Below are 230686 nucleotides of genomic sequence, written 5' to 3' on the forward strand. Positions count from 1 at the left end.
GGGTGGAATGGGCGGCATGATGTAATAAAAGGTCTAAAAACCTTTTAATGCCGATAGATGAAAGGCTCCCGAAAGGGAGCCTTTTTTTATTAATTAGATAGGGTGCTTTGGATTTATGTTTTAACTGAGGGAGGAAATCATTTGAGAAAGAGTACAAAGTGGACATTGTGGATTCTAGGCTTTATGCTCGCTGCAATTTTCATCAACTTCTATATGAATCTATATAGCTTCGCTTATGCGCTGATTACCGTGCTTTTACTCGTATTTATGGGGTGGGGATTCTTAGCCAAGCTAAAGAACGACGTTCGTCAGCATGAAGATCACCATAGAAGAGAGCATCAATCTGCTATCAATGACATCGATCAATACACCAGGTAATAAAGGAATAGCATCGAAGATGCGTTACAGGCAAACCGTTACAGGCAAATTAGAATGAACTGATTAAAGGCTCCCTTGAGGGAGTCTTTTTTAATGTTGATGTTTTTGAAAAAAAAGTAGTGATGTTCTCTTCTATTGCTAAATAGATAGTTGTTAAGTAAAATAAACATATGAACAAGTGCTCATATATTTATACATAAGCGATATTGGAGATGATACATATGTATGATGTATTGGTTATCGGAGCTGGGCAAGCAGGCTTGGCAGCAGGTTACTATCTTCAGAGGTCGGGGTTAACCTTCTTAATCGTTGACAATGTCTCATCTGTCGGGGAATCTTGGCGTAAACGGTACGATTCCTTGCGTCTTTTTACCCCACGAATGTATGACGGATTACCCGGAATGTCTCTTATTGGAAATGAAAACAGCCTGCCAAGCAAAGATGAAATTGCAGATTATCTTGAAAGTTACGCCAAACAAATGCATCTTCCTATAAGATTAAACTGTTTAATCACTCGTCTCTCGAAGCAAGATGAGGTGTACTATGCTGAAACTAATGATGGAATAATTGAAGCGCGCAATATTATCGTTGCCACAGGACCTTTCCAAACCAAGAATGTTCCTCATTTTGCGAAATCATTATCCGAGAATGTAATTCAGCTTCATTCATCAGAATATAAAAATATCTCTCAATTGCTTCCTGGAACAACAGTAGTCGTAGGCGGAGGGAATTCAGGTGCCCAAATCGCAGTAGAGTTGGCATCAGATGATAAACAAACCGTATACATATCCATAGCTAGAAATATAACCTTTAGGCCGTTGCATATCATGAAACGAAGTATATTCTGGTATTTCGAAAAGCTCGGAGTATTACGTTCAAGTGCAGATCGCATGGTCGGAAAATGGTTACGAAATCAGCCTGAGTACGTATATGGCTACGAGTTAAAAGAGTTGATCACTAAAGGGAAAGTTAACAAGCGTCCACGTGCTATAAATGCAAAAGATAACCGCATCCTATATGAGGATGGGAGTGAGGCGCCAATACACAATATTATCTGGGCGACTGGGTTTAAGCGAAATGATGGTTGGATTGATATCGCTACTGCTTTTGATTCCCGAGGCGAAATTTTACACGAGGCAGGAGTATCACCGGTTGTTGGACTATACTTTGTAGGTCTGCCTTGGCAAACATCACGAGGTTCAGCACTGTTGGGATGGGTTAAATACGATGCTCAGAAGATCGTTAATCATGTGATTCAAAGGTAAGACACATCATTGAGTATCTCTCGCATTATGGAGGTGTTCATTATTACTGAACGATCTAAACAGTACATATCACATGTTAGGCCGTTCCTTCATGGAGCGGCCTCTTTACACATTGGGGTCTTATTTCGCAACAGTTATTTCAAAAGTAGAGTGTTCATGGTCCTGTACGCTGAAGCGATATTCAAATCCATTTCGAACCGTCGCTCCATCAAATTCACTCTGGCTTACATTGCGATCCAATATACCGATATCCTGAATCACGTTTTGCGCATCATTATATGTGTACTCATTATTGGTTGTCAGAATAAGTGCAGCGATAGCCGTCAAAAAGATTCCACCCGTTGGTTCGCTGACGTCACCAGTCCCGTACAACCTGACTTCCTGCACTTTTTGATCCAAATTTAATGTACCAACCAATCGTAATTCATCATTGAATACATACTCAAAAGTGCCGGTTCCCTGCTCGGAAGAGTTTTTCATATTCAAGCGGGTAATACTCAACCCATTCAGTCGGTATTTGCCCACGGCGGCATTAAACTTGTTTTTGAATTCCTCTGTTGTAGCAGTGACAGATTCTTGTTTTTCCGTCTGATCTGTCCTGGGTGATTGCGGAGGATTTGAAGGTAAAGCCAGCATACCATACATGCCTATCGAAGCAATTGCAAAACATGCGGCTGTTAGCGCTAGGTACCTTATCGGTATCCGGTTTTGTTTCCTCATGGATAAGACCATCAAAACAATAAATACGAAGAAAGCCATAAAGCCTAGGATAAATAGGATTGTAAATAGATACTGCAAATTCTCACCTCGTAATGAATCGTTATTTCGTACTTTCATTATAATGTTCCTTCGTGAAACTTTAAACTTGCACTTGTCTCTTTAAAATATGAACATTCCAGCGAGCAGACTAAAAAGATGACCCCTTTGCAGCACGGGGTCATCTTTTTAGTCTAGTCTAATCCTCCATTTTAAAAGGCGTTTGGTTTGTTAGCCCTCAATCGGTATTTAGTCAGGCATAATCCAGACGATCTCGGCAATGCGCACGAAGAATTTTCTGTTTCTTTCCTCCAGCACAACATGGTCATGTTTAACAGTAACCACACATCCATCCAATCTACCGCGAGTTGTTTCCAGGATAACCACTTTTCCCACCAGGGACATCAGACTTTCGACTACACAATGATCCACTGGATGAACGACAATGTTATGAGGCATGTGGGGCACATAATGTGAGTTAGCCATTGGATGCATCATTGGATAATTATTCAAGAAAAAACCTCCCAAATCATTTATACGGCATCCTATGCGATCGCCCGCCCAAACGACTGGGCGTTTGCCTGGTATCATCCTTTTGGAATATCTGAACGTAAAAAGAACGCATGTCAATAAGGAAATATGTAACATTATTTCTTCCATTTATTTTACAAATGGTGCGATACTCTCTCACAATCGTTCTGTAAACTGAGAGGGTATTTAACATTATTTGGAGGTGTTTGGATGGTTAAGAAGTGTTGTATGCTTGTCCTTATTCTTGTTATGGCTTTATCTGGGAGTGTATATGTGCAGCCCTCTTCGACAGTCCAAGGTGCTGCGACCACGTATACGTTGACCTTCCCGATGGATCGTTACCCGGAAACAGGAGCGCATATCCGTGACGCCATTGCAGCAGGGCATTCGGCAGTGTGTACCATTGACCGGGATGGGGCGGATGCCAATCGCAGGGAGTCGCTGAAAGGCTATCCGACCAAAGCGGGTTATGATCGGGATGAATGGCCGATGGCGATGTGTGAAGAAGGTGGCGCCGGCGCGGATATTAGATACATAAGTCCAAGTGATAACAGGGGGGCTGGATCTTGGGTGGGAAATCAGTTGGAAAAATATTCAAATGGGACAAGGGTCAAGTTTACAGTGAAATGAATGAAGCACTGCCGGCGTTTTAGCCAGCAGTGCTTTTTTTCTGATATTCGCTTGGGCTTAATCCAGCAAGGAAAGTGTGATTCGAATCGAATTATCTATAAATGAACGACTGGGACGAGATTTCATGAAAACGGTCAGTCCAATTAGCGATACAATTAGTGCTTGGGCGACAGCCTTGGCGTCCAGGGAATGGTTGAGTTCGCCTGATCGCATTCCCCGCTCAATATTTTCCTGAAAGATGACCGACAGGTACATCTGATGTTCCCGGGTGAGAATTTCAAATTTCTCATCATGTGGTGCGAGCTCAACCATCGTATTGATGCAAAAGCATCCACGACTGAGTCGCTCTGCGTTGTATTCTTCGTCCACGATTTCTGCAAAAAAAGTACGAAAGGCCTCTTTTACCGATGAAATACCCGCCAGTCTGGTTCGCATCTCTGCGGCACGAGCCATCGTGTACTTCCGTAGCGACGTTTCGAATAATTCTCTTTTATCTCCAAAAGTGGAGTATATACTGGGCCTTTGAATGCCCATTCTCGAAGTCAAATCGCTTAATGAAGTGGCCTCATATCCTTTTTCCCAAAAAAGCTGCATCGCAGCATCCAGTACTTTCTCTTCGTCAAATTCGCGAGTTCTAGCCATGATAAATGCTCCTTGTTACTTATATTTTCTAAAGTATAGATATTTTGTATTGGATCATACAGATCGTGTTTTGCTAATTATATTTCTTACTCATCAGTATGATATATACTATATAACTCTCGATTATTTGTCAAACAAATCTCTTTTTGATGATGTATTTAAGAAATATGATATAGATTTGATGAAAATAAAATGATTGACAGTAAGAGAAACACTGAGATATATTAACTACCTAAATAACATACCGATCGGTAATTTATTTTGCTAGTAACAGTCCAATTTTGAAAAAAGGAGAAATGAGTTATGGAAATAGGAATTACTTCGTTTGTGGAGACCACACCCGATCTTCGGACAGGTGAAGTCATAAGTCACGCACAGCGATTGCGTGAAGTGGTGGAAGAAATCGTGCTTGCCGATCAGGTGGGGTTGGATGTATTTGGCGTAGGAGAACATCATCGTAAAGATTATGCGGCTTCATCCCCTGCGATGGTGCTGTCCGCAGCTGCATCCCTGACCAAGCGTATTCGGCTGACTAGTGCAGTAACGGTACTTTCGTCCGCTGACCCGGTACGTGTGTTTCAGGATTTTGCCACACTGGATGGCATTTCGAATGGACGTGCGGAGATTATGGCAGGGCGGGGTTCCTTTACCGAATCATTCCCTCTGTTTGGATATGAGCTAGGGGAGTATGATGAGCTGTTCGATGAACATCTGGAACTGCTGCTCAACCTGCAGAAGTCGGAAATAGTCAATTGGCGAGGTGGGCACAGACCTGCAATACATAATCTGGGCATATATCCACGGCCTGTGCAGAGCCCTTTGCCCATATGGATTGGCAGCGGGGGCAATCAGGAATCGGTGGTGCGAGCAGGATTGCTGGGGCTTCCATTGACGTTGGCTATTATTGGCGGGAGCCCGGAACGGAATTTTGGCCCCCTTGTACAGTTGTACAAGCAGGCAGCGGCACATGCCGGACATGACGCTTCGAAGCTTACCGTAGGGTCGCATTCGCTCGGATTTGTGGCTGAAGATACAGAGCTGGCGGCTGATCTGTTCTTTCCTTCCACCCAGGCGGGAATGAACAAAATCGGCAAGGAACGGGGATGGGGACATTACAGTCGTGCCAGCTTTGATGCTGCACGCAGTCATGACGGTGCTCTGTATGTAGGTGATCCGGAGACGGTTGCCCGAAAGATAGTTCACCTACGCAAGAATGTGGGCATTACACGTTTCATGATGTACGTTCCCATTGCAACGATGCCGCATGATCAGGTGATGAGAGCGATCGAATTACTCGGAACAGAGGTGGCACCTCGAGTACGGGCAGAGTTGGCTAAGTGGGAAGCTGAGCATGGACAAAAAGCATAGAAAACATACACTGAAGGAGGAATTGTATATGAGTTTTGTAGATCGGGTGGTACCTGAATTAAAAGATGCATTAACCCAGTTTCCGGGCTTTAATTTGAAGGGGGCATTGCAGGTTAGCCGGGCGATGCTCATGAATCCACCGATTGAGAAGTCGGAAGACGTACGCACCACAAAGAGAATTATTGCTGGGGCAGCAGGAGACATGCTGGTCAAAATATATGAGCCGGCTGAGCGTACTGGAGATAAGCTGCCAGCGATGTTGTGGATTCATGGAGGGGGTTATGTGCTGGGGCATCCAGATATGGATGATGCGTTATGTGAACGCTTTGTACAAGCGGCACATTGCGTAGTCGTATCGGTTGATTACCGCCTGGCCCCGGAGCATCCTTATCCTGCTGGTCTTTATGATTGCTATGCAGGTCTGGTATGGATGACGGACGAAACAGAGTCACTCGGCATTGATCTCACCAGAGTCGCAATTGCCGGAGCAAGTGGAGGGGGAGGACTGACTGCAGCACTTGCACAAATGGTCCGCGATAAAGGTGGGCCGAGTCTGATCTTCCAAATGCCTTTGTACCCGATGCTGGACGATCGCAATATTTCGGCTTCGAGCCGCGAAATTACGGACCAAAATGCTACATGGAATCGGACTAATAACCTGGAGGCATGGAGTATGTACCTGGGAGAAGAAAGGGAGGAATTTGGGGAAAACGAAGAACACCACATACCTGCCTACGCAGTCCCGGCAAGAACTGAAAATCTGGCAGGGTTACCTCCAATGTATACGTGTATTGGCCAACTCGATCTATTTCGAGATGAGACAATCGAATATGTGACACGTCTTGCGGCAGCTGGAGTGGATGTCGAAATGCACCTTTATCCTGGAGCTTATCATTGCTTCGAAGTATTTGTGCCTGATGCGGAAGTTAGCCAACGGGCTAGTCAGGATTATATTCGTGCCATGGCCAGAGCGCTTAATCCTTCATGGGAGCAATGAATGTCTCCGGCGTTGTCCATAAAATTGAGGTTCTTTTCATCTCCATTTCAGATTCCATTAAGGTAGGAGGGGTAAGATAAGTCTTGTAAACCCCTTCTCGTGTTAAATAGATGTGTGACTAGCCCCGTCGGATCGTCCGGCGGGGTACTTTTTTTCTTCGTTTTATCGGTTAGATGGTATGATAGATAAATACATAAATGCTAGTAACGGAGGGATGGTTCGTGGACCCCAACCTGCATCCGCTGTTCAGACCCATTCAGATGAATGGGACGGATACAAATTCCTATTATTATGAGCGAATGCCTTCTGTTTCCCTGATGGCTCATATAGCCTGTTATTGGGAATCGGGTTCCATTCCATACATGGGAGAGCAAGAACAGGAATCTATATCAGTGCCCGCTCGGGTATTGCCGGATGGCTGTACGGATATGCTGATTACATACGACGCGGTCCGTTCGGTTCATTCCTATGCCTACTGTGGCAATTATTCGCATCCGTTCGTTGTGCCCGAGACATCCGGTATAAGTGCTTCTGCCGATTACACATTTGGCGTTCGTTTTTTCCCAGGCGGGGCATACGTGTTTCACGGTTTGCCGTTGGAAGGATTTACGGACATGCGAATTCCGCTTGAGGATTGTTGGCCAGTCAGGTTGAATGAGCTGCAGGAGCGGATAGCTGGAACAAAAAGCTTTGAAGAACGGGTACGGGTTATGAATGACTATCTAAGTCCCCTGTCCGTGCAAACCAATACATACGAGAATGATCTGATGAAAAATGCGCTGTATCGCATCTTTATCGATGGGGGACGTATGAGCGTCAGTGAACTGGCCATGCGAGAAGTTGTCAGTGAACGCCAGCTGCATCGGAAGTTTGCAGAATGGATCGGAATTAGTCCGAAACGATTCAGTGAGGTGGTTCGTTTTCACCGTGTCCTGGGCAGCATTCATCAGGGGCATGCGGCGGATGGGGTAGCACTGGCCCTGAATCATGGTTTTTTTGACCAAGCTCATCTGATTCGTCAATTCCGAAAGTTTTATGGAGAAACTCCGATGACCGCTGCCAAAGAACATCAACAAAGGTTGTCCGATTTGTACAATAACTTGGTTGCCCCTTCCGATATACTTAGATCGTGAGAATAATAGTAAAGGAGATATCATATATGAATGGAACTTTGCAAATGCGGGATCATCTGCTCAATGAATTGGAGACGGGAGTACGTACGGGGGCGAGTCTGATCCGCCTGATCCGTCCAGAGGATTGGGCATACCGCCCGCAGGACAATATGCGTTCACTGGTGGAACTGGTCCATCATTTTATTCAAATCACGGCATCGGACCTTGCCATTATGCAGGAGAAGAGCGAAGCTGAGGTGGGTGTGGTAGAGAATAGCCTGTCAGGGATCGAGGATATTGAAAAACTGGAGGCAACACTTTGGGGCAATTTGGAAGCCTACAAAGCTTATATTGTATCACTGAGCGAAGAAGATCTGTTGAACCGCTCAACCAAAGCTTTCTATATGGAGCATGGTCATTTGCAGGCTCAATGGCAGATTGAAACGCTAACGCATGTATTCCATCACCGTTCACAGCTGTATAATTACCTCAAACAGCAGGGGCATGAGTTAAACTTTTTCATGCTGTATGCTTAATAATCTCACAATATGAGTTTCATGTAGTGGCTCCGCCGGATGATCTGGTGGGGCTTTTTGATTACTTTAGTCTAGCATCTCTATCAAAATGGACGTTATCACACGGTCATTTTACCGTTACATTAATAGATTCCATGCATAGAATACCGTATCAAAGCAAAAGGAGGTGATTTCCATGGCCATCCTTTTACCGCAACAATTTTATGCCTTAGCGGCTGGTGTGGGTAAATCGTATTATGAAAACCTTGCTGGAGGCACGAATGCCAGCATCACAGTGAACAATTTTGGTCCTTTCCCGATAGACCTGGTTGTGACTCGTGTTAACGCACCAGTAATCACGTATTTGATCCCTGCTGGCAACAGCCTTACGTTGTCTGTTGATTTACTGCTCGTAGCTGCTTTGTTGACTACTCCCGCAGGTGCTTCAACAGGTACAATTCAAATCGCAACAGCTGATTTCTAATGAATGTAGCGTGCTTTGTGAACCTCTGTCGGACATGTTGTCGGCAGAGGTTTTTCTTTTTTTATGGATGAATTTGGGGTTGGAATGATATTATACTAGGGGATTTATAAATTTAAGTAGTTGTTATAAGAATGATTGATATTCTTATATCATGGCTATGGGACGATGACCTGGGGAAAGAGCAAGACTTATAAGGGGAACTGGGTAGCGGGCAAACGTTCAGGATATGGTGTCTACAAAGCAGTGACAAGTGATAAGGACCGTGTTACAGACCTCAAGTATGATGGCTTTTGGAAGAATGACAAAAAGGATGGAAAGGGTGAACTGGAGATCAGAGAAATATCCTACGAAGCAACTATGCTTGAAAATCGTATTCAGAATGGGACTTTTGCTAAGGATCAGTGGATTTCAGGATATGATGTTCGACATGGAGAATACGACCCTCCTTATTACTTTGCGTACAAAGATTCAAATTTAAGTCTTAAAATACTGGGTGGTGCAGAAAATATTTTAGATGGATTGAAGGACGGTTATTTCTTCTCATTTACATATCAAAAAGGAAAAGTATACAAAGATGTCGGTGTTGGAGATGAATTCAGTCAGAAACAGTTTAGATCTTTTATCAAAAATGTAGAAAAAGAGATTAATCCTCATATCAATCAGTTTGAGAAACTGGCTCAAAAATTATAGGTATTAATCTTAGTAGTAATAGACGGGTACAGTCAAATTTTTGTTTATTAAGGCAGCTATTCGAGTAATTTATTGTAGAAGTAATAGGAGACTGACCTTGTTGAAACAGGAGGGGATTGGACGATGAACAGAACAACGTTTCTTGAAACCGAGCGGCTAGTATTTTCGACATGGAATGAAGAAGACCGTGCTCTGGCTTCCGCTCTATGGGGTGATCATGAGGTAACGAAGTGGATTAGCAGCAAGGGATTTCTGAGTGAGGATGAAGTGGAGGCTCGGTTAACCCAGGAAATAAAAAGGCAAGAAGAAGTAGAGGTGCAATACTGGCCACTCTTTGAGAAAGATTCGGAAGTCTTTGTTGGTTGTTGCGGCTTGCGCCCATATTCTCCGGAAGAAGAGATATATGAATTGGGATTCCATCTTACCCGGGATCATTGGGGCAAAGGCTATGCTATGGAGGCGGCACGGGCGGTGATTGACTATGCATTTGGCGAACTGAAGGTGAAAGCATTGTTTGCGGGACATCATCCGGAAAATGAAGTGTCGCGTCACATGTTAATCAAGCTGGGCTTCGAATATGTCCGGGACGAGCGTTATGAACCGACAGGACTGATGCACCCATCCTATTTGCTGAAAAAGGAATAAATATGTTCAACATTCAAGGCAGCACAACGTTTTTAAATATATAGCATAAATGGAGAGGTAGCAGCGGTGACCGTAATTTTTTGGTAAATGGGTTTTCATCGTTTTTTTATTTCATTTTCAGCTTCTATTAAGGTAGCAGAGGTAAGATAATTCTTGTAAACCCCTTCTCGTGTTAGATAGATGTGTGACTGACCTCGCCGGACGCCGGTGAGGTATTTTTTTTGCTTATTTTTATAAATGTACACAAAACAAACATAAACAAAAGTAAATAAAACAAATATTTCTGTATTTCATTGACTAATAAAAGAAAACAAAGGTATAATGAATGTGAAAAAAGGAACTTACTATGTTCGTGACGGGCATTCTATATTTTATCATGAGGAGAGAATGATGATGAACGTGACCCTTGCCAATGAAACAACGCAGGCAGCTGGCTTTCATATCCCATTTGTTCGTGAGATGGCGGAAATTACTCAACATATGTGGAAAAACGGCTGGGATGAACGCAATGGTGGCAATGTCAGCTATCTGCTGGAGGAAGAGGAAGTCGCCAAATATATCGATATCAACCATGTTATTCTCAAGATCAAACCTGCATTTTCGATGCATGAGCTGGCAGATAAATATTTTATTGTGACTGCTTCGGGCAAATATTTCAAAAATGTACTGGCTGATCCAGAGAGCAATCTGGGAGTGTTACGTGTATCGAGTGATGGACAGGAGCTGGAAGTGCTGTGGGGGCTAAAGTCGGGAGCGAACCCAACGAGTGAATTGCCAACACATTTTATGAGTCATATCGAACGTTTGAAAATAGATCCGAAACACCGGGTTGTGATGCACAACCATGCGACCAACGTTCTGGCGATGACATTTATCCATGATTTGGACGAAATGAAGTTTACAAAGACGCTGTGGCAGATGTGTACGGAATGCGTTGTCGTATTTCCTGACGGCGTTGGTATTATTCCGTGGATGGTGCCTGGATCGAATGAAATTGGACGGGAAACGGCAGAAAAAATGAAGGGTTACCACGCGGTCATCTGGCCTCAGCACGGGATTTTTGGAACGGGTACAACGATTGATGAAGCTTTTGGTCTTATTGAAACCATTGAGAAGGCAGCCCAGGTGTATATGCTGGTTGCAGGCCATGAAATCAGACAGCGAATTACGGATCAGCAGCTAGCTACATTAGCCCAAGCTTTCGGTGTCACTCCACGTCCTGGTATATTGAGCATGGAAGTTTGACAGATCGAAATCGTATAAAAGAAAGAGCTCCAACACAGCCTAATATGAATGGTCTTTGGTTTATTAAACCGAAGGCCATTTCCTTTTTTTCGGCAAACAAACGCCGTTTTGGTTCAAAAAAGTTCAAAAAGTGGATAAAGCGCGGCTTTGTTATCGATTATTGAATCGTAGTATGCATTATCACACGCTGGCGAAATTCGGGTGAAATGACGTATTGTCAATGGCTCGGCGATTTTGCATAATAACAATGCTTCACAGATGAAAGACGGAAGGAAGTTATGATCATGCTTGGCAAAATGAAGAGAATCTTAATAGGCAAGCCTATGAAATCGGCTGAATTGGATGCAGAAAAATTGGGGAAATGGAAGGCGCTCGCCATCCTGTCCTCCGATGCACTATCGTCCGTTGCCTACGGTACGGAGCAGATCTTACTGGTGCTCGTTGCGGCCGGATTCGCCGCCTTGTGGTTCTCTGTTCCAATCTCCATCGCCGTGTTGGGATTACTCGTCATTTTAATTTTTTCCTACCGCCAGACGATTTTTGCTTATCCAACAGGAGGCGGCGCGTACATCGTAGCCAAGGATAATCTCGGTACGGCTCCGAGCTTGATTGCCGGAGGATCTTTACTGGTCGATTATATTCTGACTGTTGCGGTAAGTTCGTCCGCAGGGACCGATGCGATTACATCTGCCTTTCCAATGCTTCATGATTACAGCATAGTCATTGCATTGATCATGATTGTATTTCTGACCATTATGAATTTGCGAGGGGTGACGGAATCCGCTTCCGTACTGGCGATCCCCATATATTTGTTTATCTTTTCGATTGCGATTCTGATTATATCCGGGGGGATCAAATTTCTCGCTGGAGGCATGGAAGCTGCCGCCCCTGAATTTGGAACGAGTATGTCACATGTGAGTCTGTTTCTGCTGCTCAAGGCATTCAGCTCGGGGTGTTCAGCTTTGACTGGGGTTGAGGCGGTGAGTAACGCCATCCCGAACTTCAAGCAGCCTGCCGAGAAAAATGCAGCGGGAACCTTGATGCTTATGGGATGTATTCTGGGAGCCATGTTTATCGGGATCACTTTACTTGCTTATGGTTACGGGGTGAAGCCTGATCCCAAAGCCACCGTGATATCCCAGATTGCCGAGGCGACATTTGGCAGGGGCACGATGTATTTTATTATCCAGGGCGTAACAGCACTGATTCTGTTTCTCGCAGCGAATACGGCGTATTCTGCTTTCCCACTGCTCTCCTTCATGATGGCGAAGGATAAATATATGCCTCATATGTTTATGGTTAGAGGAGACCGCCTTGGCTTCTCAAACGGTATTATTTTCCTCAGTGTGATGTCTGCCTTGCTGGTTGTCGGATTCAAAGGAAATACGGAAAGTCTGATTCCGCTCTACGCAGTGGGCGTGTTCATTCCATTTACCCTGTCACAGTTGGGCATGATGATTCGTTGGATCAAAGTCAAACCAGCCGGTTGGGGTGTGAAGCTGCTCGTCAATACAATTGGCATGCTGACCACGCTGTCGATTACATTGATTTTTATATTCACCAAGTTCACGCAAACATGGGTTATCTTTATTTTCCTGCCACTCGTCGTTTATGTGTTCATGCGAATTCGCCGTCATTACTGCAACATTGCGGATGAATTGCGGATTGATATCAAGCTGGAGAAACCGGTGAGAAAGGGCAATACGATCATTATTCCGGTGGCAGGCATTACGAGGGTGGTGATGAATACAATCTCTTACGCTCAGACGATGTCAGATCACGTGGTTGCCTTGTATATCGGGTTCGATGATGAAGCCATCCGGAAAATGGAGCAGAAGTGGGAAGAGTGGAACCCTGGGGTTCGCCTGGTTGTCATTAAATCGAGATACCGCAGTATTATGGGGCCGCTCAAAAAGTTTATTGATACCGTGGAATGGAAGACGGCCGAGACGGACCATATCACAATTCTAATTCCGCAGTTCATCACCAAGCATTGGTGGCAAAATGTGCTGCACAATCAGACCAGCTTCATGATCCGTGCTTATCTGATCAATTACAAAGACGTGATAGTCACGACTGTCCCTTACCATCTCAATCGTTAAAAGAATTCAACCGAACATTTTGCGTTAACATTAAATATCCAGTTTTCTGTTAAATTTATTGAATTGATATCTAATCATTGTTCATCTTCCCTTAACACACAAAACCGCACGAACATTCCCGAATCAAGGGAGTTCTTGCGGTTTTTTGCTGTTTGCTGTTTTTGTTTTGAAGTCTATTCAACGTCCTTTGTTTGGTAAAGTCGCTTGTCCACGATTAACGCTGTGTTGATTCAGAACAGATGCTGCTGTAACAGTTGGCTTTTACACTAGTTAATGTGGGTGATGAAGTTCACACTCCGAATGCGTAGATCAAGGGGGAAGAAAATCCGATGAGTGAGCTTGACAACCGGATCGGCTTGCCTGCTGCCAGACGGCGCGTATGGGGCACGAGTCAGCGCCGGACAGCTTCGCTGCGTGTGCAGCGAATACGGGAGAATATGCTGGCCTATGGTTTCCTGGCACCATCGCTGCTTTTATTTGCAGTGTTTCTGTTTTATCCGATGTTCAAGTCGGTGTACCTGAGTCTGCATTCCACTGACCCTACCGGACAGATTGCAGCTTATGTGGGATTGGACAATTTCAAAGCGGTATTCCAGTCCGGATTGTTCCTGCAAGGCATGAAAGTGACGTTACTATTTGTCCTGTTCACCGTGCCAACGGGCATGCTGGCAGCTCTGATTCTAGCGGCATTAACACACAACCGTTTCAAGGGAATGCGTATATTTCAGTTTGTATTCTCTCTGCCTGTGGTATTGTCTGTCGGTTCATCAGCGGTCATCTGGAAGTTCCTGTTCCATCCGACCTTGGGTATGCTGAATTATTTATTAGGAAAAGTTGGGATCGATCCGATTCCCTGGCTGACCAGCCCGGATTGGGCCTTAATATCGATCTCCATTATGACGATTTGGATGAACCTCGGATTCAATTACATTATTCTATCCAGCGGATTACAAGGCATCCCGGATGAAATTTATGAGAGCGCGAAGATTGATGGTGCAGGTCCTTTGCTTACTTTTCGCAAAATCTCGATGCCACTGTTGTCGCCAACCCTGTTTTTCGTCACCGTTGTATCGATCATTGGTGCGTTCCAATCATTTGGTCAGATCAACATTCTAACCCGTGGCGGCCCGATGGATAGTACCAATGTATTCGTATATTCCATCTATCAGGAAGCTTTTGTTAATTTCCGCTTCGGGACGGGCAGTGCGCAGGCGCTTATCCTGTTCGCGGTCATTATGCTGCTGACCCTGATTCAGTTCAAATGGGTGGAAAGGAAAGTGCATTACCAATGAGAACACCATGGACCAAAACATTGCTGTATGTGCTGCTTACAATCTGTGCGGCACTTGTACTGTATCCGGTGCTGTACACCTTTTTCATGGCGGTCATGACACCGGAGGATGCCAGTGCGTATCCGCCTCATATCATCCCTCAATCGATAGACTTGTCCAATTTCACGGAAGTATTCGATATCGTTCCGATTGGTTCGTTTATCGGTAATACGTTCCTGGTGGCAGGGCTGACGATGTTTGGTCAGCTTGTCACAGCGAGCATGGCAGCCTATGCATTCGCGAAAATGGAGTTTAAGGGCAAGAACGTCATCTTTAGCATGTTTGTGGCGACGATGATGATTCCTTGGGAAGTCACCATGATCCCGAACTATCTGACGGTGCGCAGTTGGGGCTGGCTCGATACGTACCAGGGGCTGACTATTCCGTTCCTGGCAACAGCGTTCGGTACATTCCTGCTGAGACAATTCTTCATGCAGCTGCCCAAAGAGCTGTTTGAAGCGGCGAAGATCGATGGCTGCGGGCACATCCGGTATTTTGTATCCCATGTCCTGCCATTGTCCCGCCCGGCACTTGGAACCTTGGCCATCTATTCGTTCCTGAGCATGTACAACTCCTATCTGTGGCCGCTGCTCGTTACGAATACGCCAGAGATGAGGACGGTACAGATCGGAATCTCGATGCTGGAGTTCCAGGAATCCACAGCATGGAATCTGGTGTTTGCCGGCACAGCGCTTGTTATTTTACCGTCGCTGCTGCTTCTGGTCTTCGGCTTGAAACAGCTTGTCCGCGGTATGGCCGCAGGCGCGCTAAAGGGTTAGTAGGAGTATGGTTTGTTGTAAAGATTTAAACGGTTGGCGGTTTGGATACCCAGGAGCGAATAAACAAGGCTCACTCTTGAAATAAGTCTTTCAAGGCTGCAAAAGCAGTGAAGGGGACGAAATCGATTCTGTAGAAGCGTTAGCGTTCGCCTTTGTCTCCGGAATTTAAACAATTAAAAACTAATTCAAAAAAATATGGAGACAACAGCGATCGAAAGAACGGTTCGTAACCGGAACGGCCACCTTGCAGAACGTAAGCACTTATTGTGAAGTGAGCCCCAAAAAAAGGAGAGCGATTATGATCGGGTTTCGTTTGAAAAAAAGAGGAACATTTGCATTGATGTTGGCTGCACTTATGCTGGTATTGGCCGCTTGTGGCGGAAAAACCGAAACAACAAGCACAACGGGCGGAGCGCAGGCAGATGCTGCAGCTGCTGAACCGGTACAACTGACATGGTGGCATTCGATGTCTGGTGCAGGGGAGAAAGCCATTAATCAACTCGCTTCCGATTTCAACGCAAGTCACCCGGACATTCAGGTGAAGGCAATCTACCAGGGGAAATATGATGAGAGCCTGAACAAACTTAAAGCTTCCATGGGATCGGACAGTGGTCCGGACATTATCCAGGTGTACGAGATCGGCAGCAAGTTCATGATCGATTCCGGTATGATTACACCAGTTCAGCAATTTATCGATAAAGACAAATTCGACTTGTCCCAACTGGAGCCGAATATCATTCGTTATTACACTATTGATGGCAAATTGAACGCCATGCCGTTCAACACATCGAACCCAATTCTGTATTACAACAAGGACATGTTCAAAGCAGCTGGTTTGGACCCGGAGAACCCGCCTAAGACATACGAAGAGTTTGAACAAGCAGCCAAAGCACTGGCGAAAGACGGTAAACCCGGTGCGTCCATGGCGATCTATGGCTGGTTTATGGAACAGTTCTTTGCAAACCAGAATGCAGATTATGTAAACAACGGTAACGGAAGAACCGGTGCAGCGACGGAATCCATGCTGAACTCCGAAGCTGGTGTGAAGACTTTGACGTGGTGGAAAAAGATGATGGACGAGAAAACCGTCTCCAATCTGGGACGTAGCACGGACGATACAACCGCTGCATTTACAGCACAACAAATCGGTATGACACTGGATTCCACCGCTGGATTGCGCAAAATTGTAGAGGGTGCTGGCGGTAAGTTTGAGCTGGGAACAGGCTTCCTGCCACGTCCAGCAGATGCCAAAGAAGGCGGCGTCGTTGTTGGTGGCGCAAGCTTGTATATCATGAACAACAAATCTGAAGCTCAACAGCAAGCCGCTTGGGAATTCATCAAGTACCTGGCTACACCTGAGGTGCAAGCCAACTGGAGTGTTGCGACAGGATACTTCCCTATTACGACAGCAGCCTACGATGAGCAAGTATTAAAGGATAATATGGCGAAGTACCCGCAATTCAAGACAGCAGTCGACCAATTGCACGCTTCTGCTGATTCGACAGCAACATCCGGGGCTGTAATGGGTGTATTCCCCGAAGCCCGTCAAATTGTCGAAGGAGCGATCGAGACAGTTCTGAATGGACAAGGTACACCACAAGACGTATTGGATGCAGCAGCGAAGCAAATTACAGACAAGATTGCACAGTATAACAGCACGGTGAAGAAGTAACATGCTGACTTGCAGCAGGACAAACCTTAGGCCGGGGCTAGGGAAGTTGAGATAAATGACTTAACTTAGGATGTCAAAATGAGTGAGACGTATGCGATGGTCAACCCTGACTGTCGCATCGTTTTGCTGTGAGAAGATCTTGAACATAATCAATTTAAGGTGAATTGGCTATGGGGATATCTATCAATAAATGTCGAATACAGAGATTTTATTTTTATTATGTTAGTTTAAGTGACTCTAAATAGGCTGTTATACACAATGATTCACTATTTAAGTAATGTATATGACATGTTAAAGCTGAAAAATAGCAATTTATTACTTGTTTTTATTTTTTTATTATCAATTTTGTGATGTTTGTGTTCTATTTTATATCATTTCAAAAGAATATTATTTACATGTAATAAAAGTTCAGTTATCTTATATTTGAACTAATGTACAAGTTTCATGAACAAATGATTACGAATTTAAAAAATGGAGGTAGGTAAAAGATGCATGTTCTGCAAATGAAGAGGTGGCTCAGGTTGTTCCTGGCTATGGTTCTGCTTATCACGGGTGCCATTCCGGCTGGATTGTTCAGCAGTAAGGCAGCTGCGGCGGATGAGCCGTTAACGGTTGCTCAGGCACAGGCAAAGAATTCTGACAAATCTACAGCGACTGTTGAAGGATATGTTGTTGGTTACTATAACAGTGGAACCTCTATCCAGCTAAATCCTCCGTTTACTTCTGACACAAATTTTGCACTGGCAGATCGTCCTGATGAAACAGATGTAAGCAAAATGATGCCAGTACAAGTACCCACAAATGCTCCCCGCAGCACTTTTGGTCTACAAAGCAATACATCCTTATATCATTCCAAAGTTCGAATTAACGGTGCTACATTGGAAACATATTTTACTGTTAACGGGATTAAAAGTACCACTTCGACCATTTTCCAATTGATTGATGAGACGCCAGAAACCAAGGTGGTAAACGTTACAGCTAATCCATCCTCTGGAGCTGTGCCGGCAGGCACAGAGGTTAAATTGGCAACAACTACAGTTGGTGCCGCCGTATACTATAAATTAAATGATGATAATGAATTTCTTCCATATACAGTGCCCATCACAGTGAATGATACGATTCACATTGAAGCTTATGCACACAAAAGTGGATTAATGGATAGCGATATTACGCTTCTTGACTACACCATAGTCGACAACAGTCCCATTTCAATCTCCGAAGCAAGAACTAAATCTGAGAATACACCGGTTACTGTACAAGGGATTGTAACTTATCGCGAAGAATCCGGAGGATTGGCGAATCTGTACATTCAGGATGATCATGCAGGAATCGTCATTCGTGGAACAGACGCCACCGTGGAGCCGGGCGATCGTATTGAAGCTTATGGTCCGCTGACGATTTATAACGGTTTGCTTCAGGTAGAGAAGGACAAGACCGGATTTCCAGGCGGTTATATTAAGGTCTTGGATAAAACGCAAGATATCCCTGAACCCGTTACACTGACATCCAAAGACTTTACACCTGCTGAAGGCGGAGGAAAGGGTACAGGTGGCATTTACGAAGGGATGCTTGTCGAAGTCAACGCTGTTACAGTGACAAGAAGCAGCAGTTCCACCTTTTATGCGACAGATACCGATGGTGGAGAGATCACGATCTATGCCAAAAATAGCCCTACTGCACTGGCAACAGGCAAAACATATGAAAAAGTGACAGGAGTTATGACCTACCATACAAGTTATGGTCTTGAACTGATTCCACGTACAACATCGGATGTTGTCGAAAATTTGCTCTCTGTTACAGCCAGTGCTTCATCAGGCGGTATTGTCAAAGGATCAACAGTGACATTGTCCTCGCCAACGGCAGGAGCAGAAATCTATTATACGGTTGATGGCACTGAACCAACCCCAACATCCACAAAGTACAGTGTTCCAATTACAGTAAACGAGGACACGATTGTAAAAGCGATTGCTGTATCGGGTGGAAGTACGAGTGGGGTATATACCTTTACTTATAAAGTTCTTCATGAACTGGACAATCTTAGAATCCATGATATTCAAGGAGCTTCCCATAACTCTTTGTACGATGGTTTAGCTGTTCAGAATGTCGAAGGAATTGTGACTTATGTTGTAAATGCAAGCTCCTTCTATATACAGGAGATTCCTGGAATGGAAGATGACGATGTGAAAACATCCGAAGGTATACTCATCTATAAGTCATCTCATGGAATGACAGTAGGCAACAAGGTTAAGGTGTCGGGTCAAGTCAAAGAATATGCGACAGCGACGACTGAGCTGTCTACGACAGAGATCGTTGCAACAACAATTACGGTTGAAGACAACAATCAAGAACTTCCTGAACCTGTGATTCTGGGAACTAACGGTCGAATCATCCCTACTGTAATTGATTCAGATCAGTTCGGGGAGTTTAACCCGGAAACGGATGCGATCGATTTTTATGAGAGTTTGGAAGGCATGAGAGTGCAACTTGATAATGCAACAATTATTGGTCCATATTCCAGTGAACCGGGTCTAGCAGTTGTCGTTGACAATGGTCTGAATAACCCAGTACGCACACCAGCAGGAGGCGTTATCCTAACTGCGGATAGTACAGAACCTTACGAGAGTGCCCTCAATCCGCAACGATTGTTCATTAACAAAAAGCCCTCTCAGGCGGTCAAAACTGGTGACAAGCTTACTGAGTCCGTCAAAGGTGTTATGACGTATTCCAACGGTAATTTCAAGGTTAATCCAGAGGGGAATCTTCCAGTCATCACTTCAGGGGGGCTTGAGCAAGCAACAACGACGATTCAACAGGCCGACGGTAAGTTGACAATTGCAACTTTTAATGTGGAAAATTTCAGTAAGAAGGATGCAGCGAGAGCTGTCAAAATCGGTGGGATTGTAGTCAATAATCTAAAGAATCCGGATATTATTGGCATAATGGAAGTACAAGATAATGATGGAGCTACAGACAGTGGAACAACTGCTGCTGATGCAAGTTTCCAAACCCTGATTGATGCTATTGCATCTAAAGGCGGTCCTACCTATAAATACACGGATATTGCTCCAGAAAACAATAAGGATGGTGGAGCTCCGGGGGGGAACATTCGTGTAGGATTCTTATACAATGAGTCACGTGTAACTCTGAAACAAGGAAATAAAGGGGACGCAGTAACGGGAATCCAAGTGGAAACAGACGGGAGTTTGTCCCTTAATCCTGGAAGGATTGATCCAACAAACGATGCTTTTACAAGCTCGCGTAAGCCGCTCGCTGCTGAATTTGAGTTCAATGGAGAACGTGTTGTTGTGATTGCAAATCATCTGAATTCCAAAGGCGGCGATCTGAAGCCTTACGGAAGCATACAGCCTGCGACAAGAAGTAGTGAAATTCAACGTGCACGACAGGCAACTGCTGTAAATAGTTTTGTTAAAGAACTGCTAAGTAAAGACCCTGAGGTGAATGTTGCTGTTCTTGGCGATTTCAATGACTTCCAGTTCTCCAAAACATTGAATATTGTTGAAGGTAATGAACTGGACAATCTGGTAAACAAACTGCCAGAGAATAAGCGTTATTCCTACATCTATGACGGAAACTCTCAGACACTGGATCACATTCTGGTGAGTAAAAATCTGTCCGAAACTGCTGCTATCGAAGCGGTTCATGTGAATGCTGATTTTGAAGATTCCCATGGTCGGGTCAGTGACCATGATCCGCTGCTCGCGCAGCTGAGCATTGGAAGCACAGCAGAAGAAGGTGACTTCAACCTGCGTGTATTGCACACCAATGATACACACGCGCATTTGGATAACATCCCGCGCCGTGTAACAGCGATTAAGGAAACGCGCAATGATAACACCCTGGTATTGGATGCAGGGGACGTATTCTCGGGTACATTGTACTTTAACCTCTTTAACGGTCTGGCGGATCTGGAGTTCATGAACATGATCGGATACGATGCCATGACCTTCGGAAATCACGAGTTTGATAAAGGCCCAAGCGTACTCAAGGAATTTATTGAACAAGCGGAATTCCCATTTGTGAGTGCCAATATTGACTATACCAAGGATGCGAGTTTGGGCAGCCTGTACAACAGTACCATCGGAAATCCAGGCGAGAATTCCCAAATCTACCCGGCCATTATTACGGAAGTAAACGGCGAGAAAGTCGGAATCTTTGGATTGACGACACCGGATACCGTATCTCTGTCCTCACCGGGAGATGATTTGACCTTTAAGGATTACAAAGCAAGTGCTCAGGCGACAGTGAACATGCTGCAAGATGAAGGAATCAACAAAATTATCGCGCTGACGCATCTGGGGTACTCGGAAGACCTGAAGCTGGCAGAAGCGGTAGAAGGCATTGACATCGTAGTGGGTGGTCATTCACATACCATTCTGAACAAACCGGTAGTTGTAGATACACACACTGATCCGACACTGGTTGTACAGACGGGAGAATATGACGTTTCCCTGGGTCAACTGGATGTAACGTTCAACGAAGCAGGCGTACTGAAAACATGGAACGGCAAATTGCTGAACCTGGATGCGAAGGATGCCACCGGTAAGTATGTTTACGCAGATGATCCGATTGCAAAAGCGAAGCTGGCAACCTATGCGAAACCTCTGGAAGAGTTCAGAAAAACAGTCATCGGTAAAACGAATGTATTCCTCGATGGAGAACGTGGCAGTGTACGTAAGCAGGAAACCAACCTTGGTAACCTGGTAGCAGACGGCATGTTAGAGAAAGTGAAATCTATTGTTAAGGAAAACAATGTTAAAGGATATGTCACAATCCAAAATGGTGGAGGCATCCGGAAATCGTTCAAGGAGGGAGATATCACCCTGGAACAATTGCTGGAAATGATGCCAAATGGAAACAACCTGTCTGCGCTAAAAATGACAGGTAAGGAAATTACCGCTGCACTGGAAAATGGCGTGAGCGGTGTGGAAACAGGAGAAGGACGCTTCCCGCAAGTTTCAGGCATGCGTTTCTACTACGACTCCACGAAGCCCGGCGAGAAAATTGATGCGGTAACGAATACAGTGACCCAAGTGGGTCAACGCGTGCTCAAAGTACAGATTAAGAATGCCAATGGCACGTACACGGACATCGACCCTAACGGATACTACATCGTAGCGACGAACTCTTTTATGGCTAACGGTGGAGACTTCTATCGCTCCATGAGAGCGGCGAAGGATGACAAACGCCAGTATGAACTGAATCTGGTCGATTATGAGGTTTTCCATGAACATCTGGACCGTGTAGGTACGGTAAACCAGAAAACGGAAGGACGCATTACTGATTTGAAGGGAGCTCCACTTCCGGGTGATGGGAATGGAAGCAACCCTGGTAATGGCGGTGGAAATAATGGAAGTAATCCGGGCAGTGGTAATAGTGATGGAGGTACAACCACACCTGTAACACCAACAGATCCAACAACTCCGACGACGCCTACAACACCTTCCAACCCGGGTAATGGTAATGGAGGAGGTACTACACCGACCAATCCGGGTGTGACTTTGAAAGATATCGGCAATCACTGGGCAGCAGCTGCCATTGAGCAGGCCATTTCCCGGGGAATTGTAAATGGATATCAGGACGGTAATTTCCGTCCAAATGCACCGGCAACACGTGCCGAGTTCATTGTCATGCTGGCAAGAGCATTTGAACTTCCGGCCAGCAGCAAGGCGTTGACGTTTAAGGATGCTTCCAAAATTCCAGCATGGGCACAATCCTTTATTGCTCAAGCTGTAGAACAAGGGATCATTAGTGGCTATACGGATGAGACGTTCCGTGCTTCCGGCAAAGTATCCCGTGTAGAGATGACGGTTATGCTCGTAAGAGCACTCGGACTTCCAGTTGCATCGAATGCCACATTAACCTTTGCAGATGCGAATAAAGTACCTGCATGGGCCGTACCTTATATTGCAGCTGCATATGATGCAGGACTGGTGAAAGGCACAGGCAAGAACCTGTTTAACCCACTTGTTGAAGCAACTCGTGCTGAAGTTGTGACTCTGTTGATGTCAGCGAGTGAGTTTCAGGCGAAGTAATAAAGACTATTCAATCTTTCTATGAAAAGGAAGCCAAAACCAATTTAACCTGAAACGCTAAACTCTTTTACTCTAAGAAAAACAGCTTGCAGACCTACATCTGCAAGCTGTTTTTTTACTAATTAATGGCTGTTCAATTTTACCAGAGGAAGGTATAGTAGACAGGATTATATGGAAGGAGTGTTGAAATGCAAGATCAACCAGTTTTAATCGCACTATTGGCTATTGCAGCAGGGATTTTCAGTTTGTTGGGTGGAATCAACAATTGGGATTGGTTTATGAAGAGTTTTAGAGCAGGTCTCTTTGTGAAAACCATTGGACGTCAGGGTGCAAGAGTGGTGTATGGTATTTTAGGTATTGTGCTGATTACCATTGGTGTATTATTGTTGCTGTTTGGGTAAGCGTAGAAAAAGAAAGAAAAGAAAAATTGTAGAGCCTGAGTACATAATTCAGTTTCACAGCCTTTAATGTAGAAAGTAACGATTAGTACGTTTAGCTTTATGCTTGAGATTTTCGAGGTTAGTTAGGGTGTGGAAGTTAGCTTTTTAAAAAGTCTTGAAGCCTAAGCCAGTTTACTCCTGGGAATGTGTGGACAAATTATCTAAGAAACCGGGGACGTCTTATTTTGCCTTCAGCTCTTCTTTTTACAAAGTAAGAAACTCCAGACACGTTATTTACTGAAATTCCTGACAAAAACACTATAAACGACTTTTTTTTCTGATACAGCGTGTCTCAGGTTCTTTAGATTTCTGGAGTCACTTCATATCCTTGAATAAGACGTCTTCGATTCGTTGCGCTTGCACATGCTCTGCTTCAATCGCGTGTGAGTCGCTGACTCCTGATCCCATCCGGAGCCAAGCTTTTCATTGAAAGGGAGAAAATCCACTTTAACGGAACTTCAGGTATACTTGTCTTCCAGCAGCTTGGAAGACACAACTTAAGAAAAGTTACATTCATTAAAAAGACCACCGAAAAAATTTCGGTGGTCTTTTTGCCAAATTCAGGTTTATTCATCTCAATCTGGTTTAATTATCTTTTAAATCTTCAATGGAATTGATGTCCATATAGGTTGGTACAACCAGACCTGTTTTGGCACCGTCCATATTTGGACCGAGATCATCGATCTGATCCTTGTATTTGTTGAAATAATCTGCAGAGGTGAGCGGCAACCATGCAGCTGGAGTTGCATCGACATCACCATTGGCAATACCGGTCCACATTGGACCAATTTCAACTTGAAGGGAAGTTACTTTGTAACCCAGTTTTTCTTTCAGGATGTACTCCAGCAAGTTGGTACTTGCAATCTCGGAGTCCCAGGCTACGTAACTCAGTTTAATGGAATCTCCATTCACCGGGGTCAGACCTTTGGTCCATTCAGCCACTTTGTCGCTATGCTTCTCGGCAAAAGCTGCTGCGGCTTTTTGGGGGTCTTCTCCGTTTTGAATGGCGACCATAATTTCACCCATATCCTCAGGTGTCCAGGAGAAGCGATCCAGGAATTCATAAGCGACAGGTTTGTCTTCCTTCAACCCTTTACGGGCAATGGTATGAATTTGTTCTGCTTCACCGTAGACGCCTTCCGGATCGTCCAGGTATTTCAGGTCATATGCGTTGAACATCCAATGCGGTGTCCAACCGGTAACGATAACCGGTTCCTTATTCTTAACCGCTTTATCCAGCGTTGCTGTCATTGCGGCTCCTGAACCTTCAACCAGTTTCCAGTCAGACAAACCGTATTTCTCAATGGCACTGGCTGTGGATTTCATAATTCCGGCACCTGGATCGATACCGATAATTTGGTGATTCACTTCATTTCCCACATTGGCATTCGCCGATGGAGTAGAGGAAGAAGCACCTGTTTCCAGATCTGCAATCGAATTAACGTCTGTCATGTAGGCAGGAACAACAAGGCCTGTGCGTACACCGGTCATGTTGGCTCCCAGATCATCCACCTGGTCTTTGTAACGTTCCCAGTAGTCAGCGTGAGTTAATGGCAGCCAAGCTGCTGGAGAGGCATCTACGTCGCCTGAGGCAACACCCGTCCACATAGGCCCAGCTTCAACTTGCAGGGCGTTAACTTTATAGCCGAGTTTGCTTTCCATGACATATTTCAACAGGTTAGTACTAGCGATCTCAGAATCCCAGGCTACGTAGCTAAGTTTAAATGCATCACCGTTAACTGGCGTCAGACCTTTGGTCCATTCGTCAATCTGGTCTGCATGTTTCTCAGCGTAGTCTTTTGCGGCTTCTTCTGGAGATGTACCATTCTGAATGGCACTCATCATTTCGCCCATTTCATCTGATGTCCATTGGAAACGGGACAGGAATTCATAAGCAACCGGGTGATCTTCTTTTAAACCTTTACGTGCGATGGTGTGAATTTCTTCTGCATCACCGAAAGATTTCTCGGGATCATCCAGATATTTTAGATCATATTTATTGAACATCCAGTGCGGAGTCCAGCCTGTAATAATGATCGGTTCTTCCGCTTTAATGGCTTTGTCCAGTGTGGCAGTCATCGCTGCACCAGATCCTTCAATCAGGGTCCAGTCCGTCAGATGATAATCTTCGATGGCTTTGGCAGTGGACTTCATAATGCCTGCACCCGGATCAATACCAATGATCTGATAATTGACTTCTTCACCTACAGCATTCGCTGGAGTGTTGTTACCGCCGGCAGAAGTACTGTTGCCGCCAACAAAGTATTGTGAGAAACCAGCTACGAGCACAACGAATGTTGCGGCAGCCGTAATCCAGGCTTTTTGTTTCGCTGAGAAGCGTGAGCTTTTCTTGCGGCCTGGCATAAACAGATTTTGAGTGAAACGGTCAAGTACAATCGCAAGAACTACGACAGCAAGACCTGCTTCAAAACCTTTACCAATCTGCAACTGTGTTACCGCACGGTACACTTCCGCACCAATACCCTGTGCACCGATCATGGATGCAATAACAACCATGGACAGCGACAGCATGATGGTTTGGTTAATCCCTGACATTACGGTAGGCAATGCGAGTGGAAGCTGTACTTTGAACAACTTTTGCATGGACGTGGAACCAAACGCATCCGCTGCTTCGACCAGTTCGCCAGATACCTGCTTAATTCCGAGGTGAGTCAGGCGAATCGTTGGTGGAATCGCGAATATGACGGACGCGATAACACCGGGAACCACACCAAGGCTGAAGAAGGTTACCGCTGGCAGCAAGTAGACAAATGCAGGCATGGTCTGCATAAAGTCAAGCAATGGTGTAATAATCCGGGCTGCAGTTTTGCTGTATGCGAGCCAGATACCAATGGGAACACCAAGCAGAATGGAGATTAATCCAGACGTAATAACGAGGCCCAAAGTATCCATCGATTGGGACCAGTATCCGAGGTTATCTACGAGCAAGAAACCGATAACCGTAAACAGGGTTAGTGGTATTCGGCCAACAAGGTATGCCAATACACCAAGTATTACAATAAACAGGAGCGGATGGGGGAGCATGAACAGCCCGGAGAAAAATCCGACAACCTCCTGAATAACAACAGAAATGACTTTAAATAATCCGGAGAGCGAGGAGCTCATCCAGTCAACAATCGCTTCAATCCACGATGCTAGTGGAATTTTGGGAATCATTCGCAAGTTCCTCCTTTACTGCAACTTCACCGCTTAGTGCTCCAAGCAGGGCACCGCGGACGATAACACCTTGCAGACGGCCAGTTTCGCCAACAACAGCGAGCGGCACATGGGCTGAACTTACAATTTCAAACAATTCATGAATCAGGGTTTCAGGCGCTACAGTCGGCCCATCCGTAATCAGAATGTCGTTCAATACTTTGTTTTCGCGCATTGCGCGGGTTGCATCTTCTGCTGTGATAACACCAAGCAGTTTTTTCGAACGGTCAATGACAAACAGGTTGGAAATACCACGTTCGCGCATTAATTCGAGGGCAACACGGGGACCACGGTCAAGCGTAATCGTTTCAGGACGTCGCATAACATGAGATGCGGTAAGGACCTTGGACAAGTCCACGTCTTCGACGAAGCGGGCCACATATGAGTTGGCCGGTTGAATCATGATTTCTTCCGGAGTACCGATCTGCACGACTGCGCCGTCTTTCATGAGGGCAATACGATCGCCGATGCGCAGCGCTTCGTCCAAGTCATGGGTAATGAAAATAATGGTCTTTTTCATTTTATCCTGAAGCTCAATCAGCTCATCCTGCATATCACGACGAATCAGTGGATCAAGTGCACTGAATGCTTCATCCATTAGCAGTACTTCCGGGTCATTCGCCAGCGCACGGGCCAAACCTACACGTTGCTGCATCCCGCCACTCAGCTCATCCGGCATTTTATCTTCCCAGCCTTTAAGGCCTACAAGCTCAAGCGAGGTTTTTGCTTTTTCCCGACGTTCATCTTTATCAACCTTTTGAACTTCGAGTCCATACTCCACATTATCAAGAACGGTACGGTGCGGGAATAACGCAAATTTTTGGAACACCATGCTGATCGTTTTCCGACGCACTTCGCGCAATTGTTCTTTATTCATCTTACGTAGATCTTTACCATGGACCAGAATCTCTCCCGATGTCGGTTCAATCAGACGATTGAACATTCGAACAAGTGTAGACTTACCACTTCCGGACAGTCCCATGATGACGAAAATTTCACCTTCCTGAATTTCCATGTTGACCCGGTTGACGCCAACCGTTATCTGTTTTTCTTTGGCCAACTTTTCTTTGCCCCAACCTTGCTCCAGTAATTGCAGACCTTGCTCGGTTTGGGGGCCAAACAGTTTACTTACATTCTTTACTTCAAGTATGGTCATGTTTTCACCCCTTCTGATGTGTTGTGCACTTCGAACGGCTTTCAGCATCCACAAGCCCATACACTTGTGCGCCCAGCCACGAAATCCGGTAATCGTTGCTTCGCTTCCCGTCTTTCTGGGTAACGCTTTGTATTCTAACAATACTTAACCCGTATAGCAACTGAATAAACAGTACATAATGTTTGTACAGTAAAAACTGTACAAAGTTTTCCGTCCATATGCTCCGTCATTCTCCTTATTCTGGCTAATAAGACACCTTTACATTTGATATCGCTTTTCCTACAATAGAAAATGTGCTGAATCTAAGCAGTTTCTTTTGGTTAAAAGATAGTCGTAGGCGTTTGCAACTTGGTAAAGCTCCCATGATATACATGGGGTAACCTTAAGCCCGTTGGCATATAGGATGTCCTGCCGGATACTTTCCCATGTAAGCCGGATCTTAAACAGTTGCAATTATTTTGCCGAGACTGGGAATGTTCAGAATGGAGGTTGCAAGCATGAGCTTGGACCATTTACAAGAGGAGCAGCAGGCAACCGTTCTTAGAATCCGTAAACGCGTCATTGAAGCCATTGGGCGTAATATGGATCTCTACGGCGTTACGCTGTCCACGGGACACTTATATGGATTGCTTTTTTTTGCAGACAAACCTATGACCCTTGACGATATGGGCCGGGAAATGGAAATGAGCAAAACGAGCATGAGTACCGGCGTACGTACACTGCTGGATCTAAAAATGGTGAATAAAGTATGGAGCAAAGGCTCCCGGAAAGACCTATATGAAGTGGAGTATGACTGGCATCAGACGTTTACGGATTATTTTGTGATTAAATGGAGAAAAGCCGTGGAGAGTAACCTTCAGGTACTGCGCAAATCCGTTGATGAACTGAATCGTTTGGTTGCCGACTTGGATGAACAAGCAGATGCTGAACTTCTTCGCATTCTTAAGGAAGACAAGCATAAGGTGCTTCAAGCAGAGGCTTACTACAAATGGCTGGATCGCTTGATTGATACCATGGAAGATGAGGAAATATACAAACTGGTTCCGAAGGAAGAGATCAAGGAACATTAATAACAGCAAAAGCAAAGGGCCCTTTCCGAATAGGAAAGGGCCCTTTTGTCTTGATGGGTTGTACACTTGTACATTTATAATGAAGAAAAAGATATGCTTTACAATTGTCCGATTAATCCGACATGTGATAAGGTCTCAAGCTGTAGAACGATCTGTTCCAGTTCGTCCATGATCTGATGGCGTCCGCTGGGGGACCAGCATAGTACAGACCAATCGGATATATCGTGTACGTTACCTTTCAGGACAGCAGGAGATCGATTCCAGGCAGTGGTTTGTTTCATGCGCCGAAGTAGTTTCTCACGGGCAGGAGCATTGGAAACACGGTTAATCAACAGATGATCCGTGTCCAGCATGGGGATGCTATCTGCCGCATACTCATCAGTAATTATATCTGTAGATATGATCTGTGCAGGGTTCAGTCCAAGTTCACCGTAGATAAGGCGATATAATGGATGCTCGGTATTATCCTGAAGCCGGATAGACTGATTCGTAACCTGCATAAGCATAATACGTTCTTGCCCGAAATGATGCTTCAAACGGAGCCCAATATCAAGGTTGCGAAGCTCCAGCTGTTTGAAATTCTGCAAGCCCTGTTGATCTCGTCCAACCAGTTCAGCTATACGTAAATGATTGTCTTTCCATTCATGGGTCTGATCCAGGATGACTGTAGGGGCAATACTTTTGAGCTTATCGTAAAAGGATTGATGATAAAAGTCACCGATAATCAGGTCCGGCTTGGCCTGACGTAATTTCTCCAATTGTAAGGCTAGCCGCTGCTGCTGCTCGAATTCATCAAGCTCCCGATCATGGAATCCGTCCATTGCAGCTACGGGATGTAATCCGAGCGAAGAGAGGTTCTCATGAAGTCCAATCCTGGACGCGGTAGCCACGCGAATTTGGTCTTTTTTCATATATAGGCTGGGTGCAATACCCAAGGTTTGTTTGAATTTGCGGCTAAAATAATATTCATTGCCATATCCAACAGAGACAGCGACGTCTTTGAGTGCACATGACTCTTGCTTGAGCTGTTTTTTGGCTTCGTCAATCCGTAAGCGATTTAGATAATCGGTAGGTGACATGCCTTTAGCTTTCTTGAAACTGCGAGAATAGGAGCTTGGCGTCAATCCGGCAATTTTAGCCAGTTGATCCATGCTGATTCCTTCACTCATGAACCTTCTCATATACATAATGCTGCGTTCAAGCGCCGGATCGACTTTCTCATAATTTTCTTCAAGCCGGTTCTCCGAGAGATACTGCAAAAGCTCGTGCAGCTGGCTATGTATACTGATAAAATGATCGGGGTGAACACCGCGATAGGCTTCATACAATTGTTCAAATCGTGCTGTGGCCAGTTGGTCATGCCGAACCATCAGTCTGCCTGTCTCCCAATCCAACGGGAAGCCAGAGGAGGAGGACATTTTCCATCGGCCGCGCACTTGCTGCAAACATACCGTATCCATGCTAAGTATTATAAACTCCGTAACAGCCGAGCGTGCAGCCGCTTCAATCGTTGTTCCTGGCTTCAAAACATACAGTTGATGGGCTTCGGCGTTATAGACTGTATCGTTCAGGACCAGGACACCGTCTCCTTGTAAAATAAGACAGAGCATGGGCCGGGACACCGTCTTGCCTTGCACACGGAAATGCTCCCCGCGCCGTACACGGCACATGGAAGAGAGGAGCGGTAGAGATGAGGTTTCAGAAATGAAGGGAAGCTGTTCAGTCATACGGACCATCCTTTTGTCTTATTTTCTTAATGATAACAATAATCATTCTCATATGGAAGATGTTTTTGAAAAATAGTTTTGGACATGAAAAAAAGAGGATGCCCAGATCCGTGATGGCTTCTGGGTTATCCTCTTTTTTTGGAGCAAGAATGTTGAGATAGTTTATGTCTCTATAAGTCTATGCCCACATGCGTGGGTTAGTTTGGCACGACCAACAGGATATCATCCAGGAAAACGTCGCTTAGCACTTTTTTGCCTGTGCCATTGGTTTGCACATGATACAGACGATAGAGATCATTTGCGTTGATGTAGAACATGCCCGGAACATCGTCATGAAGCTGGAACGTTGCCCATTCCTCTCCAGCAAGCTTGGTTACTTTGAGGGCTGTGCTCACGGAATAAAGACCATTTGTACCGGATAGATATGCAATAGCTGGTGTTCCGTTGGTCAGCTGAGCAGTTACGAAAGTAACGCTATTCAAATTCAGGTTGGCAGATTTGGATACCTTGTTCCCGGCGATGGTTTTGGCATACGCCTTTTTGTCTGCATCCACAACGACAACCTTATCTGTACCTAGTGGGCTGACCTCCCGGATACTCTTACTATGAATCTGAAGTGTTTTGCCAGAACTGGTCAATGCAAAGGCTTTGCCTGTTGAATAATCATAATCCTTGTTGCTGTCCAGCTTAATGCCTTTATTATACACGTACAGATTGTTGCCCCAGCCGCCAGCATAAACAGCGTTCACGTCCAGCTTTGCTTTTGGATTAACAGCTGTACCTTTGCCTGTATTGTAGTTTACCTTGTACATGATAATGGCGTTGGTCGAGTAGTACTGCTCATACGGGTCAGTGTTCACCATCAGTTGCAGTTCGTTTTTGGCCACGTTCATAAAATAACGACTTTCTACTGCACCAGCAGCAATTCGTTGCACTGCTCCGCTGCCATTGGATGCTTTGGAAACGATCCATGGGTTTCCATTAACGAGCCCGTTATAATATACACGGCCTTTCGTTACGGCGAGCAGCGGAAAATCTGTATCCGCTTTGTCTGCAATTTTGGTGGCAGCGGAAGCTTCGCTATTACCATTTGCACGATAGATCGTTCCTTTGGAGTCCATATAATAGATAAACCCATTATCCGTAAAGTAGCTCAACACATCTGTCGCATACGTTTCAGCAGAATCGCTGGAACCGTCATTGGGAACGCGAAGTAGCGTTGTGGAAGACTCGGAACGGGTGTAATAGAGATAGGATCCCGCCGCAGACAGACCATCTCCTTCAAAATCAAGCAATACCTCTGTGGTTCCGCTTCCGTCGCCGGATACTTTGTACAATACACCATCGGACTCATAATATACCGTAGTTTGGCTGAGGGAAGCTGCATGAGCATTGGCTCCTCCTCCAAGCACTGCTGCTGCGATCAGTGTGAACAGCAGCAAGGTGCAAACCGTGCGTTGCAAGCGTGTTGACCCTTTGTTCATAAATCAATCGTCACCCTTCTTCTTTATGTATGTAATTAACACAATAACACCTTATGTTATATCGGTAAACTATGGAAAATATGTTATACATCTGAGTCAGATAAAAACGGCAGAAGATCAGATCTTCTGCCGTCATATCTCAACCCTATTCCGCCTAAATCTGACTTTCAGCCAGCTGTTGACGACTGTTCCACAAAGTAACCAGACGAAGCAAAATGAAACTGATGAGCAGAAGTACTGCTCCGACCAGGATTAACATGAGAGGACTGATAAGCAGCATACCGCTCGCTTGACCAGCAATCAGGGCAAGCAATGGAATCACAACCAATCCCCCCAGTTGATAGGCCTCCTGAAATCCACGTACCTTCGCCGAGATTAGTACATTCAACAGAATGACCACAAGACTGCACGCCGGAACAACCCACAGTACGAGAATGATCCAGTTCAGATTCGGAAACATCCATTTCCCGAACATGGGATACATCAGGATATTGGCAATGATTCCGTAGATAATGAAGGTAATCCAGGACAATAACAGAGAAGGGATAAGTGCAGCCAGCACCTTGCCTTTAAATAACGTATCCATACTCATCGGAGTGAACAGAAGACCTTCCAGAGTCTTGCGCTCCTTCTCTCCTGCAAAACTGTTGGCCGTCAAAATACTGGATGCCATCACCGGAATGATGAGAAACAGGGGCGCGAACATGTACAAGGCCAGATAATAGACAATACGGTGATTGTCCGTAGGCATCGAAGCAAGCTGCGGAATCCGCCCGGCATGGGTTAGGTTATCCAGCGTATCAAGCAGGAAGCTCATATTGCCGAGGGAAGCAAGTTCCATTTTTGAGGCTGTCCAAATGAGTACGCCAGGCATAATGATACCGATAACCAGCGGAACGATTAACATGGGTAACCAGAGCTGTACGCTGGCTGTGATGGCTCGAATATCTTTGCGAACAAGTGCGCGTATGGCTTGTCTGTTATTCATGATGGTGTGCCTCCCTAATGGCAAAATAAATACTCTCCAGATCGCTGCCCGTAATCCGGGCCTGATAGATTTGTCCAAGCTCAGTCAATTTTCGCAGTAACAAAGGAATATCTTCACGGGTTTGAAGCTGAAAAACGGCTTTGTTCGCGGAAACCATCTCCGGTGTATACCCTGCTACCGTTTGCCAGCCATTTGGCATGGTCGCTTCAACTTCAATCCGGGGTGAGGTCAGGTAACGGTTGATGATCTCCTGCTCCGTACCTTCCTCAATCTTGCGCCCTTTTTCCATAAAAATATACCGGTCACACACAGCCGATAGCTGGGATAACACATGAGACGATACTAGAATCGTCATATGTTCTTCCTGATTAAGCCGACGGATGATTCGGAGGACCATCTGAATCCCATCCGGGTCAAGCCCATTGGTTGGTTCATCCAGAAAGAGAATGGAGGGACGGTGCAGAAGCACCCGTGCTAGACCTACGCGTTTTTTCATCCCTGTGCTGTAAGTGCCTACTTTTCGATGCTGATATTCCTGCAATTCGAACAGATCCACGAGCTCATCAATCCTTGCTTTGGCATGTTGTACACCGAAAGCTTCAGCGAAAAAGATCAGATTGTCACGCCCACTCATATTTTCATACAATCCGCTCTGCTCGGTTAGTGTGCCGCATATGGCTAATACGTTCTCCGTCTCACGGAAAGGATCAAGGCCGTTAATGCTCACTTGCCCACCCGAAGCGCCAAGAACGCCGTTCATGATGCGGATCAGGGTAGTTTTGCCCGAACCGTTGGGCCCGATTAGCCCGGTAACGTTGCCTTGTTCAACCGTGAAGCTTACATCGTTCAGTGCCTGATGTACTTTAAATTGTTTGGAAATGTTGCGAACTTCAATCATGTACATTCACCGTCCGATCTGAGTTTGGAGATTATACGTCTATATCAGCAATATCGTTCAAATGGAGGGCCGAAAAATAAAAACTCTACGTCTTTAGTCCCAAACGCGGGCATTAACTTCAACCTAAAGTCCGGCGAAATCGGGTCTCAGGTTTGTTTTCATAGTGGTCTATACCATGTATTCTGGTTAAAAGGATGCAATATCCCGTTTCATTGCCATCCATAACGTGGTAATTAGACTTAAGGCCTCTGTCATATCATGAATGCCTGAATATTCATCTAACGCCGGTCTTGGTTAGCCAAGGCCGGTTTGACGTCGTTACTTGGCGTATCCATCCACTGGAACGCCTCATTTCTTGTAATTACATAAATAATTCGTCTAACACATCATATGAACACTTCCATTAGAAAGCATCCGATGTGTTTGGCCCAGAGGAAGGTGAGCGAAATGACAGCATCCAATGAGTATCGCTTTCAGGTGAACCTGAGCGGTATGATCCAGATTCTATCGAACCATCTATACAGCAGCCCTAAAGTATTTTTACGTGAATTAATGCAAAATGCGACTGATGCCATTACAGCTCGAACAGAGGCAGAAGCGGGATTCCAGGGTGAAGTACGTGTGGAACTGACCGGAACTGGCGAGCAGTTAACCATGATGGTGGAGGACAACGGCATTGGCTTGACTGAAGCTGACATCCATGAGTTTCTGGCGATGATCGGACAATCCTCGAAGCGTGGGCAGCAGGCCTTGCTGGATGGAGAGACTTCGTTTATCGGACGATTCGGAATCGGATTATTGTCCTGTTTCATGGTGAGCCATGAAATCGTCATGCTGACGCAATCCGCGAAGGGTGGACCTTCGATGGAGTGGCGGGGTAAGCCCGACGGTACGTATACGATTAGACAGTTGGAGACACAGCTGTCTCCGGGAACAAAAGTATATCTGCGGTGTACGCCGGATGCAGCCCATTATTTTGAAACGGAATATGTTAAAGAAGCCTTGTTCTATTATGGAGCGCTGCTGCCTTATCCAGTCATCCTGCATAGCGACAGTGTTCAACATATCGTCAATAGCCAGTCCCCGGTCTGGTTGATGGAGCCCGAGCTTGCACGTGGACGCAGAGCGGAAGTGCTGGCTTTTGGTGAACGATTGCTTGGGGAGAAGTTTCAGGATTTCATTCCACTGACGACGGCTTCAGGCCGTACAGGAGGTATAGCTTTTGTACTCCCCCATGCTGTCAATCTGAATGCCAAGCGTTCTCACCGGGTGTACCTGAAGCGAATGCTGATCTCGGAGAAGGCGGAGAATATTTTGCCGGAATGGGCCTTCTTCGTGAAATGTCTGATCTGGACGGACGAGCTTCAACCAACGGCTTCACGGGAACATTTTTATGAAAATGAAAAACTGGAAGAAGTTCGCTCTGAACTTGGCGATGCCCTTCGTAAAGGATTGACCGACATGGCTGAGAACCAGACGGAACGGCTGCAAAAGCTGATTCGCCTGCATGCGCTGTCGATGAAAGCACTGGCTGTGCAGGATCAGGAGTTCTATGCCATGATTCACCGCTGGCTTCCATTTGAAAGTACACGTGGTCATCGGGAACTGGGCGAGTTGATGAGCGAGGGAGAGACGTTGTACTTCACGACCACGGTGGATGAGTATCGTCAGATTCATCATGTCGCGTCAGCCCAATCGATGCTGGTCATCAACGGTGGATACATCTATGACAGCGATTTGATGGCCATGCTGCCGCTAGTGGTGCAGCATGTACAGACGCAGCGGTTGCAGCCGGATGAGGTATCCATGAGTTTCACCGACGTGCCGCCGGCTGAACGGAATCAGTATTATGATGCCTTGCGCCTTGCTGACTCTGCTTTGCAACGTTTCCGCAGCCGTGCAGAGGTCAAGGGCTTCAAGCCAGCTGATTTGCCGGTGCTGTTCACGCTCTCGCAGGAGTCTTCCACGCTGCGTGCATTGGAAAAAGCAAGTGAGGAGAGTACAGAATTATTCTCCTCTGTCCTTGGATCATTGTCATCCGGCATTAGTTCCGCAGGTTATTCGACCCTGTACCTAAACATCAGCAATCCAATTATTCAGCGGGTCCTGACTTCACCGGATGCCCAAATGACTCCGATTGCCATTGAGATGTTGTATGTCAATGCACTAATGATGGGGCATTATGCGATGAATCGGCAGGAGCTTGAGGTGCTGAATCAGGGCATCGTTCGTTTTATTGATTGGGGTTTGCGTGCGAATACAGATCGCAAGGGGGATGCTTGATGAAGACCGAAATGGATTTTGAGGATTTGATGGATGAGGCATATGGCCTGCCTAATGGAACAGCAAAGCTTGGCATGCTGGAGGAAGCGGCAAGAGTTGCCGATGTGAATGGCATGGAGGAGGAAGCATACGAAGCGCGTTCAGAGATCGTGGAGACCGCGACATTCTGCGGTTATCCGATGAAAGCACTAATTGCTTTTTCCTGGCAGCTGGGCAAGTTTGATCAACAGCCAGAACGCTATGATGAAGAAACGTTAATGTGGTCGTATAAATGGATTTTGGGCGAGTTATCCAGCTTCCCGGAAGTGTCTCGCGATAAAATGATGGAGCTGCTGGAGGACTTTGGACGTCGCTTCAAATCATTTGGGTATAGCGAGCGTTCGTATTGGTATTATCGGTTCCGCATATCCATGGATCTTGGCGAGCTGGAGGAGGCCGGTACCAGCTACACGAAGTTCAGAAATATGGACCGTGACTTTATGAGTGATTGTGAAGCCTGTGAGCAGGACGAGATCATGCGCTACTGGATACTGGTAGGTGAGGATGAGAAGGTATTGGAAGCGGCGAAGCCCATTTTGAAAGGGAGAATGAGCTGTGCCGAAATTCCGCACCTGACCTTATCGGAGATTTTGATGCCGCTATACCGGCTTGGCAGGGTTGATGAAGCTGACAAACATCAGGCCAAAGGATATCGCATGATCAAAGGACATAATGATTTTGTGCAGAGCTTTGCTGAGCAGATGGATTATCTTGCACGGACTAACCCGGCGAAGGGCATCGATGTTCTGGAAGAAAATATAGTGCTTGCGATGGACCATGAAGATCCATTTGCCAAAATGATGTTCTATGCCAGAGCGGCACAACTGTTGCGTCGCTGGGCTGACGAATCTCCAGGATACCGATTGCGGCTTCCTGCTTCATTTCCCTATGAAGAAGACCAGGGGGATTTACGTAAAATGGCCGACTATTTTGCCGCATATGCCAAAGCAGCCGCAGACAAATATGACCAGCGGAATGGCAATCAACATGTCTCTTCTATGTTAAGCGAGGTATTTAATCCATAACTTGCGACTATCACTTGAATATCATCGTACCATTAAATGGTACGCCAGAAGGTTACCGTGCTAACCAAAACAGGCTTGTTCATAAGGAGGATTATCCTTCTTTGAACAAGCCTGTTTATCGTTTTTTTTATACCGTGAATATAAAATTGCTACTTCGGTTATTCAGGAGTTACGGTTGCAGGCGCGGTTGTATCTTCGGCAGTTTCCTCATCTGAGGAAGTTTCTGATTGCGGCTGCTTTGTCATCAGGTCAGCTACGATCTTGTCGGTTGGCTGTGTAAACAGCTGGTACATAATCGCTGCTTCTTCCTGGCGAATCAGTGGTTTGCGGGAGAGGAAATCGACTGATCCATCCTCCAGCGCCTTCACTTCAGGACCGTGGATACCTAGCTTAACCATCATCTGGATTGCAGGCACCGCCCAAGCATCTGTCTGCCCAGCCAGCTTCACATCCTCGAACAGTTCATTTGGGTATTGCAGCTGGAGGCTTCTCCAGATCATCACCATGGCTTCCTGACGTGTGATGACCTGATCCGGTTTGAACTGTTTCTCATCCGCACCTGCTATCATGCCGGATTCATAACCTAGCTGAATGTAACCGGCAGCAGGGTGAGTTGCCCAGTCGGTATCCGCAGGTGGCGTCGTTTTACTGGCCTTCAGCCCGCTCATTTTAAGGACATCCTCAATGAATTCAGCCCGTGTAACCGCATTTTTGGGTTGAAAAGCTTCACTTGCATCATTGCTATAGTATCCAAGGGATTGTAATCCATAGATAGCTTCAGCATAAGGACTATTTGCCTGGACATCCCGAAAACCTTGGGGTTTCTGTCCTTTTTTCTCATAACCCATGGGGTTGAGATAAGGTTCTTTCATATAGATGGTTCCATCATCATTTTCCTTGAACGCCGTGAACTGGCCTGTTAATTCATCCTTGAAGAGATTATCTTCAACCTGAATCAGGGTACGTGGGCCAAGGAAGACGTCCGAAATGCTCAATTGTCCAGGTTCTTTGCCGCCCTCTTTCAAGGAACTGACAATGGTGCTCAGTCGCAGATCCGCGTAAAGCCCGGCGAAGCGTTGCAGCTCATCAACAGTTTGAGGTGTATAGTCCTTGAACTTGACGGGCTCCGCATATTGCGGGAAGAACGTTTGGATAAAGGCAGGATAGAAGAGATTACGAAGTGCTCCCGTTTGGTTGTAAGTAAGGAAGACACCTGTGTTTTGCTCAGGAATAAGGAAGAGATAAGAGCTGAATCCGATTAGGTCGCCAGCCTTGGTGATAATTTTGGAACTGCTGCCTGCACCCGGAAGCTGAAAAGCAGCTTCAAATCCATAAGTGGTATTGGGTAGCAGCGGATGAATGGAAGAACGGTATTGTTCCATGCTTTTTACTGTAGATTCTTTCCAAATACGTTCGTTATCCTTCACACCATCATTCAGGAAAGCGATCATGAAATTACCGATATCCTCTGCCGTTGAGAGCATGCCGCCTTGAGGCATGGGTGCTGGGGAAAGGGTGTACGGGTCGAGTGGATTATGGCCCGCATCATAGGCTGTTGCAAGTTGGTTTTTGAACTTGCCGTTCAGCATAAAACTGCTGTTATCCATACCCAGAGGTTTGAAGATATGTTGCTGCATATACGATTCAAACGGCTCGCCGCTCACATTCTCCACAATCATGCCAAGTAGCAGGAAGGAGAAATTGTCGTACATGTAGGCGCTACCAGGTTCTCTAACGACAGGTGGCATATGTAACTTGGCATAATCCTCCATCGATACACTTTTGTTAAAATCATCATGGATGTCTTCCTGCTGCGGGTCGCGAATCTCGAATCCGGTGGTGTGAGTGAGCAGATTCTCTACCGTTACAGGTTTGTCAAAAGGATTATCGAATTCCAGTCCTTTCACATAGGTCTGAAAATCAGCCTTCAGATCCACCTTGCCTTGCTCTACGAGTTGCATGACAGCGGCTGATGTGAATGTTTTGGAGACCGAGGCGATACGAAAGGTGGTGTTTTTCGGATCAACGGGCTCTTTGCTCTCCAGATCGGAATATCCATACCCTTTCTCTGCCACGACTTTTCCATCTTTGACAACGACTACGGAAGCACCTACATATTGGGCCTTCGCTTCGGCGGAATCAAAAAATGAATCCAGAAAGGCTGTTGCGGACTCCGTTGTCAGCGCTGTCACTTTTCCTTTTTCATCGACCGCAGCAGGTGCGGTCTCCGCATGCACGGCGGGTGCCCATAAACTGAGGGACAGGACCAACGCCATGAACGCCCCCGTTAGGGAGGTGAGCCTGAAGCGGGTGCTTCGATTGGATAAATGCATGTAAACACTCCTTCAAAAGAAAATTTTGTAAAAGGAACTCTCCTGTTTATTACTGATTACTGCCCCGATAGGTTTCAAGAGAGTAGATTGTGATATCCATTCCTCTATAGAACTCACAACGATCAGGAGCCAAATACAGCATAGAGGAGCTTGGAATTTAAGAGGCATCTGCACAAGGTTGTGGTTCACTTTGACCCGTTGACCGGGGAAGCGACTGCCGGAAAAATATAAGAGCACCGATACCCATCAATACATACAGGCCAGCCATTGCATAAGAAGGCAGAAAGGCTCCCATCGTTAGGCCAAGACTCCCCAGCAGAGCGGCCGTGTTATAACTCATGCCGTCAGCGGCCATATAGGCAGCACGGTCGGAGTCGGGAATCATGCCAGCAAGCATGACCTGACGGACAGGCGCATACATGATTTCACCAATGGTTAACAGTACAGCGGATGTAATAAGCAGCCAGGCCCAATTGCTAAAAGCGAGCACGGCAAAACCAGTAGTGTACAGACACATGCCAACGGTCATGATAAATCTGGATTGGAAACGCCCCAGCCATTTGGAGAATGGAATGGCCATGATTACGACGAGTACAGTGTTAATCGCCATGATCAGACTGAACATCTGCAGACCTGAGATGTCCCAACGGAACAGTTGGGCGTTGAATTCATTTTTCAGACGAACGGCGATGTATTTATCCATTTGGAACTCCAGAGAGACAGCCAGTACCGTTGCGGTGAAAAACACCATAAAACGCTTGTCCCTAAGTACATCACTATACGTTTTCAGTATATTTCTATTAATTGGGGCATTAAGCTGCTTGAAGTGTTTATTATCCATTGTTTCATGAATATAGAACAAGAGAATAAATAATGTAACCAGGCTCTCTATGCATACCAGACTGAACAAAATGAAGCGGAAGGACTCGAATAATAACCCGCCCATCAGCGCACCAATCGTAACGGCAACGTTGGTGGTCCAATATTGCAGCCCATAGACATACTGACGTTCATGTTCATTGCTCACGTCTACAATCATGGCATTGGCAATGGGCCCGGTGATACCCGAGCTGATGCTGCTAAGCAGAAACATTGCACAAGTTAAAGGAACGGAGTCGAGCCATGGGGAGTTAGCGGCAGCCAGCCAGAACAGGGCGAATACCTGCAGCAGTTGGGCGATGACCGTCAGTTTCTTGCGCCCGACTCGGTCAGACCAGTATCCTGCGCCCAAGCCAACAATCATGGAGGCAGCAATATTAACGGTTAACAGCATGCCTGCCCAGCCTGCACCAATCTGGACACTCAGATAAATCGCCATAAAAGGAATAATGGATTTCTGAGTTAGATCCGTAAAAAAATCAGTAATGATACGAATCTTGATGTTGCGATGTAAATCAGTATATTTCATGTGCAGTTTTCTTCCTTCCCGTTGGTGTTGTCGATGTACCTGAGTATAATGGAGGAAAACCTGAAGAAAAACTGTAGAAGCGTACGAGTCAATTTCGTATTTTACTCAGGGGAAGGAAAGGCAGGGATAGTTGTGGAGGTCATGGATCATTATATTCAGCTTCGCATGGCCTTTTCGAATGTAGACGAAGAGGAAGAAATACATACAACGATTGGTGAACTGGCGAATCATTTATGTTGTACGATGCGCAATATGAATCTGATAATGAACAAATTTATGGATCATGGCTGGATCAGATGGAGCCCACAACGCGGCAGAGGGAAGACATCGGTGCTCGTTTTTTGCCATCCACTGTTACAGGCTGTTCAGGAACGATTTGATCAACTGTTGCAGGGAAACAAGCTGGAAGAGGCCTATGTGCTGGCTTCAACGATGCCGTTCTCGATGAGAGAAATATTGTTGCAAGGATTGCAAGGTCAGTTCGGTCTGCGTTCCGATCACGGCGCTCGAGGAAGAGTTGATACGCTTCGAATTCCACAGGAGACTGCCTTTGAGACATTGGACCCGACCCGAGCTTACATGTGGGGAGAAGTTGGAATTGTTGCGCAGGTATTTGATCGCTTGGTGCAGTACAACGCCGAACGCCAAGTCTGTGAACCGAGTCTTGCCGTTGCATGGGAGAGCAACCCTGATGGAACAGAGTGGACCTTTTATTTACACAAAGGCATACTCTTTCACCATGGCAGAATGCTTGATGCAGAGGACGTAAGATATACATTTGAACGGATTATTTCCGATCAGGAGAACCCCTGCAGGGCACTGTTTGGTTCCATTCATCACATAGAAACGTTCGACGAGCTAATGGTGCGCTTTGTGTTGCGGTTTCCCAACTTTATGTTCCCGGATTTGATGAGCAGCATGAATGCATCCATCTTGCCACATGATGTGGAACTTGACCCGATGCATCCGATTGGTACGGGGCCTTACCGATTGACACGTAATCATCCCAAGCTGCTTGTGCTGGAGGTATTCCCCTCCTATTTTAGGGGGCGGGCATTTATTGATAGGGTTGAAATATGGCAGCTTCCTCAGACGGGTCTAGTGGAGTCAGTGATCAAACAGGACTTGTTTCCAGATGGACAGGCTCGTGCGGTTCAACATGAGGTTCAGGGCGGCGTTTATATGACTTTTAATATGCGAAAAGCAGGCCCACAGCAGGATTTATACTTTCGTCAGGCTGTTCAGCAATTGATGGATCCACAGGAGATGATGGGGGCATTGGCACACTCAGGTGTACAGGCTGCATATAGCTTGGTTCGGGATAATTCCAAGGAAAAGCGGGTGCTTGAACGGATAGAATTGAAGCCAACAGCCCTCTCTGCGGACGCTTCCCTTGTAAGAGCTTCAGAGCTGTTACAACGAAGCAGTTATGCAGGCCAGATCGTGAGTGTATGGGTAGAGGAAGGCGAGAAAATGGAGACAGACATGGCCTGGTTCGCACATCGTTGTGCGCTTATTGGACTGAAAGTGAGTGTTACGCCAGGTAATCCGGTAGATGCCGTGTACCATGATGAATTCGCCTCTTATGATGTGATTTATACGGGTGAAGTGTTCGATGAGCATGTGACGCTGAGTCTACTAACGATGTATACGTTCCATAATACGCTGTTCCTCATGGCACTGGATGACGAGCGAAAAAGCGAGCTGGAACGTGAATGCAGACACGTCGTTATGATCCAGGATAGTGCTGAACGATTGCGTACGCTAATGACGTTGGAGGAACGGCTCATTCAAGAGGCCTTGCTCCTGCCTACATACAGCTTCAGGGAAGAACATGCACACCACGTTTCGCTTCAAGATTATCGTGTAGTAGCATTCGGTATGCCTGATCTGCGTCGATTGTGGGTGAAGAGAAGTCCGAATACTGAAGAAGATACTGCGAGTTATCCGGCGTATATCCCATTGTGGTAAAGAATGTAATTACTACAATGGGATAGGCTGGAGGGGATGTTTTTATACTGAAGGCGTCTTAATAAATTCAATCGGATTCGTGCCTGGTTCGAGCAACAATGGTATGGATATAGAGCTTATTGTATCTTGTTCATCTGCCTTAAACGTAAAAGTGATTTTCAAGCCAAACAGGACAAGCTCTACGGAAAACGTATCTTTTCCAGTGTATTCCATAGGCATTTCAATGGCATTCAAAGTGGCCTGTAAACCATCGTTCGACTGTTGAATAACGATTTCGCCGTAACCCGGATGGCTATAACTTCCCGCATACGCAGATAAAGGACGATCATGGGGATGAACCTGAGTTTCTACAGATTTTTCCTCAACAGAGGTTTCTGGAGTAGCTGGTGTTTCTATGGTGTTTGTTGCTGCTTCGGAATCAGTTGATTCTCCAGTCATTAATTTGGCTAATCTCCCGCTCCAATCTACAGGTTCCAATCCAAGCAAACGATCAATAACGTTAAAAGAAATCGTATAGGGAAGAATGCTTCCATTGGTATTGCAAAGGACTACAACACCGATCTGTTCCTCCGGTAAAAAGGCGACCTGTGAAGCGAATCCATCAATTGCCCCACCGTGATGAATCATGGCGTGTCCGCGATAAGAATCAATCATCCAGCCCAGACCATACGTGCTAACAGGTAGCTCTTTGCAGTGGAACGGTGAATCACTAGCCATTTGCGGGCTGCGTGTAATAGCCAACTGTTCTTTGGAAATCAGCTGTTTCCCACCCTGTTGCCCTTGATTCAATTGAAATTGCACCCAGGCGATCATATCAACCAGATTGCTGTTAATGGAGCCAGCAGGGCCTACGGCATCTAGTTTCCGAAAAGGTATCCGCGTATTCTCACCGTTTTGATCCATATAGGGGAATGCAAAGTCAGGTTGATTCTGCATCTCATCAACAGAGAAGACACTTGAATTCATACCAAGTGGATTAAACAGGGACTCCTGGACAACATTCTCCCATGAAGTTCCTTTGAGTTGACCCACCAGATAACCAGCTGCCATATACATCAGGTTCTGATATTGCCACTTGTTCCGAAAGTCCTCATTAGGCTCCAGATACTGAAGCGCGTTTACGAGTTCTTCTCTGCTCCGTGATGAGTTGTACCATGCCATATCGTGCCTTGGAAGTCCGGAGCGATGACAGAGCATATCGCGGATGGTCAGGCGTTCTGTGGCTACAGGATCGAACATTTTGAAGTCTTTCAAATACGTTCTGACAGGTGTGTCCCACTTCAGAATGTCCTGATCGACGAGCAGGGCGGCGGTTGATGCTGTGAAGGCTTTGGTACTTGAACCGATTGCGAATAAGGTATGGGGGGTGACTTCAAGCTTGGACTCCAGGTCGCGATAACCGTATCCTTTTTGCAAAATGACTTCATCCTTGTGGATAACCGCTACGGCGACACCTACTCCTTTCCAACGTTGAAGCTGCTCTTCCACAAAATCATCCAATCCATTCAGCAATGAGTGAAGGTAGGTTGTGTTCATTATTTTCCTCCAGTTTAAAATAGAGTTGTACATCAATTCAGCTACATAATAGTGGTATGTAATACATTGGTTGGGTTGTTATCTGTATTTACTATGAAGAATATGGTTGGATTTTACATCCTACCCGAGACTGATTTTGTTACCAGACAGGGTATTGCGGCACTAGATGATGCAATGCTTGTCAAACTAGTCCGCATATATCGAACAAGTCCCTCATAACATGTACTAATCAAGTAGGGGTTCTGCTGTACGCACAATCCTGAAGTGAAAACATGTGCTAAAGGGGATGATGTCATGCGCCGAATATCATGGATGCTTGCCATGGTATTGGTCTTATCGACCTTACTTGCCGCCTGCGGGAAGAAGGATGCGGCAGCCGTGGTCAAAGATCTGAACGAAGTCGTAGGAGAAATGGAAAGTTATCAGGGGGCAGGCGTTATGACGCTGCATACCGGAGATACGCCGCAGCAGTACAAGGTCGAGGTATGGCATCAAAAGCCTTCATATTATCGTATCGCGTTAACCAATGCCAAAAAAGATGTAACGCAAATTGTACTGCGCAATGATGAGGGCGTATTTGTCCTGACGCCGAGCCAGAACAAAAGCTTCCGTTTCCAGAGTAACTGGCCGGATAACCAAGGCCAGGTTTACCTCTACGAGACGCTGATCCGCAGCATAACAGGTGATTCGACCCGCCAGTTTGCCGATGAGAAGGAAAGCTATGTATTCGATGTAGCTGCCAACTACAATACACATGCATTGGTCAGACAGAAAATATGGTTAAACAAAAGTGATTACGCTCCAAAACAGGTTGAAGTATCCGATTCGAATGCCAATGTGGTGGTCGATGTGAAGTTCGATAGCTTCAAATTTGGTACCGCATTTGAGAAAGACGCTTTTGACATGCAGCGTAATATGACTGCTGCTACTGAAAATGGAGGCAAGCCAGGTGCTGACTCAGGCGCGGCTCCTGCTGGGGATGGTAAAGAAACTACCAATCCTCAATCTGCAACAGAGGAAGGTTCTGCATCGAATCCAAGCGGAACCGTTAGTGACGGACAGACGGGTGTGAGTGATAACGCCGAGCAGCAAGGTTCAGAAGATCCAGCCAGCGGGCAAGGAACCGAAGAACCTACATCGGCTGAGCCGGAAGGTACAGGCAGCTTCGGAGTTATTCAGCCGACATATGCCCCGGAAGGGGTCAAACTGAAAGACGATCAGATCGTGGAAGGATCAGGAGACTATTCGGTTATGCTTCGCTACGAAGGAACATATAACTACACGATTTTTGAAGCGCGGCCGCAGGACAGAGCCGTATCGCTTGCCCCATCGCGTGTTCTGGATCTTGGATTCACCCTCGGTATGATAAGCGGAGATGCGTTGCAGACACTCACATGGATGTCAGATGGAGTAGAGTACAGGATTACAAGCGCAGATTTGCCAGATAATGAGATGATACAGATTGCGACCTCCATGCAGGAAGAGTCAGGGAAATGATTTGGAAAGTATAGTCGTCCTAACATAAGGAATGCTAAGAAGCATCGGAGATATTCTCCGGTGCTTTGCTGCATATAGAGGTCATCTTTCCTGCCTTATAGCAGTGATTCACAGGATTTGATTTCCGTTGAAACTAAAGGTATCAACAGCCGATGATCCTGCGTAAGATAAGCAAGGGATTAGGTCCAGTGGACTCAATAATGCAAAACACGCTTCTACGCGGGAGGAACCGGGTAATTAATACGATATAAGCAGATAAGTTGCGTTATGCAGAGGTGATTATCTCATTCATGGTCTGGCTTATAGGTCTTATTCGGCGTTTGCTCCCGACTCCGGGATAGCGCTCCTGTATGTGTTTTGGACTGCAGATCTTCCGTTCATTTGACAGTCACATGCTTGAGCATTACGATGGAGTCTGACGTGAGCCGGATTAAGATGATTAGAGAAGGTGACTTAACGTGCAAGAACAATATCGGCCGACCCAAGCGGAAATCAATTTGGATCATTTGTGCACCAACGTAGACGCTTTCCGCGAAGCATTGCCGCAAGGCATGAAACTGCTCGCTTGTGTGAAGGCAAATGCCTATGGGCATGGAGCAGTGGAAACGGCCAGAGAGCTGGAACGAGTTGGTGTGGATTACTTAAGTGTAGCTTTTCTTGACGAAGCGCTTGAATTGCGACAACACGGAATTACCCTTCCGATTCTAGTATTGGGCTACACGCCGCCAGAAGGCATAGCTGAAGCCTGGAGACATGATGTAACCATTACGCTATTCAGTAGAGAAGTACTCGAAGCCATTCAACATTTGGAAACGGGCACATCCTCTCGTAAGCTGAAGGTTCACATTAAAATCGACAGCGGTATGGGCAGGCTTGGTCTGTTGCCTGGCGATGAGGCACTTGCTTTTATTCAGGAAGCAGCCAAGGTGAATCAGGTCATGCTGGAAGGCATGTTTACCCATTTTGCCAAGGCGGATGAAAAAGACAAGACCTATACACTGGAGCAGTATCGACGGTTCCGAGGCGTGGTTGATGCGCTGCGGGATCAGGGATGTGTCATCCCGATTATACATACGGCGAACAGCGCCGCCGCCATTGATACGCCGGAATTGTCCTACGATATGGTGCGTGTGGGAATCAGCCTTTACGGACTGTATCCTACGGCAGAGGTGAATCATCAGGTGGTGAAGCTGTCCCCGGTATTGACACTGAAGACGAAGGCGGTTCTGGTCAAAACGTTGCCGCCCCATTGGGGTGTCAGCTACGGAACCCGTTATGTAACACATGGGAACGAACGAATAGCGACCCTGCCTATCGGCTATGCAGACGGATTTTCAAGAATGCTGTCAGGTAAAGCACAAGTACTTGTGCGCGGCCGCCGTGTTCCCGTCGTCGGTACGATCTGCATGGATCAGTGTATGGTGTCGCTACAATCTTTTGCAGCAGAAGCAGAAGAAATTCAAGTCGGCGAAGAGGTTGTTATCATCGGTCACCAATCGGGTGCAGTCATAACTGCAGACGAGGTGGCATCTCAGCTCGGTACAATTCACTACGAAGTGATCTGCATGATGGCGCATCGAATCCCGCGGGTTTATACCCGTCATGGAGCAGTAGTCGCCAGAATCAATCCTCTTTTGACATCCTGATAGCTGGACTGGACGCTATTTCCAATAAACTTTTTTTCAGAACAGAAGGAAAACTGTCGGAGCATCTCGAATTATGAATGATGACTGGGATGAAAAATCCTGAAAAGAGATGTTTGGTCTGTACGAATAATGTTCCCCGTGTTTATAATGGAGTACAGCATACTTGATATACTCGGGGCATATATATTCCTTTGTATAAAAGTTCTGGAAAAACGTAATACTGGTTCACAATGGCGAAAGGTTTGTGGGGGTGGAAGAAAGGTGGCCAACTTGCAGAACACCAAGCGGATCATGATCAGTTTGCCTGATTATCTTTTGCAAGAAGTGGATGGCATCGTAGCGCTGGAGAATTCCAACCGCAGCGAATTGATTAGGCAGGCCATGAAGCTGTATTTGACGGAGCGTAAGAAACGTTACATCCGTGAATCGATGCAGCGAGGGTACATGGAGATGGCGAAGATTAACCTCACCATGGCATCCGAGGCCTTTCACGCGGAGGAAGATGCGGACAGCACTCTGGACCGCTTAGTTAGCGGGGTGTAGACATTGATCGTAAAACGCGGTGACGTTTTTTTTGCGGATCTTTCTCCCGTTGTCGGTTCCGAGCAAGGTGGAGTCAGGCCGGTTCTGGTCATCCAGAATGACATCGGCAACCGGTTTAGTCCTACTTGTATTGTGGCGGCGATTACCGCCCAGATCCAAAAGGCAAAGCTGCCGACGCATGTGGAGATTGATGCGGCGGCACACGGCTTTGACCGGGACTCGGTTATTTTGCTCGAACAAATACGGACGATTGATAAGCAGAGGCTGACCGACAAGATTACCCATCTGGACGAGGAGACCATGAAACTGGTCAACGAAGCCTTACAGATCAGCCTGGGTTTAATCGATTTTTAAGGCATCCGGCAGTTGTTTCTTTGTTCTGCCGCGCCGTCCGTAGACAATGGATGTTCCTTTCAGGAACACACAATTTCAGACAGCAATCAAGAGAGCGTACAACAGCCTAACGGCCGGGGTACGCTCTTTTGATTAAAGCTTCATGAAAGCGTAGAACATTGTGAAGCTTTTCGTTATAATGATACCTGAGAAACCGTTTACGTTAAACGACATATATAGAGGTGGAGGAGACATATGAGCATTTATATTGATCAGGAGAAACTTCAATTTCATCTACAGACTCAAAAGGCAAGTTATGTATTTCAGGTCCTGCCTTCGGGATATTTGGTACATTTATATTATGGCAAAAAACTGCGTGATACTGATCTGAGCTGGCTTCATGTGCGTACAGAGCGTGCTTCGTTCAGCCCGAATCCGGTGCCGGAAGATCGGACGATCTCTTTCGACACATTGGCGCAAGAATTGCCCGTATACGGGACGAGTGATTTCCGTAATCCGGTAATTCAACTACAGCTTGAGAATGGTTCAACCGTTTCAGAGTTTACGTATACAGGCCACCGATTGATCAAAGGAAAGGCAGCGCTTACGGGACTGCCAGCAACTTATGTCGAGTCTGACGATGAAGCCGAGACACTCATCGTTGAACTGGAAGACCGTGTTGCAGGGATCAAGATTGAACTTAGCTACACGGCCTTTACAGCATTTAATGCGATTACGCGTTCCATGCGCATCATTAATGAGAGCGCTACCTCGGTCAATATTGCTCGTGCGCTCAGTTCTTCCGTTGATTTCCCGCATGCCGATTACGAATTGCTGCAACTGTCAGGAGCATGGACTCGTGAACGGGACATCGTTCGCAGACCGCTTGCTTCCGGCCTGCAAGGCATCGAGAGTCGTCGCGGCTCAAGCAGTCACCAGCAGAACCCGTTCATTGCACTGATGACACCGGGTACAGACGAGGATCAGGGTGAAGTCTACGGGTTCAGTCTTGTATATAGCGGCAGCTTTACTGCACAGGCAGAAGTGGACCAGTTCCACACCACTCGTGTATCGCTGGGAATCAATCCGTTTGAGTTCAGCTGGAAGCTGGATTCGCAGGAGTCATTCCAGACACCTGAGACGGTCATGGTTTATTCGGATGCAGGTCTGGATGGCATGTCCCAGTCGTATCATGAATTGTACCGGGAGAGACTGGCACGCGGACAATTCCGCAATGCAGAGCGTCCGGTTCTGGTCAACAACTGGGAAGCGACCTATTTCGGCTTCAATGCAGATAAAATTGAGCAGATCGCCCAGGCGGGGAAGAAGCTTGGCATTGAACTGTTCGTACTGGATGATGGATGGTTTGGACATCGAGACAGTGATAACTCCTCACTCGGTGACTGGATTGTGGACAAGAACAAACTGCCACAAGGCCTGGATGATTTGGCCAACCGGGTAACCAGTCTGGACATGCAGTTCGGATTATGGTTCGAGCCGGAGATGATTTCGCCAGACAGCGAATTGTACCGTGCTCATCCGGACTGGTGTCTGCATGTGCCGGATCGCCGCCGGACGGAAGGGCGCCAACAATTGGTACTCGATTACTCCCGTCAGGATGTGCGTGATGAGATTGTACGCATGCTAAGCGATGTGCTTGGATCTGCGCCGATCACTTATGTGAAATGGGACATGAACCGGAATATGACGGAGATAGGTTCTGCATTGCTGCCAGCAGACAGACAGCGCGAGACTGCGCATCGCTACATGCTCGGGCTGTATGATGTTATGGAACGAATCACTTCAGCGTTCCCGAACATCCTGTTCGAGAGCTGTTCAGGTGGTGGTGGCCGCTTCGATCCAGGCATGCTGTATTACATGCCACAGACGTGGACCAGCGATAATACGGACGCGATATCCCGTTTGCGTATTCAGTATGGTACAAGCCTGGTATATCCGGTAAGTTCAATGGGGTCACATATTTCAGCTGTACCTAATCACCAGGTCAATCGAATTACTTCTCTAGAAATTCGTGGACATGTCGCGATGTCGGGTAACTTTGGATACGAGTTGGATTTGACTCGTTTCACAGAGGAAGAGAATGCCATTGTAAAGGCGCAGGTTGAGCTGTACAAAGAAATTCGGGGAACCATCCAATACGGAACGTTCCGGCGCTTGCTAAGTCCGTTTGAGGGAAATGAAACGGCCTGGATGTTTATTGCACCAGATGGCAGAGAAGCTGTTGTATTCTACTTCCGTGTGCTGTCTGAACCGAATGCACCGCTCCAACGTCTGAAGCTGAAGGGCCTGGACCCTGATGCGGATTACCGCCTGAAAGGTGGCTCCGAGACGTTTACCGGGGATGCGCTGATGTATGGTGGGATCTCTGTAGGCCGTGCATCGGGAGACTATCTGAGTGAAATGTTCCGCTTCGAACGGGTATAATAAACTGGCGTGATTGCAGTGTTTATCAGGGGAGACCGGAAGACGTCGGGGAGACGTTTTTCGGTTTTTTTCTAATGGCTGAGAGTAAGATTTGATACGTAATCTCAATTGTAAGAACTTGTAACCTGGACGAATGCTGGAAATCTGAACGGGATTTTGTGATAATATAGGGGAGAGGAATCTGCATGATGCAGGTTCGATACTGTGATTACAGCAGCAAAGCTGCCCTGAACAAGCTTCAACTGAACGATTCAGGAAGGAAAGAGGGATTTATTTGTCTGAACAGGAAACGGTTCTGGAACCCAATGAAGAAACAATAAAGGCAGAACGCCATGAACGAATCATCAAACAGGTAGCCAAGGAACTGTCACTGTCCTTGAAGCAGGTCCGCACTACGTCGGAGCTTCTGGACGAAGGCAATACGATTCCATTTATCGCCCGCTACCGTAAAGAAATGACTGGAGAGCTGGATGAGAACCAGCTGCGGCTCATTGAAGAGCGCATCGTTTACTTGCGCAATCTGGAAGACCGCAAAGTGGAAGTCATCCGTATTATAGAGGAACAAGGCAAGCTGACCGGAGAACTGAAACAGTCTATCACGCAGGCAGTTAAGCTGCAGGAAGTAGAGGACTTGTACCGTCCGTTTCGTCAGAAGCGGAAAACCCGTGCCAGTGTAGCGAAGGAAAAAGGTCTTGAACCACTCGCTGTCTGGATCTGGGGTCAACCGAAGCAAGGCAATGTCATGGAGGAAGCTGCGCGTTATATCAATGCTGAACTTGGGGTAGAAGATGCAGAGGTCGCACTTCAGGGAGCCAAAGACATTTTGGCTGAGAATATTGCAGATGATGCTGCTATTCGTGCGTGGATTCGTCGTTATACGCTCGATCATGGCATGCTGACTTCGGAAGCGAAGGATGCTGAGCAGGAATCTGTATATGAGAACTACTATGATTATCGTGAATTAGCCAAAAAAATGCCTCCTCACCGTATTCTTGCCATTAACCGCGGTGAACGTGAAAACATTTTGAAAGTGGGCCTGGACGTGCAGCCTGAACCGGCTCACCGCCATATGGAAGGACAAATCATTAAGGGTGAATCTGCGGTACAGGACGTTTTGCGTGATGTCATTGAAGATGCTTACAAACGATTGATTGCCCCTTCGATTGAGCGTGAGGTTCGTGCAGAGCTGACGGAAAAAGGCGAAAACCAAGCGATTTCCGTATTCTCCGCTAATCTTCGTAATCTGCTGCTTCAGCCGCCGATTCATGGAAAACGTGTGCTTGGTGTCGATCCTGCCTATCGTACCGGTTGTAAACTGGCTGTGGTCGATGATACGGGCAAGCTGCTGGAAGTGGCTGTTACGTACCCAACGCCACCGCACAACAAGAAGCGTGAAGCTGCCGAGGTTTTCCATCGGATGATCAAGCAATATGACATCGGGTTGATTGTCATCGGCAATGGTACCGGATCCCGTGAAACAGAACAGTTTGTTGCCGAGATTATTCAGGAGAACGGGGACGAAAGTCTCGTGTATCTGATCGTCAATGAAGCTGGAGCGAGTGTATATTCTGCATCCAAGCTGGCCCAGGAAGAATTCCCGGATCTGGACGTTGCTGAACGGAGTGCTGCTTCGATTGCCCGCCGGGTGCAAGACCCGCTGGCTGAGCTGGTTAAGATTGACCCTAAAGCCATTGGTGTAGGCCAATACCAGCACGACGTATCCCAAAAAATATTGGAAGAAAGCTTGAAGGCTGTTGTGGAATCCGCAGTTAACCATGTGGGCGTGGATGTGAACACGGCTTCGCCTTCACTGCTGTCCTATGTGGCGGGTGTAAATGCCACCATTGCCAAAAATATTGTGAAATACCGCGAAGAGAACGGCCGGTTCACGAATCGTCGCCAGTTGCAGAAGGTGCCGCGTCTGGGTGCCAAAACCTATGAGCAATGCGTAGGCTTTATGCGGATTGGCGAAGGCGAGAACCCGCTGGATCGCACACCGATTCACCCTGAATCGTATAAGGTCGTAGACCAGCTCTTTAAGGAGCTTCAGGTTGCGCTGGACAAGCTGGGCAGCAAGGAACTGTCTGTTCTCCTGTCGGAGCAACAACCGGAACAGCTGGCTGTGAAGCTGGATGTGGGTGTGCCTACACTGCGTGACATTCTGGACAGCTTGCAGCGTCCGGGTCGTGACCCGCGTGAGGAAATGCCGCTACCGATCTTCCGCACAGATGTGCTCAAAATTGAGGATCTGGTGGAAGGCATGGAGCTGCAAGGTACGGTTCGTAACGTGATCGACTTTGGTGCCTTTGTTGATATCGGCATCAAGAGTGACGGGCTTGTCCACATCTCACAGCTCAGTAACGGTTACGTCAAACATCCGATGGATGTTGTATCTGTCGGAGATAATGTAACGGTTTGGGTGATGAACGTGGATACCAAAAAAGGCCGTGTCGGCCTCACGATGAAGAAACCTGCCTCTTCTAAGCAGTCTTCCTAATCCAGACACAATGATCGGAGAACAGCCTTCCCTGTTATGGGAAGGCTGTTTGTTGTCAGCTATAATAGTACTGTTGCCCGTACTGTATTCTTCGAAGGGATTTTATGAAAGAAGTGAGAGCTTGAAGTGGACGGAGAGAGTGGCGTCAGGTTCTTAGAGTTCGCTGTCCGCGCTGCGCGGGGTGCCACTTGTCGGTTTGTTTCGGTAAAAGAACCAGCATTCGTTCAGCAGCTTGATCTGTCTGCTATCCTTTTTGTGAAATGCACGCATCAGTTGATTGCAAAGCCATTGAGGCAAGGGTATCTCCTCCTCTTGCATAATTCATCTGTACGTTAGCATATGTGGCAATAGCCTGGACTGTGCGAATTAACCCGTGATGAACACGGAAAAATCAATATCTAGACAGATATATGAGGACGGGGCTCATGAATGTAGGGTTGAAAAAAATGAAAAAAAGCGCAACCCTCCGCTTTTAGGAGATGCGCTTTTGGTTCCATCTGCATTAATAATAAGTCCAAAAGTAGATTAGAATGATTCCATCTCTTCTTCATACCATTGCTCTAGTTGTGCCTGAAGCGCCCGGATTTCAGTGAGCAGAGAAATCAAAGGATATTCACTCTCTTTTAGTGCTGAGAAGCTTTGTTCAAGCGCATTGATATAATCAAGGCCTCCGATGATGGAGAGTTGCTCGTCCAGGAGATCAAGATTGTCACATTCGGCGATTGCCCAAGGAAGAACAGGTACATCTGCTGCGGTAAGTTTGTCAATTTCTTTGTGTAGGCGCAGGTTGAGCGCACTGAGTTGATAAGCGTAATCGGCAGGCATTTCCACAAACTGCAATTGTTGTTCCTGCTGCAGGATGACGTAGCGCATTGTAGGCATAACGAGTAATAATCTCCCCTCATACATTCTACTTGACAGTGTAGCTCACGAAACGGTTAAAATTCAAGTATTATGGCGGAAAAACAAACAAATGGCCCAAGGGGTGTGAAAGGAGGACAAACTGATGGAAAATGAGGAATTGCAGCAATGGATTGAGCAGGTATCACTGGATCATTTCGGGGTTCCGTTCACTCACGAGGCGCTGTTTAACCGTCGTCTGACCACAACGGGTGGGCGTTACATGCTCAAGAGTCATCGAATAGAGATTAACCCTCATCAGCTCGAAGCTTATGGGCGGGAAGAGGTTGAGAAAATTATTAAGCATGAGCTGTGTCACTACCATCTGCATATTCGTGGACGCGGCTATCAACACCGGGACCCTGAATTCAAGGCCTTGTTGCAGAAGGTAGGCGGTTCGAGGTTCTGCCAGTCCCTTCCGGATGGAAAGGGAAGAAAGCCCTTACCGTATCGCTATAAGTTGGTGTGCAAGAGCTGCGGCACGGAATATTTACGTAAACGCAAAGTTGATCCGAAGAGGTATCGCTGTGGTCGATGTGCGGGCAAGTTGGGGATTCATACCATCTGAGGTGAACGAATTTGGCAGCACCACTCGTTACCACAGAGCCATGTGTACTGTGCTCTAGGTGACTATTAATAAGAGTATCAAAAGCTTATTAAGAAAGTCACCGAAGGCATGTTGACTTGGAATATTAATCATGATAAATTTAGGTTATTCAAGATTATTATTCCCTGATAGCTCAGTTGGTAGAGCACTCGACTGTTAATCGAGTTGTCACAGGTTCGAGCCCTGTTCGGGGAGCCATTCTTGGAGAGATACCCAAGTGGCTATAAGGGGACCCTCTGCTAAGGGGTTAGACTGCGTAAGCGGTGCGAGGGTTCGAATCCCTCTCTCTCCGTTCTGAATAAAACAAAACATAATCCCCCTCCTCAGTAACCTTTAACGGATACTGAGGAGGGGGATTTTTGTGTATCATTATTTTTCCAAGTACACAAGTACAGGAAAGAATGTTCTTTTTCCACCTATAATGAAATGTCCAGTACCTCATGAAGACCTTTCCTGCCAGCTTCCGTGACTTCCACCGAACGGCTACCTGTCTTCTGGCGAGTCCAGCCCAGTTCAGACAAGCGGCGTCCCAGTTCGTCTCCCAGTACTCCGGAGATATGGTGACGACGTTCACTCCAATCCAAACATTTGCGAGCCACAGCACGGCGTGATCCGGCTTTCCCTTCAAGCATAATGCCAAAAGAAGTGAACCATTGAATCCCTTTCTCTGTAATGTGGTAATCCTTGGCCTGCTCATCCTCAGGTTCTTCGAGATAACCTTTCCCCAATAAAGCTTCGCACAATGTTATCCCCAATTTTCCAGCCAGATGCCCATAACAGGTTCGAGCAAAGCTAAGATGCTGAAGCTGGTTGGACTGTTTGAGGGATCTCACTTGTACAGGTGCAGCGATACTACCCATCGTCTCAATCAGAAAAGCTACCTCTTTGCCTGCGAGACGATAGTATCGATGTCGTCCTTGCTGTTCAACGACGAGTAGCCCGCCTTCGACCAGCTTGGCGAGATGACTGCTTGCTGTTTGAGGAGTAACACCTGCCATGTATGCAAGTTCGCCGGCAGGAAGGGCACGACCATCCAACAAAGCTTCCAAAAAAACAGCACGACTGGGATCAGCAATTAATGATGCAATCACAGAAATATTCGGATATGTATTCATACTTCGATGATACCTTAACTATTGGTGTATTACAATTCAATCATGCATGAATTACAGTCCAAGAGATGGAAGGGATGGATTGCAGAATGGAGGAAGAAGTAATGTATACCAATGATAAAACGCAAGAAGAGTATAAACTGGAGAACCATAGGAACTTGAACAGAGAGCTGATGCAGCACGAGGTGATAACTCCAAGTATTTTGTACTATGGCACACCGGTATTGCTGCTGAGCACCTTAAATGAAGATGGAACGACAAACCTGTCTCCTCTTTCTTCATCATGGGCACTGGGTGACTGCCTGGTACTTGGAGTCGGTATTCAGGGCAAAGCCTTTGAGAACTTGAGTCGTCATCCCGAATGTGTGATTAATCTGCCGGATGCATCCATGTGGGAGCAGGTTGAGGGACTGGGGCGTTATACCGGAATATATCCCGTTCCGGGGGAGAAAAGGATGATGGGGTTTGAGTTTTGTGATGATAAATTTGCCATCTCTGGGCTGACACCCCAAAGTTCAATTCGAGTTGAGCCGGATAAAATAGCGGAGTGTCCGCTCCAGATTGAAGCCGCGGTACAACACATTCGTATTCCCGAACATACACCATTCATGGCGATTGTGGAAGTAAAGGCGTTGAAGGTACATGTACATACCCGCCTGATATCAGGTTTGAACAAGATTAACCCGGAGAAGTGGAATCCTTTAATTTATAATTTCCGACATTATTATGGACTTGGAGAAAGGCATGGGGAGAGTTTTCGGGCAGAGAAGTGATGTATATGGTCTGTATAGCATAGACAACCAATAAGTGATCCAGAATATATGAAGTGGTGCCGGTTGGGGTGCCGCTTCTTTCTATCTATATTGAGGCTACATTGAGATTTTAATGTGGGTAATCAAAACATTCGGTTATTTTATTAGGCAGGGATTGGGTAAATAGTAAAGAAAGATACATGTAAGCATATACATAAGAGAGGTGATGAACATGGAAATGGAATACTTAATGCGTGTACTCATAGCTGGCATATGCGGCGTGTTGATCGGATATGAGCGCAAGAACCGAATGAAGGAAGCGGGCATACGTACACACTTTGTTGTTGCAGTGGGTGCAGCATTGATGATGATTGTATCCAAGTATGGCTTTCAGGATCAGGCAGGGTGGGCGAATCTCTCGCTTGACCCCTCCAGGATTGCCGCACAGGTGGTCAGTGGGGTTGGCTTCATTGGAGCCGGGATGATCTTCACACAGCGCCACACGGTTCGGGGATTGACGACAGCGGCGGGAATTTGGGCGACCGCAGGGATGGGACTGGCTGTGGGTTCAGGATTGTATTGGACAGGGGCGGGGGTAACGCTGCTTATTGTTGTGGCCCAGATGCTGCTGCATCGGCCGACACGCTGGCTGGTGTCCGCGAGAACAGAGACGCTGACCATTCGTCTGCTAAAGGAAGGAGACACCCTCAAGAACGTTTTGGCTCTGCTGGGACAGGAGAAAATTTCGGTGGTCGGATTCAAAACCGAACAGCAAATAAGCACAGACTCCGGGGAGGAGACTGTACTTGAATTCACTCTGCAACTGCCTGGATCATATCGGGCCGAGCAATTAATTATTTTATTGCAGGATGTGCCTCACGTTCGATCGGTTGATATGAGGTGAATCTTGGAATTGCTAGGTAGTTATGCCGAACCATCAAGAAAATAGATTACTGACCGCTTTCAATGACAGTCTCCGGCCGGGAAACGGGCTTTCCTTCAAGAACACACTGAATGGCATGTGCGACACCATGCTCCACGTTGGTCAAAGAGATAGCCTGGGCAAGTGCCTTAATCTCTGGTTCAGCATTGCCCATGGCAATACCGAGTCCTGCCATTTTCAGCATGGATACATCGTTGAAGTTATCACCAATAGCTGCCGTATCTTCCATGGAGATGTTCAGATGAGCTGCCAGTTTGCTTAAGGCGTTACCTTTGGATACATCAGGGTGCTGCATTTCGAAGTTGTGTTCAGCGGATACCACCATGGCTACATCGGAGCGAGAAACAAAGTATTCGCGTCCCTGCTGCAATTGAGCCGGATCCAATGAAAAGGCCATAATATTGTAAATGTAAGCTTCGGAAGGGATGTCCTGATGGGAGTGTACGCGGTGATAGTCTTTCTTGTCATAGTGCTTTTTAACAGCTCGAATAAGGCGTTCAATATCTTCCCCAGGACTGGAACCCAGAATGCGATCCATCTCAGCGAGCATCGCCTCATGGCTGCTTATAGGGGCGTAAATACCCTGTTGTGTGGAGGCCTCGTAGTAGCAATGATGATCCTCCAGCCACTGCATGACGGACGCGGCCGTCTCTCGCTCGAGTGGAAGATGGAATAGGCGTTCACCGTTGGCATCATGGATGGTAGCTCCGTTGGAGCCGATAACTGGCGTGTTAATTCCGCCTTCGCTGCTTATAGTTAATACGTCGGAATAGACCCGTCCTGTAGCGATCGTAATCTTTAATCCCTCTTGTTGCGCCTTATGGATTGCAGCTGCGTTTTCCGGACTGATCTGACTGTCTCTGTTCAACAGGGTTCCATCTAAATCGGTAGCAAATAATTTCATATGTTACAACTCCTTTTCAATTGTAGGTTCAGGAATGAGAATCTCGACTTGTTGTTCGGCTAGAAAAGTTCGCCAATCTTGGGAAGGCCATTGGTCTGTAATTAACATGTCAACGAATGACCAGTCCGCAAAACGATAACCATATCGCTTATCAAACTTGGAATGGTCAGCGAGTACAATGACCTGTTTTGCAGCCTGCATCATTTTGTGTTTGATCTTTCCTTCTTCTTCAGAGGCACTGAACCCATCCATCGTAATTCCGCCAATGCCGATAAAGGCTTTGTCTACATAATAATGGGAAAGAGTTTCAATCACTGAAGTTCCATAGACATAACGTTGCTCCTTATCGACTGTTCCGCCCAGCAAACGAATCTCGACAGCGGTATGATTGGAGAGAAGATCAGCTGAATAAATGGAATTGGTGATGACGGTACAGGACTTGCCATTTAGATTTTCGGCACAAGTCTGCACAGTAGTGGAAGAATCCAGAATAATGTGTTCGCCTTGGCGGACGATCGCGGCCGCTAGTTTGCCAATAGCTCTTTTTTCGTCGGAAATGTGGAGCAAACGATCTTTATAAGATCGGCGCTCATCTGGTGGAACGGGGAGAATTGCACCGCCGCGCGTTCGGATAATGGCATCCTGTTCTTCGAGCTTAATCAGATCCCTTCGTGCTGTGTCCCGGGAAACGTCAAAGAGGGATACAATATCATCAGCCGAAATGCGATTGTGTTTACGCAAATGTTCAATAATCAGCTGCATTCGTTCTTCCTGAAACAAACATGCCGCCTCCTTATACGTAGCTGACCGTGTATATAACTGATAGGTTAATTATAAGTACTAATAATGATATTTGCAATATTATAAGTGAATGTAAGTGTACTTAAGTTTTTTGATACTAATTTTACAAATTGCGATGATTACGGTGATAAATTTGTGAAAGACATTTTAGGCGTGTGCATGCTCTTGACCTCATGGAGAAAGAGGGGAGAGGAGTGCATACAAAAGTTTTTAAAAAAAGTGTTGCACATTTAAGTTGGCCTATGATATACTCATTCTTGTCGCCAAGAAAGACAACTTGTTTACAAGGCCCGTTGGTCAAGGGGTTAAGACACCTCCCTTTCACGGAGGTAACAGGGGTTCGAATCCCCTACGGGTCATTATCTTCACCACCTCAGGGATGTACAATCCTGATGAGGAATCCTCAAAAAGTCATAGCTCCTAAGCAAAAGAGTTACGCATGGCACATCCGGTGAAGTTACAGCAAGAGCCATTAGCTCAGTTGGTAGAGCACCTGACTTTTAATCAGGGTGTCGAAGGTTCGAGCCCTTCATGGCTCACCATTTTTATAATTGAATATGCGGTCGTGGTGGAATGGCAGACACGCTATCTTGAGGGGGTAGTGGGTGTATACCCGTGGAGGTTCGAGTCCTCTCGACCGCATCACAGCAACAAACGTATAAGATAGACTCTCATGATTATTCATGGGAGTCTATCTTTGTGTTATGAGAAAATACCAGAACGTATTCCTGGGATTAAAAGGCTGAGGATTCAGGAAGGTTGTGGTATAATTTAGGTACATGTATTGATTATTACGGTTGGAAGGCGGTTCTGTATGCAGTCGATCTATGAGCGAATTGAACACCTGATTGCCGAACGAGGAATGACCAAGAAGGCTTTCTGCCAACAGCTGAAGATCAGCACGGGCAATCTGGGTGACTGGAAACGCGGTAAATCTATTCCGAGTACGAATAAACTAATTGAGATTGCTTCGTTTTTTGATGTGAGCCTTGACTGGCTCATGATTGGACGTCCATCCAAGGAGGCGATGGTACGGGAAAAACGGGAGGATTATTTTTTTGACGTGTTGCGGCAATTGAATTGCCAAGAAGGCGAATTATCGACTGTGGAACAGTCTTTTATCAGTGAATATATTGAATTTACCCGTTATCGCAAATCCAAGGAAAGCAGAGATTTAGGTGATTTTCGTTACAAGGGAGAAGATAAGCCCAAAGGAGACGAGCTGTTGTAGTGCAAGTTAGTGAAAGCTGCAACTTGACCGAATTACCTGGGTATATAAAAAACCTCTGAACACATCCGAAACCCGTCGGAGAGTTGTTCAGAGGTTTTTTTGAACTTGTTGCATTAGTCTGTTAGACGTATAGCTTTCACTTACGGAATATGAGGTTAGGTTTACCCAAAAGATCGGATCGAAGGGCGTTCCAGATCTCAAGGCATTGCTCCTGAAGTTCCCAGGCAGCCATTCCGAGCAAACGAACACCGATCCCGCCTGAAGTGAGCAAGCTGGCCCCGGCAAGCATACGACCATCTGGGGGAAGAATTGACCGTACGGACTCCAATTGTGCTGCGCCCAATCGAGGGGCAATCATCCATAAAGCCGCAGTATGGGTGTAGTCTAACATTGCTGCGGATGATTTTGGATCGTCCGCTTCTGGTTCGAACCCGAAGCGATCCCATACGGCCAACTGCTTCCCTTGCCAGATTTCTGTCAGACTGCGATATCGCTTGAACTGAAAGGCCTCTCCCCGATGAATCCGTCCAGCGGACCAGATATCAGCATACGCAAGTATTGCTTGTTCACCCAACTCGAAGGTCGTGGTGAGTGAGGATGAGCTACCTTTAAACGGAATAACGCATTCAGGGAAGTACTCCAGCACCGCTCCTTGCTCCAGCCGAAAATGGTGGTTCACAGATGACGGAACAGTGGGTGTGGGATGAAGCCTCGTGGCTGATGTGCTGCTTAACATTAAGTGAGTGTTCTGCCCCAATTGCCATTCGGATCGATATTGATCACCGTTCAGCACGCCTGGAGAGACGTCTGAAGTGTATACACATAATTCATCTCCGCCACCCGGGGGTCGAAAGGATCGGCTGAACCGGAGAGGGGCGCTGTAATATCGATCGGTCATGACGGTGCGCCCGCCTTGGAGGGCGAACGTGGCCCGAAGCTCGCTGCGGCGTATCACGGCATCTCCAGTACTGCGGTTCAGTCCATATTCAACTCCGTGTACAGAGGGAGGTGAACTAGTGGCTGTGAGTCGTTCCGTGCTCATGGGTGTGTGTATGCAGATGCGCAGCGGAAGCATCGTCATCCATATATTGATGTTCAAGCCAATGGACGATTTCGGATACCCCTTCACCGCTCATCAGGTTCGACATCACATAAGGTCGTCCCTCACGTACCCGTTCGGTATCATCCTTCATTACTTGCAGACTTGCGCCAACATAAGGGGCGAGGTCGGTCTTATTAATCAGCAGTAGGTCAGAACGTGTAATACCCGGACCGCCTTTGCGAGGTAGCTTTTCCCCTTGAGCCACATCAATAATGTAAATGAATACGTCCGCCAGTTCCGGACTGAAAGCGGCAGAGAGGTTGTCGCCGCCGCTTTCGATAAAGATCAGCTGCAGGTCCGGGAAGCGTTCAATCAACTCATCAACGGCTTCGAAATTCATTGAGGCATCCTCACGAATAGCGGTATGCGGGCATCCCCCTGTTTCTACACCAATAATACGTTCTGGTGCGAGTGCATTCTGACGCAGTAAAATCTCGGCATCTTCCTTTGTGTATATATCATTAGTAATAACGGCCAGGCTGTAGCGTGTACGAAGTGCCTTGGACAGCTTCTCCACTAGGGCTGTTTTTCCTGAACCTACTGGCCCACCGATTCCGATTCGCATCGGGCGACTCCGATCAAATACTTTACGTTCCCATTCCGTATGATGCGTATGATTAGCTCCTCCACACATAACAAATTCCTCCTTGGTTTTGAATTAATGTAATAGTTAGGACATGAACAGACGAGCTGGCAGGCTCTCGTGCCGCATAGCGTAGATTTCCTGGGCAATACCGAAGCTGTGCATATCTTCCGGGTCTTCGTCCCGAATTTGAGACCATTCAGAATCGATATCATTCAAAAGTTTTTGAATAAGCATCTGTGCTTCGGTTTGCCCGATGGGCAGAAGACGCAGAGCGCTATTAACATAAGCATTAACTGAGGTATACAAATGTCCAGTGATGGCTTCATCCAGACCAATTTCCAGCTGATAATTGATGTAGCCGTGAATCGTTGTAATGCCGCAAAAGGCTCCGTGTTCCTGTACGGCTTCGTCGATTAGGGAAAAGTCCATCCACGGGTAAAGTGATCTCGCAAGCTTAAGTAATCGCTTCCCCATCTTGTGCCCGCTTTCCCGCAGTTCCCTGGGGGTTCGCTGCGCGTGTACACGTTTGTCGTAAAGGGCTAGAAGGGAGGCATCCTGTTGTTTAATGGCCTGGTAGACGCCTTTGATGGCAAGACCATCGAGCCGTACGAGGCTGGAATGGAGCTGGCCGCGAATGAACTGTTCCAGCTGGGCAGTAGTCCGTATTCTACCGTCATGAGTGTATGCCTCCAGACCGAACGAGTGGGAGAACCCGCCGATGGGCAGGGCCGAATCCAGCAGTTGAACATAACGGAGCAACTTCGTGCCGCTGTGCATCATTATGCGTGGCCCCCTTTGTCAAAACATGAAATAGCGTTGTGCCATCGGTAATTCGTCCGCGGGCTCACAGGTGAGAAGTTCACCATCGGCCCGTACCTCGTAGGTTTCGGGATCGACTTCAATGATGGGTGTAACGTCGTTATGAATCATGTCCTTTTTGCTCACCGAACGGCAGCCTTTGACAGGTTCCACGCGCTTGTTCAAACCTAGTGCATCCTTGATTCCTGCATCTGCTGCGGCTTGGGAGACAAAGGTGATCGACCCTTTGGTGAGTGCGCCGCCGTAAGCGCCGAACATCGGTCTGCCGAATACGGGCTGCGGCGTAGGGATCGATGCGTTGGGGTCACCCATCTGAGCGAAGGTGATCATACCGCCCTTGATGACCATCTCAGGCTTTACCCCGAAATAGGCCGGATTCCAGACGATCAGGTCTGCGAGCTTGCCAACCTCCACGGAACCAACGAGATGGCCTATGCCGTGAGCGATAGCTGGATTGATCGTATATTTGGCGACATACCTTTTGATCCGATCGTTATCGGAGGGTGAGCCTGAGGTCAGTTCAAGCTTGCCTCGCTGCTTTTTCATCTTGTCAGCGGTCTGCCAGGTGCGAATAATGACTTCGCCAACCCGGCCCATCGCCTGTGAATCGGAACTGATGATGCTGAATACACCAAGATCATGCAAAATGTCTTCGGCCGCGATCGTTTCGGGGCGAATCCGCGAATCAGCAAAGGCAACGTCTTCGGGGATCGAAGGGTCCAGATGGTGACAAACCATCAGCATATCGAGATGTTCTTCTACGGTATTGCGTGTGTAAGGACGTGTTGGGTTGGTTGAAGAGGGGATGACGTAAGACTCTCCGGCAGCACGGATAATATCTGGCGCGTGTCCGCCGCCAGCACCTTCCGTATGATAGGTGTGGATTGTGCGTCCGTTAATGGCCGCCAGTGTATTTTCGAGAAATCCGGTCTCGTTCAGCGTATCGGTATGAATGGCTACCTGGACATCATGTTCTCCGGCTGCGGTCAGACAGGCATCGATAGCACTTGGTGTTGTGCCCCAATCTTCGTGCAGTTTCAGTCCAATGACCCCGGCTTCAATCTGTTCAATTAATGGAGCGGTGCTGGAACTATTGCCTTTGCCGAGATAACCGATATTCATGGGGAATGCCTCTGCGGACTCTAACATACGGTGGATATGCCAGGCTCCGGGTGTACAGGTGGTGGCTTTGGTGCCGGTTGCAGGTCCTGTACCACCACCGATCATGGTTGTTACACCTGAAGATAATGCCGTTTGAATCTGTTGTGGACAAATAAAATGAATATGGGTATCAATGCCTCCTGCGGTCACAATCATGCCTTCCCCGGCAATGATTTCGGTCGATGCGCCAATAACCAGCGCGGGATCGACTCCGTCCATCGTATCCGGGTTACCGGATTTTCCGATTGCGCAGATGTGGCCGTCGCGAATACCGATATCTGCTTTTACAATCCCCCAATGATCAATGATGACGGCGTTGGTAATGACGGTATCGGGTGTCCCATCACTGCGAAGGGCTGATGTGGACTGACCCATCCCGTCACGAATAACCTTGCCGCCGCCGAATTTGCTTTCATCTCCGTAAACTGCATAATCATGCTCAATCTCTGCCCATAGTTCCGTATCCGCCAGTCTGACAGCATCCCCGGTTGTAGGTCCGAACATGGACGCGTATTGTTCGCGGCTCATTCGTTTCATAGAGGTTCCCCTCCGTTCTGCACAGGGGGTGCGAATGTCTTCAGAAATGTTTCCAGTTTCTGTGGATCAGGTGGCTGATCGGCTGATCCTTCGGTTAGTCCGTTAAATCCATAAATCTGACGTTTGCCGCCAAATGTGGTGAGTTCGACCGGTTTTTCCTCACCGGGTTCAAAACGAACAGCGGTGCCTGCCGGAATATGCAGGCGATGTCCGAAAGCGGAAGCGCGATCAAAGTCCAGCGCAGCATTGACTTCATAGAAATGAACGTGAGAACCAACCTGAACCGGACGGTCGCCGCGGTTCAGTACAATCAGACGCACGGTTAAGCGATCGGGATGACAGATGATCTCATCATCCTGTTTTAAGCGATATTCACCTGGGATCATGGAGTTCTCCTGCCTTTCTCAGCGTATAGGTTCATGGACAGTGACCAGTTTTGTTCCGTCAGGAAAAGTGGCTTCCACCTGTACCTCAGGAATCATATCGGGTACACCTTCCATGCAGTCTTCGCGTGTCAGGATCGTGCCGCCGTATCTCATCAACTCTGCAACACTCATGCCATCGCGTGCACGTTCCATGAGCTCGGAGGTCAACAATGCGATAGCTTCGGGAACATTCAGTTTCAGTCCGCGTCCTCTGCGTTCGCGGGCGAGGTTAGCAGCCACGGTAATCAGGAGTTTTTCTTTTTCCTGCTCAGTCCAGTGCAAGGTAATCCGACCTTTCCCTTAGATAGTCTATGTCGTCATGGATCATGTTATATGTTAAATATACTCACACAGGGTGGACCCTTTGTCAATATGGTTCCAATTATATTAGCAGCATGCATGAAACGAGTATGCATAAAATAAAATTGTGTAAGCATTATTGACACGGTGAGTGTAAGACTCCATAATTTGGATCAACGAACATTTCGGACATATATGACCTTAATGTTCGTCAATAGACTAAAAAAAGGGAGTGTAGGCTATTGAAGAAGAGGTCGGTCAAGTTATGGAGTGTTTTGCTCGGTGCAGTCATTGCGTTGACAGGATGTGTGGAGGGTGGAACGTCACCTGAGGCATCGGGTTCCGGTGGGGCGGGAGAGCCAGCTTCATCCGGAGATACGATTAAAGTAGGTGTTCTTCACTCCCTGAGTGGAACGATGGCAATCAGTGAAGTGTCGGTTAAGGATGCGGAGATGCTTGCCATTGAAGAGATCAATGCAGCGGGCGGAGTTCTGGGTAAACAGATCGAGCCTGTGGTCGAGGATGGCGCTTCCGATTGGCCTACATTTGCAGAGAAAGCTGGGAAGCTGCTGCAGCAGGATAAAGTAGCCGCTGTGTTTGGCGGATGGACCTCTGCGAGCAGGAAGGCGATGCTTCCGGTGTTTGAGCAGAACAAAGGTCTGTTGTTCTACCCGGTGCAATATGAGGGATTGGAATCATCACCCAACATTTTTTATACAGGAGCGACAACGAATCAGCAGATCGTTCCATCCGTAACCTGGTTGCTCGAGAACAGGGGCAAGAAGTTTTACCTGCTGGGTTCGGATTATGTTTTCCCGAAAACCGCCAATCAGGTTATTAAAGCTCAGCTTGCAGCTGAGGGCGGTGAAGTGGTGGGGGAGGAATATACACCGCTGGGACATACGGATTACAGTACAATTATCAGCAAAATCAAGGCTGCCAAGCCGGATATTGTATACAACACGCTGAACGGAGACAGCAATGTCGCCTTTTTCAAACAATTAAAGGATGCCGGGATCTCTTCGGAACAGTTGACAACTCTGTCAGTGAGTGTGGCGGAGGAAGAAATTCGGGGGATTGGTGCTGATGTATTGAAAGGGCATTTGGCCTCCTGGAACTATTATCAGACAACAGAAACACCTGAAAATAAAACATTTGTAGAGAAATATAAAGAAAAATACGGAGCTGACCGGGTGACGGCCGATCCGATTGAAGCGGGATATGTGGCCGTTTATCTGTGGAAAGCAGCCGTGGAAAAAGCCGGATCAACCGATGTTGAAAAGGTGAAGGAGGCCGCCAAAGGTCTGGAATTCGATGCACCGGAAGGAAAAGTGACGGTGGACGGAGAGAACCAGCATATCTACAAAACGGTGCGGATTGGCGAAGTGCAGGAAGATGGACAGTTCAAGGAATTGTGGAACTCCGGCGCACCCGTCAAACCTGATCCATATCTGAAAACGTACGAGTGGGGCGCTTCCCTCAGTGCCAAATAGCGCAGGCTTTTCACGCCAAAATTGCTGAATAACAGATGAGGGTGAGACAACACACCCTCATACAACATTACGGTAAAGCGTTGATGTGAAACGTTAATGATGTCTTCTATAAAATTAGATGTTCACAGCATGGGAGGGAAAAGTGATGGATATGTTTGTCCTGCAAATGTTCAATGGGTTAAGCATCAGTTCCATCCTGTTGCTGATTGCATTGGGACTCGCGGTTACATTTGGGTTGATGAATGTCATTAACATGGCGCATGGTGAATTGATCATGATCGGCGCTTACGCTACGTATGTGACGCAAAATCTGTTCATTTCGTATGCTCCGCAAGCGTGGTTCGATGTCTACTTTATTGTGGCTCTGCCTATCGCCTTTGGTGTGGCGGCTCTTATAGGCTGGTTGCTGGAAGTGGTGCTGATCAGGCATCTGTATGGGAGGCCGCTCGACAGTCTGCTTGCTACATGGGGTGTGGGCATGATGCTGCAACAATTGGCCCGAACGATATTTGGGGCGCCAAATGTAGGGGTATCCAGTCCTGCTTGGCTCAACGGAGGTTTGACCGTCGCGGACGGTATTGTGTTTCCGTATAAACGTCTTTTCATTATCGCGCTGGTTGTGATTGTGTTGCTCTGCATGTATCTATACATCTATCGGACTTCTTCCGGGAGACGGATGAGGGCCGTGATGCAGAATCGAAGCATGGCGGGCTGTCTTGGGATTTCCACCAGGCGAGTGGATGGCATGACCTTTGCGATTGGTTCAGGCATTGCCGGCATCGCTGGATGTGCGTTGACACTTATCGGCCCGATTGGTCCTTCGCTGGGCACGTATTATATCGTGGATGCATTCATGGTGGTTGTACTGGGCGGTGTGGGGAAACTGGTGGGAACTGTGTGTGGTGCACTCGGCATTGGCATGTTCAACACGTTATTTGAAACGTATACCTCAGCCTCCATCGGTAAGGTGCTGGTGTTTGTCTGTATTGTAGCTTTCCTGCAATGGAAGCCACGTGGGCTCGTTGCCATACGGACCCGGAGTCTCGATTAATGCGAAGAAGGGGGTTATATGATGTCGGCACTTCTCAAGACGGGTAGTCTGAAAATGAAGATCATCTGGGCGGTTGTCCTGATTATGATGTGTCTGGCTCCACTCATTTCCACGGAGTTCCGGCTTAGTTTGTTGGCGAAATTCCTGGCCCTGGCCATTCTGGCGATCGGTCTGGATCTGATCTGGGGATATGGAGGAGTGCTTAGTCTGGGGCATGGCGTATTCTTCGGACTTGGTGGGTACGCCATGGCGATGTATCTGAAGCTGCAGGCGAGCGGTACAACACTTCCAGACTTTATGGGATGGAGTGGTCTTAGCGGTCTGCCGTGGTTCTGGGAACCATTCAGGTCATTCCCGATGGCACTATTGCTGGGCATTGCTCTTCCGGCATTGCTGGCCTTTGCTCTGGGGTGGTTCACGTTCCGTAACCGGATCACCGGTGTGTATTTTACAATTCTGACCCAAGCATTAGTCCTTATTACAGTAACGTTATTTGTGGGCAAACAGGAATGGACGGGAGGGACTAACGGTATAACGGGATATAACGCAATCTTTGGTTTTACCCTTCATTCGGCAGGGACAACGATTGCTCTTTACTATATAACGCTTGCTGTTCTGGTGATTGCCTATCTGCTGTGTCGCCGGGTTGTGAACAGCAGGTTCGGTCAGGTGCTTGAAGCTGCGCGGGATGGGGAGAATCGGGTTCGCTTTCTAGGCTATGACCCGGCAGGGTTCAAAACGCTGGCCTTTGCCCTTTCCGGAGCGCTGGCGGGAATCGCTGGTATGTTATTTGTGCTCCAGGTAGGGATCATCTCGCCTTCCATGATGGGAATCGTGCCTTCAATTGAAATGGTGTTATGGGTTGCCTTGGGCGGTCGTGGAACGCTGATTGGTGCGGTAATCGGAGCGGTGGTGCTGAACGCAGCCAAAACGGGCATCAGTGAAGCTTATCCCGAAGGTTGGTTGTTTGTCATTGGTGGGCTCTTTGTAACCGTGGTCTTGTTCATGCCGAATGGGCTTGTTGGTGTATACCGTCATGTGGTGCGCTTGCTGAAACGGAGAGGAGAGGTTGTGCATGTTCCAGTCAGTCAGGAAAAACCAAAAGTCTACTGACGTTCCGGTAGTCCTGGTCGCCGACGACATTACGGTGGCATTTGGCGGTTTTGTTGCGGTCAAAGGCATGAATCTGAAGCTGCATGAACATGATCTGCATTTTCTGATCGGCCCCAATGGTGCGGGGAAAACAACGATGCTGGATGTGATTTGCGGCAAAACCAAGCCCTTGTCCGGTACAGTGAAGATGGCTGATGGCACGGATTTGACACGTCTGAAGGAGTACCAGATTGTTCGAAAAGGGATAGGGCGCAAGTTCCAGGCGCCATCCATCTTTGCTGGTCTGACCGTGCAGGAGAACCTGACGCTGGCTGCGGAGACCCGTCGTTCTCCTTTACAGGCTCTAGGTATTCAACGGTATTCAAAAATAAGTCCGGCCATGGAGCGGATTACGCTCCAGATTGGTCTGCAGGATCGTGTGGATGCGCGTGCGGGGGCACTATCACATGGGGAAAAGCAGTGGCTTGAGATTGGCATGCTGCTCCTGCAGGAACCCCGTGTATTGCTGCTGGATGAGCCGGCAGCGGGGATGACGGACGAAGAAACACATAAGACGGGCAGACTACTGCAGGAGATTGCGCGAGAAAGGTCTGTTGTGGTAGTGGAGCATGATATGGAATTCGTTCGCGAGTATGCAGCCAAAGTGACGGTGATGCATGAAGGCAAGCTTCTAAAGGAAGGTACGATGGCGCAAGTGCAGGAAGATCCAAGAGTGGCTGAAGTGTACCTGGGCAAAAGGAGGGATGACCATGTTGTCGCTGCAACGAATTGAGTCCGGTTATGGGGAAAGCAATGTGCTGCGCGGTGTGAATCTGGATGTCGAGCCTGGTCAGGTGGTATGCCTGATGGGGCGTAATGGTGTGGGGAAAACCACCTTAATGAAGACGTTGATGGGCCTTCTTAAAACGCGCAAAGGAAGTATTCAGTGGAAAGGTCAGGAATTATCCACCCACGATCCGGCCAAGCGGGCCAGGTCGGGGATTGGATATGTGCCACAGGGTCGAGAAATCTTCCCCCAGCTAACAGTGAAGGAAAATCTGCTACTGGGTCTGGAGACAAGTGCAGTGGGGGAAAAGACGTTCCCCGAGGATGTGCTGGCGATGTTTCCGGTGCTTGCCACGATGTATGGGCGGCAGGGTGGTGATCTGAGTGGCGGGCAGCAACAGCAGTTGGCATTTGCCCGCGCGCTGGCTTCACGGCCTGGACTATTGCTTCTGGATGAGCCGACAGAAGGCATTCAGCCTTCTATCGTAGAGGATATCCGGCAGGTCATTTTGAAAATTAAGGAAAAGGGTGAAATCTCCGTATTGCTGGTGGAACAAAGTATTGATTTTGTTCGCGGTGCTGCAGATTATATCTATGTAATGGACAAAGGGGCGATTGCACTGCAAGGAACACCGCGAGAGCTGGATATGTCGCAGTTTGAGCACCATCTGTCTGTGTAGTTAAGGATCTTGGTGTAGGGTCAGTTCAGGGACGCTTGTCCAGAATGTTGGAGTACTTTGGATAGAGTCTTCGGATGCAATCTGGGCAGATATCATGGGTAAATTCGGCATGAGTGTGCTTCTCCAAATAACTCTCAACAGAGTTCCAACTGTCCTGTTCATCCTTGATTTGTTTGCAGACAGCGCAGATGGGAAGTAGTCCACGCAAAGTACGCACTTCAGACAGGGCCTTCTTCAATTGGCGTTCTGTCTGTTTCTGTTCGGTAACATCCGTGTGTGCAATCAATGCGAGATCAGACAGCAGGGATGGGGCGGCCTGAATCAATGGGGTGAGTTCCAGTCGGAACCACCGCTGTTCGTTGTGGACAGTTTGGACGGAGATGTCGTATGTATAACTGTCTTTAAAAGGTGCGGTCATGCTTTTTAACTCCTGAACGATCTTTGTATTCTTTGCTTTCTCCTCGCATGATGCCCACTCCTCTACAAGATGGAGGTAATGGGGTGGTTTAGATGCTGTTCTGGAGGGGCCTGTTATGCTTGGTTTGGGAAGCAGCTGCCCGAGTCCGTGTTGCCAAGCGGTGTTGCAGCTTCGGATGATCCAGTTGTGGTCAACGATGATAAGCTGGTGCTGTATGGACTGGAACGATAATCTCTCCAGATCGGATATTAAGTATCTCATGAAATGAGCTCCTCCTTGGCAGAAATCTTATCTTAAATCATCAGGTATTTCCAAAATGTCAGCGACCTGGTTCCTGAACCGGGTTGCTTTGCGTGTGCCGTGAATGAGATTGGACAGGCGGTATGGCGGAATGTCATACTGTTCACAAAATGTCTTTTGGTCGACCTGGAGTTCGGTTAGACGTCGTTTAATGGCCCATCCGAAAGGAGTCACAGGTTTCTTTTTGTTCAAAAGGGTTCACCCCTCGTTGGAATGTAGTGTTCAGCTGGTTATTCTCGGTGTAAAATATATAGATATGCGAGCTGTATGTTTCATTATATACGTATTTGCGTCATCTAACAATTAAAAAAGACGGAAATAAGTGTATTTTAATATGTTAAATGGCGTAAATGCGTTAAATAGACAAAATAATTGACATAAAAAACACGCCAACAATGGGGTTGCGGCGTGTTTTTTATATTTTTACAGTGTGAGGAGGCGGGTTAGGGATGGAAAAGGGCTAGATTAGGCTCTATAGGCGTGAAGCCCTGCTCCAAGCATGTGAAAGCTTGGGAACGACGTTTTCATGGACATTGAGGTTGGTTGTACCAGTCCATCGGCAGCGGTGGCGCTGACGGTATGCCATTCATGCTCCAGATCTGCGGCCAGGCGAACCAGCAGGTCCTGGATTGTATCGATATGAAGAGGAATCACTTTGGAGGCTTCGGTTATGCAGGCACTCATGGCTGAATGCAGATAACCAAGGACCGCCTCCTCGACAGGGATTTCGAGGTGGTGGTTAATCCAGGCGTGAACGGTGGAGAGGCAGCCGACGGATTCATACTTAGCCAGGGTTTGTTCGAGGTGGCTAAAATCAATCCAGGGGTGGAGTGCACGAGCCAGTTTAATCAGTCGTTTGCCCATTGTGGAGGCGTGTTCTCTAAGATTAACTGGTGTCCGCTGGACGTGGACGAGCTTGTCGATGAGTGCTGTACGCCATGCGTCATTATGATCTGCGGCGGTGTATATGCCTTTAATCGCCATGCCTTCCAGACGCGCGATGCTGGGGTGCAATTGGCAGCGCATGAATGATTCGAGATCTTCGGCGTTACGAATGGTACCTTCAGCGATATGGGCATCCATTCCGAAGGAATGAGTGAAGCCTCCAACCTGGATAGAGGAATCAAGCAGTTTGACGTAATCGAGCAGCTTATTCCCACGGTTCACAATCTTTCGCCTCCTACGTTCGTTAAATGTTATGTTAAATAACATTTATACTCCTTTTTAGTTCGCTTTATGTTTGTAAATCCGAATTATATGATATATATATTCACATAAATATCCGCTTTTTGTCAACATATTCTTGTTTTTTAAATATTAAATCTATTTAATGTTATTTTATATAACTTAATTAGTTATGTTATGCTGAGGAGATGTAAAGGATGGCAATACAAATTAAGTAGAGTGATCAGCCTAATTGGATATACAAAGGAGATCAAATTTAATCATATGCACTTCGTAGGAGAAAATGACGAGATTATACGATTTATGGAAGGAAAAATGCAGTTAAAATGATTTTAATAAAAATACTTTACTTTTAAACATGAACCGGGTATAATCAATTCTGTTGCCGATTATTTACGACATGCGGTCGTGGTGGAATGGCAGACACGCTATCTTGAGGGGGTAGTGGGTGTATACCCGTGGAGGTTCGAGTCCTCTCGACCGCATCATAAGAATGATTAGGAAGAAGCTTCCCGTATGGGGAGCTTCTTTTTTTGTGTTTTTTTACAATCAAGATGAGTCCAGACAAAAAAAAGGTCACCCGTTTCCCCTGAATGCATGCTCATTCTGTCTGCCGGGGTCGGATGGCCTTCACTTGTTATTTAAGCAATTCTTTGATGTCCGCTTCAATTTTATCAGGTGTTGTTTTGGGAGCATACCGTTTCAGAACACGTCCGTTCTGGTCCACAAGAAATTTGGTAAAGTTCCATTTGATGGCTTTGGAGCCGAGTACGCCCGGTGCTTCTTTGGTAAGGTGTTGGAATAGAGGGTGAGCGCTTGAACCATTCACATCGATTTTCTCGAACATCGGGAAGCTGACACCATAGTTCATCTGACAGAACTCGGCAATATCATCAGAGGAGCCTTTTTCCTGTGCAAACTGGTTGCTTGGAAAACCAAGAACTTCAAATGGGGAGTCTTTGAACTTGTCCTGAAGCTCTTGCAGACCTTTAAATTGAGGTGTGAGGCCGCATTGGCTTGCTGTATTCACGATAAGCAGTACTTTGTCACGATAGTTGGACATTTCAACTTCCTGACCGCGAAGGGTGTTTACTTTGTAGTCGTAGACTGACATGAAAATCGCCTCCATTTCATATTCTTCTTTCTTCTATTATATTGATTGCAATTAAATATTGCAAAATTAATATTGCTTTTTTAACTCAATTTGAACCTGTCGTGTATGATCTGTGACTGATTTAATGCCTAATTTTCGCTAAAGAGAGAATTAGAGAGCTTTGATGAGATGGGTAGAGAATAGAGTCGTTGTAAGCGCTATTATTGATGGGAAATGGCAAAAATCCGTCGATTCGGTGATCTGCGCAGACTTTACACCAATATGGCACGGGTGTATGATTCATATCGTAATTCCAATTTAAATTAAATTTTACATGAAAAACGAAACAAACGATAATATCGCTCTGATTAATGATTATAAAAGAACGATGTTTTAATCGCTGAGTTTCCATTCATTCATGGGTGGGAAACGGGGGAACCAACAGGATGAACTGTCCAGGACAGTAGGCATCCATGGGGTGAATTTTCCGGTGACAGCCGGAAATAGGGCGACTCTCGCGCCCGAATCCGTCAGCTAACCTCGTAAGCGTTAAAGGGAGAGGCAACAAGCCGTACGCTGGTTCATAGTGTCTTTTTGCTATGGATTATTGAAGAAGCGTCCGGGAGGCCTTGGTCCCCCACGCTTCTTTTTTGTTGTCTTTTCACGCCAAGGGAGGAACGAATGATGGATAAAGAGATGATCTTAGTGACTGCTCCAAATGAAGCAGGACGTAAATTTATCAAATTGCTGATGTACAAAAAAATGCCGTTTGCCGTTCTGACCAACAGTGCAGGGGAAGAGCGCAGGCTCCGGAGAATCGGTGTGGAGCATGTTATTCGCATGAACACGGCTGCAGCTCAGAAATGGTTTTTGCCGCAAGGCAGTGTCGGCAATGTTTTTATTTTTGAAAATAGCCTAAACCTGACCTGTCGATATTTGCAGATTTGCCGCTCCTGGACGTCCAAGTCCTTGTGTGTCATTACGGAACAAAGCCATCCCAAAGGGATCTATCGGGGAATGGGCGCAGACCGTATTGTATATTCCTTGAATGGGGAAGTTGGGTTTCTGCTTAATGGCTAGTGGTTAGTACTATTCCTGTGATTGATCCAGTGTCAGCTGCCTGTTATAATTGAAATCATAAATAAATGGAATCTTGAGGAGACTCATGCATGATGGTGGGTCTTCTTTTTTATGGTTTGGGAAATAGGGAAATTTCCTGTGGCTAACGAGGAGGAATAGGCGTGCCGGATGTACGTGGAATACAATGGTTATTCTTTGATGTGGGGGATACGCTCGTGGACGAATGGGAGCCGGTAGATGATATTATCGGTCAATTCGTTCGTGAAGCTTGTGCGCTTGGTTATCAGGTGGAGATGCAGACGGTGCGAGATATATTTGCCGCCTCCTACCGAAATTACGAGCAATGGCCGATGAAATTGGCTATTCGTACCCTTATCAGCGACGAGGGGCACCGGGAACAGATACAGGAGAAGCTGAAGTTCCGCAAAGAGCTTGAGCGCCCCTTCGCGTCAGCCGACGCTGTTCTCCAGACGTTGTCGCAGCACTATAAGATTGGTATCATTGCCAATCAGAGCCCAGGGACGGAAAATCGGCTGGATAGCTACGGCTTGCGCAAGTATGTGGATGTGCTGGCCTGTTCGGCTGAAGAAGGAGTGTCCAAGCCTGATCCTGAATTGTATGCTGTAGCATTGAAACAGGCTGGATGTAAACCCGAGGAAGCGGTCATGATCGGCGACAGGATTGATAATGATATTATTCCGGCTAAGAAGCTGGGTATGCACACGATCCGGATTTTGCAGGGTTATGGCAGGTTCCAGCCGGAGCTTGCAGATGCAGAGCGTCCAGACTGGACTGTTGAATCGCTGGAGGAACTCCTTCCATTGTTAATGGTAACTCAAAGTTCAGATAACTAAATAAGAGCAGTATGTAAGATCTAATAGGTATGGATCAGGTGGCTGCTCAAACATATAAAAGGCTGATCATCTCAAGGTAGACGTTACTTGAGTTGATCAGCCTTTTTGAGTTAGACAAAATTCCGTGTAGTTCCGTTTAAACTAGAATAACAGAATGGTCTGGATAATCAGATACACATTCAGGACAACGATAACTCCAGCAATGATCCAGGAGATGATTTTGAGCCACAGCTTGTTGGCAAAAGCCCCCATGCTTTTTTTGTCACTCGTAAACATCACCAGTGGAATGACGGCAAAGGGTAGCTGTAAAGACAGCACAACCTGGCTCAGAATCAGCAGTTCCTCTGTTCCGTGCTCTCCGGCAATGGCTGTTACGATAACTGCCGGAATGATTGCAATCAGACGTGTAACCAGTCGACGAAGCCATGCTGGGATACGAATGTTCAGGAAGCCTTCCATTACAATCTGTCCGGACAACGTGCCGGTGAGTGTAGAGTTCTGGCCGGAAGCCAGCAGGGCTACACCGAAGAGGATGCTGGCGATGGTAGTACCCAGCAGAGGTGTCAACAGGTGGTAAGCATCCGTAATTTCCGCGACCTGAGTCATACCTGCACTATGGAACACGGCAGCAGACACAATCAGAATAGCAGCATTGATGAAAAGGGCCAGCGTTAAAGCAATGGTTGAATCCATGGTGGAATACCGGATCGCTTCTTTTTTGCCCTGAGGTGTCTGTTCAATCTGACGTGTCTGCACGATGGAAGAGTGCAGATACAGATTATGGGGCATCACGGTAGCACCGATAATCCCGATAGCGATGTAGAGCATGGCTGGATTTTGCAAAATCTCGGCACTGGGTACAAAACCATGCATGACGCCGCCCATATCCGGTTTAGCGAGAAACAGGTCAATCCCGAAGCAGAGGGCGATGGTAGCCATCAGCACAATAACGAGCGATTCCAATGCTCGGAAGCCTTTATTTTGCAGCAAAAGAATGACGAGTACATCGACAGCAGTAATTATGACGCCGTATAACATGGGAATGTTGAACAGCAGCTTGAGCGCGATGGCCGAACCAATAACCTCGGCAAGGTCGGTGGCTGCAATCGCAAGCTCACACAAGATCCATAACACCATAACCACAGGCATACTGAACCGTTCGCGGCAGGCTTGGGCCAAATCCCGTCCTGTGACAATCCCGAGCTTGCCAGCGAGAGACTGTAATACTACAGCCATTAGATTTGAAATCAGAATAACGGACAATAACGTGTAACCGAATTGTGAACCACCGGCAATATCCGTTGCCCAGTTCCCAGGATCCATATATCCAACGGCAACGAGGTAACCCGGTCCAACAAAAGCAAGGAACTTTTTCCACCAAGCAGCGTTCTGAGGCACCTTCATGGAGCTGTGGGCTTCCCCGAGAGATGGGGCCATACCCGCAGCCAATGGTTCATTTGAAGGAGCGTTGAACGGATTTTTTTTACTCATAATATAATCACCCGACTTTGAAGTATTGATATTCTATATGAAGAGGAACGGTGTCATTCCTTTGATTACATTTGAAGAGTTAAATCAAAATCAAAAGCGTAATTAAACTACTTTTCATATGTCTAAACGTTTATGTTTATACTTACATTGTACTCCTTCAATTATTTTTGTCTAGTGCAACTTTTGTGTATGAGGACAAAATTTACCGGAGGATGAATTGTGCCTTAGTATATTACCCAACCTTAAATAAATTACCTGTATTCCTTTCCCAATGCATGAAAAAGATAAAGATGTAAAACCTGAATAAGGATCAACAACGTTTCAAAATGAGCCAGAAGTTTAAATTGAATTGTAGGCAGTAAAAAACTTAAAGGTGAAGGAGAGATTCTTAATGGAAGCTTTATATACAGCAACAGCGACAGTTAAAGGTGGACGTACAGGTTCGGTAGCTTCTTCGGATGGAGTGCTCAAGCATGATCTGAAAATGCCCAAAGAACTTGGAGGCTCTGGTGGTGAAGGAACCAATCCTGAGCAGCTCTTTGCAGCGGGGTATGGTGCATGTTATGAAAGTGCTCTTGCCAATGTGGCACGCAAAGCGGGCGTGAAATTGGAGAATGTGGTGGTCACCAGTAATGTATCCATCGGCAAAGATCCGGCAGATGATGGTTTCCAACTGTCTGTACGTTTGGATGTGAGTATGCCTGGCGTCGATCACAGTCAAGCAGAAGACCTTGCTCGTAAGGCACATGATTTCTGTCCTTATTCCAAAGCAACACGCGGCAATATTGATGTGGTACTTAATGTAGTTTAAGACCTGACTCGTAGGAGTAAAGGGAACATATAGAGCAGGGTATCTCAGGATACCTGATGTTCGAGTACAAGACCCTGCTGGCCTTCGGCAGGGTTTTGTTTTTATAATACAGTTGAGATGCAGGAGATTGCATGTTGAACAGCGTACTATTTTACATAATCTACTCTTGCTTGAAGTCATACATTCGAATAAGGGGGAACGACAATGAGTATTGAAGAGATGATAGAACGGCGATTTGTATGTACCAAGTGCAGGGGTACGGATTGTAACATTAAGGAAGTGTCCATGTCAGGAGCGGGACTTAGCAAAATGTTTGATATTCAGCATAATCATTATCTCTTCGTTGCCTGTTCTTCCTGTGGATATGTTGAAGTATTCGATCCGGATGTGTTGAAAGGGAAAAAACAGGGTCAGGTGGGTACCATTCTTGATATTCTATTTGGTGGGTAAATGTGCGTGAGTTGACATCGAACTAAAATTTCTTTAATATGACTTAGTACTGAGAAGTGTCATTGCTTGAACCAAATTTGAATTGACAGGTGATATCCATGTCTTATAGACCGCGTATTGCAAAATTGGAAGTAGCTAGTAAAAATGAAAAAGACGGATTGTATGAATTTACAATGAAATTGGTAGATGGTACACAGTGCCGTGTATTCTACTCCCATTCCCCAGAATGGAAGATGACCAATATCAGCCGTCTACAGAAAACGCCTTGTCCAGTATGCCGCAAAGATTTCATTTGCAAATGCATGGACCAGTGGGCTGGTGACCTGCACCAACAAATGATCGATGACCAATGGATGGAAAAGGCAATTGCCGAGTAATTGCCAAAACAGATACGAGCGTGGGCGTAGAGCCTGCGCTCTTTTTCTATTTTCCGTTACACTTAAATAAAATGTAAAAAAAGCGACCACGATGAATCAAAACGGGTAAGTTACTCTAATAGCACACATGAGGAGGCCGCGATTATGATAGCAAACCAAATGGATCAGCATCAGGGACACCCGATTGTGCTTGTGGACGGAGTCTGTCATTTCTGCCAAGGATTAACGAAGTGGATAATCAAGCGTGACCCTGAGGGGAAATTTCATTTTGCATCACTTCAATCGGATGTAGCGAAAAAATTGCTGGAGAAGGGCAATTTGTCCACGGACAGCATGGACACTTTTGTACTCATTGAGGATGGAAAATATTATACTCGTTCAACCGCAGCGCTGCGTCTGGCCAAAGGTTTGAAATTCCCCTATCCATTATTGTACGTGTTGATTATTGTACCGAGATTTATTCGAAATGCCATATATAACATGGTAGCTCGCAATCGATATCGATGGTTCGGTAAAGATGAAGTGTGTATGCTGCCCACACCTGACATTAAGGATCGATTCCTTTAAAAGGCTAAAGTGTGACAAATTGTATCGGCAACGATTGATTAATAACGGAAATAATTGGGTAATGAGTACGGATCAATTCTTTTTTGGGAGGCAAATAACTTGAAGAAGTGGACTACATTAATTATTGGGGCATTATTAGCAGTAAGCATGACAGCTTGCAGTAGCGATGCAGATAACAGTACAGCAACGCCGCCAGCTGGCAACGAAACGTCTAACGAGGGTAATACAACTGCGGAGCAGGAGACAAAGACCCCTACATTGGACGAGTTAATTGAGAAAACAAATGCAGCAACTAAGGACATGAAAAGTTTCACTACGGAAGCCAATATCGATCAAAAATTGAAACTGGTAGCTGGCGAGCAGTCCCAGGATCAACAGGTGAAAACATCGCTGAAGATGGATATCATTAAAGATCCAATGATGATCTATCAGGAGATGAAAATGGAAATGTCCGGACAGGAAGCGCAAAATGTGAAGCAGTACATCACTTCGGATAAGATTTATTCGCAGGTGGGAGATCAATGGGTCAAAATTCCTGATGAACAAACGAAACCACTGATTGAGCAAATGCAGGCAAGCATGAAACCGGAAGGTGAGCTGGATCAATTTAAAAAGATTGCCGAAGACACCAAAATTACGGAAGAAGGCGATAACTATGTCATTAACGCTGACGTATCCGGAGATAACGTGAAGGAACTGGCCAAAGCAGTCATGGAGCAAAACGGATCGGATGCCCAAACTCAGGCGATGCTTGATCAAATGAATATTACCAGCATGAAAATGAAATATATGATCAACAAAGAAACCTATCTGCCTGCAAGTACGGATGTCAATATGGTTATGGATATGGAGCAGGAGGGACAGAAAATCTCGATGGACATGAAAATGACCAGCACGTTCTCTAACCATAACGGTGTGAAAGAGATTAAGATCCCGCAAGAGGCATTGGATAGTGCGAAATAAGAAGGCAAGGATAGCGGGAGAGACTATTGAATGAGAAGTTAATCTGATAAAAGTTGCTTAAGATGTGTATCTTCTGAAGAAGGCACTTCTGATATGAATTTATGTGAACCAACAGGTTCGGCGGATTCAATCAGGGGTGTTTTTCTTTTTTTTGTATGCGTTTTGTGGTCAGAGTATTAACAAACGGGTGAGCAGTAGTGGCTTCCGCATGGGGAGTGATAAGCCTATAGCGTACCGGGCTACAAAGGACCTTGTCTCGAAGGTGCACAGGACTGGGAATGAGTGAGTGAGGTCTCTTACGGAGTGAGTGTTCATGCGTCATAGGCTCTAGCAGATTGCCTCAAGAGATCGCATCACTTCCGTTAACCGAATCCATTCGTGTCCTCAAATATGACTGACAGAAGCTCTCTCCCTTGGTCATATAGGGTCCGGTTGTGGACCACAAGGGTGATATCCTGACTGAATCCTCATCCTTGACTTAGGAATCAAATCAAACGTCTTAACACACAGAAATGGTCAGAGATAGTCTCCATTGCCATGCTTGCGTCGTGCCATCCAATTCCTACACTGGAAACGGAGCAATCTTCATTACAGCTACCTCAGCTACTTGGTTGGAAGTAGGCTCATAGCTACACTGTTGTTTGCTTCTGCTGAACTTTTTCCCTTGGCGAAAGCTCTTGGATTTTCTACAATAGTCATGTAAGCGAATCGATTTAGGGTTGGTAGGAAGCTGGAGAAAGTCTATTTCAGGGAAGAAGGTTGGAGAAATGATTGAATATGCACATATACACCACGTGAGTCTGGCTGTACGTGATTTGGAGGTTGCGAAGAAATTCTATTCGGGTTTGCTCCGTATGCAGGAGATTGAACGTCCGCCGTTCAACTCCACAGGCACCTGGTATGCCCTTGGTAGTCAGCAGCTTCATCTATTACAGCATCCGCAGGGACATACGCTTCGTGAGGCTGGCATCGATACTACAGATGGACATTTTGCGATCTGGGTGAAGAGTTACAAGGAGACATTGGATTGGCTGGAACAGCAGGGAATTGAATATGAGGCAAGACCAGATAGTATTGCCGGGTTCGCACAAATTTTTGTGCTTGATCCTGACCGCAATATTATTGAGTTTGATGCACCTTATCATTCTTAATTTGATTGGATTTTTGAAATAGGAGTAAAGAGATACTAGAAGAAAGAGTTTATTTTATAATTCTTAAATACCATTAATACTCTAAATTGAGGGTTATTTACAAAATGGTACTTATGAAAATAGCCTTCCATATACTGCATGTTCATGCGGGTATTGGATGGCTTTTTTTCGAGGAAGGGAATCAGAATAAAAAGTCTAATAAATATACTTTGCTAAAATACATTAGGATATATTAGATAAATTATCATAGGAAAGAGGGGATGCGTTACATCCCCTCTGATTACGTATGGGTTTATCGTACAGTGACTGTATAGAGTACAGTATCACCGTTAGGTAAATAACCGACTACTGTACAAACCCCAGGTGACAAACCAATTATTAATCCTTGTTGATTTAAATAAATGCCGCCATAGTCTCCACTAATCCAAAAGTTGGAGCCAGCAACTGTAATGCTCTCGCCAACTCTCAAACTAATAGGAACGGAAATCTGATCTGCAAGAGTTATTACATTGGACGTTTCTGCAGAAGTAGTACTAGGACTTGGTGTAGTAGTACTAGCTGCGAAAGATGTAGAACCAACAGTGAAGCACGCAACGACAGTTAATAGACCAGTAATAAGTTTCTTTTTCATCGTTATCATCCTCTCATATTTGGAATACAACTCTATTATATAGAAAATATATCCAATAGTAAACTATATTCGGAAAATAAAGTATTTTTTTGGATGAATATTATGTGAACCAAGGATTAATTTTGAGATACTCAATTTTGTGAAACTGCTAATAATAATTTATTTTTTTCTCTGCAAATTGATAAAAATATTAAATATAGTGGTGTATCGTTACGAAAGGGATAAGCGATAGAATGTACAGTGACAAACATTGCGTAAACATGGAACTGATGCAACAAATGAGGTATATTACCTGAATAACAACTATAAGGAGTAAGAGGATTAGTGGAGCAGAATAAATCCCTTGCTCCTCCAGAAATTGTATGCTATATTATCCATACATTCATAGCACGTGACGGAAGCACCGTCCATACACTGCATATTCTTGCGGTTATTGGACGGTGCTTTTTTGTGCTTTTTTTGCAGGGAGGGGAGAAGAATTGATTGTTCTTAAGGCAGTGCTGGCTTCCAAAGACAGAGAGTATATCAGCGCCTGGCTTGATTTTGTACAAGGCAGCTCGTCCGGCTCCGGTATACGATTTACCGCCTTTTCGCAATGGGAACCGTTCAGGGACTACATGAATGAACAGGGAGGCAGGGAACAGCCGGATCTGGTGATTGCGGAGCCGGAGTTTCTAAACCATTGGCTGGGTAACGGTGGCGAAACCTCGGGTATTCCATGGCTGATGCTTAGTGAAGGAATGGATGAAGTCGATGAGGATAAACGACTGATGAAATATCAACCATTGCCTACACTGATGGACGCTGTTCTCAATGCTTGTCGGCAGCCGCGTCGGAAGAAGACTCATCGTCCAGGTCAGGAGACGCTTTCTATTGGAGTTGTATCAGCTTCCGGCGGGAGTGGCAAAACTGCCGTGGCGATGCATATGGCGAAGCAATTGGGGATTGCAGGATACGCTGTTCTGTATCTCAATCTGGAGACGCTGGATAGCTCGATGCCGTTTCTGGAAAAAGGTTTGTCTAGAAGTGGGCAGCGTATACCTGATGCAGAAACAGGACTGTCACGTCTGCTTTACGATTTGAAGGTGGGCAGGAAGGAATCGGTTAAACAGGGACAAGCACAGTCTTCCTCCAAAGGGGTGGACGGATATGTACTGCGTCACGAAGCGCTGAAGTCGGATGTGTTTTGGCCGTTATCGAATCGGAAGGAATTGCTGCAAATGTCCCGTGAGGATACGAAGAGCCTTATTCGGTATTTGGCGGACTGCGGGCAATATGATGTGCTCATTCTGGATGGGGACTCCGGTTGGGATGGACGCAGTGAGGGGATCTTCGATGCTTCCGATGCATTCGTGTGGCTGGTCGAGGATGACATCTCTTCCATGCACCGCTGGGGTCAATGGATGCAGCATATGGAGCGCACGAGGCCAGATCTGCATGAAAGTGTGTTGGACCGTGCCCACTTCATTGTCAACAAGTATCGGAACAACGTCATTAATGCCTTGCCAAGACCTGATCTGCATTTGGATGCTGTGCTGCCGTATATCCCTTCCTGGAAGCAACTTAGTCAGGAGGAAGTGATGCTCAGCTCACCGATCTTTCAACGCGAAGTGAAGAGGTTATGCGCCATGATCGTACAGGATGGGGAAGAAGAACTAAAGCAGACAGGACGAATCCAGAAGGGTGATGTGTGGTCACTATGATGGATTCATCTAAGATGATACTGGACCGAGAAGAGCAGTTTCAGATCATGCGTCGCGAGGTCAGGGAAGGCCTGGATTTGACGTCCTCTGCGGGAGACGAAGAACTGTGGCAGGGAATTGAGCGTAAAGTGCTTTCTGACCCGAAACTGAATGATCTGACCTCCGGGGAGCGTCATACGCTGGTGCAGCGATTATTTGACTCCTTTCGAGGGCTGGATATTCTGCAACCATTGGTGGATCATCCTGAAATTACGGAAATTATGATCAACAGCCACCGGGAAATTTTCGTTGAGCAGGAAGGTGAAGTCAGACAGATCACGCTGGAGTTCGAGTCCAGGGAACGATTGGAAGACATTATCCAGATGATTGTATCCGGGGTGAACCGGATTGTGAATGAGTCTTCTCCAATCGTGGATGCGAGATTGAAAGACGGCTCGCGGGTCAATATCGTGCTGCCTCCGATTGCGTTGAAGGGTCCGACCATGACGATTCGGAAATTCCCGAGTGAACCGATGAAGATGTCCGATCTGATTGGTAAAGGTGCCCTGCATGAAGAAGCGGCAGAGTTGCTGCAACAGTTGGTACGCAGTAAATACAATATTTTTATCGGTGGCGGAACCGGGTCGGGGAAAACCACTTTCCTAAATGCATTATCTCAGTTTATCCCTGCGGATGAACGTATCATCACGATTGAGGACTCTGCTGAATTACAGATTGTCACGGTACCCAATCTGGTATCGCTGGAGACACGTAATGCGAATACCGAGGGCAAGGGGCAAATATCCATTCGGGACTTGATCAAGTCATCCTTGCGGATGCGTCCAAATCGAATTGTCATTGGTGAGGTGCGGGGGGCAGAAGCGCTGGATATGTTGCAGGCTATGAACACTGGACATGATGGCTCGTTGTCTACGGGACACGCAAATACGATCTCTGATATGATCAGCAGATTGGAAACCATGGTGCTCAGCGGTGCGGATCTTCCCATCGCGGTTGTGCGCCAGCAGATCAGCTCGGCCATTGATATCTTTGTACATTTATCCCGGCTGCGCGACCGTTCACGTCGGGTGACCGAGATTAGCGAAGTGATTGGCATGCAGGACGGAGAAGTACTGCTCAATCCACTGTTTCGTTTCCAGGAAATTGAAGAAAAAGAAGGCAAGATTATTGGCGGACTCGTGCAAGTTGGAACGCTGAGACAAGTGGATAAAATTCAGATGGCAGGGCTAGGGGAATGGTTGAACGAGTACATAGAACGAAATAGTGATGAGGTAAAGGATTTGGGATCGGATAACAACGTAAATTAGATGATTCTATTGGTAGGTGATGAAGTTGGGTGAGGCCAGACAGGTGTTAACGGACTACACCGTATTTACGCTATCCCGGAGGCAGCGAATTGTCTGCATGCTGATTAGTGGTTTGTTGTTCTTTGGTGTCGGTATTCTGTTCTATCATCACTGGTTGGCCGGACTGATATTGGCAGCGGGATGTATATGGGTACCAAAACACTGGACAAAAGTACTGTTGGAACGTAGAAGAATGACTCTAAGTTTACATTTCAAGCAGGCATTATATGCGTTGTCCTCCGCGCTGGCTGCGGGAAAATCGGTAGAGAATGGATTTAAGGAATCAGTGGAGGATCTGCGCATGCTGAATCCTGAGGCGGATACAGATCTCATTCGTGAATTCACTATTTTGAGGACACGAATGGAATATGGTCAGCCCATTGAAGAGGCGCTGCAAGACTTCTCGGACCGGGCAAAAATTGAGGATATCACAAACTTTGCCGATGTGTTCATCACTTGTAAGCGAACGGGTGGAGATCTGGTCGAAGTGGTGAGGCGAACCTCTGCGGTCATTGGTGAAAAGCTGGATATTCAGCAGGACATCATGGTAGCGGTGGCACAGAAGAAGTTTGAATCCAAAGTGATGTTTGCCGCTCCATTTATTTTTCTGATTTTTCTGAACTTTACGGCCAAGGATTTTATGGAGCCGTTATACAGTGGGATGGGATATATGATTTCCAGCGGGGCATTGGCGTTACTCGCCTGCTGTTACTTGTGGATTACACGCATTATGGATATCAAAGTATAAGGAGCTGACACGATGCTGCTTCCCGTTATTTTCGGAGGGGTGCTCGGAGCAGGGTGGCTGGTGCTTGATCGAACGCGAGGGCAGACCTACCGACATTTGCGCAAACTGGATATGGAAGGATTACGTCTGAAGAAGCTGCATGGTCCCTTTTTGTATTTACTGGACAAGTTCGAGGTGGGCCGTAGGTTGCCTGTGCTCATATTCCGCATGCAGCATGCCATTCAGAAAATGTATGGCATACAGCACAGTGGAGAGAAAACGATGCTCTACTGTGCTGAAATGCTGACCTACTCATGGCTGATGTTACTCGTAGGCTGCCTTTTGTCGCTCGTTGGGGATATGGGGCTTGGCGGTATGGTGGGTGGATTGGCACTGGGCGTTGCACTTCCCTTTGCGCTCTACCAAGATCTTAACACCAAAGTGCAGCGAAGAGATCAGGACATACTCATGGAGCTACCGGAGTTATTGAACCGAATTGTTCTGCTGGTTGGTGCGGGAGAAACGGTGCAGCGTGCCATTGTTCACTGTGTAGCCAGTCAGGGGGAACGAAATCATCCCCTCTATAATGAGCTACGAAAGATGGTTGGGGATTGGAACAACGGTTATTCGTTTCAACAATCCTTTGAACAGTTCAGTCGTCGCTGTGGTGTACAGGAAGTGACGATTTTTACAACAACAGTGCTGCTGAATTTCCGGCGAGGGGGAGGTGACTTTGTACTGGCGCTGCGGGATCTGTCCCAAGTGTTGTGGGAGAAACGCAAGGCCGTTAGTCGGGCTAAGGGAGAACAGGCTTCTTCCAAATTGGTGTTTCCGATGGTATTGATCTTTTTTTCGATTGTGGTGATGATCGGGGCACCTGCTTTTATGATGATGAATATGTAGGAGGAATTGGGATGCTGGAATTGATGAAAAGCAAAGTAACTGGATTTTGGAAGGAAGAGGACGGACTCGGCACGTTGGAGCTCATTCTAATCATCGGCGTTATTATCATTATTGCATTAATATTCAAAGATCAAATTAAAACATTGGTAGAAAGACTGTTAACCAAAGTGAGCAATAAAAGTAATGAGTTTTTTGAGTAAAAAATTCAAAAAGGAAGAAGGGAGCTTCACTATTGAAGCCTCCCTGGTCTTTCCTATTGTGTTGTTTATTCTCGTGTTACTTTTATTTTTCTCCATGTACATGTATCAGAAGACATTTCTGAACCAACATGCGTATGCAGCTTCTGAACGTGCTGCCTACAGCTGGGACAATAGCCACAAACAGCCACTTACAGGAGAAGTTGTTGCTGGGGAACATGACAACTTGTACTGGAGATTGACCGATGATCGATTGCTCGGAGCACTGTTTGGTTGGGCGGGAGCAGACAATGAGGTTATTGTTTCTGTACTCGCAGGGGAAGGCGGAAGTCTATCGGAAAAGAAACTTTCCCAAGCCACACAAGGTATGCCCTCTGGCATGAACGGAACGATTGAATACCAGAACTCGCTGATCCATCGAAAAGTTACAACCAAGCTGGATCAGGTGATTTCTTTACCACTGCCTTCTTTTTTATTTGACTCAGGTAACAGTGTACTTACACAAGGGACATCTGCAGTTGTAGAGCCTACTGAATTCATCCGAACGGTGGATCTGGTCCGTTATTATGCAGCCAAGTTTAAAGGCAAGGGCGGAGCCGCATCCAGTACTGCCGCTGAAGCAGGACAGATTGTACAGCATTTTAGCAAAACCAAAAAATGAGGAGAGGAGGAGGAAACACTGTTCAGAAAAAAAGACGGTGAATCTGGAGCCGTAACCGTGTTCTTGATCTTGATTTTGGCTGGAATCTTTATGTTTGTTTCCATTTTCATTGATTATGCACGTATTGCTGCTTTCAAAGTACAGGCAGAACGAATGACGCATGCGGCGATGAGATCAGTGATGTCGGCCTATGATACTTCCTTGCGGGAGTATGGTCTATTTGGATACGGTGACAGCAGTGGTGAGGCCATCATGGCGAAGGTGCTAAATGATAGTGTGAAGCCCTCGGCTGTGAAAGATGGTTTTCCAATTTTGGATATCCAATGGGATACGACTTCACTAAGCATGGAGCGTGAACTGGGCAGATACGATATCTTTAATCGCCAAATTCAGGAGGATATGAAATATCGTGCGCCGGTTGATTTTACCCTGGAAGTGGTCAATCGTTTTAAGCCGATGTCAGAAGAGATGAAAGAAGCTGTTCATACTGTGGATTTGCTCAAAAAATTGCAAAAACTGTATGACAAACGTGAGGAATTGCTGGACGAAGCAATAGCCAATCAGACGGAATCGGCCGATAAGCTGAAGAGTCTGTCCGCACTGATCATGAATCCACCTTCCTCTGCCATTTACGACGAGATGCTAAGAGAGACGCCAGAGACAGCTGCTGAAGTAGCAGCACGTTATGCAGATTATCTAAACAAAAAACAAATGGATGAGGGACTGCCATTCAACCAGCAACAGTACATGCTAGAGCTGGCTCGTTATCGAACAGGCGTAGGGAATGTGGCGACAGGCATAAGCATGATCATACAACCAGCATTGCAGGCTCACCAGACAAAATTGGAGGAAGCTCAAGCCAAGATTGAAGAAGCTCGCAAGATCAATGAGGAAATGAAGCGGGTCATCGCTGAGGGGGAGAACCGTTCACAGAATGCCAGTTATGAAAAAGTAGGCAACTCAACACTGCCTGGGACGAGCCCTCCGTCTACCGGATCGGGAAGTGAAGCCAAAAGTACACGCTCCCTTGCATCTGAACTTGTAAGGGCCGACACATTATTCGATCAGTTAAATGCACGTGTACGCTCACAAAATTCGGATTTTACCAATGTCAGAAATGACAGCATGGAGCTTAATACGCAGCTTCGTTCGGTTACGGTAATGAGTGGTGTCTCCATTAAACCAGCGGTTAGACAGGCTAGTCAGGTCACGGAACGATACATGGACACTTACGTGAGAAGTGGGCCCTCCAATGTCATTCTTCAAAGCAAACAGCTGTTGGAGAGCGGTCGTGGGTCCGATGCCCAGCGTAAAGCGAATGACAAGGAATCCAAAGGGAAGCTGAAGGATGTTAAACGTATTTTGTCGCAGATTGAAAAGGGAAGCTCTGGCTCAACAGAAGCGTTCAAACAACTGGAGGAGTACTACAACGCCAACATCGCTTTTAACCAAGCAAGCCGTGAGGAAGCCAAGAAGGCAGAGATTGCTGGTGATCCGTATGATTCTGGTGGTGACGCGATGAACGGGATGGACAGTTTATTCAGTGGGATGTCGAATTTGCTGGATAGTCTTGGCGATGAGTTGTTTCAGAATGAGTATGCACTCGCGTATTTCAACTCTATGGATTTTGGACAGCTGCTGGACTGGACTGAAGGTAGTGGAGATGCTGGTGAAATGTTCAAACTGGAAAATCAGGAACTGGAGTATATCGTATATGGTTTTCATAATCCTTCGGGAAATATTGCTGCTGCATATGGGGAGATCTTTGGCATGCGTTTGGCGATTCGAACTGCAGAAGGATTAGTTGAGAACAGCAAGCTGGGTAATCCACTACTTGTATTATCTGCTGCGATTTTATACGGAATTACAAACGCTATAGCAGATATGGTGAAATTGGCTAAAGACGGCAGTGTGGAATTGTCCAAATATATCAAAGTCAAGCTTACATACAGGGACCATCTTCGTTTGTTCCTATTGATGCATAGCAACAACGAACGCAAAATGTCCAGAATGTTGGCTTTGATCCGATTGAATACCGGCGTGAATCCGGATGAGAAGCAGACATACGCTTCAGGAAACATGCGCAGCAGTATCAAATTATGGTTTTTACCGGGAGTCACAAGAAGTATAGGTGCTGTCATGGGTAGTACAGACCAAGTAGAAGATGGGCGATTTTTCATAGATCGGAAGGCCGATTATTCCTATTGATTAATCCGGGTCGTTTCGGTGGAGGGATTATGGATAAGCAGCATCAGCAGGAAAAAGTTGTGGCGTCTTTGCACAATCGATTAACAAGAATACACAGACTGGAAAGATTGAAATCGCTGACTAAGCAGATACATTCTATCCAAAAGATGCATTCTCGGAAAAGGGAACAGGGCAGTATCGTTTTGGAAGCTTCACTGGTTTTGCCTGTATTTCTTTTCTTTGTCATGTTCCTCATTTACATCGTACAGATGACGTTGGTATCAACAGCATTGCAAAGCACGGCAGGAGAGGCAGTAAAGCAGTTATCAACGAAAATATATCCGGTCTCCCTTGTATTCAGCCCCTCTGATTCCGCAGGTGGTGGAGGCTCGGAGGGTGGATGGAAAATACCGGAGCTGTCACTGACGGAATGGGCCGAAGAGTACGCCTCTTCGCTGCCAGAGCCGCTAAGTGATTGGGTACGTGCTGCCGCTGCCAGAGGTGAACAACCATTACAGGAGATCAAGACATCCGTTCTTGAGACAGTACTTGATCCGACCGTTAAACCGTTGCTTCAGCCTTTTATCAACACTTCTCTACTGGATGTAGAGCGTGTGCATGTTAATGGGATTTCCATACCTGATCTTAAAAATAAAACGAATCCTTATTTTCGGCTTGAATTGAGCTATGAATTGCCTGTTAAGGTCCCCTTTCTAGGGAAGTCTTTACGTATTCAAGCCGCTGCAGCAGAACGGGTATGGATTGGAGATACCGAAGAAGGCTCCAATAGTAGTGGGGGAGACGCAGATTCAGCTGGAGCAGCAACCGTACTATCCAAGCCGGAGCCAGCATACATAGGCAACAACGCGACAATTAAGGTCCAAGTGGAGCCCGGAGCTACAGCGAACTTGACGATATTTTACAAGTCCGGTGAAAGTTCAGCCAAGCATATCGGATGGGCGACTGCGGATGAAAACGGTGTGATTGAGTGGAATTGGTTTGTTGGTACACGTACAACGGAAGGCACATGGACATTTGTTGTAGAAACTGCGGATGGTGTCAAGACGGTGACCGAGTTTAATGTGGCTTCAAGAAAATAAGGAAGGAGATGATGGAGGTGGAGTGGTTTTACCTGGCCTGTGGTCTATATGTGATTGTAGCCTTTGTTACAGATGTTCGTTCGATGAAAATTCCAAATCGTTTAACTGTACCAGTAACTGCCGCGGGAGTGCTGGCCCATATCATCTGGGGAGGGGGGAGGGGTTTCTAATCTCAGCAGCTGGATTCGCGATTGGGTTCGGTGTCTTATTTCTAATGTATCTGATCGGCGCAGTGGGTGCGGGAGATGTTAAGTTGTTTGGAGGAATTGGAGCTTGGACAGGACTGGCCTTTGCTGTTCACGTTATTATTTACTCCGTTTTGTACGCAGGGGCAATTGGATTAGTCATTCTCTTGTTCCGCAGGGATTCAGCGAAGCGGATTCGTGGCATGGCAGGAAATCTTGCCGGTTTCTTCATGCTCGGTTCGCTTAAGCTGGTCAACCAGGAAAAGACACTGAAGTTTCCTTTTATGCTGGCCGTATTGCCCGGATTCATCAGCTCCTATATCTACATGAGTTAATAAAAATTTATAAGATGTGGTGGAGTTTGGATTATAGCTTATTAACGGAAAGAGAGGATTGGCATGTATGGATTAACGAGAGATTTCATTCGAAACGGCGGATCGTTTATGGTTCTGGAGAAAGTGGATGGGCTGCGAATGGACGAACTGAGCCGTGTGCAGATGGGCATGTTATCTTCCAATCATATTCCCCGACTTCTTCCCGTTTATATTCGAGAGGTAGACCGAAATGTAACGTTACAATATGATATTTCAGGATATAAGATGTTACCTCAAATGTTGAAGTCTGGAAAAATCAAGCTGCGTGTATTATATGGTCTATTGTTTCAGCTGGCGGATACGTTTACGGAATGTGGACAATATATGTTGGATTCACGTAAATTACAGATCCAGGAAGAGTACATATTTATCAATGGCTCACTTGAAATAGGAGAGCTTGGCTTAGTATATATTCCAATTATTGATGCAGTTGAGGTAGATCCGACGCCTCAGCAATTCCGCGAACTGGTTATTAGGCTAATGGCCCATGTTCAGGAACTTCAGGGCGAAGGAATTCAGCGTGTCCTCCAACTATGCGACAGTGAACAATGGGATATCAGACAACTGCGTGAACTTTTGCTTGAATTATATGCAGATGAGCAGAGTGGTTCAAACCAGGCATCGTTTATGTCTTCACGTGGGTCATCCGGCGGCACAACTGACAGTCAATTTGGAATGCCATCTGCAGTTCCAGAGCAGGGAAAGGATCTGTTTTCCAATAGAAGTGGCCAAAATCAGTATCGTCAGTTGGATCGAAATGGCGAAGCTTGGCAGCAGTTGGAATCAAATCATCAACCAAGGATATCTACAACGAAGGATGACAAGCCGCTTAACAAACCCTTTTCAGGGTTATCCGGCAGACGTTCACCAATGGAGTCCTCATTGCAATCAAAAGGTGTTACGAATCCGTCACAGCGCCAATCGTTTGATTCATTATCGGACGATGATATGGAAAAGGACGGGAAGGACGAGAAGCAGGATTCTTCCAAAACGACCTATATCCTTCTGGGCTGCATGATTGCCATGGCGCTGGTATGGAGATTCATCTATATGGAACAACCAGGGCAGACACAAATGATTCTATCTGCAGCATTAAGTGCTGGGTTGCTTGGGATCGCGGGTTGGGCATGGATGACCAAAGGAAAATTCGGAATTTCAACATCCAATTTGCTACGCAAAAAGATGCCGAATGAAGAATATGCTGATGGCGAATTACAAGAGGGCTCTTCCAATATGAGATCTGCTTTTTTTGGATTGGGAAGAGGCAAAGATAAGCAGAAAGAAAGCCAAGAAGAGATGTTTCAGGAGAGCTGGCGTTGGAATGCATCTGAAATGTCACCAGAAGGTAACAACACATATGCGCAAGGTTACACGAGTCAACAGAGCTCTGGTGATATGCAAAGTTCTGAATCAGAACGGAGGCACTCTTTTGAATCCAGGTCATCTGTAGCAGGAAATTCTCGCTTTCAAAATCTACATATACCATCCGAAGTATCTGATGAACCTTTTGTTCAGCCAGCTGTCGAATCCGTGGCTGCAACATCGGAACTTGTTCGTCATCATGCGGCGGCTGATGCAACAGTAAACTTGCAAAGTGTTGCCGGCGGAAGCCTTACAGGAGCAGGTTCGGTAGCACCTTCCTTTTACCTTGAACGCAGATCAGCAACAGGGGACAAAAATGAACGGATGGATATCCGTGGAGCCTCGTTTGTTATTGGCCGATCGGCGGACATGGTCCAGTGGGTAGATTCAGCAACCGGTGTGTCCCGTGCTCATGTGGAATTGAGCCGGAACAAATCGGGCTATGTCATTAAGGACTTGGGTTCTGTGAATGGAACCATTCTCAAAGGCGATGTTCTTGCTCCGTACAAAGAATATCCATTGGAAGATGGAGATACCTTTACGTTGGCTGAGTCTGTTTACACGTATCGATCAGTCGGATAAACCACGTTGTTTTAGATCTTCCAGTGCATCGGTTAATGTAGGAAAAGTGAACTGAAATCCGTGATTTAGAGCTTTTTGAGGGATAACCCGTTGTCCCTGAAGCAGCACAACAGAGAGTTCTCCGACCAGTGTTTTGATCAGAATTCCAGGTACGGGGAACCAGTGCGGACGATGATACACTTTGCCTACCGTGCGTCCGAATTCATCGTTGGTAACCGGGTTGGGCGAAGAGGCGTTCACCGGACCGGAGATTTCTTTATTCTGGATCGTGAAATCAATCAACCGCACAATATCCATAATATGAATCCAACTGGTCCACTGTTTGCCACTTCCCACCCTGCCCCCAACACCAAGCATATAAGGCAGTTTCATTAATGGAAAAGCCCCTTTTTTATGACCCAGCACGAGACTAACGCGGATTTTCACGAGTCTCACATGTTTGATGGCATCAGCAGCAACTTCCCATTGTTGAGAAACACGAGATGGGAAATTCACCGATTTTTGTGGGCTGTTTTCATCAAATGTTTCTGTGGGAGAGGTGCCATAGATTGCCATGGCAGATGCTTGTACGACTACCTCCGGTTTGTGTTCCAGTGAATCTACCAATTTGGCTACGCGCGCTACAGTAGTCACTCTGGATTCAACAATCTCCAGTTTCGCCTTGGTTGTCCAACGTTGATTCAACGTTTCTCCGGCGAGATTCACCAAGGCATCCATTCCTTCCAGCAAATCAGGCTGTTCCTCTACCTGTTCCCATGAGATATAAGTAAGGTTTTGGCTTGGATTATGTAAATTCGGCAGTTTGCGTGTAATAACTTTCACATGATGGCCTGCCTGAAGCCAGGAATCAACGAGTGCTCCTCCGACAAAACCGGTACCTCCGCAAATCGCAATCTTCATCTTGGCGACCTCCTTGTTATTTTGACTATGCTGACATGTAATATTGGATCGACAAACAGCCCCGGGCGGTAAGCACTGCCTTGCTGGGAATGACTTACCTGACGGAGCATGTTTGCAAATATGTAAGCCTAATACATGTTCGGCTGAATTGCATGATCTATTTATTCATCAAATGTTTATAAGGCGAATAGTCAATTTGGTTTTTCTCCAGAAATTTCACCAAAAACTTATTATCCCGCTTCGGTGTGGCTATAATGTATCCTTTAATGCAATGATCTCTGGATACTTCAGTTGCATTATTTTCGTATGCAATTTTGCCGATTTCTGCTGCTATGGAATGTTTGGCGATATCTCGAAATGGGCCGGGAACAGGTTCTACAAGTTGGTCGAGAAAAGCTTTTGCTTCATCTGTCCATAGATGACGGCTGGTTTCAACCCAGTGATTCTGCCAATCAAGTTTCGATTTACCGTCTGCCTTCGGAAGCACTTTCAAAAACTTGCGCATCATAAAAAATCCGCCAACACACATACTTCCAAGCAAAAGAACGGTCCAAAATGCGATCGTGTTCATAAACCAATTGCTGGGGGAACTACTGGTCAACGTCAAAGCGTAGGAGCCGAAAATCATTGCGGAGTCACCTCGGTTTATTGATTTTCACGGAAAGACGGATTCCGCCCACCATGTTCCAAATTACAGCTGTAAAAAATAGCCTATATCCCGAATTATAGCGCATTTCTAGATTTATTTCGATAATCGCGTTAGAATAAGGGATAATTCAGAAAAAGGGGGATTAATGATGCTTAAAATCGGCTCCCATGTGTCCTTTTCGGACAAGGGATTATTGAGTGCAACGAAGGAAGCGTCCTCGTACGGTTCCAGTTCGTTTATGATATATACGGGTGCACCGCAAAATACCCGCCGCAAGCCTATTGAGTCCATGTTTATTGAGGAAGGCAAGCTTGCGATGCAAGAGGGCGGAATGGAAGATATCGTTGTCCATGCGCCATACATTATTAACCTCGGATCATACAAAGAAAACACGTATGAACTGGCCGTAAGTTTCCTTCAGGAAGAGATTCGTCGTACACATGCGATTGGTGTCAAAAATATCGTGCTGCATCCCGGCGCATTTACGGACAAGGACGCTCACTACGGCATCGGACGTATTGCTGAAGGCTTAAATGAAGTGCTGGACGGTGTGAAAGAGACGGATGTGAACATCGCTCTGGAAACAATGGCTGGCAAAGGTACTGAAATGGGCCGCAGCTTCGAAGAAATTGCTCAGATTATCGAGAAGGTTACACACAATGAACGCCTTACTGTATGTATGGATACATGTCACATTCACGATGCGGGTTATGATATCGTGAATGACCTGGACGGTGTTCTTGAACAATTTGATCGTACGGTAGGGCTTGACCGCATTGCCGTAATGCATATTAATGATAGTAAGAACCCTGTGGGTGCGCACAAGGACCGTCATACACCGATTGGCTCCGGCTGGATTGGTTTTGAAGCAATTAACCGTATCGTGCATCACGAGGCTCTTCAGGGACGCCCATTTATTTTGGAAACGCCTTGGATTGGCAAAGAGGCCAAAACTCAGCGTCCTATGTATGAAGCAGAGATTGCATTGCTTCGCGGGGATGTTGCTGGTCGATTTGGTCCCGAATTCCTGACAGAAGTGGAACAACTGCATCATTTCTTCAAAGGAAAAGAGATTGAGTCCCGTTCATATGTTCTGGATATCTGGACGTTGCTCAAAAATGATGCCAAAGCGAAGAAAGCCGATCCACGTGAGCCGTTGGAGCGTCTGTATGACCTCGTGGCTGAAGCCGCATTGTTCCCGCACTTGAATGAAGAACAACTGAATCATCGTTTGATCGCCTGGCTTGCAGGCAAAGAAGTTTTTGTCACGGCCTAGTTGAAGGAGGAAGAATAACCCGATGGAGATTCACGCTAAACAAGTACGACCTGATGTTAAAAACCGCGCCGATCGGGCGCGGATGCTTATTTCCTGTCCGGATGGACCGGGAATTGTTGCCGCAGTATCCCATTTCTTGCACCAGCATGGTGCAAACATTGTACAGTCGGACCAATACACAATGGACCCGGCTGGCGGCATGTTTTTTATGCGGATCGAGTTCGATCTTCCACAATTATCGTTAAACCTGCCTAAGCTGGAGGCTGATTTTGAAGAAGTGGCAAACCGATTCAAAATGGATTGGAGTCTCTCTGCGGTTAGCCGTAAGAAGAAACTTGCTATCTTTGTATCCAAGGAGGATCACTGTCTGGTTGAGCTGTTGTGGCAATGGCAGGCTGGCGATCTGGATGCAGACATCGCACTTGTTGTGAGCAATCATCTGGATATGAAGGACTATGTAGAATCATTTGGCATTCCTTATCATCATATTCCGGTTACAGCAGATACGAAGAAAGAAGCGGAACAACGTCAGTTGGACGTTATTGGTAATGATATCGACGTAATTATTCTTGCGCGTTACATGCAGATCATTTCCCCGATGTTCATTGAGCATTACCGCAATCGTATTATTAACATTCATCACTCGTTTCTGCCTGCCTTTGTCGGCGGTAAACCGTATGCCCAAGCGTACAACAGAGGTGTCAAAATTATCGGTGCTACAGCTCACTATGTTACGGAAGAGCTGGATGGCGGACCAATCATTGAGCAGGACGTTCAGCGTGTAAGCCACGGGGATGATGTAACTGAGTTGAAACGTATTGGACGTACCATTGAGCGGGTAGTTCTTGCTCGTGCCGTTAAATGGCATGTTGAAGACCGTGTACTGGTTCATGAAAATAAAACCGTTGTGTTTTAAGCTAATGCTTTAATACTGCGCAAGGTTGATTCGGAAAGATACAGTTCAGTTCTATTCCGAAAAAAGAAAAGGCGATTCCCTATTCATGTCTAAACGGGGGATCGCCTTTTTGACTGTGTTTCCATACATGACCGCATACACCAACGGCCACGCCAAATAACACATGCCCTGCCAGCCAGTAAAATATGGCTTTTATATCATATAGATCAGGCACACGGCTTGATAGCTGGGAGAGCGGGATATACAGCAGGGAAGAGAGAACGCCGATCAGGACGCCATTGGCTATCGGATGACCTGAACGCTGAATCCACCATATGTAGAAGATACCAATGATAATGGAAACGATAAGATGCAGCATAAATTCAATGTATTCAGGTAATGTCGGCGGAAGCCATGGAACAAAATCAATGTTCAGCAGCAAGGTATAGACTTTTTCACCAGTGTAAGTCTGCATAGCCTTTAAAAAGAACCCAAGCACCAGTCCGGATGTAAGACCTGTTAAAACCCCGGCTTTCCAGGGTAATATGTGCTTTAGCGAATTTGGTGACTTAGCCAAATGTTCCGGCATATGCGAATCCTCCTTTCCATATGAAGTACAACCTAATGTACACAAAAGTCCAATTTTTCCAATCATGATCAAAGACCATTATATGCAAAATCAACTTCGATATCTAAAAAGAGTATGGTTTTCCGCTTAAAGGTTATACTTCATCCGATGGATTTGCGATGCTGGCTGAGCTAGAAGATATGTAGAAATGCTCAGTATGACACTCTTTTTGCGCAACTGGAAACAAATCCCTCGTCATAAACAGCCGAATTTTCCCGATCTTCTAAAAGAAGGTTATGGAAAAGCTTCACGCCAAGTGATACAATACAAAAGTGAATAAGTCAAAATGAAACACTCAAGCGGATTCACTTATTGTGAAATTCGGTTTGCTTGTATGATGAGAGGGATTCGCTTGCGCAACCCGACTTATCTAAAGACATGAGGAGGACAAACCATGACTGACAAGAACGAAGCGATTCAAAAGGAAGAGAACAACACCATCGACAACCTGTCGATCACTACCGTACGTACACTGGCGATTGATGCAATCGAGAAGGCAAATTCCGGACACCCGGGAATGCCGATGGGCTCCGCTCCAATGGGGTACCAACTTTTTGCAAAAACGATGACACATAACCCGGACCACCCAACTTGGGTTAACCGGGACCGTTTTGTCCTGTCCGCAGGACATGGCTCCATGTTGCTTTACAGCTTGCTTCACCTGAGTGGGTATGACCTGCCTATGGAAGAATTGAAACAGTTCCGTCAATGGGGAAGCAAAACGCCGGGTCACCCGGAATTCGGACATACTGCAGGCGTTGACGCAACAACTGGACCACTGGGCCAAGGTATTGCTATGGCTGTAGGTATGGCTATGGCTGAAGCTCAACTGGGCGCAACATACAATAAAGACAAATTCAACGTAATCGACCACTACACATACGCAATCTGTGGTGACGGTGACTTGATGGAAGGCGTATCCCATGAATCAGCTTCCCTGGCTGGACGTTTGCACTTGGGCAAATTGATCATGTTGTTCGACTCCAATGACATCACTTTGGACGGTAAATTGAACCTGTCTTCTTCTGAGAGCATCGCGAAGCGTTTTGAAGCTTACGGCTGGCAAGTGCTGCGCGTTGAAGATGGTAACGATCTACCTGCAATCCAAAAAGCAATTGAGGAAGGTCAAGCAGATACGCTTCGCCCTACATTGATTGAAGTTAAAACTGTAATTGGTTACGGTAGCCCGAACAAACAAGGTAAAGGCGGCCACGGCGGTACTCACGGATCTCCACTGGGTGCAGACGAAGCCAAATTGACTAAAGAGTTTTACAAATGGGTTTACGAGGAAGATTTCCACGTTCCAACTGAAGTTCGCGAACACTTTGCACAAGTGAAAGATCGTGGTATCTCTGCAAACAAAGCATGGGACGAGAAATTTGCCGAGTACAAAAAAGCATTCCCTGAGCTGGCAGCTCAATTCGAAACGGCAATCAATGGCGACCTTCCAGAAGGTTGGGATCGCGATCTGCCTAAATATGCAGCAACAGACAAAGCTGTATCCACTCGTGTAGCTTCAGGTAATGCACTGAACGGTTTGGCTCATAACGTGCCACAACTGACAGGTGGATCTGCTGACTTGGAAAGCTCCACAATGACTCACTTGAACAACCTGGAGAACTTCTCACCTGAAGATTATTCCGGTCGCAACATCTACTTCGGTATCCGTGAATTCGGTATGGCTGGAGCAATGAACGGTATGGCACTGCACAGTGGTGTGAAAGTATTCGGAGGTACATTCTTCGTATTTACAGACTATCTGCGTCCAGCTGTTCGTCTGGCTGCCCTGATGGGTCTGCCTGTAACGTACGTCCTGACTCACGACAGTATCGCTGTTGGTGAAGACGGTCCTACTCACGAACCAATCGAGCAATTGGCATCCCTGCGTATCATTCCTAACCTGACGGTTATACGTCCAGCTGACGGTAATGAAACTTCTGCAGCATGGGCTTATGCGCTTGAGAACAAGAGCAACCCGGTTGCACTCGTACTCACTCGTCAAAACCTGCCGATTCTGGAAGGTACTGTTGAAGGTTCCCGTGAAAACGTGAAACGTGGCGCGTATGTTGTCTCTGATGCAAAAGAAGGCAAAGCTGTTGCCCAAATCATCGCTACAGGTTCCGAAGTGCAACTGGCTGTCAAAGCCCAAGCAGCACTTGCTGAACAAGGCATCCAAGTTCGCGTAATCAGCATGCCGAGCTGGGATCTGTTCGAGAAACAGGACAAAGCATACAAAGAATCCGTCCTGCTTCCGGATGTTAAAGCTCGTCTGGCGATTGAAATGGCTCACCCAATGGGTTGGGAAAAATATGTCGGCGATCAAGGAGACATTCTCGGAATCAGCACATTTGGTGCATCGGCGCCTGGCGACCGTGTTATCCAAGAGTATGGTTTCACTGTGGAAAACGTGGTTAGCCGCGTAAAAGCATTGCTGTAATAGCTTGAAAAATGCTGCAGGAGGGACAGTTAACTTCTGTCCTGCCGAGCAGTAAGTGAATTCCGGCAGAGAATGGGTGGGCGACCACCCTGATCTGTTTTGCCTTTTGTTTTCATTAACTTCAGGGGGAGCGGGTACGCATGTCACAGTTTGATCAAGTCAGTGTAGTGAAAGAGGCCAACATTTATTATGAGGGCCAGGTAACTAGCAGAACAGTTATTTTGGGGGATGGCAGCAAGGTGACCCTGGGCATTATGCTTCCAGGCAGTTATGAGTTCGGTACAGATTCCCGTGAGATTATGGAGATTCTGTCCGGCGATCTGAGAGTATTACTTCCCGGAGAAGAAGATTGGCAAGAGATTCAAGGTCAAGCTACGTTCCACGTGCCTGCCGAATCCAAATTTAAACTGGAGATACGCAGCGTTACCGACTACTGCTGCTCGTACCCGGCGGAATAATACAAGAAGGGTAACCAGAACCGCGACTCGCGGATTCGGTTAACCCTTTTTGCTTCTTAAACTCTACGACAAAGTTCGGGCTGCAAGCTTGTCAGCCCTGTGGATTTGAAGTATCCTTAGGCTAAGTTGTTTTGAATGGAAAACGGAAAAAATACGCTACCGATATCAGGAGGTTTTATAGATCATGGCAAAAAAAGTGAAGTTTGACTACAGCACTGCCCTGCAATTCGTCAATCAGCATGAAGTGGACTATTTCGCTGAACCGATTCGTTTGGCTCACGAGCAGCTCCACAACGGAACGGGAACCGGATCGGACTATCTGGGCTGGATTGACCTGCCTACCGCTTATGACAAAGAAGAGTTCTCCCGTATTCAAAAAGCGGCTGCTAAAATCCAAAGCGATTCTGAAGTACTGATCGTCATCGGTATTGGTGGATCATACCTTGGCGCACGTGCAGCGATTGAGATGCTTACGCACTCTTTCTACAACAATCTGCCAAAAGACAAACGCAAAACGCCTGAAATCTACTTTGCTGGAAACAACATCAGCTCCACGTATGTAACTCATTTGCTGGATCTGGTTGAAGGCAAAGACTTCTCCGTTAACGTGATCTCCAAATCCGGTACAACAACAGAGCCGGCGATTGCTTTCCGTATCTTCCGTGCAGCACTGGAGAAAAAATACGGTAAAGAAGAAGCTCGCAAACGTATCTATGCTACAACAGATAAAGAGCGCGGAGCACTGAAAAAACTGGCGAATGAAGAAGGCTATGAATCCTTCATTATCCCGGATGATGTAGGTGGACGTTACTCCGTTCTGACGGCTGTAGGTTTGCTGCCAATCGCAGCAGCTGGCATCAGCATCGAAGAAATGATGCAAGGTGCGGCTGACGCTTCCAAAGAATACAGCAACCCGAACGTAGCCGAGAACGAAGCGTATCAATATGCAGCTGTTCGTAACGCACTGTATCGCAAAGGTAAAGGAACAGAAATCCTCGTGAACTACGAGCCATCCCTGCACTTTGTATCCGAATGGTGGAAACAGCTTTACGGAGAGAGTGAAGGTAAAGACTACAAAGGGATTTATCCTGCATCCGTTGATTTCTCAACTGACTTGCACTCGATGGGTCAATTCATTCAAGAGGGCAGCCGGAACATCTTCGAAACTGTGATTCAGGTTGCTGAAGTATCGGAGCATATTTCGATCGAAGCGGATCCAGATGATCTGGATGGTCTGAATTTCCTTGAAGGTAAAACGATGGACTTTGTTAACAAAAAAGCGTTCCAAGGAACACTGCTTGCACACACAGATGGTCAAGTACCAAACTTGATTGTGAACATTCCAGATATGTCTCCATATTCTTTCGGATATCTGGTATACTTCTTTGAAAAAGCATGCGGCATTAGTGGTTACCTGCTGGGAGTCAATCCATTTGACCAACCAGGCGTGGAAGCTTACAAGAAAAATATGTTCGCTTTGCTGGGCAAACCAGGCTTTGAAGAAGAGAAAGCAGCGCTTGAAGCGAGACTTTCCGAATAATTCATCGGTCTGCTCATATAGTTAAATAAGGTAATGTAATTACATTCGGGGAGTCATTGTGAAGCAATGGTTTCCCGGATGTTAAACCAAGGCAGTTCGTCCGCGTGCGTGCGGGGAACTGCTTTCTTGTAAAATGGATCAAATTGGTGGAAAGTTGGATAGGGATGATTGAACGTTATCGCACGGTTCGAGGACCGGGCAATCTGGAAATTGTAATCAAAAAGTCGCGATTTATCGGTCATATTATGCCGGTCACGACGGAAGAAGAAGCAAACGCTTTTATCGATGAAATCAAGAAAAAACATTGGAATGCTACTCATAACTGCTCGGCGTACATGATTGGTGAGCGGGATGAGATCCAGAAGCAATCCGATGATGGCGAACCAAGCGGAACCGCTGGCAAACCGATTCTTGAAGTCATCAAAAATCAGCAATTGAAAAATGTGGCTATCGTTGTTACACGTTACTTTGGGGGAATTATGCTTGGAGCAGGTGGGTTAATTCGCGCTTATACGGATGGAGCAGTTGCAGCCATTGAAGCCGGGGAAGCGATTACCAAAGTGCTCCATCGTGAAGTGTTTGTTGAACTGGATTATACATGGCTGGGCAAAGTGGAAAATGAATTAAGGAGTCGGGAAGTCCGTACAGGTGAAACTGGGTTCACCGATAAGGTTACGTTGACTTGTCTTCCGCCGGATAGTGAAACCGAGGCATTTGTGGCCTGGATCACAGATTTGACGCAAGGGCAATCCCGGATCACGGAGGGACAGCGGCTTTATTTTATTGAAGGGGAATAAAATATATGGCTAGAAGAGCAGTCGAACAGGAGTTGTCGAGGGAGCGGATACTGGAGGCGGCGAGGCATCTTTTTATTACCAAAGGATACCGTGCCATTTCGATGCGAAGCATCGGCCAGCATCTGGGCTATAGTCATGGGTCGCTGTATTATCATTTTAAGGAAAAGGCAGAGCTGTTTTATGCCATCGTGGTTGAAGATTTCAATCATCTGGGGCATTTGCTGCTGCAAGCCATGGTCAGGCCAGTCATGGGCGGCGTGAGCAAGGTTGAACATATCATGATGGAGTTTATTCGTTTTGGTTTGGAGAATCCGTATCAGTATGAGATCATGTTCATGATTCGGGATGAGGAATTGCTATCGTATTGTCGTACGGAGCAAGGAAGATGTTTTGAATTGTTCGCCTCCATTATTCGGCAATACATGAATGAAGAGGGCTGTACGGAAGAGGATATTCAATGTGTACCACGTACGCTGTTTTTGTCCATGCACGGATTCATATCGTATTACATTCAGGACCGTTTAACCTTTGCAGAGATTGAATCGGCTGCGTCATCTCATGTCAAAGTACTCTGTCGTAATCTCCAACACCAGCCTGGCGTCCAATAAGGCGCTTTTGTCGCACTCCACACTTCAGGGCGGTGAATTGTCATAACATTAATTCTTTATAACGTTGTCTCGCGAAAGTATTTGCGCGAAGAAGACCATGACAGGCGGATTACATCCCTAAAATAGGGTGGACCGCCTGTTTGTTTTTTTATTTCGACTGATGGGAAATCAATAGAAATGGGGTTGAAATGAATCTAACCTTCCATGATTTTAAGGAAATATTCCCGCTGACGAGGACCATCAAATTCGCAAAAATAGATGCCCTGCCATCTGCCAAGCAGTAATCTGCCCTCATGTATAATCACCGTTTGTGATGGGCCGGTTGTGATCGATTTCAAGTGAGAAGCCGTATTTCCCTCAGCATGCCGATATTCGGGATGTTCCCAAGGATACACTTCGTTCAGACGAAGCAGTACGTCATGTTTGACATCCGGGTCTGCATTTTCATTAATTGCAATGCCTGCTGTCGTATGTGGACAATAAATCAATACAGTTCCATTCTGCACACCGCTATTGCGGACAACCTGCTCCACCTCCCGCGTAATATCCTGCATCTCATCCCTTCGGGATGTCGATAAATTCTTCGTATATAACATACTACTCAACTCCTTTGCTCCGCATTTTGTCCTCTAGATTGTACCTTAACCATTAGATACCAAACAAACCACTAAAATAAAGATGACCAAAGAAATCTGGGGATAACAGCGATGGAAGGTAGTTCTGACTGTGTAGAAGGCAGTGAGATCTTTATAAAATCCATCTCATATGTACGCCGATTATATTCAATAAAAGCATTGACGATTAGCACTGCAAACTGGTAAAGTATCAGATAAGCAAAAACCAAGTAGACTAATGGGAATAATATTAAAGTAATAAAATCCAACTTAGGAAAATCGTTGTACCAAAGCAGGAAGACTGCCGACCGGACATAGAACCGGAGGCTGGGAGGGAATGCAGCAATGAATACCGTTCTTCGTCACAAGGGATGGACTTGGGGATTCCGCAGTACCGTATTGCTATATTTTATCGTACTCATTGTACTTCCAATCATCGGTGTGTACGTCAATTCCTTCTCTGAAGGATGGAGCAACTTTATCCAAAGCATCATGGACCCAATTGCATGGAAAGCTGTGCTGTTAACGATCCGTCTGGCTGTTATAGCCACGGTGATTAACGTCATTTTGGGAACCATGATTGCCTGGGTGCTGACACGTTATCGCTTTTTTGGGAGGTCGTTCCTTAACAGTCTGGTAGATCTTCCTTTTGCTCTTCCAACAGCCGTTGGTGGCCTGATGATTATGCTGCTCCTGGGTCCGATCAGTGCCATTGGTAAACTGGCGGAATCCATGGGGTTTGAAATTGTGTTTCACCAGCCTGCGATTGTGATCGCAATGACCTTTGTTACGTTTCCATTCGTCATCCGTGCGGTGCAGCCTTTACTCGAGGAGATCGATCCTTCAGAGGAAGAGGCATCCTACACGATGGGAGCATCAAAGGCGCGCACATTCAGGCAGGTCATTCTTCCGTCCATGGCTCCGGGTATGATTAGTGGGGGAATGCTCGCATTCTCCAGAGCACTGGCCGAATTTGGAGCTGTTGTGCTGGTGGCAGGCAATATTCCGGGAAGAACATTGACGGCTTCCGTATTTATTTACGGCGAGATCGAAAGTGACAATCCAACCGGTGCCGCGGCCGTATCCGTACTGCTTTTAACACTCTCCTTCCTAATCCTCTGGCTCATTAATCTGGTACAGATGCGGGGGAGAAGACGATGAGGCGGCTATTAATAGGACTGACGTTTGCGGTGTTCATTGTACTGCTGATCATCCCGCTTGGACGTATTTTTATTGGTGCATTTGAAGATGGGGCAGGAGGATTCCTGGATGGGCTGTTGCGCCCCGAAGCGCTGCATGCCTTGATGATGACAGGGCTTGTTGTGCTTGTTGTCACACTGTTAAATACATTGTTTGGTGTAATGATGGCCATCTATCTGGTTCGCGCCGGATGGCTGAGTGACCGGGTGAAAGGGCTGCTGAACAGCATTGTGGATCTGCCCTATGCCGTATCGCCAGTCATTGGCGGATTGATGATTGTACTACTGCTGGGTCCCAATAGCATTATGGGTGCTTTTTTTGAAGGCATTGGATTTAATGTGGTGTATGCCTTCCCTGGCATGGTCATTGCAACGTTGTTTGTCACCTTTCCACTGATGGTTCGAGAGGTGATGCCTGTCTTGCAGGAGCTTGGATCTCAGCAGGAAGAGGCTGCGTCAACGCTTGGTGCATATGGCTGGAGAACGTTTTGGAGTGTTACCTGGCCTTCCATACGCTGGGCAGTTGTGTACGGTCTTGTGTTGACGGTTGCACGCTCGCTTGGGGAATTCGGTGCAGTGCTGGTTGTATCGGGTAACATTATGAACAAAACGCAGACGGCTACAACGCTTGTATATCAGGATGTAGAGAATTTTAACGTTGCTGCCGCAAATGGTGTGGCATTGGTACTGGTTACCTTTTCTGTCGGACTGCTGCTTATGATGGAATGGGCCAAGAAGCGAAAGGAAGTGCATTGAGATGCATGTGGAAGTCCGTGATCTGAATAAACATTTCGGTGATTTTCATGCGGTAAAAGATGTCTCGTTCGATATTGCCAAAGGCCATCTGATCGGTTTGCTGGGGCCCAGCGGAGGTGGGAAAACGTCCATTCTGCGTATGCTGGCAGGGCTGGAGAATCCGGGTTCCGGAGAGATTCGTTTTCACGGAAAGGTCGTAAACCATCTGCCTCCGCAGGAGCGGGGAATCGGATTTGTATTTCAGAACTATGCCTTGTTCAAACATATGACGGTATTTGATAATATCGCCTTTGGACTCAAGGTAAAAAAGGCCCCCAAAGCCCAGATCCGTGATCGGGTCATGGAGTTGGTGGAATTGACAGGGTTGAAAGGTTTCGAACAGCGTTATCCACATCAGTTGTCTGGTGGACAGCGGCAGCGTGTCGCTTTTGCCAGAGCATTGGCCCCAGAGCCCCAGCTGCTGCTGCTGGATGAACCGTTCGCCGCGATTGATGCCAAGATCCGTCAGGAATTGCGTTCGTGGTTGAGAGAACTGATTGAACGGGTGGGCATCACTTCGATTTTTGTAACCCATGACCAGGATGAAGCAATTGAAGTTGCCGACGAAATTATGATTATCAGCCAAGGACGGTTGGAGCAAAAGGGCACACCTTGGGATATTTACAAAAATCCAGAGACCCCTTTTGTTGCTACATTTATAGGGGAATCTACCGTCGTGGAGGATGCTTCACAGCTCAAGGGCTTCGAACATGCGGTGGAAGGGGAGCGCACCCGTGCGCTGATCCGGCCTGAGTATATCGAAATCGGTTTGAAGAACGAGTTTAGCATGCTATCCGCTACTGAAAAGGGTATCGTCAAACACCTTCATTTCCGCGGAAGTGAATGGATGGTGGAAGTGGAAGTTGAGGGCCATAAACTCATTACGTACCGTTCACTGGAGAAAACAACGCTGCAAGTCGGCCAACAGATCCGGGTACTCGTGCATCGGGCATATCTGTTCAATGATACCCATAGCTGGGTTGTGGAGAACCGATTGAAGGAAGATCCAATGCCGGTCATCATCTAACTGAAGATCACTTGCTTCAGAAATGTTCTAGAATTTTGGAGAGAGGTGCTGCCCATGCAGACGATGAAGAAGAAAATCAACCCTTTATACGTTGTCCTCATGCTTCTGCTCGTCTGCATGACCGTTGGATGTAGCAAGCAGGAGGATGCAAGCGGACAGAACGGAACCTCGACAGACGACCAATCCAATACATTGGTTATCGGTGCTTACAGTGTAGCCAAAGACGCCGTCGGAGAGTTATTGCCCAAGTTCCAGGCGGAATGGAAAGCCAAGACTGGACAGACGGTTCACTTTCAAGAATCTTATGAAGCCTCAGGGACACAAGCAAGAGCCATTGTTGGTGGATTCGAAGCTGATGTTGCGCTTTTGGCGATGGAAAGTGATATCGACAAGCTGGTCAAAGCTGATCTGGTCAGCTCCAACTGGAAACAGGCACCAAATGATGGCATGATCACTCGCTCGATCGTTGTTCTCGGTACAAGAGCAGGCAATCCGCTGGGTATTCGCGATTTTGAAGATTTGACCAAGCCGGGGGTTAAGGTGCTGTATCCTAATCCCAAGACGTCAGGCGGAGCGCAGTGGGACATTAATGCCATCTATGGTGCAGGGTTGAAGTTGTCTGAGGCGCAAGGGAAGAAAGATCCTGCCGTGGCTAAAGCTTTTCTGGAAAAAGTACATGAGAATGTCGAGTCACTGGATAAGAGTGGCCGTTCCTCCATGGCGGCTTTCGAATATGGCGTGGGTGATGTTATCGTCACATATGAAAATGAATTGCTTGCCCGGATTGCGAAGGGTGTAAATTACGACATTGTGGTTCCCAAAAACACAATCCTGATTGAGAATCCGGCGGTTGTCGTGGACAAATATGCGGATAAGCATGGCAATCGTGAATTGGCGGAGGCTTTTGTAGCCTATCTAAGTACGCCGGAAGCACAGCGCATTTTTGCCAAGCACGGTTTCCGTTCGGTAGACCCTGAAGTGTTTGCAGAGACGAAGTCCTCGTTCCCAACGCCTGAAGGTCTGTTCGATATTAACTACCTCGGTGGATGGGACAAAGTACGCAGTACACTGTATTCCAAACGAGGCGTATGGTACCAGGTGTTGGCCGGGTTGTAGGATCGTACGAGCTTCATCTTGGTATTGAATATCAGGAGATTAATTGTCATTCAAACCTTCATTTCACGATACAACGTGATCTGGAGGTTTTTTGCATTGATAGGTAATAATGTTATTTCATTTAAACCCGATAGGTTAAGTTGGAAAAAATCGTTGCAATTTGTCGAATCCTTGCCTATACTATCTAACAGAACGTTAAATTACAGCGAGGGGAAATATCATAATGAAATCGAAAAAAATGTGGCTGTCATTGATGCTGGTTCTGGTTGTAGCAATCATGAGTGCATGCGGAAGCAGCGGTGACGGAACAAGTTCTTCGTCTAATAACGCAGAAAATACAGCGACAACGGATGATGGGCAACCGAAAGACGGAGGAAGCATCATTATTGCTGTTCAGGATGATCCTAAAGTGATGAATCCGATCTATGCGGGTGACCGTGTAACGTTGACGATTGATCAATCCTTATATGCTCCACTGTTCAATGTGAATGATGGTAAAAAAACGTATGTTCTCGCAGAAAGCGACAGCTTCTCTGATGATCACCTGACGTATACATTGAAGCTGAAAGACGGCCTGAAATGGCATGACGGACAGCCTCTGACAGCGGATGATATTGTGTTCACAATGGATAGCATCCTTGATGAGAAACAGCACAGTTCTTCCCGTAGTCAGTATGTTTTTGATGGCAAACCGGTAAAAGTAACCAAGGTCGATGACCTGACGGTGGAATTCAAATTGCCGGAAGTATCTGCTGCTTTTGAAGGAGCATTGGTTTCTTTCTCGCCAATCCCTAAACACATTTTCGAAGGCGAAGCCGATATTGAGAAAAGCGACAAAAACAACAACCCGATCGGTTCCGGTCCGTTCAAGTTCAAGGAATATCGTCCGGGCGAATACGTAACACTGGAACGTTTTGATGACTACTTTGCTGGCAAAGCTCATCTGGATAGCGTGACGTATCGTGTAGCGAAAGACCCAAATGCAGCGAACCTGGCTTTGCAAAACGGCGAGATTCAAATGCGTATGGTCGACACACAGGATTACAACAAATTGAATGACACAGGCAAATTCAACATGCTGACTTACCCGGAAGGCCGCTTGCAATACATGGTGTTCAACCTGAACGTGCCTTCAATGCAAAAGAAAGAAGTTCGTCAAGCGATTGCTTATGCTTTGGATAAAAATGAACTGATCACTGCTTCGTATTCCTCAGCTGATTTTGCTGAACCGGCTCCGTCGATTCTGACACCGGACACGCTGTACCAAACGAATGATGTTGAGAAATACGACTACAACGTGGAAAAAGCAAAACAATTGCTGGCTGATGCAGGCGTAAGCAATCTGAAATTGCGTCTTGCTTACACAAACACCAACAAACCACAAACAAGCCAAGCGCTGTACATTCAGCAAAAGCTGAAAGACGTGGGCATTGAAGTGGAATTGCTGCCGATGGATGGAACGGCTTATGGTAACCGTACATTGGACATGAACAATACAGACTTTGAATTGTCCTTTGGTGGATACATCATGGGTTATGAGCCGGATGCTTACAAATCTCTCTTCTTGAGTGATGCGGCATACAACTACTCTCATTACAAAAATGCAGATTTCGACAAGCTGTGGAATGAAGCAGCCGTTCAAATTGACGAAACGAAACGTGGCGATTTGTACAAACAAATCCAACAAACTGTAGCAAACGAAATGACGGTATACCCAATTGCCTACACGAAAGCTGTGGTGGCTGTAGATAACACGTATGGCGGCGTTGAAGATGCAAATCCGAAACCAGTCGTTATGCTTGAAGATCTGTCCAAAATCTATAAAAAATAAGTTACAAGCCAATAACGCCGGCCGCGAGGCCGGCGTTGATTCGGAGGTGCCCTTGTGAACAACTATATTGTCCGGAGGATCGCACAAGCGATCCCTCTTCTTTTTGTAATCTCCATCGTATCGTTCACCTTGATCAAGCTGGCGCCGGGCGATCCGGTGCTTTCCTTTGTTACCCCGAATATGGGGGCAGAAGATGTGGAGCGTATTCGGCAAAACCTCGGACTTGATCAACCGATGTACGTGCAATATTTCGTATGGCTCAAAAATGTACTGTCTGGCGACCTTGGTTATTCATTGGTAAACCATCGCCCGGTTGCCGAAATGATTATTGAACGATTGCCCGCTACGTTTGGATTGATGGGGGCATCGCTATTGTTGTCTTTGCTGATCTCCATTCCGCTGAGCATGATTGCGGGTTCGCGTCAGAACAGTCTGTTTGACCGTGGACTCAGCTTAATCTCGTATATCGGGATATCGATTCCTAGCTTCTGGTTCGGTATGATGCTGATCTATTTCTTTGCAGTAGAGCTGCACTGGTTACCAAGCATGGGTATGCGAACGGTAGGTATGGACTCCGCTTGGGATATAATCAAACACGGCATTTTGCCATGTACCGTATTGACCTTCATGAACGTATCCGTGTACATGCGGTATATTCGTTCGAATACGATCAGTCAACTGGAAGAGGACTATGTTCAAATTCAGTATGCCTATGGCGCAACCAAAGGAACGGTACTGCTTCGTCACGTGCTCAAAAATGTACTGCTGCCTGTAATCACCATTCTCGGCATGTCTTTGCCAGAGCTGATTGCGGGAGCGTTTATTACGGAGTCCGTTTTCTCATGGCCGGGAATGGGATCTCTCGGGATCTCGGCGGTTCATGGTCTGGATTATCCGATTATTATGGGCATTACGATGATGTCCTCTGTGCTGCTGGTCGTCGGAAACCTGGTAGCTGATATCTTATATGGCGTGGTAGATCCACGAATCAAGACAACGGGGTGAGACAAACATGAATTCAATGCGCTGGCGTAATTTACGGACGCAGTTCCGACAGCAGAAACTGGGCCTTGCGGCTGTCATCATATTGGGCATCTTTGTGCTCGCATCCCTGTTTGCGTTTCTGTCCCCACATGATCCTAATGAAATTGTAGTGATGGAGCGGCTTCAACAGCCAAGTGCAGATCACTGGTTTGGTACGGACGATTACGGACGGGATTATTTGGCTCGGGCGTTGTACGGAGGACGAGTGTCTCTCGCCGTAGGTTTTTTGTCGATGGCAATCGCCGTTATTGTGGGAACACTTGTAGGTACGGTTAGTGGTTATTTTGGCGGCTGGGTAGATAATACGTTGATGCGTATTGTTGATGTGCTCATGTCGATTCCATCCTTCTTTCTGATGCTGATCCTGAACGCATATCTTAAGCCTGGGATCGGTACGATTATTGTCATTATCGGGGTGCTGAGCTGGATGAATATAGCCCGGATTGTCAGGGCTGAGGCGATGTCGGTCAAGCAGCGGGAATACGTACTTTATGCACGAGTATCGGGTCAAAAGCCTGGTCGGATCATCATGAAGCACATTATTCCCAACATTATTCCAACCATTATTGTCGCTGCAACCATCAACATCGCAAGTGCGATTCTGATGGAATCATCGCTAAGCTTCCTCGGACTGGGTGTTAAACAGCCAAACTCTTCTTGGGGCAGTATGTTGAATGACGCACAGGGCTTTATTAGTGAAGCGCCATATATGGCGATCTTCCCGGGATTGTTTATTTTGCTGACGGTGCTGTCGTTTAACTTCCTGGGAGATGTGTTCCGCGTAGCCTTCGAGCCTAAAGCGAACAAGCGATAGATAATTGAAGTTGAGTTGATCACGTAGTGTTCCAGTATGTAATTAATCCTTTTAACTTATATATTAAAAAACCCATATTATGTAAACAGCGGGGTGAATACAACAATGACAGATTTATTATCGGTCAAACAACTGAAAACGTCCTTTGCAACCCGGGAAGGTGAGGTACAGTCCGTCCGGGGTGTGAGTTTTACGTTAAAAGAAGGCGAAGTGGTTGGACTGGTCGGCGAGTCCGGCAGTGGAAAAAGTGTAACTGCCCGTTCGCTGATTCGGCTGATCCAGTCGCCAGGCCGGATTACGGATGGTCAGATTCTGTTCCGCGGAGAGGATCTGCTGACCAAGTCGGACAATGAACTGCGCAAAATCCGGGGCAACCGCATCTCGATGATTTTCCAGGACCCGATGACATCACTTAATCCAGTCGTTCGTGTAGGCAAACAGATGACAGAGGTCATTCGTCGTCACCGGAAAATGGACAAGTTGGCTGCACGCAAGGAAGCAATTGAGTTGCTGCGACAAGTGGGCATTCCTTCCCCGGAAGAACGAATTGATCAATACCCACATGAGTTTAGCGGGGGCATGAGACAGCGGGTAATGATCGCCATGGCCTTGTCCTGCAAGCCGGAGTTATTGATAGCGGATGAACCGACGACAGCGCTGGATGTGACCATTCAGGCACAGATTTTGCAGCTGATGCAAGGACTGAAAGAGTCTACGCAGACGTCCATTCTGATGATTACGCATGACCTTGGTGTTGTTGCTCAGGTCTGTACCCGAGTGATCGTGATGTACGGTGGACTTATTATGGAAGAGGGACCAGTGGAGCGAATTTTCGCTCATCCGCAGCATCCGTATACTCAGGGATTGCTGCGCTCCATTCCGAAGCACGGCGAGGAAGGTGGACGCCAGCGGCTGGCAACCATTGAAGGTACACTGCCCAATCTGCTTCATCCACCAACTGGATGTCCGTTTATGGAACGTTGCCCACACGCCATGGAAGTATGCAAACAGATGCCTGCGTATACCGAGACTGCACCTGGTCATCGAGCGCTATGCTGGTTGCTGGACGATGAGGGTCGGGAACAACAACAAGTACAAACAGGAGCATCGTCAGAGGAGGTGGGGCAATGAGTACAGGGACCGATCAGCGTGAAGTGCTGCTGGACGTGCGTGGCCTGAAAAAACATTTTCCGGTACGTGGTGCTGGCAAAGGCAAAGACGTCGTGAAAGCCGTGGATAACGTCAGTTTTCATATTCACAAAGGAGAAACGTTTGGACTGGTCGGTGAATCCGGCTGTGGCAAATCAACGACTGGACGAAGCATCGTAAGACTTTATGATGTGACGGACGGAAGCATTATGTTTGGCGGACAGGACGTTGCGAAGATGAATGAACGCCAGTTGAAGCCATTTCGCAAACGGATGCAGACGATTTTTCAGGACCCCTATTCTTCACTAAATCCGGGTATGAATGTCCTGCAGATTATTAGTGAACCGATGGAAATTCATAATTATGCTTCCAAGGCAGAGATGAAGGGGCGAGCGCTTGACCTGATGAACCGTGTGGGTCTGAAGCCAGAGCATGCGGAGCGTTATCCACATGAATTCAGTGGGGGGCAGCGTCAGCGGATTAGTATTGCCCGTGCATTATCGGTGAACCCGGAGTTCATTTTGTGTGATGAGCCGTTATCCGCTCTGGATGTGTCCGTACAGGCACAGGTGGTCAATATGCTTGAAGATTTGCAGGCAGAGCTGGGACTGACCTATTTGTTCATTGCCCATGATCTGTCCATGGTACGTCACATCTCGAACCGAATCGGTGTGATGTATCGCGGTAAGCTGGTGGAAGTAGCACCAACAGAAGAACTGTACCGTAATCCGGTACATCCGTATACCCAGGCACTGCTGGCGGCAATTCCTGTACCTGATCCAACGGTGCGGAACGTGATGCCGCCGATCTACAGTGGAGATACCAACCCATCCGCTCGAGGACGGGATGAAGAACCGGAGTGGATGGAAGTTTCACCAGGACACTTTGTATCCGGCTATCGAGACAGGATATAATGGATTAGAAATATCAATGGAATAATGATATATAGTGACAGGAAGGTGTGAGTTGGATGAGCACTGAGGTTAAGTTGTCCCAAAATACAGCCATTCGGTTGGAACAGGCTCGTGGCAAAGGCATGTCGGATGCAGCTTTGTTGGAAGCGATACAAGCCAAAGATGTGACTGCTTTTGATGCCGTGTCTGAGGAGCACTACAGCTATGATGATCTTTTCTCCTATGCGGACGAGCATGGCGAAAATCTGGAAGGTGCGGTCAAAGACGGCTACCGGATTACCTTTAACACTCGTGGTGGTCTGGGCATCTACTTGGAGAAGTCCTTCGGATTACAGCCAGAGAAAGACTTCACTGTTGGTGAAGGCATCGTAACCGGGTTGAAATTAAAACAGGAGCAGGCCGATGTGCTGGCAAAACGCCTTGCATCAAACTGGGTGATTACCGAATCCAAAGATGTACCTGAGGGCCAAGAGCTGACGTTGAAGCTGCGGGCTTTGGTTTAATGAAACAACAGACTGTCCCGTTTGCAGTGAATAACTGCGGCGGGATGGTCTTTTTTTTTGCAAAAACAGAGGTGGGAGATTACAATCTACATATCATTTATTGGATGGAACATGAAATTGGGATGCATTGCTTCCGGGATAGAGAGGGGACTTTCATAATGAATCAGCTAACATTTCTGGGAACCGGGGATGCGATGGGTGTTCCGCGGGTGTATTGTGATTGTGACGTTTGCACAGAAGCCCGGCTTACGGGGATCAATCGCCGCAAACGTGCTGCTGTTTTGATTCAAAGTGATGGAGAGCACGAACCTTTCATGATTGACTGCGGACCGGACTGGAGATCACAGATGGAAGACCAGGGGATGCGGATGGTGCAGACGTTGCTGATCACACATGCGCATTTTGATCACATTGGAGGCTTGCCCGAATGGGCAGATGCGTGCCGCTGGTTGGGTGTAAAAGGACAGTTGTATGCACCACGGGAGGTGATCGCAACCATCCAGAGTCAATTTCCATGGCTCGGTCGTCATATGAATTTCCTGGAAACGGATGCGAATATCGAGCTCGGTGGATGGAAGGTGCACTCCTGGAAAGTTTGTCACGGTCATAATGGCTACTCGTATGCTTATCGATTGGAGCGTGAAGGATACACCTGGGCGTATTGCTCGGATGCCATTGATTTGAAGGCTTCGGAGAAGCAGCCCTTGTACGGATTGGATCTGTTGATACTCGGAACGAGCTTTGTTCATGAACTTGCGGAATTCTCCACACGCTCGGTGTACGATATGGTTGAGGCGCAGGAGCTGTTGCAGGAATTGAAGCCGGGCCAGACCTATTTTACACATATGTCTCACGACGTCGATGTACGCCAGAATTATGATCTGGCTCAGGGGATTACGTTGGCACTTACTGGTCTGAAGGTGAAGCTGGGAGAATAGGACAACCATGTTAAAAATAAATTCAGAAGAGCGTATCCTTTGCCGGGGGTTCTTCGTTTACATAGTGTAAGACAATTACAGCAAGTGAATTGAAGCAAGATCAATCAGGAACCAACAAAGGGGGGCCCCAAACATGGCCTTTGTGAAGTCCGTGGATTGCAGAATCAACAGACCACATGATGATAAACAGGTTGAACCATATAGCCATTCCGATGTTCAAGTCGGATATACGTTAGAGCAAACGATTGAAGCTGCACTTCCGAGCCTGCTGGGCTCGTTGTACGCCTATTGCATGTCATTGACTGGTTCAGTCTGGGAGACGGAGGATCTGGTCCAGGATACATGTGTTAAAGCACTATCCTTTTCAGCTACCCGAAGAACGGGAATGACAGAGGACATGAACTGGGAAGCCTATCTCATCCGTGTTGCACGCAACACCTGGATTGACGCCATACGGAAGCGTGAGAACTTGGCAAGCAAATTGGAAAGCATGAAGCCATTTATGCAAGAATTTGAGGAAGAAGAGCGATTCGAGGAAGTCGAGTCCGCTGTTCAAATCCTTGTGGATGAACTGCCACCGTGGCAGCGAGCGATATATATGTTACGTGATTTGATGGGATACACGACGGTAGAGACTGCTGAACTGTTGGACACGACGGAAGGGGCGGTCAAAGCTGCCCTGAGTCGTGCCCGCTCTTCTCTGGCGAAAGTGAGGCACAGCCTGAACGAAACGGATGCTGATCAGACCAATCCATTGGAAGAGCATCAGCAAAATCGGGAGGAACTGCGCAGTTATTTACTGGCGTTCCGTAGCGGTAATACAGCTCGCTTAATTGATTTATGCCTGAATCAGACCGATGATCCGATGGCTGTGGCGGGAACGATTTTGCAGCAGACTCTGCCGTCTCAATCGATGCAACCAGTGATGTACAGTTATTCAAGCTCCGGTACGAATTCAATGTCGTATGGGGGAGGATATATGGTCACCATGGTTGCGTAAACCTGGGAGGCAAAGTGCATGAACGTGGTACCTTATGTTGTTGAACAGACAGCCCGTGGAGAGCGGAGCTATGATATTTATTCCCGTTTGCTGAAAGATCGGATCATTATGGTATCCGGCGAAATTGAGGATCAGATGGCCAATGCGATCGTTGCCCAGTTGTTGTTTCTGACCGCAGAGGACCCAGAGAAGGATATTCAGATGTATATTAACAGTCCTGGTGGTTCCGTGACTGCCGGATTCTCCATCTATGACACGATGCAATTCGTGAAACCTGACATTTCTACGATTTGCACAGGCATGGCAGCCAGCTTCGGTACGATTCTGCTGGTTGGTGGAACAAAAGGAAAACGGTTGGCGTTGCCAAACAGCGAAATCATGATTCACCAGCCGCTTGGCGGAACACGGGGGCAGGCCTCGGATATGCTGATTCATGCCAACCGAATTATCCAGCACCGTCAGCGCCTTAATAAGCTGCTTGCCGATCATACGGGACAGCCGATGGAGCGGATTGAAAAGGATACAGACCGAGATTACTTCCTGACCGCTGCGGAAGCCGTCGAGTATGGTCTGGTGGATAAGGTCATAATCAGTTCGTAAGTAAAAAAGTAAAATGCGTGCCAAGAAACACAACTGAAGAAAGCAAGAAAAATGAACAGCAAAGTAGCCTGGAAGGTCATTCGACTTTTCGGGTTACTTTGCTGTTTTGTCTATTTTGGAAAGAAATTGAATGAGTATTGACTCAATCCATGTATAGTGTATATATTATATATATACACTATACATGGATTGGATTGAAACCAGTGAGGTGACAGAACATTAATATACTAATATCAAACGCATCGAACGATCCGATCTACATGCAGATTCTGACCCAGATTAGACAGAGCATTTTAAGCGGGGAACTGGTTGCAGGGGAGAGCCTCCCCTCCATCCGTCAACTTGCAAAGGATCTGCAGGTCAGTGTAATTACTACCAAACGTGTCTATGAAGAACTGGAGAAAGAGAAACTGATTGATTCTGTTGTTGGTAAGGGGTGCTTCGTCTCAGGAGTCAATCAGGACTTTATTCGGGAGCGACGGATGAAACAAATGGAAGAGAAGATGCAAGAAATCATTCGTGAGAGTAAGGAACTAGGTATGAGTTCACAAGATTTAATCGATCATCTTACTTTGCTGTTTGAGGAGGAACAAACACCATGAATGCAATTGAGTTACGCAATGTAACAAAAACGTATCCATTATTTAAAGTTGATAATATATCTTTAGATGTAAAAAAGGGATATATTACTGGACTCATTGGTCCGAATGGGGCTGGGAAGAGCACACTTATCAAAATGATCATTGGCCTGATTTATCCTGACACTGGGAGTATAAAAACGCTGGGTAGTGAGATGCACAATCAGGAAGTTAACATTAAGCAGCGCATAGGTATAGTGTCAGATGACTGTTTTTACTATGAGCATCTTACAATACATGAAATGAGAAGAATGATTGCCCCATTCTATAAGAAGTGGGACGACAAAACATTTAATACCTATCTTGAGCATTTCGAGTTGTCCCCCAGAAAAAAAATCCGAGAGTTGTCCAAAGGCATGAAAATCAAATTTTCCCTTGCTGTAGCCTTATCCCATGACGCTGAGCTTCTCATTATGGATGAACCCACATCCGGACTAGATCCTGTATTTAGAAGGGAACTCCTTGATCTGCTTGCAGATATGATACAGAACGAAACCAAATCCATTATTTTCTCCACTCATATCACGACCGATTTGGAGCGTATTGCAGACTATATTATGTTCATGAATCAAGGGAAACTTATATTCAATGAAGTAAAAGATGATGTACTCGAAAGATATACTATCGTAAAAGGGGATATGGATCTGCTTGATTCGGATACTCGAAGTCAATTCGTCGGAATCCGTGAGACCGCGGTTGGTTTTGAAGGCTTGGCAGATAACAGGGCGGAGGCAGAACGATTATTTGGTAATTATGCTCTTTTACATAGACCCTCGCTCGAAGACCTTATCTATTTTACGGCCAAGGGGGAACGGCATCATGCTTAACTTGCTTCGCAAAGATTTTATAGCTTTAAAAAGCTCCCTATGGATGATTCCTTTTTACCTTGTTGTATTCAGCTTCGCATTTATACCCCAAATTGAAATGTCGATGTATTTCGTAGGAATCTATACTGCTTTCGGTTCGATGATCCTTGCAACCACGATTGATATTAAAAATTACAATCATAATTTTCTCGTTACGCTTCCGCTTAGCCGCAAGAACATTGTGAAAGCCAAGTACCTGTCTGCCATTTTGTATGCTCTTTTCGGAGTGTTGGCTTCATATGGGATTCACTCGCTCGTTAATATAAATTATCCCGAGCTGAACAAGCCTGATTATTCGGTAATGGACATTTTGATTTCTTTAGGAATGGTGCTTGTCTTAGTTTCGATCTATTTACCTCTTTTTTACGCCTTTAGCAAAAAGGGAGCCGGAATTATTAATATGGTATTCATGATCGTTCTCATTATTATGGCGCAACCTGCGGCCTTCCTCATAAGTAAGGCGGGCGAGAATGGAATGGATCGTGCTTCTGTTTATGTTTTTGTTTCAGTTTGCATTCTTCTGTTGTTCATTGCCTCCTATTTTGTAACGGTCCGTCTGTTTGCACGGAAGGACCTATAGGATGAATGAAGAAGGATTTCAATAAAAAAACTTTCTAACTTACTTTACCAGTCGAGAACAGTGAGAACAGAAGCAGCCCCAAAAGTCGCCAAACGGCGACTTTTTGTGTTACAGAAGATTTAAAATTTGCGACCTGACAGACCAGCTATCGTTAATCTGCAAATGTAGATTTTGCAAAAGTATCATCACGTATTTTCAGCCAATGCAATTAGTCTGCCCATGCCTTCCCGGATTTGTTGCTCGTGAGCATAGGAGAAGGAGAGACGCAGCTTGCGACTGGCGTTCGCATCGGAAGGATCGAATACCGTTCCCGGCACAAAGGCGACAGAATGCTCCATGCATCGGTGAAGCAAGCGCCCTGTATCTACACCTTCCGGAAGCTCCGCCCAGATGTTAAGTCCACCCTCAGGGCGAGTCCATGTCCAATCGGTTTGTTGTAGGCACTGTTCCATCACTTCCATCCGTAGCTGAATAGCGGTGCGCAGCTTGGACAGATGCTGGTGCATACGTGAAGACTGGAAATAACGGAGGAAAAGCTTCTGATTCAGCAGAGGTGAACCGTTATCTGTCAGAGCTTTGACGGCCTGCAATCCTGGCATAAACCGGGGACGGCACATGATTGCGGCAATCCGCAGACCCGGCACGACATATTTGCTATAGCTGCGAATATAGAGTGTATGTCCTGTCGTATCGTATGTGAAGATCGGCGCAGGAGGTTTTTCCTTGAAATAGATATCATAGGTGCTGTCGTCTTCCACCAGAAAACATCCGTACTGTTCTGCCAGTTCAGGCAGTTGTTTGCGCTGCTCGGTCGGAATATTAATGCCCGTAGGGTTTTGGAAGGTTGGCGTCATATAAAATACTCTCGGCTTTTCCTGCTTCATCAGGCGTTCAATCTGTTCCAGATCGTAGCCATCAGGATGGATATCCGTAAAAATTAACTTGGCACCCTGTTTGCGGAAAATTTCCATCGCAGGGCCGTATGTTGGCCTCTCCATGAGCACACGGTCACCGGGTCTGACGAGACTTCGGGAGATCACATCAATAGCCTGCTGTGCCCCGGAAGTGATCAGTACTTCATCGGCCGATATATAGAAACGTTCCCTTGTCGTCAGATGGCTTGCCAAGGCGCTGCGCAGCTCGAGATCTCCCTGAATCGTGGAATATGTGCCAAGCAGACGAGGATATAGATCCAGCAAATCCCGCATCAGTTCTCCCCAATATCGGTTGGGTAGTAGGGCCGGGTCGATCAATGATTTGGAAAATTGGTACTCCGCCTCAAGGGATTGCACGCGGGCAAGTGAATCCCAATGCAGCCAAGCAGACACTGCAGGGTCATCGGCCTGATCTGTCACGGGAGAAGGTTCAGCAGGACTGACAAAATAGCCGGACTTGTCCTTGACGTAAACGTTCCCCCGTTCCTTTAATTCCTGATAGGCCTTAAAAACGGTGAGGCGATGTACACCGAGCAGCTCGGACAGGCTCCGCACGGACGGCAGCTTCTCATGCTCTTTCCACTCTCCGGCTTCGATCCGTACAACCAGATAATGTACCACTTGCTCATATAGTTTCAGGCTGTTATCTGTCATCAACATGGCTTTGCCCACCCGGCTCACGCTCCTTTTGAACTCCATTGTAACAGCAAACGGGAACTAACTGTTCTGTTTTATTCATTCTGTTCTGTAGACAGTGCTATATGATGGAGAGCAGATGAAGGAGGGGCTAGCATGGTTGCAGTAGCATTTACCGTAATGTGTCTTATTTTTGGAACAACGTTTCTAGCGATTAAAATTGGTGTGGAGGCAGGCATGCCGCCTTTTCTGTCGGCCGGACTGCGCTTTATCATTGCAGGTGCTCTAATGTTTGCATGGATGTGGATGAAAGGGAAAGTGAACCTGTCTTTACTATGGCGGAAAGAGATGCTCTTGACGGGGGCCGGATTGACTTTCGGGACCTTTGCGACCTTATATTGGGCTGAACAATATGTGAGCTCGGGTGTTGGCGCGATTCTGTCAGCAACAGGTCCACTGATGATTATGGTGATGCAGACAGCGTTGTTGCGTCAAAAAACGTCTGCACGCATGATTGCGGGATGCCTGATTGGTTTTGCCGGAGTTATCCTCGTTGTATTGCCTGGTGTATCCATTGGTGGTAATTCACTGTGGTTATGGGGCTGTATTGCTGTATTGGTGGGTGAAGTCTGTTACTCGGCAGGTGCGTTGTACTCCAAAAAGGTCATTAACAAGTTTAAGGAAGCTAGTCCTGTAGCCATCAATGCGGTGCAAATGATGTACGGAGGTCTACTTTTATCCGGGCTCTCGGCAGTGACAGAATCATGGAGTACAGCAGGACTGGATTGGTTGCCAGCGGTATCTTCCCTGATCTATTTGACAGTAGTTGGTTCAATGGTGGGTCACAGCTTGTTCTACTGGATCATGTCTCGTACCAACCCGTTATTCCCAGCGACCTGGTTATACATTTCCCCTCCGATTGCGGTTGGGCTTGGGGCGGTTCTCTACAATGAGCATGTAAGCTGGATTACCTGGTTGGGCGTTGTTCTGATCGTTTCAGGTTTGCTGGCGATGAATGAGAAAGTGATGGGATGGCTCAAGAGAGGCAAACACACAACTTCTTTGGGTCAGACCAATATGCTTTAGGTCAAAAACTCTTCGGCTACGCATTTATAATGTCGTAATCGAGGAGTTATTTTCTTGTAAATCAATAAAGTATATATCGGGATCTCCAGGATATGATATAGTGTAAAATGCATTTAACTTAGGAGAGGAGAGTATTATTGAGAATTGTTAGTAGTTATAGAAGCAGATTAGAAATAATATAGGTTTTCTAAGATTCATTTAGAAAGAGTAGGAGAGATTTAATTAAATTGGAGGCATTATGGAAGAAGAAATACATATGATTTCATATTTGGTTGGTATTGCACCTTTTTTAATTTTTCTGGTTTTCACAATGTATCATCGTTTTTTAGCTTTTTTTGTACTGTTTTTTCTTTGGGGAGGATTGTTCTATCTGGGTATCAGGCTAGATTTGGACACCGATTTGGCGATTCAATTTGTTCCAAGTATACTCGGGAGTATCTTTGGTCATATTTGGGGTTTCATGGCTGGGGAAATGGAGGATAGTGGGCAGAGGCGAGCTGAAAAGCGAGAGCAGCGAGAACGAGCGGTTCGTGCTTTGGAACGAATGGCGAACAAAAAGTAATTTATCTGCATTTTAATAACTCATGTTCTGAAGCGCTGAATAGAAAAACAGCCCGGAATCCACAATTTATTGTGGTTCCGGGCTGTTCTGTTTCTGAGGCAATTACTCCGCGTTCAGCACAAACTTCTCAATCACTTGCTTCACGCCGTCTTCGTTATTGCTCGCGGTAATGTAATCTGCCAGCTCTTTCAGAGCAGGGATCGCATTTCCCATCGCTACACCAAGACCAGCAACTTCCAGCATCTCATGGTCATTCCAGGAATCCCCGATGGCAATGCACTCGCTCAATTGGTGACCGAAGTGTTCTGCCAGGAAGGTTAAAGCATGACCTTTCGTTCCTTCGCTGTGCATGATCTCAAGGAAGTATGGCTTGGACTTGGTGATGTGTACTTCTGATCCGAGCAGTTCGCGCAGGTCAACGGCAACCTTATCCAAGTAATCTGGCTCATCGATGATGAGCAGTTTCGGTGTTTTTTGCTCGATCACTTTGATGAAATCCGGTTCGATGTGGTACTGAGTGCCATTCAGTTTGGCGTAGTCACGCAGCTTGTCGTTTTCTTCACGGGCGAAAAGTTTGTCGTCAATATACGTTTGCAGGTGCAGATTATGCTCCAGGCAGTAGTCGTACAATTTGCGGGAAGCGTCCTGTGGAACGTAGCGCTCGTAGAGTACTTTTTCGTCCAGCAAGTTTTTCACCAAAGCGCCTTGATACGTAATGATGGGCACGTTCAGCTTCGTTTGGCGTGCGAGCGCTTGTGCGGAAGCATAGGCACGTCCCGTTGCCAGTGTTACAACGACACCATGAGCTACTGCTTGTTCCAGGGCAGTTTGTGTTGCAGGCGTTACTTCCTTGTTATCGTTAATCAGGGTATCATCAATGTCAATTGCGATTAATTTGTAGGTCATCTAGTTTCTCTCCTTTTTTATCTGTATCTATACCCGACTTAATCTATATCAGTTCAACTAAACGTTTTACACGAGAACGGAGAGGACAGAAAAAACCTGAAGAAGCGGAGCGTTCGCCTTTATCACCGGATTTTCCCTTTAAAAGAAGGGGATCAAAAAAAATCTGGGGATAACAGCGATCGGAAGGTTATTCTGTCATCGGAGTGGCAGGTGTAAACTTTCTTGGGTTGAACTTATATACCTACTCCTCCAGGAAAATGAGGCCGATAAAGTCCTCCAGCTCCAGGTTGCCGAAGTAATGTTTTACATCCAGACCCTCAAGTGCAGTACGCACCTCGGATTCCTCGTAACGCTTGCCGCGCAGCATATCTTCGATATCCGCTACATCGCCTACGCCGAAGAAATCACCAAAGATTTTGATATCTTCAATGCGTCCATCTTTGATATTCATGCGCAGATCAATGATGCCGACAGGGAATTTACGTGTATGCTTCACATTGCTTTCCGGGGAAAGCCCGTAGTTCCAGTCCCAATTGTTATAACGCTCAGCAGAGATTTCGTTGATCTTGTCCCAGTCTTTCTCTGTGAGTTCATATTGAGGAACATCTTGTGGTTCCATACGGAAAATATGACGCAGCAGCTCGTCCCGGAATTGTTCAATGGTCAGATTGCTGTCAATCAGATCACGAATATTGGCAACACGGCTACGTACGGATTTGGTGCTCTTGGACTTGAACTTCTCTGGATTAACGTTGAGTGAAGCCTGGACGTGATCGAGGTTCAGGTTAAACATTAATGTACCGTGACTGAACATGCGGCCACGTGTAGAGAATTGGGCATTGCCGGAAATTTTCTTCTCTCCAACTTGCAGATCGTTACGTCCCGTCAGTTCGGCATTAACCCCAAGTTCTTGCAGGGCTTCCACCACAGGCTGCGTGAATTTGCGGAAGTTGTGGAAGGATTGTCCGTCATCCTTGGTAATAAAGCTGAAATTAAGGTTGCCCAGATCGTGATAAACGGCTCCGCCTCCCGAAAGACGACGTACGACTTGAACACCGTTATCCTGAACATACTCAATGTTGATCTCTTCAATGGTATTCTGGTGTTTTCCGATAATAATGGACGGGCGGTTGATGTAAAACAACAAGTAACTGTCATCCATCGGCAGATGCTTCAGAATGTATTCCTCAATGGCGAGGTTTACAGAAGGATCTGTAATGCCCTGGTTATCAACAAACAGCATGGTCATTCCTCCATTAATGTATGTGAGGGATGCATATCCCTTATGTAGTGATACTTTACGGAATCGAAATTCCTTCTCTATTGTAAACGAATTGTCGAAAGGACACAAAGGAATTGAAGCCGCAAAGGGCTTGAATAGTCAAAACAGGATTGACCCCTGCCTGTCAAGACATCCATAATAAAAAGGACATGCAGAAAGGATGACGGACAGGATGACCGGTTTAATTGAAGTTTTCGGACATGGCGGTGATGTGGAGACGGCCGCGGCACGTTTTGGAGGGAATCCTGCGGGTTTCCTCGATTTTAGCGCAAACATTAATCCTTTGGGTCCACCTCGGGAAGTGCTGGAGGCTTTGGAACAAGGATTGCATACGGTACTTCGTTACCCTGATCCGGGCCATCGGGCGTTCAAAATGTTGCTTAGTGACCGACTGGGTTTAACCCCAGATCACATATCTGTGGGTAACGGGGCGGCAGAAAGTATGGCTCTAATCTTACTTGGACTTGCGCCTCGTAGAGTAGGCACGGTAGAGCCCGGCTTCTCAGAGTACAGTGCATTATCCAGACAATTTGGAGCAGAAGTCCACCATGTTCAAGGACGGGAAGAGCTGGAATGGCGAGCAGAACCGGAAGATATGGAGAAGCTGCTGGAGCGGGTGGACTTGCTTTTCCTTGGACAACCCAACAACCCCAATGGGGTACAGTATCCGGTGGACGTTCTGCAACGGCTTGCTCGTAAAGCAGAGACCACAGGCACAATATTGGTTGTCGATGAGGCATTTATCGATTTTATTCCTGAATCACAGCGTCAATCGCTTGCATTCACCTTGAAAGAGTATCCGCAAGTGATCATCATTCGTTCGATGACCAAGTTTTATGCGATTCCAGGCCTGCGTCTGGGTTATGCGATAAGTCGCCCCGAACTGATTCGTGCCATGACAGACAAACAGGTCACCTGGAGTGTGAATGGGCTGGCACTGATTGCAGGAGAAGCCTGTTTGCGCAGCGGGGATAAATTTGAACAGGAGACAATGGCACTGGTGTCACACGAGCGAAAGAGATTAACGGAAGGTCTGGAGGCTTTGGGATGTAAGGTGACGCGAGGGGAAGCGAACTTTATATTGGCAGCTCTGCCAGAGCCGTGGACAGCGTCGTCCATGCAGGCTGCTCTTGGCGAACGCGGTATACTGATCCGAAGCTGCGCGATGTATCCCGGACTTGGAGAACGACATGTACGTTTTGCGGTCAAGGACGCAGAGGCTAACGGACGTATGCTGGAAACCATGGGAAATGTAATTACGCCTAATCTGACAACCGGGTTAGGGGCAAGGAGGCAAAGCGATGGCACTGCCATTCTATAATCACTACTCTCATGTACAAAAGGACCAGAACGAGTACAGATCTTCTGTGTGGCCGGGATTACACGTCTCCGCACATGAGCGGCATATTAAAGCGTCCAGTCATTCTGCTGTAACAGCCCTTTCCAGTGCTGTGTATGGAGGCGGCATGATTGAACTGAATCGTATATTCAACATCTATGTGGACAGACATTATCGCTGTGATGATCCACCACGTGATATTGCTGATCTGTTGAGTGAATGGCAGGAGCCACAGGATCAATGTGCCGGTCTTCTGACTGCGGTTCGATTGGAGCACACAGCGATCCAGGAATATGAAAGCGATGAGTTCGGATTACTTTGCTGCACTACAGCAGGGGTATCCAATGCTGCACGGGCAGGTTCTGCAAGAACCGTATTCGATGCTGCGGGGAATAAGATGAACAATGGGACGGTGTCCCAGAAAATTGAGAAGGTTTCGGCTTCAACCTATACTCCCGGTACGATCAATATTATGTTGTGGATGAATGGGCGTATGACTGCAGGGGCTATGGTGAACGCCGTTCAGACTGCGGTAGAGGCGAAGGCTGCTGCGTTAGCTGATTTCGGTGTGATGGATTCAGAGAATGGTCTGACTGCAACCGGAACAACAACGGATGCCCTCGTACTCGCGGTCAGCCAGGCTGCAGTAGATAGACCGCTCATCAGTTACGCCGGGACGGCTACGGTCATGGGTGCTGCTATCGGCAGGCTGGTGTATGACACGATAACGGAAAGCCTGCAAGCCGCGCAGGAATGGAAAGAGAGGAATAACAAGCAATGACATCTCTGCTGCATCAATGGGCTTCCTGGCCGATCTGGGCGGGAATGGCTGGAGCCTGGATTATTGTAGGAGCATACATATTGGATCGCTGCATCGGTGATCCACGCTGGATTCCTCATCCGGTGATTGGCATGGGAAAGGCCATCTCAGCTCTGGAGCGGACGATAAGGAGGCGGGTGGATTCAAACCAGGCTCTCAAAAGAGCTGGTGTATTATTTCCCATTTTGATTGCAGGCGGTTCTTTTGCACTGACTTGGGGATTAATCTATGTGCTGGGTCTTATTCATCCGGCTGTTGCGGTTGTGGCAGAAGTGGTTCTAATCGCGACCACCATTGCCTCGAAAGGTTTGAAGGATGCAGGTATGGACGTTTACCGCCATCTGAGTGAGCAGGATTGGACTGCGGCGAGACGTTCACTGGGCATGATTGTCGGGCGTGATACGGAACATCTGGATGAACCGGAGATTGTGAGGGGAACGGTAGAGACTGTGGCGGAGAATATCGTGGATGCCATCGTCTCTCCACTGTTCTATGCCCTGATTGGTGGTGCACCACTTGCCATGGCCTATCGGGCGGTAAATACCCTGGATTCCATGGTGGGTTATAAAAATGAGAAATATCTTCATCTCGGCTGGGCGTCCGCCCGTCTGGATGATTGGGCCAATTGGATTCCCGCGCGACTTACCGCTTTGCTGTTGATTATGGGAGCTTGGTTCATGAAGCTGGATGCCAGAGGGGCAGCACGCATGGTGTCCCGGGATGCACGACTTCACCCAAGCCCAAATAGCGGTTTTCCCGAGTCGGCGGTGGCCGGAGCGCTGGGTATAAGACTTGGTGGACATAACGTATATCATGGCGTGGCTTCATTTCGCGCATATATGGGCGAGCCTACAAGACGGATGGAAGCAGAAGATATTGTACGAACAACACGGCTTATGTTCTGGTCGGCAGGTTCTTTTGTTTTAGTATGTTGGTTGGTCACCTTAGGGGTATGGTCTGCTGGAGGTGGACTGTTATGGAGATAGAAGCTGGACATGGTGACATGCAAAGCCGTGAGATTATTTTGATACGTCATGGTACAACGGCGTGGAACTTGGAAAAAAGGTATCTTGGACATACCGACATCGGATTGCTGCCTGAAGCAGAGCAGGAGCTATCTTCGCTGCGTGAGCAGTTCAGCAATATCACATGCGATGCCCTGTATTGCAGTGATCTGCTGCGATGTCAGCAGACACTCACACACATTGCGCCGTCCCAAGCGGGACAGGCCAAGCTTGATCCCCGACTAAGGGAGATCGACTTTGGTCAGTGGGAGGGGTTGACCTATGATCAGCTCAAGGACAATCCACAGTACCGCGACTGGATCGATGCTCCGCAGGAGGTAACGCCCCCGGATGGAGAGCCCTGGACAGCATTTGCTGCACGGATTGATTCTTTTATGGAAGAGAGTCTGATGTCCTTTTCACCAATACTTCACTCTCCCAGCATGAACGTGCCAAAGGTAGCCGTGATTACGCATGGCGGTGTTATTCGTTATATGGTGTCACGTCTCATTCGGAATCAAGGATTCTGGGATACACAGGTGATACCAGGACAAGCGATAAAGATTCGGCTGGATGGCGATGGGGACAGCTGGGTTGGAACCAGATTGACTTTTCCGTAAATCGGGTTGTAAGGATGTGCAATATAACCTATAATCACAACAGAAGTGTGACTTAGCAAGCGCATCATTGAATAGAGGCTTTAATAAGCTCTGCCGAGGATGCAGGATGCTCACTTGAATGGTTAAACAATATTAGCGACCAAGGGTCCCGCGTGCATGCAGCAATTTCATGGGTTCATATGAGGCCATGAACGGCAAACGGGTGAAATAGGGAAGCCGGTGTAAATCCGGCACGGTCCCGCCACTGTAAATCAGGATAAATTCCTGTAAGTCAGGTTACCTGCCCTGGACGTACAAACCGGTGTTCCTTCGAGGAAAGGACAGCGTTTCGGGCAGTTCTCTGTGCATATACAGCGCCAAGCTGACCATGCGCAGATCGCCACATGCGAGACGTCATCCCTGATCCTGACCAAAGGATTGGGGATTTTATTTTTTCGGAACACAAATTCAAGCGGAATTGGGACAGGAGCACTACTCACTAGAATGGATAGAGAAGGGGAGAATGAACACAATGAATTTCAAGACATGGAAAGGCGTAGCGTCACTGCTGAGCGCAGCGATGCTGGCACTGACGTTGGCCGGATGTGGTACAACAACAACGAACGAGGGTACAGGATCCTCGCAACCTGCACAGGAGCAATCCCAGGAGCAGGCGCAGACAGATCTCAAAACCCAATACCCACTCACGGTTACAGATGCTACGGGTGAATCGTTTACCTTTGACAAAGCACCAGCCAAAATCGTATCCGTATCTCCGGCTGAAACGGAATCCCTTTTCGCACTCGGATTGGACGAGCAGATCGTAGGGGTATCCGACTATGACGATTATCCGGAAGCAGCAACGAAGAAACCAAAAATGGGCGGCATAACAAAGCCTAATGAAGAGTCGATCATTGCAGCTGAAGCAGATATCGTATTTACAGGTATCTCGATGAGCGAAGAGTCGGTTAAGAAACTGCGCGATCTGGGTATTACCATTTTCAAAACAGATCCTAAATCAGTGGATGATGTGATGAACAACATTGAAACATTTGGTAAAATCACGGATCATCAGGAAAAAGCACAAGAGATCATCACCCAAATGAAACAGGATGTGGCTGATGTAACTGAAGCTGTGAAGGCAGTTAAAGCGGAAGAGAAGAAAAAAGTATACGTTGAGTTCTCCCCAGGCTGGACTGTGGGTAAAGGCGAATTCATGGATGAATTGATTACACTGGCCGGAGGAAACAACGTAGCTTCCGACTTGACTGGCTGGAACCAGATTAATGAAGAGAACATTATTGCCTCCAATCCGGACGTCATTTTGTATGCGAACGATGTTATTGACGAAAATTCCAAAACATTGGATCAAATCATCAAAGCACGTAGTGGATGGGATCAAATCACGGCTGTGAAAAACGATGCAGTCATCGGTCTGGATGCCAACCTGTTGAGCCGTCCGGGACCACGGGTAACCCAAGGTCTGAAAGAAGTAGCCAAAGCGATCTACCCTGATCTGTTCAAATGAGTAAAAAGCTGGCAGTGTACGGAACGGCCGGAATTGTGCTGCTTGTGTTAACCGTGCTCATATGCACGGGCATCGGTTCGGTTGCCCTGCCTGTTCGGGACATTGCGGGCATATTGCTTCATCGCATTCCCTGGGTGGGCGACTGGATTATTCCTGACTGGAATACAGCAGCAGAACAGATTATATGGAAGGTCAGATTCCCACGTGTACTGCTTGCCGTGCTTGTAGGTGCATCGCTGGCGATTGCCGGAACTGGATTCCAGGGGGTTCTTCGTAACCCTCTGGCTGATCCGTTTACCCTGGGCGTATCGTCCGGTGCATCGGTAGGTGCGGCTTTTCTGATTTTTTTCGGATTACAGTATGCACTGATTGGGATCTGGACTCTGCCACTGGTCGCGTTTCTGACGGGAGTTGTTACTCTATGGTTTGTGCTGGCTCTCGCTCGTGAGGGTCGCAAAATACCGACACACAGCCTGATTTTGGCTGGCGTGGTCATGCAAAGTTTCCTGGGAGCAGTAGTCTCTTTCCTGTCGACCATGTCGAAACAGACAATCAATGAAATTATATACTGGACGATGGGAAGTCTGGCACTGCGTGGGTGGTCGTATACGGCCATCCTTTTCCCGTATTTTGTACTTGGGCTGATTTTCCTCTGGAGCCGTGCACGTTCATTGAATGTGCTTGCCTTGGGGGAACGACAGGCTGCGCATATCGGGGTTAAGGTGGATGGATTGAAGCTGTCGGTGTTAGCTGTGGGTACGCTGCTTACGGCAGGCGCTGTCTCCGTATCCGGTGTGATCGGCTTCGTCGGCTTGGTCATTCCGCATATTCTACGGCTCATCGTCGGACCTGATTATCGCTTGCTGGTGCCATTGTCCGCCATTGGGGGAGCCATCTTCATGGTCTGGGCAGATACGATTGCACGCTCATTGCTGGCCCCAACCGAAATTCCGCTGGGTGTGGTTACGGCTTTTGTTGGAGCGCCATTTTTTGCGTATCTGCTGCACCGGAACAAAAAGCTGCGGAAGGGGATGATGCCATGAGTACATTCATGAAAACAGACCTTACCAAAAGTCGGCCGATGATAGAAGTCAAAGAAGCTGGTAAAATGTATGGTAACCATCGGGCTCTGCATGCAGTGGACTGGCAAGTCACAGAGGGCGAATGGTGGGGTGTTGTTGGTCCAAACGGCAGTGGAAAATCGACCCTTCTTCAGCTACTTGCCGGAACCGAACAGCCGAACGTAGGCAGCATACAGATTGATGGACGTGACATTTCCTCGTACACCCGTAAAGATCTGTCGCGCATGATTGCGGTTTTGCAGCAGGATGGACTGCCGGCCATCTCTTATCCCGTAAGGGATGTTGTCGAGATGGGACGTTACCCTTACCAGAATTGGCTTGGCAAAGAACCGTCGAATGGAGCAGCGGTAGTTGATAAGGTGTTAGAAGAGTTGGGTCTGAGTGACATGGCCGAACGACCTTTGGATGCACTGAGTGGCGGACAACGGCAGCGGGTTGCGCTTGCCAAAGTCATGGCTCAGGAACCGAGGCTATTATTGCTTGACGAGCCAACGACCTTTCTCGATATCAAATATCAATTGCAATTCATGGAGTTATTATCAGCGTGGCGTCAAAAAAATCATATTACCATTGTGGCGGTGCTGCATGATCTGAACCTGGCCGCGCAATTTTGCGATCATATTCTGGCGCTGCGTGACGGGACTTGTGTAAGCAGTGGCACCCCCCATTCGTTAATGACGGAAGAGAACATTCGGGAGATCTTCCGGGTGAGCCCGGCCATGGTGAATCATCCCGACAATGGATTGCCACAGCTTTTGCTAAGAAGAGAGAAGAAATGAATGAAGCGGGGGAGACCCCATATTTTGATAAAGGAAGTGCTGGCTGTATGAATAATGAACAGGTGTTGGAACAGTTGATTGGTCGGATCGTGGGTCCACATGAGGCAGTTGCGGCTGAAGCTTCCGCGCATGTTGATGCATTGACGAAGCCTCCCGGCAGTCTGGGCAAGCTTGAACAGCTAGTTATTCGTCTGGCGGGAATCACTGGTGAGGCTCGGCCTTGCTTTGATCGAAGAGCTGTCATCGTTATGGCTGCGGATCATGGGGTGGTTGAAGAAGGGATTAGCGCTTTTCCTGCTGAGGTAACGCCGCAGATGGTTCTGAATTTCTTGGCAGGGGGAGCCGCTGTCAATGTGCTTGCGCGCCACGCTGGAGCTCATGTGATCTGTGTGGATATCGGCGTGAATGCGGATCTGGATCATCCAGACCTGGTCTCCCGCAAAGTCCGTAAAGGAACAGCTAACATGGCGAAGGGTGCTGCAATGACCCGGGGCGAAGCGATTCAGGCCATTCTTGCAGGTGCTGAAGTGGTCTCCACTGAGGTTGCGAAGGGAACGCAGTTATTTGTGACCGGAGAGATGGGGATCGGGAATACAACTGCTAGCGCTGCGGTAATGTGTGCATTAACCGGAACAGCACCTGCTTCAGCGGTTGGCCGGGGAACAGGCTTAGATGATGTCGGTTTGCAGCGCAAAGCCGCAGTAGTCAGCCAAGCCCTCAGCGTGAATGCTCCAGATGCAGACGATCCACTCGATGTACTGTGCAAAGTGGGCGGACTGGAGATTGCCGGACTGACAGGTGTGATTCTCGCTGCTGCTGCAAACGGATGCCCCGTTGTCGTGGATGGATTTATCTCCACCGCTGCCGCGTTGATTGCAAGTCATTTTGCTCCGCTCAGCACAGAATACATGATTGCTTCCCATACATCGCATGAAAGTGGACATGCAGCGTTGCTGCGTGAGCTGGGTCTGAAGCCCATGCTGGATCTGGACATGCGACTGGGTGAAGGTACCGGAGGCGTGCTCAGTCTTCATCTGATTGATGCGTCATGTCGCATTCTGAATGAGATGGCGACATTTGCAAGTGCGGGTGTATCTGATGGCACAACGGAGTCTCAACCTACAGAGTCTATATCAGCTTCTGCTGATTCATCTGTTCAAGGAGAGGTATCCTCATGAGTGTTCTCGTGACGGGCGGGGCGCGAAGTGGCAAAAGTTCGTTTGCCGAGCGTCTCTGTATGCAGCGATCCTCTGAGGCTTGGTATGTCGCTACGGCTCAAGCTTATGATGACGAGATGCGTGAGCGTATACGTCTGCATCAGAGCCAGCGGGATGAAGCAGGATATCTATGGCATACGGTGGAGGAACCGCTGGCTTTGCCTGAGTTAATTACACGAATGGGAGAGTCCCATACAGGTACGTCTGCACCGACCATTCTGGTAGATTGTCTGACACTGTGGCTCAGCAATGTACTGTTAGCGCATGAACATGAACCTGTTCAGGTGCTGTACGATCATATGGACGCGCTGGTAGCGGCCATCCAGTCGTACCCGGGTCTGCTCGTGCTTGTCACCAATGAAGTAGGGGACGGCATTGTGCCGGAGTATGCGCTGGGCAGAAGATATCGGGATCTGGCAGGCATTCTCAATCAGCGGATTGCCGCGATTTGCCGCGAAGTGTTTCTGGTGACAGTGGGTATTGCCATTGAGCTGAAAAGCAGGGAGTATCGTTTATGAGTAAAGGTGACCTTGAACAAAAACATGCGGCTGCGGCCGCTTTTCAATTTCTATCCCGGTTTCCGGTAAAAATACAGCTTGATTTCGTCCCGCCATTGTTGAGGGAAAGTGTGGTGTATTACCCGCTGGTTGGTGCTGTCATCGGATTATGCGTTTGGCTGGGCGGAGCCCTGACGGGTGCACTGCTTCCATCGTTTCCGGCTGCGGTGTTAACCTTGACGTTATGGGTATGGCTAACCGGAGGCCTGCATTTGGATGGTTGGATGGATACGGCAGATGGGCTGCTTAGTTATCGCACCCGTGAGCGAATGCTGGAGATTATGAAAGACAGCCGCGTTGGGGCAATGGGCGTGATCGCCTGTGTCCTGCTGTTGATGATGAAAGCGTCATTGATTGCTGACTTTATTGCACGTGGTAACTGGGCCTATGGCGCTTTGCTCATCCTGCCGATGATCTGGAGCCGCTGGTTCATGGTATACGCCATGGCATCCTGGCCGAATGCCCGCAAGGACGATGGACTCGCTGTCCTGTTCAAGGGATTGGGTGAACGGAGGGAAGTCCAGCGTGCACGCAGCTCCGCGGTTGGGCTAACCATTCTGGCAGGTGTGATCACATGGGCAGTGGTATGGATCTTCCAGCCGGATACAGCCATGTTCCAAGTACTGGCGACTGAGAATGGATTGGGGACGTTACCATGGTGGCTATATCCCGTTGCAGCGATCATTGTGGTGCCACTGGCTGGTTATGTGATTGGCAAATTCATTGCCGGGCGTATCAGCGAAAGGCTGGGTGGACTTACAGGGGACACATATGGAGCCATGAATGAGCTGCTTGAGGCCGCACTGCTAACGGTACTTAGTCTGTTACAGGGATTCTTTTTGATATAACGCTGAGCGTGGAGGTGAGGGAACGTGGAAGATACTTCTACACAAACATCCGAACAAACGGCAGCAGTATTAATGCTGCAAGGGACGGCATCGGATGTGGGGAAGAGTGTAATTACGACGGCCTTATGCCGAATATTCAAACAGGATGGCTTCAGGCCGGCTCCGTTCAAATCACAGAACATGGCACTGAATTCCTACGTCACGGAAGACGGGAAGGAAATCGGAAGAGCTCAAGGGGCGCAAGCCGAGGCATGCGGCATTGAAGCGACGACGGATATGAATCCGATCCTGATCAAGCCGGTTCGGGATATGCATTCCCAGATTGTCGTGCACGGTGTACCTCTTACACAGATGAGTGCATGGGACTACCGGCAGCATTTCCTGCCCGAAGCCAAACAAACGGTTATGGATGCACTGAATCGGTTACGCGCGACGTATGATATTGTGCTGATGGAAGGTGCGGGAAGTCCTGCAGAGATTAATCTGAAGGATCAAGATATCGTTAATATGAATCTGGCGGGATGGGCGGATGCTCCGGTTATTCTGATCTCGGATATTGATCGTGGCGGCGTCTTCGCCTCCATTGTAGGTACACTGGAGCTGCTTGAGCCGCATGAGGTTCAGCGTGTAAAAGGATTCATCATCAACAAGTTTCGCGGAGATCTGTCCTTGCTGCAGCCTGGGTTGGACTGGCTTGAAGAACGGACAGGCATACCTGTATTGGGCGTATTGCCTTACATAAGTGATATTCAGATTGAAGCGGAAGACTCTGTGGTGCTGGACTCCATGCGACATGGAAAATCCGGTCAGCAGGAGCTGGACCTTGTGGTAATTCGTTATCCGCGCATTTCCAATTTTACAGACTTTGATGCTCTTTGCCGGGAACCAGATGTGAATGTGCGATACGTGACTTCTCCCGATGATCTGGGACATCCCGACGCCATTCTGCTTCCAGGTACGAAGGATACCATCGGTGATCTGGCATTTCTACGTGCGTCAGGACTGGAGCAAGCAATTGCCAGCCAGACGGAGCGTGAACATGTTCAACTTGTCGGGATATGTGGTGGATATCAGATGCTCGGTCAGCGTCTCAAAGATCCATTTGCGGTAGAAGCGAATCAGATCCAGGAAGCCCATGGATTGGGATGGCTGCCCCTATCGACAACCTTTCTGCAGAACAAACAAACGGTAAGAGCCTCCGGGTATGTTCATAGTCATCATCCAATTCGTTTGGCTAAGGAAAGCGATCCTGCAAACTTGTTGAAGATTAATGGATATGAGATTCATATGGGTGTTACCGAGTGTCTTGAGCCTGAACGTTTAACGGCCTTGTTCGAGATCGCCCATCCGGGAGGGCAATCCTTTTATGAAGGCTGGGGCACGAGCGATGGTAAAGTATGGGGAACGTACCTGCATGGTTTGTTTGAAAGTGATCAGTTCCGGCGTTCATGGCTGAATGGTTTGCGTGAAGGAAAAGGACTTGCTCCGTTGCTGGAGACATACAGCGCACGTGAACGCAAGGAAATGGAGTTTGACCGTGTAGCTGAATCATTACGTTCTTCCTTGGATATGCAGCGTGTATACGAGATTATGGGCGTTCAGCCACCTGAATAATAGTTCAATTTATATAATATGCAGTCCAAAAGAATACCCCCATGCGTGGCAACGTTCCGTGAAACCTGGAACAATGCTGTGCATGGGGGTATTTGTGTACCTGATGTTAAAGTTTGATTCGAATATGGAAATAATGGGTTAAAGGTATTCCGGTTAGTTTATTTTGAAGTTCTTCATGGCGGCTTGCAGTTCTACCGCTTGCTCATTCAGATGACGTACGGTGCTGGAATGGGAATCCATCTCATTCAGTTGGAGATCCGCTGTAGAAGCAATCTCTTGCATGCTTTGACGGGACTTGGACGTGATCTGAGCCGTTTCTTCCACGGAAGCGCTGACTTGTTCAGCTCCAGCAGATACTTGCTGGGTAGAGGCTGATACCGTCTGAATCGTCAGATTAACGTTCTGAATCAATTCATTAAGCTGCTGGAATGCCGAGCCTGCCTGCTGAACCACATGAGTACCTGATCCAATCTCTTGGGTTACCCGGTTCATGGCATCAACGGAACGTTCTGCATCTTCACGAATGGTACCCAAGTAATCGGAGATTTCCTCAGTAGCTGTTTTGGATTGCTCTGCCAGTTTGCGTACTTCTCCGGCAACGACCGCGAACCCGCGTCCATGCTCTCCCGCACGCGCTGCTTCAATGGAAGCGTTGAGGGACAGCATGTTAATCTGTCTCGTGATTTCAAAAATGGATTGAACGATGGTCCCTATGGCGATCGAACGCTCGTTCATCGTTTCAACATAACGCAGAGATTCGCTCGCGGTTTGGCCAACACGTTCCATTTGCTGAATGGCATCCTGAGCCAGTCGATTACCGTTAACAGCTTCGTTTGCCGCATCTCCGATCTGCTCGGATACTTCGGCAGAAGAGGAGGCAATATGCATAATGCCTTGCGTGATTTCTTCCATGGCTCTGGCATTTTCGGCTGCGCTGGAAGCGATACTTACGCTGCCTTTCTCGGCACTTTCTGCATAACGACTGGAGTTTTTCACCATACCGGACATGGATTCTACCCGTTTGAGCAAATCATTGGAGCCTTCTACAACTTCATTGGAAGTGGAGAGGGCGCGGCTAATCATTTCTTTCAAATTATGAGTCATCGTTTGGAAGCTTGAAGCGAGCTGTGCAATTTCATCCTTGCCTTTAATCTGAAGCTCGGCAGTCAGATCTCCTTGTGATATCTGTTTGCTATGTTGAACGAGCTTGATGATTGGCTTGGTTACACGTTTGATCATGCTAGTCGAGATGAGCCATCCGAGCACAAAGACCAATGCCGTGATACCGAGGCACAACCAGAAGATCTGTGCAATTTTGTCCTGAATGAATTGGGCATCCATGCTAACAGCCATGATCATGTTACTTCCTGCGATCGGTATAAAGGCTGCTTTATGTACACCGAAGGAATCGGCATAAACCTGGCTAATTTCCATTTCTTTTTTCTCAGTGGCCTCATTCATTGCTGCTTCTACTTTAATCTCATCTCCGGCTTTCATGCCCGAGGAGGTATTTGCGATGACCACGGTAGCTTTACCATCCTGAATGGACACAACGTATGCTCCGTCCAGATTATGCTCTTTGGCTTTGCCAGCCAAATAGGATTCCACGGTCAGTGCAGCGCCCTCAGAGCCAGCTCCGCCACTCTGTACTTGCAAAATTTTAGAAGCGGATGTGTTCTTGTATATATCCTGAATGGACGTGCTCAGGACCTTGTCGAACTGTGGAAGCACGTAGCTCTGCATAATATTCATGGAGACAGCATAGAAACTGATACTAAACAACAGGGAAGCAACCAGCAGTACGAGGAACAAAGTGCCTCTGATTTTACCGGCAACGGTGCGATTTCGAAACATAGAATCATCCTTTCACGTCATGTTCATTAACATTATCGCTTTTCCGTTATCGTAAGACTAAATACCAACGAAGAAAGGCCTAATTTTCACGTTGAGAAAACTTGGGAATAAGCGGATATACCTATATTACAAAATTAACCGGAGGTTGAATACAATAATTTTCACGATTCAGTGTATTTTTTTCAGAAATAGATGAATTTGTTACACGCATATTACATAATATCAATTAATACCTACCAGAATAGTTTGTTATGTGATATATTGTTGAATATCGCTTTTGAGCGAGTAGAAAACCGGAAGATCCGGTTACTCACACTGAGGAGGATTTATACAGATGAATACCTTTTTAATCATTTTGAACGTCGTGGTTATGCTCGCTCTTCTGGGTGTCCTGTTCTGGATGCAGAAGAAACATATTTCGTTTACCAAGCGTGTATTTGCGGGTCTGGGCATTGGGGTCGTATACGGCGTCATTCTGCAATTGATCTACACCTCTGATTCTGACATCATTACCAAGTCGGTCGATTGGTTTAATCTGGCCGGTTCAGGATATGTTCGTTTGTTACAAATGGTTGTAATTCCATTGATTATGGTTTCCATCATTTCGGCCATCATGAATCTGAAAGGCAAGCAGAATCTCGGTAAAATGAGCCTTTCGATTATCGCAATCCTGCTCATCACCACAGCGATTGCCGCAAGTGTAAGTATTGTGACCAGCTTGAGCTTCAACCTGACTTCCATTGAGATCGAAGGTGGAGACAGAGAGCTCGCACAAGGGCAGAAGATGGAGGAACGTCTCGTTGACGTGAAGGACCAGACGATTCCACAGCAAGTGCTGGAATTCATTCCGTCGAATCCATTCGCGGACATGACCGGAGAGCGTCGTACATCCACGCTGGCTGTTGTTATTTTCTCGGCCTTTATCGGAGTAGCGGTGCTTGGACTGGATCGCAAAAAACCACAGCAGGCGGAAACGTTCCGCGGCATGGTTAATGCGGTATATGCGGTGGTTATGCGGATTGTAACGCTGGTGCTCAGGCTGACGCCTTACGGGATTTTGGCGCTGATTACGAAGGTAACCGCCACAACGAACCCGGATGAGATTCTGAAGCTGATCAAATTCGTCATTGCTTCCTACGTGGCGTTAATCGTTATGTTCATCATCCACCTGATTATTATTTCACTGTTTGGCTTCAATCCAATTACGTATGTGAAAAAGGTTCTGCCAACGCTGATCTTTGCTTTCACATCCCGTTCAAGTGCGGCAGCGATTCCGCTTAACGTGGAGACACAAACGAAGAGATTGGGTGTTTCGGACGGGATTGCGAACTTGTCGGCAAGCTTCGGGGCGACCATTGGTCAAAACGGCTGCGCCGGGATCTATCCGGCCATGCTGGCGGTCATGATTGCTCCTACGGTCGGGATCGACCCGATGAGCTGGGACTTCATCATTACCCTGATCCTGGTAGTCGTGATCAGTTCATTCGGCGTAGCCGGTGTAGGCGGCGGGGCAACCTTCGCTTCCTTGATCGTGTTGTCCACGATGAACCTGCCGGTTGCTTTGGCAGGATTGCTGATCTCGGTTGAACCGCTCATCGACATGGGCCGTACGGCGCTGAACGTGAACGATTCGATGACCGCAGGTCTCGTATCCAGCAAAATTTTGAAAGAAAACGATCAGGATACATTCAATGATCAAAGTCGTGATCTGGATTCCGCCGTTCAGGTGTAATTCAGATTCATAATAGGCGATGGCAGTTACTGCCACAAGCTATGCAAGAACAGCCGTCCTTCGGGTTAATCCGGAGGGCGGCTTTTTGCTTTTAGCATCCGCTCGGCATACCGTAAATACCACTTGAAGCCAGTTGGAGTTATTTAGTGCTGTTCAACCTTGGGGAAATGTGATAGAGTATTCATGTTTTGGCCCAGAGCCAAACCGCGGTTCGTAACCATCCCGCGTAATCAAAACTAGGAAGGCAGTGTATTTATAGTGTTTAATTTAGGGTGGGGAGCGCTTTTTGTTCTCGTAACGTATGGCTTTTTTCTTTTGTGTTACCGTTTGTTCGGTAAAAAGGGTCTATATGCCTGGATTGGTGTGGCAACGGTTATTGCCAACATTCAGGTGACCAAAACAATAGATATTATGGGGATCGTTTTAACGCTGGGCAATACGATGTATGTCAGCATGTACTTGACCAGTGATCTGCTCAATGAGAAGTATGGACCAGGTGAGGCACGTAAAGCCGTATGGTTCGGGTTCTTCACTTTGATTATGACCACCGTGTTGATGCAGATGGTATTGTTCTTTGAACCGGCATCAACGGACTTTGCACAGGATTCGATGAAAACCCTCTTTGGTCTGCTGCCACGCCTGGCACTCGGAAGTCTGACAGCTTATTTCATCAGTCAGTTCCTGGACGTGCGACTGTACACTTGGCTGCGTAAGTTGGCGCCAGGGCGTAATCAGTTGTGGATACGTACCAACGGTAGCTCGATCATCAGTTCTTTTGCGGATACGCTGGTATTTTGCACGATTGCGTTTGCCTTCATCTATCCATGGGACGTCTGGCTTGAAATTTTCTTGACGACGTACGTGATCAAATTTGTATTGACCGCGGTAGGAACCCCGTTTCTATATGCTGCACGAAGCTTTAAATTCAAGGATGAAACCTAGATTCGTAGTTCATTCGTCCGTAAAATGCTCAATCCAACACAAAAGTCCCGCAAAGCCATGCATTCATGGTTTCGCGGGACTTTTGGTTATGACACCATATTTTCTTCAGTAAAATGGAAACGAAAGTGATATGATCCCAAAAGAGGATTAGTCCGTCAGAATTTGCAGCTCTTTCGGATAGGATGTCAGCACCTCAACGCCGGTTTCCGTCACAAGTACATCATCCTCGATACGTACACCGCCTGCTCCGGTTACATAAATACCTGGCTCAATTGTAAATACCGTACCTTCCTCCAGTATGTCCGTGTTCTGACCATGCAATGAAGGATATTCATGCACGTCAATGCCCATTCCATGTCCAACTCTGTGCAGGAAACGTTCACCGTATCCGGCTTCTTCCGTAACCTGGCGTGCTGCACGGTCAATTTCCGCACAGGTGACACCTGGCTTAACTGCACGAATGGCAGCTTCGTTTGCTGCGAGCACAGTGTTATAGATGGTTTTAAGTTCAGGTGAAATGTCACCAAAGGCAAACGTGCGCGTAATATCTGATGCATACCCACCAGCGTAGACACCCATATCGAACATCAACAGATCGCCATGCTGCAATTTGCGTTCACCTGGTGTGCCGTGTGGTAAGCCTGTTTTGGGTCCTGTGAGCACCATGGTATCAAAGGAAGGGCCGTCCGCACCCAGTTTCTTCATCTGATATTCCATTTCGGCAACCAGTTCGATTTCGGTTACCCCTGTACGAACATGAGACAGTCCTTGACGAAGCGTCTCTTCGATCAGATGAATGGCATGGCGAATGCGAGCAACTTCTTCCGGTGTTTTTTTCACCCGTAAGGTGCGAAGCAGAGGACCGACATCTTCAAAGTTGGCAGCACCAAGTGCGGCGGTCAACTGTTCATAACGTGCGACAGTCACGTATTCTTTTTCGAGACCTACGCGGCCCAGACGTCCTTGATAACGCTCAAATAAGGCGTAAGGATTGTCCGTATCTGAATGTGTGGCAATGTTGGAGACCGAAGAAGCGGCTGCGGCGGCTTCCTCGTCGAGTGCAGGCACGATCAACAACGGATCTTCGCCTCGTGCAAGAACAAGCCCGAGGAAACGCTCATGCGGATTACTTGCAAAACCTGTTAAATAGTAAATATGTTTCGGATCAGTAATCAGCATGGCGTCCAACCCTTGTGTAGACAGTCCAGCTTCCAGCCGGGATAAAGGAGTTTGATTCATTAGTTATATGTCCACCTTTCAGTTCGTTCTATCTTTATATTATAGAAGAATGTCGGAGAAATCCAAATGGAGGCAGGCATGATGACCGAAAATAAGCTTTAGTTGCCCGTTTAAGTGGCAGATGGGGAGGGTAATACAGGGCGAAACCGTAGGGTTACTTATTTATTTATTTATTTATTGACTGACCTACTTTGGAAATGGACAATCCCTGAAATTGGGATTACACGATAAAACAACATTAGAAGGGAGATGTATTCATGAATAATCGACTAAGCGTTCCGTTATATGCTTCGTTACTCAGTATGGCTTTGCTAACAGCCTGTGCTTCGGGTGACCCGACGACAGAATCGCAGCAGACATCACAAGGACAGGGTACAGGTCAGGGACAGACAGCGGAAGGTAGTAATAACGGTGCGAATGGTGGAGAAGAGGAAACAGATGAGAATGCTGTAATTCCTTACGAGGCTTCTGTGCTAGCGGCCGGACTCAATGTACCCTGGGAGTTGGTAAGCGTGTCTGATGGACGGATGTTTGTAACAGAGCGACCGGGTACCATTCGGGTCATCGAGAACGGAGAATTGGCATCTGAACCTCTGATTGATTTTTCTGCACCATTTAATGAAGAAGGGGAAGGTGGCCTGCTTGGACTTGCTGCCGATCCGGACTTTGACAATAATGGCTATCTGTATGCATACCATTCTTATCTGGAAGGTGATGGTGACATTGCCAATCGGGTATTGCGCTTGAAGGTAAGTGACGGGAAGGCGACCGTGGACAAGGAGCTGCTCAGTGACATTCCTGGCGGCGTGAATCACAATGGAGGACGGATCAAGATTGGCCCGGACAATCTGCTCTATATTACAACAGGTGAACGGTACGAACCGGAGCTGGCCCAGAACAAAGATAGCCTGGGTGGCAAAATATTGCGGATTGGTCTCGACGGATCGATCCCAGAAGATAACCCTTGGCCTAATTCACCTGTGTACAGCATGGGGCATCGGAACGCACAGGGCCTGGCTTGGAACCCGGACAATGGCTATCTGTATGCCACAGAGCATGGTCAGCGTAATTTTGATGAAATTAACCGCATTGAAGCTGGTGAGAATTATGGCTGGCCAGAGGTAGAGGGAGACGATGATGACAAGGGCACATATCAGGCTCCGCTTGCGCATAGTGGAGATGAAACATGGGCTCCATCAGGTGTAGTCTTTATAGAGGAAGGGCCATGGGCCGGATCGCTGCTTGCTGCCAATCTGCGGGGTGAACAACTGCTTAAAATTAATCTGTCCGAAGATGGTACACAAGTAACGCAGGTGGAGCCGATTTTTAAAGACGAGTGGGGACGTATTCGCAATGTGACTGCCGGAGAAGACGGGAAGTTATATGTGCTCACGAACAACCGGGATGGCAGGGGATCTCCACGCGATGGGGATGACCAACTGATCGTTCTGACGCCGAAACCGTAACATTTACAAGAGAAAGGGGTTGTCCCGCCATGTACATGACGTATGGGACAGCCCCTTCGCTTCAATATTTAAGTAATTATAGCTTAGGTTGAAGGTACGAATTAGTCCGCACTCTCCGCGAGTTCGGCAATGCGCTGACTCGGGTCATTGGTAAACTCGCCACCATGGTAACAAAGCACCTTCTCCAGCTTTAGGCCAAGTAATCTTTTCAAGCTGCGCAGTGCTTCAGGCATGTCCGGTGTTGCGGGTGGAGAAGGACCCACCAATTCATCATCGACCACACGCAATTCATCGGCAGCGAGCAGGAATTGTTGCTCCCGGAAGTACAGACAGATATGTCCTGGGGTGTGTCCTGGTGTATGAATGACCTGGATGCCGCCTTGTAAAGGCAGCATGTCACCGTCCTCTAACACTTTGGAGATTTTGAACTCAGTCCGTTGTGAGATCAATTGTTCCGCCAGCTCCGCTATAGGTTCTGGCAGCAACGCTTTGCGTTCTGGTGTGAACTTGATCATGGGCTCTTTGCCTGTGATATACGGAATTTCATCGCTATGCGCCCAGATTTCCACTTCCGCAATCGCATTCACCAGAGCACCAAGATTACCAATGTGGTCTATATCGGAATGGGTTACAATAATGCGCTTGATATCAGATAACTGAACGCCTTCGTGCTCAAGTGCGGATTGAAGTTCGGCGAATTGCCCAATCATGCCTGTATCCACAAGCGTAATACCATCTTCATCGCGCAACATAACAGGGTAGATCGGGTTTTTACCCGCAGGTGTGACAATATGAAGATTTAGAACCGTAATTTCCATGTATTGATTGTTCATAGTTGTTTCCGGAGCGAATCCGGAGCACCTCCTTTGTTGTGAATGACCATGTATCATGCATTCGTCAGTTCTCTGGCTGATTATATTTCAAGTGTTTTCTATACTTCTTCACCGTATCCAGGATGGATTCAAACTCTTGCTTTGCATCGTGATTTTCTCTAATGATGGAAGCAAAAGAAAAGTTGGAGTGAATAAGTTTATTTCTCAGTTGAAACACTTTGGCTATTTCTTCTTCAAATTTCTCTTCTCCCGATTTCAGGGAAAGATGCTGATTTTTCAATTCAGCCTGAAGGATCTCGATATTGGATAATGAACGGTATGCAGGAGTTTTCATCAGCTGGATCGAATTAAATTTTTTTTGATACGTTTGCTGGTATAGTTGATTCAGCAGGTCTTCAATAATCGTGCATAATTCAATCGTCCATGAACTATATTTTCGCTCTTTCCGTTTCTGGATAAGCTCACCAATCTCTTCATCGTTCCACAGTTTATCTTTTTCATACAGGGATGAGTCTATCTTTTGCTGGAGATTTTGATCTTCCTGTTCGATTAGTGCAATCTCGAGTTTCGCTTCTTTTTTCAGTTTCTTGAAGTCTTCTTTGGTTAGCATACGTATCCTCCCTATAAGACCAATATGTGTTCTTTCAATTATCTCATATTGACGTCAGCAGTGCTTTAAAAAACAAGAGGATGACTGTTCTAAAATATGAAGAACCTCTGGTTCAGAAGGGAAATAACTGATGTCGACAAAGACAGCCATTGTTACGGGAGCCAACTCAGGTATGGGTTTGGCAACCACCATCGAACTTGCAAGGCAAGGGTATCACGTGATTATGGCATGCCGCAGCGAGAAGCGCGGACAGCAGGCACTGCAGGAGGCGCTGCGTCAGTCCGGCTCTACTGCGATTGAACTGATGCTGTGTGACCTGGGGTCACTGGAAAGCATCCGTCATTTTGCCCAATCCTTCCGTGAGCGTTACGATACACTTGACGTTCTCGTTAATAATGCGGGTGTCGTCATGTTGAAGCGCAAGGAAACCTCCGACGGTTTCGAGCAAGCCATCGGTATTAACCATCTTGGACATTTTCTGCTTACCTTACTCCTGATCGAACCTTTGAAGTCTGCGAAGCAGGGGCGTATTGTGAATGTTTCGTCTGGTGCCTACAAAGCCGGGAAAATCCATTTCGAGGATCCCCATCTGCACAAAGGTTACAATCCAATCAAAAGTTACGCTCAATCCAAGCTGGCAAACGTGTTGTTCACCCGTGTTCTGGCCCGCAAATTGGCGGAAACCCGAATCACGGTTAACTGCCTCCATCCCGGTGCGGTGGGGACAAGTATTGGCGTGGACCGCAATACCGGTTTTGGCACACGAATTATGGCTTTGGTGGGCAAACTACCGTTTTTCCTTTCACCGGAAGAAGGAGCACAAACGGCCATCTATCTTGCTACAAGTCCTGAAGTCGCCGGGGTAACCGGGCGTTACTTCTATCAACAAAAGGACCAGGAATTGAAAGCCCATGCGCTGGATGCGGCAGATGCTGAGCGTTTCTGGACATGGAGTGAAGAGCAAGTTGGACTTAGACCCGAAGAGAAATTGTAATTACTGATTGTTCGAAGTGGAAGAGGCGGCTTACTTGTTTCCACATAATTAGAGGCAGCCGTTTTCCATACTAACGGGCCGCCTCTAAAGTTAAGTTTCAGCCGATTCCTGATTGAGTGCTTAAGCTTTGGCCTTCACAGCTTGCTGAATCAGCTCAATGAATGCTTCAATGCGCTGAATGCCTTGATCGCCCTGACCGTATGCACGGACAGAGGCGGATGAGGCATTTTTCTCATTTTCCCCAAGTACGAGCGAGTAAGGGACTTTTTCCATCTGAGCTTCACGGATTTTGTAGCCGAGCTTCTCACTGCGCAAGTCTGTTTCTACCCGAATACCAGCAGCCCGCAGCTGGCTCTGAACTTGAAGCGCATAATCTGCGTAATGATCTGACACTGGCAGCAGCTTCACTTGCACAGGTGCGAGCCAGAGAGGAAATGCACCTGCATAATGTTCAGTCAAGATGCCGATGAAACGATCGATTGAACCATAGATGGCACGGTGGATCACGACAGGCCGGTGTTTCAGGCTATCTTCGCCAATATAAGTGAGATCGAATTTCTCGGGCATTTGGAAATCGAGCTGAATTGTTCCACACTGCCAGCTGCGCTTCAGTGCATCGAGAATGTGGAAGTCAATTTTCGGACCGTAAAAGGCACCATCACCCTCGTTAATGCGGTATTTCACACCGCGCCGATCAAGTACATTTTGCAATGCTCTTTCTGCTTGATCCCATAGCTCTTCCGATCCCATGGAATCGTCCGGGCGAGTGGACAACTCAATGTTGTACTCGAAACCAAAGATGTCGTACATGCGACCGATCAATGAAATCGCCTGATTGATCTCTTCCTCGATCTGTTCTGGCATCACATAGAGATGGGCATCATCCTGACAGAAAGTCCGCACCCGCATCATGCCGTTCAGAGCGCCTGAGAATTCATGGCGGTGGACCTGACCGAATTCCATCATACGAATCGGCAGCTCACGATAGGAATGGAGTGTATTTTTGAAAATCAGCATGTGTCCGGGACAGTTCATTGGTTTCAGGGCAAAAGTCGCATCGTCCACTTCCGAGAAATACATATTGTCTTTGTAATGCTCCCAGTGACCCGACTGCTCCCACAGACGGTTGTTCATCATGAGGGGAGTGCGAACTTCCTGATAGCCTTCCTGTAGTTGCAATTCACGGGAGAATTGCTCCAGTTCTGTGCGGACAGTCATGCCTTTGGGCAGATAGAACGGCATACCGGGTGCTTCTTCCGAGAACATGAAAAGTTCAAGCTCCTTACCCAGTTTGCGGTGATCCCTTTTCTTCGCTTCTTCCAGCATGTGCAGATGTTCTTCCAATTGGGCTTTGCTCGGGAAAGCAGTGCCGTAAATGCGTTGCAGCATTTTATTATCCGAGTTGCCGCGCCAGTATGCACCAGCCACATTCAGCAGTTTGAATGCCTTGATCCGACCAGTGGACGGAAGATGAGGGCCGCGACAGAGATCGAAAAACTCCCCTTGGTCATAGATCGAAAGCTCAGCGTCCTCCGGTAAATCCTGAATGAGTTCAAGCTTATACGGGTCTTGAATCTCTCCGAAGATACGAAGTGCTTCTTTCCGGCTAACTACCCGGCGGCTAATCTTTTCATTTTCTTTTATGATTTTGTTCATTTCTTGCTCAATGGCAGCCAAATCACTGATCGATAGAGCATGCTCCAGATCGACATCGTAATAGAATCCATCTTCAATGACAGGTCCGATGCCCAGCTTCACTTGTTCCGCACCATAGATGCGTTTGAGAGCCTGCGCAAGTACATGAGCAGTGCTGTGTCGGTAACGATACAGACCTTCTGGGCTGTCCAAAGTAACGATGACGAGTTCGCAATCCTTCTCAAGAACCCAGTCAAGATCGACATTCTTACCATTTACAATTCCGCCGATGGCTTGTTTGCCCAGACTTGTGCTGATGGATGATGCGACCCCTCCTACAGTGATGCCTGCCTCGTAAGAACGTACAGCTCCGCCTTGTAAGCGAATTTCAATCGGATGTTGGGGCTGTTGTTGGTTATTCAATGGGTTGCTGGATTGGCTGTTATTATTCGGATTACTCATGTGAACCACTCTCCAATACTCAAATTTGAAGCGCAAAAAACACCCGTCCCGGAAAAGGGACGAGTGCGCTCAGCTCGTGGTTCCACCCTAATTTGGTTATGAATGCTCCTGAACACGACCAGCCGCCGCAAGCAAGAACATCATAACCCTCATTGGAATCCGTTATCGGGGATCAGGCGGTGAACTCTACTGACAGCTTGGTCCGAAACAGGAATAAAGCTGGGTTCGAGCTCACGGCTGCAGAGGGGTAATTCCGGTCCGTTCGCTGAAGAAGGTTTCACCAATCCCCTCTCTCTCTGGGCAGCACGCAAACGGAATCTTGTCTCTGGTCATCGCCAAATATGCAAAATCGATATCAAATGAATTGATCTGAATATCGTTGAAGTCCATATCAATATATTGGAACAGGTGTTATTGAGTGTCGATTATATAGATTGAAAATGAAAAGGTCAAGCGGAATGTTGTTTACCCATGTTCTGATTGGCCATCCCATATTAATCGAATGACAGTACCCTCACCAGAAGCTGATTGGACTTCAATACGGCCTTTCATCGCTTCAATTAAGCCTTTTGTTACCGCCATACCAAGGCCTGATCCGACATCGGACGTGCCTGTATCCGTTCCGCGGTAATATCGTTCAAACAGCCTCCAGACCAGTTCCGGATCCATGCCTTGACCGTCATCGGCAAATTGAACACTGAACTCACCTGCCTGCTTACCCGGATGCACACTAACGGTCAGAATCGACTCCGCTGGATTATGAAGAAGGGCGTTAGCGGTCAGATTATCCACAATACGTTCAAACGAAGGAATATGCACATTGCCGTATACCGGAATTTTTGCAGGTCGGAACACAATACGCCCCTCGCCATATAACGGGTTGCGTTCTGCACGCTGGACGAGATCATGCAGCAGCGTATTTACGTCAGTTTCTTCAACAGGTGGCTGGTATCCACCGCTTCGCAATCGGTACGTCATGGCAAGGTCGTTTACAAGTCGGTCCATATACATGGATTTGTCCAGCATAATGCCTGCGAATTCTCTCACTTCTTCCGCGGACCAGCTATATTTATGTGCTTCAAGCATATGGGCGTATCCCTGGATGGAGGATAGCGGAGTCTTGAGATCATGTGTTATTCCGGCAATCCATTCCTCACGCAGAGATTCGGTCTGTTTACGGAGCTCTTCGTCTTGTTTCAGTGTTGCAGATAATGCCTGCATGGAGCGAAGCACTTCGGCATATACGCGGTATTTCCGCTTCCATTTGCCATTTCGTCGCTGGCTGCGAGGAACGCCGCCGATGCCTTTGGGTTCTTCATAATGTCCCTGTTCCAGTCGTTGGAGCCATTGGAGCATATGCAGCATGGGAGAACCGAAACGATTGGCGTACCATAGCGCCAACAGAATAAGTAAAATGACAACGGAAAGGAGCAGTACGATGACCACTGGAGTCAAAATGAAGTTATAGGGATTTTCATCCCCTGTAGCAGTTGGATCGACAGGTATGCTAAGCATCCAGGTTGTGCCATTCTGTTCATCGTAAAAGGTTGCGATCGATATTCCATATCGATTGGGATAACGAATACGCAAAGCCAGTTCCTGTATATTATAACTGCTAGGGACACCCATGGCAGGTTTATTATAGGAAGCCAGCTCTTGGCCATATTCGTTCAGAATTTGCAGGTAGGCACCTTTGGAGCGTATGACATCTTCTTGTTTGGGCTGCAGCATCAGCTCTCCATTGGTATAATGACTATCCACACGGGCTTGATCGAGTAAGGAATTGGCCTGATTGCGTTCCCCGTACAGCAAGGTGAACATCTCGCCGTTTTTCTCCCGGATCAGCATGACGATCTGGTATGGAAACGGCTTTTTAGCTTCCCAGTATGCGATCAACTCTCCAGGCTTGTATTGCTTCGGAACGTCATCCGGTGTATCAAAATCATCAATGACGTAGCCTTTTTCGTCCACAACCTGAAGCCATCCCTGATTTTTCTCGACCTGCTTCAGCAGCCTGGGATCATAGCGGACCCTCCCATCGGGCATGATTTCTGCGGTATTAATCAGTTGGTCAAGACCACTGGTAGCGAAGTCATCCACCAGGCTTACTTCATTCACCTTTTGAACGACCCAATAGGTCGCTGCAGAACCCAACAGGATGATAAGAACGACTGCTCCAGCAAGCATACCGATAAAACGGGTCATTAACCTGCGACGAATACTCATGCGCGTAACACTTGGTTAGGCTGTATGAGTTTGTATCCCAGTCCCCGGACGTTGACGAGAAACACAGGGTTAGAGGAATCAGCTTCAATCCGCTCACGAATACGATGAATATGAACCATAACGGTGTTGTCATCGCTGATGGCTTCCGAACCCCATACACGCTCATACAATTCCGATTTGGTGAAAATGCGATTGGGATGCTTGCAGAAAAAGAGCAGCAGCTGGTAGACAAGAGCGGGACAGGTTACAGGCTGTCCTTCAACCTGAAGTTCACCGGCTTGTTCAAATACTTGAAAACGACCAAAATCATAAACCCCTTCCTGCACGGCAGGAGATGACGAAGTTGCGTCAGAGGAGAGTGTAGTCTCCATTGTACCTGTCACTATTTTGGTAGGTAAATAACGTTTCAGCAGCGATTTGATCCGAGCGACTACTTCCAGTGGGTTAAAGGGTTTAACGACATAATCATCGCCGCCAACGGCGAATCCGGTTAACTTGTCATAATCCGTTGTTTTGGCAGTTAGAAAAAGAATTGGTGCATCGGTCACTTGCCGCAGAAAGGGACAGATTTCCAGTCCGCTTTTGCCAGGCAGCATGATGTCCAGCACGATGCAATGATAGGTTTTATTTTCGCAGGCGGTAATCGCCTCTTCTCCGGTGGTAACGGTGTCGATGTCTACGAATTGTTCTTTGAGCAAGACGGTTTTGAGCATATGTAAAATGGCTTGTTCATCATCAACTAGCAGTATGGAGACGTGATCCATGATGTGAAATGACCTCCTAGAGCTTCCTGTTTGTTTATTGCTAATCATACCATCCGAGAGGGCTATGTAGTGTGCGAGCTATCTTAACGGAATCTTAATTATGAAGCCATAGAAGACTCCACAGTTTAACTACATGTAAGGATGGGTTAGACGAAGGATAAGATTCATTCTGTACACTTAACTGGAAAGTATAACGAACACCAGAAGGGATGTTGAGAATGAGGTGGAAAATGAACAGGCTGCATGAGAGTAGTAAAATAAAGGAGCGGCACTCGAATTACGAAGGGGATCAGCTGGAATCCGATTACGCGACACATGAGAAATTACAGAGCAAAAAGAGCTGGAAGTTGCTTACCATTGCCCTTGGAGCCTGCGTGATGTTGTCAGCCTGCGGTAACAGTAACTCGATTACATCCGAACAGGCGGAGCGGCAGTCCAAGGAACAGACGACAAATGCCAATGAAGCGAGTGAAAGTACCCATCAGGAAGAGAATTCAGGTACAGAGGTGAGTGCTATCATTACACCCGACAATTTCATCGATACGTTAATGAACGGTTCCAAGGAGGCAATTTACAGTCAGATGAGTCCCGAGTTGAAGGAAGCGCTAACGCTTGAACAGTTTAAAACGTCTGCGGATCAATTCCTTGAGGGAGTAACTTCCTTTGATCTGGTTGTAGATGCCAAAGTGAACCATTTAACTGAGTTCGCCTGGAAGGATCAAACAGGGACCAAAGGGATTCAAGCCTATTTTACCGGAGCCAATCAGATTGAAGGTCTGTTGATCCAACCACTGGAACCCCATGAAGATACGGATCAAAAGTTCACCAATACCGAATTTCAATTCCCTATGAAGGGTGAATGGTATGTGTTCTGGGGAGGCAATGATGTGATGTCGAACTATCATTATGAACATGAAACACAGCGCTATGCGCTAGATATCATTCGGACCAAAGAAGCTTTCAGTTACAACGGAGATCCGAAGGTGAACGAAAACTACTACGCTTTTGGTGAGCCGCTCTATGCAGCTGCGGACGGAACCGTAGTCGATATCAAGAATGATATTCGAGACAACACACCAGGGGTTATGAATCCGGAAGAACCTGCGGGTAACAATGTGGTCATTGACCATGGAAACGGAGAATACAGCATCACCGCGCACATCAAGGAAGGCAGTGTAGCGGTCAAAAAAGGAGATAAAGTCAAGCAGGGAGACCTTATTGGAGAGCTGGGTAACTCAGGGAATTCCAGTGAAGCCCATCTGCATTTTCAGGTATCGGATGGCCCGGATCTATTCACTTCCCGTTCTGTTAACATTCGTTGGGCAGATCAGAGCCAGCAGATGACTCGGGGTAATACAATTCAAGGATTGCCTGAGTAAGTGTGGAGTTGACCCGAATGTTGGGGGATGACGTCGACTTCCTTCCTCCGTTATAATACCGTCATACGATAGAATTGATCTGGATGATGGAGGAGTAGACATGAAGTTGGATAGTGTACAGATTGATTATGCGCGTCGTGAGGACTTGCCAAGAATTGTGGAGATCTATAATTCAACGATTGAAAGTCGAATGGTGACGGCAGATTTGGAGCCGGTGACTGTCGAGCAGCGTATTCCGTGGTTTGAGGAGCATTCATCCGATCATCGCCCGCTCTGGGTGATGAGATATGAGGGACAGGTTGTAGCCTGGGCCAGCCTGAGTTCGTTTTATGGACGGCCTGCGTACAATGGGACGGTGGAAGTCAGTGTGTATGTGGATCAGCAGTGCCGGGGAATTGGAGCTGGCGGACGTTTGCTGAATACCATTTTTGAAGCTTGTCCTAAGCTTGGAATCAAGACGATTCTGGGCTTTGTTTTTGGACATAATGAACCGAGTCTGGGATTATTGCGCAAGCATGGTTTTGAACAGTGGGGCTATTATCCTGAAGTGGCTGTGCTGGATGGTGTCAACCGGGATTTGGCGATTTTGGGCAAAAAAATATAGTGTGTTTCAAAATGAATGAAAACCTCCAGATCCACAATGCGTGGATTGGAGGTTATTTTTGCTTACATAGAGTAAATATGGATGACTTAGGCGTGCGACACGCCAAGCCTTTGTTTAATATCCTTAATCTGTGCCAGATGACGTTCTTCATGATAGCTTGCAAAGTCGACCCATTGGGCTAAATCCATCTCACCGAAAACCGGGTGAAGAAAGGACTTGCTTCGCAGCAGTTCAGCCTCATGATCTTGTGCAACGAGCATCAACGCCTGATGTGAGTCTTCCAGGTCGTGGGTAACATTAGCGAGCGTTTCTGGTTCCGCAGGAGGTTGGAGATGAGGCGGGGCGCTAACAGAGTGGCTGCGATCCAGTGTAAGCTCATATGGTTTTTTGTCCACAGCAACGGTCTGTTCCTTCTCTAGCGCGGCGCGGGCTTGCTTCGCAATGATGCTTTCCATCAAATTCAGGTGACGGAGAACTTGCATAATACTCCAGTGGTCAGGTGTGGGTTTGAGGTTCAATTGTTCTTCATTGAGTCCAGAGACGGCATTCCAGATTTGGCTACGAATGTCGTCATTACGAGTGAACATCGTGCGATCCTCTCCTTTATACGAGTTCTATGATGTCAGCTTGTGTAAGTGCAGTGCCTGAAATGTGGATGCTTGATATACATCATAGAGGATCTGAAAGGTGAATGCGAAGGAGTGTTCGAATCGCTTTGTTATTTGAAGTTATATATATGAGGATGAGGCTTTTTTTCTGAAAGGGTCATATCAAATCATGCCATCGCCAAAAAAAGAATTGACGCTAAGTGGTGCTGGACTCTATAATCGATAACAAGTAACTTGACATGTAAGGAGTCCTGACATGATATGTTAGTAATTGACGAGGTGTATCACCATACAGCATTGCAAATATCATCGTCCGATTTATTGTACCTTATCCAACAGCTCAAGGTCAAAAAAGAAAATGAGATCGAAACGCTTAAACATAAAATCGAACAATTCGAACAAAAAAAACGTGCGGAAGAAGTGGCTTATCAATCCTTGTCGACTGTACGCAAATGGTTCGCAGGTCGTCCTGCATCCCATCACCAGGCGGTGGAATATATGGTCCAGGTGAAGGAACGTTTTCGCAAAATGGAACAAATCCGGCGGCGGATACGAGAACTGGACCGCATCACTGAACGAATCAAGCATCCGGACAGCATCGAACGGGACGAAATCGAGCTTACGCCCGAAACGATCCGGGAGATTAGACAGCTTAGGGAAACGGAGGATGTATAAGCATGACTTTGGAGACGTTAAGCTCCGGGATTGATACGGTCTGGGTCGTACTGAGTGCAGCCATGATTTTATTGATGGAAGGCGGATTCGCCCTGCTGGAGGCTGGCTTCGTACGTTATAAAAATAGTGTGAATATTATTATGAAGGTTTTCGCTGACATTACCATTGGAACGTTGCTTTTCTATGCCATCGGATTTGGCTTGATGTATGGATCTGATGCTGGAGGTTTTGTAGGCATAACCGGATTTTTCCTCAATGGAGACTTGTCTCACCTGGACGTACCTGTATCATTGGAAACATTCTGGCTGTTCCAGGCCGCGTTCACGATTGCTGTCATTTCCATCGTATCGGGTGCTGTGGCTGAGCGGATTAACTTTCGTGCATATCTGCTGTACATCATATTGATGACGGCCATTATTTATCCGATTGGTGGACACTGGGCATGGGGCGGCGGTTGGCTCAGCAAACTGGGGATGCAGGATTTCGCCGGCTCCGCAGTCATTCATGCGTTGGGCGGGTTCTCTGCACTGGCCGCAGCGATTATTATTGGGCCGCGTAAAGGCAAATACACGCCGCTTGGTGTGAGTGCCATTGCGCTACCAAGTAATCTGCCACTGGCATCTGTAGGTGCCTTTCTGCTGTGGTTCGGCTGGTTTGGCTTCAATGCAGGAAGTACGCTCAGTGCGACTGATGTAAGGATCGGTCACATTGCCATCGTAACGATGTTATCTGCTGCTTCGGGTGGTGCGGTTACACTGCTCTACACCTTGTTCCGGTTCAATCGTTCAGACGCACCCTCGGTCATTAATGGCTCGCTTGCCGGTCTGGTCGGTATTACGGCGGGGTGTGCCTTTGTCGGTGATGTGGCTGCGATATTCATCGGGGCGGTATCCGGATTGCTCATGATGGCTGCAACGAATTGGCTGGACCGCAGGCAGATTGATGACCCGGTAGGAGCGTTCCCTGTTCATGCTGTATCCGGGATGTGGGGAACGATTGCCGTGGGTTTGTTTGCAACCGATGGTGGCTTGTTCATGGGAGGTGGCTGGAGGCTGCTGGGTGTTCAAGCGCTCGGCCTCACGGCTTTGGTCGTCTGGGGATTTGTCATGACCTGGATTGGTCTGAAACTGATTGGCAAGATCGTTCCTGTCCGTTCCACGGAAGAAGAGGAAGAGTTGGGTCTGGATATCAGTTATCATGGTGTGATGGCTGCACACCAGTCGCATGAATTTCTGGATGGCGAGGAGCATATTCGTGCTTTTCAGGATGATTCACCGAATCGGGATCGTTAAGAATGAACCGAATGGATAATAAGGAAGGAGACTGACAACGGATGTCAGTCTCTTTTTTCGCTAGAAGCAGGGAAAGAAGCGTCAGCAGAAGAATATACAGGTGTGAACCTGAATATGTCTCACCATAGATGTATTGTCCAAAGGGGAGGATCTGTATGATTAAACCTGAACAATGTGAACGTCTGACCAGAAAAGCCCGGAAAACTCTTGAGGAATATGGATTGGGTAATGCTGCCGATCTGCTGTTATCTTCAAGCCGTTGGGGAATTCGCCTTGATGTATCGACAATCGATGAGTATCGCAGAACAGGAAATTCACGTGTAGGAGGAAATCCCGATCTGCCGGGTAACATGAAATGGCCTTTGACACAGGACGGGGTGCCGATGACGTTCCTGGCCCAGTTGAATCTCGTGGATTTGACGCCATATACGCCAAATGATGGGCGCGGGAGTTTGCCTGAACGAGGCATGTTATACTTTTTTATTGGTGTGGATGAACCTGCCTATCATATTGAGCATCGTGTGATTTACGAGCCGGACGCTCATAACCTGACAAGGCGAGAGCCTAATGGCGAAACCGCGCTGGGTGAGGACGATTTTGTAGCACATTCGGTAACCGTGCTGCCTAATCTTGAGTTTCCTACATATGCCTACATTGATTCTCTGGCTCTGAATGCAATCGCCGCCCCGCTGTCCGGTGGAACGATAGCCGTCGAAGGGGAGGAAGGTCTGTATGACCGATACCTGGAATTTGAGTCCAGCTGGAATCATCCAAGCACCCAGAACTGGGGTGGCATGTTTGGATATCCTGACGGTCAGCATCCCGATGCAGAGCATCAGGCGCTGTTACAGATCGTGCTTGATGAAGAGTATGCTTATGACGAGCAGGCGTGTGAGCAGAAACTGACTGCTCATTATGGCGGAGATGAGAAACGCACACAACAAGAGCTTGCAGATACCTTGCTTCTATTAAAAATTGATACGCATGACGCCATCGGTTTTCAATGGTGGGATTGTGGGGAGCTGCAATTTTTCATTCGCAAGGCTGACTTGCTCGCGGGACGATTCGATCAAACGTATTGTTCGTTATATTCAAGTTAAGTTCGTGTTTGTTATCATCGGAGCAACAAAATGTCCCAAATTCCGTCTATATGAGGGAGGAGGGGCTTTTTTTGTTCGTCATTGTTGGTTTTTGAGCACAGCTGGTTTATATATTAAGGGGAATTCATGATTGATTAGCGATCATATGTTCTGTATAATGGGATAAAAAGGGAGTGTTTCAGTTGATTCAGTCTGCATTTAAACATATTGATGTGGCAGTGACATCATTAATCAATTTATGTGACCAACTGTCGGAGCAGGACTTGGCTTTGACTCCGATTGAAGGCAAACGGCCGGTTGGAGAATTGCTTTCTCATCTATCCGTCATTTGTCGTGCAGATGTACATATTTCGGAGGGCGCTTCCGAAGAAGAAATGGCTTTGTTTTACGAGGAGAATCAGCCGAATACACTGAGCGAGATCAGGGAAGCACTGATTGAGAATCAGATGTACCTCTATCAACGATACAGACAGTACAATACGGAGGAATTATTACAGGTGACTGACTCCTATTGGGGCGCTTCGTACAGTCGTCTGGAGTGGCTGCTTGAGATCATGGGACATGTGTATCACCATAGGGGTCAACTGCATACGATGCTGACACTGACTGGTATAGAGCCCAAAGTAGCGTTGTTTGAATAGATAGAGCCAGGTTCATAATGCGCGGTTCTGCCTGAATATAGAGCAGATTTAATAGAATACATAGAGCATGTTATCCGCAACAAAGCAACGGTTCAGCAAGGAGTAGATCGACAATACTATACGTTAAAATAGGGATTACCGGATCAGGTACAATTAAAGAAAAACAACGCCTCAAAATGCCACATAGTCAATAGAAACTAAAACAGTAAGTTCGGATAATCTTCTATATAGGGACGTGTAAAATGAGTTTAAAAGAAAAGTTGATATTAATAAAAGAGAGAGACTACCAAGCGCCTCCCGATACATTCAAGTTGATACAAGAAATGATGGTTAACATTGGTTCTTTGGATGCCGAACTACGTGATGACCTAATTTATACAACCTTATCAAATTGGATTCCTGCTAATACTTTAACAGTAAACGAACTAGAACAACTTCTACCTGTTGTTTTGGATAATAAGCATTTGCTTTTTAGGCTTGGTGAAACCAATACAGATTCTGTCTTTACTCGATCGTTCTCTATGCTGGTTATCCCGCTCCTCCTCATGAGGCATAGGGAATCACCATTTCTCTCAAGAGAGCATATTCATCAGATAAAAGAGAACGTGTTTTACAATGTACATAAAGAGCGAGATTACCGCGGGTATGACGAAGAAAAAGGCTGGGCACATGCCATAGCTCATGCAGCAGATGCTTTAGACGAACTGGCCCAATGTTCCGAGCTGGATAAAACTGATCTCTTAACCATTCTCGATTTGGTTTACGAAAAGATGACCATACCCGATCGAGTTTACTCCGATGGGGAAGATGAAAGAATGGTAAAATCCATAATTAGTGTTTTAAATAGAAAAATACTTAGTCAGACTTATGTAGAGCAATGGATTCAACGTTTTGGTGATGTGGAGAAAAATCCAGAATTTCTTCCTGCCTTTAGGCAAAAAAATAATATAAAAAACTTTTTGAAAAGTTTATACTTTCGAATTAGCTTTCACAAAGTGGATGCTGATCTCTGCCCAACAATCGAGCATACTTTATATAAAATAGAAAAAGTATATTATTCCTGAAAATCAACGTTTTTGTTTCTTTCAGAGAGCGATGATTTTCGCGAATTCATTTCCTAGTGATATACTTTGATCAAGCAATGATTTATGGAATGGAAAGGAATAATGCCGTGGCACAGCCAGCAACCATTCTGCTTGTGGATGATGAGCAGGATATTATTAAACTAATGGAAATTTATTTTGGTAATGAAGGATACCGGGTTCTGACAGCCAGTGATGGAGTCGAGGCGCTTGAGCAATTGAAGAAAGAGGCAATTGATCTGATTATTCTGGATGTCATGATGCCGAATATGGACGGAATTGAAGCATGTATGAAAATTCGGGAAGAGCAGAAAATGCCGATCATTATGCTGTCAGCCAAAAGCATGGATATGGATAAAATTACAGGGCTGAGCATCGGCGCTGATGATTATGTGACCAAGCCTTTTAACCCGCTTGAACTTGTGGCACGGGCAAAGTCACAGCTTCGCAGGTACCATACCTTCAATGAGGGTCGGGAAAACAAGGAGCATGAGTGGGTGATTGACGATCTGGTCATCAACACCGATACGCATGAAGTTTGGGTGGATGAGCAGCTAGTTCGTTTGACTCCCCGTGAATTTGCTGTTCTGGAGCTGCTGGCGCGCCATCAAGGTTCTGTACTTAGTATGGAGCAGATTTACAGACAGGTCTGGAAAGAAGAGTTTATGGAGTCCAACAACACAGTCATGGTGCATATCCGCAAGATTCGTGAGAAAATCGAACTCGACAGCAAACATCCCAAATTCATACAGACGGTATGGGGTGTTGGTTATAAGATGATCAAACCACAATAAGCACGTACATCTATTATGTTAATTGGATACAGAGCGTGAGCAAGGAGTTCCGAGATGAATTCAAAATTAATTAACACAGTCCGGTGGAAATTTATCTACGCATTTCTGCTGAGTGGCATTTTGACGGCGGCTATTTTGTATGGTGGCAGCAAAGTTGTACACTCCATTCTAGCGGCTCAGACTTATCCTAATTATTCGATCCCTGCAAGGGGCATCAGGTGGCTGGTGAACAATATTGGGTCGGTGCCATTAATGATTATGGTTGGCATACTTGGTTTTGTGCTCTTCTTTTTCCTATTCACGCGTAGGGTGATGCTGGTTTTGGACGAGATTACAGCAGGAATTCAGGAAGTTGCCAAAGGAGAGCTGTCTCATCGGATCGAGGTGAAGACATCGGATGAATTTGGCGTTGTGGCTGCCAGTATTAATCAGATGGCCGAACAATTACAGCTGTCATTGCAGGAGGAGCGTAGTGCGGTTGCTGCGAAAAATGACTTAATTACAGGTATTTCTCATGATTTGAGGACTCCACTGACCTCTATTCTCGGATTTTTGGAATACATAGAGAAGGATCGCTATCAGGATGAAATTGAGATGCGCTATTACGTGAGTATTGCGTACGAGAAATCCTTAACATTAAGGAAGCTGATTGACGATTTGTTCGAATATACCCGTGTAAGTGGTGGTAGCTTACCCTTGTCATTGACTTCTTTGAACTTGAATCCGTTTCTGATGCAGCTTGCTGAAGAGTTCTCTCCGATGCTGGAAGAAGCGGGCATGACATACAAGATCATTGGTGGACAAGAACCTTTATGGATTCAGGCTGCTCCTGGAGAGCTTGTCCGTGCGTATGAGAACCTGTTCACTAACGCGATCCGTTATGGAGCACAGGGTAAAGTGATGGAGATCGCGTTGTCTCTTGAAGGTAAAGAAGCCGTGGTGCGGATCAGCAATTATGGTGAACCGATTCCGGCGCAGGATTTGCCGCATTTATTCGATCGATTCTACCGGGTAGACAAGTCCCGCTCTCGTGATACGGGCGGCACCGGGCTGGGGCTGGCTATTGCCAAATCCATGATTGAATTACATCACGGGAGTATCGCTGCATATAGTGAACAGGGCCGAACCGATTTTGTTACGCGTTTTCCTGTGACTGCTGCTCCGATAAACAGAGATGCAGAGGAACGGTAACCGGGCAGAATTCTCTTCTAATTGTTAGAGAGCTTGCTTGATTCAACATAGCTATTTAAATTGAACTAAACATTTACACGATAACGGAGAGAGGACAGAAATAACCTGAAGAAGCATAGCTAAAAGCTTTCTGAAAGAAAGCTGCATCGAAAGCATATGCTTCGCCTTTATCCCCGGAGTTTCCCCTTTAAATAAGGAAATTAAAAAAATCTGGGGATAACAGCGATCGGAAGGTTGTTCTGTCATCAGAGTGGAAAGTGTAAATATTCTTTAGTTCAATTTATATAATTGCTTAATTAAGAAAATGATAAGAAGTTTCCCACTTCTTCATTAAGAAATATTCGGTATTCTTAACCTCAATCGGACGCATGAACTGCAAAATTGAGGAGGATGCCGAATATGAGATTATTATTACGTACAGTCAGACTAAGATACATATATATCAGCGGAGCCAGCGCCTTACTTAGCGCAGCGCTCCTATTTGTCGTTTATCATATGTTACGTTATGCTCACCATCATATCCTGTCTGAGACAACTGATTTAACTCGAGTTATGTACTGGGTGATAAACCACATCGGTACAACGCCATTGTTTATATTTATGGGATGTAGTCTGTTTGCGCTATTTTTTTGGATTCGATCCCAGAAGATTGCAGATGACCTCAAGGTAATTGTTCGTGGAACTCATGAACTGGCAAATGGCCGAATTCCAGCACAGATTGAAGTGCTGAACGGTGGAGAGCTGCGGCAGATTGCCGCCGATTTGAATGACGTTGCGTTACATATACAAGCGGAGCGCTTAACTAGTTCTGATCAGGAATGGACAGATCGAGAGCTGAGGGACGAAGAATGGTTCAGTTCTGGTATGTATGGCGATGAAAGTAGCCGGCAACAAATAACACAACAAATGGTGTTAGATAGTGAGAGAAGCCATCAGCAACCTATTCAAGAAAAGTTGGTTGGATCACAATCTGGTCGTATAAGTACCGATCTATCGATTAAACTCACTCTTTACGGTGTTCGTTCTTCACTGGATACGATCATGGAAGGACGCTGTCGGGATGAAGCGGAGATTCAGCACTGGGTCAGGCTGGCGCATGAACAGATGTTAAGGCTGGAACTTGCCCTGGATTCTATGGAAATGAAGCCACAGGAACATTCAGGTTCCAATCCACATGTATTTAGGGAGCCTGAATGTTGAGGTCCAGCATAAGGCGCGGAATTTATCATATATTTGATGCCTCGGTAGTAATCGTTATTTTGCTAGCTGTCGGCTATATCTATCTAGTTACTTACGGCGAAGGTGTACTTCGCAATCATCCTGAGGCCATTTTGGTGGCCTCTTCCACCGTCATTACCAATGCGGATGGAACAGAAATTTCAAGATTAAAAGTACAAACCAAGGGATATGCGGAGCATTTTGATTTGAAGGATATGCCCGATCTGTTAAAGCAGGCATTTCTGGCTACAGAAGATCGACGTTTCTATAACCACGATGGACTGGATTTTATCGGGATTGGCAGGGCTGTTGTGCAGGATGTTTTACATATGAACCTGAGTCAGGGAGGCAGCTCGATTACACAGCAAGTGGCCAGAAATCTGTATTTGAACGGAGATAAAACGCTGGTTCGCAAGGTGAATGAAATGTCGATTGCCATGGCGATGGAAAAGAGATTTAGCAAGGATGAGCTATTGGAGCTGTATTTGAATCACATTTATATGGGGAGCCAGCAATATGGGGTTAAAGCAGCGGCATGGCGCTACTTCGGGATTAAGGATCTACAACAGCTGGAGCTATGGCAAATGGCTACGCTCGCCGGAATCCCGAAGGGACCTTCTATATACAATCCGGTGGATAGGGAAGACCTGTCCAAAGAGAGGCGTTCTGTAGTTCTTGGACTCATGCATGAGCAAGGAATCATTACCAAGAAACAGATGGATGAGGCGCGAAGTGTCGACTATACACCGCCAAATTCAGCCTCTGCATCGACTCCAGGCTCAACAGCCCCTGCATACGTGTCTGCCTTGGATGCGGTAATCGAGGAGGCTTCCCGTCTCACCGGCAAGAGTGGAGCAGAGATTCAATCCGCAGGCTGGACCATTCGAACGGGATTGGATGATCAGGCGCAGCTGGCGGTGGAGCAAACATTCAGTGAATCTTCCCGGTTCACTGATGATCGTGAGGATGAGCAAGTGCAAGCGAGTATGGTCATACTGGACCAGCATAACGGTGAAGTCAAAGCGATGATGGGCGGGAGAGACCCTGTAAAAGGAGGCATTAACCGGGCAACCACGGATGCAAGGCAACCCGGTTCTGCATTTAAGCCCATTATTGCATATGGACCTGCATTGGAATCTGGTCGGTTTAAGCCAAAGAGTGTACTGCCTGATCAACGCATGAAATATGGGAGCTATCAACCAAGTAACCTGGGCGGGCGTTACAGAGGTACAGTTACCATGTCGCAAGCCATTGAAAATTCCATCAATGCTCCGGCCGTATGGCTGCTGCACGAGACGGGGCTGGGACGCGCACATCAATTTGCAGATCGATTGGGCATTGAAATGGGCAAGGAGGATCTTCATCTTTCGATTGCCTTAGGTGGTTTGCATAAAGGGGTATCCCCACTAAAAATGGCCCAGGCATATTCCGTGTTTGCCAATAACGGCAAGTTTAATACGGCACATCTAATTCGTGAAATTACGGATTCACGCGGCCGGAAAATCTATGCTTTTAAGCCAGAGAACAAGCAGGTCATCTCCACCAGCACGGCAACGGTCATGACCGGCATGCTTCAAAATGTAGTCAGTCAAGGAACAGGTAGCAGGGCACAGCTGAGTCAGCATAAGGTAGCGGGAAAGACGGGAACAACGCAGGCTGCATTACCTGGTGTAAGCAAGGAGGCGAACAGGGATCTGTGGTTTGTAGGGTATACCAGCAAGTGGACGGCTGCAGTCTGGATGGGATTTGATCGTACGGATGCAGAGCATTATATGAGATCCGGAAGTGGTGTGGCGGCGGATTTATTTGCGTCGGTTATGAAGCGTGCTTTGCCATAAAAGAGAATGGTTTAACGTACACCAATGGGCAAGGATGTTCCAACAGACATGGGGAGCTCTGTTTTATGGATTGCCTACAGTTATCAAACAAATGGATACTACGATGAAAACAAAACGCTGCATATTAGATGATAATGGATCAACATTGGCTGGAAATATGAAAGACCCGTGAAGGACAGCGTTTACCCTGTCTCCAACGCCGGGTCTTTATCGTTTTAGTTTAGTGAAAATATATTCATCTTCTGTATTAGGATTTTGCTCGCAATGATTCGGGTATACGACGAATCATCTGATTCAACACCTCGGACAATACAAGTCCGATCGCGATGGCACCGGATAACATAAGCGCTTTGGCAGCCATCTCCATGGCAGCACCGTAGTCATTTTGCACAAAATTACGCATCGCATTATAGGCCAGTCCACCGGGAACGAGCGGAATGATACCTGCTACGCTGAAGATAATGACGGGCGCGCGAAACATGCGGGAGAACAGCTGGCTGATGACACCTACCGCAATGGTCGCTGCCAGAGTAGCAGGAACTGCATCTGCAGCATATTCGAGCACAATATAGATGATCCAGCCGATCATGCCGACAAATCCACCGTGAAGCAGCATGCGCCGAGGAGCGTTGAAAATAATGCCGAATGCGGCCGAGGCGACAAAGCTGGTCAGGGCTTGTTCAATAAAATGAAGCATAACCTGCAACTCCTCCGTCTTACGTAAAAAGTGAAAAAACAACAGCAATGCCGGTGCCAATCGCAAAAGCCGTCAGAAACGCCTCGGCTCCCTTGGATAACCCGGACACGAGATGCCCGGCCATCAGGTCACGCACAGCATTGGTAATCAGCAGTCCCGGTACCAGGGGCATGACTGAGCCAATAATGATTTTGTCCCGTTCATGACCCGCGCCCATATAGACAAGCAAAAAGGCGAGCAGACCGATGACAAATGAAGCGGTCAGTTCGGCAAAAAACTTCACCAGTACTAATCGATGGAAGGCAATGACTGCTGCATAGCCAATACCACCGCAGAGAACCGCAGGGAGAAAGCCGACCCAGCCTCCACCAAACATAATGGTAAAGCACCCACTGGATAACGCCGCCGCCGTAAGCCTCACAACCGCAGAATAGGAGGAGGGCTGTCCCTCAATTTGTTGTAGCAATGCATAGGCGTCTTCCACGGACAATTCACCTTGTCCAATACGCCGGGAAACGGCATTCACTTCAGATATCTTGTGCAAATCCGTGGTTCGTTCAGAGATCCGTATCAGCTTGGCAGGCTCGGTTGCATCAACCGAAAAGAAGATACCTGTGGGCACAACATAACTGTGCGAATGGGGAAGGCCCAGCGCGGCAGCCATGCGTTTCATCGTATCTTCCACACGATAGGTCTCACCGCCGCTTTGAAGCATGATTTTGCCTGCCAATAGACAGATTGCAATCACGCGGGATTGTTCAGTATGATTTGTCCCAACCAGCTCCGTCTCAGACTGAGGCACGGGTGGAGGATCATGAGGGATATATTCCAACCGGATCAAGCTCCGTTCATATGAGATAAGGCTTGGTGCCGACACCATTGTATCATATTTCACACGTTAACAAGGAAACATACCGCACGAACCACGGAAGTCATCCAGGTTGCCGAGATTAATGCCTACATTCACACCAAGTTGACCCGATAACGCCTAGAACCCAAAAAAGCTTCGCTCCCAGGACTTGATGGCCGCAGGGAGAGAAGCTTCTTGGATTAGGCTCGATCGAGACAAAAAACAAACTACATCAACAGCGTAATAACCAACAGCTCATACAGTACGAGTGGTAGAATGGTTGGTCCAAACAAGGCGCGTGGCTCAGGGTATCCATGCATCGGCGTAACCTGGAGATATAATATTCCCCGATCTGCGCTGATAATGACACCTTCCCATACCTGACCATCGATATTTTGGACTTGCACCTTCTTGCCTACATGCTGCCGGGCTGTATGATGAAGCATATTCCGCACACTTTGCACGGATTGGAGCATTGGTTGATTGGCTTGGTATACGACCCGTGCGGATGGTGTGGACGTGGATTCAGACATGATGCACAACCCTTCCTCAAAATCATTTCTTACTTCAAGGTATGCATCTGCCTACAAAAGGTGATCACACAAATGCCATCTCAAGTCTTCCATGCCCATTCTCATAAGCTACGTCGCCCAGTGCGCCATTTACAAAGGTTAACTGTGGCGGGATGTGGCCAAGATCCACGTCATATAATACAGGAACATCCATATCTCCGAGAGCCGAAGACAGCGCATCGATGAAGTTGAAATCTCCTGTATCCGAATAACCAGCAGGTCGGCCGAACATGAAGCCTTTAACACCAGCAAACCAGCCAGCCTGTCTCATCTGCCATAGATGACGGTAGATATCACCCGCATTCATCTCACAGCTTTCCAGATACCAGATCGTTCCTTCTTCTGCACAATACTGATCAAGATACGCTTCAACTGGTGCGTAAGACGTGCCAATCAAACAGGTGATTGTATCCATACAGCCGCCGATCAACCGACCTGAGAATGTAACCTGCGAGTCTGCTCCTTCGGGTTGCCCCAGCTGTTTCCAACGAGAAGGAGTATCCAGATTGAACGTGGACAAATCCGGTTTCCATTCCGATTGATAGTGAGTGGAGGAAGATTGAGTAACCTGTCCTCCCTGGCCAGTCTGTAATACATCAATCCAGCGTGCTGTCACCGGATCGAGTTCATTGGATCTTAGATCCACGTAGTTCGTACCATGTGCCGAAGCCGTTCCGGTGATCAGGGTGTATGCGAATAAAAAGGTGCTGATATCCGAATATCCCATAACCCATTTGGGCGGCAAGGTTTTCAAAGCTTCCCAATCGAGCAGGGGCAGGATATCCATAAGGAACTCTCCACCCCACGGAGGGATAATAGCCTGAATCTCAGGGTCGCGGAAAAATGCATTGATCTCGGCAGCGCGATCTTCCTTGGAGGAACTTACACATTTGGCGTTATGCCGTAGAAATGGGCTCTCCTGAACACCAAAACCAAGGCGCTCCATGTTGTGCCTGCTCTCTTCAAGGTAATGATGCAAGGATTCACTTACACCGCTGGATGGTGCAGCCACGCCAATGGTATTTCCTGGAGCAAGTGGTTGCGGGTAACGAATTGAACGCTTATTCATTGTGGACACACCCTTTCCTGTGAACATACTCTATTTAATTGTAGATGGTTGATATTTTCATTATAGTGCATGACTACTTCTTGTGGCTTGCGATTATAGCTGCTCACATTTTCTTTAGGGAGTTACAGGAATTTCAATGGAGAACGGTGCACGAATTTGATCAGGGTAAGAGTCTATTTCCATTGTTAAATTTCCTTTGGCTGCGGCTCCATTTTTAATGACAACCCTTGCTTCAAAGACGGAAGGACTCCAACCTACTTCATTAATGTCGAAAGGGTTTCCTTTGCTGTCCTCGATATTGGTAAATGATAGCCCTGAAGTAGCATTTTGAGCGTCTGCGATTGAAAACTCGAGGATCAGATTTTTGCTCTGGACCGTGCTTTGCAGGAATTTCAAACTCGATGGGCCACCTTGTATTTCACCTGAGGATGGATCGATGCTGATAACCAGTTTGTCCTTATCCACCGCTGAAAGACCAGACCCCTGCAGCGTCAGTTTTTTCGGAGTGGAGAAGTACATGCTTTCGAAAAAAACAGAACTTCCAGAGCCTGAGATGGAGGATGAATCTGTTCGCCATGCTCGGCCTTGCTCATCTACCAACTGCAAATCACGAATTCCGAAGATTTTTTTGGTGTTGTTCCGATCATATTCGATATCAAGTACAAGACGAGTGGGATACAGAACGGCCTGTTTTACATGAATACGCTGCCCGTCCACGGTCATTGTTTGGTTTACGGGAATGATTTTTTTCATGCCTTTCGTTAAGCTGCGATCCACTGGGAAGGTGACTTTCCACTTATTATTCGATTCCTTACCTCGCTCCTTAAATACAACGGTCAGTTCTTGTGGCGGTAAAGATTCTGTGAATGAGACATCAATTTTATCCTCATAAATGCCAAGTTCTGAAGCTGGCTGAGGAGAAGAATAGCTAAACGCAACAGGCAACTTTTTTCCATCTCTATCAAGCAAATCGATGTCATACATACCCTTCTCTGGATCTTTCATGCCTTTCATCGTGTAAAAAATAACCATGCGTGACTCATCTGTAATGATGCTGTCCACGGTCATTGAAGCTCCATCATGCTCATCGGTCACACCAACCTTCTGTAAAAGAGACTGATCTATCGCCATCATTAACCCCTTATCCTGGCGAATCATGCTGACGATGCCCTCCATGCCCGGCAGTTGCTCCACAAAGGACGCAAAGGCGGGGGAAACGCGAATACATCCCGTAAACACGAGGATGATCGCGGCTGCCGATATGGAGCTCATATACCAGCGCAGCCGGGACTTGCGCTTGCGCGCAGCCTGACGGATTCCAGCCTGTACAGCCTGATATGCTGCGGCATCCGGTACTGGCATGGCATCGTATTCCGTTTTACGAGCACTCAGACGCTCTTCAAGTGCTTCAAATGACTTCATTTCATCGCTCATGAGTTACATCTCCTTTCGTTTCAAGTTGGTCCCTGAGCTGCCCAAGGGCTCGATGCAGTCGGGACTTTACGGTTCCGGTTGGGATTTCGAGAATATCAGCGACTTCTGTTAAGGAGAAACCTTCGAAATAACTTAGAATAATAATCTGTTTGCAATCCCGATCCAGCGCAGAGACGGCTGCGTCCAGATCAGGGTCTGCGGGGTGGTCCCAGCTGCTAGGTTCATGAATTTCGGTAACGTGGCTGAATCGACTCTTGCGTTTACGTTCGTCCGCACAGTAGTTCAGCAGGATGCGGATCAGCCAAGTGGCGAAATAAGAGGGTTCTTTTAATTTCTTGAGCTTTCGATAAGCTCTGTAGGTGGATTCCTGTATCGCTTCCAGTGCATCGCCCTCGTTGTGCAGATAAGCATAGGCGATCCGGTACAGTCGGCTCTGATGCATCTCCATTAAGGCTGCAAAAGCCTCGGCATCCCCTTTTTGTGCGGCGATGGTCAGTTGAGCAGGGGTCACATGGCTCCTCCTTTCATAGATGTTGTTGCGTATTAGACCGTGGTAAGGGTCAAACGGTTCTTGATTTTGGAAAAAAGTTATGTATACACTTACCGAAGACTACCAAAAAGAAGGAAATTGCGCAGAAAACTGAAAACAACCGCCAAGCCCCCTTTATGTAAAGAGAGGAGTTCGGCGGTTGTTTTGTTTTATATGACTTGTCTGACCGTAATGAGGTTAGTTTCCCCCCGCTTTCAATCTTCAGAATAAAGATGGGATTTTTTCGCGGCTTCCAGACCAGGCACCGCGAAACTGGCAAGCGGCGATGGCAGATCATCCAGCGGGAACCAACCAATCTCACCAATCGCTCCGCCTTCTTCGAGGTTACGAGCAACGCCGCTAATAACTCGAGTTGAGTAGAGGACGGAAATCCAATGTTCTTGTTTTTCAGGTCGGATCGTCTCTGCGGTGCAGAGCAGCTTGTCGATGACAATATCCAGATCGACTTCTTCCTTGATCTCCCGAATGACGGTCGTTTCAATGGATTCGTACGGGTCCACTTTGCCCCCAGGGATACTCCAGGTGTACTGTTCAGGCTGACGATTCCGCCAAACCAAAAGGACTTCATTACGATCGTTGAGGATGACCGCTCCCACGCCAATGCGAGGTTGGACAAGAGAGTTCTCTGTACCTTTGGCGTTAAGTGAGGACAGCGCAGATCCTTCGGCAGCGACCAATCGTGAGTTTAAGTGATCTTCCCTCTGTTTAGCTCCCTGGACATGAGTAGACTGAAACGCGAGCGGAAGTTTGGTCTGTGTGGACCATTCTTCTGCAAGAATACTCATGGAGATCAGGTCATAATGCGTACCATCGCGTAGAACGGCAGAGCGCTGGCGGCCTTCCTCCCGAAATCCAGCTTTTAGATAGGCATGTCTCGCAGTCTCATTGTATTCAATCACTTCCAGCGCAATCCGGTTCAGATTCAATTCATGGAATCCATAACGAATAATCAGGGCGAGAGCATCACTGCCGTATCCTTTGCCCCGATCTTTATCATCACCAATACCAATGGCCAGGCGTGCAGAGCGGTTATTCCATTCAATTCGGTAGAGGGCCGTGAATCCGATGAACCGATTGTCCTCCAGTGTACGCAGTGCAAATTCAAAGCCGTTGTCTCTGCGCACTGCGGATGACCCCGTCTCATCCGGCGTTAGCGGAACAGCAATATCGGTATCCAGATTACGCAAGTAATCATAACTGTCAGTGAAGCGGGAGAGCCGCATGCAGTCTTCTGGGCAAGGAGCGGCCAGCCGGACTTTGGAGCCTTGAAAAGCATTTAAATGACGTGGAGCCATGTTGCACCTCTTTTATTGGATATGAAATCATACATTTTATCTCATTATACTACGAATCAGAGAGGATACCGAAAAAGGGCACAAGCAGGGGAGCACATCCTCCTGATTAAAGAAAATAAAAGCGACGCTAAATGCGTTTAATATAGATCAATATAATTCAATATAGATCCTCTGCATACTTCCGATCGCTGACAAAACAAAAAGCAGCCAAAAGGCTGCTCTATCATTCATTATTTCATATCCTGCAACAGGTTTTTCATTTTCTTGTAGTGCCCGCTGACCCGATCAACCATGTAGTTATACATAAGCTGATTCTCCGAAAGATTCGCCATTTCCTTGTCAATATCAACGTTATTGTTGTTATTATTCATGGATGTTTCGTTGTTCTCGACAATCCGGTAGTTTACGATGGAATCATTGGGATTACTGACCGGAAAGTGCTTTTCATGAGTCCGCTTCATATCGAGCTGATCTGTTTTGCCATTCTCAATAATACGTCTAAGCTCTTCCTCAAACTCCACCGATTTCTTTTTGTAATTGGGTGTGTCTGCGTTGGCAATATTTTCAGTGGTAACCTTGTGCTGCGCGTTCAGCGCCTGTAACAGAGATTCATTGCGTCTGGAAGTGTTCGTTTCAATCAACGGCTCAGTCTCCTTCAATGAAAATGCAATTGCTTTCATCATAAAAAAATGAGCTACTGCCTGTCAAGTTAGGCAAAAGAAAAGGACAAGCGCATGACGGAGGACTCCATTATGAAATCCTGCTTCATGACATCTTATCCTTGTCCCACCCGTATGAATCAGTCCTCACGAATTAGTTATTAAGAAGGACGATTGATGTTTTTGCCATAATAAATCTCATCCATCTCCAACTTCAACCACTCCGTAATTTCCTGTTGCTCAGCCTTGCTCAGTTTATCTTTGGTATAACCAAACAGATAGTTATCCAGATCGAATTCTTTCAGTTTGCACTTGGTGTGAAAAATGTTCTCCTGATAGACGTTTACGTCAATCATGTCGAAGCTGCTCTTGATCTCATCCGGAATATAATTCTGGATCGAACCGATCTCATGATCAATGAACAGCTTGCGTCCACTCGTATCCCGTGTAAAACCACGTACCCGGTAATCCATCGTCATGATATCCGTATCGAACGAGTGGATCAGATAGTTCAGTGCCTTTAGCGGCGAGATTTCACCACAGGTAGAGACGTCAATATCTGCCCGGAATGTACTGATGCCTTCACTCGGGTGGAATTCGGGGTACGTATGAACGGTAATATGGCTTTTGTCGAGCTGCATGACAACATTATCGGGCAGGGGGCCTGGAGATTCATCGAAGGATTCTTCGGGGATCTCCACAATGGGGCCTTCCGACACAAGCATCGTCACACTTGCACCCTGAGGAACATAGTCCTGTTGGGCGATATTCAGCACATGGGCACCGATAATGTCAGACACATTATTCAGGATTTTGCTCAGCCGAGCCGCATTATATTGTTCATCAATATATTCAATGTAAGCTTCGCGTTCATCTTTGGTTTTCGTATAACAGATATCGTACATATTGAAACTCAGCGACTTGGTCAGGTTGTTGAATCCATGCAGTTGAATGCGCTGCTCTGGCGTTAATGTCATGGTTGCAGTTCCCCTTTGTCCCATACGACATGGTAATCGCAGTTTTACTACTACTTATACCCAACCTGCTGCCAAAAAAAACATATGTACGTCATTCTTTGTTACTCCAGTCAGGCACAGATCAGAATGAAGGATCGTCGTAATTCCCTACATCGTTCATCCGTTCATCTTCGGCAACCGATTGAATATCCTCCGAGGTGATGCTGATGATGGTGTAATCTTCATTCTGCTGTTTTTTGACTGCTTTTTCCTTAATAAAACGGGGACTGCCATCCCCGGCATCTTCATCATACACGAGCAGGAGACCGTCGCTTTTGCGCAGCAGTAAGTCATCCCGCGCAGTAAACTGCCACGGGCCGATATACGGCTGACGACTAATCGCGCCATAATAGTCTACACCTTGCAGAATGGAGCGATAATAATCCTGTTTGTCTTCCTTCCATTGTTCCTCAGGATTTTGAAAAGCAGTAATGATCGACAGCTTCAGATCCGGGAACGTCTTCTTTAGCTCAAGTACCACTTCGCAGGCCCACAGGTCTACACCGTATTGGCCTGGCGTCAGCACCCACTCCAGCCCGTCTTCGACCAGAGGTGTAAGACGGGAAGAGATCGCCTTTTTGATGAAAGGAATTCCCTCATGCTTCTGTCCAAAAATCTGTAGTTCATGTGCACGATAACCGGTAATCAACACGTTTTTCAGCATCGGTTCCTCCTTTCAGGCGTGGTCAGGCCAGCGGCCAGTTCCGGCACCGTAGCTTGTCCAGAATCGGCTGAAATCGCAGAGTCAGCGCTGCCTGTTCTTTGAATCATCCCGTTAGTTCGCTGGTGGAGCATCCGTACGGAATGGATAGAGGAACTGTTTTGGAATATCCGTCTCAAATCTCATTAGCTGACCCGACGTTGGGTGGATGAACGAGAGTACCCGTGCATGCAGTCCGAGGCGGCCGAGTGTTCTGGTATGAGCACCGTATTTTTTGTCGCCTGCGATGGGATGGCCCAGATCTTCCATATGCACACGAATCTGGTTTTTACGTCCCGTCTCCAGACGGACTTCCAGCAAGGAGAACTCGCGGTTCGATTGTAGACGTTTGTAGTGTGTAATGGCATGTTGTCCATCATTCGGGCGAGAACTGGAATACATTTTGAGCGTCTTGGTTTCTTTCAACCATGAGGAAATGGTGCCTTCTTCTTTTGCAACGGCGCCTTCCACAAGGGCAACATACACACGTTCCTGTACATTTTCTTTCCAGTTGTCCTGCAGCTTCTGCTGCACTTCTTCACTCTTGGCGAACATCATGACACCCGAAGTGTCGCGGTCCAGACGATGGACTATAAATATCCGGTTCAGCGCGTCGGTACGGCGAACATGCTCGGTCAGCTGGCGATAAGCGGTAAGATCATCACTCTTGTCAGCGGCGATGGACAACAGTCCAGCTTCCTTGCGAATGACAATAATATCATCGTCTTCATGCAAAATGTTAATGCCCGTCAGGGAAGGAGCGGCAACAGCGCCTTCTTTGCTAATTGTTACGATCTGCCCCGGCGTTAGCTCCAGATTAAACTTGGTCACCACTTTCTGATCAACGGATACCTGTCCGCGACCCAGAATGGATTTGACGGCATTACGGCCGGACTTCAAATGTTTCAGCAAGAAGTTGAGCAGCTCATCCGGTTCAGTAACCTTGTACGGGCGTGGTGGTTCTTGCTTGCGATAATAGGAATTACCCGAACGTTTGGCTGCTTTGGGTTTGGATGCTCCGGCTTTCTTGGGAGCCGCGGAGGATTTGGATGCTACAGGCTTATTCGCCGCTCCTGTATTGCGTGATGCAGATGGTCCTGATGATTTGGCGGAAGTAAAAGTGGACCGACCGGATCGTGCTGTGGACGAACCTGCGGATGTTTTCCCCTTGGCCGATGTATTGCCTGTTGGGCGTTTACGTTTATTCATAAATAGTAATCTCCTTCTGAACAGCCTGTACCGCTTGTGTGCATACGATCCGTTCATTTCGTTATGCAGTCCAATATACCATTAACCGGGGGCAAATAAAAATAGGTGGAGACAATCTGTTACCCATCCAATCCAAAGAGAGTCGAGATTCATAGAATAACGTATCCCATAGCATTGGAGGTGTTACTCATGGGTGTGTTTCTCGATATGAGAACTTCGATGAACTCGGGAACCGTAGGACAGCCGGGTTTGTCTCTAGGCCCATCGCCAGAAGCGTTTGGCTCCATTGGTCTGCAGACCCTTGGTGTCCCCAACCCCATTATCACCTTGAATGGCACGGTTGGCGTTACCGGAGAAGTGGGGGATACGTTTGTTGTTGAGCTTGTACGGGGCAGTGTTTACGATCCGTTCTATGTGATATATCGCGCCGAAGGCACGGTAGGTCAGAACGGTGGTGCTGAATTTCATTCGTTCACTGCACAGGATCTGTCCGCACCGCCTGCACTGGAAAGTGTGTATACTTCGTTTATTTCCGGCGTGTCCACATCGGTACGGACTGGCCCTGAGGTGTTCCATGGCATTGCAGCTAGCAACTAGAGTTTCTTTGAACAGAAGGTTCAACAGGAAGAGAGTTTACGTATGGCATCTTATGAATAGCAGAACAAAATCCCGGCTCCAAGGAGTCCGGGGTTTTTGTTGTAGTATCTACTTTTGCAGACTAGTTGGCGCGGCCTTTCAAAATAATGTTGTTGGCTTTGCCGAAGTCGATGGCGACTTTGCCTGCAAGTGCCGCTGTCCGTTCCGCAAGAACAACCGCGTTCACGCCACAGGAGAATAGAGCTACATCGAAGGTATCCTGATTCGTTTGAATCCATTGCAGCGTTTCCTGCATCTGATCCCAGCTGTCGAACGGCAGCGCAGCTGTGATATCCAGATGGTAGGGCTCCTGAACGAGCATGGCTCGCAGCTGCTCAATCTCCCGGGTAACGAGCAGTACCCGCTTGCCGGCAAGCATATTCCAGAAGCGGGGCACCTGAGCGAGTTCCCGATTGACACAGGCATGGCAAGTTAGTGTCGGAGCGATGCCAAAATGCGCGAACACCGTATCGGTCAGCTGTCTTTTGAGATGCTCCGGGGCTTTGATGGTACTGTCCCCGTGAGGAAGAACACCTACGATATCTGCCCGTTGCAAGGAAGCGGCAACCTCGTCCCGAAGCTGCAGATTAGGTAGACGCAGTCCTTTTTGCCCCAGATTAGCTTTGATAGCCCATCGTTCCTGCAGAACCTGTTCCGTACTCCAGACTGTTTCCTGGGACATGACGATATTCTCCCCATCGCCCACACGGACCAGAGAGAAGGGACGCTTATCCCTCACGGCCGCTTCAAGTTGATCCAGCACACCATCCATTTCAAGATAGATTGGACTCATTGTGGTATAAGGCCTCCTTTGAAAATTCAATTGCTCTATTCTATGTTGCGGCTTCGGCAACGTTTTGTGCGTTCGACCCGCAGGGCGCATCTTCGGTTATATATCAATCTGCTTTCGAGACCGGAAAGTGTTGATGGGCTTATGTAAAAGCTGATTTATGCAAGAACCCGTGCAAGTGTCCGGACCAGTTCTATTATTTTTTCATACGTTATAGAGTCGGCTGGATTGGAGAGAGAGCTTCTGTATAGCAGTTTCGGGCTGACGGAGGCATTTTTGGCGTGGAAAGGGCTGTAAAAACTATGAAAATAGTCTGATTGAATTGAAAGAAGTTCACAGAAGGATGAGGAGGAAGGGTATGTCCAGAAAAGTGGTTATTGAGATCAATTTCAACAATTACGGAATGGACCCGCAGCGCTTGACAAGAGAGTGGCTGGAGCGGCGAATGAGCATTTTCCGTACTTTCACCCTTCATTGTCTTAAGGCGCAGACGAATCAGGATTTTCTGACGGTGGTGAAGCTGTCCAAGGAATCGGGGGACTTGATGCAAGAGATTTTAGCTGAGCAGGAGCCGCTGCCATCCAATATTCGTTTTGGAACAACCATCGAAAGTGTGCGGGCTATCCTGGCTTATGCAGAGGGGGCAGAGGATATCTATATAGCACGACTGGATTCGGACGATCTGTATCACAGGACCTTTGTTCAGCAGCTTTATGACGTGAAGCCGCAGCCCGGAACGATGGCACTCATCAACCAGAATGGATACTTGTGGGACAGCGTGAATCATGAGATGGCTCCAGCGTTTCACCGTTCCCCACAGTTCTATGTTTACCTGTATAAAACGGCTGAGTACGCTGTGGGATACCGGGTGAAGCTGCCGGGCCGGGGAACACATGGCAATGTCATTGAGCTGCCGCATGAACTGCTGGCTCCGCGCAATTACGTGAATATTGTGCATTCCAACAATACATCCATCAAAAAAGTACCACCGAAAGACCGATTGAGCCGGGAAGAGATGGCTGCGGTATTACGCGAATTCATGATTTGAACAAGGAGGGATTCACCATGATTAAAGGACAAACGATTCTGATCACCGGAGGCACGGGCTCCTGGGGGCAAAAGCTGACCGAGGTACTGCTGGAACAGAATCCAGCCGAGATTCGGATTCTCTCGCGTAATGAGTACGCCCAGATAACGATGCAGCGGGATTTCGGTCATGATGAACGTTTGCGTTTTGTCATTGGGGACATTCGCGACTATCGGGCTGTGGAGGAAGCTTGTCGCGGGGTTGATGTTCTTTTCCATCTGGCTGCACTGAAACACGTCCCGGTATGCGAGGATCAGCCGGATGAAGCGTTCAAGACCAACGTCATCGGCACGCAAAATATTATTCGTGCTGCGATTCACATGCAGGTTGCCAAAGTCATTGATGTCTCCACCGACAAGGCGGTAGATCCGATTAACGTGTACGGCATGACCAAGGCTTTGGGGGAAAAGATGATGATTCGTGCCAATGGGCTGAGCGAGTCCACCCGTTTTGTGTGTATTCGCGGGGGCAATGTGCTCGGGACCAGCGGCAGTGTCGTTCCGTTGTTCCGTCGTCAGATTGATGAAGGCAAGAGCCTGACCATTACGGACAAAGGCATGACCCGCTTTTTCCTGACGCGGACGGAAGCTATTCATTTGTTGCTGAAGGCGGCTGAGGCAGCCGTGGGCGGCGAGACTTTTGTAATGAAAATGAAGGCCTGCAAAATGACGGATCTGGCTTCGGTCATGCTGGAACAGGCAGGTCGTCCGGCTCACGACTATAAAGTAACCGGGATTCGACCAGGCGAAAAATTGCATGAAGTACTCATTTCTCCCTTTGAGGCACCACGTACCTACAAATATGACGAACAATATTATGTAATTTTGCCACAGGAACCGGACAAGCGCCTGACAGATCCATACAATGGGCTGCCTCGCGTGACCTTTTCCGAGTATCGTTCAGACAGCGCAATGATGAACCGTTCCGCTATTGCCCAATTTTTACGTGCAGGCGGCTTTATTCATTAATAGAAGGGAGGCGGACCGTTTGGAGGTGGAAGGAATGGTAGAGGGCAGCAAGAACGAAGGGAATAAGGAAACAGAGGAACGTACCACGCTTCAAAACATAAACAACCGCTCCCTGAAAGCCGCCGTCATTGGTCTTGGGTATGTCGGGTTACCGATGGCGGTGGAGATGGCACAGGCTGGGTATCAGGTGCAAGGAATTGACATCGATGGGGCGAAAGTGGCTAAGCTGCGTGCCGGGAAATCGTACGTGATCGGCATTGAAGATAAGGTTGTGCAATCCCTTGCTCAGGCTGGATTATTGATGGCGGGGACCGATTTCGCAGCGGTAGGGCAGGCGGATGTGATTGTTATCTGTGTGCCTACGCCTTTGACTGCGGAGCACCAGCCGGACATTTCATTTATCGCTGCAGCAGTGGATGGGATAACGCCTTATCTTCAGGAGGACTGCCTTGTCATTTTGGAGAGTACTACGTATCCCGGCACCACCGAGGAGCGTGTGAAGCAGCCAATCGAAGCTGCAAAAGGGTGGAAAGTAGGGCAGCAGTTCCATGTCTGTTATTCTCCAGAACGGGTAGATCCCGGAAGTGTGCATTACGGGGTGAAAAATACACCGAAGATCATTGGCGGCTCCACGCCAGCCTGTCTATCCTATGGAAAAGCATTCTACGGTTCGTTCCTGAACGAGATCGTTCCCGTCAGTTCAACGACAGTGGCGGAGACGGCAAAGTTGTTCGAAAATACGTTTCGCAGCGTGAACATCGCGCTCGTGAACGAACTGACACCCGCCTGTGAGCAAATGGGTGTGAACATCTGGGAGGTGCTGGACGCTGCAGCAACCAAGCCGTTCGGTTATATGCCGTTCTATCCGGGTCCGGGTATTGGTGGACACTGCATTCCAATTGACCCGATCTATCTGTCCTGGGCCGCAGGCCGTCAGGGATCGGAGCTGCAATTCATTTCGCTAGCGGATGCGACCAATCGGCAAATGCCGGAAAGAGTAGTAAAGCGTGCCGCAGAGCTGCTCCAACAGAACGGTTCGTCGATGCAGAGAGCTCGAATTGTGTTGGCGGGTATGGCGTACAAAAAAGATATCGACGATCTGCGTGAATCGCCAGCGCTGGATGTCTATAGACTGCTTTGTGAAGCAGGGGCAGACGTCGTCTTCACCGACCCGATGGTGCCTGTATTTCGTAAGGAGGATGGCACGGTTGCTCATGCTCAACCCGCATCACCTGAACTATGGGCCAGGGCGGATCTGGTAATGATTACGACAGATCATACGGACTTCAATTATCAGGAGATGGCGGATCATGCCAGGATGATCTTTGATACACGCAATGCCACAGCCGGATGTGTTGGTGGAAATATCGTGGTGCTTGGACAACCGGTTCGACCGGAAGTAAACGTCGTGCAGGACACCAAGGAAGAACATGAAATACAAATTCACGAAAACATGCGAGTGTCTCGGACGAAGGATGGGGAAAAGCAGGGACACACCGAATCTATCCAGTCAGACAATGAGGCAAATGTTAAAGCACACATTGAAACGACCATCGAAACAACCAACGAACACTCGCACGAAAATTCTGGAGGCAGCCATGGCAAATCATGACCGAGTGAGCGAACGTTATTATGGCGAGATCAATTCGGAGGAATCGCACGAAGCCACACGTACCCGTGTTCACTGGATGTGCCGCGAAGCAACAGGCAAACGAATTCTGGATGTCGGATGCAGTCAGGGCATCACTTCCATTTTGCTGGCGCGTGAAGGGTTTCGTGTTACAGGTATTGATCTGGAGGAAGAAAGTATCCGGTATGCACAGGGAGAGCTCGCCAAAGAGTCCAGACCTGTTCGAAGCAATGTCAATTTCCGGATGCTGGACATTACGCAATGGAAAGTAAAGACCACCTTTGACACCGTGCTGCTTGGAGAAGTTCTGGAGCATTTTGCCCATCCAGAGACGTTATTGATCCAAATTCATCGGCTGCTGCAAGAGGAAGGAACCCTGATTGTAACTGTTCCGTACGGTTACCATCCGTTCTATGATCACAAGCAAACGTTCTATGCAGGAAACCTGGCGATGTGTCTGATGCCGTATTTTGAAGTCTTGAAGCTGGAAGTTCATCATAAATATCTATGTTGCGTGGCACGCAAAAGACGGAAAACGCAGCTTCATATGTCACCCACTCTTAATCAGCTGACAGAATGGATGGAGCTGGATCATGTGCATTTTGCCGAGGTGGAGCAACAGCATCTGCGCGTCATGAAGCAGCGCAAAAAGGCGTTGGACAGTGCGGTGGAGCAGGTTAAACGGCTGCGTTTTCAGGATAATGGGGCGGGAAATGTAGAAGCGTAATGGATGGAAGTTGGATGAAGTTGAAGCATGAGAATGAAGGCCAGGGATGAGAAGGCAAGAAAGGAAGAAAAGTGATAAGTAGAAAAAAAGCATGGATATAACACAACTAAGTGCGTGTATGACAGGAAGGGGCTTAAACCGTGATCACCATCAGTCTGTGTATGATTGTGAAGAACGAACAATGCACACTTGCGCGCTGTTTCGACTCGGTCGCCGGCATCGCGGACGAGATCGTGATTGTAGATACCGGTTCATCCGACCGTACCATGGAGATTGCTGCGCAATATACCGACCGGGTCTACACGTATGAATGGAAGGATGATTTCGCCGCAGCGCGGAATTATTCATTCGATCTGGCCACACAGGAATATATCCTGTGGCTGGATGCGGATGATGTGATGCTGCCCGCGGAACGGGCGAAGCTTGAAAGGCTGAAGCAGCAGCTTCCGTCCGGCGGTGAGACGGCGGCTGTGATCCTGGGCTATACGCTGGCCGAGGGGCCGGAGGGAAGTCCGCTCGTGACGGACCGACGGTTGCGCCTCGTCAAGCGGGAAGCGGGATGCCGCTGGCATGGCCGGCTGCACGAGCAGTTAGGCTTCCCGCGGAGCGGTGTCATTACGGCAGATATTGCCGTCACGCACCGCCGCGAAGCGGGTCATCATTCGGCGCGAAACGTGCGCATCCTGCGCAAATGGATCGCCGAAGAGGGCGCAGCCCAGGGACGCCTGCTGTTCTATTATGCAGGCGAATGTTACGACCGCCAGCGTTATGCGGCGGCGGTTCGGACGTACGAGAAGCTGCTGCTGGAGCCGAGCGGTTATCGCGAGGATCGGCTCATCGCCTGCGCACGACTGGCGGAATGTTATGAGCGGCTTGGCGAGCCGGGCCGGAAGCTGGGTGCACTGCTGCAGTCCTTTCAATTCGACCTGCCGCATGCCGACTTCTGCTGCGCCATCGCTGCCTGTTTCCAGGAGCGGCAGGAGCTGGTCTCCGCCATCTACTGGTATATGCAAGCGCTCGATGTCAGCAGCCGCGATCCGGGTCTTCGTCCCATGCCTGCGGCATGCCGCACATGGCTGCCCCACGCACGGCTCTCCCTTTGCTACGCTCACATGGGAAACTGGGAGCACGCGCTTCTGCATAACAGCAAAGCAAGGGAGTATCTGCCAAATGACCCCGGCCTGCTCGCCAATTCGCAGAAGCTTGAAGCGGTGGTGAGTAAGGGGAACAGCGGCTTGGAAGAGAAAGAGAAAGAGTAGTGTTGATCTGATCTAGAGGTGGAAGAAGAGCAGCCCCGCTTGCCATGAGAGTCGGCGAGCGGGGCTGCTTATTTGTGTTTTTATTTTTCGGGTGCCAGGCATCGAACGTACTGGTCCTTCATGCGCAGGCTTTGGCATGCCCAGCCCCGGCCGTCATAGATTTCTTCATCGATGTTTAGCGTAATGGTTTCATCTACATACTCATTCCAGTTTTCGATTCGGAGGGTATTTTCACTTTTCCATTCCAAATGGTTATGTCCATGGTACTCGGCGCGATATATGTTTTTTACGATGGAATCATTAAGAGCGTTCGTTTTCTTCACATCGACCCAGATTGTGACTCCGCCAGCTGCACCACCATAAGGCACACCGTAAATCTCGGCGGTATATTCTCCGTTCCGTGAAGGCATGGAGTAGCTCAAATCTCCTTGTTTGGAACGATCAAACGTGGAGAAGTAAGGGCGAAGCCAGAAATACAGGAATACAGCGGCAAACAGGACAAAAATCAATATCGAAAATGTGGTGAATATCGGGTGTCGGCGTATCCACGATTTTGGTGGTGAGATGTTTGAAGAGTCAATAGCATGTGCATGTTGTTTCATAATAAGTTCAACCTCCTTTATGAGGTGCGAATTTGATATGTATTTAGGATCTTTTCTATAGTAAATCATTCATTGATGATATCATATTGATGATTGAAATTAATAACAAATAAGTGGAATAATTCTAGTTGTAATGGGGAATTTGATCTTATTTAAAGTAGAATAATTTGTAAAGCTTTGATTAACTGGCTTTTGTTCCTGAAGGGTGCTGACAAATCTAACTGGGAGGTGCTGCAAATGAATGAACCTACATTGAAGAAAGCGATGGATACGCTGGAGTTTCTGAGTCAAGATCGTGAGGCGCGTCGCTTGTATGAAGAACGGCAGAAGTATTTGCACGATGAAGCCTCGATGATTGAATGGGCTACGGAAAAGGGATTAGCGGAAGGTGAAAAAAGAAAGGCGATTGAAATAGCTAAAAATATGCTTTCATTCGGCATTGAAGTTTCAATCATTGCCAAAACGAGTGGTCTAACGGAATCTGAGGTTGAGCGCTAAAAGATTAGCAAATGAACTTTAAATCCAAACAATCGTCTTGTCCCCAAAAGGGCAGGCGGTTGTTTTTTTAATTTACTGGAATGCTCAATCACACCTGATTCTACTTGCTTTCTTTCCGATCACTTAGGTGATGCCGTTGTTACACATTTGCCAAAGATCGTTTTACAGTAAAACGCGGTTGCTCATTCGGGGCTGGGCCGTTAAACTAAAGGGAGCGGCGTTTGCTTGACGGACAAGTCATGAGAACGCCATTTTGTTGTCAAGGATGCGGTATAAGCCGCTTTCGGATGTCAGAATCGGATCGGACCAAGCTGGTGGAAGAACACCGGTGATAAGTAAGGAGTCTTTACATGAGTGTGCAAACACCTACATTAGAAGAAGCGCAGGGTCTCCTGCAAAAATATTATGGCTACCCCGACTTCCGTGAGGGACAGAAAAAGATCGTAGCCAGCCTGCTCGAACGTGAAGATACACTGGGCATTATGCCAACCGGGGGCGGGAAATCGATCTGTTATCAGATCCCCGCTTTGTTATATTCGGGATTGACGCTTGTCGTCTCCCCGTTGATATCGCTTATGAAGGACCAGGTCGATGCCTTGACCACGGCTGGTATTGCAGCCGCCTATATTAATAGTACGCTCAGCGGCAAAGAAGTGAATGATCGCATCCGCGCGGCGCAGCGCGGTGAGCTGAAGCTGCTCTATGTCGCGCCTGAGCGACTGGAGCTGGATTGGTTCCGCGAGGAGATGGGCTATTTGCCAATCTCGTGCGTTGCTGTGGATGAGGCCCACTGTGTGTCGCAGTGGGGGCATGATTTTCGGACAAGCTACCTGGCGGTAGCGCCGTTTGTGGACAGTTTGCCGGAGCGGCCGGTGGTTGCGGCCTTTACGGCTACAGCGACGCCCGAGGTTATGGGCGATATTCTGCGGCTGCTGCGTTTGCAGGACCCGCAGACGTATGTGACCGGACTTGGGCGGGATAATCTGGCGTTCAGCGTGCTGCGCGGCGAGAGCAAAAAAGACTTTGTCCTGAATTACGCGCGCGAGCACGCCAGCGAGCCGGGTATTGTGTACGCCGCGACCCGTAAGGACGTGGACGATCTGCATCAGCGTTTGCTGCAGGCGGGATTGCCAGCAGGACGCTATCATGCCGGGATGACGGACGATGAACGGGCCCAGAGCCAGGAAGCTTTTTTGTACGATGATATCCGGGTGATGGTGGCGACCAATGCGTTCGGGATGGGAATTGATAAATCGAACGTACGTTACGTTATTCATAACAGCATGCCGAAAAACATGGAAGCCTATGTGCAGGAAGCCGGTCGTGCGGGACGGGATGGAGAGCCGAGCCAGTGCATTTTGTTATTCGGGGCACAGGACATTATCACCCAGAAGTTTCTGATCGAGCAGAACCCGATGGAGGGTGACCGCAAGCAGAACGATTACCGGAAGCTGCAACAGATGGTGGATTACTGTTACACGACGCGCTGTCTGCGCAGTGCACAGCTGGATTATTTCGGTGAGGTGCATGAGGACAAGCCGTGCGGCATTTGCAGTTCATGTACGGACGACCGTGAGCTGGTGGATATGACGATTGATGCGCAGAAAATATTCAGCTGCATTCACCGCATGCGTGAACGGTATGGTGTATCACTGGTCGCTTCGGTGCTCAAAGGCTCCCGTGCCAAAAAAGTACTTGATTACGGCTTCAACTCCCTGCCAACCTACGGCGTGATGGGTAATCGCACGGAACGTGAGATCGCCGAGATCATTAACGTGATGGTATCGGAAGGCTACCTGATGCTTTCCGAGGGGCAGTATCCGGTCGTTCGTTTGCAGCCACTGGCGGTGGAAGTGCTCAAAGGCCAGCGTGAAGTGATGCAGCGGGTGGTGCGCAAGACGGCGGCGACGGCTTCGGGTACGAACTATGGCGGACGTCGCGGACGCGACGCGATGCCATCTGCGGTTAACGAGACGGTATTTGAGCAGCTGCGTCTGATCCGTCGTGATCTGGCGGCGAAAGAACATGTGCCGTCGTACATTATTTTCAATGATGCGACCTTGCGCGAGATGAGTGTGGTATGTCCACAGACGGAACGTGACATGCTGGATATTAAAGGGGTCGGTGAGGTCAAGTACCGCAAGTATGGGCTGCCTTTCCTTGAGTTTTTCCAGAAGCAAACGGGCGAAGACGTGGATACGGATGATGATGCGTTTTACGAGTATGAGTGAGTGTGGAATCTGAATAGTGAATTGTTGAATTCGCGCTTTCCAATAATTGAAGTTCAAGTGCGTAAAGCTTAAATATTCGAAAAGATGCTATGTATGCATTAGTGAGAGACCGATGGTTTGTCCATGATACGGGGGAAGCGTTCTGTACAGGTTCGAGGCTAGAGCCTCAAGCCAGTAAGATGTGGATAACAAATTGTGGATGAAACGCGAATGAGGTCTTTTACAAATTGAAATTGAATGTAATGTCTCTGTGTTGTGGACAAAAGAAAGCGGATTGTCTTTCAAAGGGTGGACATTGGCGTTGGTAATGGCTGACCATATCGAATACAACATGTGGAAATAATGTATTTAGTGTGTACTGTATGTTGCGTTTTTGTTGTGATGGGGCGCATATGTCTTTTTCAAAAGAGTGTCCACTCTTTGAAAGACAAAAGTTGGATATGTCCATGTGACATGGAATGGCTATCAAAAGAGGTTTGCATGAACAGCGTCCGGGGCCGGATGGATGGCTGCGCAGCTTTCCTTTTACCAAAAATATGGTCTGGGTGTCCAGGCAAAGGTTGTGAACCATGAAGGTTATTCTTTCTACATTAAATGCAAAGTACATCCATACCTCGCTGGCTTTGCGGTGTTTGAAGGCGTACAGTGAGAAGGATTTTGATATTGAGCTGGCCGAGTATACGATCAAGGACCCGGTGATGAATATTGTGTCTGATCTGTACCAGCGCGGTGCGGACGTAATTGGGTTCTCGTGTTACATCTGGAACATTGAAGAGACGATCAAGGTCATTGATATTTTGAAAAAGGTTATGCCTGAGGTCAAAATTTTGCTGGGCGGTCCGGAAGTGTCCTACGACACGGAATATTGGATGAACCGGATTCCCAATGTCGATTTCATCGTGATGGGTGAAGGGGAAGAGACGCTGCATCAACTCTTGACGGAGCTGGAAGGAAGCAAGAAATTCCACTTTGTCTATGGACTGGCGTATCGCAAAGGGGAAGAAGTCATTCTCATGCCAGGACGGCCAAAAGCGGATCTGAACAATCTGCCGTCACCGCACCGTTTTGCAGAGGATATCCCGGAGCTTGGGAAACGTGTTGTTTATTTTGAGACCAGCCGTGGCTGTCCGTTCAGTTGTCAGTTCTGTCTGTCCAGTATTGAGGTCGGCGTGCGGTATTACGATATTGAGCGGACAAAGTCGGACATTCTGTACCTGATTGAGAAGGGTGCGAAGCTGATCAAGTTTGTGGACCGGACCTTTAACATCAAGCGGGATTATGCGCTCGAAATGTTCAAATTCCTGATCGAGAATCATCAGGGGACGGTGTTCCAGTTTGAAATTACAGCGGACATCATGCGTCCCGAGGTACTGGACTATCTGGCAGAGAATGCGCCGCCGGGCACATTCCGGTTCGAAATTGGGGTTCAGTCTACCAATGATCCGACCAATGAACTGGTGAAACGCCGCCAGAACTTCTCGAAGCTGAGTCGTACCGTGAACAAGGTGAAAGCCAGCGGCAAAATCGATCAGCATCTGGATCTCATCGCCGGACTGCCAGAGGAAGATTACAATACGTTCCGCAAGACGTTTAACGATGTATTTGCCCTGGGACCGGAAGAGCTTCAACTCGGATTCCTTAAAATGCTGCGTGGTACCGGTCTGCGTCTGGATGCGGAGAAGTATAACTACACGTATATGGATCACGCGCCGTATGAGATTTTGGGCAGTGACGTGCTGCCGTTCAGCGACATCGTGCGCCTGAAGCGACTGGAGGATGTGCTGGAGAAATACTGGAACGCACACCGAATGGACCATACGCTGAAGTATCTGATGGAGCAGGAGTTCGATTCGCCATTTGATTTCTTCCAGGCGTTCGGGGATTACTGGGAGGGTCAGGGCTGGCAGAAAATCGGTCACCAGCTGGAGGATCTGTTCACCCGTCTGCACAGCTTCCTGGAGTCGCGCAACACACCGCACATGGATGTTGTGCTTGGCCTGATGAAGCTCGATTATTTCCTCGGTCACAAATACAAACCACGCAAAATCTGGTGGGAAGATCCGCTCCAGAAAGACCAGTGGGCGGGTTATATGAAAACGTTGGCTGAACGTCCGGAAGACGTTCGCCTTCCACGCGTTGCCGGTGCCGCAGGCACGGCATGGTTGGAAAGCAGCGGCACGAGTACGAGTGCCGCCGGAGCAAGTTCGGCTGCTGCCGGGGAAAACTCTGCCGCAGATGCGGCGGGTGTAATCGGCAGCGATGGCGCAGCGTCGCTCCCTTCGGGCGACGCAACAGGGTCCGCCGCGGATGGAGCGGCGGACGGGGTGGACGGCAACGCTTCGCGTGCGTTGCCGATGACCTCGGCCATGACCGCACAGACGGTCATGGAAGCCCGTGCTTTCGCCGACCTCGGTCTCGGCGAAAAGGAACTGCAGAAGCACACCGTATTGGATGTGCTTCCGTTCCGGCTTGAGCGTGTGCTAGCTGGCGCCAGCCCGCTTGCCGCGAAAGGCCGGACGCTGCTGGTCGTAGTATACCAGCAGCATGAAGGGCAGCAGGCGCAGTATTACACGCTGCCGCTGGGAGAAGAAGCCGCTGCCATGTAGGTTGCAGCGGCATTGGGGAGCTGCATGGCCGATGGCTGCATGCAGTGATGGAAGCACCATGGCTTTGCCGTTCTGGTGCTACAACGTTGAGCACCGCGGTTATGGACGCGGTGCAATCCCGTGAGGTGCTGCCCATTGGGCGCAGCACCTCACCCTGACGCGGCTTTCCACTGCACAAGCCGCGCTCCGCTTCACCTTTTATCAGAGCATATATGATCCGAAAGCATCGGAAGGTCGTCTGATTCCCTAGTGGATGAAGAAGGGCCTTCCTTTTTGTTTTTCAGGTATAACAACTTCAAGCAAAGGAGAGCTTCAGATGACTAATAAGGCTACAACCAAGGAAACGATAACTATAACAGTAGGTTCCACTGATTCACTGCACATTCGCATCCCATACAACCTCGGATATATTCAGTGTATTCGCCAGATTACGGGCAGACGTTGGGAGCCCCAACTGAAAGTGTGGATCATCCCTTACACTATTGATGCAGTACAGGAGTTCATAAGCCAGTTCGATCCAAATGATGTTCATATTACCCCAGAGTTATGGATTGAGAGCGAAGATCTACAGTGCTGGAAAGCGAGTAGAGGAAACAATAACTCATGGAGCAAAGAATCATTGCAAAAGGCACTAAAGTTACGAGGATACAGCCGCAAAACGATTAAAGCGTATTGTAATCAGGTCGAACGTTTTCTGAGTAGCCGTGCCTTTAAAGATACCGATGTGACTACTTCCAATGTTCAGACGTATTGTTTAGGTTTGCTTGAGCGAGGGATCTCCCATTCAAGCGTGAATCAGACGATTAGCGCGCTCCGCTTTTATTGCAAACATGTACTCCATCACCCTACCGAAATCCAGTATATTCGCCCCAAGAAGCAGACCAAGCTGCCGCAAGTTTTGTCTGAAAGAGAAGTTGCCCAATTACTCACATCCGTAACTAATCTCAAGCATAAAACGATTCTGTTTCTCACGTATTCGTCTGGTCTTCGTGTAGGTGAAGTCGTTCGTCTTCGATGCAGCGATTTGGATATTGAGCGTCAGACCCTTATTGTAAGGCAGGGAAAAGGACAGAAGGATAGAAGAACGCTACTCTCCAATATTGCTTGGGAAATTGTACAGGAATACATAAAGGAGTATAGACCCCAACGTTGGTTGTTTCCGGGACAATCTTCGGATCGGCATCTGACAGAGCGTAGCGTGCAAAAGGTTTTTGAAGAAGCCAGACAACGCGCAGGTATTGACAAAAAGGTTAGTATTCATGTCTTACGACACTCTTTCGCTACACATTTGCTGGAAAACGGAACAGACCTGCGCTATATCCAGGAGCTGCTTGGTCACACGAGTGCACAAACAACCCAGCGATATACGCATGTGAGTACGAAGAATATTCAGCTTTTTCAGAGCCCATTGGATCGTTTGGATTTGGGAGATTAAGTGCTTCAATATATCTACCTTTTTCATCAAATTCTTCTTCGCAAATACTACACCATAGGTTATCATATACGTAGTTCTCATATCATGCAGGATGTGTGGTATTTACGAAGTACATAAATTAGATGTTAGGCGAAATTACCGTATTATTTAAAAGACGAAAATACAATACAAAGGGGAATAAACAGCATGTCAAATGAATTAGAAAAGTTTGATGAACTTATTGATGGAATACCTGATGAACTCAAAACAAAAGCTGTTGGTTTTTTGGGAGAATTAGTTGGACAACCATTAAGGGAAGTAGGCAATATTGTATTTGATAATATCCGTTATTTAAGAGTGAAAAATCAAGTGAATTTATTAATAAAAGCAAGAGAATATTTTACTTCCAATGGAATACAACCTAAAAAGATACCCATGCAGATTTTAGTACCGTTATTAGAACAAGGATCTCTTGAAGAAGATGAAACACTTTCAAAGAAGTGGACAGCCTTGTTAATTAATGCTAGTAAGGATGAGGGATATACAGTAAGACCAAGCTATCTAGATATACTTAAACAATTAACCCCACTTGAGGCAAAAATATTAGATTATTTATATGATGCTTATATAGATTTTGATTTTCCTTTGAGACACGTTAAGAAGCGAACCTATAGAGAATTTAATATTACTGAGAAAGATTTATTAATTTGTGTAGATAATTTTCTGAGATTAAAACTTTGGAATTCAGAATTGCCAGACAAATTATATGAGATCATTTCAAAGATGGGAGAGGAACAGGAGAAACTAGGATTGATTTTATACGAGAAAACAACATACTCTTTCACTGTATTAGGGAAAGATTTTATTAAATCATGTAGAACAAAGTGATTAGTATTAAAGCTGGTTCATTGATGACAGTAAGATCGCCTAACACCACATTCACGCTTCGGGCATGCGCCCTCGGTCCAGACCGAGGTGGAAGAGATGTGGGTGAATCCAGCCGGACACATCCATTCCCCTAAGATAAGAGCTATCTAAGGGGAATGGACGTCGTGAATACAAGAACGTTATACGACAGAATCTCATAGAAAAAGCATTTTACAAAAGGGAGATCAAAAATGAATTCTGGAAATTTTTCATGGACAGAAGTCTACTCGTCTTGGAAATATTTTGTTGAGAATTATAGCTATAAATCTATTAAAGATCCGCTCTTCAAACAAGTTCAAATACAATCACAATCGAATCCTAATCTTAACATTGGAACTGGAATAATAGATTGGTGGCCGACTAATGAAATTGAATATAGAACAAAAAAGTTAAATGACAGAGGTATCCTAGGTGCTGATTGGGATACGGTAGTAAGTTTTAACCGAACAGCTGAAATGTTATGGGAAAACAAAGAAAATAATGAAAAACAAGCTCTGATTTGGATTGCTGCTGGATTGAATGAAATATTAACTCATCTCCCAGAAGAATGGAGAGGAAACTCGTATAGATTTATCTACGAAACTAAATTGAATATTATGAAAGAATTTAAAGATAGAAATATGTGGTCATGGCACGCCTCGACCAAGAATTTCTTGCCTGTCAAAGTTAATAAATTCATGCAATTATATTCTGCCCCGTTGGAGATATATAACTTAATAAATATCATAGCTATCGATAGTGCTCTTTCGAGAAATGCTTGGACATTAGTGCATGTTTCTCGAGAAGATGACTCCGTATAACATAATATTCTCGCTGAGGGCGTACTCCCTTGGTTGAACATTTAGTAGGACACTCAGCATGGGCTGAGTCGTAAATACAGGAACGTTATATGACAGCGCGATGATAGAAATTAAGGAGGGAACTTGTTATGAATAAAGAATACAAAGAGCTAGTAGAAGCTAAGTATGGTAAGTCCCTAAAAGAAATAATGTATGAATTGTGTGTGGATAGAAGATTAGATAAATGGGATGGAGCAAAAATATTAGACGTGCCTGAAAAAACATTTGTTGCTTGGAGAACCCAATTTCGTTTTGGTCCTGATCAATTAAGATATGATCATGCTGTAAAGAAGAGGATTGAAAGCATTAGTGAATATAAAGAGCAATTGGAAAACATAAATCTACGAAGAAAATTTACACATAATAAAGATAAATCCTTAAAAGGATTTCGAGAACTAGTTGAAAGGAAAATGGAACTGGAGAAGCTAAGAAGAACTTTATTAGAAGAAGAGGATTCGTTTAGTGATATGTCTGTTCTAATAAGAATTGGAATGCTTGAAGGTGTGCTAAACTATCTAGATGAGTATGAAAAGCACGAGAAGAATATAGAAGCTCATTTTCTTAAAGAAGTAGAGATGATGGAGTTATTCTTAAACAGAGAAGTCTAAAACAATTAACTCAAGGAACCGACATACAACAGTACATTCACACTTCGGATAAGTCGCGTTCCGGCAGATGGATTTCTAGGAAGTTGGTGTAGCTGTACACCCCCGCATTGCGAATACAGGAACGTTATACGACAGAATCAAAAAGAATAGAAAAGAGGATCATATGATCCTCTAAATGCTAGAGTTTTTCAATTCACCAAAAAGTTGTAGAGCGTCTTTGAAACCTTGTATGTAGATACTTCTTTCTAAGATGGATTGAAGAGAAATTTGAGCGTCTTCGTAAAGGAAAACTGTATTTTGAAGTTGATCAGGCAAAGCATCGCGAAGTGTTTTAAAGTATTGATCTGTCTCAGTAGAAAGTTGATTATATTCCGTATGGCATTTCACAAGTTCAGTATAGAGTAATTCTAGACGTATTCTTATCAGCGGTTCTGTTAGCAATTCTAATGTATTAATCATATAATATTCCTCCCTTAATTAACTCTATAGAGTTATTATATAACCTTATAAAGTTAATTACAAGGTGAATATTTGACTTTGTAGAGTTAAAATTTCGCTTTTCGTTGATGATTACTAATGAGGGAGATAAGATAGAACTATGGAGGGGAAAAGATGAACGTAATCAAGTGCAATATACGAGAACTCATGGCAGAACATCGAATAGATGATATAACAGAATTGATGGCAAAATCGGGCTTAAGTCGGAATTCGATCAATAAGCTCTATAGGGAAACTAATATAGAAACAACAAAGCTGGAAACCTTATTCAAGCTATGCGATACATTTAATTGTAAATTATCTGAATTGATTGAATACGTACCTGAAGAAGAAAAATAGTGAAGTTATATTCGAGAAGTGATTCCGTCGTATAACATAATATTAACGCTGCGGCTCCTTTGGAGCCTTGGTCTGCTGGATGAATTTTGTGGAAGCGTTTCAGCAGACACATCCGACTACGTCGAACATCGTGAATACAGAAACGTTATGTGCAATTGCATAAAAATATATTTTAAGGAGCAGAAAAATGAACAATAATTCAGTATATCCAACTCAAAGACAAATTCATAGGCCTTTGCTACTTGAGCTTCATGCGAGAGGAGGAATGGAAAAACCTAAAAATTTATACGATACCTTAGCTACTTATTTTAATTTGACAGAAGAAATGAAAAGGTTAAAGCAAAATGATGGTAGAAACAAATGGAAAAATGATGTTCAATATGCCAGGCTCCAATTAGTTCAAAAAGGACTAATTAAAAAACCATCAAAAGAAGAAAAAGGGACATGGCAGCTAACCGAGTTAGCTTATACTAAAATACTTGACCTCAATAATGAGAGCGTTATAGAAAATGAATTGACCGTAGATAAAATGACACAGAAAGCATTAGAGGAGATACTCAAAATACAAAAGGCTATTGGTGATTTTGGAGAAGAAATTGTTAAAAATTATGAAATAGAAAAATTGAATACATTAGGAATGAGTGATTTGTGTGAAAAAGTGAAGATTATTTCCGGATCAGATTGTAGAGCTGGTTTTGACATAATGTCTTTTGATGAACAAGGGAATGAAAAATATATTGAAGTAAAAAGTAGTACTACAGATGAGTCGGATTTTTATATATCTTTAAACGAGATTAATAAATCAAAAGAATTAAAAAATGGTTATTGTTTATATCTTGTAAGAGGAATTGATTTATCTAAAAAAACATACAAAAAAATAATTGAACTAAATGATGTTAGTAATCTTTTGGATTCAAATCTTATTGAATTATTGCCTATTAAATGGAGAGGTTCTCTAAGTCACTTACATAAAAGTAAGTAGAAGCAACAGCACATAACATAATATTCACGCTGCGGGCATGCGGCCTTGTTCTGGCATACGCCAGACACCCGACATGCGTCGGGTCGTGAATACAGGAACGTTAAGTGAAATTCCAGTGAGAGCTATAGGCTTGTGAAGTGGTATAATATAACCATTAAAATAGAGGAGGGACAATGATGAAATGGCAAGAAGTTCAACAGATTTTTCCAAATCAATTCGTGAAATTTGAAGTTCTTCATTCTGAAGAAACAGACAATCAAGAGATCATTGATGATGTGGCCGTGATTGGCCCGATCAGTGATGAAGAAGCGACTCGCGAACTATTGAACAGTAGGGACAAGACTCTGGTTTACCATACTTCCAAAGATCGAATCGTTGTGAAGGTACGGAAAAATATAGGATTAAGGAGAAATCTTTAAATGAATATTGAATATAGAGATGGGCTGTTATTCACGGAAATAACAGTCCATTTCAATGAGCAGAAGAAAGTAATATCAAACATCGTGATCGATACAGGAGCCAGTCATAGCTTGATTTCACAAGATGAAGTGGATGAGATTGGGATACTAGTGAGTATGGAAGATGAAATTATAACTAGCTACGGAATCGGAGGTAAAGAGCATGCCTTCAGTAAGCGAATCGACGGTATACAGGTAGGGGATTTCATTTTAAAGGATGTATACATAGACTTTACTTCATTTAAATATCACAACATTAACGGACTTTTGGGACTGGATGTACTGATGGAAGGGAAATTTAATATTGATCTAAAGAAATTTAAATTACTTCGTTCATAAGAGATAAAAGACGCAAGAGGATTGAGTGGTGATTCGAGGAAGACTGAAACATCACTTAACATAATATTAAAGCTGCGGCTCCTTTGGAGCCTTGGTCTGCACGATGGATTTCGAGGAGGGATTTCAACAGACAACCCCTTTGGGGTTCATGAATACAGGAACGTTATCTGAAATAATGCCCCAAAACAATTGAAGGAGCCACATTCGTAACGTCCTGTTGCTTATTGATATATATTAATGGCGATGATTATTTAACAAAGGTCAGGTGAGCAGATTCTCTATTTACCAGGGAGGAGCCGATTGAGGAATATGGGAAGTTCGAATCAATGGGATGCAGAATGGGAAGTATCAGAAGAATTAGCGCATAAATTAATAAGCACTCAGTTCCCACAATTAGCTTCAAAAAGCGTACGAAAACTAGGACATGGTTGGGATAACACGGTTTATCTTGTCGGGATCGAATATGTATTTCGATTTCCAAGAAGAGAAGTTGCGATTAATTCTTTAAGGATGGAAGGAAAGATGTTGCCTAAGCTTAAAGAATATTGTTCCATTGCCTATTCGATCCCGTTATTTTTTGGGGTAGGGGATTATGGTTATCCAGCACCCTTCTTAGGCTACTCCTATTTATCCGGAGAATTTCCAATCGGATTAACTGACAAGCAACGTGCACTTTCAGCAAATACGCTTGCGGTATTTCTAAAAAGCTTACATGCATTCCCAGTGCAAATTGCCCAAGAAAATGGAGTTAAACTTGATCATAGAAATCTGACTGATCTTGCGATGCGCAAAGAAAAGATGCATAAATTCCTTTCGGATATTGCACTACATTTAAGTGATGAAGAGTATCGTGCTTTATCGAATTATATCGAACAGCTTAGAACTAAAAAAGTGAAGCAAAAGTATACATTCCTTCATGGCGACCTTCATTTCAAAAATATGTTGGTAAATGAGAGTGGAATAATTTCAGGAATTATCGACTGGGGAGATATCAACATAGGTCATCCTGCTTGTGACCTGAATGTTGTGTATAGCTTTTTACCACCGGATGCGCGTTCAAACTTTTTCAAAGTATATGGGGAAGTTGATGAAGAAACGAAGATCTTAGCTCGATTGATTGCCATATATATCCCCATTTTAATCATGCTACAGGCAATTGATCATAATGACATGAGTTTAATTGATGAAGCAAAGGCGAACATAAAACGTGCTCTCGCTGATTAAGATTTGTCATTCCGTAAAAAGAAAACGATTGTTGATTCGATTAATAAATATCTCTGAAAATATAACGAGGGTCGACGTCTTGTCTGTAATTCGAAGAAGTGGGGCATTCCATTAGATAACTTCGCATTCACGCATCGGGCCTAACGGCCCTTGGTCCCGGAAGTAGGGACGGGCGAGGAAGCGATTGCCGGGTCACATCTGAGAGCCTAAGTGCAACTGCACTTAGGCTCTCGACATTGTGAATGCAAGAACATTATAAGAAATCGGGATAATTGCTTAAATTCAGGTGCTATAATAAAACAAAATAATAGATATGAGATAGGTGACGAAGCATTAAATTACTATTTATTTGTAGTCGAAACAAATGGCGCAGCTTAACAGCAGAGAAGATTATTAATGGATACAATGGATATCAAGTGCGATCTGCTGGAACAGAAGAGGGAGCTAGAATTAGAGTCACTGAAGGACACATTGGATGGGCAGAAATGATTTTTGTAATGGAGAAAAAACATGTAAGAAGACTTAAAGATAAATTCTCAAATAAACTAATAAACAAACGTTTGGTATGCTTAAATATACCGGATGATTATGAATATATGGATGAAGAATTAATAGAGATATTGAAATCTAGAGTATCGGAATACGTTGAAGTACCAGAATAATAGTTAAGAACAAAAGCAACTGAGTACGAAAAAAGAGCATTTTGTAAGTAGCTGAAGGGGGACCCCGACATCTTATAAACTAATATTCAGGCAGCGGCTCCGATGGAGCTTTGGTCTTCGAGAAGGGATTCGGAGAGGCATCTCAGCAGACAACCCGTTTGGGGTTCATGAATACAGGAACGTTATCCGAAAGACTCGCAAATACTATTAATTAAGATAGAGGTGTATGTATGTTTTTTTTACAGATGTCAGGATTCCCTGGTTCAGGAAAGTCGACATTAGCAAGACAGATTAGCCAAACAACTGGGGCTGTCATTGTTGATCATGACATTTCTAAAACAGCAATCTTAAAATCGCTATCATCACAAGGATACACGATGGAAGGTAAAGCAATAGGACAACTGTCCTATGATAGATTGGTCGTTGGTGGATTATTATTTATCGAATGGACATAGCGTGATCATGGATAGTCCTTGTTTGTACAGCAATTTATTAGAAACTGGGCTTGAATTAGCGAGAAAACACAAAAAGAAATATAAGTATGTGGAATGTTATGTCGAAGACATTGAATTAATTCGAAATCGATTAAAAATCAAGAAAGACTTTTGAGTCAAATCGAAGCATCATCATCAGAAGAAGGCTTTTATAGAGCTTTAATAAACAGTAAAAAACCAGAAGAAGAGAATTATATAGTGGTAGATTCATCGAAACCAATCGCAGAATACTTGTCAAAAGTCCAAGAATACATAAACGAATGAAAACAAAAGTAAAGACGATGAAAGCAGAATCAAGAAGGCAAGTCCATTGGATAACATAGTATCTACGTCGCCCTCGGAAATGTCTGGGCTGGAAAACTGCCCACGGAATCTTTCACAGAGAAACAATTGGTGGCGTATGCAGGATCTGTAAGTATCAAAAACCCGACATAAATTGCGGGTTTTTGATACTTTATTGTTGGGAGATGAAAGGCGCTACCCAGTAAATTCCTGGACCCATGTGTTGTTATAATAAGCAATACCGATATGAGTATAACTATTATTCAGTATATTGGCTTTGTGGCCAGGGCTATTCATCCACTCCTTCATAACCTGGGTAGGGGTGGTTTGCCCTTTTGCGATGTTTTCTCCAGCGGTATTATATGTGATCCCGAATTCCTTCATCATATCGAAGGGGGATCCATGTGTTGGCGAATTATGATCAAAGTAACTGTTGTTGTACATGTCCTGTGCCTTGACCATAGCCACATTTGACAATTCTTCATTCCTACTCAAGGAACTTAATCCTGTTTTGGCCCTTTCTTGATTGACTAGATCCAGAACCTGCTGCTCAAAATCGGTTTTATCCGTAGTATTTTTTTTACCTTCCTGTACTTGTCCTGTTGGCTCCTTATTTTCAGGATTTCCTGCAGGTGCCTGGTTTACTGGACTTCCATCCGGTGTTCGAACCAGATCCAACAAATCCAATGGAATTCCATTTTGGGCTTCTTTTGTTGTAATAGATCTCTCTTGCCAAGATGTAGCTGTTGATGATGCCTGTGTGAGGACAGAGTTTGGTGCAGCAGCATGATCATGAATTGAAATTTGTTTTTGCTCAGGAGTCACTTGTTTTTGCATCATATTGTTATGGGACGAACAGCCTGCCACCAATAATAATATTATCAAAACGAAAAACTTTGCCATTTGCCGACCTCCTAGATCCGTTAGTTAATGAAGTTCCCGGATTTATGTTTTCCTGTATGCCATTTACTTATTCCTAATATGGTTCTCTCCTTATCCAGTACTTTTTTATGATCGATACCATTTAGATAGCCTTGTCTTTTTTTTGTGTCTCGAGGAAAGCATGTTGCGAATGGTTATGGATAAAGAAGGCCATATCGGGTCATAAATGCATCACGGGATGAATGTTATCCTTTTCAATGGGATTCCTGATGATTGGAGTATTTCGATGGATAATTGGGAGAATCTATTCAAACTAATAGACAATTTTATGGAATATAAACCATATGCTGCATCATATAAAACAAACTGAAAGCAAATATTTGATAATTCGATGAAGTCAGAAACTGCGTTTAACACAGTATTCAAGCTGTAGGGCTATCGTCCCTCGATTGAAAGATGTATAATCATGGAAGAAATCTCAGTCAACAAACGCCCCAGCCTAAGATAAGAGCTATCTAAGGCCGGGGCGTTTCGTGAATACAAGAAAGTTATGAGAAATCATCGTAAATAAATTACAAGATAGGAACTGTATAATGCTACGCATTATATACAGTTATGGCTAAGTGCTTGAAATATTCGTTTTAACTAATCTTATGAGGTGGTTATTATGCAAATAAGAAAAGCAACGATTAATGATGCAGAAGGCATTGCAAAAGTTCATGTGGATAGTTGGAGAACAACTTACAAAGGTATTATTCCAGATGAATTCTTATATAATCTATCATATAAAAAAAGAACTGAATTATGGATCGAAAATATTGAAAGAGAAGATAATTTTGTAGTTATAGCAGAAAACCCAGAAGGAGAAATTATTGGATTTGCAGATTCTTGGAAGAGAGAAACAAATATAGTAGCCAATTCTAGTGATTTAACATCTATATACATACTTAAGGAATATCACGGAAGAGGTTTAGGGAAAGAATTACTTAAACAACTATTTCTACATTTTAAATTCTTAGGCTATCAAAAGATATTTGTTGAAGTTCTAGAAGATAATAAGACACGATATTTCTATGAACATTATGGAGCTAAATTATGTAAATCAATTCAAATAATAATCGGAGGAAAAGTTCTAAATGAATTAATTTATGAATGGGATAACATTGATGAGGTTTGAGCCTCTCAGATTCGTGAATACAGCAACGTTATCTAAAATCAGGACAAATATGTAATATCAAAATCTAGGAGTGGGATTCGACTTGGAGAACTCAAATTTAAAAGATCTTATTGAAAAATACCTGAGCGCATATAACACGTTTAACATTGATGGAATGGTAGGAGTTTTGAATGAAAATATTCATTTTCGAAACATTTCTAAAGGTGAAGTGAATTTGGAAACAAAGGGGATTCAGGAATTTCGCACATTAGCAGAGCAGTCAATTCAGGTATTTTCTCAAAGGCGTCAAGTAATAAAGAACATTATTTTCGCAGGAGATAAAGCAGAGGTTGACATTGATTATGAGGGAATATTGTCCAGTGATCTCCCTAATGGAATGAAGGCAGGAGAAACATTAAAACTTCAAGGGAAATCAATATTTCAAATGAAAGATAAGAAGTTAATACTGATTGAAGATCATAGTTGAAACAGTATTGAAAGTTATTCATAGATTACCCTGAAATCAGATAACAATATATTCACGCATCGAGCATACGCCATCGGTTCGGCAGAAGCATTACAGGGAAGCAGAGGCTTGCCGGACACACTTGGCATTTGCCAAGCGTCATGAATACAACAACGTTAGTCGAAAGAAGTTTTTAGTTTAGGAGGAGTCTATATGATATTAGAAAAAGTTATAAATAGAATTGCAATACAAAGTGAATATAAGGATTTTGTTGATAAGTATGTGAATCATATCCTTAACGAATTTAAAGATAAGATTCATAGCATTTATATGTGTGGCTCAGTTCCAAAAGGAACGGCTACACCTTTTAAGTCAGATGCAGACTTTACTATTGTATGTGCAAATCCCAAAGATATTGATTACGAAAGATTGTCAAATATTAAAGACAGGCTTTTGGAAGAATATCAAGTCCTAACTAAGATCGATACGATTATTTGCTCGATTGACGATGTATTAAGTAAACCACATGAGTGGGGTTTTTGGGTTAAGATCATTTGTGTTTGCATACATGGGGATGACATTGGTGAAAAAGTACCCCCGATCATGATTTCTCCAGAATTCATTTTAGACTTAAATACAGAGACCAAGGAGGAAGTGGATCGTGTACATCGTTCACTTTCTAATGCTAGTGATAACACAATGAAAACTAGATATATTAAAGGTTACTCTAAGAGATTAATTCGTGCATTATACTCTTTGGTTCTAGAAGATACAGGGGTATGGCAAGATGACATTATTAAGATGAAGAATGCCATATTAAACTATTGTGAGATTGACTCCGCTTTAGTTGATTATCTGTATGCTTGTTACTTGGATAGTGATGTACTTGTTGAAGAGTTTCTGGGAATTGCAGATGAAGTATATAGCTATTTTGAGAACGCCTTAAATGCAATGGCTGCTTCCAAAACTTCCTTCGACTAACATTGCTCGGGGTCACTCTGAGAAGCGAGTGAGCCCATCCAGCCCGCTAAACCCGTCGGGACGTTACTGCATTAGGTGTTCGGCAAGCCTCACAACTATAAGCAGCGACTCTAAGGGGCCAGGACGTCGTCAATACAAAACGTTTATCTGACATAAACCTATTACATTTTAGGAGCAAATAATGAATATCACTTTCTCGAAATGGGTGCAATATTATCGGAGAAATAATCAAAACCTCAAATATATTCATTGGGATGACAACTATAAATTAACAACTAATGAAAGAGAAATAATCATTAAGTCAATTCAACAGTTTCAATTAGGAGAAAACTCTGAAGGTAAATATCTAATTAAACGTGCGCAAGAATATGTACATCAGACACAAGATCAGGATTACTATGAAGCACTTATAGAATTCATTAAAGAAGAACAGAGGCACGCTAGAGATCTGGGCAGATTTATGAAGGTACAGGGAATCCCGCTCCTTCGTAGACATTGGGTGGACAATGTATTTAGAAGATTACGTCGATATGCGAGTCTAGAACAATCAGTCATTGTTCTATTAACTGCTGAGATCATTGCTAAGTTGTACTATAAAGCCTTGCAAAAATCTACAAAATCAAAAATATTAATCGATTTATGTAATCAGATTTTAAATGATGAGGAGAAACATGTTCAGTTTCAATCCGAAACACTTTATAAATTTGCTCAAAATAGAAACGTTCTCTTTAACAGAATAGTTTATATCCTTCGTAGAATCCTTTTTGAAGGAACGCTAATTATAGTGTGGTATCAACATAAGCCTGTATTTAAAGCTGGGGGATATAAATTCAAAAGTTATTACTATGAGTGTCGTCATGAGTTTAACTTAACAAAGAAGATTATAGCTAATGCACAGTAGAGGTTTACGTCAGATAACATTATATCCAAGATTTCAAAAAGAGAGGTAAATGTAAAAATGAAAAGAGAACTTTTGGATAAGGCCATACAACTTCGCGAAGAGGGACGAGCTAAGCAGGATCAAGCGATACTTGCTGAAGTGCGTGCAATGCTTTTAGATTTGCTTATCACTTACCCGGACGATGCGGAGATCCATTTTCAGGCGGCTGTTGCTCATGACAATTCAGGACTAGGGAAAGAAGCCATTCCATTTTATGTTCGAGCTATTGAACAAGGACTATCCGGGCCGGATCTTGAAAGAGCATTGCTTGGTCTGGGAAGCACATATCGATATTTAGGATTTTATCAGGAAGCAGAGGAAACATTGCGTCGAGGTGTAAAAGAGTTCCCTGATCATAGAGGCCTTCAAGTGTTTCTGGCGATCTCTCTTTATAATACGGGAAAATACAAAGAATCGACTGAACTTCTTTTAGCTAATTTGCTAGAAACAACTTCAGATGAAAAACTTCAGTATTTTAGCAGACCGATCCAATACTATGCACAACATCTTGATGAAACCTGGGGATGAGTGTTAAGAAGGGAGTTGTAGTCATGGCAAAGATTACTGGGAATTTTAAACGCGGCAATGAGAAAGATAACAAATCTGAGTAGTAAAATGCAGCTGATGCGTGAAGGTCTGACATCAATTAATACCATAGCGCGTTGAGGGCGCCCTTTGGGGGATTAAGGTTGTTGGATTTGGGATATATCTAATCTAATGATATTTAAAATTTGATGATAGACAGGAGCTGGAAACGATGATAAAAGGCTTCGGAGGGATTTTTTGGAGAACTAAGAATCTTGAAGTGATAAAAAAATGGTACAGTGATGTGCTGAAGATTGAAATAGAAGATTGGAATGGAACTGTGATCAAACCCGAACCAGGTAATGAAACTATCTTTTCTTTCTTTCCGGAGAATGATAGTTATTTTCCGACAGAACAACAAGTGATGTTAAATTTCCAAGTGCATGATCTAGACGAGACTATTCAACATCTTGAACATATTGGGGTACCTCTTGTTAAGAAACAAGAGATTAGTGAATTTGGGAAGTTTGTCTGGATTGAAGATCCTGAGGGTCGACTGATCGAGCTTTGGGAAAAATAACGCGTTGTAATTCAGTTGTGTTATCGACTCAATATTCGAGAAAATGAGTGAGAAGCTTGCACAGGTCACAGGAGTGATCGTGCAGGCTTTTTTTGTTTAAATGAGGGTTATCTACAAAAAAAAGTTGAAAGCGTTTTATAAGTGTGATACTATTTTATCAAGATAATAATTTATTATTTGTAAAATAAAAATACATTGCTGAATGAGAGAAGGGTGTTCAAATTGATGGGGAGTGAGAATTGGCAGTATCTTGAGAGATTTTTTCCGATCGCTTCATTTATTGCGGCAATTATAGGACCTAAATGTGAAGTCGTCGTACATGATATCAGTGATCCGGAGCACTCTATTGTTTTTATTGAGAACGGTTATATTAGCGGACGTGAAGTAGGCGATGCATCCACTGACCTTGTCTTAAAAATTCTCAAATCGGAAGCGTATCATGAGGAACAGTATATAGCCAACTACAAAGCGTCAGGCAAATTCGGTCAGAGTTTCCGATCGTCTACCTACTATATAAAGAATGATAAGAATAAGCTGGTTGGTCTGCTTTGCCTGAATATAGACGTTACTCATATGGAAGTAGCGGCTGAATGGGTTCAACATATTTTACAAGGAGGACCTAACCCGTATGTAATGCCTGCTGCTGCTGCTGAAAAGACCAAGGAAGAAAAGCAAACAACGGAGTACCTGCAGGGAAATGCAGATGATCTGCTGCAGCATATGATAACTTCGGTTATTGGCAAATTAAAAATTCCGCCGGAACGTTTGTCATCGCAGGAGAAGATTGAAGTTGTCCGCGAATTAAACGAGCTTGGAGTTTTCTTACTGAAAGGCGGGGTTTCACAGGTAGCAGCTTCTTTATCAATATCTGAACCTACGGTATATCGCTATTTACAAAAGCTGAAATAAACAGAAATCCAGATGGAAAACAAGAAGGTGAGATACATGAGCTATAACTTTGATCAAGTGATTAGCAGAGTAGGCACCAATAGCGCGAAGTGGGACGGGGTAGTGAACAGCTTGGGGGACGATATGATCGTTCTCTCTGTTGCGGATATGGATATCCAAGCGCCTCCTCAAGTCGTGAATAAGGTGAGCGAGATGGCACGGCATGGAATCTACGGATATACCGATGCGTTCCCTCCGTATTATGAGGTCGTCCAGAAGTGGCTTAATAAAGCCTACAGATGGGATGTACCGCAAGAATGGATCGTGTTCTGTCCGCGGATTGTACAGGCCGTATCGATTATAATCGAGAGACTCACAGAACCTGGTGACCGAATTTTGATGCATACTCCGGCATATCAACCTATCGCTAATGCTGTTGAAATCAACGATAGAAAACTCGTAGAGAGTCGGCTGGTACTTAGTAATGGACGATATGAAATCGATTTTGATGATATGGAGCGCCAAATGAGTGCAGGGGTCAAGATTGTTCTCTTAATCTCTCCACATAATCCGACCGGGCGTGTATGGACAAAAGCGGAATTGGAACGCATAGCCGAGCTCTGCATCCGTTATGATGCACTGCTCGTATCGGATGACATTCATGCCGATTTTATTCACGAAGGACATGAACATACGATTATCGCGAAATTATCAGAGCAGATTGCGGAGCGTTCCATTATTTGCACTTCGCCAGGTAAAACCTTTAACTTAGCAAGTCTTGAAATCGCTAATATTGTGATCCCAAATATGCAGTTAAGAGAGCGATTCCAACTGGGGTTACGACAAGCTGGTATTCATAATCCTACTTTTTTTGCCATCCCTGCTTTGGAAGTGGCTTATACGGAGTGTGATGATTGGCTTAACGAGCTTCGATCTTATATTACGGACAATATTTCATTTACGGAAGATTTTTTTGCTGAACATATGCCTGAACTTAAAATCGTGAGGGCAGAAGGAACCTACCTTCTGTGGGTAGATTGTACGGCCCTTAGCAGGAATGAAAGCGATTTAATGGCATGGATTCAACAAAAGAGCCGGGTTAGCGTCAGTTTTGGTTCGTCCTTTGGCGTGGATGGCGAAGGATTTATTCGCCTGAATCTCGGTGCTCCCAGGGCACTATTGCAAGAGGCTTTTGAGCGAATGGCCAGCAATTACCCTTTAAAGTAACAGATAACTTCTTACATCATCGATAGGGGGAACCTTACAATGGCTACGCCAAATAAGGAAAAGACGGTTAAACAACCTACTCTGTTTTTAGCTTTATTACCGATTGTTACTATGGTTTTACTGTTATGTTTAGGATATGTTCTATTCGAATTGCCGCCTGAGCCGTTAATCATTATATCTACAGTAGTTGCGGGAATCATCGCTATTAAGCTGGGTCACAACTATGACGACATTATGAATTCCATCGCACAAAAGATCGCAAAGACCATGCCGGCTATCTTGATCCTGATTACTGTCGGTTTTATGATTGGCGCCTGGATGATCGGCGGTACGATACCGATGATGATCTATTACGGACTTGATATTATTAATCCGCAATTTTTGCTGATTACGGCATTCATTGTCACTTCCATTGTCTCCTTATGTACAGGAACCTCCTGGGGATCAGCAGGTACGATCGGCGTAGCATTTATGGGGGTAGGAGCGGGCCTTGATGCGAATCTGGCTGCTGTTGCAGGTGCAGTCGTAGCTGGTGCCTATTTTGGAGACAAACTGTCCCCTTTATCAGATACAACAAACTTGGCAGCGCTATCAACAGGAGTTAACTTGTATGAACATATAGGTCATTTGCTGTATACGACGGTCCCATCATTTATCGTGGCTGGAGCGGTCTTCTTGATCACTGGTTTTAATAGCGGTGGCTCGGATATGGCTATTCCTGAGAAGGTTGTTACGATTATGGATACTTTAAGTACAGTGTTCAACTGGAATTTACTATTACTGCTTCCGGTACTGATCGTATTGTATGGGTCGATTCGCAAGAAGCCTACAATCCCGGTTATGTTAATCTCCTCTGTTGTAGCGATGGCGAACGGTATGATCTTTCAAGGGTTTACACTGCATGATGTAATTACTTCCGTCATTAACGGCTTCGATGTAGCTATGGTTCACATTCAAGGCTTCGATGCAGCTGCTGTGATTCCGGATATTCCTCGCCTTCTGAATCGCGGTGGGATGAACTCCATGATGGGTACATTGTTGATCTGTTTCTGTGCTATTACGTTCGCCGGTACCATTTCGTTGACCAAATCTCTGGAACTGATTGTAGGTAAGATCCTTAAATTTGTGCATTCGACAGGATCGCTGATTTTGGCAACAATTGCTACCGGTCTGACTATGATTGGTGTAACAAGTAATGGGCAGGTATCGATCCTGATGCCTGGTGAAATGCTGCGAGAGGCTTACATTCGCCGCGGACTGCATCCGAAGAACCTGGGTCGAACCATTGAGGACTCTGCTACCATTATTGAACCGATCTTGCCGTGGACAGCAGCAGGGGCTTATATGGCTGGTACTCTTGGCGTCGCAACTCTGGCATATTTGCCTTGGGCAGTCCTTTGCTGGACAGGTATTATCTTTGCGATCATATGGGGTTTCACAGGCTTTGGAATCACCAAGCTGACTCCGGAGCAGCAGCAGGAAATGCTCAAAGAATATGATGATGCAAAAGCAGCTAAATCATTATAAGAGGGGGGATCACACCCCTCGCTTGTGAAAACAGAAAAAAAGCATATTAATGCGTGGATAAAGGGAGAGAATTTCTATGACAAAACAAGAGAGAAAAACAATTGCAACTTCAAACGCTCCAGGTGCTATCGGTCCTTACTCACAGGCTGTACAATTTGGGAATATGATGATTACTTCCGGGCAGCTTGGAATGAATGCAGCAGGAGAGTTTCCGGATTCTATATCGGAGCAAGCCAAGCAATCGCTAACTAATGTGAAGGCAATTTTGGAAGCGGCAGATTATGCCATGGAGCATGTAGTGAAAACGACGGTATTTCTAAAAGACATGAACGATTTCCAAACGGTTAATGAAGTCTATGCTACTTTCTTTGCGGAGCCTTATCCGGCACGTAGTGCCGTTGAGGTTGCGAAGCTGCCGAAGGGCGGACTTGTGGAGATTGAAGTGATCGCGGTAAAATAACTAGGATTCGATGAGCCTCCGGGAAACCGGGGGCTTTTTTATCGGACAGATTGTCAAACCAAGGGCGACAGTTCCTCTGAGCGGTTCTCCAGCCCGAACATCGTGGTCTATGACCATTTAACAGGAGAGACTGAAGCCTTCCGACGCTCCTCATAAGCGCTCTGGGCTTGTTTAATTGACGCCAAAATATTACAATATTATGATATGATCATTGCTAAACATAAATTTTGGCTCCAAATGAAGAGAGCAAGGGGAGGTGCTGTAATGCCAAAATTAAAAGATATCGCAGAACGTGTAGGCGTATCCATATCAACGGTTTCGCGTGCGATCAGCAATGATACCAATCGACCGGTCAATGAAGGGACAAAGCGAAAAATTAGAGAAGCTGCTCTTGAGTTGGGATACAATTTGGATGAATCCACCAAATCCATTGGCAAAGAGATTACCTCAGCCAAACGGATAGCTTGTATCGTGCCACAGATTTTGATGGATGATCATCCGTACTTTGCACAGGTACTGACTGGTTTTCACGTTAAAATGACGGAACTGGGGCTGCCTCCAGCAATTGTCCGCACTTGCGAAGAACTTGGTGACACCGAACGGATAAAGATGATGCTTCAGGAAACGGGTACTCAAGGTATAGTCGCAATCAGCTGGTACGATGAAAAATTGTTTGAGATGCTTGAGCAAGAGAATATCACTGTACTGGGTGTAAGTCTCAATGACGAAAGGCTTAATGTACCGGTCGTTGACTGTGACCGAATATTTTCTGCCCGCACAGCAGTCCGTCATTTGATCGAGCAGGGCCATACCCGGATTGGGTTTATCGGTGGCCCCGCATATTCGGAACAAATAGAGAGCGAAGAAAGGTATGTCGGTTATAAATTTGCCATGCTGGAAGCAAACCTGAATCTGAATGAACATTGGATTATCAACACCAACTGGAATGTGAATCTCAGCTACAGCAGACTGACGGATCTCCTGACCAAGACGCCCAAGTCTGATTGGCCGACGGCAATTTTTTGTGCAAGTGATATGCTCGCTATTCCTGCCATGCGGGCAGTGGTTGAACAAAATGGCCGTATTCCTCAAGATATCGCATTCGTGGGCATGGATAATATTTCTATGGCGCAGTATACGACACCACCTCTGACATCCGTGCAAGTTCCCAAATATGAGATCGGCAAAGTGGCGGCACAATTAATTAACGATTATCTGGAAGGACGTTATTCATCTCTGCATAAAGTGTTGTTGCCTAGCACCCTTATTGTACGGGAATCATCTGTTTATGATCGTACAAATGACTAGTTAGTTGTGTGATATTATATTACATATAAAACCCGATAACTTTAATATAAATCCTGCGAGGATGCATCCGCGTGGGTTTTTCTTGTTTTTAGCCAAATGAAATCCAAATTAAGCCAAAAAAATGTTTGACAACCGTCTGTGGGCTATATTATGATGTATGAAATTAAGCGTTTGGATTTATTTTCTATATTTTGGATTTAGCCAGCAGCTAAGATCATATCTTAAACCAAATTAATGATTGCGCTTTCATCCCCTTTAAATCAATGTTTATATAAAATAAACAAGAATCCTCTAAAACTCTTATAACCTATTATCCAAACTAATACCTACCAATTTACATATAATATATTCCAAACTGTTACCAAAATTAAACCAAATAAATATCCAAATATATATCCAAAAAACCTCCTTGCATTAGATAGTGAAGTCATCTGTTAACGGTCTTCACTCACTTTGTGTAACAACTTCTAACATATAAGTACTTTAAATCAAATCTTAGAAATCATGAAAGAAAGGTGGGAACTGCTTCTAGCAGCGTTAGGACGCTGGTGATTTAACACAAAGACACTTTGCCAGGCAGAATTGTAGTGACAACTCCAGGGGGGATGTTCATGGCCAATACAACTGTACAACCTGCAATGAATGCAGTACATGAAAAGAAGAGAAGAAGACGTCAAAAGTGGAACCCCATTTTACGAAATTGGCAGCTTTATTTGTTAATCTCGCCAGTTGTTGCTTATTACATTGTCTTTCAGTACTTGCCGATGTATGGCATTCAAATCGCATTTAAGGATTTCATTGCAACGAAGGGAATCTGGGGAAGTCCCTGGATCGGTGTTGAACATTTTGAACGTTTTTTTCACAGTTATTACTTCTGGAGATTAATTAAAAATACGCTTGGTCTTGGGTTGTACAGCTTGGCGGTAGGTTTTCCAGTACCTATCATTTTGGCGCTTCTGATGAATGAGGTAAGGGCGGAAAAGTTTAAAAAATTTGTTCAGACCATAACCTATGCGCCGCACTTTCTATCAACTGTCGTGGTCGTAGGCATGATGATGATGTTTTTATCGCCGCGATACGGAATCATTAATCACTTCATTGGTATGTTTGGTGGCAATCCCATTAATTTCTTGTCTGAACCATCCTGGTTCAAGACCTTGTTTGTGATGTCGGATGTATGGCAGACCATGGGCTGGAGCTCAATTATTTATTTGGCGGCATTAGCCGGCGTGGACTCTCAACTTCATGAAGCAGCGCGTGTGGATGGGGCAACCCGCTTGCAGCGGATATGGCATATTAATATACCGAGTATTATGCCGACAATTATCATTTTGTTCATTTTAAATATCGGAAGCATCATGGGTATTGGTTTCGAGAAGGTCCTGCTGATGCAGAACACACTGAATTTGGAAACCTCGGACATTATCTCTACCTACGTCTACCGGAGCGGGATACAAGATGCTGAATACAGCTTCTCGGCGGCAATTGGTCTGTTTAACTCCATCATCAATTTCATCTTATTAGTTACTGTTAACCAGATCTCAAAACGTATGAGTGAAACGAGCCTATGGTAAGGGAGTTGCTGATGCATGCTTGTTGAATCTAGAGGAGATCGTATTTTTAATATAGTTAACCATTTTTTGTTAATTATAATTACGCTTATCGTAATCTACCCGCTTGTTTTTGTGTTAAGTGCTTCGTTCAGTGATCCGCAGGCCGTCCTGCGTGGTGAAATGTTCCTATGGCCCAAGGGAATCAATCTCCATTCTTACGAGAAGATTTTTCAGAACAAAGATATCCTCAGAGGTTATACCAATACACTGATCTATACATCAGTGGGGACGCTGATTAATCTCGTTATGACGATTCTGGCGGCATATCCGCTATCTCGAAAGGATTTTATAGGCCGCAATGCCATCATGGCCCTGTTTGTTTTCACGATGTTCTTCAGTGGCGGACTAATTCCAACCTATATGCTAATCAAAAACCTTGGCATGTTAAACACATTTTGGGTCATGATCATTCCGAATGCCGTTTCGATCTGGAACATCATCATTATGCGGACATTCTTCCAGCAATCGATTCCAAATGAGTTGCATGAGGCGGCCACGATTGATGGCTGCTCCAATATCCAAACGTTAACCCGGATTATCCTGCCATTATCCATGCCCATTATCGCGGTGACGATTCTGTTCTATGCTGTTGGGCACTGGAACGCCTTCTTTAACGCAATGTTGTATCTGTCAGACAAGGACAAGTTTCCACTTCAACTCATTTTGCGGGAAATTCTGATTCAAGGGCAGACGAACGATATGGTCAAAATGTCAACCGAGTCTGCGATTAAACAGCAAAGGGAAGTGGAAGGGATCAAATATGCTGTACTCGTCGTTGCCAACATACCGGTGCTCCTGCTTTATCCTTTCCTGCAAAGATATTTTGTTAAAGGCGTAATGATTGGTGCCATTAAGGGATGATTCCTTGTATGGATAACGATGGGACAAAGGGAGGAATAAGAATGACGCTCAAAAAGTGGGGAAGTATCGCTCTGGTTTGTATGATGTCTGTTTCGATGCTGGCCGGGTGCAATTCCAAGGATGCTGATTCGGGAAGTAGCAAGGATAAAGGCGCTGCCAATGGCAAAGTCAATGCGAGCGGATTTCCGATCGTCAATGACACCATTACAGTGAGCGGATTTGCCGGAAAGTTTTTTGCCAATGCGGACTGGAATAATCTTAGACTCTGGAAAGAGTATGAGAAGATGTCCAATGTTCATATCCAGTGGGATACGGTGCAGAAGGATAATTTGAAGGAAAAACGCAATCTCCTGCTGGCAGGTGGCGCTTACCCGGAGATGTTCTACGCATCGGCGTTTTCCAGATCGGATCTGCTTAAATACGGCAAGCAGGGCGCATTCATTCCTCTAAATGATCTGATCGACCAATATGCGCCTAACTTTAAGGCTCTAATGAAGAAGTATCCGGTTATTGGCAAAGGGATTACGATGCCAGATGGCAATATATATGGGCTGCCAACCTTGTATGATCCGGAATTTAAGTCGGTTCTGTACGGAACACCTTGGGTGAAGAAAGAGTGGCTTGATAAATTAGGTTTGCAGGAACCGCAGACATTAGATGACTTCTATACTATGTTGAAAGCTTTTAAAGAAAAGGGCCCGAACGGCAACGGGCAAAAGGACGAGATTGCTTGGGGCGGGGTGGGAACGAATGGTGTGGTGAACTACCTGCGAGGTTCATTTGGGTTGAATAATCATGGCACCTCCAACATTAACATTGATACAGACCCTCAGACGGATAAAGTACGCTTTATTCCAACCGATCCCCAATACAGGGAGCTGCTGCAGTTCGTGAATAAGCTCTACAAGGACGGATTGCTCGAGCAGGATATTGTATCTGTTAAGAGTACCGAAGTGGATGCTAAGGGTATGGAAGGCCTGATCGGAGTCGTGGATAATGTCGATCCGGTTGCGATATACAATCAGCAAGGTTATGTTGGCATGCCCGTACTGAAGGGTCCTCATGGCGATCAGACATACAACGCCTATGGTTCTCCACTCGGTAATATCGGGATGTTTGTACTGACAGATAAAGCCCAAAATCCAGAGGCCATGATTCGCTGGATGGATTATTTCTACAGCGATGAGGGCATCAAGACATTCTTCATGGGCTGGAAAGATGAGACGTATAAAGAAGACGCAGACGGTAACGTAGACTATGTCGACAATATCAAAAACAACCCGGATGGCCTTAATCTGGACCAGGCAGTAGGTCAATACCTGATCTGGCCGGGTGGATACTACCCTGGTTTTGTGAAGCAGAAATACTTCAAGGGTGCTGAAGGTCTGCCAACTTCGGTTGAAAATGCCAAAAAAGCAGAGTCTCACATCTTACCACAAGATCAAATTTGGCCTCCATTTAATTTCACGCAGGAAGAGCAGCGGGATCTGACCACTTTCCAGACGGATATTGAAACGTATGTAGATGAAATGCGTGACAAATTCATTACTGGAAATGAATCCTTTGACAATTGGGATCAGTATGTGGCAGCTCTCCAAAAGATGGGTGTAGAACGATATGTAGCCATCTATCAATCAGCAGCAGACCGTTATACCCAAGCCGATTAGAAGGTCATCTGTAGATTTCAGATCATAAAGGAGTGAACAAATATGAGTCAAATGAAAGCAGTCCTGATTGGAGCAGGTGCGAGGGGAGCGGGTGGTTATGCACCCTATGCACTTGATTATCCGCATGAGCTTACCTTCATTGCGGTTGCCGAAGCTGATCCAGTGAGAAGAGCAAGATTTGCTGAGAAGCACGGGATTCCGCCGGAACACTGTTATGCGTCGTGGGAGCCCCTGTTGGCTGAACCTAAGCTGGCTGATATTGCGGTTATTTGTACGCAGGACAGAATGCATTATGGCCCAACCATGCAGGCTTTAGATAAGAAGTATCATGTCATGCTGGAGAAGCCGATGTCACCTGATCCAAAGGAATGTCTTGAGATGGAACAAGCGGCCAGAGATAATGACCGGCTGCTGACGATCTGCCATGTGCTGCGGTACACACCGTTCTGGAATACAATCAAGAAGGTGATACAAGAAGGGCGTATCGGAGAAATTGTCTCCATTCAGCTGAATGAGAACGTGGGTTACTGGCATATTGCCCACAGCTTTGTGCGGGGAAATTGGAACAATTCCAACACATCCAGCCCGATGATCCTGTCCAAGTCTTGCCATGATATGGACGTATTATCCTGGCTCATGGATCAGCCTTGTCTCAAGGTCAGTTCGTTCGGATCTCTTAAACATTTTCATGAAGGCAATGCACCGGAAGGTTCCGCTGATCGATGCTTGGATTGTGCTGTAGAACCAACCTGCGCGTACTCTGCACCAAGATTTTATTTGAGTGAACAGTTCAGGGGTTGGGCAGGACATTTTACACAGGAGCTGACGAAGCCGAATATCATACAGGGCTTGCGTGATACCGATTACGGTCGGTGTGTATACCGGAGTGACAATAATGTGGTAGATCATCAGGTCGTGAATATGGAATTTGAAGGTGGAGCTACGGCCATGTTCAGTATGTGCGGGTTTACATTTGAGCAGGAACGTAGAATCCAGATCATGGGGACGAAAGGAGAACTTCGTGGTGAGGAAGATCAAATTACCGTGTACGACTTTTTGACGAACCAAAAAACAGAAATCACAATCCCTTCTCAAACCAGCGGCCATGGTGGGGGAGACAGCGGCATTGTGAGGAATTTTATGAATGAGGTGCGTCACTATAACGGCCAGGAAAGCCTGACATCGGCTGCAGCTTCCGTCCGGAGTCACCTGATCGCATTCGCAGCTGAAAAGTCGCGGCTGAACGGGGGCGAGTCTATCGATTTGAATGAATATGCCCGTCAGCTTATGGTGAAGGAAGAGCTATCTAAATAATCAGCAGTGTATCGATAAGCTGCCCCTCAAGGTATGAATATATTTTGAGGGACGGCTTTTTCGTATTATCAGGTTAGCCAGTAATTACTGGTTGGCCTTTTTTTGTGGTCGTTTTACGATGGGGGGAGCCGGGAGAACGTGGCGGCTTTAGGGGCTAGGACCTCGTAACAAAAACAGTTCTCCCACGACCTCCAAAAGACCATGTTTGGGCTGGTAGGGGCAGTTGACCCCGTATAACAAGCGAAGCTATGGGTTTGGAACCATCGTGGAAAAGGACCGGCGAAACAAAAGATAAGGAGTGAGGACATGGAACCTGTTGTCGGTGTGGATGTTGCCAAAGGTTCGAGTGTAGTTCAAGCGTTTAGGAAGAGAAATGAACCGTATGGCAAAGCAGTAGAGATTATACATGAAAAGAATGGATTCGAACGTTTCTCGGTCATGCTAGACACGCTTCAGGCCGAAACGGGCTTGGCGCCCGTGGTGGTTCTGGAAGCGACAGGGCATTACCATCGCGCATTGGTTTCGTACTTGGAACGAAGTGGCTACACCTACTATATGGTGAATCCGTTGCAGTCCAAACGAGCCAAGGGAGCCCAGCTACGCAAAGTCAAAACGGATGCACTGGATGCTTGGCATCTGGCAGAGATGTACTACCGTGGCGACGTGAAGCCGCACCGGACCTGGGATGAGACGTATACGGAGTTGCAACATTTGACACGGCAGCATGAATTCGTTACAGGAATCTTTGTGCAGGCAAAACTGAACAGTAGAGCCCTATTGGAGCAAGTGTTTCCGAGGTACGAAGGGTTATTTTCGAATGTGTTTTCGGTAACGTCATTGACGATACTAGCCCGTTGTTTAGAGGAAGGTACAGCGGATTGGATTGAAATTATTCAAGGAGGCACACGAAAATCTCGTTCCCAGCAGTGGGCGATTGAAAAAGTCGGAAAACTGGAGGAAATGCTGTGTGACTGGAAAAAAACTCGGCGTAGTCCGTCTCAAAGCCAGGCTCTTCTCGGGATGGTCACGTTATTGCTGACAATAATCGGGCAACTGGAGGGGCTCGAAAAGCAAATGGAGGAAATAGCGGCAAGCCTACCCGAAGTTGAACTTGTGAAAAGCATCCCGGGAATTGGAATGAAATTGGCGGCAGCTATTGTAGCTGAACTAGGTGATGTAAAACAGTTTAGTGATGCGAAGCAACTTGTGGCGTTTGCAGGCCTTGACCCAGGGATTTTCAGTTCAGGAAAGTTCACAGCGACCAGTACACGAATCACGAAACGAGGCTCTAAAAGGCTCAGACGATCGCTGTATTTAGCGGTGCAATGCGGAATGCGGAAGAATGCAAATGCAAGAATCCATTCGTACTACGAGAAAAAAAGAAACGAGGGCAAGCCCTACAAGGTGGTTGTGATCGCTTGCGCGAACAAGCTGTTGCATCACATTTTCGCCATCTTGCAGAAGGGGCAGCCCTACCAAGCGTAATCCATATTTAACCAAAACCTCCATGGCCGTGGAGGTTATTCGTGTTGGTCGAAAAAAGTATAACACGAAAAGAGAACTCATCCAACCTGAAATGCTTGACAAACATTAGCTGGTTTTTGTTCGTTTGGGGTTCGAGAGTTTTCTTCACGGACCTTCAATACCATCGCATCCACTAAGATAAACGGGAATCGGCTGTCGACTTAGGGCCAGTTATTCCATGACCCTGCCAGGGGGTCTAACTGTAAGGAGAGGTCTGACACAATAGACTTGGAAAACGCCATGCCACAGAAGTTCGCCGGTAATCTGAGTAACTTTGCGAATTACTTCTTGTGTAATATACTTAGTATACTAATATTATGATGTCAGGGTGGTTTTGTGGAATTGCATTTATACGAGCAGATATATGTCTCTATTGTACAAGAGATTAAAGAAGGTCGATTAAAAGAAGGAGACCGAGTCTCTTCTGAAAAAGAGTTGGCTGAAAAATTTGGCGTCAGTCGTATTACATCTAAAAAGGCTTTGGAGAAATTGGCGGATTCCGGGGTTATTAAACGAATACAAGGAAAAGGTTCATATGTGTCCGATGGTATAATTGGAGGACAAGAACCGAAGCACTATTCAGAGGTAAAAACGACCTTGGTGCCTGAGGATGATAAACGGTTGATCGGTTTTATTATACCGAATTTTTCTGACGAGTTTGGCCTACAACTTCTTAGATCGATGGAAAAGCGGAGTGCTGAGCATAATTATCAACTTATTATCAAGCGAACTTGCGGGGATCGGGATGAGGAAAAACGCGCGATCGACTTATTTATTGGTTTGGGCATCAAAGGATTAATCGTGACCCCCATTCATGGTCAACACTATAATTCGGAGCTGCTTCGACTTGTATTAGATCGGTTTCCAATTGTTTTGGTCGATAGATATCTAAAAGGAATTCCGGTTTGTTCGGTGTACACAGACAATAAGAAAGCAGCCATGGATCTTACGCGTCATCTGATTAGCAAAGGTCACAAAAAAATTGCCTTTTTATCTCCGCCGGAAGAGAACACTTCAACATTGGAGGAAAGGCTGCTCGGATATACGTTTGCCTTCACCCAAGAAGGAATGAACTTGAACAAAGATTATGTATTGACGAACTTGAAGGGCACCCTTCCCATGAACATAAACGGAACAGCGATTGAAAGTGATAAAGAAACAGTAATGCATTTTTTGAAACAAAACCCTGATGTAAAGGCGTTTGTCGCGTCGGAATTTCTAATAGCTACCATGCTGGCTCAAGTCATCCACTCGATGGGGAAATCTCTGGAGGAATTCGAGATTGTTTGTTTCGACTCCCTGAATGATCACTTGGGTCAACCCATCTTCACACATATTAAGCAGGATGAGAAGCAGATGGGTGAATTAGCAGTGGATATGCTAATCTCTCAGCTGCATGGAACAGCAGTTCCCGAGCTGAACATTATTGAACATCGTATGGTCATGAAAAATAACAGGTAGGATTAATATAAGCGATAAGCATAGCTCAACAAAATCAAGGATATTGTTCAAGGTGTCGAGAAGTCCCCAGGGGCTTATCGGCACTTTTTTTGATATCAGAAATATAAACTTCGAAGCATGGACCTTCATGACCTGATATCGCAAGAAAAACTCCATCTAGATGCGGTCTGTATTTGTAAAGTGTGTCGTAATATTGCAATTGACATGGTTTATGATGTCATATTAATATACTTAGTATAATTAGTATAGCCAGCAGAATTCTTATAAAAAATTCACTTCGTTCATCATTTTCTGATTTTAATAGTTCATATCACCAATCTTGTTAACGCTTACATAAAATGTGGATTGATCAGAACATGGAGTGGATTTTATAGGAATTCAAGTTAAACTAATTAATTTAACTTAAGGGGGACTTTGAATGAGGAGATCCAAAAAATTCGCATTTCCAATTCTTGTTTACTTTCTGGCTATGTCACTACTTGTAACCGCTTGCTCAACGAAGGGGGACTCAAGCGATCAGGCCGGAGAGGGGAATACAACGGTTACGATGTGGCATGGTCTTACCTCCATTGATTTAGATAATTTGAATAAAGTCGTGAAGGCATTTGAAGAGAAAAATCCTACCATCAAAATGAAATTGGTTTATACAGAATCCAGCGAGGGATCCGATCAGAAGCTGCTGACTGCAGTCGCAGGCGGCAATCCTCCTGACGTTGCACTTTTTGACCGGTTTAAGGTCGGTACTTGGGCTGCGCAAGGTTCTTTGACTGACTTATCCTCGATGGCAGCAGAATCTGGAATTCTTAAGGAAATGTATTATCCATTTGCTTGGGAGGAGTCCAGTTATCAAGGAAAGCTTTATGCAATGCCGATGGATACGGACTCTCGCCTGCTATTTTACAATAAGGATCATTTCACAGAAGTAGGGCTGGATCCCAACAAGCCACCACAAACGATCGCCGAGCTTGAAACGGCCGCCGAAAAGTTAACCATCAAGGAAGGTAAACGTTTCAAACGGATCGGGTTCATCCCATGGTATTCGCAAGGCTGGTTGTATACTTGGGGATGGACATTTGGAGGAGAATTCCAGGATGCTGCCACCGGCAAAATTACCGCCAATGATCCTAAAGTCGTTGAAGCGCTGCAATGGATGACCGACTTCGGCAAAAAATACAACGTCGAGGATATTGCCGGATTCACAAGCGCAGCTGGCACGGAGGAAATGGATCCGTTCATTTCCGGTCAAGTCAGCATGAAGATAAGTGGAAACTTCACGGTGAAGGGTATCGAAAAATTTAAGCCGGATTTAAATTACGGTGTTGCACCAATACCGACCCCAACAGGTACTAATTTTACGACATGGTCGGGAGGCGGGTCCGCTATTATCCCTAAAGGCGCCAAGAACGTTGCTGCTGCTTGGAAATTCCTCGAATTCTTAGGGAAAGAAGAGGGGCAAACATTATTAAACGCTGACTCTCAAATTTCCGTTATCGATTCGGTTAACGACAAATACGGTTACAAGGACGATCCGATTATGAAGGAATTTATTAATATTTTGCCCAATTCACACAACCGGCCAGTTATTCCTGAAGGACAGCTGTTGTGGAATGAGTTAGCTTCCGCTACGGAAAAGGCTACCCGCGGAAACGGTACTCCGAAAGAGAACCTGGATAGAGTAACAGAGACTATTAATAAGGCTTTAGAAAAATACGACAAATAGGGTGCACGGTAGGCAGGGAGCGAAGCGAACCTTTCTCTCCTTGCCTATTAATGAATGACTATTGGAAGGAGAATGCACATGGCGAAACTGGTCGATTCAGTTCAAGTAAACGCAATTCCATCGGCAAGGAAACGAGCACTCCACAGAACTAACGTGATTGGGTGGCTGTTTGCTTCACCTTGGGTTATAGGGCTGCTATGCTTTTATGCAATTCCGATGCTAATGTCCATCTACTTCAGCTTCACTACTTACAGCATTCTGCAGCCTGGTGAATTTGTCGGAATGAGTAATTATATAGATCTATTTCATGATCCTCTGTTTTGGAAATCCATATACAACACGCTTTATTTCACCGTATTTTTTGTTCCATTAAGTATATTTTTTGGTGTGGCACTCGCTATGATGTTGAATATGAAGGTCAAGGGGATGGCTATATTCAGAACGATCTTTTTCTTGCCTACACTTGTTCCACAAGTGGCTTTGGCTGTTCTGTGGATGTGGCTGTTACATCCAAACTTCGGATTGGTGAACGGGATGTTAGCGAATATCGGTATCGATGGGCCTTCTTGGCTTGGTGGTGAGTCATGGTCCAAGCCTTCGCTCATTTTGATGTCGCTTTGGGGTATTGGGCAAGCCGTCGTCATCTACCTTGCTGGATTAGGAGACATCCCTGATGAGTACTATGAAGCAGCGCAGATCGATGGAGCTAACTGGTTTCAGAAAACGAGAAAGGTAACCCTGCCTTTGCTCACTCCCGTTATTTTCTATAACCTTGTTATGGGAATGATCGGTGCATTTCAACAGTTTACTCTTCCCTATACGTTGACCAAAGGGCAAGGAACTCCTGCAAATTCCATGACTTTTTACGTCATGTATTTATATGAGAACGGATTCAGGTATTTCAAAATGGGTTATGCCTCCGCAATGGCCTGGATCTTATTTATTATCGTTATGGCATTAACCGGAATTATTTTTATTACGTCTAAACGCTGGGTTCATTATCAAGGGAAATAAGGAGGAGGAAGTAAGGGATGAATCCTACCGCTATCAGAAGAATCAATCGTGCGTTAGCCTATTTATGTCTAATTGTTGCTTCTGCATTTTTCATTATTCCGTTCATTTGGCTGCTTTCGACTTCTCTTAAACCACTCACACAAATCTTTACATTTCCCCCAGAGTGGATTCCGCATCCAATTCTGTGGAGTAATTATTCCCGTGCCGTTGAGTATATCCCGTTCTGGACATATCTGAAAAATACGGCGATTATAACAATCGTTAGTACCCTTGGTGTGATCATATCCTGTCCCTTGGTTGCATATAGCTTTGCCAAGTTAGAGTATCGTGGGAGAGGTATACTTTTCTTTGTTACCCTCGCTGTTATGATGATCCCCGGACAGGTGACGATGATTCCTCTATTCCTGTTGTTTACTAAATTGGGTTGGGTAGGAACATCTCTTCCGCTGATTGTACCCCAGTTTTTTGGAGTGCCCATTTACATTTTTCTATTGCGACAGTTTTTCATGGGACTGCCTGATGCCCTGCGCGAAGCGGCCCGCTTAGACGGCGCTAGTGAATTCCGCATATATTTACAGATCATGTTTCCACTAGCCAAATCCGCCGTTTTGGCCGTGGCATTGTTTCAATTTATGGGGAGCTGGACTGATTTCATGGGCCCCTTGCTCTATTTAACCAATGAACCATCTTACACGGTTTCGCTCGGATTGCAGCAATTTCAGAGTCAAAAGGGATCCGAATGGGGTCTATTAATGGCCGTATCGACCTTGATGACATTACCTATTATTGTTTTGTTCTTTTTCCTTCAAAAGACGTTTATTAGCGGCATTACATTTAGCGGTATAAAAGGTTGAACATCCTTTGTATGAATAAAGCTCCAGCGATGCGGAATTCCAGGGATGTTAGGACGAACCAAGGCAAAGATGGGATGCTGGATTTGATTAAGCGGCGCAGGCACATATAGCATTTTCGGAAAAACGATTACGTTCAAATTTGCGGACGGCAAGACTGAGCGGTTCGTATTCTTCGTCCATCGGGGAAAAGATGGACGAAGAATACGAACTCGTAGGGTATCCAAATCGACGACCGCAATTTTTATGTAAATAACGATTGATAGGTCCGTTGGAAAAAGTTAATAAGCAAAAAGGCGGCGATGTGTAATGCAGAAGCTGCCTTTTTGCTTACCAAAATAAGGGCTCTGGACTGACTCATAAGAAGCAACCTGTCGGAGATGGAGGATTAGCCCTCTCTTCATCTAATAATATATATAGAACATTAAGCGAATTCGTAGAAAAGACGTTATCAGAAACTCTTGAAATCCTGAAAAAACAATAAAGGAAGTGAGAAAGATTGATTAATAGCCAGGAAGTCATCAAACGTTTTTTAGAAGATGAGGTTTCATCACAAGAACTTTATGAGGCCATATATGATTTTATCGATTCCGTTCATATTCGTAACGGTGAGTTCGAGGGGAACTATTTTATCATTAAGAAGATGGATGTAACCAATTTTATTATCTATGCAGAGAATATCTATCCAGAGAATATCTATCCAGATGAAAACCATAGAGAAATTCCATATAGTACTTCAATTTATAAAGAGAACTTGCTTAGAGAAATAAATGAGCGGGCAAGAGACAAAAAATACATATTAAAACCTAGAAACTAGAATAGGTAGAATAAATTCAGGAGAAGTTGATGCAGTCGGACATCCCAGCATTCGTTGGGGCGTGAATATAGGAACGTATAGGAAATATCCGAGAACTATTTAGAAAGGAGCTTGAGTATGATTGCCCAATTCTCAGGAAGCCAAAAACTTCAAGATATATTAAAAATAATAGAAATAGAGCCTGAAAATTATTCTGATGTAGAAATCGTACAATGTGTAGCTAAATTTCTACCAAGCTATAATGGTGAGGGAGCTGCAAAAGGATATTTCTCTATTATTTCGCATCTTTGTTATTATAGGCCTGATCTTGAATTTCCATTAATGAAGGTTGCATTGAGACCTTTGTATTATCTTGGAATGGAAGATCCAGATTTTGTTATCGAATGGGTTCAATTTTATGTAAGTGACATAAACACCAATTATTATTACACATCTAAACAAGGTAATGCATGGATTAAAGAAAGTTTGAAAAGTAAGCGCGACATCATAGCCGCAATTTTTAAAGAAATAGATTTTGAAGATAATACTGAATGGGACAGATAAATTAATAGGTGAAAGCTAGAGAAGTCAGAGGGAGCCGGAAGCATTGTTCCCGTCGGAAAAAAATGTGAGAAGCAGCTTAGAAAATTGAGCGGACCTAACTATTCGGACTTTGCAAAGAATGAAGAATTAATGAGACACTGGTATTATCTTCTAAAATATTTTAATAACAAGTCTATGTTGAAGCACAGGATTCAAATTGTCGGTGATTCGGAACTCAGCATCAAAGCTGGAGCGTAACAACCTGAATTTTGAGATCATTCGAGATGCCGGTCATGCCATTAACCACGAACAAGCGTATCTCATAACAAGAAAATCATTGAATTTTGGAGTGAATGATATACAACAAGTAGAAACCAGCTCCGACTTAGTGACACAATTGTTTGCTCTGAAAGGTACTGCCAATTTTATAGATAAGGGTGATTGATATGGAACGAGGACTCATTATATTTTTGAACGGAACGTCAAGTTCGGGAAAGACAAGCATCGCGATGGAAATGAAAAATCAGGGAGAGATTCCATTTCATCATCTGTCTGTAGATCAATTTGCCCAAAATTATGATCAGTTTATCGACAATACATACCCAGATATGAAACCAACAAGAGAATTGGAACCCTATGTGATGACAGATATCCTGTTCGACCCCATCAATTCGTTGTACTGTGCAACCATTAAACTGTTTTCGGAAATGGGTTTGAATGTCATCGTGGATACGGTCATCAGCAATGATAAGTTGTTTAACGGTTTTTATGATTTGCTTTCGGATTATCCGATATTGTTTGTAGGTGTACACTGTTCGAAAGAAGAACTCACCAGAAGAGAGCAGAGCAGAGGAGATCGCGCAATTGGACTTGCCCAATCCCAGTTCGACTACATATACGCCTATGATGAGTATGATCTGGAAGTGAACACGGAAGAGCTTAGCTCAGCTGCATGTGCGGAAAAGATATTAAGTTATATAAATTCTAGTCAGGAATACTCGGCATTTAAGAAATTAAGTAGAAGAGAGGTTGAAAATGTCTGAAAATAAGCGGTTTAATCCTAATTCAAAGGCAGTTCATGACTATTGGAGATCTAATTTTAATAGATTTAATGACATAACAGTTACTTGGATATCAAAAGCTCATGAGCTTAAGTTAGCATCTGATGCAATCTACAGAGAATTTAAAGAGGCTCTAGATAATAATATGAGTAGTGCTGGGGAGCTGGATCAACGAGAGGGTTTTAGTTCAATCTGGATGATGCTATGTGGATATAGCCTAGAATGCCTTTTGAAAGGTTTATATTTCTCTATAAATCCTAATCAGAATATTAAGGACGGTAAGATTATTGTTGACTGGAAAGGGTCAGGTCATAATTTAATAACTTTAGTATCTCTGTGTGATGAGTATTTACAAGAGTCTTATAGAATAGGTCTCAGTGAAGATGAGAAGAATTACTTACTTCGGGCCAGCGAATTCACTACATGGGCTGGGAAATATCCGTTACCAAAAACGTTTACTAAAACTATGCCCGTTGAACAGTTTGGAGGAATTGCTCCACTTACATTGATAAATGTCGTTGGGGACAAGTTGACTTTCGAATCTTTGTATTCTAAATTTTCAAATTACATGACCAATTGTTAAGCACAGTACGACAGTCTTACTGATACGAATTCATAACTCATTTTCATGAGCATTTATGTACATCTCTGATTGACTTAATCGGATGAGCGAGTGGTTTCGTTGGAAGTATGCTTAGGTGAGGTTCTACATGGGAGCCACGGTTTCTTTTGAAATTACTATGCCTTTCCCTACTGTTAAAGATTATAGATGTTTCGAAAGTATTGGAAGGTCGTCTGATTCCCTATGGGGAGAAGAAAGACCTTCCTTTTTTTTCATCATTTCAGTCGAGTTCGCTCCAATTCTATTAAAAATATGTGCTTAATTTTATTCAAAAACGTATCTGCAAAGATCATATCCAACACGTGTTACAGGCAATCATTGAACGTACACAATCCATCATCAACGATAGTCGTAAACAATCCTTCGGCTCTTTGGAATATTTCTTGGAGCATATTATAGAGTACCGGGATGAACAGCAATACTTGTCAAACGAGTGGCATATCCGTACACCGCGCTGGCTAGGGGAGTATGGAAATACGCCGGAGGAAGAAGAGCTTCTTTCAGACATTTACCGACTGCAAGCGTATATCGCGAAGAAATTAAAGGGCGGATAAGCGGCTGGTGATGTCGCATTAGTCCGGCTGAAATGTCGCAAAAGTACATGGTAACGCGATATGCAGTTCGTATATACTCTCTTTATGTTTCGATAATGAAAATCATTATCAACAATATACATAAGGGGGATTTACAAATGAATCAAGGAACAAACGGGCAAGCGGCTGGAAGCAAAGCCTATGCTGCCCACAAATCACGATTATTCATGGGCTTGATGTTGGCCCTTATTCTTGTCCTGACGGCTTGCGGTGCAGGAACAGGTACAGATAGCGGCAAGCAGTCTGCGGCAACGCCAGAAGAGACATCTGCGAATGCGGAAAAGCAGACGGACGGAGCTTTTCCTGTAACAATCAAGGGTATGAAGGGTGACATCACTCTAAACGAAAAACCACAGAAAATTGCGGTGCTGGATGTTAAGTTTTTGGATCAAATGTTAGCCATTGGAGAGAAGCCGGCAGGCAGTGTTATTGCTGGAGGCAACACCGATTTTCCAGAATACTTAGGTGATCAGCCGAGTGACGTACAGGTTCTGGGTACACGCGATGAGCCTAATCTGGAAGCAATTGTAGCGTTGGACCCGGATCTGATTATCATGACCGACTTCCAGGAGAAACAGTATGAGAGTGTAAGCAAAATTGCACCTACCCTAGTACTCGATTTCTACGAAGACTGGCATGATACATTAGCTTCAGTGGCTAAGATTACAGACAAGCAGGACGAGGCAGAGAAAGTGCGCACAGCGTATGAAGACAAAATTGCCGGGCTGAAGACAAAATTGTCAGAGAAGCTGGGCGATGAAACGGTTGCGATCATTCGTCCACGAAAAGAAGGAATTCGTGTTCACGGTATTGAGCACCGCATTGGCGGTATTATGTACAATGACTTGGGGCTGAAGATGCCCGCTATGGTACAGGAGATTAATGAAGATGGTTCCGTAGAAATCTCGATGGAAAAAGTTCCTGACATTGGGGCAGATCGTTATTTTGTACTGTCGGATGAGCTATTTGCGGCAGAAGCAGAGGCTATGTTGACTAATCCAGTGTGGAAATCCCTCGATGCTGTGAAAAATAACCTTACGTATGACGTAAACTCAACACTTTGGATCGCTTATTATGGACCGCTTGCGATTAATCTGATTGTAGATCAAGCAGCGGAAGCCCTGCTCGAATCGAACTAATATGAATCCATATCTCTTGACAGACTTATGGAAAGAGACGGTAGAGGATCATTCGATTTTGCTTGGTGAGCCCCCTGAACATAGTGTCCGTACCATTGCTTTGAGTGAGTTGCATGACGAAGAGGCGTGTCGAGAGTATATCCGCTGGTTTCAGGACTATATCGATGCACCAGACATGAAGGTTGCTGCTTCCATGTTAGCCAAGCGGCTTGGCTATCTATGGACGACTCCGCTCGTGACCGCGATGACGTTTCATCATCAGCATGTAACCTTTCAGCTGGAGAACAGCTTTCTCTATCATCCGAAGCTCGAAGAGCATGAAGAGGGTACGCGTTTTCCTTTTCTAGCGGTGAACGGACTTCAAGCAGAAGCTTTAACAGGAGACCGAGCATTGTGGCGGGAAAAAGTGGCCCAGGAGATGTTTGCGGTGCAGCTTACACCACTGTTAAAGACGCTTACTGCGGTTGCACCTCTTTCCATGAGTATTCTCTGGGAGAATATCATGGTACGCATTGGCCCACTTTATATACCTGATGAAGACGAGATAGAGCGGGGAAGAAAGCACGTTCAGGCGGATTTTTCATATCTGACGCAAGTGGCATCCGGGCAGGTATTTGGTGTGAGAAAGAATCCGTTGACCCGCTTCACCGAATGCAAAGACAATGGCTACGTTGCCAAAAGCGAGCGGATCACCTGCTGTTTTTACTACCAGATGTCAGGGGAATATTGCAGGAAATGTCCGAAAATTGACAATGAGAATGAATCTCAATTAAAATGACAGCAGCAACAATGTACCTATGCTATTGTCAGGAGATGAGAGAAATGCCGCTGCAAGAACAGACAAGTGGTTGGAGTGATACGGCGATCAAGATGCTTGCCGGGTATAGCGGTACTTTGCAGACAGGCGGCGTTCTAAGCGAAACGGATTTAAGTTCAAATGTCTTGCTGCTGGCATGCGGAGGGGAAGGGGAGCTTGCAATGAATGGCGAGGGTTGCCACATTGGGGCTTCTTTTGCCTGTCATGTGGTGGAGGGGGCATCCTTCACGCTGACGGCCAGATCAGAGGACATTCATTATATTGTGATCATGTACAAGGCTTCTTCCATGGAGGGAGCCTCTCTTGTTGTGCCTTCGTATCGTAAACACCCGCTGCGCAGGTCATTTGTGCAAAACTCCGTAGTCCATGCCGAATGGATCGAAAACGCGGAAAAAATTGTGGCCAAATGGCGCCGCGGCGAAGGGCTGGAACGTTTCTATGCCAATTCGCTGCTCCAGGGGATGATCTACGAGCTGATCATGGAGTACGAACATGGTCAAGGGGGACCGGAGTCCGACATGGTGGATGTGGTCGCTTCCTATATAACTTCGCATTATCGCCAGAATCTGGAGCTAAAAGAGCTGGCGGCCCTTGCGGGATGCAGCGTAAGGCAGTTACAGCGCCGATTCAAACAAGAGAAGCAGCTCGGCCCGATGGAGTACGTCATTCAGCTGCGGATGGAAAGTGCCTCGCGCATGCTGCGTCATACGGATGCTTCCATCGGTGAAATTGCGGACAAAATGGGCTATCAGGACATGTATTATTTCAGCAGAGCGTTTAAAAAATATTATGGCGTCCCCCCGTTGCATTACCGACTTGCCTCCGCTTCAAGAACAGATGCAGACTATGCCAATGCTTTGCTGCAAAACCGCACAGCTTCATCATATGAATCTGCCCAAGGCTCAGTCATCTGCCATATGCGAGGGGAGTATACCGTCACCGAATCACCACAACGTATTGCTGTCCTCGATGTGCAATACGCCGATCACCTGCTTGCACTCGGGTTGTCTCCAGCAGGAAGTGTCGGAGTGGGAAGTACCGTGTTAACGTTTCCTCCATCACTTCGGGCAGGACTCCAGGATACCGAATTACTTGGAACGTATGAATACCCCGATCTGCCTAGAGTGGAGCGAATAGCTCCGGATCTGATTATCTGCACCGAGGTGCATGATCAGCATTATGAACGGTTAAGCGGAATCGCTCCAGTGCTCATGTTCAAGCGCAACGAAAGCTGGCAGACGATCCTGAGCCTGTTCGGTGAACTGACAGGTAAGCGAGCAGAGGCCAAGCAAATTATTGCGAATTATCACCGACGAACAGCTTTGCTGTCCGAAGAACTGGCTTCGGTACTGGCAGGCAAAAGTGTGGCCCTGATCCGTCCATTGGAATCTCTCGTGCGCGTGCACTCTGCTGCTCATCGTACAGGTGCTGTGCTGTACCGTGATCTGGGTCTGCCCGTTCCATTATTTGTAGCAGACACCTTCGACACGGCCTATCACATCTCGGTGGAGAGACTACCAGCTGTACAAGCCAGCCACTACTTTTTGCTCAGTAATGAACTGATGCAAAATGGCATCTCTGCTACAGAGCAGCGTGTTTGGGGGATGCTGGATTCGGGTGAGCGTCAGCACATACACTCGGTAGATGCTGCGACATGGATCGGTTGTTATGGGCCGATGGGGATTAACGGGATTGTGGATCAGATTGAACAGGCGTTGTTGGCTTGAGGGGCAGTTTTTCATGAGGAAAAAACAAAAGAAACTTTTTCGTAGTAAATGGAAGTGAGAGCAACCATATACCAAAGGAGACGGTTTCTTTGTACATTTTACATACTCAAGTGAGGATACATTGGACTAGATCGGGTGTTATGAATACAGGAATGATATATGAAGTAAGGGGTATATGTTAAAATGCTAGAAAGTTGAACTAATTCGAATAACAGGAGGTATAACACATGAAATGGTAGGAAGTTAGAAAACTGTTCCCTGACCAATTTGTTCTGGTTAATATCATTCATTATCATGAGGAAGATAACAAAAAAATCGTAGATGAAGTTGCACCAGGATTCATCCAAACATATTTCAGAAATTATAGTAGAAGATATAAGAAAATTCTGGATTAAATGAAGATTTCAATTAATATATATTTTCTGATTAATTATTTCTAAAGTGTTTCAGGTAGAATGAGAGATCACATAACAAAAGTTTAACGCCACGAGATCGCCCTTGATTGTATGAAGCAGATACAAGTAGAAGCATAACCACAGGACATAAACTCCAGTGAAAATAACTGTAATTTAAATTTGTGAATTTTTTTTTTTGAAAAGAGTATTCCAAAACACTAGAATAGTAAGATTTATGCTTCTTCATTAAAACGAATTAATAATTTATAGCAGGGATGCGGGAATTCTGAGAATATTTTTGAAGTCAATCTACTTATTATCTGCTGTAGGAGTCGGCGTTGGATGTTTTTATTCATTCATATTTTTTATTTTTAATATTGGCGGTGGTTTTATGAGTAATGATAACAAGCCTGCCGCTTTCGGGGTTGCTGCTTTGGCGATAGTAGGAACAATCGTTTTTTTACTGCTTGGCAGACTCATTTACAATTCCAACTCCTATATTGGCCCAAGTATTGTAATCATAGTTGTTACTGCTATTCTGACTTTGCCAGTTGTAAATGTGGCTGATAATGTGATTGATACTTATCAAACATACCGCGCGAAGCCTTACGTGGAAAGTTATATGAATGACTTGAAAAAAGGTTTTGTTGAAACAATAGCACCATTAGAATTTGATTATAAAGAAAGCAAGACTGAAACTCTACGTTACTGGAGTAATAATGGACATGATATTTGGATTAAATTAAGAAAGAAAAATGAAACACTGACATCAGAGGATTTAAATAACGTAATTAATGCCTTACCTTCAGCTAAGTATAAAGTAAGAGTATTCATATATTATAAGAGCTTTAAAGAGTATCCAAACGATCAGTATTTTATTGATTTTACGATTCGAAATAGCCCAACTGTTCCACCATATTGTAATTCAGATGACTTTGAACATAATCTATGTGATTTTGTAATAGGAAAATAAATTCAAAGGAGTTTCCAAATTGAAGAATCAAAGCGTTCAATGATTTTAATATTCCTTTTAATGATACTAGCCCTAAGTGGATGTATTTCATACAATATAAAGACGGATAAAATGGTTGAGGATGGGTTCATAATAAACTCAATTTCATTTGGACTGGGTGAGAGCGAAGAAGATGCAGGTGTTACAGTCGTAACATACAATTTCGCTCTTCGAAATAGAACCAATAAATCAATCATGTTAAAAACAGTTGAACCGATCTTGAGTAAGGATATTCAGGAGCGATTAATTGATAGGGACATTAAATTGGACATAAATGAGAAAGTTGATGGTAATAGCTCGGAAGAACTGACAGGTACTTTTAAATTAGATACTAAAGCGCTGGATAAAGAGGGAATAATCAATTTAAACATTAATGTTAACGAATTTAATGTAGCAATTGAACAAGTCATAGGAATGAATGAAGTAAATAACTAATTTGAGATATCTCCAAGAAAACATACTTAACAAAGAGGTGTATCTTTATGGAAAGAAAAAAAGATGAAAACAATGAGATGGCTGTAATTCCAGAGCACCATAGCCCTATTCGACATATCCTTAATGAAGCAAATGGACAACCGAACAATCAATTTATAGACAGTTTTAAGAAAGCTTTGGATACTCCAGATGCATATGTAATTATGGAAGGTGATGATGGAGGACAAATCTACTTGTCTTGCCCTATGAAACTAATCAATTGCAGTGAGGAGACATTACATACTCTATTAAAAGATTTAGATACCATTGCATGGGACTGTAATGAGGGAGAAGGCCAAGGACTATTTTACGAAAAACTCTTTCCTGGTGATGGGATTTGTGGAGGTATGGGGGGAGGAGATGTTGAGGAAGGACTATGGATTCATGAAGAATTTATAGATTTACAATTATATGATGAAATTCATGAAGTCATATTAGGCAATAAAACAAGAATAACAAAACAATAAAATGAATGATCATAAGGCCCATCAACATCGGATAACAAAGTGTTCATGTGGATGGGCAAACTGTTGAAGTACTGCATACAGAGAAAAAGGAAGATGTGAGGTAAGTTATGGGCGTAAGAAAAAAATATAAACGTAAAATCGTTCGATCCAATCGATTATTTTATTGGTATGTTGAACCGGATTTTGACGATGAAGGGATAATCAAATTACATATTGTTTCTGAGGATAAGAAGTTAATCGTCACTTATGAAGTGGGACAACATAGTATTAAGAACAAGATCCCATTTATAGTCATCATCGGAGAAGAATTCGAAGGCATCTAGATGAGTATGAAAAGCATGAGAAGAATATAGAAGCTCGTTTTCTTAAAGAAGTAGAGATAATGGAGTTATTTCTAAACAGAGTCTAATACAATTAACTCAAGGCACCGACATATAACAGTGTACATTCCCCCTTGGGCATAGCCTCGGTTCAGTAGATGATTTTCAACGAAGTAGAGGCAGCTGGACACACCCAGTATTCGCTGGGCATCGTGATGTAGAAACGTTAGGCGAAATTACATAAAAGGGATGGTTATTTAGAATGAAATTTTACTATTCATCTTTGTATATACATGAAACACTGAGCTCATTTGAAGACATTAAAAATAAAATAGATCTCCAATTAATTGAATTGTGTTTGGATACAAATATTTGTATATATCTAACCAGATTTTATAAGGAACCAAGTAATCTTTTAGGTCAAAAAGATAACACTCTTGAAGAATTATTGAGTTTGCTTAAGAATATTGAGATGAATAATTTATTAGTTGACTTTTCTCTTGGACTGGAAGAATCATGTCGAGAACTAAGCAACTTTGAAATTAATATGTCCAAGTTCCGTGACATGAGTAATGCAATTAGATCTTTATTTGAGATGGATTACTTTCAAATGTTACAGCACAGCAAAATTATAAAGTTTGAGCCATTCATTAAACACGAAACACTAAAAACGGACAGTAAAACAAATAGTCTAGAGAGCGTAAGTAGTTTCCAGCGCCTTCTATTTGTTTCGTATGCTTGTTTGTTAAAAATGTACATATTGGATAAGCAAAAAGAGTCGAAAAGTAATACTCAATTAATAACTGAGTATTTTGAGTTCGTGGAAAAGGAAGTAAATATTTTTAGTGCTTCAACAACAATATTTGCTCATTATTATTTTAGTGGTAACAATAAAATTAGAAAGCTTATCCATAAAACAAAGAATAATGATGAAGATAGGCTGCATGCAATATGGAATGCATCGTTAGACTTAACATTTCCAACATTGGTGAGTCAAAAGCTTTTAAAAGATAAGATTGTACCAGTTTTTGTAACAGCAGATGAAAATTTATCGTTAATTTTTGACTCTATGAAAATGAAATTTATGGTCGCGAATGAGAATGAAGCAGCATTGCCTCCATTTTTAGAAATAGATTATACAAGAACCAACTGGACCCAAGTTGAGTTACAAGAAATTAATAATTATTACGATAGAATTATGGAACGAAGAAGATATAACTTCGTGTTTAATAATTTTGATCAAGAAGAAGTAATCAATCGTTTGCGGATATTATGCTTCAATTTAGAAAAAGAACTGAAGAATTCTTTCTAGAATCATCGAAGATGCGAATTGTGCTACTCCAGCAGTGGAGAATAGGTACAAAATAAAAACATTTAAAAGGTGTGTTTTCAAAAAAAAGTGAGAGCATCATCTGACATAATATTCACGCTTGAACATTCGTTCTGGTCCGGCATAAGCTGGGCCATGAATACAGAAAGGTTATACGACAGACCGAAGTGATATTATGAAATCTGTCAGAATCTATTTGCAATTTAACTTAATAATCATCATCTTAATAAAGGAGAAAACATAATAAAAAATTAATACATAGAAGAAAACCCCACCATAACAAAAAATATTAACCTCTGTAATTCAGTTGGTTAGACAGACTATATGATTCAATTTTCGGAGGATGAAATCGGTAAACAACCCTTGATTTAATTGGGCAGACAAGCAATCCAATTTTTGAGGGCCTAAATCAGAGCGAAAGCTTTTTAAGCAATTTCGTTAATGAGATCAAGCAGCTGTTGCAAAGGCACCCATCTAGCATCCCCACTTCGTTGCAGAGGAAATAAAACAAGCCGGTAAGGAACAGTGTCAGTACACTGCAAAGCCAGGCACAATATATCGAAAGAACACAATTGTGGTATGATTCAGCAAATAATAGGAACGGCCTTGAAACTCTTTTTGAGAACGAAGCATCGACTGCTTGTATTAAAAAACTTCAATATCCCAACGGATTGCGTAAATACGATTCACATTTTACGTTGGATTTGAAGAGAAATGTCGATTATTAGAACAGTGAGCCATACATTTTTTCAGAACGATGACTTACGAACATGAT

At 46.0% G+C, this 230686-nt stretch carries 217 protein-coding genes, 6 tRNA genes, 6 pseudogenes and 2 riboswitches (2 of these 231 cut by a window edge); of the genes and pseudogenes, 167 read left to right on the forward strand and 62 right to left on the reverse strand.

The window, feature by feature from the left end:
* The 3 genes from groL to RS891_RS06720 form a co-directional block, all read left to right on the forward strand.
* A protein-coding gene (groL, locus tag RS891_RS06710) for a chaperonin GroEL (RefSeq protein WP_113051828.1) crosses the window boundary here: on the forward strand, positions 1 to 25 show its final stretch. The gene continues 1607 nt to the left of window position 1, outside the view; the window shows 25 of its 1632 coding nt (coding positions 1608-1632); the start codon falls outside the window, past its left edge; the stop codon is at positions 23 to 25.
* 116 nt (positions 26 to 141) lie between these two features.
* Positions 142 to 378, forward strand: a complete 237-nt coding sequence (locus tag RS891_RS06715) for a hypothetical protein (RefSeq protein WP_315794850.1) — start codon at positions 142 to 144, stop codon at positions 376 to 378.
* A gap of 221 nt (positions 379 to 599) precedes the next feature.
* Positions 600 to 1643 carry a flavin-containing monooxygenase gene (locus tag RS891_RS06720; protein WP_315794851.1) on the forward strand — a complete coding sequence of 348 codons (1044 nt, stop codon included), beginning with the start codon at positions 600 to 602 and terminating at the stop codon, positions 1641 to 1643.
* A 120-nt stretch (positions 1644 to 1763) separates the two neighbouring features.
* On the opposite strand, the gene RS891_RS06725 is transcribed toward RS891_RS06720, so the two are convergent.
* Positions 1764 to 2363, reverse strand: a complete 600-nt coding sequence (locus RS891_RS06725; RefSeq protein ID WP_315794852.1) for a hypothetical protein — start codon at positions 2361 to 2363, stop codon at positions 1764 to 1766.
* 285 nt (positions 2364 to 2648) lie between these two features.
* Positions 2649 to 2912, reverse strand: a complete 264-nt coding sequence (locus RS891_RS06730; RefSeq protein WP_397333620.1) for a DUF2642 domain-containing protein — start codon at positions 2910 to 2912, stop codon at positions 2649 to 2651.
* Between the two features lie 228 nt (positions 2913 to 3140).
* Between RS891_RS06730 and RS891_RS06735 the strand changes: the two genes are divergently transcribed.
* Positions 3141 to 3560, forward strand: coding sequence for a NucA/NucB deoxyribonuclease domain-containing protein (locus RS891_RS06735; RefSeq protein WP_397386902.1), 420 nt, complete (start codon positions 3141 to 3143; stop codon positions 3558 to 3560).
* A 57-nt stretch (positions 3561 to 3617) separates the two neighbouring features.
* Here the strand turns inward: RS891_RS06735 and RS891_RS06740 are convergent, their stop codons facing one another.
* Positions 3618 to 4202 carry a TetR/AcrR family transcriptional regulator gene (locus RS891_RS06740; RefSeq protein ID WP_315794853.1) on the reverse strand — a complete coding sequence of 195 codons (585 nt, stop codon included), beginning with the start codon at positions 4200 to 4202 and terminating at the stop codon, positions 3618 to 3620.
* A gap of 303 nt (positions 4203 to 4505) precedes the next feature.
* Here RS891_RS06740 and RS891_RS06745 point away from each other — a divergent pair, with 303 nt between their 5' ends.
* The 14 genes from RS891_RS06745 to RS891_RS06810 all read left to right on the forward strand — a co-directional run bounded on the left by RS891_RS06745 (position 4506) and on the right by RS891_RS06810 (position 23596).
* Positions 4506 to 5570, forward strand: coding sequence for an LLM class flavin-dependent oxidoreductase (locus tag RS891_RS06745; protein WP_113051834.1), 1065 nt, complete (start codon positions 4506 to 4508; stop codon positions 5568 to 5570).
* Positions 5571 to 5598: 28 nt separating this feature from the next.
* The gene (locus RS891_RS06750; RefSeq protein ID WP_315794854.1) at positions 5599 to 6567 is read left to right on the forward strand and encodes an alpha/beta hydrolase; all 969 of its coding nucleotides are present in this window, start codon (positions 5599 to 5601) and stop codon (positions 6565 to 6567) included.
* Between the two features lie 221 nt (positions 6568 to 6788).
* Entirely contained in the window at positions 6789 to 7700 is a 912-nt protein-coding gene (locus RS891_RS06755) for a helix-turn-helix domain-containing protein (RefSeq protein WP_315794855.1), read from the forward strand.
* 26 nt (positions 7701 to 7726) lie between these two features.
* Positions 7727 to 8215 carry a DinB family protein gene (locus tag RS891_RS06760; RefSeq protein WP_113051837.1) on the forward strand — a complete coding sequence of 163 codons (489 nt, stop codon included), beginning with the start codon at positions 7727 to 7729 and terminating at the stop codon, positions 8213 to 8215.
* Positions 8216 to 8390: 175 nt separating this feature from the next.
* Positions 8391 to 8678 carry a hypothetical protein gene (locus RS891_RS06765; protein ID WP_113051838.1) on the forward strand — a complete coding sequence of 96 codons (288 nt, stop codon included), beginning with the start codon at positions 8391 to 8393 and terminating at the stop codon, positions 8676 to 8678.
* Between the two features lie 165 nt (positions 8679 to 8843).
* Complete coding sequence (locus RS891_RS06770; RefSeq protein WP_315794856.1) at positions 8844 to 9368, forward strand: hypothetical protein; 525 nt, start codon at positions 8844 to 8846, stop codon at positions 9366 to 9368.
* Between the two features lie 123 nt (positions 9369 to 9491).
* Positions 9492 to 10013 carry a GNAT family N-acetyltransferase gene (locus RS891_RS06775; protein WP_315794857.1) on the forward strand — a complete coding sequence of 174 codons (522 nt, stop codon included), beginning with the start codon at positions 9492 to 9494 and terminating at the stop codon, positions 10011 to 10013.
* Positions 10014 to 10406: 393 nt separating this feature from the next.
* Positions 10407 to 11258 carry a rhamnulose-1-phosphate aldolase gene (gene rhaD, locus RS891_RS06780; RefSeq protein ID WP_315796208.1) on the forward strand — a complete coding sequence of 284 codons (852 nt, stop codon included), beginning with the start codon at positions 10407 to 10409 and terminating at the stop codon, positions 11256 to 11258.
* Between the two features lie 284 nt (positions 11259 to 11542).
* Positions 11543 to 13360 carry an APC family permease gene (locus RS891_RS06785; protein WP_315794858.1) on the forward strand — a complete coding sequence of 606 codons (1818 nt, stop codon included), beginning with the start codon at positions 11543 to 11545 and terminating at the stop codon, positions 13358 to 13360.
* A 437-nt stretch (positions 13361 to 13797) separates the two neighbouring features.
* Complete coding sequence (locus tag RS891_RS06790) at positions 13798 to 14652, forward strand: carbohydrate ABC transporter permease (RefSeq protein WP_397386939.1); 855 nt, start codon at positions 13798 to 13800, stop codon at positions 14650 to 14652.
* Positions 14649 to 15470: a carbohydrate ABC transporter permease gene (locus RS891_RS06795; protein ID WP_315794860.1), complete on the forward strand. Its 822-nt coding sequence runs from the start codon at positions 14649 to 14651 to the stop codon at positions 15468 to 15470. The genes RS891_RS06790 and RS891_RS06795 overlap by 4 nt, the downstream gene beginning before the upstream one ends.
* 298 nt (positions 15471 to 15768) lie before the next feature.
* Complete coding sequence (locus tag RS891_RS06800) at positions 15769 to 17142, forward strand: ABC transporter substrate-binding protein (protein WP_315794861.1); 1374 nt, start codon at positions 15769 to 15771, stop codon at positions 17140 to 17142.
* A gap of 488 nt (positions 17143 to 17630) precedes the next feature.
* Positions 17631 to 23195: an S-layer homology domain-containing protein gene (locus RS891_RS06805; RefSeq protein ID WP_315794862.1), complete on the forward strand. Its 5565-nt coding sequence runs from the start codon at positions 17631 to 17633 to the stop codon at positions 23193 to 23195.
* A 188-nt stretch (positions 23196 to 23383) separates the two neighbouring features.
* The gene (locus RS891_RS06810) at positions 23384 to 23596 is read left to right on the forward strand and encodes an immunity 17 family protein (RefSeq protein WP_315794863.1); all 213 of its coding nucleotides are present in this window, start codon (positions 23384 to 23386) and stop codon (positions 23594 to 23596) included.
* Between the two features lie 624 nt (positions 23597 to 24220).
* Here the strand turns inward: RS891_RS06810 and RS891_RS06815 are convergent.
* On the reverse strand, positions 24221 to 26812 hold the full coding sequence (locus tag RS891_RS06815; protein WP_113051846.1) for a glycine betaine ABC transporter substrate-binding protein: 2592 nt from the start codon (positions 26810 to 26812) through the stop codon (positions 24221 to 24223).
* Entirely contained in the window at positions 26778 to 28007 is a 1230-nt protein-coding gene (locus RS891_RS06820) for a quaternary amine ABC transporter ATP-binding protein (RefSeq protein WP_113051847.1), read from the reverse strand. The genes RS891_RS06815 and RS891_RS06820 overlap by 35 nt, the downstream gene beginning before the upstream one ends.
* Before the next feature lie 497 nt (positions 28008 to 28504).
* Here RS891_RS06820 and RS891_RS06825 point away from each other — a divergent pair, with 497 nt between their 5' ends.
* A complete protein-coding gene (locus tag RS891_RS06825) occupies positions 28505 to 29077 on the forward strand; it encodes a GbsR/MarR family transcriptional regulator (protein WP_315794864.1) in 573 nt (190 codons plus the stop codon).
* A 98-nt stretch (positions 29078 to 29175) separates the two neighbouring features.
* Here the strand turns inward: RS891_RS06825 and RS891_RS06830 are convergent, their stop codons facing one another.
* The 4 genes from RS891_RS06830 to RS891_RS06845 all read right to left on the reverse strand — a co-directional run bounded on the left by RS891_RS06830 (position 29176) and on the right by RS891_RS06845 (position 34174).
* Positions 29176 to 30804, reverse strand: coding sequence for a helix-turn-helix domain-containing protein (locus RS891_RS06830; RefSeq protein ID WP_315794865.1), 1629 nt, complete (start codon positions 30802 to 30804; stop codon positions 29176 to 29178).
* A 197-nt stretch (positions 30805 to 31001) separates the two neighbouring features.
* Positions 31002 to 32288: a DUF5050 domain-containing protein gene (locus RS891_RS06835; RefSeq protein WP_315794866.1), complete on the reverse strand. Its 1287-nt coding sequence runs from the start codon at positions 32286 to 32288 to the stop codon at positions 31002 to 31004.
* A 154-nt stretch (positions 32289 to 32442) separates the two neighbouring features.
* Entirely contained in the window at positions 32443 to 33276 is an 834-nt protein-coding gene (locus RS891_RS06840; RefSeq protein ID WP_315794867.1) for an ABC transporter permease subunit, read from the reverse strand.
* Positions 33269 to 34174 (reverse strand): ABC transporter ATP-binding protein, encoded by a 906-nt coding sequence (locus RS891_RS06845; RefSeq protein ID WP_315794868.1) that lies wholly within the window; start codon positions 34172 to 34174, stop codon positions 33269 to 33271. The genes RS891_RS06840 and RS891_RS06845 overlap by 8 nt, the downstream gene beginning before the upstream one ends.
* 447 nt (positions 34175 to 34621) lie before the next feature.
* On the opposite strand from RS891_RS06845, the gene RS891_RS06850 reads away from it, so the two are divergent.
* Complete coding sequence (locus tag RS891_RS06850) at positions 34622 to 36457, forward strand: HSP90 family protein (protein ID WP_315794869.1); 1836 nt, start codon at positions 34622 to 34624, stop codon at positions 36455 to 36457.
* Positions 36457 to 37521, forward strand: a complete 1065-nt coding sequence (locus tag RS891_RS06855; protein ID WP_315794870.1) for a hypothetical protein — start codon at positions 36457 to 36459, stop codon at positions 37519 to 37521. The genes RS891_RS06850 and RS891_RS06855 overlap by 1 nt, the downstream gene beginning before the upstream one ends.
* A gap of 158 nt (positions 37522 to 37679) precedes the next feature.
* On the opposite strand, the gene RS891_RS06860 is transcribed toward RS891_RS06855, so the two are convergent.
* Both RS891_RS06860 and RS891_RS06865 read right to left on the reverse strand, forming a co-directional pair.
* Complete coding sequence (locus RS891_RS06860) at positions 37680 to 39854, reverse strand: serine hydrolase domain-containing protein (RefSeq protein ID WP_315794871.1); 2175 nt, start codon at positions 39852 to 39854, stop codon at positions 37680 to 37682.
* A gap of 157 nt (positions 39855 to 40011) precedes the next feature.
* On the reverse strand, positions 40012 to 41262 hold the full coding sequence (locus tag RS891_RS06865; RefSeq protein WP_315794872.1) for an MDR family MFS transporter: 1251 nt from the start codon (positions 41260 to 41262) through the stop codon (positions 40012 to 40014).
* Between the two features lie 141 nt (positions 41263 to 41403).
* On the opposite strand from RS891_RS06865, the gene RS891_RS06870 reads away from it, so the two are divergent.
* A complete protein-coding gene (locus tag RS891_RS06870; protein WP_315794873.1) occupies positions 41404 to 43233 on the forward strand; it encodes an ABC transporter substrate-binding protein in 1830 nt (609 codons plus the stop codon).
* A gap of 42 nt (positions 43234 to 43275) precedes the next feature.
* On the opposite strand, the gene RS891_RS06875 is transcribed toward RS891_RS06870, so the two are convergent.
* Entirely contained in the window at positions 43276 to 44769 is a 1494-nt protein-coding gene (locus RS891_RS06875; RefSeq protein ID WP_315794874.1) for a serine hydrolase, read from the reverse strand.
* Positions 44770 to 45063: 294 nt separating this feature from the next.
* Between RS891_RS06875 and RS891_RS06880 the strand changes: the two genes are divergently transcribed.
* The 6 genes from RS891_RS06880 (at position 45064) to RS891_RS06905 (ending at position 53730) form a co-directional block, all read left to right on the forward strand.
* Positions 45064 to 46266 (forward strand): DUF4367 domain-containing protein, encoded by a 1203-nt coding sequence (locus RS891_RS06880; RefSeq protein ID WP_315794875.1) that lies wholly within the window; start codon positions 45064 to 45066, stop codon positions 46264 to 46266.
* Positions 46267 to 46724: 458 nt separating this feature from the next.
* Positions 46725 to 47912 carry an alanine racemase gene (gene alr, locus RS891_RS06885; RefSeq protein ID WP_315794876.1) on the forward strand — a complete coding sequence of 396 codons (1188 nt, stop codon included), beginning with the start codon at positions 46725 to 46727 and terminating at the stop codon, positions 47910 to 47912.
* Positions 47913 to 48173: 261 nt separating this feature from the next.
* On the forward strand, positions 48174 to 48455 hold the full coding sequence (locus tag RS891_RS06890; protein ID WP_024630715.1) for a CopG family ribbon-helix-helix protein: 282 nt from the start codon (positions 48174 to 48176) through the stop codon (positions 48453 to 48455).
* A 3-nt stretch (positions 48456 to 48458) separates the two neighbouring features.
* Positions 48459 to 48809: a type II toxin-antitoxin system PemK/MazF family toxin gene (locus tag RS891_RS06895; protein WP_024630714.1), complete on the forward strand. Its 351-nt coding sequence runs from the start codon at positions 48459 to 48461 to the stop codon at positions 48807 to 48809.
* 234 nt (positions 48810 to 49043) lie between these two features.
* On the forward strand, positions 49044 to 51233 hold the full coding sequence (locus RS891_RS06900) for an alpha-galactosidase (protein WP_113051861.1): 2190 nt from the start codon (positions 49044 to 49046) through the stop codon (positions 51231 to 51233).
* A gap of 274 nt (positions 51234 to 51507) precedes the next feature.
* On the forward strand, positions 51508 to 53730 hold the full coding sequence (locus RS891_RS06905) for a Tex family protein (protein ID WP_315794877.1): 2223 nt from the start codon (positions 51508 to 51510) through the stop codon (positions 53728 to 53730).
* Between the two features lie 153 nt (positions 53731 to 53883).
* Here RS891_RS06905 and cmpA read toward each other — a convergent pair whose 3' ends face one another.
* Together cmpA and RS891_RS06915 are read right to left on the reverse strand one after the other, a co-directional pair.
* Positions 53884 to 54027, reverse strand: coding sequence for a cortex morphogenetic protein CmpA (cmpA, locus tag RS891_RS06910; RefSeq protein ID WP_090808144.1), 144 nt, complete (start codon positions 54025 to 54027; stop codon positions 53884 to 53886).
* Positions 54028 to 54255: 228 nt separating this feature from the next.
* The gene (locus tag RS891_RS06915) at positions 54256 to 54612 is read right to left on the reverse strand and encodes a hydrolase/acyltransferase (RefSeq protein ID WP_113051863.1); all 357 of its coding nucleotides are present in this window, start codon (positions 54610 to 54612) and stop codon (positions 54256 to 54258) included.
* Positions 54613 to 54736: 124 nt separating this feature from the next.
* Between RS891_RS06915 and RS891_RS06920 the strand changes: the two genes are divergently transcribed.
* From RS891_RS06920 to RS891_RS06930, 3 genes are all read left to right on the forward strand, one after another.
* Positions 54737 to 55198 (forward strand): SprT family protein, encoded by a 462-nt coding sequence (locus RS891_RS06920; protein WP_063564440.1) that lies wholly within the window; start codon positions 54737 to 54739, stop codon positions 55196 to 55198.
* A gap of 161 nt (positions 55199 to 55359) precedes the next feature.
* A tRNA-Asn gene (locus RS891_RS06925) sits at positions 55360 to 55435 on the forward strand.
* A 5-nt stretch (positions 55436 to 55440) separates the two neighbouring features.
* A tRNA-Ser gene (locus RS891_RS06930) sits at positions 55441 to 55529 on the forward strand.
* 124 nt (positions 55530 to 55653) lie between these two features.
* Here the strand turns inward: RS891_RS06930 and RS891_RS06935 are convergent.
* Positions 55654 to 56352: an ArsR/SmtB family transcription factor gene (locus tag RS891_RS06935; RefSeq protein WP_315794878.1), complete on the reverse strand. Its 699-nt coding sequence runs from the start codon at positions 56350 to 56352 to the stop codon at positions 55654 to 55656.
* A gap of 170 nt (positions 56353 to 56522) precedes the next feature.
* Between RS891_RS06935 and RS891_RS06940 the strand changes: the two genes are divergently transcribed.
* Together RS891_RS06940 and RS891_RS06945 are read left to right on the forward strand one after the other, a co-directional pair.
* Positions 56523 to 57122, forward strand: coding sequence for a flavin reductase family protein (locus tag RS891_RS06940; protein ID WP_315796210.1), 600 nt, complete (start codon positions 56523 to 56525; stop codon positions 57120 to 57122).
* Between the two features lie 211 nt (positions 57123 to 57333).
* Entirely contained in the window at positions 57334 to 58005 is a 672-nt protein-coding gene (locus tag RS891_RS06945) for an MgtC/SapB family protein (protein ID WP_315794879.1), read from the forward strand.
* A 46-nt stretch (positions 58006 to 58051) separates the two neighbouring features.
* Here the strand turns inward: RS891_RS06945 and RS891_RS06950 are convergent, their stop codons facing one another.
* Positions 58052 to 58948, reverse strand: a complete 897-nt coding sequence (locus tag RS891_RS06950) for a Cof-type HAD-IIB family hydrolase (protein WP_315794880.1) — start codon at positions 58946 to 58948, stop codon at positions 58052 to 58054.
* A 3-nt stretch (positions 58949 to 58951) separates the two neighbouring features.
* Positions 58952 to 59728, reverse strand: a complete 777-nt coding sequence (locus RS891_RS06955) for a DeoR/GlpR family DNA-binding transcription regulator (protein WP_315794881.1) — start codon at positions 59726 to 59728, stop codon at positions 58952 to 58954.
* A gap of 308 nt (positions 59729 to 60036) precedes the next feature.
* Between RS891_RS06955 and RS891_RS06960 the strand changes: the two genes are divergently transcribed.
* From RS891_RS06960 to RS891_RS06975, 4 genes are all read left to right on the forward strand, one after another.
* A tRNA-Glu gene (locus tag RS891_RS06960) sits at positions 60037 to 60108 on the forward strand.
* A 107-nt stretch (positions 60109 to 60215) separates the two neighbouring features.
* A tRNA-Lys gene (locus RS891_RS06965) sits at positions 60216 to 60291 on the forward strand.
* 17 nt (positions 60292 to 60308) lie between these two features.
* A tRNA-Leu gene (locus RS891_RS06970) sits at positions 60309 to 60391 on the forward strand.
* 172 nt (positions 60392 to 60563) lie between these two features.
* The gene (locus RS891_RS06975) at positions 60564 to 60980 is read left to right on the forward strand and encodes a helix-turn-helix domain-containing protein (protein WP_315794882.1); all 417 of its coding nucleotides are present in this window, start codon (positions 60564 to 60566) and stop codon (positions 60978 to 60980) included.
* A gap of 136 nt (positions 60981 to 61116) precedes the next feature.
* On the opposite strand, the gene RS891_RS06980 is transcribed toward RS891_RS06975, so the two are convergent.
* From RS891_RS06980 to RS891_RS07005, 6 genes are read right to left on the reverse strand one after another with little or no spacing between them, the layout of a single operon-like run.
* Positions 61117 to 61935 carry an urease accessory protein UreD gene (locus tag RS891_RS06980; protein ID WP_315794883.1) on the reverse strand — a complete coding sequence of 273 codons (819 nt, stop codon included), beginning with the start codon at positions 61933 to 61935 and terminating at the stop codon, positions 61117 to 61119.
* Between the two features lie 58 nt (positions 61936 to 61993).
* Entirely contained in the window at positions 61994 to 62716 is a 723-nt protein-coding gene (ureG, locus tag RS891_RS06985; RefSeq protein ID WP_315794884.1) for an urease accessory protein UreG, read from the reverse strand.
* A gap of 36 nt (positions 62717 to 62752) precedes the next feature.
* Entirely contained in the window at positions 62753 to 63448 is a 696-nt protein-coding gene (locus RS891_RS06990; RefSeq protein ID WP_315794885.1) for an urease accessory protein UreF, read from the reverse strand.
* Positions 63449 to 63466: 18 nt separating this feature from the next.
* Positions 63467 to 65185, reverse strand: a complete 1719-nt coding sequence (gene ureC, locus RS891_RS06995; RefSeq protein WP_113051872.1) for an urease subunit alpha — start codon at positions 65183 to 65185, stop codon at positions 63467 to 63469.
* Positions 65182 to 65571, reverse strand: coding sequence for an urease subunit beta (locus RS891_RS07000; RefSeq protein WP_113051873.1), 390 nt, complete (start codon positions 65569 to 65571; stop codon positions 65182 to 65184). The genes ureC and RS891_RS07000 overlap by 4 nt, the downstream gene beginning before the upstream one ends.
* A gap of 18 nt (positions 65572 to 65589) precedes the next feature.
* On the reverse strand, positions 65590 to 65892 hold the full coding sequence (locus RS891_RS07005) for an urease subunit gamma (protein ID WP_076291707.1): 303 nt from the start codon (positions 65890 to 65892) through the stop codon (positions 65590 to 65592).
* A gap of 260 nt (positions 65893 to 66152) precedes the next feature.
* Between RS891_RS07005 and urtA the strand changes: the two genes are divergently transcribed.
* The 5 genes from urtA to urtE all read left to right on the forward strand — a co-directional run bounded on the left by urtA (position 66153) and on the right by urtE (position 71012).
* Entirely contained in the window at positions 66153 to 67403 is a 1251-nt protein-coding gene (gene urtA, locus RS891_RS07010; protein ID WP_315794886.1) for an urea ABC transporter substrate-binding protein, read from the forward strand.
* A 145-nt stretch (positions 67404 to 67548) separates the two neighbouring features.
* Positions 67549 to 68454 carry an urea ABC transporter permease subunit UrtB gene (urtB, locus tag RS891_RS07015; protein ID WP_315794887.1) on the forward strand — a complete coding sequence of 302 codons (906 nt, stop codon included), beginning with the start codon at positions 67549 to 67551 and terminating at the stop codon, positions 68452 to 68454.
* An 18-nt stretch (positions 68455 to 68472) separates the two neighbouring features.
* Positions 68473 to 69567: an urea ABC transporter permease subunit UrtC gene (gene urtC / locus RS891_RS07020; RefSeq protein WP_315794888.1), complete on the forward strand. Its 1095-nt coding sequence runs from the start codon at positions 68473 to 68475 to the stop codon at positions 69565 to 69567.
* Positions 69530 to 70339, forward strand: a complete 810-nt coding sequence (gene urtD, locus RS891_RS07025) for an urea ABC transporter ATP-binding protein UrtD (protein ID WP_315794889.1) — start codon at positions 69530 to 69532, stop codon at positions 70337 to 70339. The genes urtC and urtD overlap by 38 nt, the downstream gene beginning before the upstream one ends.
* Complete coding sequence (gene urtE / locus RS891_RS07030; protein WP_113051878.1) at positions 70317 to 71012, forward strand: urea ABC transporter ATP-binding subunit UrtE; 696 nt, start codon at positions 70317 to 70319, stop codon at positions 71010 to 71012. Before urtD ends, urtE begins: the two co-directional genes overlap by 23 nt.
* Before the next feature lie 25 nt (positions 71013 to 71037).
* On the opposite strand, the gene RS891_RS07035 is transcribed toward urtE, so the two are convergent.
* Positions 71038 to 71430, reverse strand: coding sequence for a hypothetical protein (locus tag RS891_RS07035; protein WP_315794890.1), 393 nt, complete (start codon positions 71428 to 71430; stop codon positions 71038 to 71040).
* A 78-nt stretch (positions 71431 to 71508) separates the two neighbouring features.
* On the opposite strand from RS891_RS07035, the gene RS891_RS07040 reads away from it, so the two are divergent.
* Positions 71509 to 71661: a hypothetical protein gene (locus RS891_RS07040; RefSeq protein ID WP_315794891.1), complete on the forward strand. Its 153-nt coding sequence runs from the start codon at positions 71509 to 71511 to the stop codon at positions 71659 to 71661.
* Between the two features lie 57 nt (positions 71662 to 71718).
* Here RS891_RS07040 and RS891_RS07045 read toward each other — a convergent pair whose 3' ends face one another.
* Both RS891_RS07045 and RS891_RS07050 read right to left on the reverse strand, forming a co-directional pair.
* Positions 71719 to 71922 (reverse strand): hypothetical protein, encoded by a 204-nt coding sequence (locus RS891_RS07045; RefSeq protein WP_024629318.1) that lies wholly within the window; start codon positions 71920 to 71922, stop codon positions 71719 to 71721.
* A 273-nt stretch (positions 71923 to 72195) separates the two neighbouring features.
* Positions 72196 to 72942, reverse strand: a complete 747-nt coding sequence (locus RS891_RS07050) for an urease accessory protein UreF (RefSeq protein WP_315794892.1) — start codon at positions 72940 to 72942, stop codon at positions 72196 to 72198.
* Positions 72943 to 73317: 375 nt separating this feature from the next.
* On the opposite strand from RS891_RS07050, the gene RS891_RS07055 reads away from it, so the two are divergent.
* Together RS891_RS07055 and RS891_RS31650 are read left to right on the forward strand one after the other, a co-directional pair.
* Positions 73318 to 73400 (forward strand) — tRNA-Leu (locus RS891_RS07055).
* Positions 73401 to 73508: 108 nt separating this feature from the next.
* Positions 73509 to 73577, forward strand: a pseudogene (locus RS891_RS31650) (hypothetical protein); the annotation flags it as partial.
* Here the strand turns inward: RS891_RS31650 and RS891_RS07060 are convergent.
* A complete protein-coding gene (locus RS891_RS07060; RefSeq protein ID WP_024629320.1) occupies positions 73553 to 74029 on the reverse strand; it encodes a glutathione peroxidase in 477 nt (158 codons plus the stop codon). The pseudogene RS891_RS31650 and the gene RS891_RS07060 sit on opposite strands and share 25 nt — an antisense overlap.
* Before the next feature lie 367 nt (positions 74030 to 74396).
* Positions 74397 to 74572: riboswitch (cyclic di-AMP (ydaO/yuaA leader) on the forward strand.
* Positions 74573 to 74689: 117 nt separating this feature from the next.
* Here RS891_RS07060 and RS891_RS07065 point away from each other — a divergent pair.
* Positions 74690 to 75088: an HAD family hydrolase gene (locus RS891_RS07065; protein WP_228469185.1), complete on the forward strand. Its 399-nt coding sequence runs from the start codon at positions 74690 to 74692 to the stop codon at positions 75086 to 75088.
* 161 nt (positions 75089 to 75249) lie between these two features.
* Entirely contained in the window at positions 75250 to 75942 is a 693-nt protein-coding gene (locus tag RS891_RS07070) for an HAD family hydrolase (protein ID WP_181586467.1), read from the forward strand.
* Between the two features lie 141 nt (positions 75943 to 76083).
* Here the strand turns inward: RS891_RS07070 and RS891_RS07075 are convergent, their stop codons facing one another.
* On the reverse strand, positions 76084 to 77379 hold the full coding sequence (locus tag RS891_RS07075) for an Nramp family divalent metal transporter (protein ID WP_113051927.1): 1296 nt from the start codon (positions 77377 to 77379) through the stop codon (positions 76084 to 76086).
* A gap of 445 nt (positions 77380 to 77824) precedes the next feature.
* Here RS891_RS07075 and RS891_RS07080 point away from each other — a divergent pair, with 445 nt between their 5' ends.
* The 6 genes from RS891_RS07080 (at position 77825) to RS891_RS07105 (ending at position 81752) form a co-directional block, all read left to right on the forward strand.
* Positions 77825 to 78244: an organic hydroperoxide resistance protein gene (locus RS891_RS07080; RefSeq protein ID WP_063564421.1), complete on the forward strand. Its 420-nt coding sequence runs from the start codon at positions 77825 to 77827 to the stop codon at positions 78242 to 78244.
* A gap of 204 nt (positions 78245 to 78448) precedes the next feature.
* Positions 78449 to 78694 carry a zinc ribbon domain-containing protein gene (locus RS891_RS07085; protein WP_024629326.1) on the forward strand — a complete coding sequence of 82 codons (246 nt, stop codon included), beginning with the start codon at positions 78449 to 78451 and terminating at the stop codon, positions 78692 to 78694.
* Positions 78695 to 78792: 98 nt separating this feature from the next.
* Positions 78793 to 79071 carry a hypothetical protein gene (locus tag RS891_RS07090; protein WP_113051884.1) on the forward strand — a complete coding sequence of 93 codons (279 nt, stop codon included), beginning with the start codon at positions 78793 to 78795 and terminating at the stop codon, positions 79069 to 79071.
* A gap of 144 nt (positions 79072 to 79215) precedes the next feature.
* Complete coding sequence (locus tag RS891_RS07095; RefSeq protein ID WP_315794893.1) at positions 79216 to 79638, forward strand: thiol-disulfide oxidoreductase DCC family protein; 423 nt, start codon at positions 79216 to 79218, stop codon at positions 79636 to 79638.
* 99 nt (positions 79639 to 79737) lie between these two features.
* Positions 79738 to 80601, forward strand: coding sequence for a DUF6612 family protein (locus RS891_RS07100; protein WP_113051886.1), 864 nt, complete (start codon positions 79738 to 79740; stop codon positions 80599 to 80601).
* 767 nt (positions 80602 to 81368) lie between these two features.
* Positions 81369 to 81752 carry a VOC family protein gene (locus RS891_RS07105; protein WP_315794894.1) on the forward strand — a complete coding sequence of 128 codons (384 nt, stop codon included), beginning with the start codon at positions 81369 to 81371 and terminating at the stop codon, positions 81750 to 81752.
* A gap of 292 nt (positions 81753 to 82044) precedes the next feature.
* On the opposite strand, the gene RS891_RS07110 is transcribed toward RS891_RS07105, so the two are convergent.
* On the reverse strand, positions 82045 to 82383 hold the full coding sequence (locus RS891_RS07110; RefSeq protein WP_146752100.1) for a BLB8/JUQZ-1 family protein: 339 nt from the start codon (positions 82381 to 82383) through the stop codon (positions 82045 to 82047).
* A 479-nt stretch (positions 82384 to 82862) separates the two neighbouring features.
* On the opposite strand from RS891_RS07110, the gene RS891_RS07115 reads away from it, so the two are divergent.
* From RS891_RS07115 to RS891_RS07160, 10 genes are all read left to right on the forward strand, one after another.
* Positions 82863 to 84086: a nucleotide-binding protein gene (locus RS891_RS07115; protein WP_315794895.1), complete on the forward strand. Its 1224-nt coding sequence runs from the start codon at positions 82863 to 82865 to the stop codon at positions 84084 to 84086.
* A gap of 14 nt (positions 84087 to 84100) precedes the next feature.
* Positions 84101 to 85393, forward strand: coding sequence for a TadA family conjugal transfer-associated ATPase (locus RS891_RS07120; protein ID WP_315794896.1), 1293 nt, complete (start codon positions 84101 to 84103; stop codon positions 85391 to 85393).
* Positions 85394 to 85412: 19 nt separating this feature from the next.
* The gene (locus RS891_RS07125; protein ID WP_315796212.1) at positions 85413 to 86180 is read left to right on the forward strand and encodes a type II secretion system F family protein; all 768 of its coding nucleotides are present in this window, start codon (positions 85413 to 85415) and stop codon (positions 86178 to 86180) included.
* Between the two features lie 12 nt (positions 86181 to 86192).
* A complete protein-coding gene (locus tag RS891_RS07130) occupies positions 86193 to 87062 on the forward strand; it encodes a type II secretion system F family protein (RefSeq protein ID WP_315794897.1) in 870 nt (289 codons plus the stop codon).
* 11 nt (positions 87063 to 87073) lie between these two features.
* Positions 87074 to 87262, forward strand: coding sequence for a Flp1 family type IVb pilin (locus RS891_RS07135; RefSeq protein ID WP_315794898.1), 189 nt, complete (start codon positions 87074 to 87076; stop codon positions 87260 to 87262).
* Complete coding sequence (locus tag RS891_RS07140) at positions 87246 to 87920, forward strand: TadE/TadG family type IV pilus assembly protein (RefSeq protein WP_315794899.1); 675 nt, start codon at positions 87246 to 87248, stop codon at positions 87918 to 87920. Before RS891_RS07135 ends, RS891_RS07140 begins: the two co-directional genes overlap by 17 nt.
* 57 nt (positions 87921 to 87977) lie before the next feature.
* Entirely contained in the window at positions 87978 to 90128 is a 2151-nt protein-coding gene (locus RS891_RS07145; RefSeq protein WP_315794900.1) for a hypothetical protein, read from the forward strand.
* 29 nt (positions 90129 to 90157) lie between these two features.
* Positions 90158 to 91207 carry a pilus assembly protein gene (locus RS891_RS07150; protein WP_315794901.1) on the forward strand — a complete coding sequence of 350 codons (1050 nt, stop codon included), beginning with the start codon at positions 90158 to 90160 and terminating at the stop codon, positions 91205 to 91207.
* Positions 91208 to 91421: 214 nt separating this feature from the next.
* Positions 91422 to 91727 (forward strand): A24 family peptidase, encoded by a 306-nt coding sequence (locus tag RS891_RS31655; protein ID WP_397386903.1) that lies wholly within the window; start codon positions 91422 to 91424, stop codon positions 91725 to 91727.
* Between the two features lie 63 nt (positions 91728 to 91790).
* A complete protein-coding gene (locus RS891_RS07160) occupies positions 91791 to 93710 on the forward strand; it encodes a DUF6382 domain-containing protein (protein ID WP_315794902.1) in 1920 nt (639 codons plus the stop codon).
* Here the strand turns inward: RS891_RS07160 and RS891_RS07165 are convergent.
* Together RS891_RS07165 and RS891_RS07170 are read right to left on the reverse strand one after the other, a co-directional pair.
* Positions 93699 to 94610: a TIGR01777 family oxidoreductase gene (locus RS891_RS07165; RefSeq protein ID WP_315794903.1), complete on the reverse strand. Its 912-nt coding sequence runs from the start codon at positions 94608 to 94610 to the stop codon at positions 93699 to 93701. The two genes, RS891_RS07160 and RS891_RS07165, sit on opposite strands and share 12 nt — an antisense overlap.
* A 157-nt stretch (positions 94611 to 94767) precedes the next feature.
* Positions 94768 to 95238, reverse strand: a complete 471-nt coding sequence (locus tag RS891_RS07170) for a DUF2621 domain-containing protein (RefSeq protein WP_113051899.1) — start codon at positions 95236 to 95238, stop codon at positions 94768 to 94770.
* Positions 95239 to 95407: 169 nt separating this feature from the next.
* Between RS891_RS07170 and RS891_RS07175 the strand changes: the two genes are divergently transcribed.
* Together RS891_RS07175 and purU are read left to right on the forward strand one after the other, a co-directional pair.
* A complete protein-coding gene (locus RS891_RS07175) occupies positions 95408 to 96535 on the forward strand; it encodes a deoxyribonuclease IV (protein WP_113051900.1) in 1128 nt (375 codons plus the stop codon).
* A gap of 22 nt (positions 96536 to 96557) precedes the next feature.
* The gene (purU, locus tag RS891_RS07180; protein ID WP_063564406.1) at positions 96558 to 97451 is read left to right on the forward strand and encodes a formyltetrahydrofolate deformylase; all 894 of its coding nucleotides are present in this window, start codon (positions 96558 to 96560) and stop codon (positions 97449 to 97451) included.
* A 79-nt stretch (positions 97452 to 97530) separates the two neighbouring features.
* Here the strand turns inward: purU and RS891_RS07185 are convergent, their stop codons facing one another.
* On the reverse strand, positions 97531 to 98019 hold the full coding sequence (locus RS891_RS07185; protein WP_315794904.1) for a hypothetical protein: 489 nt from the start codon (positions 98017 to 98019) through the stop codon (positions 97531 to 97533).
* 433 nt (positions 98020 to 98452) lie between these two features.
* Between RS891_RS07185 and tkt the strand changes: the two genes are divergently transcribed.
* The 5 genes from tkt (at position 98453) to RS891_RS07210 (ending at position 103898) form a co-directional block, all read left to right on the forward strand.
* Positions 98453 to 100495, forward strand: a complete 2043-nt coding sequence (gene tkt / locus RS891_RS07190) for a transketolase (RefSeq protein ID WP_113051902.1) — start codon at positions 98453 to 98455, stop codon at positions 100493 to 100495.
* A gap of 140 nt (positions 100496 to 100635) precedes the next feature.
* A complete protein-coding gene (locus tag RS891_RS07195) occupies positions 100636 to 100953 on the forward strand; it encodes a pyrimidine/purine nucleoside phosphorylase (RefSeq protein ID WP_053781719.1) in 318 nt (105 codons plus the stop codon).
* A gap of 184 nt (positions 100954 to 101137) precedes the next feature.
* On the forward strand, positions 101138 to 102493 hold the full coding sequence (locus RS891_RS07200) for a glucose-6-phosphate isomerase (protein WP_076291734.1): 1356 nt from the start codon (positions 101138 to 101140) through the stop codon (positions 102491 to 102493).
* 164 nt (positions 102494 to 102657) lie between these two features.
* Positions 102658 to 103290, forward strand: coding sequence for a YigZ family protein (locus tag RS891_RS07205; protein WP_072734274.1), 633 nt, complete (start codon positions 102658 to 102660; stop codon positions 103288 to 103290).
* A gap of 5 nt (positions 103291 to 103295) precedes the next feature.
* Positions 103296 to 103898: a TetR/AcrR family transcriptional regulator gene (locus tag RS891_RS07210; protein WP_315794905.1), complete on the forward strand. Its 603-nt coding sequence runs from the start codon at positions 103296 to 103298 to the stop codon at positions 103896 to 103898.
* Positions 103899 to 104092: 194 nt separating this feature from the next.
* On the opposite strand, the gene RS891_RS07215 is transcribed toward RS891_RS07210, so the two are convergent.
* Positions 104093 to 104494: a secondary thiamine-phosphate synthase enzyme YjbQ gene (locus RS891_RS07215; RefSeq protein WP_315794906.1), complete on the reverse strand. Its 402-nt coding sequence runs from the start codon at positions 104492 to 104494 to the stop codon at positions 104093 to 104095.
* 363 nt (positions 104495 to 104857) lie between these two features.
* On the opposite strand from RS891_RS07215, the gene cysT reads away from it, so the two are divergent.
* The 16 genes from cysT to RS891_RS07295 all read left to right on the forward strand — a co-directional run bounded on the left by cysT (position 104858) and on the right by RS891_RS07295 (position 119526).
* Positions 104858 to 105673 (forward strand): sulfate ABC transporter permease subunit CysT, encoded by an 816-nt coding sequence (gene cysT, locus RS891_RS07220; RefSeq protein WP_063564398.1) that lies wholly within the window; start codon positions 104858 to 104860, stop codon positions 105671 to 105673.
* Positions 105670 to 106467 (forward strand): sulfate ABC transporter permease subunit, encoded by a 798-nt coding sequence (locus tag RS891_RS07225; protein ID WP_064639962.1) that lies wholly within the window; start codon positions 105670 to 105672, stop codon positions 106465 to 106467. Before cysT ends, RS891_RS07225 begins: the two co-directional genes overlap by 4 nt.
* A gap of 1 nt (position 106468) precedes the next feature.
* Positions 106469 to 107533 (forward strand): sulfate/molybdate ABC transporter ATP-binding protein, encoded by a 1065-nt coding sequence (locus RS891_RS07230; protein WP_076291736.1) that lies wholly within the window; start codon positions 106469 to 106471, stop codon positions 107531 to 107533.
* A 54-nt stretch (positions 107534 to 107587) separates the two neighbouring features.
* Positions 107588 to 108649 carry a sulfate ABC transporter substrate-binding protein gene (locus RS891_RS07235; protein ID WP_315794907.1) on the forward strand — a complete coding sequence of 354 codons (1062 nt, stop codon included), beginning with the start codon at positions 107588 to 107590 and terminating at the stop codon, positions 108647 to 108649.
* A gap of 223 nt (positions 108650 to 108872) precedes the next feature.
* Positions 108873 to 110480, forward strand: a complete 1608-nt coding sequence (locus RS891_RS07240) for an ABC transporter substrate-binding protein (protein WP_315794908.1) — start codon at positions 108873 to 108875, stop codon at positions 110478 to 110480.
* A 54-nt stretch (positions 110481 to 110534) separates the two neighbouring features.
* Complete coding sequence (locus tag RS891_RS07245) at positions 110535 to 111485, forward strand: ABC transporter permease (RefSeq protein WP_315794909.1); 951 nt, start codon at positions 110535 to 110537, stop codon at positions 111483 to 111485.
* 7 nt (positions 111486 to 111492) lie between these two features.
* Positions 111493 to 112338 carry an ABC transporter permease gene (locus RS891_RS07250; protein WP_113051907.1) on the forward strand — a complete coding sequence of 282 codons (846 nt, stop codon included), beginning with the start codon at positions 111493 to 111495 and terminating at the stop codon, positions 112336 to 112338.
* 105 nt (positions 112339 to 112443) lie between these two features.
* Complete coding sequence (locus RS891_RS07255; RefSeq protein WP_315794910.1) at positions 112444 to 113469, forward strand: ABC transporter ATP-binding protein; 1026 nt, start codon at positions 112444 to 112446, stop codon at positions 113467 to 113469.
* On the forward strand, positions 113466 to 114401 hold the full coding sequence (locus RS891_RS07260) for an ABC transporter ATP-binding protein (protein ID WP_113051909.1): 936 nt from the start codon (positions 113466 to 113468) through the stop codon (positions 114399 to 114401). The genes RS891_RS07255 and RS891_RS07260 overlap by 4 nt, the downstream gene beginning before the upstream one ends.
* Before the next feature lie 56 nt (positions 114402 to 114457).
* Positions 114458 to 114904 carry a hypothetical protein gene (locus RS891_RS07265; RefSeq protein ID WP_113051910.1) on the forward strand — a complete coding sequence of 149 codons (447 nt, stop codon included), beginning with the start codon at positions 114458 to 114460 and terminating at the stop codon, positions 114902 to 114904.
* A gap of 158 nt (positions 114905 to 115062) precedes the next feature.
* Positions 115063 to 115842 (forward strand): MBL fold metallo-hydrolase, encoded by a 780-nt coding sequence (locus RS891_RS07270; RefSeq protein ID WP_315794911.1) that lies wholly within the window; start codon positions 115063 to 115065, stop codon positions 115840 to 115842.
* A gap of 133 nt (positions 115843 to 115975) precedes the next feature.
* A complete protein-coding gene (locus RS891_RS07275) occupies positions 115976 to 116842 on the forward strand; it encodes an RNA polymerase sigma factor (protein ID WP_315794912.1) in 867 nt (288 codons plus the stop codon).
* An 18-nt stretch (positions 116843 to 116860) separates the two neighbouring features.
* Complete coding sequence (gene clpP / locus RS891_RS07280; RefSeq protein ID WP_315794913.1) at positions 116861 to 117442, forward strand: ATP-dependent Clp endopeptidase proteolytic subunit ClpP; 582 nt, start codon at positions 116861 to 116863, stop codon at positions 117440 to 117442.
* A 218-nt stretch (positions 117443 to 117660) separates the two neighbouring features.
* Complete coding sequence (locus tag RS891_RS07285) at positions 117661 to 118044, forward strand: GntR family transcriptional regulator (RefSeq protein ID WP_113051369.1); 384 nt, start codon at positions 117661 to 117663, stop codon at positions 118042 to 118044.
* The gene (locus RS891_RS07290) at positions 118041 to 118907 is read left to right on the forward strand and encodes an ABC transporter ATP-binding protein (protein ID WP_315794914.1); all 867 of its coding nucleotides are present in this window, start codon (positions 118041 to 118043) and stop codon (positions 118905 to 118907) included. Before RS891_RS07285 ends, RS891_RS07290 begins: the two co-directional genes overlap by 4 nt.
* Positions 118900 to 119526 carry an ABC-2 transporter permease gene (locus tag RS891_RS07295; protein ID WP_315794915.1) on the forward strand — a complete coding sequence of 209 codons (627 nt, stop codon included), beginning with the start codon at positions 118900 to 118902 and terminating at the stop codon, positions 119524 to 119526. Before RS891_RS07290 ends, RS891_RS07295 begins: the two co-directional genes overlap by 8 nt.
* Before the next feature lie 185 nt (positions 119527 to 119711).
* Here RS891_RS07295 and RS891_RS07300 read toward each other — a convergent pair whose 3' ends face one another.
* Complete coding sequence (locus RS891_RS07300) at positions 119712 to 121133, reverse strand: aminotransferase-like domain-containing protein (protein WP_258530405.1); 1422 nt, start codon at positions 121131 to 121133, stop codon at positions 119712 to 119714.
* 120 nt (positions 121134 to 121253) lie between these two features.
* Between RS891_RS07300 and RS891_RS07305 the strand changes: the two genes are divergently transcribed.
* Both RS891_RS07305 and RS891_RS07310 read left to right on the forward strand, forming a co-directional pair.
* Positions 121254 to 122183, forward strand: a complete 930-nt coding sequence (locus RS891_RS07305) for a DMT family transporter (RefSeq protein WP_315794916.1) — start codon at positions 121254 to 121256, stop codon at positions 122181 to 122183.
* Between the two features lie 238 nt (positions 122184 to 122421).
* Entirely contained in the window at positions 122422 to 122745 is a 324-nt protein-coding gene (locus tag RS891_RS07310) for a hypothetical protein (protein ID WP_113051374.1), read from the forward strand.
* Positions 122746 to 122847: 102 nt separating this feature from the next.
* On the opposite strand, the gene RS891_RS07315 is transcribed toward RS891_RS07310, so the two are convergent.
* Positions 122848 to 123651 (reverse strand): Cof-type HAD-IIB family hydrolase, encoded by an 804-nt coding sequence (locus RS891_RS07315; protein ID WP_113051375.1) that lies wholly within the window; start codon positions 123649 to 123651, stop codon positions 122848 to 122850.
* Positions 123652 to 123892: 241 nt separating this feature from the next.
* Positions 123893 to 124894, reverse strand: coding sequence for a lipoate--protein ligase (locus RS891_RS07320; protein WP_063564381.1), 1002 nt, complete (start codon positions 124892 to 124894; stop codon positions 123893 to 123895).
* A gap of 211 nt (positions 124895 to 125105) precedes the next feature.
* Between RS891_RS07320 and cobD the strand changes: the two genes are divergently transcribed.
* From cobD to RS891_RS07375, 11 genes are all read left to right on the forward strand, one after another.
* Positions 125106 to 126254: a threonine-phosphate decarboxylase CobD gene (gene cobD / locus RS891_RS07325; RefSeq protein WP_315794917.1), complete on the forward strand. Its 1149-nt coding sequence runs from the start codon at positions 125106 to 125108 to the stop codon at positions 126252 to 126254.
* A complete protein-coding gene (locus RS891_RS07330; RefSeq protein WP_315794918.1) occupies positions 126235 to 127053 on the forward strand; it encodes an adenosylcobinamide amidohydrolase in 819 nt (272 codons plus the stop codon). The genes cobD and RS891_RS07330 overlap by 20 nt, the downstream gene beginning before the upstream one ends.
* 44 nt (positions 127054 to 127097) lie before the next feature.
* The gene (cbiB, locus tag RS891_RS07335) at positions 127098 to 128078 is read left to right on the forward strand and encodes an adenosylcobinamide-phosphate synthase CbiB (RefSeq protein ID WP_113051706.1); all 981 of its coding nucleotides are present in this window, start codon (positions 127098 to 127100) and stop codon (positions 128076 to 128078) included.
* Positions 128069 to 128716: a histidine phosphatase family protein gene (locus RS891_RS07340; RefSeq protein WP_315794919.1), complete on the forward strand. Its 648-nt coding sequence runs from the start codon at positions 128069 to 128071 to the stop codon at positions 128714 to 128716. Before cbiB ends, RS891_RS07340 begins: the two co-directional genes overlap by 10 nt.
* Before the next feature lie 154 nt (positions 128717 to 128870).
* Positions 128871 to 129018, forward strand: a riboswitch (cobalamin riboswitch).
* A 200-nt stretch (positions 129019 to 129218) separates the two neighbouring features.
* Complete coding sequence (locus tag RS891_RS07345) at positions 129219 to 130223, forward strand: ABC transporter substrate-binding protein (RefSeq protein WP_376032091.1); 1005 nt, start codon at positions 129219 to 129221, stop codon at positions 130221 to 130223.
* Positions 130220 to 131266, forward strand: a complete 1047-nt coding sequence (locus RS891_RS07350) for a FecCD family ABC transporter permease (RefSeq protein WP_113051380.1) — start codon at positions 130220 to 130222, stop codon at positions 131264 to 131266. The genes RS891_RS07345 and RS891_RS07350 overlap by 4 nt, the downstream gene beginning before the upstream one ends.
* A complete protein-coding gene (locus RS891_RS07355; protein WP_397333599.1) occupies positions 131263 to 132084 on the forward strand; it encodes an ABC transporter ATP-binding protein in 822 nt (273 codons plus the stop codon). The genes RS891_RS07350 and RS891_RS07355 overlap by 4 nt, the downstream gene beginning before the upstream one ends.
* Positions 132085 to 132131: 47 nt before the next feature.
* Entirely contained in the window at positions 132132 to 133262 is a 1131-nt protein-coding gene (gene cobT, locus RS891_RS07360) for a nicotinate-nucleotide--dimethylbenzimidazole phosphoribosyltransferase (RefSeq protein WP_315794920.1), read from the forward strand.
* Entirely contained in the window at positions 133259 to 133819 is a 561-nt protein-coding gene (cobU, locus tag RS891_RS07365) for a bifunctional adenosylcobinamide kinase/adenosylcobinamide-phosphate guanylyltransferase (RefSeq protein ID WP_113051381.1), read from the forward strand. Before cobT ends, cobU begins: the two co-directional genes overlap by 4 nt.
* Positions 133816 to 134706, forward strand: a complete 891-nt coding sequence (cobS, locus tag RS891_RS07370; RefSeq protein ID WP_315794921.1) for an adenosylcobinamide-GDP ribazoletransferase — start codon at positions 133816 to 133818, stop codon at positions 134704 to 134706. The genes cobU and cobS overlap by 4 nt, the downstream gene beginning before the upstream one ends.
* Positions 134707 to 134778: 72 nt before the next feature.
* Positions 134779 to 136320 carry a cobyric acid synthase gene (locus tag RS891_RS07375; RefSeq protein ID WP_315796217.1) on the forward strand — a complete coding sequence of 514 codons (1542 nt, stop codon included), beginning with the start codon at positions 134779 to 134781 and terminating at the stop codon, positions 136318 to 136320.
* Between the two features lie 153 nt (positions 136321 to 136473).
* On the opposite strand, the gene RS891_RS07380 is transcribed toward RS891_RS07375, so the two are convergent.
* Positions 136474 to 138174 carry a methyl-accepting chemotaxis protein gene (locus RS891_RS07380; RefSeq protein ID WP_113051383.1) on the reverse strand — a complete coding sequence of 567 codons (1701 nt, stop codon included), beginning with the start codon at positions 138172 to 138174 and terminating at the stop codon, positions 136474 to 136476.
* A gap of 334 nt (positions 138175 to 138508) precedes the next feature.
* Between RS891_RS07380 and RS891_RS07385 the strand changes: the two genes are divergently transcribed.
* Both RS891_RS07385 and RS891_RS07390 read left to right on the forward strand, forming a co-directional pair.
* A complete protein-coding gene (locus tag RS891_RS07385) occupies positions 138509 to 139906 on the forward strand; it encodes an L-cystine transporter (RefSeq protein WP_099855238.1) in 1398 nt (465 codons plus the stop codon).
* 258 nt (positions 139907 to 140164) lie between these two features.
* On the forward strand, positions 140165 to 140848 hold the full coding sequence (locus RS891_RS07390) for a queuosine precursor transporter (protein WP_113051384.1): 684 nt from the start codon (positions 140165 to 140167) through the stop codon (positions 140846 to 140848).
* A gap of 147 nt (positions 140849 to 140995) precedes the next feature.
* On the opposite strand, the gene RS891_RS07395 is transcribed toward RS891_RS07390, so the two are convergent.
* Positions 140996 to 142087, reverse strand: coding sequence for a M24 family metallopeptidase (locus tag RS891_RS07395; RefSeq protein WP_315794922.1), 1092 nt, complete (start codon positions 142085 to 142087; stop codon positions 140996 to 140998).
* A gap of 257 nt (positions 142088 to 142344) precedes the next feature.
* Here RS891_RS07395 and RS891_RS07400 point away from each other — a divergent pair, with 257 nt between their 5' ends.
* Positions 142345 to 143553, forward strand: a complete 1209-nt coding sequence (locus RS891_RS07400; protein WP_315794923.1) for a PQQ-dependent sugar dehydrogenase — start codon at positions 142345 to 142347, stop codon at positions 143551 to 143553.
* Between the two features lie 101 nt (positions 143554 to 143654).
* Here RS891_RS07400 and RS891_RS07405 read toward each other — a convergent pair whose 3' ends face one another.
* Together RS891_RS07405 and RS891_RS07410 are read right to left on the reverse strand one after the other, a co-directional pair.
* Positions 143655 to 144386 carry an MBL fold metallo-hydrolase gene (locus RS891_RS07405; RefSeq protein WP_181586426.1) on the reverse strand — a complete coding sequence of 244 codons (732 nt, stop codon included), beginning with the start codon at positions 144384 to 144386 and terminating at the stop codon, positions 143655 to 143657.
* Positions 144387 to 144450: 64 nt separating this feature from the next.
* Entirely contained in the window at positions 144451 to 144996 is a 546-nt protein-coding gene (locus RS891_RS07410; RefSeq protein ID WP_315794924.1) for a hypothetical protein, read from the reverse strand.
* Positions 144997 to 145126: 130 nt separating this feature from the next.
* Here RS891_RS07410 and RS891_RS07415 point away from each other — a divergent pair, with 130 nt between their 5' ends.
* The gene (locus RS891_RS07415; RefSeq protein ID WP_315794925.1) at positions 145127 to 145990 is read left to right on the forward strand and encodes an SDR family oxidoreductase; all 864 of its coding nucleotides are present in this window, start codon (positions 145127 to 145129) and stop codon (positions 145988 to 145990) included.
* Between the two features lie 120 nt (positions 145991 to 146110).
* Here the strand turns inward: RS891_RS07415 and thrS are convergent, their stop codons facing one another.
* The 3 genes from thrS to RS891_RS07430 form a co-directional block, all read right to left on the reverse strand.
* A complete protein-coding gene (thrS, locus tag RS891_RS07420; RefSeq protein ID WP_315794926.1) occupies positions 146111 to 148087 on the reverse strand; it encodes a threonine--tRNA ligase in 1977 nt (658 codons plus the stop codon).
* 465 nt (positions 148088 to 148552) lie between these two features.
* Positions 148553 to 150313 (reverse strand): sensor histidine kinase, encoded by a 1761-nt coding sequence (locus tag RS891_RS07425; protein WP_315794928.1) that lies wholly within the window; start codon positions 150311 to 150313, stop codon positions 148553 to 148555.
* On the reverse strand, positions 150310 to 151077 hold the full coding sequence (locus RS891_RS07430) for a response regulator transcription factor (RefSeq protein ID WP_315794929.1): 768 nt from the start codon (positions 151075 to 151077) through the stop codon (positions 150310 to 150312). The genes RS891_RS07425 and RS891_RS07430 overlap by 4 nt, the downstream gene beginning before the upstream one ends.
* A 230-nt stretch (positions 151078 to 151307) precedes the next feature.
* Between RS891_RS07430 and RS891_RS07435 the strand changes: the two genes are divergently transcribed.
* Positions 151308 to 152456, forward strand: a complete 1149-nt coding sequence (locus RS891_RS07435) for a M23 family metallopeptidase (RefSeq protein ID WP_315794930.1) — start codon at positions 151308 to 151310, stop codon at positions 152454 to 152456.
* 100 nt (positions 152457 to 152556) lie between these two features.
* Entirely contained in the window at positions 152557 to 153060 is a 504-nt protein-coding gene (locus RS891_RS07440) for a GNAT family N-acetyltransferase (protein ID WP_113051391.1), read from the forward strand.
* Positions 153061 to 153146: 86 nt separating this feature from the next.
* On the opposite strand, the gene RS891_RS07445 is transcribed toward RS891_RS07440, so the two are convergent.
* The gene (locus tag RS891_RS07445; protein WP_315794931.1) at positions 153147 to 153647 is read right to left on the reverse strand and encodes a DinB family protein; all 501 of its coding nucleotides are present in this window, start codon (positions 153645 to 153647) and stop codon (positions 153147 to 153149) included.
* 282 nt (positions 153648 to 153929) lie between these two features.
* Here RS891_RS07445 and RS891_RS07450 point away from each other — a divergent pair, with 282 nt between their 5' ends.
* The 9 genes from RS891_RS07450 (at position 153930) to RS891_RS07490 (ending at position 163499) form a co-directional block, all read left to right on the forward strand.
* Positions 153930 to 154343: a hypothetical protein gene (locus RS891_RS07450; RefSeq protein WP_113051393.1), complete on the forward strand. Its 414-nt coding sequence runs from the start codon at positions 153930 to 153932 to the stop codon at positions 154341 to 154343.
* A gap of 2 nt (positions 154344 to 154345) precedes the next feature.
* Entirely contained in the window at positions 154346 to 155635 is a 1290-nt protein-coding gene (locus RS891_RS07455; protein WP_113051394.1) for an ammonium transporter, read from the forward strand.
* A 155-nt stretch (positions 155636 to 155790) separates the two neighbouring features.
* Complete coding sequence (locus tag RS891_RS07460; RefSeq protein ID WP_181586428.1) at positions 155791 to 156735, forward strand: DUF1963 domain-containing protein; 945 nt, start codon at positions 155791 to 155793, stop codon at positions 156733 to 156735.
* 173 nt (positions 156736 to 156908) lie between these two features.
* Complete coding sequence (locus RS891_RS07465) at positions 156909 to 157376, forward strand: DinB family protein (protein ID WP_258530408.1); 468 nt, start codon at positions 156909 to 156911, stop codon at positions 157374 to 157376.
* Positions 157377 to 157618: 242 nt separating this feature from the next.
* Positions 157619 to 158440 carry a DUF2785 domain-containing protein gene (locus RS891_RS07470; RefSeq protein WP_315794932.1) on the forward strand — a complete coding sequence of 274 codons (822 nt, stop codon included), beginning with the start codon at positions 157619 to 157621 and terminating at the stop codon, positions 158438 to 158440.
* A gap of 89 nt (positions 158441 to 158529) precedes the next feature.
* Positions 158530 to 159252, forward strand: a complete 723-nt coding sequence (locus tag RS891_RS07475) for a response regulator transcription factor (RefSeq protein ID WP_258530409.1) — start codon at positions 158530 to 158532, stop codon at positions 159250 to 159252.
* Between the two features lie 54 nt (positions 159253 to 159306).
* Positions 159307 to 160443: a sensor histidine kinase gene (locus RS891_RS07480; RefSeq protein ID WP_113051398.1), complete on the forward strand. Its 1137-nt coding sequence runs from the start codon at positions 159307 to 159309 to the stop codon at positions 160441 to 160443.
* A 399-nt stretch (positions 160444 to 160842) separates the two neighbouring features.
* Entirely contained in the window at positions 160843 to 161643 is an 801-nt protein-coding gene (locus tag RS891_RS07485; RefSeq protein WP_315794933.1) for a hypothetical protein, read from the forward strand.
* Positions 161637 to 163499, forward strand: coding sequence for a transglycosylase domain-containing protein (locus tag RS891_RS07490; RefSeq protein WP_315794934.1), 1863 nt, complete (start codon positions 161637 to 161639; stop codon positions 163497 to 163499). Before RS891_RS07485 ends, RS891_RS07490 begins: the two co-directional genes overlap by 7 nt.
* Positions 163500 to 163746: 247 nt before the next feature.
* Here RS891_RS07490 and RS891_RS07495 read toward each other — a convergent pair whose 3' ends face one another.
* The 12 genes and pseudogenes from RS891_RS07495 to RS891_RS07550 form a co-directional block, all read right to left on the reverse strand.
* Positions 163747 to 164196, reverse strand: coding sequence for a threonine/serine exporter family protein (locus tag RS891_RS07495; RefSeq protein WP_063564353.1), 450 nt, complete (start codon positions 164194 to 164196; stop codon positions 163747 to 163749).
* Between the two features lie 19 nt (positions 164197 to 164215).
* A complete protein-coding gene (locus RS891_RS07500) occupies positions 164216 to 164911 on the reverse strand; it encodes a threonine/serine exporter family protein (protein ID WP_315796219.1) in 696 nt (231 codons plus the stop codon).
* 362 nt (positions 164912 to 165273) lie between these two features.
* Positions 165274 to 165579: a hypothetical protein gene (locus RS891_RS07505; RefSeq protein ID WP_076291774.1), complete on the reverse strand. Its 306-nt coding sequence runs from the start codon at positions 165577 to 165579 to the stop codon at positions 165274 to 165276.
* A 64-nt stretch (positions 165580 to 165643) separates the two neighbouring features.
* The gene (locus RS891_RS07510; RefSeq protein WP_315794935.1) at positions 165644 to 166687 is read right to left on the reverse strand and encodes a S66 family peptidase; all 1044 of its coding nucleotides are present in this window, start codon (positions 166685 to 166687) and stop codon (positions 165644 to 165646) included.
* Positions 166688 to 166801: 114 nt separating this feature from the next.
* Positions 166802 to 168121, reverse strand: a complete 1320-nt coding sequence (locus RS891_RS07515) for a DUF4179 domain-containing protein (RefSeq protein WP_315794936.1) — start codon at positions 168119 to 168121, stop codon at positions 166802 to 166804.
* Positions 168111 to 168632: an RNA polymerase sigma factor gene (locus RS891_RS07520; RefSeq protein ID WP_315794937.1), complete on the reverse strand. Its 522-nt coding sequence runs from the start codon at positions 168630 to 168632 to the stop codon at positions 168111 to 168113. Before RS891_RS07520 ends, RS891_RS07515 begins: the two co-directional genes overlap by 11 nt.
* A gap of 233 nt (positions 168633 to 168865) precedes the next feature.
* Positions 168866 to 169324: an NUDIX domain-containing protein gene (locus RS891_RS07525; protein WP_315796221.1), complete on the reverse strand. Its 459-nt coding sequence runs from the start codon at positions 169322 to 169324 to the stop codon at positions 168866 to 168868.
* 150 nt (positions 169325 to 169474) lie between these two features.
* Positions 169475 to 169966, reverse strand: a pseudogene (locus tag RS891_RS07530) (GNAT family N-acetyltransferase); the annotation flags it as partial.
* 230 nt (positions 169967 to 170196) lie between these two features.
* Positions 170197 to 170607, reverse strand: a complete 411-nt coding sequence (flgB, locus tag RS891_RS07535) for a flagellar basal body rod protein FlgB (protein WP_079695340.1) — start codon at positions 170605 to 170607, stop codon at positions 170197 to 170199.
* 179 nt (positions 170608 to 170786) lie between these two features.
* Positions 170787 to 171602 carry an adenosylmethionine decarboxylase gene (gene speD, locus RS891_RS07540; protein WP_113051405.1) on the reverse strand — a complete coding sequence of 272 codons (816 nt, stop codon included), beginning with the start codon at positions 171600 to 171602 and terminating at the stop codon, positions 170787 to 170789.
* A gap of 121 nt (positions 171603 to 171723) precedes the next feature.
* Positions 171724 to 172305 (reverse strand): SLOG family protein, encoded by a 582-nt coding sequence (locus RS891_RS07545; RefSeq protein WP_315794938.1) that lies wholly within the window; start codon positions 172303 to 172305, stop codon positions 171724 to 171726.
* A gap of 111 nt (positions 172306 to 172416) precedes the next feature.
* On the reverse strand, positions 172417 to 173550 hold the full coding sequence (locus RS891_RS07550) for an RluA family pseudouridine synthase (RefSeq protein WP_315794939.1): 1134 nt from the start codon (positions 173548 to 173550) through the stop codon (positions 172417 to 172419).
* 189 nt (positions 173551 to 173739) lie between these two features.
* Here RS891_RS07550 and RS891_RS07555 point away from each other — a divergent pair, with 189 nt between their 5' ends.
* Entirely contained in the window at positions 173740 to 174147 is a 408-nt protein-coding gene (locus RS891_RS07555; RefSeq protein WP_315794940.1) for a hypothetical protein, read from the forward strand.
* 121 nt (positions 174148 to 174268) lie between these two features.
* On the opposite strand, the gene RS891_RS07560 is transcribed toward RS891_RS07555, so the two are convergent.
* Entirely contained in the window at positions 174269 to 174979 is a 711-nt protein-coding gene (locus RS891_RS07560) for a GT-D fold domain-containing glycosyltransferase (RefSeq protein WP_315794941.1), read from the reverse strand.
* 355 nt (positions 174980 to 175334) lie between these two features.
* On the opposite strand from RS891_RS07560, the gene RS891_RS07565 reads away from it, so the two are divergent.
* The 5 genes from RS891_RS07565 (at position 175335) to RS891_RS07585 (ending at position 180647) form a co-directional block, all read left to right on the forward strand.
* Positions 175335 to 176024 (forward strand): glycosyltransferase, encoded by a 690-nt coding sequence (locus RS891_RS07565; RefSeq protein ID WP_315794942.1) that lies wholly within the window; start codon positions 175335 to 175337, stop codon positions 176022 to 176024.
* Between the two features lie 17 nt (positions 176025 to 176041).
* A complete protein-coding gene (locus tag RS891_RS07570; RefSeq protein ID WP_113051410.1) occupies positions 176042 to 177031 on the forward strand; it encodes a polysaccharide biosynthesis protein in 990 nt (329 codons plus the stop codon).
* A 25-nt stretch (positions 177032 to 177056) separates the two neighbouring features.
* Positions 177057 to 178643 carry a nucleotide sugar dehydrogenase gene (locus tag RS891_RS07575; protein ID WP_315796223.1) on the forward strand — a complete coding sequence of 529 codons (1587 nt, stop codon included), beginning with the start codon at positions 177057 to 177059 and terminating at the stop codon, positions 178641 to 178643.
* The gene (locus tag RS891_RS07580) at positions 178630 to 179388 is read left to right on the forward strand and encodes a class I SAM-dependent methyltransferase (RefSeq protein WP_113051411.1); all 759 of its coding nucleotides are present in this window, start codon (positions 178630 to 178632) and stop codon (positions 179386 to 179388) included. The genes RS891_RS07575 and RS891_RS07580 overlap by 14 nt, the downstream gene beginning before the upstream one ends.
* A 140-nt stretch (positions 179389 to 179528) precedes the next feature.
* On the forward strand, positions 179529 to 180647 hold the full coding sequence (locus RS891_RS07585) for a glycosyltransferase (RefSeq protein ID WP_315794943.1): 1119 nt from the start codon (positions 179529 to 179531) through the stop codon (positions 180645 to 180647).
* 80 nt (positions 180648 to 180727) lie between these two features.
* Here the strand turns inward: RS891_RS07585 and RS891_RS07590 are convergent, their stop codons facing one another.
* On the reverse strand, positions 180728 to 181249 hold the full coding sequence (locus tag RS891_RS07590) for a DUF5412 family protein (RefSeq protein WP_315794944.1): 522 nt from the start codon (positions 181247 to 181249) through the stop codon (positions 180728 to 180730).
* Positions 181250 to 181426: 177 nt separating this feature from the next.
* Here RS891_RS07590 and RS891_RS07595 point away from each other — a divergent pair.
* The 7 genes and pseudogenes from RS891_RS07595 to RS891_RS07625 form a co-directional block, all read left to right on the forward strand.
* Positions 181427 to 181747, forward strand: a pseudogene (locus tag RS891_RS07595) (Rpn family recombination-promoting nuclease/putative transposase); the annotation flags it as partial.
* A gap of 350 nt (positions 181748 to 182097) precedes the next feature.
* Positions 182098 to 183978: a DNA helicase RecQ gene (gene recQ / locus RS891_RS07600; RefSeq protein ID WP_099855197.1), complete on the forward strand. Its 1881-nt coding sequence runs from the start codon at positions 182098 to 182100 to the stop codon at positions 183976 to 183978.
* A 569-nt stretch (positions 183979 to 184547) separates the two neighbouring features.
* Positions 184548 to 186584, forward strand: coding sequence for a B12-binding domain-containing radical SAM protein (locus RS891_RS07605; RefSeq protein ID WP_315794945.1), 2037 nt, complete (start codon positions 184548 to 184550; stop codon positions 186582 to 186584).
* Positions 186585 to 186900: 316 nt separating this feature from the next.
* Positions 186901 to 188019 carry a site-specific tyrosine recombinase/integron integrase gene (xerA, locus tag RS891_RS07610; protein WP_315794946.1) on the forward strand — a complete coding sequence of 373 codons (1119 nt, stop codon included), beginning with the start codon at positions 186901 to 186903 and terminating at the stop codon, positions 188017 to 188019.
* Positions 188020 to 188205: 186 nt separating this feature from the next.
* Positions 188206 to 188886, forward strand: a complete 681-nt coding sequence (locus RS891_RS07615) for an Abi-alpha family protein (RefSeq protein WP_315794947.1) — start codon at positions 188206 to 188208, stop codon at positions 188884 to 188886.
* A gap of 230 nt (positions 188887 to 189116) precedes the next feature.
* Complete coding sequence (locus RS891_RS07620; protein ID WP_315794948.1) at positions 189117 to 189725, forward strand: hypothetical protein; 609 nt, start codon at positions 189117 to 189119, stop codon at positions 189723 to 189725.
* Between the two features lie 128 nt (positions 189726 to 189853).
* Positions 189854 to 190372, forward strand: a complete 519-nt coding sequence (locus RS891_RS07625) for a hypothetical protein (protein ID WP_315794949.1) — start codon at positions 189854 to 189856, stop codon at positions 190370 to 190372.
* Between the two features lie 171 nt (positions 190373 to 190543).
* Here RS891_RS07625 and RS891_RS07630 read toward each other — a convergent pair whose 3' ends face one another.
* The gene (locus RS891_RS07630; RefSeq protein WP_315794950.1) at positions 190544 to 190831 is read right to left on the reverse strand and encodes a DUF6809 family protein; all 288 of its coding nucleotides are present in this window, start codon (positions 190829 to 190831) and stop codon (positions 190544 to 190546) included.
* 153 nt (positions 190832 to 190984) lie between these two features.
* Between RS891_RS07630 and RS891_RS07635 the strand changes: the two genes are divergently transcribed.
* From RS891_RS07635 to RS891_RS07665, 7 genes and pseudogenes are all read left to right on the forward strand, one after another.
* A complete protein-coding gene (locus tag RS891_RS07635; RefSeq protein WP_056699258.1) occupies positions 190985 to 191209 on the forward strand; it encodes a helix-turn-helix domain-containing protein in 225 nt (74 codons plus the stop codon).
* Between the two features lie 187 nt (positions 191210 to 191396).
* Complete coding sequence (locus RS891_RS07640) at positions 191397 to 192191, forward strand: protein NO VEIN domain-containing protein (RefSeq protein ID WP_315794951.1); 795 nt, start codon at positions 191397 to 191399, stop codon at positions 192189 to 192191.
* Positions 192192 to 192367: 176 nt separating this feature from the next.
* Positions 192368 to 192610 (forward strand): hypothetical protein, encoded by a 243-nt coding sequence (locus RS891_RS07645; protein WP_056700840.1) that lies wholly within the window; start codon positions 192368 to 192370, stop codon positions 192608 to 192610.
* Entirely contained in the window at positions 192611 to 192988 is a 378-nt protein-coding gene (locus tag RS891_RS07650) for a retropepsin-like aspartic protease (protein ID WP_056700842.1), read from the forward strand. It begins immediately after the preceding gene.
* A gap of 309 nt (positions 192989 to 193297) precedes the next feature.
* The gene (locus RS891_RS07655) at positions 193298 to 194212 is read left to right on the forward strand and encodes a phosphotransferase (RefSeq protein ID WP_315796227.1); all 915 of its coding nucleotides are present in this window, start codon (positions 193298 to 193300) and stop codon (positions 194210 to 194212) included.
* 332 nt (positions 194213 to 194544) lie between these two features.
* Positions 194545 to 194874 carry a low molecular weight protein tyrosine phosphatase family protein gene (locus tag RS891_RS07660; RefSeq protein WP_315796229.1) on the forward strand — a complete coding sequence of 110 codons (330 nt, stop codon included), beginning with the start codon at positions 194545 to 194547 and terminating at the stop codon, positions 194872 to 194874.
* A gap of 230 nt (positions 194875 to 195104) precedes the next feature.
* Positions 195105 to 195632 (forward strand): annotated as a pseudogene (locus tag RS891_RS07665) (AAA family ATPase).
* 213 nt (positions 195633 to 195845) lie between these two features.
* Here the strand turns inward: RS891_RS07665 and RS891_RS07670 are convergent.
* Positions 195846 to 196553 (reverse strand): CAP domain-containing protein, encoded by a 708-nt coding sequence (locus tag RS891_RS07670; RefSeq protein ID WP_315794952.1) that lies wholly within the window; start codon positions 196551 to 196553, stop codon positions 195846 to 195848.
* 646 nt (positions 196554 to 197199) lie between these two features.
* Here RS891_RS07670 and RS891_RS07675 point away from each other — a divergent pair.
* From RS891_RS07675 to RS891_RS07750, 16 genes are all read left to right on the forward strand, one after another.
* Positions 197200 to 197709, forward strand: a complete 510-nt coding sequence (locus tag RS891_RS07675; RefSeq protein ID WP_315794953.1) for a GNAT family N-acetyltransferase — start codon at positions 197200 to 197202, stop codon at positions 197707 to 197709.
* An 82-nt stretch (positions 197710 to 197791) separates the two neighbouring features.
* Positions 197792 to 198175, forward strand: coding sequence for a nuclear transport factor 2 family protein (locus tag RS891_RS07680; protein ID WP_315794954.1), 384 nt, complete (start codon positions 197792 to 197794; stop codon positions 198173 to 198175).
* Between the two features lie 192 nt (positions 198176 to 198367).
* Positions 198368 to 199135, forward strand: a complete 768-nt coding sequence (locus tag RS891_RS07685; protein WP_315794955.1) for a nucleotidyltransferase domain-containing protein — start codon at positions 198368 to 198370, stop codon at positions 199133 to 199135.
* Between the two features lie 181 nt (positions 199136 to 199316).
* Positions 199317 to 200036, forward strand: a complete 720-nt coding sequence (locus tag RS891_RS07690) for a ferritin-like domain-containing protein (protein ID WP_315794956.1) — start codon at positions 199317 to 199319, stop codon at positions 200034 to 200036.
* A 57-nt stretch (positions 200037 to 200093) separates the two neighbouring features.
* A complete protein-coding gene (locus RS891_RS07695) occupies positions 200094 to 200603 on the forward strand; it encodes a tetratricopeptide repeat protein (protein ID WP_113051426.1) in 510 nt (169 codons plus the stop codon).
* A 229-nt stretch (positions 200604 to 200832) separates the two neighbouring features.
* On the forward strand, positions 200833 to 201180 hold the full coding sequence (locus tag RS891_RS07700; RefSeq protein WP_064639821.1) for a VOC family protein: 348 nt from the start codon (positions 200833 to 200835) through the stop codon (positions 201178 to 201180).
* 225 nt (positions 201181 to 201405) lie between these two features.
* Positions 201406 to 202089: a helix-turn-helix transcriptional regulator gene (locus RS891_RS07705; protein ID WP_315794957.1), complete on the forward strand. Its 684-nt coding sequence runs from the start codon at positions 201406 to 201408 to the stop codon at positions 202087 to 202089.
* A gap of 36 nt (positions 202090 to 202125) precedes the next feature.
* Positions 202126 to 203295: a MalY/PatB family protein gene (locus tag RS891_RS07710; RefSeq protein WP_315794958.1), complete on the forward strand. Its 1170-nt coding sequence runs from the start codon at positions 202126 to 202128 to the stop codon at positions 203293 to 203295.
* A 39-nt stretch (positions 203296 to 203334) separates the two neighbouring features.
* Positions 203335 to 204822: a Na+/H+ antiporter NhaC gene (nhaC, locus tag RS891_RS07715; protein WP_315794959.1), complete on the forward strand. Its 1488-nt coding sequence runs from the start codon at positions 203335 to 203337 to the stop codon at positions 204820 to 204822.
* 76 nt (positions 204823 to 204898) lie between these two features.
* Positions 204899 to 205282 carry a RidA family protein gene (locus RS891_RS07720; protein ID WP_315794961.1) on the forward strand — a complete coding sequence of 128 codons (384 nt, stop codon included), beginning with the start codon at positions 204899 to 204901 and terminating at the stop codon, positions 205280 to 205282.
* A gap of 264 nt (positions 205283 to 205546) precedes the next feature.
* A complete protein-coding gene (locus tag RS891_RS07725) occupies positions 205547 to 206590 on the forward strand; it encodes a LacI family DNA-binding transcriptional regulator (RefSeq protein ID WP_315794962.1) in 1044 nt (347 codons plus the stop codon).
* Positions 206591 to 207201: 611 nt separating this feature from the next.
* Entirely contained in the window at positions 207202 to 208164 is a 963-nt protein-coding gene (locus tag RS891_RS07730) for an ABC transporter permease (RefSeq protein ID WP_113051433.1), read from the forward strand.
* 15 nt (positions 208165 to 208179) lie between these two features.
* Positions 208180 to 209064, forward strand: coding sequence for a carbohydrate ABC transporter permease (locus RS891_RS07735; RefSeq protein ID WP_113051434.1), 885 nt, complete (start codon positions 208180 to 208182; stop codon positions 209062 to 209064).
* Positions 209065 to 209105: 41 nt separating this feature from the next.
* A complete protein-coding gene (locus RS891_RS07740) occupies positions 209106 to 210731 on the forward strand; it encodes a type 2 periplasmic-binding domain-containing protein (RefSeq protein ID WP_315794963.1) in 1626 nt (541 codons plus the stop codon).
* Positions 210732 to 210773: 42 nt separating this feature from the next.
* Positions 210774 to 212045: a Gfo/Idh/MocA family protein gene (locus tag RS891_RS07745; protein WP_315794964.1), complete on the forward strand. Its 1272-nt coding sequence runs from the start codon at positions 210774 to 210776 to the stop codon at positions 212043 to 212045.
* A gap of 306 nt (positions 212046 to 212351) precedes the next feature.
* A complete protein-coding gene (locus RS891_RS07750; RefSeq protein ID WP_315792330.1) occupies positions 212352 to 213530 on the forward strand; it encodes an IS110 family RNA-guided transposase in 1179 nt (392 codons plus the stop codon).
* A 140-nt stretch (positions 213531 to 213670) separates the two neighbouring features.
* On the opposite strand, the pseudogene RS891_RS07755 reads toward RS891_RS07750, so the two are convergent.
* Positions 213671 to 213848 (reverse strand): annotated as a pseudogene (locus RS891_RS07755) (transposase); the annotation flags it as partial.
* Positions 213849 to 213905: 57 nt separating this feature from the next.
* On the opposite strand from RS891_RS07755, the gene RS891_RS07760 reads away from it, so the two are divergent.
* The 17 genes from RS891_RS07760 (at position 213906) to RS891_RS07840 (ending at position 229893) form a co-directional block, all read left to right on the forward strand.
* The gene (locus tag RS891_RS07760; RefSeq protein WP_113051437.1) at positions 213906 to 215030 is read left to right on the forward strand and encodes a GntR family transcriptional regulator; all 1125 of its coding nucleotides are present in this window, start codon (positions 213906 to 213908) and stop codon (positions 215028 to 215030) included.
* 418 nt (positions 215031 to 215448) lie between these two features.
* Positions 215449 to 216750: an ABC transporter substrate-binding protein gene (locus tag RS891_RS07765; protein WP_315794965.1), complete on the forward strand. Its 1302-nt coding sequence runs from the start codon at positions 215449 to 215451 to the stop codon at positions 216748 to 216750.
* 78 nt (positions 216751 to 216828) lie between these two features.
* Complete coding sequence (locus RS891_RS07770; RefSeq protein WP_315794966.1) at positions 216829 to 217764, forward strand: carbohydrate ABC transporter permease; 936 nt, start codon at positions 216829 to 216831, stop codon at positions 217762 to 217764.
* 17 nt (positions 217765 to 217781) lie between these two features.
* Positions 217782 to 218618: a carbohydrate ABC transporter permease gene (locus RS891_RS07775; RefSeq protein ID WP_315794967.1), complete on the forward strand. Its 837-nt coding sequence runs from the start codon at positions 217782 to 217784 to the stop codon at positions 218616 to 218618.
* 496 nt (positions 218619 to 219114) lie between these two features.
* Positions 219115 to 219432 carry a hypothetical protein gene (locus tag RS891_RS07780; protein ID WP_315794968.1) on the forward strand — a complete coding sequence of 106 codons (318 nt, stop codon included), beginning with the start codon at positions 219115 to 219117 and terminating at the stop codon, positions 219430 to 219432.
* A gap of 117 nt (positions 219433 to 219549) precedes the next feature.
* Entirely contained in the window at positions 219550 to 219975 is a 426-nt protein-coding gene (locus tag RS891_RS07785; protein ID WP_315794969.1) for a hypothetical protein, read from the forward strand.
* 425 nt (positions 219976 to 220400) lie between these two features.
* Positions 220401 to 220997, forward strand: a complete 597-nt coding sequence (locus RS891_RS07790; protein ID WP_315794970.1) for a chloramphenicol phosphotransferase CPT family protein — start codon at positions 220401 to 220403, stop codon at positions 220995 to 220997.
* Positions 220990 to 221598 (forward strand): hypothetical protein, encoded by a 609-nt coding sequence (locus RS891_RS07795; RefSeq protein ID WP_315794971.1) that lies wholly within the window; start codon positions 220990 to 220992, stop codon positions 221596 to 221598. The genes RS891_RS07790 and RS891_RS07795 overlap by 8 nt, the downstream gene beginning before the upstream one ends.
* 341 nt (positions 221599 to 221939) lie before the next feature.
* Positions 221940 to 222191, forward strand: a complete 252-nt coding sequence (locus RS891_RS07800; RefSeq protein ID WP_315794972.1) for a hypothetical protein — start codon at positions 221940 to 221942, stop codon at positions 222189 to 222191.
* Positions 222192 to 222328: 137 nt separating this feature from the next.
* On the forward strand, positions 222329 to 223369 hold the full coding sequence (locus tag RS891_RS07805; RefSeq protein WP_315794973.1) for an ABC transporter substrate-binding protein: 1041 nt from the start codon (positions 222329 to 222331) through the stop codon (positions 223367 to 223369).
* 1 nt (position 223370) lies between these two features.
* Positions 223371 to 224147, forward strand: a complete 777-nt coding sequence (locus RS891_RS07810) for a (2Fe-2S)-binding protein (RefSeq protein WP_315794974.1) — start codon at positions 223371 to 223373, stop codon at positions 224145 to 224147.
* A gap of 44 nt (positions 224148 to 224191) precedes the next feature.
* On the forward strand, positions 224192 to 225913 hold the full coding sequence (locus tag RS891_RS07815) for a helix-turn-helix domain-containing protein (protein WP_315794975.1): 1722 nt from the start codon (positions 224192 to 224194) through the stop codon (positions 225911 to 225913).
* A 786-nt stretch (positions 225914 to 226699) separates the two neighbouring features.
* Positions 226700 to 227281, forward strand: a complete 582-nt coding sequence (locus tag RS891_RS07820) for a hypothetical protein (RefSeq protein ID WP_315794976.1) — start codon at positions 226700 to 226702, stop codon at positions 227279 to 227281.
* Positions 227282 to 227320: 39 nt separating this feature from the next.
* Positions 227321 to 227755 carry a hypothetical protein gene (locus tag RS891_RS07825; RefSeq protein WP_315794977.1) on the forward strand — a complete coding sequence of 145 codons (435 nt, stop codon included), beginning with the start codon at positions 227321 to 227323 and terminating at the stop codon, positions 227753 to 227755.
* 47 nt (positions 227756 to 227802) lie between these two features.
* Positions 227803 to 228261 carry a hypothetical protein gene (locus RS891_RS07830; protein WP_315794978.1) on the forward strand — a complete coding sequence of 153 codons (459 nt, stop codon included), beginning with the start codon at positions 227803 to 227805 and terminating at the stop codon, positions 228259 to 228261.
* Positions 228262 to 228368: 107 nt separating this feature from the next.
* On the forward strand, positions 228369 to 228584 hold the full coding sequence (locus RS891_RS07835; protein WP_315794979.1) for a hypothetical protein: 216 nt from the start codon (positions 228369 to 228371) through the stop codon (positions 228582 to 228584).
* 259 nt (positions 228585 to 228843) lie between these two features.
* The gene (locus RS891_RS07840; protein ID WP_315794980.1) at positions 228844 to 229893 is read left to right on the forward strand and encodes a hypothetical protein; all 1050 of its coding nucleotides are present in this window, start codon (positions 228844 to 228846) and stop codon (positions 229891 to 229893) included.
* A gap of 386 nt (positions 229894 to 230279) precedes the next feature.
* Here the strand turns inward: RS891_RS07840 and RS891_RS31780 are convergent.
* Positions 230280 to 230686, reverse strand: a pseudogene (locus tag RS891_RS31780) (IS4 family transposase) (its annotated part continues 54 nt past the right edge of the window); the annotation flags it as partial.

The organism is Paenibacillus sp. BIC5C1 (genome assembly GCF_032399705.1).
In the GTDB taxonomy this organism is placed as follows: Bacteria; Bacillota; Bacilli; order Paenibacillales; family Paenibacillaceae; genus Paenibacillus; species Paenibacillus taichungensis_A.

Excerpts from the sequence above, each read along its gene's own strand:
- RS891_RS07375 (WP_315796217.1), top strand. The coding sequence starts at position 134,779 with ATGCTGCAAGGGACGGCATCGGATGTGGGGAAGAGTGTAATTACGACG.
- RS891_RS07035 (WP_315794890.1), bottom strand. The coding sequence starts at position 71,430 with ATGACCGCACCTTTTAAAGACAGTTATACATACGACATCTCCGTCCAA.
- RS891_RS07470 (WP_315794932.1), top strand. The coding sequence starts at position 157,619 with ATGAGTTTAAAAGAAAAGTTGATATTAATAAAAGAGAGAGACTACCAA.
- RS891_RS07590 (WP_315794944.1), bottom strand. The coding sequence starts at position 181,249 with ATGAAACAACATGCACATGCTATTGACTCTTCAAACATCTCACCACCA.
- RS891_RS07830 (WP_315794978.1), top strand. The coding sequence starts at position 227,803 with ATGGAAAGAAAAAAAGATGAAAACAATGAGATGGCTGTAATTCCAGAG.
- RS891_RS07825 (WP_315794977.1), top strand. The coding sequence starts at position 227,321 with ATGATTTTAATATTCCTTTTAATGATACTAGCCCTAAGTGGATGTATT.
- RS891_RS07065 (WP_228469185.1), top strand. The coding sequence starts at position 74,690 with ATGATGGATAAAGAGATGATCTTAGTGACTGCTCCAAATGAAGCAGGA.
- RS891_RS07350 (WP_113051380.1), top strand. The coding sequence starts at position 130,220 with ATGAGTAAAAAGCTGGCAGTGTACGGAACGGCCGGAATTGTGCTGCTT.
- RS891_RS06790 (WP_397386939.1), top strand. The coding sequence starts at position 13,798 with ATGCTGGCCTATGGTTTCCTGGCACCATCGCTGCTTTTATTTGCAGTG.
- ureG (WP_315794884.1), bottom strand. The coding sequence starts at position 62,716 with ATGTGTGGAGGAGCTAATCATACGCATCATACGGAATGGGAACGTAAA.
- RS891_RS07240 (WP_315794908.1), top strand. The coding sequence starts at position 108,873 with ATGAAATCGAAAAAAATGTGGCTGTCATTGATGCTGGTTCTGGTTGTA.
- RS891_RS07450 (WP_113051393.1), top strand. The coding sequence starts at position 153,930 with ATGTTAGTAATTGACGAGGTGTATCACCATACAGCATTGCAAATATCA.
- RS891_RS06855 (WP_315794870.1), top strand. The coding sequence starts at position 36,457 with ATGAAGACCGAAATGGATTTTGAGGATTTGATGGATGAGGCATATGGC.
- RS891_RS07560 (WP_315794941.1), bottom strand. The coding sequence starts at position 174,979 with ATGAGTCCAATCTATCTTGAAATGGATGGTGTGCTGGATCAACTTGAA.
- RS891_RS07050 (WP_315794892.1), bottom strand. The coding sequence starts at position 72,942 with ATGTTATTTAACATAACATTTAACGAACGTAGGAGGCGAAAGATTGTG.
- RS891_RS07235 (WP_315794907.1), top strand. The coding sequence starts at position 107,588 with ATGCAGACGATGAAGAAGAAAATCAACCCTTTATACGTTGTCCTCATG.
- RS891_RS07480 (WP_113051398.1), top strand. The coding sequence starts at position 159,307 with ATGAATTCAAAATTAATTAACACAGTCCGGTGGAAATTTATCTACGCA.
- RS891_RS06725 (WP_315794852.1), bottom strand. The coding sequence starts at position 2,363 with ATGAGGAAACAAAACCGGATACCGATAAGGTACCTAGCGCTAACAGCC.
- xerA (WP_315794946.1), top strand. The coding sequence starts at position 186,901 with ATGACTAATAAGGCTACAACCAAGGAAACGATAACTATAACAGTAGGT.
- RS891_RS07655 (WP_315796227.1), top strand. The coding sequence starts at position 193,298 with ATGGGAAGTTCGAATCAATGGGATGCAGAATGGGAAGTATCAGAAGAA.
- RS891_RS06740 (WP_315794853.1), bottom strand. The coding sequence starts at position 4,202 with ATGGCTAGAACTCGCGAATTTGACGAAGAGAAAGTACTGGATGCTGCG.
- RS891_RS06900 (WP_113051861.1), top strand. The coding sequence starts at position 49,044 with ATGAGCATTTATATTGATCAGGAGAAACTTCAATTTCATCTACAGACT.
- RS891_RS07820 (WP_315794976.1), top strand. The coding sequence starts at position 226,700 with ATGAGTAATGATAACAAGCCTGCCGCTTTCGGGGTTGCTGCTTTGGCG.
- clpP (WP_315794913.1), top strand. The coding sequence starts at position 116,861 with ATGAACGTGGTACCTTATGTTGTTGAACAGACAGCCCGTGGAGAGCGG.
- RS891_RS07170 (WP_113051899.1), bottom strand. The coding sequence starts at position 95,238 with ATGATTTTCGGCTCCTACGCTTTGACGTTGACCAGTAGTTCCCCCAGC.
- RS891_RS06940 (WP_315796210.1), top strand. The coding sequence starts at position 56,523 with ATGCAGCACGAGGTGATAACTCCAAGTATTTTGTACTATGGCACACCG.
- RS891_RS07265 (WP_113051910.1), top strand. The coding sequence starts at position 114,458 with ATGAGCACTGAGGTTAAGTTGTCCCAAAATACAGCCATTCGGTTGGAA.
- RS891_RS07210 (WP_315794905.1), top strand. The coding sequence starts at position 103,296 with ATGGCTAGAAGAGCAGTCGAACAGGAGTTGTCGAGGGAGCGGATACTG.
- RS891_RS07140 (WP_315794899.1), top strand. The coding sequence starts at position 87,246 with ATGAGTTTTTTGAGTAAAAAATTCAAAAAGGAAGAAGGGAGCTTCACT.
- RS891_RS07840 (WP_315794980.1), top strand. The coding sequence starts at position 228,844 with ATGAAATTTTACTATTCATCTTTGTATATACATGAAACACTGAGCTCA.
- RS891_RS07430 (WP_315794929.1), bottom strand. The coding sequence starts at position 151,077 with ATGGATCACGTCTCCATACTGCTAGTTGATGATGAACAAGCCATTTTA.
- RS891_RS07710 (WP_315794958.1), top strand. The coding sequence starts at position 202,126 with ATGAGCTATAACTTTGATCAAGTGATTAGCAGAGTAGGCACCAATAGC.
- RS891_RS07635 (WP_056699258.1), top strand. The coding sequence starts at position 190,985 with ATGAACGTAATCAAGTGCAATATACGAGAACTCATGGCAGAACATCGA.
- RS891_RS07725 (WP_315794962.1), top strand. The coding sequence starts at position 205,547 with ATGCCAAAATTAAAAGATATCGCAGAACGTGTAGGCGTATCCATATCA.
- RS891_RS07345 (WP_376032091.1), top strand. The coding sequence starts at position 129,219 with ATGAACACAATGAATTTCAAGACATGGAAAGGCGTAGCGTCACTGCTG.
- RS891_RS07790 (WP_315794970.1), top strand. The coding sequence starts at position 220,401 with ATGGAACGAGGACTCATTATATTTTTGAACGGAACGTCAAGTTCGGGA.
- RS891_RS07485 (WP_315794933.1), top strand. The coding sequence starts at position 160,843 with ATGAGATTATTATTACGTACAGTCAGACTAAGATACATATATATCAGC.
- RS891_RS07705 (WP_315794957.1), top strand. The coding sequence starts at position 201,406 with ATGGGGAGTGAGAATTGGCAGTATCTTGAGAGATTTTTTCCGATCGCT.
- RS891_RS07750 (WP_315792330.1), top strand. The coding sequence starts at position 212,352 with ATGGAACCTGTTGTCGGTGTGGATGTTGCCAAAGGTTCGAGTGTAGTT.
- RS891_RS07270 (WP_315794911.1), top strand. The coding sequence starts at position 115,063 with ATGAATCAGCTAACATTTCTGGGAACCGGGGATGCGATGGGTGTTCCG.
- RS891_RS07355 (WP_397333599.1), top strand. The coding sequence starts at position 131,263 with ATGAGTACATTCATGAAAACAGACCTTACCAAAAGTCGGCCGATGATA.
- RS891_RS07060 (WP_024629320.1), bottom strand. The coding sequence starts at position 74,029 with ATGTCAGTCTACGACTACAAAGTAAACACCCTTCGCGGTCAGGAAGTT.
- ureC (WP_113051872.1), bottom strand. The coding sequence starts at position 65,185 with ATGAAACGAATGAGCCGCGAACAATACGCGTCCATGTTCGGACCTACA.
- RS891_RS07150 (WP_315794901.1), top strand. The coding sequence starts at position 90,158 with ATGGATAAGCAGCATCAGCAGGAAAAAGTTGTGGCGTCTTTGCACAAT.
- RS891_RS06805 (WP_315794862.1), top strand. The coding sequence starts at position 17,631 with ATGCATGTTCTGCAAATGAAGAGGTGGCTCAGGTTGTTCCTGGCTATG.
- recQ (WP_099855197.1), top strand. The coding sequence starts at position 182,098 with ATGAGTGTGCAAACACCTACATTAGAAGAAGCGCAGGGTCTCCTGCAA.
- RS891_RS07380 (WP_113051383.1), bottom strand. The coding sequence starts at position 138,174 with ATGTTTCGAAATCGCACCGTTGCCGGTAAAATCAGAGGCACTTTGTTC.
- RS891_RS06770 (WP_315794856.1), top strand. The coding sequence starts at position 8,844 with ATGACCTGGGGAAAGAGCAAGACTTATAAGGGGAACTGGGTAGCGGGC.
- RS891_RS07745 (WP_315794964.1), top strand. The coding sequence starts at position 210,774 with ATGAGTCAAATGAAAGCAGTCCTGATTGGAGCAGGTGCGAGGGGAGCG.
- urtD (WP_315794889.1), top strand. The coding sequence starts at position 69,530 with ATGTTCCAGTCAGTCAGGAAAAACCAAAAGTCTACTGACGTTCCGGTA.
- RS891_RS07460 (WP_181586428.1), top strand. The coding sequence starts at position 155,791 with ATGATTAAACCTGAACAATGTGAACGTCTGACCAGAAAAGCCCGGAAA.
- RS891_RS07135 (WP_315794898.1), top strand. The coding sequence starts at position 87,074 with ATGCTGGAATTGATGAAAAGCAAAGTAACTGGATTTTGGAAGGAAGAG.
- RS891_RS07815 (WP_315794975.1), top strand. The coding sequence starts at position 224,192 with ATGCCGCTGCAAGAACAGACAAGTGGTTGGAGTGATACGGCGATCAAG.
- RS891_RS07205 (WP_072734274.1), top strand. The coding sequence starts at position 102,658 with ATGATTGAACGTTATCGCACGGTTCGAGGACCGGGCAATCTGGAAATT.
- RS891_RS06975 (WP_315794882.1), top strand. The coding sequence starts at position 60,564 with ATGCAGTCGATCTATGAGCGAATTGAACACCTGATTGCCGAACGAGGA.
- RS891_RS06920 (WP_063564440.1), top strand. The coding sequence starts at position 54,737 with ATGGAAAATGAGGAATTGCAGCAATGGATTGAGCAGGTATCACTGGAT.
- RS891_RS07565 (WP_315794942.1), top strand. The coding sequence starts at position 175,335 with ATGTCCAGAAAAGTGGTTATTGAGATCAATTTCAACAATTACGGAATG.
- RS891_RS06840 (WP_315794867.1), bottom strand. The coding sequence starts at position 33,276 with ATGAATAACAGACAAGCCATACGCGCACTTGTTCGCAAAGATATTCGA.
- urtB (WP_315794887.1), top strand. The coding sequence starts at position 67,549 with ATGGATATGTTTGTCCTGCAAATGTTCAATGGGTTAAGCATCAGTTCC.
- RS891_RS07695 (WP_113051426.1), top strand. The coding sequence starts at position 200,094 with ATGAAAAGAGAACTTTTGGATAAGGCCATACAACTTCGCGAAGAGGGA.
- RS891_RS06760 (WP_113051837.1), top strand. The coding sequence starts at position 7,727 with ATGAATGGAACTTTGCAAATGCGGGATCATCTGCTCAATGAATTGGAG.
- RS891_RS07290 (WP_315794914.1), top strand. The coding sequence starts at position 118,041 with ATGAATGCAATTGAGTTACGCAATGTAACAAAAACGTATCCATTATTT.
- RS891_RS06735 (WP_397386902.1), top strand. The coding sequence starts at position 3,141 with ATGGTTAAGAAGTGTTGTATGCTTGTCCTTATTCTTGTTATGGCTTTA.
- RS891_RS07165 (WP_315794903.1), bottom strand. The coding sequence starts at position 94,610 with ATGAAGATTGCGATTTGCGGAGGTACCGGTTTTGTCGGAGGAGCACTC.
- RS891_RS07250 (WP_113051907.1), top strand. The coding sequence starts at position 111,493 with ATGAATTCAATGCGCTGGCGTAATTTACGGACGCAGTTCCGACAGCAG.
- RS891_RS06810 (WP_315794863.1), top strand. The coding sequence starts at position 23,384 with ATGCAAGATCAACCAGTTTTAATCGCACTATTGGCTATTGCAGCAGGG.
- RS891_RS07620 (WP_315794948.1), top strand. The coding sequence starts at position 189,117 with ATGAATTCTGGAAATTTTTCATGGACAGAAGTCTACTCGTCTTGGAAA.
- RS891_RS07440 (WP_113051391.1), top strand. The coding sequence starts at position 152,557 with ATGAAGTTGGATAGTGTACAGATTGATTATGCGCGTCGTGAGGACTTG.
- RS891_RS06860 (WP_315794871.1), bottom strand. The coding sequence starts at position 39,854 with ATGCATTTATCCAATCGAAGCACCCGCTTCAGGCTCACCTCCCTAACG.
- cobT (WP_315794920.1), top strand. The coding sequence starts at position 132,132 with ATGAATAATGAACAGGTGTTGGAACAGTTGATTGGTCGGATCGTGGGT.
- RS891_RS07810 (WP_315794974.1), top strand. The coding sequence starts at position 223,371 with ATGAATCCATATCTCTTGACAGACTTATGGAAAGAGACGGTAGAGGAT.
- RS891_RS06915 (WP_113051863.1), bottom strand. The coding sequence starts at position 54,612 with ATGCCTACAATGCGCTACGTCATCCTGCAGCAGGAACAACAATTGCAG.
- RS891_RS07555 (WP_315794940.1), top strand. The coding sequence starts at position 173,740 with ATGGGTGTGTTTCTCGATATGAGAACTTCGATGAACTCGGGAACCGTA.
- RS891_RS07545 (WP_315794938.1), bottom strand. The coding sequence starts at position 172,305 with ATGCTGAAAAACGTGTTGATTACCGGTTATCGTGCACATGAACTACAG.
- RS891_RS07785 (WP_315794969.1), top strand. The coding sequence starts at position 219,550 with ATGATTGCCCAATTCTCAGGAAGCCAAAAACTTCAAGATATATTAAAA.
- RS891_RS07625 (WP_315794949.1), top strand. The coding sequence starts at position 189,854 with ATGAATAAAGAATACAAAGAGCTAGTAGAAGCTAAGTATGGTAAGTCC.
- RS891_RS07835 (WP_315794979.1), top strand. The coding sequence starts at position 228,369 with ATGGGCGTAAGAAAAAAATATAAACGTAAAATCGTTCGATCCAATCGA.
- RS891_RS07425 (WP_315794928.1), bottom strand. The coding sequence starts at position 150,313 with ATGAGTATTCGTCGCAGGTTAATGACCCGTTTTATCGGTATGCTTGCT.
- RS891_RS07305 (WP_315794916.1), top strand. The coding sequence starts at position 121,254 with ATGGTTGCAGTAGCATTTACCGTAATGTGTCTTATTTTTGGAACAACG.
- RS891_RS07000 (WP_113051873.1), bottom strand. The coding sequence starts at position 65,571 with ATGATCCCAGGTGAATATCGCTTAAAACAGGATGATGAGATCATCTGT.
- RS891_RS07455 (WP_113051394.1), top strand. The coding sequence starts at position 154,346 with ATGACTTTGGAGACGTTAAGCTCCGGGATTGATACGGTCTGGGTCGTA.
- RS891_RS07690 (WP_315794956.1), top strand. The coding sequence starts at position 199,317 with ATGAATATCACTTTCTCGAAATGGGTGCAATATTATCGGAGAAATAAT.
- RS891_RS07640 (WP_315794951.1), top strand. The coding sequence starts at position 191,397 with ATGAACAATAATTCAGTATATCCAACTCAAAGACAAATTCATAGGCCT.
- RS891_RS06880 (WP_315794875.1), top strand. The coding sequence starts at position 45,064 with ATGCGCCGAATATCATGGATGCTTGCCATGGTATTGGTCTTATCGACC.
- RS891_RS07580 (WP_113051411.1), top strand. The coding sequence starts at position 178,630 with ATGGCAAATCATGACCGAGTGAGCGAACGTTATTATGGCGAGATCAAT.
- RS891_RS07730 (WP_113051433.1), top strand. The coding sequence starts at position 207,202 with ATGGCCAATACAACTGTACAACCTGCAATGAATGCAGTACATGAAAAG.
- RS891_RS07500 (WP_315796219.1), bottom strand. The coding sequence starts at position 164,911 with ATGCTTCAAAGCGGCGGTGAGACCTATCGTGTGGAAGATACGATGAAA.
- RS891_RS07340 (WP_315794919.1), top strand. The coding sequence starts at position 128,069 with ATGGAGATAGAAGCTGGACATGGTGACATGCAAAGCCGTGAGATTATT.
- RS891_RS07120 (WP_315794896.1), top strand. The coding sequence starts at position 84,101 with ATGATACTGGACCGAGAAGAGCAGTTTCAGATCATGCGTCGCGAGGTC.
- nhaC (WP_315794959.1), top strand. The coding sequence starts at position 203,335 with ATGGCTACGCCAAATAAGGAAAAGACGGTTAAACAACCTACTCTGTTT.
- RS891_RS07735 (WP_113051434.1), top strand. The coding sequence starts at position 208,180 with ATGCTTGTTGAATCTAGAGGAGATCGTATTTTTAATATAGTTAACCAT.
- RS891_RS06865 (WP_315794872.1), bottom strand. The coding sequence starts at position 41,262 with ATGAAATATACTGATTTACATCGCAACATCAAGATTCGTATCATTACT.
- RS891_RS07685 (WP_315794955.1), top strand. The coding sequence starts at position 198,368 with ATGATATTAGAAAAAGTTATAAATAGAATTGCAATACAAAGTGAATAT.
- RS891_RS07085 (WP_024629326.1), top strand. The coding sequence starts at position 78,449 with ATGAGTATTGAAGAGATGATAGAACGGCGATTTGTATGTACCAAGTGC.
- RS891_RS07605 (WP_315794945.1), top strand. The coding sequence starts at position 184,548 with ATGAAGGTTATTCTTTCTACATTAAATGCAAAGTACATCCATACCTCG.
- RS891_RS07720 (WP_315794961.1), top strand. The coding sequence starts at position 204,899 with ATGACAAAACAAGAGAGAAAAACAATTGCAACTTCAAACGCTCCAGGT.
- RS891_RS06795 (WP_315794860.1), top strand. The coding sequence starts at position 14,649 with ATGAGAACACCATGGACCAAAACATTGCTGTATGTGCTGCTTACAATC.
- RS891_RS06825 (WP_315794864.1), top strand. The coding sequence starts at position 28,505 with ATGAGCTTGGACCATTTACAAGAGGAGCAGCAGGCAACCGTTCTTAGA.
- RS891_RS07515 (WP_315794936.1), bottom strand. The coding sequence starts at position 168,121 with ATGAGCGATGAAATGAAGTCATTTGAAGCACTTGAAGAGCGTCTGAGT.
- RS891_RS07770 (WP_315794966.1), top strand. The coding sequence starts at position 216,829 with ATGGCGAAACTGGTCGATTCAGTTCAAGTAAACGCAATTCCATCGGCA.
- RS891_RS07200 (WP_076291734.1), top strand. The coding sequence starts at position 101,138 with ATGGCAAAAAAAGTGAAGTTTGACTACAGCACTGCCCTGCAATTCGTC.
- RS891_RS07475 (WP_258530409.1), top strand. The coding sequence starts at position 158,530 with ATGGAAAGGAATAATGCCGTGGCACAGCCAGCAACCATTCTGCTTGTG.
- RS891_RS06945 (WP_315794879.1), top strand. The coding sequence starts at position 57,334 with ATGGAAATGGAATACTTAATGCGTGTACTCATAGCTGGCATATGCGGC.
- RS891_RS07445 (WP_315794931.1), bottom strand. The coding sequence starts at position 153,647 with ATGTTCACTCGTAATGACGACATTCGTAGCCAAATCTGGAATGCCGTC.
- RS891_RS07740 (WP_315794963.1), top strand. The coding sequence starts at position 209,106 with ATGACGCTCAAAAAGTGGGGAAGTATCGCTCTGGTTTGTATGATGTCT.
- RS891_RS07040 (WP_315794891.1), top strand. The coding sequence starts at position 71,509 with ATGGGGTGGTTTAGATGCTGTTCTGGAGGGGCCTGTTATGCTTGGTTT.
- RS891_RS07550 (WP_315794939.1), bottom strand. The coding sequence starts at position 173,550 with ATGAATAAACGTAAACGCCCAACAGGCAATACATCGGCCAAGGGGAAA.
- RS891_RS07435 (WP_315794930.1), top strand. The coding sequence starts at position 151,308 with ATGAACAGGCTGCATGAGAGTAGTAAAATAAAGGAGCGGCACTCGAAT.
- RS891_RS07080 (WP_063564421.1), top strand. The coding sequence starts at position 77,825 with ATGGAAGCTTTATATACAGCAACAGCGACAGTTAAAGGTGGACGTACA.
- RS891_RS06845 (WP_315794868.1), bottom strand. The coding sequence starts at position 34,174 with ATGATTGAAGTTCGCAACATTTCCAAACAATTTAAAGTACATCAGGCA.
- RS891_RS07125 (WP_315796212.1), top strand. The coding sequence starts at position 85,413 with ATGAAGTTGGGTGAGGCCAGACAGGTGTTAACGGACTACACCGTATTT.
- RS891_RS06815 (WP_113051846.1), bottom strand. The coding sequence starts at position 26,812 with ATGATTCCCAAAATTCCACTAGCATCGTGGATTGAAGCGATTGTTGAC.
- RS891_RS07385 (WP_099855238.1), top strand. The coding sequence starts at position 138,509 with ATGAATACCTTTTTAATCATTTTGAACGTCGTGGTTATGCTCGCTCTT.
- RS891_RS07795 (WP_315794971.1), top strand. The coding sequence starts at position 220,990 with ATGTCTGAAAATAAGCGGTTTAATCCTAATTCAAAGGCAGTTCATGAC.
- RS891_RS07185 (WP_315794904.1), bottom strand. The coding sequence starts at position 98,019 with ATGCCGGAACATTTGGCTAAGTCACCAAATTCGCTAAAGCACATATTA.
- RS891_RS07130 (WP_315794897.1), top strand. The coding sequence starts at position 86,193 with ATGCTGCTTCCCGTTATTTTCGGAGGGGTGCTCGGAGCAGGGTGGCTG.
- RS891_RS07075 (WP_113051927.1), bottom strand. The coding sequence starts at position 77,379 with ATGGCCCCATCTCTCGGGGAAGCCCACAGCTCCATGAAGGTGCCTCAG.
- RS891_RS07160 (WP_315794902.1), top strand. The coding sequence starts at position 91,791 with ATGTATGGATTAACGAGAGATTTCATTCGAAACGGCGGATCGTTTATG.
- RS891_RS06785 (WP_315794858.1), top strand. The coding sequence starts at position 11,543 with ATGCTTGGCAAAATGAAGAGAATCTTAATAGGCAAGCCTATGAAATCG.
- RS891_RS07415 (WP_315794925.1), top strand. The coding sequence starts at position 145,127 with ATGTCGACAAAGACAGCCATTGTTACGGGAGCCAACTCAGGTATGGGT.
- RS891_RS06800 (WP_315794861.1), top strand. The coding sequence starts at position 15,769 with ATGATCGGGTTTCGTTTGAAAAAAAGAGGAACATTTGCATTGATGTTG.
- RS891_RS07225 (WP_064639962.1), top strand. The coding sequence starts at position 105,670 with ATGAGGCGGCTATTAATAGGACTGACGTTTGCGGTGTTCATTGTACTG.
- RS891_RS07675 (WP_315794953.1), top strand. The coding sequence starts at position 197,200 with ATGCAAATAAGAAAAGCAACGATTAATGATGCAGAAGGCATTGCAAAA.
- RS891_RS07090 (WP_113051884.1), top strand. The coding sequence starts at position 78,793 with ATGTCTTATAGACCGCGTATTGCAAAATTGGAAGTAGCTAGTAAAAAT.
- RS891_RS06750 (WP_315794854.1), top strand. The coding sequence starts at position 5,599 with ATGAGTTTTGTAGATCGGGTGGTACCTGAATTAAAAGATGCATTAACC.
- cysT (WP_063564398.1), top strand. The coding sequence starts at position 104,858 with ATGAATACCGTTCTTCGTCACAAGGGATGGACTTGGGGATTCCGCAGT.
- RS891_RS07105 (WP_315794894.1), top strand. The coding sequence starts at position 81,369 with ATGATTGAATATGCACATATACACCACGTGAGTCTGGCTGTACGTGAT.
- RS891_RS07670 (WP_315794952.1), bottom strand. The coding sequence starts at position 196,553 with ATGGCAAAGTTTTTCGTTTTGATAATATTATTATTGGTGGCAGGCTGT.
- rhaD (WP_315796208.1), top strand. The coding sequence starts at position 10,407 with ATGAACGTGACCCTTGCCAATGAAACAACGCAGGCAGCTGGCTTTCAT.
- RS891_RS06765 (WP_113051838.1), top strand. The coding sequence starts at position 8,391 with ATGGCCATCCTTTTACCGCAACAATTTTATGCCTTAGCGGCTGGTGTG.
- RS891_RS07405 (WP_181586426.1), bottom strand. The coding sequence starts at position 144,386 with ATGAACAATCAATACATGGAAATTACGGTTCTAAATCTTCATATTGTC.
- RS891_RS07110 (WP_146752100.1), bottom strand. The coding sequence starts at position 82,383 with ATGAAAAAGAAACTTATTACTGGTCTATTAACTGTCGTTGCGTGCTTC.
- RS891_RS07630 (WP_315794950.1), bottom strand. The coding sequence starts at position 190,831 with ATGATTAATACATTAGAATTGCTAACAGAACCGCTGATAAGAATACGT.
- RS891_RS07805 (WP_315794973.1), top strand. The coding sequence starts at position 222,329 with ATGAATCAAGGAACAAACGGGCAAGCGGCTGGAAGCAAAGCCTATGCT.
- RS891_RS06835 (WP_315794866.1), bottom strand. The coding sequence starts at position 32,288 with ATGAACAAAGGGTCAACACGCTTGCAACGCACGGTTTGCACCTTGCTG.
- RS891_RS07700 (WP_064639821.1), top strand. The coding sequence starts at position 200,833 with ATGATAAAAGGCTTCGGAGGGATTTTTTGGAGAACTAAGAATCTTGAA.
- thrS (WP_315794926.1), bottom strand. The coding sequence starts at position 148,087 with ATGAGTAATCCGAATAATAACAGCCAATCCAGCAACCCATTGAATAAC.
- cobD (WP_315794917.1), top strand. The coding sequence starts at position 125,106 with ATGACCGGTTTAATTGAAGTTTTCGGACATGGCGGTGATGTGGAGACG.
- RS891_RS06775 (WP_315794857.1), top strand. The coding sequence starts at position 9,492 with ATGAACAGAACAACGTTTCTTGAAACCGAGCGGCTAGTATTTTCGACA.
- RS891_RS06850 (WP_315794869.1), top strand. The coding sequence starts at position 34,622 with ATGACAGCATCCAATGAGTATCGCTTTCAGGTGAACCTGAGCGGTATG.
- speD (WP_113051405.1), bottom strand. The coding sequence starts at position 171,602 with ATGACATTAACGCCAGAGCAGCGCATTCAACTGCATGGATTCAACAAC.
- cobS (WP_315794921.1), top strand. The coding sequence starts at position 133,816 with ATGAGTAAAGGTGACCTTGAACAAAAACATGCGGCTGCGGCCGCTTTT.
- RS891_RS07495 (WP_063564353.1), bottom strand. The coding sequence starts at position 164,196 with ATGCTTCATTTTATTGAACAAGCCCTGACCAGCTTTGTCGCCTCGGCC.
- RS891_RS07175 (WP_113051900.1), top strand. The coding sequence starts at position 95,408 with ATGCTTAAAATCGGCTCCCATGTGTCCTTTTCGGACAAGGGATTATTG.
- urtC (WP_315794888.1), top strand. The coding sequence starts at position 68,473 with ATGATGTCGGCACTTCTCAAGACGGGTAGTCTGAAAATGAAGATCATC.
- RS891_RS07315 (WP_113051375.1), bottom strand. The coding sequence starts at position 123,651 with ATGACCTACAAATTAATCGCAATTGACATTGATGATACCCTGATTAAC.
- RS891_RS07255 (WP_315794910.1), top strand. The coding sequence starts at position 112,444 with ATGACAGATTTATTATCGGTCAAACAACTGAAAACGTCCTTTGCAACC.
- RS891_RS07295 (WP_315794915.1), top strand. The coding sequence starts at position 118,900 with ATGCTTAACTTGCTTCGCAAAGATTTTATAGCTTTAAAAAGCTCCCTA.
- urtE (WP_113051878.1), top strand. The coding sequence starts at position 70,317 with ATGTTGTCGCTGCAACGAATTGAGTCCGGTTATGGGGAAAGCAATGTG.
- purU (WP_063564406.1), top strand. The coding sequence starts at position 96,558 with ATGGAGATTCACGCTAAACAAGTACGACCTGATGTTAAAAACCGCGCC.
- RS891_RS07395 (WP_315794922.1), bottom strand. The coding sequence starts at position 142,087 with ATGAATCAAACTCCTTTATCCCGGCTGGAAGCTGGACTGTCTACACAA.
- RS891_RS31655 (WP_397386903.1), top strand. The coding sequence starts at position 91,422 with ATGTATCTGATCGGCGCAGTGGGTGCGGGAGATGTTAAGTTGTTTGGA.
- RS891_RS07490 (WP_315794934.1), top strand. The coding sequence starts at position 161,637 with ATGTTGAGGTCCAGCATAAGGCGCGGAATTTATCATATATTTGATGCC.
- RS891_RS07510 (WP_315794935.1), bottom strand. The coding sequence starts at position 166,687 with ATGAATAAGCGTTCAATTCGTTACCCGCAACCACTTGCTCCAGGAAAT.
- RS891_RS07505 (WP_076291774.1), bottom strand. The coding sequence starts at position 165,579 with ATGTCTGAATCCACGTCCACACCATCCGCACGGGTCGTATACCAAGCC.
- RS891_RS07650 (WP_056700842.1), top strand. The coding sequence starts at position 192,611 with ATGAATATTGAATATAGAGATGGGCTGTTATTCACGGAAATAACAGTC.
- cobU (WP_113051381.1), top strand. The coding sequence starts at position 133,259 with ATGAGTGTTCTCGTGACGGGCGGGGCGCGAAGTGGCAAAAGTTCGTTT.
- cbiB (WP_113051706.1), top strand. The coding sequence starts at position 127,098 with ATGGCTGGAGCCTGGATTATTGTAGGAGCATACATATTGGATCGCTGC.
- RS891_RS07645 (WP_056700840.1), top strand. The coding sequence starts at position 192,368 with ATGAAATGGCAAGAAGTTCAACAGATTTTTCCAAATCAATTCGTGAAA.
- RS891_RS06720 (WP_315794851.1), top strand. The coding sequence starts at position 600 with ATGTATGATGTATTGGTTATCGGAGCTGGGCAAGCAGGCTTGGCAGCA.
- RS891_RS06935 (WP_315794878.1), bottom strand. The coding sequence starts at position 56,352 with ATGAATACATATCCGAATATTTCTGTGATTGCATCATTAATTGCTGAT.
- RS891_RS07320 (WP_063564381.1), bottom strand. The coding sequence starts at position 124,894 with ATGCTGTTTGTTGATAACCAGGGCATTACAGATCCTTCTGTAAACCTC.
- RS891_RS07330 (WP_315794918.1), top strand. The coding sequence starts at position 126,235 with ATGGCACTGCCATTCTATAATCACTACTCTCATGTACAAAAGGACCAG.
- RS891_RS07095 (WP_315794893.1), top strand. The coding sequence starts at position 79,216 with ATGATAGCAAACCAAATGGATCAGCATCAGGGACACCCGATTGTGCTT.
- RS891_RS07570 (WP_113051410.1), top strand. The coding sequence starts at position 176,042 with ATGATTAAAGGACAAACGATTCTGATCACCGGAGGCACGGGCTCCTGG.
- RS891_RS06870 (WP_315794873.1), top strand. The coding sequence starts at position 41,404 with ATGGATCATTATATTCAGCTTCGCATGGCCTTTTCGAATGTAGACGAA.
- RS891_RS06950 (WP_315794880.1), bottom strand. The coding sequence starts at position 58,948 with ATGAAATTATTTGCTACCGATTTAGATGGAACCCTGTTGAACAGAGAC.
- RS891_RS06830 (WP_315794865.1), bottom strand. The coding sequence starts at position 30,804 with ATGACTGAACAGCTTCCCTTCATTTCTGAAACCTCATCTCTACCGCTC.
- RS891_RS07765 (WP_315794965.1), top strand. The coding sequence starts at position 215,449 with ATGAGGAGATCCAAAAAATTCGCATTTCCAATTCTTGTTTACTTTCTG.
- RS891_RS06990 (WP_315794885.1), bottom strand. The coding sequence starts at position 63,448 with ATGATGCACAGCGGCACGAAGTTGCTCCGTTATGTTCAACTGCTGGAT.
- RS891_RS07400 (WP_315794923.1), top strand. The coding sequence starts at position 142,345 with ATGAATAATCGACTAAGCGTTCCGTTATATGCTTCGTTACTCAGTATG.
- RS891_RS06820 (WP_113051847.1), bottom strand. The coding sequence starts at position 28,007 with ATGACCATACTTGAAGTAAAGAATGTAAGTAAACTGTTTGGCCCCCAA.
- tkt (WP_113051902.1), top strand. The coding sequence starts at position 98,453 with ATGACTGACAAGAACGAAGCGATTCAAAAGGAAGAGAACAACACCATC.
- RS891_RS07230 (WP_076291736.1), top strand. The coding sequence starts at position 106,469 with ATGCATGTGGAAGTCCGTGATCTGAATAAACATTTCGGTGATTTTCAT.
- RS891_RS07310 (WP_113051374.1), top strand. The coding sequence starts at position 122,422 with ATGGAAGAAGAAATACATATGATTTCATATTTGGTTGGTATTGCACCT.
- RS891_RS06745 (WP_113051834.1), top strand. The coding sequence starts at position 4,506 with ATGGAAATAGGAATTACTTCGTTTGTGGAGACCACACCCGATCTTCGG.
- RS891_RS07215 (WP_315794906.1), bottom strand. The coding sequence starts at position 104,494 with ATGTTATATACGAAGAATTTATCGACATCCCGAAGGGATGAGATGCAG.
- RS891_RS06875 (WP_315794874.1), bottom strand. The coding sequence starts at position 44,769 with ATGAACACAACCTACCTTCACTCATTGCTGAATGGATTGGATGATTTT.
- RS891_RS07260 (WP_113051909.1), top strand. The coding sequence starts at position 113,466 with ATGAGTACAGGGACCGATCAGCGTGAAGTGCTGCTGGACGTGCGTGGC.
- RS891_RS07410 (WP_315794924.1), bottom strand. The coding sequence starts at position 144,996 with ATGCTAACCAAAGAAGACTTCAAGAAACTGAAAAAAGAAGCGAAACTC.
- RS891_RS07775 (WP_315794967.1), top strand. The coding sequence starts at position 217,782 with ATGAATCCTACCGCTATCAGAAGAATCAATCGTGCGTTAGCCTATTTA.
- RS891_RS07615 (WP_315794947.1), top strand. The coding sequence starts at position 188,206 with ATGTCAAATGAATTAGAAAAGTTTGATGAACTTATTGATGGAATACCT.
- RS891_RS07195 (WP_053781719.1), top strand. The coding sequence starts at position 100,636 with ATGTCACAGTTTGATCAAGTCAGTGTAGTGAAAGAGGCCAACATTTAT.
- RS891_RS07275 (WP_315794912.1), top strand. The coding sequence starts at position 115,976 with ATGGCCTTTGTGAAGTCCGTGGATTGCAGAATCAACAGACCACATGAT.